We start from the raw sequence: 188352 nt of genomic DNA, 5'->3' as shown, positions 1-188352 counted from the left end.
GGTTCTCCCTGGTGATCACCGCCCTGTTCGTGCTGGCGCTGCTGGTGGGCCGCCGGGAGTTCTACGCCAAGGGCGTCCGGCGGGCGCACGGCCCCGGGGCGCCATGGGGTGAAGGGCAACACTCCTGGGACGCGGGGGTGTTTGGGCTGTGCACACCGGGGCACCCGCATCCTGTGCTTCGGACCGGAGGCACGCCGCAGCAGCAGGATCTCCCCTGCCCTGGCCGCGCGGCGGTGCACCGGCATCCGCACGTGATCCGACCGCCGGCCCGGGGAGACCGACACCCCCCGAGGAGCCGTCACTGTCATGCGCCCTTCCACCCATCCGCACGACGACGCCCCCGACACCGTCGAGACCTTCCGCCGCATCGCCCGCCTGCCCGAGGGGCCCGAACGCGACGAGCTGCGCCGCGAGGCCGTGACCGCCTGGATGCCGATGGCCGAGCGCCTGGCCGTGCAGTTCCGGGGCCGCGGCGAGTCCGCCGAGGACCTGCGCCAGGTCGCGGCCCTGGGCCTGGTCAAGGCCGTCCACCGCTACGACCCCGGCCGCGGCACCGCCTTCGCCAGCTTCGCCGTGCCCACCGTGGTCGGCGAGATCAAGCGGCACTTCCGCGACCACCTGTGGAGCGTGCACGTGCCCCGCCGGGTGCAGGAGCTGCGCAACCGGGTCCGCCGGGTACGCAACGAACTGCCGCCCGGCCCGGGCGGCCGGGGCCCCGGCGTCCGCGAGATCGCCGAACGTGCCCTGCTGACCGAGGAGGAGGTACGCATCGGCCTGGCCGCCATCGACAGCTACACCACGCTCTCGCTCGAGGCCGAGCGGCCCGGCTCCGAAGGGCGCGCACTGCTCGACACCCTCGGCGGCGCCGACCCCCGCATGGAGCGGGTCGTGGACCGGGAGGCGGTCAAACCGCGGCTGCGCGGGCTTCCCGAGCGCGAGCGGGAGATCCTCTACCTGCGCTTCTTCGGCGACCTGACGCAGCGCCAGATCGCCGAGCGGCTGGGCATCTCCCAGATGCACGTCTCGCGCCTGCTCAGCCGCACCTGCGCGCGATTGCGCACCGAGATCACGGCCGGGGCCTGAGCGGCCCGAGGGCACGCCCCAGCGCCAGCCCGGTGTGCCGCGCCACCCGTTCCAGCACCCCCGCCTCCGCCATCGAGAACGGGCCGGGCTCGCCCGGCTCCCCCGGCTCCGCCGTGCCCGTACGGAAGACGGTCAGGACCGCGGCCACCGGCGGACCGGGGACACCGGCGGGGCACCGCACCGGCAGGCAGACCAGCGAGGCCACCGCGGCGCGGGTGATCAGCGCCTCGCCCGCGGCGTCCCGGCCGAAGCAGCCGGCGTCCTCGGCCCGTACCCGCACCGTGACCACCCCGCCCGCGGCGGCCTCGACGACCACGGGGCACTGGGCCGGATCCTGGGCCCGCACCGCGGCGGCCGTCCCGTCGCCCTCGCGCCCGGCCGGGGCGGCCACCGCGCGGCGCCGCAGCGTTCCGGTGTCGTCCACGAGGTCGGCGATCGCCCAGTCGGCGAGGGTCGCGCCCAGCGCCCCCGTGACCGCCCGCAGCACCCCATCCGGCCGGCCCGGGCCGGCGGCCAGGAGGGCCGCCGTCACCTCGTCGAGCGTGTCGAGCAGGACGGTCTCCCGGGTGGCGGCCGACAGGGCGTGCCGTGCGTCGCCCGGGACGCCGCCCGGGGCGTCGTCCGGGGCCGCCGGGCGGTGCACGGCATCGTGGCCGGGGGCCTGGAAGACCGCCATGACGGCGTTGCGCGTCTCGCCCGGCGGGCGCAGCGCGACGAGGGTCAGCTGCCAGCGCTCGCCGGCGGCGGCGCCGGGCGGTGCGAGCAGTCCGGCCATGACGCTGCGGTCCCCGTCGCCGCGTGCGACGGCGGCCGCCTGGGTGCGCAGGGCCGGCCGGTCGGCCGGTTGCAGGAAGGTCGTGAGCGAACGCCCCGTGGCGTATCCGGCGCCGACGCCCAGCAGGCGGGCGGCCCCCTGGTTCAGCCGGCGTATCGCGCCGTCGCCCTCCAGGAGCGCCACCGGCAGGGGCAGCCGCTGGAAGAGGGCGCGCAGCAGCTGCTCCTCCTGCCGGCCGGCGCCGGCGTCCGCCCGGGTGCGGCGGGCCGGCTCCTCGTGGCGCGGCCACAGCACGTCGGCGGCGTAGCGCAGTTCGATCAGCGCGGCGTCCAGGGCCCGCAGTTGCCGGTCCGGCGGCAGCCCGCGGACGGCCTCGAGCTCACGCACCCTGCCGCGGAAGTCCGCCAGTTCCCCGTCGAAGCCGTCCCGCCCGCCACCGGTCATGGGGGAACGATAGTGCGCGCCGCCGCCGTCTCCCGGCCTCACGGAGACTCACCTCCCGCCGGACACCGGGGCGGTGCCGTCGTGGCGGTCAGTGCGGCACCTTGCGGCGCCGGGCGGGGCGGGCGTACTCGGGCCGGCGCCGGCGTATCCTGCGGCGTTCGTCCTCGCAGGTGCCGCCCCACACCCCGGAGTTCTCCCCCGTGCGCAGGGCGTAGTCCAGGCACTGGGCGCGCACGGGACAGCGCCGGCACACCTTCTTGGCGTCCTCCTGCTGCCGCGCGGCGGGGCCGACCGTTCCGACCGGGAAGAACAGGTCGGGGTCCTCACGGGTGCATGCCGCGTACCGCAGCCAGTCCATCGTTCCTTCCCCTCCTCGTCGCCTCGTCGTTGCTGCTTCATGTCGTCCGTTTTTCGTCTTGTCAGCTTCCGGTGGCAGGGGCGCGGGTACCCCCGGGCAGGGGCGGGAAACCGAAGCGGAGTGGCTCCCGCCGGGCGCCGTTTCCGCTCGCGAAGGGGGGGCATGCGCCTGCCTATGGAGGCCATCGCGCAGACACAGGCAGGTGTCCTGTCGGCGGGCGCGGAGCTGCTCGGCGACATGGCGGAGACCCCGTGGGGACAGCGCATCGCACAGGTGACCGAACTGATTCCCCGGCTGGTGCCGGGTACCTGCGGCGCCACCACCACGGTCTGGGACGGCACCGCCGAGTCGCCCACCACGGCGACCCATCCGGATCTGGCCGACCTCGTCACGGTGCAGCTGCGGGCCGCCGAGGGCCCCATCCCCACGGCCGTCGGCACCCGCGCCCCCGTCCGCGCGGACGACCTGCTCACCGACGAACGCTGGCCGCGCTACCGGGCCAGCGCGCTGGGCACCGGCATACGGGCCAGTGCCACGCTTCCCTTCCACCGTGCGGGGGTGACCGTGACGGTGACGGTCTACCGGCTGCGCCCGGGCGGCCTGGAGCACGCCGCGCAGGGGCCGTCGGCGCTGCTCGGCAAGCTCCTCACCGACACCGTCGCCCGGGACCGCCGCTACCGGCGGGCGCTGGCCACCGTCGACCAGCTGGACGCGGCCCTGCACTCGCGGGCGGTCATCGACCAGGCCTGCGGCATCGTCATGCACGTCCTGGGCTGCGACACGGACACCGCCTTCGGCGTCCTGCGCCGCATCTCCCAGCACACCAACCGCAAGCTGGCCGACCTGGCGCGCGCGGTCGTCGACAGCCGGGGGCAGGACCTGCCGGCCGGGTGAACGCATCCCGCCCGGGCCCGGCCGCGGCCGTACGCCCGAATGGCGCAGGCGGGGTTTGCGCCACGGTGATCAGGGCTAGACACGAGGCGCCCGCTGACGCGACGGCAGGTCTCGGCAGACTTCGCCCGGCACATGGAGAGGCGATGCCGCAGCTGGATCACCGGACACCGCCCGACCAGCTGTCGGAGAGCACCGACAACGCCCGCACCCGGCTGGGGAGCAGGCTCCTGGGCTATCTCACCACCACCGACCACAAGGTCATCGGCAACATGTACCTGGTGACCGCCTTCGCCTTCTTCCTGCTGGGCGGCCTGCTGGCGCTGCTGATGCGCGCGGAGCTGGCCCGGCCGGGCCTGCAGGTCTTCAGCAACGCCCAGTACAACCAGCTGGTGACCATCCACGGCACGGTCATGATGCTGCTGTTCGCGACGCCCATGTTCGCGGGCTTCGCCAACGCCGTGATGCCACTGCAGATCGGGGCTCCGGACGTCGCCTTCCCGCGCCTGAACGCCCTGACGTACTGGCTGTTCCTCTTCGGGGGCCTGATCGTGGTCTCGGGCTTCCTCACCCCCGACGGGGCCGCCGCCTTCGGATGGTTCGCCTACGCCCCGCTCAACAGTGCCGTCTTCTCGCCGGGCGCGGGAGGCGACCTGTGGGCGATGGGGCTGGTGGTGGCCGGGCTGAGCACCGTGCTGGGGTCGGTGAACTTCATCGCCACCATCGTCTGCCTGCGGGCGCCCGGCATGACGATGTTCCGCATGCCCGTCTTCACCTGGAACATCCTCTTCACCTCCATCCTGGCGCTGCTCGCCTTCCCGGTGCTGACGGCGGCCCTCCTCGCCCTGGAGTCGGACCGCAAGTTCGGCTCGCACATCTTCGACGCGGCCAACGGCGGGGCGGTGCTGTGGCAGCACCTGTTCTGGTTCTTCGGCCACCCCGAGGTCTACATCGTCGCCCTGCCCTTCTTCGGCGTGATCACCGAGATCATCCCGGTCTTCAGCCGCAAACCCATGTTCGGCTACCTCGGCATGGTGGGGGCCACCATCGCCATCACGATGCTGTCGGCGGTGGTCTGGGCCCATCACATGTTCGCCACGGGGCTGGTACTGCTGCCCTTCTTCTCGCTGATGTCGTTCCTGATCGCGGTGCCGACCGGGGTGAAGTTCTTCAACTGGATCGGCACCCTCTGGAAGGGCGGCATCACCTTCGAGACCCCGATGCTGTGGGCCCTGGGCTTCCTCGTCACGTTCCTGCTGGGCGGCCTGAGCGGCGTGCTCATCGCCTCGCCGCCCCTCGACTTCCACGTCACCGACTCCTACTTCATCGTCGCCCATCTGCATTACGTGCTGTTCGGAACGGTCGTGTTCGCCATGTTCGGCGGCTTCTACTTCTGGTGGCCCAAGTGGACGGGCCGGCTGCTCGACGAACGGCTGGGCAAGGTCCATTTCTTCACCCTGTTCGCCGGCTTCCAGCTGACCTTCCTGGTGCAGCACTGGCTGGGCGAGGCGGGAATGCCGCGCCGCTACTCCGACTACCTCGCGGCCGACGGCTTCACCACGCTGAACACCCTCTCCACCATCGGCTCGTTCCTGCTGGGCCTGTCGACGCTGCCGTTCCTCTACAACGTCTGGCGCACCGCCCGCTACGCGCCGAAGGTGGAGAGCGACGACCCCTGGGGCTTCGGCCGGTCGCTGGAGTGGGCGACGTCCTGCCCGCCGCCGCGCCACAACTTCGTCGCGCTGCCTCAGGTGCGCTCGGACTCCCCCGCGTTCGACCTGCACCATCCCGAGGCGGAGAGCCGGGACCCGCACAGGGAGCTGAGCACATGAAGGCCGAGGCGGTGCTGTTCGCCGGGGTCGCCGGCTTCTTCCTCCTCACCGGCGCCGGCTACGCGTGGTGGTCGGGCAGGGAGCCCGCGGGCACGGCGGCGCTGACGGTGTCCTTCCTGATGGCCGCGCTGATGTCGTTCTTCTTCACCATGAACTACCGCCGCCGGGGCTCACGGCCGGAGGACCGCAAGGAGGGCCGGGTGGCCGAGCGCGCGGGCCCGCTCGACTTCTTCCCGCCCCACAGCGCCTATCCGGCGCTGACGGCCCTGGGCATCGCGGTGCTCGCCCTGGGCGTCGTCTTCGGCCTGTGGCTGTTCCTGGTGGCCACGGGAGTGCTCGCCGCCGGGGTGATGGGCATGGTCTTCCAGTTCAACGACAGGGCCTAGTGCCGCTTGGGCGCCGGCTCCGGTTCGGCCAGCCTGCTCGCGATCTGCTTGCGCTGTTCCGCGGTGACCGGCATCTCCACGCGGTCGCGGTAGTACCAGGAACTGAGCGCCGCCCGCAGCCGCCTCCGCCGCGGCACGGGGCCCTGCGGGGCGGGCAGCGGCCGCGGGACCTCGCGCACCATCAGCCGGTAGCCCTGCTGCGCGGAGATGCGGTGATGGCCCTCCGCCAGCCCTCCGGAGACGTCCTGCACCACGTCGCCGGTCTCCTCGCCCTCCGTAAGCCGCCGCCGGTCGCGGGCCTGCAGGGCCAGGCACAGCCGCTTGGTCGCCCAGAACGCCAGCACGGGGCCGACGACCACGAGCACCCTCAGGGTCCAGGTCAGGGCCTCGACGGAGAGCCGGAAGGAGTAGGCGATCACGTCGTTGCCGCCGGCCAGCAGCAGGACCGCGTAGGCGACGACCGCCGCCACGCCCAGCCCGGTGCGCGCGGGCCGGTCCCGGGGCCGGTCGCACAGATGGTGCTCCGTGCGGTCGCCGGTCACCCACTTCTCGAAGAACGGATACGCGTACAGGATGAGGAACAGCACGCCCGGCAGGATCACGGCGGGGATGAGGACGTTCCACATCAGGGTGTGGCCGCCCACCACGTTCTCCCAGGGCGGCATCAGGCGCAGGGCCCCTTCGAGGAAGCCCACGTACCAGTCCGGCTGCGCTCCGGTGGTGACCTGATCGGTCCGGTAGGGGCCGTAGTTCCAGACCGGGTTGATCTGGGCGAGGGCGCCGAGGAGGACGAGCACCCCGGCGAGCATCGTCATCAGGCCGGTGGACTTGGCGGTGAAGTGCGGGAACATCGGCACTCCCACCGCGTTGCGGTTGGTCCTGCCCTGCGCCCCCCAGTGGGTGTGCTTGAGGTAGACCACCAGGTAGAGGTGGAGGGCGACCAAAGCCAGCAGCACGCCGGGGACGAACAGCACGTGCACGATGTACAGCCGCGGAATGATGATCTCGCCGGGGTACGGGCCGCGCCAGATGAAGGAGCTGAGGTACGTACCGGCGAACGGGATGGACAGCACGATGCTGTTCGCCGTCCGCATCCCGGTCCCGGACAGCAGGTCGTCCGGCAGTGAGTAGCCGCAGAAGCCCTCCAGCAGCGCGAGGAGGAACAACGTCACCCCGACGGTCCAGTTCGCCTCCCGGGGCCTGCGGAACGCCCCGGTGAAGAAGACGCGCAGCATGTGGACGCCGATCGCGGCGACGAACACCAGCGCCGCCCAGTGGTGCGCCTGACGGATCAGCAGCCCGCCCCGCACGTCGAAGCTGAGGCCGAGCGTGGTGGCGTAGGCCTGGGACATGCGCAGGCCCTTCAGCGGCTCGTAGGCGCCCTCGTACACGGTCTGGGTCATGCTCGGGTCGAAGAACAGGGTGAGGTAGGAGCCGGTGACGACGAGCACCAGGAGGCTGTAGAGGGCGAGTTCGCCGAGCAGGTACGACCAGTGGTCGGGGAACGCCTTGCGCATCAGCGCCGCGGCGGTCTCCGCCGCCGGCAGCCGCCGGTCCAGCGCCCCGAATCCGGTCACCGCCGCCGCGCGCGCCCTTTCCGCGGCCCTCTGCCGCCACGTCGGGAACAGCATCCACCACGCTCCTCGTCAAGCCGCGCGCCCGGGGCCCGCCGCGCCACACCGCGGCTGATGGGTAACCGGCGTGCCGGACGGCTAATCGCCGGGCCGGGGAGGATTAGGCAGAACAGGGGGCGCGGGCAGGCGTTTCCCTCCGGCGCGGCAGGTCACCCGTACGGCAGCACGCTTTCCCGCTTCCGGTGTCCTCCCGCGGAGGGATCTTCAGATGGACCACACCCAGGCGCCCTTTCTGGAGGCGCTCGGCGACTATCACGGCCGGGGACGGCTGGGCTTCACACCGCCCGGGCACAAGCAGGCGCGGGGCGCCGATCCCGACGTGCGCCGCCGCCTGGGCGAGGCGGTGTTCCTCTCCGACGTGCTGGCCTGCGGCGGGCTGGACGACCGGCGCACGCGGGGGCGCGTGCAGGAGCGGGCCGAGGCGCTCATGGCGGACGCGGTCCACGCGGACCACACCTTCTTCACCACGTGCGGCAGCTCCCTGTCCGTCAAGGCGGCGATGCTGGCCGTCGCCGGCCCGCACGAGAAGCTCCTCATCGGCCGCGACGCGCACAAGTCCGTGGTCTCCGGCCTGATCCTGGCGGGGATCCGCCCGGTGTGGGTCGATCCCCTGTGGGACGGGGGCCGCCACCTCGCCCATCCCCCGTCGGCCGGGGCCTTCGACGAGGCGTTGCGGGCCCACCCCGACGCCCGGGGAGCGCTGGTCACCAGCCCGACGCCGTACGGCTCCTGCGCCGATCTCGCCGCGATAGCCGAGGTCTGCCACCGCCGTTCGCTGCCCCTCGTCGTGGACGAGGCGTGGGGCGCGCACCTGCCCTTCCACCCCGGCCTGCCCGCCTGGGCCATGGACGCGGGCGCCGACATCTGTGTGACGAGCGTCCACAAGATGGGCAGCGGCCTGGAGCAGGGATCGGTGTTCCATCTGCGGGGCGGGCTGATCGACGCGGCCACGCTCCGGTCCCGCGCCGACCTGCTGGGCACCACGAGCCCGTCGGTGCTCATCCTGGCCGGCATCGACGGCTGGCGGCGGCAGATGGCGCTGCACGGGCAGGACCTGCTGACCGACACGCTGGAGCTGGCCGCGGCGGTCCGGGCCGGGATCGAGCTCATCGAGGGGCTGCACGTCAACGACCGTGCCGACCTCACCGGCCCGGGGGCGGGCGCCGACCTCGACCCGCTGCCCGTGGTCATCGACGTGCACGCCCTGGGCACGACCGGCTACCGGGTCGCGGACCGGCTGCGCGCGCACCATCGCGTCGATCTCCACCTCGCGGACCACCGGCGGGTCAGCGCCCAGCTCACCCACGCCGACGACGACGGGACGACGGCCGGCCTGCTCACCGCCCTGCGGGACGTCGCCGACCGGGCCGACACCCTGCGGCCGGCCCCGGCCGTGCACGTGCCCTCCCCCGGCGACCTGCGGCTGGAACAGGTGTGCCTGCCGCGCGAGGCCTACTTCGGGCCCGTGGAGGACGTGCCCGTGGAGCGGGCGGCCGGGCGGGTGGCAGCGGAGACGCTGACCCCCTATCCCCCGGGCATCCCCGCGGCCGTGCCCGGTGAGCTCCTGACGGCGCCCGTGCTGGACTACCTGCGCACCGGCGTCGGCGCCGGCATGCACCTCCCGGACGCCGCGGATCCCGCCCTGCGCACGATCCGCGTACGCCACGCGCGTTGACGGCGCCGCGCCTGCCCCCGCGACCTCGCCCGCGCGCCACCGCCCCGGCCCTAAGCTGGACGGCGTGCCGTACGACGCCGCGCATCCCTCCGCCGTCCGGCCGCCGGTGCGGGCGCCGGGGGCGCTGCCCCTGCTGGGGCACTTTCCGCAGCTGGCCAGGGACCCCTTGCGCTTTCTGGGTTCGCTGCCCGCCCACGGCGATCTGGTGGAGGTCAGGGCGCCCTTCCAGCGCGTGTACGTCCTGTGCCACCCCGCCCTGGCGCAGCAGGCGCTCACCGACGGCCGCACCTTCGACCGCACGGGCCCGGTGTTCGACCGGGTGCGCGCCGAGATGGGCAACGGCCTCGCCACGTGCTCGCACGCGGCGCACCGCCGGCAGCGGCTGATGGTGCAGCCCGCCTTCCGCCGCGAGCGGCTCGGCCGCTACGCGGAGGTGATGCGCGAGGAGATCCCGGTCCTCATGCGGGGGTGGCGGCCCGGTCAGGTGGTCGACATGGTCGACGCGATGTTCACCCTCACCACGTCCGTGGCGGTGCGCACCCTCTTCTCCTCGCGCGTCGACGCGCGGACGACCGCCGGGCTGCGGGAGTGCCTGGACACCTTCCTGCGCGGCGTCTACCGGCGCAACCTCCTGCCCTTCACCACGGTGCTGCCCACCCCCGCCAACCGCCGCTACACCCGTGCGCTGGACCGGTGGCGCCTGTACGTACGGCGCATCGTCGACGAGGCCCGGCGGACCCAGGGCACGGGCCCGGACGATCTACTGTCGTGGCTGCTCGCGGCCCGGGACGAGACGGACACGGGCCTGAGCGAGCAGGAGCTGCACGACCAGATCGCCGTCCTGGTCCTGGCCGGCGCGGAGACCACCTCGGGCGCGCTGGCGTGGGCCTGGCACCTGCTGGCGGCCCACCCGGGCGCCGAGGCACGGCTGCACGCCGAGGTCGACGCCGAGCTGCGCGGCGGGAGCGCGGGGCTGGAGGATCTGCCGCGGCTGGCGCACACCGCCCGCGTCGTGAAGGAGACGCTCCGGCTCTACCCGCCGGCGTGGATCATCCCCCGTACCGTCACGCGCGAGACCGCCCTGGCGGGCCGGGCGCTGTCGGCGGGCGCCCTGCTGCTGTTCAGCCCCTACGTCCTGCACCGCCGTGCCGACGCCTTCCCCGAGCCGCACCGTTTCCTGCCGGAGCGCTGGCAGCCCGAGGCGGCGGACCGGCCCGCGGCGCTCCGCACGGCCTTCCTGCCCTTCGGGGCGGGGCCGACCAAGTGCGTCGGCGAGTCCTTCGCCCTCACCGAGGCGTGCCTGGCCGTGGCCTCCATCGCGGCCCGCTGGCGGCCACGCCCGGTCCCCGGTGTCACCGTGCGCCCGGCGCCCAGGACGGTCCTCGCCCCCGAAACCCTGCCCATGCGGCTGGACGCGCGCTGACCTGCGGCCACCGATCGGCGCAACACCTGGGGCGGGGGCCGTCGGTGGAGGCGACGCTTGCATCAGTCGCACCGGAGGTGGGCCGTGCCCGGACCATGCCGCATATCGTCCTTCCGGACGGGGCCGAGCCGCACCGGCCTGCTGATACGGATATCCCTCGCCGCCGCCCTCCTGGCTCTGCTCACCCCCCTCATACCGGTGAACGCGCCCGCCGCGCCCGCAGGCACGGCGATACCGGTGGCGGCCCCGCCCCGGCATCTGATGGCCGGCCGCTTCACCCATCCCGGGGTGCTGGTCAGCCGGGAGCAGCTCGAGGAGGTCCGTGTGCGGGCCACCGGGAGGGCCGAGCCCTGGCGGTCGGCGTTCAGGTCGATGCGCGACAGCGCCTACGGCTCCCTCTCCTACACGGCGGCGCCCACCTCCGTCGTGAGCTGCCCGACCGATTCCCGGCCCGGCCGGGGGTGCGTGGAGGAGCGCAAGGACGCGATCGCCGCCTACACCCACGCGCTGCTGTGGTACATCACCGACGACCGCGCGCACGCCCGCAAGGCGGTGCAGATCATGGACGCGTGGTCCGCCGTGGTCGACGACCACACCGAGGGCAACGCGGCGCTGCAGGCCGCCTGGGCGGGTACGTCCTGGGCCCGGGCGGCGGAGATCATGCGCTACACCTACGACGACTGGCCGCCGGGCCGCGTGCGGCGCTTCGCCACCATGCTGCGCACCGTCTACCTCCCCCGGGTCGCGGCCGGCGCCCCGGACCACAACGGGAACTGGGAACTGACCATGACGGACGCCACCATGGCGATCGCCGTCTTCCTCGACGACCACGCCGCGTTCGAGGACGCCGTGGACCGGTTCCGGGCCCGCGTGCCGGCGTACTTCTACCTGAGCACGGACGGGCGGCTGCCCAGGCGGCCCCCGGGCAGCCGCATCGGGACGGCGGCCGAGGTCAGGGCGTACTGGTTCGGCCAGCGGCGGTTCGTCGACGGCCTCGCCCAGGAGACCTGCCGCAACTTCACCCACGTCGGCTACGGGCTCGCCGCCACGGGCCACATCGCGGAGACCGCCTGGCACCAGGGCGTCGACCTCTACGCCGAGGCCGGCCGGCGGCTGCGCGCGGCGCTCGCCTTCCACGCGGGGTACCAGCTGGGCGACGCCGTGCCGTCCTGGCTGTGCGACGGGCGGCTGAGCACGCGGATGGGCCCGGACACGGAGGTCCTCCTCAATCACCTGACCGGCCGGGAGGGCGTCGCGATCCCGGACGCCCAGCGGGTCGCCGAGCTCAGGCGGCAGGCTGGGCGCCCGGGGACCGACGGTCTCTTCGTCGCCTGGGAGACGCTGACCCACGCGGGGAACCCCGGCTGACGCGTCAGGGCCGGGCGTCCGGCGGCCGGAGGAGGGTGCGCAGGTCGGCCACCTCATATCCCTGACGGCGAATCAGATCGATGATCTGTGGCAGGGCCTGGGCGTCGAGGACCTCGCCCGAGCCGTCGGCCGAGCCGACGTGCATCTGGATGATGGCTCCCGGGCCGAGCACGTCGGCGACCCGGGCGAGGGCCTGCCGTACGCTCATGCCGCCCGCCGTGCCGAGGTAGCCCTTGGTGTCCGTGGTCCACTCGATGTCCGCGAAGCCCAGGGAGTTGACCTGCGCGATCGCCTGGGGCGTGGTCTCCCCGTAGGGGAAGCGGAAGAAGGGCAGGGGGACCTCTCCCGAGGCCGCGCGCAGCGCCCGGTCCGTGGCGGTCACCTCGTGCTCGACGTCCTCCGCGGACAGCCGGGAGAAAAAGGGGTGGCTGTAGGAGTGGTTGGCGATGCCGCACCGGCGGGCGATCGTGCGTACGGCGCCGGGGTGACGCTCGGCGAAGCGGCCGGTGAAGAAGAAGGTGGCCGGTGCCCGGTGCCTGCGCAGGGTGTCCAGGACCTCGGGGATGCCGGCCTCGTCCCAGGCGGCGTTGAAGGTGAGGGCGACCCGGCGCTCCGGCGTGGGCAGCTTCCTGATCTCCCTGCCGTACAGCCACGCGACCGGTCCCGGTGACGCCACGGCGGAGGCCGGCGCGTGCGGCCCGGCGCGTGCGGCGGCCTGCCGGGGGCCCGTCGTCGCCGCGAGGGCGAGGGTGGTGGCGGCGCACGCGGCGAGGGTGAGCCTGCTGATCCTCCTGGCTGGACGCACACCACGATCATGACGTACGCGCCGGCCCGCGCACTCCGGTCCGGGCGGCGCGTCGTGCTTGCCGCCGGCGCCTTGGTGCGGGCTCGGCCACGGTAACGATCAGTGTGTGCGAGGCTGGAAGCACTCCCGGAAGGCCGCGGCGCCGCGCCCGCTCTTCCGGTGCACCGAAAGGACGGGACGATGTTGCAGCACAGAACCGTTGGCGATCTGATGACCCACTCGGTCGTCCGGGTCCAGCGCGGCACCGTGTTCACGGAGATCGTGCACGTGCTCCACGAGCACGACATCACGGCGGTTCCGGTGGTGGACGCCCAGGACCGGCCGGTGGGCGTGGTCTCCGAGGCCGACCTGCTGGCCAAGGCGTCGAAGCAGCCGGACCCGGTCGGCCTGTTCGAGCTGGATCCGCAGGGCCCGCTGGGGGGCGCGAAGCACGCGGCGACGACCGCCGAGGGGCTGATGACGAGCCCGGCCATCTGCGCCCGGCCGGAGTGGAGCGTGGTGGAGGCGGCCCGTGCCATGGAGGAGCACCGGGTCAAGCGGCTGCCGGTCGTCGACGGCACCGGCCGGCTGGTGGGCCTCGTCAGCCGCGGTGACCTGCTGCGCGTCTTCCTGCGCACCGACCGGGCCATCCGTGAGGAGATCATCGAGGACGTGCTGGTGCGCACCTTGCGCGAACCGCCGTCGGCCGTCGGCGTCGAGGTCACGGGCGGGCAGGTGCGCCTGAGCGGCTCGGTGCGGCGCAAGTCCCTCGTCCCGGTGCTCGTCCAGCTCTGCCAGAGCGTGGACGGCGTCGTCAGCGTCGACCACCACCTGGCCGCCGAGACCGACGACACCGCTGCGGGGACCGCCGAACCGGCCCCGTACGCCTGAGCGCCCCGGCGCGGTGCTCAGCGCCGGGCGTCGCCCGCGCCGAGGACCGGGTCGTGGTGGATGCGCCCGCCGGGCAGGCCCTGCTCCCGCAGCCGCCGCACGGTGGCGCCCACCATCTCCGGCGGGCCGCTGACGTAGGCCCGGTGGTCGCCGAAGTCGCCGTGGCGGTGCACCGCGTCGGCCACCGGGCCGCCGGCGCCCGGCCCCTCGTCGAGGACGGGCACGATCCGCAGCCACGGCCGCCGTCGTTCCATGGCCGCCAGCCAGTCCGCGTCGTAGAGGTCCTCGCGGTGGCGGGCGCCCAGGAACAGGTGGACGCGCCGGTGTCCGGTGCGGCGCCCGGCCAGCTCTTCCAGCAGGGCCCTGGCCGGTGCCAGTCCCGTGCCGCCGGTCACCAGCAGCAGATCGCGCGAGAGGTCCTCGTCCAGCGTCATCGTTCCGGCCGCCGGCCCCACCCGCAGGGCGTCCCCGACGCCCGTGCGGTTCACCAGCGCCTCGCTCACCCCGCCGGCGCCCGTGCGCCGCACGTGGAATTCCAGGACGTTGTCGGGGCGGGGTGCGCACGCCATCGAGTACTGCCGCCAGGTCTGCGGAAGCAGCGGCGACTCCAGCGCGGCGTACTGTCCGGCCCGGTAGGGGTAGGGCTCGTGCGGCCGCACGCGCAGCACGGCCAGGTCCGGTCGTCGTAGCTCGTGGCCGACCACCACCGCGTCCCAGTAGGGCGGTTCGGTGAGCGCGGCGTCCGCGCCGGCGACCATGGCGTCCACGGCGAACCGCAGCATGCGCAGCCATGCCTGTTCGAGTGCGTCGGTCCACTGGTGGCCGGCCTGCTTGCGTAACGCTTCGCGGAGGGCCGCTTCGAAGGCCTCGTAGTGCACGGGCCGGACGCCGAGTTTGCGGTGGTCGCGGCCGAGCCGGGTGAAGGTGGCGGTCACCTCCTCGGGCCGGTCGAGGTGCTCGGTCAGGTAGCCGAACATCCGGGCGAGGTGCTCCCGCTGGAACGCCATCGACTCCGGGAACAGCGACCGCAGGTAGGGCCAGCGCCGGAACATGGCCTCGTACAGGTGGGTGATGAGGTCCTCGAAGGGCGTGACGAGGTGCAGTCGTTCCGCGATCAGCCGCCGGTCGGCCTCGTCGCGGCAGGGGCCGGCCGCGGCGGGCGCGGGGAGCGCGCCCGGTGCCGGCCTCTCCGGCGCGAGCAGGGCTCTGCGCAGCCGCATCGCGTCGTGGCGCGCCAGCAGCGCGTAGTAGTCGTTGCCCCGGGGGGTGTTCACGGGCTGGGTCTCCTTGTGCTCCGTCGTGGCGACGGCAGTATGTCAGCGCCCGGAAATGCCCGAACGGCCCGGGATGACAGGGCCATTCGGCCCTTTTCCCGCAGGTCCGGGCAGGGCTTGAGGACAGTGCGGCGGGAAGGGCCGGCGGTGTGGGTCGAACGACCGTCAGTGCGCGCCGGGGCGCGTCCGTAGGGTGAGGGGCAACGGGCCGGAAACCCGAGAACCGGGAAACCGGGAAAACCGGGAAACGCTTTATGGCGGGGCCCGTTGCAGCAAGTCCACCGGAAATCCGTACGCAGAAAGGTGAATCGCGATGCGCGCTTACGAACGTCCGACACTCGTGCTGGCCGGAGGATTCCGTGCCCGGACCCGCCGCAAGCCCGGCCCGTGGTGGGAGTGGATCGGCCCGAACTACCTCGACTGATCTTTCGGACACGTCTTTCCGACCGGTCCTTTCCGGCGTGCGACGCCCGGCGGCGTTGCACGCCACCTTCCCGCCCGGCCGGGCAGTCGAGCGGCCCCAGCAGCCGAGGCCCCGGGTCTAAGGAGTGCATCACCGTGTCCCGCACCGGCATCCCATGGTTCGTCGTTCTGCCCGATACCGACGACGCCCTTCCCGTGGGGAGAAGGCTCCGTGAGGAGCATCCCGGCCTGCGTGTGCTGCCGCACGCCTCCGGCCGGGCGTGGCTGGTCGGGGCGTGGGCCGACGAGGACATCGCGACGGCACGCACGGGGGAACGTGCCGTCGCGGTGCTCGGCGAGCACGACGTCACCGGCGCGTGGCTCGCGGACCGGCTCGCCGGCATGGGCGATCCACGCCGGCTCGACGGCCTCGCCCCGCGGGTGACGGGCAGCGTCCACCTGATCGCGTCGTTCGGCGGGACGGTCCGGGTGCAGGGCACGGCCTCGGGCGTGCGGCGGGTGTTCCACGCGACCGTCGGCGGTGTGCCGGTGGCCGCCGACCAGGCGCACCGGCTCGCCCGGCTCGCCGGGGCGAGCGTCGATCCGGCGCGGGTCGCCGCCCGCATGCTGTTCACGTCCGCGCCCTGGCCGGTGGGCTGGGAACCGGTCTGGGACACCGTGCGGGCCGTGTGGCCCGGCCACTGTCTGACGATCGACGCGCGGGGCCGCACCCGGCACGAGCGGTGGTGGACTCCGCCGCCCGCGCACTCCTCGCTCCCCGAAGCCGCGGCGGCGCTACGGGAGGCGTTGGGGCGGGCGGTGCGGCTGCGCGCCGCGCCGGGCCGTACGGTCGCGGCGCACCTGAGCGGGCTGGACTCCAGCTCCCTGGTGTCGCTGGCGGCACGGGAGAAAGCCCAGGTGGTCGCCCTGACCGCCGCGCAGCCGGACGTGCTGGACGAGGACGTGGCCTGGGCCCGGCGCACGGCCGCCGGCCTGGGCGCGGCGGGGTTCCCGGTGGAGCACGAGGTGCTCGACGCCGAGGACGTGCCCCTGGTCTACGACGGCATCCTGGGCGCCCGCGACCCGTTCGACGAACCCTTCCTCATGCTGCACAACCGCGAGCCGTACCGCTACATCCTGCGGCGGGGCGAGGCGCACCGCCCGCGGCTGCACCTGGTCGGCTTCGGTGGCGACGAGGTGTGCACGGCCGCCTACCAGTGGCTGCCGTTGCTGCTGCGCCGGCACCCCGCCCTGGGGCTGCGCTATCTGCGGGCGGTCACCGCCAAGTACCGCTGGTCGTGGCCGAGTGTGGCGCGTTCCATCCTGACCAGGACGAGCTATGCCACCTGGCTGCGGGAGGCGGCGCGCAAGCTGCCGGAGCACACGGTCGACCTGCGGCAGCCGGAGTTCGGCTGGGGAACCTTCCCCGTGCTGCCCGCCTGGCTGAGCGACGAGGCCGTGGAGGGGGTCCGGCGGGAGCTGCGCCGGGCGGCGGAGAGCGATCCGGTCGTCGACGACGACCGCGGCGTCCACATCACGCTGTCGTCCCTTTACGCCGGCGCGCAGATCACCCGTGGTTTCCAGCAGATCGCGGCGGCCGACGGCGTGCGGGTGAGCGCCCCCTTCTTCGACGACCAGGTGCTGGACGCCGCCCTTTCCGTGGAGATTTCCCAGCGGTACGACCCGGGCAGGTACAAGCCGTTGCTGGTCGAGGCGATGCGCGGCATCGTCCCGGACGCGACGCTGGGCAGGACGACGAAATCGAGCACGCCCGCCAATGCCGTGCTGGGCAGCCGCAAACACCGTGACCAGCTCGTGGGACTGGCGCAGGACAGCGAATTGGCCGGGCTCGGCATCGCCGACCCGGAAGAGCTGCGCAGGGTGTGTTACGGGCCGATCGAGGTCGAAACCTTCTCGCAGCGTCTGGAGCCGACCATCGCCTGTGAGATCTGGCTGCGCAATCAACGCGGGAACAACCGGCGGGACGACGGCCGACGAGAAGGCGAACAGCGGGAGACCCTGACGAATCCGGGCCTGATCGGAGGATGAATGACCGTTCAGCAGACCATTTCCATCGACCCGGGGTCGCTGGCGCCGCGGGACCGCACGCTGACCCGCGTCGCGGTGTTCGTGGCGCGGAGGCTGGAGAACCGCTCGCCGCGCCGGATCCGGCAGGTGCTGTGCCTGCTGCGCCGCGGGGCCCGTCCGGCGACGTACGACGAGGCGAGCCGGGCGCGCTCGATGGTCGTCAGGACCAGCTGGACGTGCAGCGGGGCCGACGGCTGTCTGCCGCGTTCCCTGGCCACGGCCCTGCTGTGCCGCATGCGCGGCAGCTGGCCCACCTGGTGCGTGGGGCCGCGCGTCATGCCGCCGTTCGGCGCGCACGCCTGGGTGCGGGCCGAGGGCCGGGATGTCGGGGAGGACGTACCGGAGGGCTATCTGCGGATTCTGATGCGGGTGGAACCCGTTGAGCGCTGAGTGCGGGCACGACGGGGCGGCGGGCGGAAGGGGGGAAGAGATGAGCGGCACGGTGACGGAATCGGTGCCGGCGGTGCCGATGCCGCGCACCTGCCCGTACCGGCCGCCCGGGGAGTACGCGCGGTTGCGGGCGCGGGGCCCGGCGTCGCGGGTGACGCTGGCCGGGGGCCGCTGGGCATGGCTGGTCACCGGCCACCGGGAGGTGCGGGCGCTGCTGGCGGATCCGCGGATGTCGGCGGACGCCACCGATCCGCGGTACCCGGAACTGGCGTACGTCCCCGAAGAGCTCCTGCCGAGCCGGGAGGTCCGCCGGCGGACGCGGACGTTCGTCCAGATGGACCTGCCGGAACAGGGCGTCCACCGGCGCATGGTGCTCGGGCACTTCGGGTCCCGGCGCGTCGCGGCCCTGCGCCCGTTCGTCGAGGAGAGCGCGCGGGTGCTGGTGGGGCGGATGCTGGCCGCGGGGCCGCCGGCCGACCTGGTGCGGGACTTCGCGGCGCCCCTGCCGGCCTGGGTGCTCACCGAGGTGTTCGGCGTGCCGGCCGCGGACCGGCCGTCCTTCCGTGCCCGGCTCGCCCGGGGCGAGCGCGGCATCGGCGAGCTGGCCCCCTACCTGGAACGGGTCCTGGCCGAGGGGGCGGCGGACGGGCTGCTGGGCACCATGACCGCGCGGGTGCGCGCCGGAGAGCTGACGTCACGCCAGGCGCTGGCCACGCTGATGATGCTGTTGGTGGCCGGCCACGAGACGACCGAGAACATGCTCGCCGTGGGCACGCTGGTCCTGCTCACCCACCCCGCCCGGCGGGAGGGGCCGCCGCCCGGTCCGCGGGACGTGCCGGGCGCCGTCGAGGAGTTGCTGCGGTACGTGTCGACAGCGGACCTCCTGTCCCGGGTCGCCACCGCCGACATCGACCTCGCCGCCACCGGCGACGAGGGACGCGGCGGGGTGCGGATCCGGGCCGGCGACGGCGTCCTGCTGTCCCTGGCCGCGGCCAACCGCGACGGCCGCGTCTTCGCCGACCCGGACGTCTTCGACCCCACGCGGCCCGGGCGCGGCCACCTGGCCTTCGGACACGGCCCGCACCAGTGCCTGGGCAACGCCCTGGCGCGGCTGGAGCTCACCGTCGGGCTCACCGTGCTGCTGACGCGCGTCCCCACCCTGCGGCCGGCGGTCCCGGCCGGCCGGCTGCCCGTCAAACCGGCGCTCAGCCTGCAAGGAGTCACCCGGCTTCCGGTCACCTGGGAGCCGGGTACCACCGCATGAGCCGCCCGCGCCGCGAGGAGGGGGAGTCCGCATGACGCACACCGTGCCGCGCGCCTACGTACCGTTGCTGATGGCGGGTCAGGTCGCGGTGATCGACCTCGCGTCCCACTCCGTGGTGGACACGATCGGCGTCGGGTCGAGCCCCTTCGGGGTCGCCGTCGCACCGGCAGGGGACCTGGTGTACGTCGCGAACTTCCACGACGGCACGCTCTCGGTCCTCGACGCCGCCACCGGCGTGGTCACCTCGACGCTGCCCGTCGGCAGCGGCCCGGGAGGCGTCGCCGTCGCCCCGGACGGCGCCCGGGTCTACGTCACGAACTACCGGAGCGACGAGGTGTCGGTCGTCGACACCGGGCGGCGCGCCGTGACCCGTACGATCCGGGTCGGCCGCAACCCCGGCAACCCTGCCGTCAGCCCGGACGGGCGGCGCGTGTACGTCACCAACTACGAGGGCGGTGACCTGTCGGTCATCGACACCGCCACGGACACCGTCATCGCCACGGTGCCCGTCGGAGGCCACCCCAACGGCGTGACCGTCGCGCCGGACGGGGCACGGGTGTACGTCACCGACGCCGACCGCGCCCGCGGCGCCGTCCCGGTCGTCGACGCGCGCGCCTGTGCCGTCGTCGGCACGCTGGCCACCGATCCCGGCCCGTTCGGGATCGTGCTCGCCCCGGACGGCCGGCGGTGCTACGTCAGCGGCTACTACACCGGGTCGGTCGTGGCCCTGGGCACCACGGCCCCCGCTCCCCCGCCCGTGCGCATCGCCGTGGGCGACAACCCGGAGAACCTCGCCGTCAGCCCCGACGGCCGCAGCGTTCTCGTCACCAACCGGGAGAGCGACAGCGTCTCGGTCATCGACACCGCCACCGACACCGTCACCGCGACCATCGCCCTGGCCGGCAATCCCGGCGGGATCGCCGTGGGCGACGTCCGCCCCAGGTAGGAGGACCACACGATGTACAAGCTGGCGCAGCACGTCTCCAAGGTGCAGACCGACTACGGCGTCGTGCTGCTCGACGAAGTGCGCGGGGTGTACTTCACCCTCAATCCCAGCGGGGTGATCGTGCTCGACTCGGTGCTCGACTCCGGCGACCTCACCAGCGCGGTGGCCGCGCTGCTGAGCGAGTACGAGGTCGAGCGGGCCGTGGCCGAGGAGGACGCGGCCGGCGTCCTGCGCGATCTGCTGTCCGCCGGCGTCGTGGTGCCGTCGGGCAGCTGAGGGCCCGGTACCGCATGGGCACCCCGCCTCCGGCGACGTCGTCCCGGTGGGCCGTCCGGCTCCTCGGGCAGGTCCGGCGGCACCCGGCCGCCGCGACGTGCACCGTCATGTCCTCGCTGCTGATCATCGCCCTGAGCGCGGCCGGTCCGCTGGTGGCCCGGCGCGTGGTGGACGACGCGGCGGGCGACGGCACGGTGGCGCTGCGCGTCTTCGTCACCGCGCTCGTCGGCCTCGCCGTGCTGCGCTTCGCCGGCTCGTTCCTGGCCCACTACGCGACCGACCGGCTGGCGTTGGGCGTCCAGCACGACCTGCGGCGCGCGGTCTTCGCCGCGGTGCAGCGGCTGGACGGGGCCCGGCACGACCGGTTGCGCACCGGGCAGCTGGTCTCGCGCGCGGTGCTGGACCTCGAGGCGGTGCGGCGCTTCCTCGCCGAGGTGCCCTCGATCGTGGGCGCCCTGCTGATGGGGGTGTTCTCGGTCGCGGCGATGGTCTACCTGTCGCTGCCGCTGACCGTGGTGACGCTCGCCGCGATCGCCCTGCTGGCGCTGGTGACAGCGCGAACAGGGCGGGTGCTGATGCCCGCGACGTGGTCCGCCCGCGAGCGGCAGGCCGATCTCGCGCAGCACATCGCCGAGCAGGTCGCCGGGGTCCGGGTGGTCAAGGGCTTCGGGCAGGAGTCGCGTGAGGTGGACCGGCTGGAGCGGGCGGCGCTCCGGCTGTTCGCCGAACAGCTCCGGGTGGCCGCGCTCAAGGCCCGCCCCATGGTGCTGATGGTGGGGCTGCCCGGGCTCGGCCAGGTGGCCCTCCTGGGCCTGGGCGGCTGGCTGGCCCTGAACGGCCGGCTCAGCCTGGGCACGTTCCTGGCCTTCTCCAGCTACAGCACCTCGCTGGTGGGCCCGGCCGGAGCCGTCACCCAGCTGTTCCTGAGCCTGCAGACGAGCCGGACCGCCGCCGAGCGGGTCTACGAACTCATCGACGCTCAGCCCTCGGTGACGGAGGCGGCCGACGCGGACGACCTGCCGGCCGGCCCGCTCGCCGTACGCCTGGACGGGGTGCGGTTCGGCTACCGGCGGCAGGAGCCCGTCCTGGACGACGTCTCGCTCACCGTCCGCCCCGGGGAGACGCTGGCCGTGGTCGGCGCCTGCGGATCCGGCAAGTCCACGCTGTCGCTGCTGCTGCCCCGGTTCTACGACGTGCACGGCGGCTCGGTGCGGATCGGTCCGCCGGGCGCGGAGCGCGACGTCCGCGGGCTGCGGCTGCGCGGCCTGCGGTCGGCGATCGGCATCGTCTTCGAGGAGACGTTCCTCTTCTCCGGCACGATCCGGGCCAACATCGCCTACGGCCATCCGGAGGCGACGGACGAACAGGTCGAGGCGGCGGCGCGGGTGGCGGCGGCCCACGACTTCGTCAGCGCGCTGCCGGACGGCTACGACACGGTCGTCGGGGAACGCGGCGTGACCCTCTCCGGTGGCCAGCGCCAGCGCATCGCCCTGGCCCGCGCCCTGTTGCCCGAGCCCCGGCTGCTCATCCTGGACGACGCCACCTCGGCCGTGGACAGCGAGACCGAGGCGGCCGTCCACGCCGCCCTGAAGAAGCCCGCCCGCGAACGGACCACGCTCCTGATCGCCCACCGCCGCTCCAGCCTCGCCCTCGCGGACCGGATCGCGGTGCTCGACCGCGGCCGCGTCGTGGACGTCGGCACCGGTGAGGAACTGCGCGAGCGCTGCCCGCTGTTCGTCTCCCTGACGACGGGCCCGGGTGAGGGCATCGAAGGACGCACGGCCCCGGCGGCCGGAGGGACGATCGCCACCCCAGCGGCCGGAAAGACGGGCGCCACCCCAGCGGCCGAAAGGACGGGCGCCGCCCCGCCCGCCGCCGCCGGAGCGCGGAACCCCGCCGTTCCCGTGGCCGGGCCGACACCCGAGCTGTGGCCGGCCGTCCCGCCGGCCGAGCCCGAGGGGCCCTGGCCCCGGGAAGTACTCCGGTCACTGCCCCCCGCCGCCGCCCGCCCCCACCTGCCCGCCGCGCTGGACCCGCGGGCCGCGGACCCGGCGTTCGGGCTGGGCCGGCTGATCCGGCCCGTCCGCCGGCCCCTGGCGCTCGCCGTCCTGCTGCTGGGCGTCAGCGCCCTGGCCGCCGTCGCCCTGCCCTCCCTCATCCGGTACGGCATCGACGAGGGGGTCTCCGCCGGGGCGGCGTCGACGCTGTGGGCCGTGACCGGGGTGGCGTTGTGCGTCGTCCTCGCCCACGCCGGGGCCACCGGCGCCCACACCGTGCTCACCGCACGGGCCGGGGAGAGCATGCTCTACCTGCTGCGGGTGCGCGGCTTCGCCCACCTGCAACGGCTCGGCCTCGACTACTACGAACGCCGCCAGGCCGGCCAGATCATGACGCGGATGACGACCGACGTCGACGCGATGTCCGCGTTCGTGACGAACAGCCTCGCCGTGGCCGTCGTCGAGACGCTCATGCTGACCGGCGTCGCCGTCACCCTGCTGCTCACCGATCCCCCGCTGGCGCTGGTGGCGTTCGCCGTCCTGCCGCCCGCCGTCGCGGCCACCCTGGTCTTCCGGCGCTTCTCCGCCGGCGCCTACGCCGAGGCCCGGGAGCGCGTCGGCGAGGTCAACGCGGAGCTGCAGGAGAACGCCTCGGCCGTACGGGTCGCGCAGGCGCACACCAGCGAGGAGCGCTCGGCGAGCCGGTTCGCCCGGCGGAGCGACGCCTACCGCAGGGCGGGCCTGCGGGCCCGGCGCCACCTCGCCCTCTACTTCCCGTTCATGGCCCTGCTCTTCGACGTGGCCCACGCCGCGGTGCTCGGCGTGGGCGCGGCGCGGGTGGCCTCGGGCACGCTGTCCGTGGGCACGCTGCTGGCGTTCCTGCTCTCCCTCGGCCTGCTGTACGGGCCCGTCCAGCAGCTGTCGACCATCTTCGACAGCTACCAGCAGGCGGCGGTGGGCCTGCGCCGCACCCGCGAGCTGCTGCGCACCCCGGTGTCGGTCGCGGCGCCCGCGCACCCCGCCCCGGTGCCCGCCCGGCTGCGCGGCGAGGTGGAGCTGGTGGGGGTCACCTTCCGGTATCCCGGTGCCGCGCGGCCGGCGCTGCGGGACGTCAGCCTGCGCATCAGGGCGGGCGAGACGGTGGCTCTGGTGGGCGGTACGGGGGCCGGCAAGTCGACGCTGGTCAAGCTGCTCGCCCGGTTCCACGACCCCTGTGAGGGCCGGGTGCTGGTGGACGGTGTCGACATACGGCGCTACGAGCCGTCCCGCTACCGGCAGTGCCTGGGCGTGGTGCCCCAGGAGGGTCATCTGTTCACCGGTGACGTCGCGAGCAACATCGGCTACCCACGGCCGGGCGCGGGACCCGCCGCCGTCCAGGCGGCGGCCTCCCGGGTGGGCGCCCTCGGCATGATCGCCGCCCTGCCGCTGGCGTTCAGGCAACCGGTCGGCGAGCACGGCAAGGGGCTGTCCGCGGGCCAGCGGCAACTGGTCGCCCTCGCCCGGGCCGAACTCGCCGACCCCGGCGTCCTGCTGCTCGACGAGGCCACCGCCGCCCTTGACCCGCCGGCCGAGGCCGCGGTGCTGGAGGCCGGCCGCCGGCTCGCCGAGCGGCGCACGACCGTGGTGGTGACCCACCGGCTCGCCACCGCCGCCCGCGCCGACCGCGTCGTGGTCCTGCACGAGGGCCGCGTCGTCGAGACGGGCCGGCACGAGGAACTCCTCGCCGCGGGAGGCCGGTACGCGCGCCTGTGGTCCCTCGGTTCCCTGGACGCGGCATGACCGCGAGGGAGCCGAGCCGGCGGCCCTCACAGGTCGTCCAGCCGGACCAGCCCGTCCTGGATGGCGCGGGCGACCAGGGCGGCCTTCGTGGGCGCCGACCGGCCGACGTTGGCGTATTTGATCCGGACCCGGTCGATGTAGCTGGTCACGGTGCGCAGCGACAGGTTGAGCTTGGCCGCGACCAGCTGCTTGGACTCGGACTTGAACCACTCCACCAGCACGTCGGTCTCGCGTTCGGACAGGTGCGGGCGTCCGGGGCGGCTGTCCGCACCGAAGGCGCCGCTGAGCGCGGGCGGGGTGTACGGGCGCAGTTCGGCGGCGGCCCGGGTGGCGGCCACCAGGTGGGTGTCGCCCTCGGCCTTGGTGAGGTAGGTGAAGGCGCCGATGTCCAGGCAGTTCAGGGCGGTGTCCTGGTCGTCGCGCATGCTGTAGACGATGACCTGCCGCCCGTCGTCGACCAGGCGTTTGAGGTCGCCGTAGGCGGGTGTGGAGTTGCCGAGCTGCAGGTCGAAGACGATGACGCAGGCGTGCCGGCCGGGGCCGACCCAGGCGACCTTCACATCGGGTCCGGCGGCCGCGACCTCGATCGGCGGCCGCGCCTTGGCGTACCACCCCTCCACGCCCGCGACCACGGCGGGATGGTCGTCGATGATCGCCACACTTACGGGCCGGTTGTCGCAGCGCTTGTCGCTGTTGTCGCCGGTTTCGCTGTTCTCCATGTCGCCTCCACCCACAGCTGATCTTCACTGGTCATGGCCGAGACCGTCACCCGTTCGCCGGCCGGCCCGTCGGCGATGGCGTCGCGGTCCTGGCGGGCGTCGGAGACCACGCTGACGGTGACCGCCTGCGGCGAGGCCAGCACGGTCACGCGCGCCGCCTCCCGGGCCGCCGCCAGGGCGGCGATGACCGGCTCGGTCAGTGCCCTGCGGACCTCGCGCGGCAGCGCGGGCCTGCTGCCGCGCGTCGCGAGGACGACGGTGACGCCGTTGCGTTCCACGACGTCGATGCAGGCGCGCAGTTCGTGGACGAGCGGGTCGGGCGCGTCGTCGTGCTCGGCGAACAGGCGGCGCAGCCGGGCCGATTCCCGGGCGCAGGCGCGCCGGACCGGCTCCTGGCGGGGGTCGAGGTCCCCGGCCGCGATGCCGGCGAGGAGCGGGACGACGGTCTCGGCGAGGGCCGCGTAGCGCTGCTGCCGGTCGCGGTGCAGGTGCTCGCAGATGACTTCTTCCGCGCGCAGCCGTTCCTCCTCGGCCGCGGTCAGCGCCGCGGCGTGCGCGGTCCGGCGCAGGGTCTGCGCGGAGAGGCCGACGGCGAGCTGGCTGCCCCAGATGACGACGCTGCCGAGCAGCACGGTAGTCAGGGTGTGCGGGCCGGCCCGGCCGGCGAGGAACAGCGGCACGAGGGTCAGGGTCAGGTCGGCGGCCATCACGGCGAGCAGCGGCACCAGGCCGCGGCCCATGAGCAGGACGACCGCGAACCAGCCGGGGTTGCCGTACGCCCACTGCGCGGACGTGCCCAGGTCGTCGGCGGCGACGCCGAGGTCGGACAGCAGCGTCATGGCGAGGACGACGGACAGCAGCGGCCACCGCCACCGGTCCAGGTGGTGGCCCTGCGCGACGCGCAGGAGCACGCCGCAGAGGGCGACCACGGCGAGGGTGACGGCGAAGGCCGTGAACTGCCAGGCCGGTGACCGGTACTGCCCGGTGTGCCGCAGCAGCATGGGCAGCTCCCAGATCATCAGGGTGACCGCCGTGATGATCCAGGCCGCGGTGCGCAGGCCGTGCAGGAAGCCGCCGGCGGTCACCGCCGCGAAGGCGCGGGCGACCGCGGGCGCGGCCGGCGCGGCGGTGAGCGGGCCGGCGAGGCCGCCCCGGTCGCCGGACCATTCCAGGCGCACCCGGGTGCCCCGGCCGGGGGCCGAGTCGACCCGGGCGTGGCCCCCTACGCGTGCCATGCGTTCGACGACCGAATCCGAGAGGCCGCGGTGGTGCGGTGGTACGTCCGCGGGGACGAAGCCCCGGCCCGCGTCGGCGACGGTGACCACCACGGCGTGGCCCTGCCGGCCGGCCCGCAGGCTCGCGCTGCCCACGCCGGCGTGCCGGGCGACGTTGGTGAGGGCCTCGCGGACGCTGCCGAGGAACGCCGCCGCGGTGGCGGCGGGCAGCATCAGGGCGGGGCCGCGGGTCCATTCCACCCGCAGTCCGCTCCGGCCCACGGCGCCGTCGAGGAGTTCGTTGAGGTCGACGTCGCCGGTGTTCTCGCGCACCCCGGCGGTGAGCACTTCGAGGTCGCGGTTGGCCTGTTCGGCGATGGCCCGTCCGGAGCCGTTGACCGCACCCATCCCGGCCATCAGCAGCGTCGAGGCGGCGGTGTCGTGCAGTGCGGCCAGCTGTTCGCGGGTGTCGGCGCGGCGGGCCCGGGCGACGGCGACGTCCCGCCGCAGGCGTTCCTGCCGTGCCCGCAGCCCGTCGGCTCTGCGCCCTTCGCGCCGTACGAGCACGAACAGCCACCGCGAGAGCGCGGCCGTCGCGATCAGCCACAGGCTGCGGGGCCAGGCGACGTCGCCGAGGAGGGCGGAGCCCGCGCAGTAGGCGGCGGCGACCGTGAGGGTGGCGGCGGCTCCCCGGCCCGGTCCGGTGTGCCACTGGTAGGCCACCACCGTTATCGTGGCGGCGAACCAGACCCAGTTCGGCTGGTCGCGGGGCGCGTCCGTGGCGACCGTCCACCCCTGGCTGAGGCAGATGCCGCAGGTGACGACGAGGTCGGTGGGCAGCAGCCCGCGCAGCCGCTGTGCGGCGAGCCGGACGGAGTAGACGAGGCCGCCCACCACGGCCCAGGCGACCGCTCCCAGCGTGGGCAGCAGATGTTCGACAGGTGCCGTCAGCAGGGCCAGCAGCCCGGCGACGAGCACGACCACGATCCGGGCGACGGCCGCGTGGCGACGCCCCAGCAGCCGCAACTCGCGCTCGGCCGGCCCCGCCGCCCACCCGCTCGGAACGGATCCCACCCTCGGTCAGCCCTCCCCCGAAAGTCGCCCCCGCCGCAAGCCTAGGCCGCACCACGCCAGGAGGTGCGGCCTACGACGAAAAGAACCCGGACAACGGCCGGGCCGCCCGACGGCACCGGCGCCGCGCCGCGACCCGCTTCCGGTGCGTCAGGTGGCGCGGGCCGGGCGGGCGGTGAGGGCGGCCACGGGGACGATCGCGAGGGCGAGGATGCCGCCGCCGACCGCCAGCACGGGGTAGCCGCCGGAGGCGACGACCATGCCGGAGGCCATGCCGCCGGTGGCGCCGGCGATGGCGATGCCGACGTCGACCATGCCCTGGGTGCTGGCGCGGGTGGCGAGCGGCACGGCGTCGGTGATGATGGCGGTGCCGCTGACCAGGCCGAAGTTCCAGCCGATGCCGAGCAGGATCAGCGCGGCGGCCAGGGCGGGCGTGGAGTGCGGCGGTGCCAGGGCCGCGAGGACGCCCGCGGAGAGCAGGACGACGCCGGAGGCGGCGGCGACCCACAGCCGGCCGAGGCGGTCGACGAGCAGGCCGGTGAGCGGGGACGGCAGGTACATCGAGCCCACGTGGAGGGCGATGACGAGTCCGGCCGCCTGTGTGCCGTGGCCGTGTGCCGTCATGTGGACGGGCGTCATCGTCATGATCGCGATCATCACGAGCTGGCTGATGACCATGATCGCCGTGCCGGTGGCGAGCCCGCGCGCGTCGGCCCGCGGGGCGGCCTGCGCCGGTGCACCGGGAGTCTTCGGGGTGTCCGTCGCGGCGAGTTCGCGGGCCAGCCGCAGCGGGTCGGGGCGCAGCAGCGCCCCGATGACGACCGCGGCCGCGGAGTAGGCCACCATGCCCAGCAGGAAGGGGCCCACCAGACGGGGGATGTCCCAGGCGTGCGCCACGTCCCCCGTGACGTCGACCAGCATGGGGCCGACGACCGCGCCGAGCGTGGTGGCGAACAGCACGGTGCTCACGGCACGGCCGCGGCGCGCGGGCGGGGCGAGGTCCGCGCCCGCGTACCGGGCCAGCAGGGTGGTCGCGGTCCCGGCGCCGTAGACGAGGAGGGAGGCGAACAGCAGCACCACGCTGTCGACGGTCGCGGCCAGGACGACGCCGGCGCTGCCGAGGGCGGCGACGGCGTATCCGAGGGTGAGGCCGGGGCGGCGCCCCCAGCGCTGGCTGATCCGGCCGATGCCCACGGCGCCGAGGGCGGCACCGCCGGTGAACAGGGCCGCGGGCACTCCGGCCAGGCCGGTCGACTCCAGCATCTCCTCGGCCAGCAGCGCGCCGACGGTGATGCCGGCGGCCGTGCCGACGCCGCTGAGGACCTGTGCGATCACCAGCACGGTCAGGATCCGCTTCTGCGCGGCGGCCGGCGCGGCGGGGGGAGTGCTCATGGGCTCATCCTTCGGGTGCCGGGCGGGGTACTAGGCCGCACCGAGCGGTTCGAGCGCCGCGATGTCCTGCAGCGACATGTTCATCTGCTGGTGCAGGAAGCGCACGATCGTCCAGTGCGGCAGGGCTCCCTCGTCGAACGGGCCGAACTCGCGGACGTACAGCGGGATCCAGCGCAGGGCCTCCTCGATCGCCTGCTCGCGGCCGGGCTCCTGCTGGTACTCCTCGTAGGCGATGCTGCGGTGGTGGATGAAGAAGCCTCCCGGGAGCCTCTCCTCGCACAGGGTCCGGTACTCGCGCGTCTGCAGGATGAGGTAGTGCCAGATCTCGTCGATGTCCTGCTCGACGGGCAGGAAGAGGCCGCTGAGCCGGTCCTGGTGGCGGGAGACGAGGTAGAGGTAGCGCAGGCACTCGGTGACCTGGCGCTCGACATAGTCCGGAGCCGCGCCGGTCTTGGCGGTGAAGTGCGACACCACTTCGGCGTGGAGGGTGTCCCCGAGCAGGGCCTTGAGCTCGTCGGCGGACACGTGCGGCTGTGTGGTCATGGCGGGTTCTTCCGTCGGGGTGGTCAGAGGTCTTGGGCGAGCCAGGCGTACTTCCCGGACTTCCCGATGGGGATGTGCGTGCGGTGCTCGAGCCTGCACGCCCGGCCGGTCAGCTCTGCGACGCTCTTCTCCAGCGCCGCGGCGGCGGGCGGCTCGAGGGGGGCGTCGTCGAAGGTCACGTAGTGCAGCTCGGCCTCCGTGTCGCCCTTGAGGCGCAGTTGGTGGACGAAGACGCGCGGGGAGGCGACGGTGACGCGGTCGTCGAGGTCGCCCTGGGAGACGGGCCCGTCCGGCGTGGCGAGGAGTTCCTTCTCGCGGCCGCAGAACCTGGAGATCTTGGTGGGGTCGGGCGTTCCGTCCAGCGTGCGCGCGCAGTCTCCCGAGCGGTACCGGATCAGCGGCATGTGCGGGTTGCGGACGCTGGTGACGATGAGGCTGTAGATGCGGCTGCCGGGCTCCACCGGGATGAGTTCGACGCTCATCTTGTCGAGGTAGGGCCAGAATTTGCCGTCGCGGTCGCTGTAGTACAGGTAGCCGAGTTCGGTGCTGCCGAAGAGGTCGACGACCGGGCAGTCGAAGTGCTCCAGCAAGTAATCGCGGACGTTGACCGGCGTGTACTCGTAGGCGTGGATGATGCTCGCGGGCTGCGGGAAGTCGTCCCACAGGTCCCATTCGCCGACCTTGCGGACGAGATGCGCCAGGTGGTAGCTGGAGCAGTCCAGGTGGTAGAGGCCCTGCGGGTGCTCGTCGCGGGCGGCCCGTATCTCGGCGAGCATGCGCTCGACGTCGTCGCGCTCCCACAGCGCCGGGTCCAGGCGCAGGTTGAGGTAGAGGGTGCGGGCGTCGAGCCGCCGGTCCTCCAGGGCCGGCGAGGCGTCGGGCTCCGCGCCGCGCTTCTTGGCGTTGACCCGTGCCACGTGCTCGGTGGCCAGCATGGTCGTCAGCGACAGGCGCCGGCAGCCCTCGTGCCAGGTGTGGGCGATGTCGGGGTGCTCGCTCCACAACTGGTAGTAGGAGTTCAGCAGGAAGTACGGGGGGCGGATGATCTGCATGCGGGCGTGGTTGGTGCCCGTGGACAGCACGAACTCCGCCTCGCCGGCCTCCAGCGCGGCGGCGAGTGCGGGCGTCATCCAGTTGTCGGGGAAGCCGCGCGCGATCTCGGGTTTCTCGAGTATCGGGAAGTGGCCACGTTCGATCGACTCGCGGTAGATCGGGATGTCCTTGATCCGATCGACGATGTCGGCCGTCGGCTGACCGTCCATGTGCCACCCCTCAGGTGTGCTCGGAGAACGGGCGCCCCCGCACCATGGGGTCCCGTGCGGTGTACCGCGAAGTGGGCCGCGCGGACGTGACGTTGCCGCCCGGCCCACTCCGGTCTGGCTCTACAGGGGTTGATCAGAAAGTGGTCAGGAGATACAACCGGTCTTGACCACGCTGATGCAGCCGGACTTGGCCACGCTGATGCAACCGTCCTTCGCGGCGGCGGTGGCCGAGTTGGCGGCGACCCAGCCACGCCAGACGTCGTCCTGGGCCATCTTCTTGATGAGCTTCTCCATGGCGGACCTCCAAAGGATGGGAATATGCGGCGTCGCCGATAGGTGTGCGTCGCCCACACAGACGGTAAAGCGATGGCCAAGACCGTGTCAACGGTAGGCAATGTGACGCTGACTCAAAACAGTGTCGGCGTGGAAACTTTGGCCGGGACTGCGCCGTGCGCCCCCTGTGAGCGGTCAACCGGCCGGCCCGTCACGGCGTCCTCAAGGCTGTCCCGCTGCCGGCCCGGCAGGGGGCCTCCCGGGGGCCGCCCGCCGGCTCGTGCGAGGCTCGGGGGCAGTCGGGTTCGGACAGGGACGGTAAGGACAATGGGAGACATGGCAGTACCGGCCGTGGCGGAGGCCCGGACCGGGGCGGCCGGGGGGCCGGGGGCGGCGTCGCGTCCGCGGGGGCTGGTGGATCTGCGCGGAGCGGTCGACGGCGTGCCCGCCACACTGTCCTATCCGCCGGGTGCGGTGGTGGTCGTCTCCGGTCTCCCGGGCAGCGGCAAGAGCACCCTGCTGCGCCGGTGGGCCCAGGCTGCGCCGGGCGACGGCGAGCGCGGGGTGCCGTCCGCCGTGGACCCCCGGGCGGTCCATGTGGCCTGCCAGGCCGTGATGCCGGAGCGCCTGCCCTACGCGGTGTACCGGCCGTGGGCGCGGCTGGAGCACTTCCGCTGGCTGCGTACCGAAGTGCGCGGCGGCGGGCCGCTCCTGGTGCACGACTGCGGCAGCCGGGCGTGGATGCGCCGCTGGCTGGCCCGCACCGCGGGGCGGCAGGGCCGCGAGCTGCATCTGGTGCTGCTGGACGTCGGGGCCGACGAGGCCCTGGCGGGCCAGGCGGCACGGGGCCGGTGGGCCTCGGAGCGCGTCTTCGCCCGGCACCGCCGTGGACTCGACCGCCTGCTGCACGCCCTGTCCGGGCAGGCGGCGCCCGGCGCGGCGGACCGGGGCATGACGCCGCCTCCACCGCCGCGTCCCGTGCCGGACGTGGTGGCGGAGGCGGCCTCGGTGGTGCTGCTCGACCGGTCCTCGCGCGAGCACGTGCGGTCGGTGACCTTCACCCCGGACCGGCCCGTCGCCGCCCCGCGCGCTGTCGCCGCCGGGTGACGGACCCGGGACGCGTCACGACCGCGCGTCCGCGGCCTCCTTACGGGCCAGCGCCTTCTTGTGGCCCGCGTCGAGGACCGCGATGACAGCGAAGGCGACCGCGGCCACTCCCGCGGCGGCCACGTAGCACCACGGCGCGGCCAGATAGTTGACCGCGGTCATCACACTGGGGTCCTTGTCGGTGAACAGACGGAAGACGACGGCCATCACGCCTTCCCAGAAACCCACGACCAGCGTCAGAAGCATCCCCAGCCGGTACCAACCCTCATCCATACGCACCTCCGGGCGATTTCCTCGTACGGTACGAGCGTAACAACGCGCTCCAACCAAAAAGCCGTGATCCCAAGCCCCATCTCTCATTACGTCACACAATTTTCGACGCTATTCTGAAGAAATGCGTGACGAAATCCGCTCCGCCTGCCAGGTCTGCGGTACGCGCCTGCCGCCCGCGCCCCGCGGACGCCCGCCCGTCTACTGCTCCCGCAGCTGCCAGGCCCGGGCCTACCGGGGGCGCAAGAACCCGCCCGAGCCGCGGGCCGCCCCCGCCGCAGCGGACACGGCCTCGCGCAGACGCCGCCAGATAGCCGAGGCGGTCTGGCGCATCGCCGCCGACCGCGGGCTGGACGCCGCGAGCATGCGCGAGATCGCCACCGAGGCCGGGGTGTCCCTGCGCGTGGTGCAGTACCACTTCGACACCAAGCACCGGCTCCTGGTCGCGGCGCTGCGCATGCTGCACGAGGAGAACGAGCGCCAGGCCCGCGCCCGCGCCCGGGCACTACGCGATCCCGCCGACCCCCGTGCCCTGCTGCGGCTGATCCTGGACGAGTTCCTGCCCCTGGACGACCAGCGCCGCACCGCCCTGCGGGTGTTCGCCGCCTACTACGCGCGCAGCCTCACCGACCCCCGGCTGGCCGAGGTCTTCCTGCACGACGCCCGGCCGGTGGAGCACCTCGTGGCCACGGTCATCGCGCAGGCCCGCCCCGGCGGGCCGGGTGGCGACGGCGTCGATCCACTGCTGGAGGCCGATCTGCTGGTGTCCGGCGTGACAGGACTGGGCCTGGACATCGTCCACGGCCGCCGCACCCTGGCCGAGGTCCGGCGCGCCATCGACTACCACCTCGACCGAATCCTCGCCGCCCCCGCCGCCCCCGCCTCCGCCGCCGCGCGGGCCCCGGAACCGGCAGGCCCCTCCTGACCCACGACCGACGGCACGGGCCCGCGCGGCCGCGCCCGAACCGGCGTGCGGGGCGTACGGCCGTACACCCGAATGCGTCCCGAGGCCGTGGGCGGCGTGCGTCACCGCTGCCGGGATCGGGTAAGGAAACGCCCGATCGGGACCGTCACGGACAGAAAGCAGGCAGCTCATGGCCATCATCGTCACGTTCGAACTCCCAGGCGCCACGCAGGACGTGTACGACGCCTGCATCGACCGCCTCACCGGCGGGCAGGGCTTCACCTCCTTCGCCGATCTACCAGGGGCCGACGGGATCATCGTCCATGTCTCAGGCCCGGTCGACGGAGGCTGGCGGGTCACCGACGTCTGGGAGTCCCCCGAGGCGTTCGAATCCTTCGCCGCCACCCTCGCCCCGATCATCTCCGACCTCGGCTACGGCCACGTCCAGCCCCAGGTGACCCAGGCTCACAACGTCGTCACCCACTGACGACGGCCCCCTGACCACCCGGACCCCGCGCCGGCCGTCACCCCGGACCGGCCCGGCCCCCTTCGGCTCACCCCCTGCCCCTACCCCTGCCCCCGCCAGGGTCCGACACGTACCGCCCCAGCCACATGCCTCCGGCCACCCGAACTCTCGCCCCCGCCCAGGCCCCAGCCACCCGGCCCCAGCCAGGGGGGCGCAGCTCAGGCGTCCACCGGCCGCCACGCCGGGCCGTCGCCGTCCCGGCAGACGCGACCGAAGACGACATCGGCGAAATGTATGCCGAACCCGATCGTCTCCGGTTCCGCCAGCTCCGCGACGAGCCGTCGGCGGAAGTCGGCGGAGAGCCGCGGGTCGTGGTCGGATGCCGCCGACCATTCGGGGTGGTCGACCTGTATCGGCGAGTGGAGCGCGTCGCCGAAGGCGATCAGGCGCCGCCCGCCGCCGGTGATGACGTACGCGGCGTGCCCGGCCGTGTGCCCGGGCGTGAGCAGCACCCGTACGCCGGGGAAGATCTCCTGCCGGTCCGTCACCGTGCGCACCCGGGGCGCGAGTGCCGCGATGATCTCGGGGCTCGTGCCGTGCTCCTCGGTGAGGTGACGCTCGGTCCACTCGGGCTCGGCCACCAGGTACGCGGCGTGGTCGAAGGCGGGCCGGTCGCCGCCCGGAGCCGGGTGCCATGCCCAGCCGAGGTGGTCGATGTGCAGGTGCGTGAAGGCCACGGCCTCGACCTCCCGCGGGCTGCGGCCGAGCGCGGCCAGGTTGTCGAGCAACGCGCCGCCGTGGATGGCGCCGTGCGCGTTGCCCGGCTCCGCCGGGAACGCCTGCGGGCCGAAGCCCGCGTCGATCAGCAGCGCGCGGTCGCCGTGCTCCACCAGCAGACCGCCGACGCTCGCCACCAAATGGCCGGTGTCGTCGAGGTATTCGGGGTGAGCGGCCCAGATGTCGTCGGTGGCGTCCGGGAGCCAGCCCCGGGTGAGCTGCACGGCGCCGTCCGGCACATAGCTGACCTTCACGTCACCGAGCCTCACCGATCGGATACCCGACGGCCGCCGCAGCCGTTCGTCCTCGCGCCGCCGCCCCTGCCCTGTCACTGAGTTCGTCATGGGCACCAGCATATGCATCTAGCTTGAATGATTCAAGCTATAAATATTGCCACTTGATGCACTTGCTAGCATGGGTGTATGAGGACGCCCGACCCGCACGCCGCCGAACCGCACACCCCCCGACCGCGGTCGCAAGCGCCGACCGCCGCCGAGCGGGAGCTCTGCGGCCTGGTGAACGGGCTGGCCCGCCGGATCGGGGACCACGTGCGCGAGCGCGCGGCCACGCTGGGCCTGACGGCACCGCAGGCCACGGCCCTGCGCGAGCTGACCGGCCCGATGACGATGCGGGAGCTCGCGGACCGGATGAGCTGCGAGCCGTCCAACGCCACCTTCGTGATCGACAAGCTCGAGAAGCAGGGCCTGATCGAACGGCGCCCGCACCCCACCGACCGCCGCGCCAAGCAACTGGTCCTCACCCCGGAGGGCACCGCCCTGCGCGAGGAGCTCATCGGGCTCCTCGTCCAGGAGTCACCCCTGGCGGGCCTGACGTACCAGGAGCAGGACACACTGCGCGGCCTGCTCCACCGCGCGGTGACCCACCAGCCGTAAAACAAAGCCCCCTGAGCCCGGCCGCCGCGGCGTACCACGCTTGCTAGCATCCTAGGGTGCTAGCATCCGCGCTGTGGGTCGTGAGGAAGTCAAGCAATTCAACGTCTACCTGCCGATCGAGCTGATCAAGCAGGTCAAGTACCACGCCATCGAGTCGGGCATGTCGTTGTCGGCGATCGTCGCCGACGCGCTGCGCGCCTACCTCGATGACGCCCATGGGAACAAGCAGCAATCGCCTGAGAAGGGGACCTGACATGACGACCGAGGGAATAGAGGCCGTGTTCCTGACGACGCACAACTGGGGCAAGGCGGCGAAGTTCTTCCAGGCGTTGGGCTACGAGCTGGAGTTCGCCACAGACCACGACTCGGGCCAGTTCCGCAACGGCGACGGTCCGTACGTGTTCATCGCCGAGGTTCCCCAGGACCAGGAGCCCCAGACGCGGATCGTGCTGAAGGCACCGGACGCGGACGCGTTCCGTGCCGATCCTGCCGTCGAGGTGGTCACGCCGTTCGAGGACACCCATTACGGGACCAAGGAGATGACCGTCCGCGATCCCGACGGGCGCCTGTGGAGCCTCCAGGCTCCCGCCGGCGACGAGAACTGCGACTAGAACTGCGACAACAGGGGGAACACCATGGCGCACGAGCAGACCCAGGCACCGGACAACACCGCTGTGCGGACCGCCCTCTGGCGGGCGATGCACCTCCGCGTCGACCCGCCCCCGCATGTGATCGAGGACGAGATCGGCCTGCGACTGGCGGCTCCCGGCGACGACTGGCACCACCGCCCGGACATGGATCCGCAGGCCACCAGCGGGTTCCGGGCGGCCATCGTGGCCCGCGCCCGTTTCATCGAGGACCTGGTCGCCGAGCAGATCGACCGCGGCGTGACCCAGTACGTCATTCTGGGAGCCGGTCTGGACACCTTCGCCCAGCGTAAGCCCGAGCTCGCCTCCCGTCTGCAGGTCTTCGAGGTCGACCAGCCCGGCACCCAAGCCTGGAAGCGCCACCGCCTGGTCGAGCTCGGCTACGGCATCCCCGACTGGCTGCACCTGGTGCCGGTCGACTTCGAGGCCGGCATGTCCTGGTCCGAGCAGCTGTCCACCGCGGGCTTCGACCCCGGCCGGCCGGCGGTCGTCGTCTCCACCGGCGTCAGCATGTACCTCACCAAAGAGACCACCGCTGCCACCCTGCGCCAGGTCGCCGGGCTCGCACCCGGCTCGACGCTCGCCATGACCTTCCTGCTGCCGACCGAACTTGTCGACGCCGCCGACCGGCCCGGCCTCCGGGCCAGCGCGGACGGCGCACGAGCGTCCGGGACGCCGTTCGTCAGCTTCTACAGCCCGCAGGAAATGCTGGCACTGGCCCGCGACGTCGGCTTCGTGACCTCCCGGCACGTGTCGGGAGCCTTGCTGGCAGAGCGCTACTTCGCTGATCGCACCGACGCCCTTCGCCCGTCCAGCGGTGAGGACCTGCTGCTGGCCACCACCTGAACCCTCGGTCCGGGATACGGCACAGTGATGCGGACGCCGCACCATCCGCTACCGACGCACCGTCCCCTACCGACGCACCGACCGGGACGACCTCTAGTACCGCTAGTACCGCAGGACAGCGGCCAGCCGGTCCTCTCCGGCGAGGGTGTCGTCGGGGACGAACTCGATGTCCGCGCCGCTGTTGAGAGCGGTTTCGACGATCTCGTCCACGACGTCCTCGCGGATGGCCGGGTCCGCCGCCAGGGGCTCGGTGGGTGACTCGACCTTGACCGGGTGGCCGCCGTTCCCGTCGACCCGCGCGGTGACCTGGTAGTGGTCCTCCACCGCCAGCAGGGCCACCCGGCCCTGCCGGACGGTCTGCCAGATCTCGTCGAGCCCGGAGGTGAAGCGCCGGGATCCGCGCGCGTCGTCGAGGCGGCGCAGCACCTCCCCGCGCCGCGAGCTGCGACGTTCGTCGAACGCCGGGTGCAGCAGGGTGAGGAGGTCGTGAGCGGACTTGCCGACCGCTCCCCCGTTCTCGACGCGGGCGGCGATCACGTCGCGGGCGGGGAACACCTTCTCGAACAGCGCGATCTGCTCCCGCAGGCCGACGACGTACAGCGGCCGGCGGCTGCGCTCCAGGACGGGCATGAGCGCGCCGGCGACCTTGCGCATGTACTGACGCTCGCGTTCGACGTGCGCCTCCTCGCGCTCCGTCATGGAGTGGTTGCCCACCTTGTCGAAGTTACGGCCGGGCAGTGCGTCCTGATGGTCCGGTAGTTCGGGCAGTACCGGGAAGGCGTCGTCCGTGACCGCCTCGAGGGTGTCGCCGGCGCCGTCCCACAGCCGGGTCTCGCTCTCGGACAGCACCAGCGCCCAGTAGGGCTCGCCCAGGAGGCGGGCGGCGACCAGGTTGCGGGTGAGGAAGGTGTCCGCGACCACCACGCGCTGGGGCACCGAGCGCGGCAGGTACCAGACCTGGTGCTCGCCGGGGGCGGCCAGGATGAGCAGCCCGTCGGACGAGTGGGTGAGGTCGACCTCCGCGGCCGCCGCGTCGAGCCGCTTCTCGACGTCCATGCGGGCGGCCCGGGTCACCTTCGGGTCCTCCGCGAGCCGTCGTTTGGCCTCCGCGACCGTGTTGCGCAGCCGCACCGGGTCCTCGCCGCTGTAGGGCGAGCGCCGGGTGGTGGGCAGCAACAGCGACACCGCCGGATAGTCGCGCGGACGGCGCAGGTCACGGAGTGTCGCGTCGGTCAGGGCACCGATATCCATCGTCATCCTCCTCCGGGCCCGCTCCCGGGCCTTTCCCAGATGACCAGAGGCCGGGCCGTGCGGCCAGTCGGGCGCCGCCGCACGGAGCATCGCGTCACCGTTCGTGACGACCGAGGGGGCGACGGTCACTCGAAGGACCGGTTTCCGCGGCGTCGGGCTTCGATCCCGGCCGTCACGGCCACCGGACAGGACAACCTGTGGCAAACAACCCATTCGGACGGTTGTGGCCACCCGCCCGTCCCGGCGGAGAGACCCCTCCAGGAAGAAGGACGGCATTGATGCGCCAGCGCGGTGACGAGGGCGACGGCGGCGGGACCTCCGCTTCCACGGTCGCCCCGGGAGAGCAGTTGCGCCGGCTCCGGCAGGCGCGCGGCATCTCGCTGGCGGGGCTGTCCGACCTGGTCCACTACACGAAGGGCTATCTGAGCCGGGTGGAGACCGGCGAGAAGCCGATGACGCCGGAGGTCGCCCGGCGCTGCGAAGGCGCCCTGCGCGCGGCCGGGGAACTGTCCCGGTTGGTGTCGGAGGCGGACCGCGGCCGGCGCGGAGCGCGCGGCACGCCGCTGGAGGTCTGCCCGTACCGCGGTCTGGCGGCGTTCGGGGTCGCGGAGGCGGGCTGGTTCTTCGGGCGCGAACGGGCGACGGCGGCGCTCGTCAACCGTCTCACCGAGCGGCTGGACGGCTCCGGACCGACCGCCGTGGTGGCCGCGTCGGGTACGGGCAAGTCGTCGCTGCTGCAGGCGGGTCTGGTGCCCGCGCTGCGCCGTGGGGTCCTGCCGGTGAGCGGTTCGAGCCGCTGGCCGGTGGTCACCGTGCGGCCCGGCGCACAGCCGGTGGACACCCTGCTGGCCGAGGTCGCCCACGCCTCGGCGACCGATGCCGGGCACCTGCGGAGGGCCCTGGACCAGGGGCCGGCCGCCCTGGCCCGGGCGGTGCACGAGGCACTCCAGACGAGCCGGCGGACGCCGGGTCGTACAGCGGGGACAGCGGGGACAGCGGGAAGGGACACCGCGGAGCCGGTGCGCCTCGTGCTCGTCGTCGACCAGTTCGAGGAGGTCTTCACCCTGTGCGCCGACGCGCACGAGCAGGCGGAGTTCGTCCGCGCCGTGCACGGGCTCGCGACCGGGCCCGCCTTCGCCGGCGGCCGGGACGGCTCGGCGGCGCTGGTGGTGCTCGGCATGCGCGCCGACTTCTACGGCAGGTGCCTGGCCTTCCCGGAGCTGGCGGCCGCCCTGCGCGACGGCCAGCTGCCGCTGGAGCCGATGCGGGCGGAGGAGCTCCGTGAGGCAGTCGTCCGGCCGGCCCGTGCGGTGGGGCTGGATCTGGAGCCCGGGCTCGTGGAGCTGATCCTGCGTGACCTCGGGGCGGAGCACCGCGGCGAGGGGCACGGCGGGTACGGGCCGGGTACGCTCCCGCTGCTGTCCCACGCGCTGCTGGCGACGTGGCAGCGCCGCCGCGAGGGCGCCCTGACGGTGGAGGGCTACCAACAGGCCTGCGGCATCGCCGGCGCGGTGGCGGCGACGGCGGAACGGGCGTACGCGCGCCTGTCGCCGGCGCGTCAGGAGGCGGCGCGCTCGGTGCTGCTGGGGCTGGTCCGCGTGGACGAGGACGGCCGGGCCACGCGCGGCCGGGTGGCGCGCGAGCCGTTGGCGCGGCAGGCCGGTGCCTGCCGCGGCGCGGCCCTTGACGTGGTGGAGGAGTTCGCCCGCGCCCGGCTGCTGACCGTCGACGCCGACGAGGTCGCCCTGGCGCACGAGGCGGTCCTGCACGCCTGGCCCCGGCTGCACGGGTGGATCGAGACGCACGCCGCCACGCTGCACGCACGGCAGCAACTGGGCGTGGCCGCCCGGCAGTGGGACGCCGAAGGCCGCGACCCCGCCCTGCTGCCCCGGGGCAGCAGGCTCGAGGCGGCCCGTGACCTCCTGGCCCACCCCCTCGGGACGGTGAGCGAGGTCGAACAGGCCTATGTGGCGGCCGCGGTGGAGCACGCCGCCGCCGAACGGGCCGCGGAGCGGCGGCGGACCCTCGTTCTGCACCGGCTGCTGGCCACGTTGGCGGTGCTTCTGGTCCTGGCCGTGGCCGGTGGCGCGCTGGCGGCCCATCAGGGGCGGCGGGCCGTGGCGGAACGCGGCGCCGCCCGCTCCGCGGAACTGGCCTTCCGCTCGACCGCGCTGAGCGCCGCCCGGCCGGAGGTGTCGATGCTGCTGGCGACCGCCGCCTGGCGGCAGGCGCATACGCCCGCCGCGGCCGGCGCGGTGCTCAGCTCCCAGGCGCAGTCCTACGCCGGACGGCTGACGGGCCACCGCGGGCCGGTCCTCGCCGTCGCCTGGCAGCCGCGCCCCGGCCGGCTGCTGTCCGCCGGCGCGGACGGCACCGTACGACAGTGGGACGGCACCGCAAGCCGACGGTCCAAGGTGGTGGCCGAAGGCCGCACGGCGGTACGGGCGCTGGCCGTCGCACGCCGCGGTCCGCTGGCGGCGTGGGGCGACGACGCGGGCACGGTGACGTTGTGGGACGCCGCCACCAGTCGTCTCGCCCCTGTGGCGCGAGGCGGCGCACACCACGGTGCCGTACGGGCGGTGGCCCTGTCCGACCACGCGGAGGTGCTGGCGTCGGCGGGGCGGGACGGCACCGTCCGCCTCTCCCGCCCGGGCGGCACGGCCACCGAGGCCGCGGCGGGGAGCGCGGGCGCCGGGGCGGAGTCCTTCGACGCCGGGCTGGGGCCGTTGTACGCCGTGGCCGTCACCGGGGACGGCAGCCGGGTGGCCGCCGCCGGCCTGGACGGGCGGGTGTGGCTGAGGGACGTCCGTACCCGGCGGAGCCGGATCGTCGGCACCAAGGGCCACGGCCAAATCCACTCGCTGGCCTTCTCCCCCGACGGACGGCACCTGGCCACCGGCGAGTGGAACGAGGACGTCGGGCTGTGGAACACCGCGACCGGTGAACGCGAGGCCGCTCTCGAGGGCCTGCAGGACTCGGTTCTGGCCGTGGCGTTCTCACCCGACGGCAAGCGGCTGGCCGCCGCCGGGCAGGACGACACCGCGAGCGTGTGGGACCTGTCCGGGCGGCGCCGGACCGCCGTGCTGGCCAGCCATCTCGGCCCCGTGCACGGCATCGCCTTCTCCCCCGACGGCCGCCGGCTGGCGACGGCCGGCGAGGACGGCACGCTGCGCCTGTGGACGCCGCGCGCCGGCGCGGACGCCGGCCCTGCGACGGCGTGGCTGGACGCCGCCCTCAGCCCGGACCGCGCCGTGCTGGCCGTCGCCGGGCAGGACGGCACGGTACGGCTGTGGGGGACCCGGCGCCGCGGCGTGCGCGTCCTGCGGGTGTCCGACCGGCCGGTGCGCGCGGTGGCCTTCAGCCAGGACGGCTCGCTGATCGCGGCGGGTGACGGGCGCGGCACCGCGACCGTGTGGCGGGCCGCTTCCCCGGACCGCCCGGTGCACCGCTGGCAGGCCCACCCGAGGGCGGTCACCTCGGTCGCCTTCCGCCCCGGTGACCCGTCCTCGCTCGCCACGGCCGGCGAGGACGGTACCGCGCGACTGTGGCGCACCGCCGGGGCGACGCCCCATCTGGAGCAGCGCCTCCTCGGCCACGAAGACGCCGTCTACCGGGTGCTGTTCCTCGACGGCGCCACCCTCGCCACGGGCAGCCAGGACAACACCGCCCGGATCTGGCGCGCGTCCGACGGCCGTGAGCTGCGCAAGCTGGCCGATCACGCCGATACGGTCCTCGGGCTGGCCGTCAGCCCCGCGGGGACCACGCTGGCCACGGCCAGCCGCGACTACACCGTCAAGCTGTGGGATCCGCGCGACGGTCGCCGGCTGCGGACTCTGGCCGGGCACACGGGCCCCGTCACCTCGGCCGCCTTCGATCCGGGCGGCAGCCGGATGGTGACGACGGGCCGCGACAACACCGTCCGCGTCTGGGATCCACGTGAGGGGCGGCTGCTGCTCACCCTGACCGGGCACACCGGCCGGGTCAGGGCCGCGGCGTTCCTCGGGGAGGGCGGCCCGGTGGTGTCGGTCGCCGAGGACGCCACCGTGCGCCGGTGGAACCTCGGCGTCGACGCGGTCCTGGCCGGCGCGTGCGAGGCGGTCGGCGGCGTCGACGAGCGGACCTGGCGCCGCCTGCTGCCGGATGTGCCCTACGTGCCGGGGTGCCCTTGAGGCGGGCGGCCGGCGCACCGGCCGCCGGCGCCCCCTGGAAAACCGCAGGTCAAAGGGGGTTGCCCGGCCCCACTTAGCGGGGGCAACGGGCAACCCCTGGCTCACGCCCTGTCATATGCCGAGACTCAAGACACCGGACGCCATGGTTCCGCTCCAGCCGGCGCCTCCGCTCCCACGGCCGACGTCGACGAAAGAAGCCCGGTCATGAACACCGAACTCACCGACATGTTCGCCTTCGCCATCACCATGGCCGCCTGTGTGACGCTGATCCTCGCCGACCACATCAGCCCCGCCGCCCTCAGCGAGTACGCCGCGGCCCTGACCGGCGTCTACGCCGCCTGGCACAACAGACCGCGGCTGTAGCCGGGGTCAGCCCTTGACCGGCTCGGTCAGCGAGCTCAGGTCGTGGGCGTAGATGCCGACCGTGTGGGCGATGACGTCGATGTTGGTGTCGAACGCCTTGCGGTCGATGTTCGCCAGGTTGTCGCCGGCGCTGTGGTAGTTCGGGTCGTAGGCGACACCCGCCGTGCCCCCGAACTTCTCCGCCTGCTCCTTGGTCTTGACGCCCTCGGCACCGGTGAACGTGCCGCCCGCCGGGATGCCGGCCTTGATGAACGGCCCGTAGTCGGAGCGGCCGTCGAAGTCGGTGCCCTCGTGCGGCGCGCCCTTGCGGTCCAGGTAGCCGTTGATCAGCCGCTCGATCTGTGCCGAACCCTGCGGGCCGGGGCCCTCACCCTTACGGTCGGAGTCGTCGCCGTCGTAGACGAACTCGACCGGGTTGGGCGAGGCGATCATGTCGAAGTTGAGGTAGAGCGCGATCTGCTTGCGCTGCTTCTCGCTGAGCTGCTTGACGTAGTGCTCGGAGCCGAGGAGGCCCAGCTCCTCGCCCGACCACCAGGCGAACCGCACCTTGTTGGCGGGCTGCTGACCGGGCTTGCGGATCTGCTCGGCGAGCCTCAGGGCGACCTCCAGCAGGCCGGCGGAGCCGGAGCCGTTGTCGTTGATGCCCGGGCCCTCGGGCACCGAGTCGAGGTGGCTGCCGAGGGCCACGACGTGGTCGGCGCTGCCGCCGCGCGTCTCGGCGACCACGTTGCGGGTCTGGCGCTTGAGCGCCTCGGTGCTCACGTCCAGGTTCACCGTGGTCTCGCCCTTGGCGACCTGCGCGGCGAGCGCCTCGCCGTCGGCCTTGGAGATGCCGCCGGCGGGGATGTGGGCGTTGGCCGGGTCGCTGACCGTGCCGTGCACCGGCTCGGTGCCGGAGTGGTTGTAGAGGATGAGGCCGATGGCGCCCGCCTTCGCGGCGACCTCCTCCTTCTGCTGGAAGGTGCAGTTGCCGCGCTTGACCAGCGCGATCTTGCCGGTGAAGGTGCCGGAGGCGTAGTCGTCCAGCTCGCAGCCCGGGGTCTCGTCCACGCGGGCCGCGGCGAGCGGCGCCACGAGACCGCCCTTGGGCGAGGACTTGCTGAAGCTGTAGGCCGCCACCTTGATGTCCCGCGGCTCGGGCGAGACGACGCTCAGCTTCTCGCCCAGCGTCTTCGACTCGTAGAAGTCGAAGTTCTGGTACGAGACGTCGTAACCGGCCTTCTTCAGCAGCCGGTAGACGTACTCGGTGGACGCCTTGTGCCCGGCCGTGCCGGCGGCGCGGTTGCCGCCGTGCTCGTCGGCTATCTCCTGGAACTCCTCCAGATGGCGGTAGGCGCTCTTCCCGGAGGCGGCCTTGACCAGCTTCTTGGCGAGCCGCTCGGCCTTGTCGCGCTGCTGGGCCGAGGTCGTCGGCCGGGCCTCGGCGGGGGCGGCGGCCGCGAACAGTACGGGGGTGGCGACGGCGGTCGTGACGAGCGCCGATATCGCTCTGCGGCGGAAGTGTGCGCGCACGGATGTCCCTTTCCGGAACGGGTCGGCCCTGGTGTGGCCGCCCGGGCTACGGTCAACGCGATCGAACAAAGATCGCGGCTGAAGGGGACGGTACCGAGTCGACGCAGGTCACGGGAGGGGTCTGAGAGCAGTTGACACAAGATCGACACCTTCCGTCCGACGGGCCACGACCGCGCTGCCCGCACCTTTTTGACGGGGCTTCGGCGCGGCCCGCCACGCTCCGGTGGATCCGTCAGGCCGAGGCGCTCGTGATCACCGCGAACGGCGCCTGGAAGGGATCGAGGAACATGGCCAGCCGGCCGATGCCCGGCGCGTCCATGGCGGGAATGATGACCGTGGCGCCCCCTTCCGCGGCCGCCGCCACCGTGGCGTCACAGTCCTCCACCTCGAAATACGGGTGCCATTCGGAACGCGAGCCGGCCACCAGATTCTCCTCGGGCAACTGCATGAGGCCACCGTGCATGGTCTCCACGCCACCGCCCGCGGGCCCCGCCACGGTATAGACGAGCTCCTCCCCCATCGGCATGTCCCGCGTCTCCCAGGCAAAGACCTGCTGGTAGAAGGTCTTCGCCGCGGCCCCGTCGGTGGTGTAGAGCTCGATCCAGCTCGCCGAGCCGGGCGCGTTGACCAGGTCCAGTCCCTGGACCTCGCCGGCTTCCCAGACCGCGAACTCGGCCCCGGTCGGGTCGGTGAAGCCCGCCATCCGCCCGGCCGTGAAGACGTCGAACGGCCCGAAGCGCACCGTGCCTCCCGCCTGCTCCACGGCCTTCGCCGTGGCGTCGGCGTCCGTGGTGCGGAAGTACACCGTCCAGGCGGAGGACGCCCCCTCCTCCGTCAGCGGCCCCACGGCCGCCACCGTCTTCCCGCCCACCTGGAAGAAGCCGTAGCCGCCCGCCTCCGGACCGGCGGAGGCGAACTCCCACCCGAAAACGCCCCGGTAGAAGGCGACGGCCGCCTCGACGTCGGGTGTGCCGAGGTCGAGCCAGTTCGGCCCGCCGGGGACGTGCGTGGATGTCAGCATGGGTCAGCTCCTCGGACAGGGTGCCGTCGGTTGGCGTGGTGCCGTCGATCGGAATTCAGCATGGCAGGGGCCACTGACAGTCGCCCCCCGACGGCATCCGGCCCGACCGTGGACCCGCCCGGAGTGTGGCCCCGGCGTCCCCGTGGCACGCTGGAGCCATGGTCCGGCCCAATGAGGAGGTCGAGGCGCTGCTGCAGGAGTACGCCGACCTCGTCGCGATCACCGGTGGTGACGCCTTCAAGGCCCGCGCCTACGAAAAGGCGGCCCGCGCGATCGGCGGCTATCCCGGCGACGTCTCCACGCTCGATGCCAAGGGCCTGCGGGACATCCCCAACGTGGGCAAGTCGATCGCCGAGAAGGTCGTGGAATATCTGCGCACCGGGCAGGTCTCCACCCTCGAGGAGGTCAGGGCGGCCATTCCCGCCGGTGTACGGGAACTCATCACCATTCCCACGCTCGGGCCCAAGAAGGCCATGGCTCTCTACGAGGAACTGCGCGTCTCCTCCGTGGAGGAACTCCTCGACGCCATCCAGGCGGAGCGACTGCGGGACCTGAAGGGCTTCGGCCAGAAGACCGAGGAGAACATCCTCCACGGCATCGCCCTCATGCAGAAGGCCGGCGGCGGACGGATCCTCCTCAGCAGCGCCATGGACGTCGCGGACCAGGTGGTCTCCGAGTTGTCCGGCATCAAGGGATGCGAAGGATGTACGTACGCGGGGTCACTGCGCCGGATGCGCGAGACGATCGGCGACATCGACATCCTCGTCGCCGCAGCCCGCTCCGGCCCCTTCATGGACGCCTTCGCCGGCCTTCCGTACACGGCCGAGGTCATCGCGCACGGCCAGAAGAAGACGTCCATCCGCACCACGAAGGGCCTCCAGGTCGATCTGCGCGTACTGCCGCCCGACGCCTGGGGGGCGGGCCTGCAGTACTTCACCGGTTCCAAGGCACACAACATCCGCGTCCGTGAGATCGCGGTGCGCCACAAGTTCAAGCTGTCCGAGTACGGGCTCTTCCACGCCGACAGCGACAAGAAGATCACCTCCCGGACGGAGGAGGACATCTACGCCCGGCTCGGCCTGCCGTGGATCCCGCCGACGCTGCGCGAGGACCGCGGGGAGGTCGCCGCCGGGCTGCGCGACGAACTGCCCGACCTGATCGCCGAGGACGACATCCGGGGCGACCTGCACACGCACACCGATCTCACCGACGGCCTCGCCTCACTGGAGGACATGGTGGCCGCCGCCGCGCAGCGCGGCTACGCCTACTACGCCATCACCGACCACGCCCCGGACCTCTACATGCAGCGCATGACCGACGCCAAGATGCTCGCCCAGCGCGAACAGGTACGGGCCCTGGACGGCAAGCACCGGAAAATGCGACTGCTGCACGGCACCGAACTCAACATCGGCCCGGACGGCGGCGTGGACTGGCCCGACGAATTCCTCGCCGGCTTCGACCTGTGCGTCGCCTCGGTCCACTCCCACTTCAACCAGAGCCGCGAAGAACTCACACGCCGCCTCGTACGGGCCTGCGAAAACCCGCACGTGGCCATCATCGGCCACCCCACCACCCGCCTGATCGGCAAACGCCCCGGCATCGACGCCGACTTCGACGCCGTCTTCGCCGCCTGCGCCCGCACCGGCACAGCCCTGGAGATCAACGCGCACCCCGAACGCCTGGACCTGTGCGACGAGGACATCCTGCGAGCCAAACGGTACGGCGTGAAGTTCGCCGTGAACACCGACGCCCACTCCACCACGCACCTGCCCTACATGCGCTACGGCGTGGGCACCGCCCAACGCGGCTGGCTGACGAAGGACGACGTCATCAACACCTGGCCCCTGCAACGGCTGCGGCGCTTTCTGCGTCCGTCGGCTCTCCAGAGCTGATCCGGGTCGCTATGGACAACGGGCAGGTCGACTCCGCCCCGGCTCGCCGTGCGGGGCGGAGCCAGATGAACGTCGGCTGTGATGGGGAGGCGTGAGGAGGCTCGTTCCTTGTACACCATATGGCGCAGCCTGGAACGCCCTGAGGTGCGCTGTAAACGAAGGGCGCTCAGCCTCGACGTAGCGCGCGCGAAAAACAAAGGAGGATCGGACATGGCTCTCAAGGACAGCATCTGGGACGCTGTGATGGCGGCTACAAGTGCCCGTAAGGCCGCCAACGCCGCGGAGAAAGGAGACAAAGACGCGGTCGAAGAAGCGATCGCGCTGTCACCTCCCCGATTCTCTGAGATCGACTGGTCGACCGCGGGCCTGGGTGAAGGCGAATCGCGGGGGACCGTGGCCGGCGAAGGCATGCTGGAGATCCTTAAGCCGTCCGGTGAGGACCAAAATGCGGTCAAGGCAGCTGAAGAAGCTCTTTCAGCCGCCATCGAAGCAGCGCAGGCGGCTGCGCGTGAGGTGCTCGACGCAATGAATTCGGGTGATCCCGAAAGAATCAAAGCCGCCAACGCCAAGGCGCGAGCGGCGGGTGACGCCGCGCAACGTGAAGCCTTCCGCGTGGACAATCTACTCAAGGACCCCTCATCAGGTCTGGCAGATGCGGAAAAGGCAGTCAATGAATGGTGGACCGCTAAACAGGCCGATGCGAAGGAAGCATACGATCAGGAAGGCAGCGTGGAAAGGAATATTCACGCAAAGATGACCAATGACGCCGCAAAGCGAGAAAAGAGCGGCGGTGGCGAGGTAGGTGACGCGGTGACCGGCGTTCTTGGCGCGGGCAGTAAGTGGGGGAAGAAGGGGTAGGCTCCGCTTGCCAAAGAATACGGCCCCCCGCAGTCGATCCGGAGGACCGATCACGGGGGCCAGGGGGCGGACGTCAGCGCGCCCGGTTGATGGACGCGAACACCGCGCGGCCACTCTGCACGGGATCGTGAGGTCGCGCCGGCTGGATGGTCCGCGTTCTCGAGCGATCCGTCCCAGGAAGACCTTGGTGTTGGACTCGGATGACATCGGGGCGACGGCGTTGTTGTGATCGCGGACGAGGTCCAGCGCTGTGCTGAGCTCAGCATGAGGCGGCGGCCACCGGGCCGGGACGCCGGACGGTGGCCGTGGACAGCGCAAACCGTGCGCCGATGCGCGGTCACCTGCCCCGTGTGTCCTCACTACCCCCCTTCGGGTGATTACCGCCGATTGTCGCTATGAGGCGATTTACCGCCGCTATGGTGATCCGGTCGGGGAGGGGTCCGGCGCGGGGGTGGGGACGGATGGGGATCGAGCTGGAGCACTGGCTTGAGCGGGGCGCCGTGGCGTTCCGGGAGTGGGCGCGGACGTACGGGGAGTTCTCGGGCCATCCCGCGACGGCGGTGGACGAGGCGGCGTTCGAGGTGGCCTTCGAGGAACTGACCGCTCGGCTGCGCGGCAGCTACCCCTTCTTCCATCCCTGCTACGCCGGGCAGATGCTCAAGCCGCCGCATCCAGTCGCGGTCGTCGGCTACGTGGCCGCCATGCTGGTCAACTCCAACAACCACGCCCTGGACGGCGGTCCGGCGACCTCCGCCATGGAGGAGGAGGTGGTCGGACAACTGGCGGCCATGGCCGGATACGCCGACCACCTCGGGCACCTGACCAGCGGCGGTACGCAGGCGAACCTCGAGGCGCTGTTCGTCGCCCGCGAGAGCCGGCCCGGTGCGGGCGTGGCCGTCAGCGGCGACGCCCACTACACGCACAGCCGGATGTGCCACCTCCTGGGCATCCCCGTGCACACGGTGCCGGTGGACGGCCGGGGGCGCATGGACGTTGGCGAGCTGGAGCGGCTGCTGTCCGCCGGGAACGTCGGGACGGTCGTCGCCACCACGGGGTCGACGGCGCTCGGCGCCGTCGATCCGCTGCACCGCATCGTCCCGCTGGCGCACCGGTACGGGGTGCGCGTCCACGCCGACGCCGCCTACGGCGGGTTCTTCAGGCTGCTCGCCGACGGTGACGCGCAGCCGCTGGCCGCGGAGACCGGCGAGGCCCTGCGGGCGATCGCCCGGTGCGACTCGGTGGCGATAGACCCGCACAAGCACGGCCTGCAGCCCTACGGTTGCGGGGCGGTACTGTTCCGGGACCCTGAGGTCGCCCGGTTCTTCCGGCACGATTCGCCCTACACCTACTACACGTCCCGCCGGCCGCACCTGGGGGAGATCAGCCTCGAGTGCTCCCGCTCGGGGGCGGCCGCCGCCGCTCTGTGGCTGACGCTCAGGCTGTTGCCGCTCACCCGTGAGGGGCTCGGAGGAGTGCTCGCCGCCGGGCGGCGCGCCGCCGTCCGCTGGGCCGGGCTGATCGACGCCTCCCCGTACCTGGAGCTGTACCAGCCTCCCGAGCTCGACATCGTGACCTACTATCCGGCGGCTGCGGCGGACGCTCCGTACCGGCTGACACGCATCGCCGCCACGAGCGGCGAGGTGATGCGCCGGGGGATGAACGCCAAGGAGGAACCCGTATTCCTCAGTGTCGCCCGGATCCCCGCGGCAGAGTTCACCGCGCGGCACCCGGATGCCGTCGTCGACAGCGACCACACCCAGGTCCTGCGCAGCGTGCTGATGAAGCCGGAGAGCGAACCGTATCTGGAGCATCTGCACCACCGGGTGGAGAAGCTGGCCAAGGCGGCGTGCGCCGGCCTGCGCGGGGACGGCCGATGAGCGTGGAGCGGGATGGCGTGGTTCCGCCGGGGACGACGTCGTCGGCGCCGGTCACCCTGGCCGCCGACTCGCGCGTCCCGTCCGTCGCCGCCGGTGCGACGGCGGCCGACTACGAGCGCTACTTCCGCATCGTCCGCGGCGCGCCGGACCTGGTCTCCTGGACGCGCGACGTGCTGCGGCTCCAGAGCGCCGTCCTCGCCGACCTTCCGGCGACCGGCCTGAACGCTCCCCAGCGCGCCGACGTCCTGAACGGCCTCCTGCTCACCTCCCACGTCACCCTGACCGCGTGGCTGCGGCCGCGTTCGCTGCCGGACGAGCCTCCGGCCGGGACCACGTCGGCGGGCGCGAGGGATCCCGCCGGCGGCCCGGTCGGCGACGACGGTGGCGATGCGCTGCGCCGCTGGAAGCTGGGGCACCAGCTCTTCCACCTCCTGCTGACCGTCATGAACAGTGTCCTGGATGACACCTTGACCGAGGTGCGCGGAGCGCGCTGGGCGTCGGTCTGCCGCGATCTGGAGCGGCTGCGGGCGCTTTACGACGCGGCCACCGCCGCCATGGCCTACGCCTCGGACTTCCCCGCGTCCGTCTACCGGGACGACGTACGGCCCACGATGGAATCGCCGTTCCTGGCCCCGGGGTTCTCAGGGGTCCTCAACAGGGAGCACCAGGTGATGGCGGAGCGGATGCGCGCCCTGCTGGACTCGCTGGGGGATGTGCCGCGCACGGTACCCGTCGCCGCGATCCGCCGTGCGGAAGCACTGCTCCGGGCGGCCCAGCGGCGCAACCGCGGAGCGCATGCGGTGATCTGTGAGCGCTGCGTCCCGGATGGCGCCTCGCTCCTCCAGCAGCACTGGGCCGGCGCCGGGGAGCGGCCGTGGGAGAGCTGACCGGGCACACGAGCGTCGACTCCGGTGCCGTGGGAGACATCGAGGGCATCGACGCGGGCACCGGCCTGCGGCTGCTGGCCGAGCTGGTCGACGAGGCCGTATGGCTCGACCACTGCCCGTTCCTGAGCGCGTCGTTCGGGCCGGCGCCTGACTGGCTGCGACATGAACCGGTGTCCGCCTGGCAACCGCTGCCGCCGCCCCCGCCCGACCACCGGCCGCCCCCGCCCGGTCCTCGTCGCGTCTGCGTGTCCTTCGCCCCCGAGCATGGGGACAACGCCCGCGACTGGGCACGGACGCACGGTTACCGGTTGCTCGCCCCGGAGCCCGCCGTCACGGCCCAGGCGGCCGACAAGATCAGCGTCACCGGGCTGTTCGCCGAGGCCGGGGTCCCCCTGCCGCCGTTCCTGGTGGTCCCCGCCACGGACCGCGAACCGGCCGAGACCTACTGGGACGGCCGGTGGTCCCGGGCGGTCGCCCAGCGCAGGGAGAACAACCTCATCGGTCGCGGGACGGTGCCCGTCGCCGGGCCGACGGGACTGCGGGCCCGTCTGGAGGCGTGGCCGGACGAACCCGTAAAGCTCAGCCGATTCGCCCCCGGTATCTCCCTGACCGTCACCGCGTGCGCCGGCCCGGACCGGACGGTCGTCTCGGCGGTCTCCCACCAGTTGGTGGGGCTTCCCGAGACGGCCGCCTCCTGGGGCGCGCACTGCGGCAACCAACTCGTCGGCCCCGATGATCTGCCCGCCGGGCTGTACGCGCAGGCGCGCTCAGCCGCGCGCCGCGTCGGCGACGTCCTGCGGGCGCGCGGCTTCCGCGGCGTCTTCGGCCTGGACCTCGTGGAAGACGACGGTCGGCTACTGGCCGTCGAGGTCAACCCGCGCTTCCAGACGGTGGTCTCCCTCGTCCAGGCGGTCGAACGGGCGGCAGGGCTGCTGCCCTCCCTGGGGCTGCACATCCTGTCCTTCCTCCTGCCCGCCCTGCCCCCTCCGGTGTCCAGTCCCTTCCCTCCGGGACAGCGCCCCAGCCAGCTCGTTGTGCACGCCGGCGCCGGCACCACCGTGCACCACCTGCCCGCCGGCGGGCGCTATCGCCGGGACGGTGAAAAGGCGGCCGGGCCGTTCCCCGGACCGGCCGACGTCACCGGGCTGGCCGACGACGAAGCGCTGTGGTGGCCCGTCGCCCACCCGGGGCCCGTCACCACGGGCCAGGAGCTCGCGCTCGTCCAGTTCCCCGGGCCGGTCGCCGACCTGGAACCGCGCCCGCGTCCGCGGCCCGGCGCCCTGGACTGGATCGCCTTCTTCCACCGGGAGACCGTGGGCGGCCCGCCCCCACTACGGCTGGACGAACGGCTGATGCGCGAGGCCGGTCACCACGCCGTCGAGCTCGTCATCGAGCGGATGACCGCGCCCGGCTCCCGGCCACCCCTGCACGTCCCCTCGCCCGGCGCCCTCCGTGCCGCCCTCGACGAACCTCTCCCCGAGCACGGCACGCACGACCTGCCCGGCCTCCTCGACCACGTGACCCGGCAGGCCCTCACCCAGGCGACCCGCCTCGACCACCCCCGCTGCTTCGCCTTCGTACCGTCCACCGGCAACTTCCCGGCCGTCCTCGCCGACGCCCTCGCCTCCGCCCACCTGTCCGTACCCGGCGCCTGGCTGGTCGGAGCGGGGCCCACCCAGCTCGAACTGACCACCCTCGGCTGGCTGAAGACCTTCCTCGGCCTCCCGGACGGCCACGGGGGCCTCTTCGTCAGCGGCGGGTCCACGGCGAACCTCACCTGCCTGGCCGCCGCCCGCGACCACCACCTCGACGGACGGCTGCACAACGCCCGCCTCTATTGCTCCTCCCAGGCCCACCCGTCCGTCGCGCAGGCCGTCCACCTGCTGGGACTCACCCGCGAACAGCTCGTCGTCCTGCCCGCCGACGACCGGCTGCGCCTGGAGGCCGACGTCGTGGCCGACCGCGTCCGCCGTGACCGGCGCGCTGGACTGCGACCCTTCGCCGTCGTCGCCACGCTCGGCACGACCGGCACTGGGACCGTCGACCCGCTCGACGACCTCGCGGACCTGTGCGAGGCCGACGGCCTGTGGTTGCACATCGACGGTGCCCACGGCGCGGCCGCCGCCGGCACCCCCCGTGGGCATCACCTACGGGACGCCCTCGGCAGAGCCGACTCCCTCACCGTCGACCCGCACAAGTGGCTCTTCCAGCCCTACGAGATCGGCTGTGCGCTGCTGCGGCGGCCGGAACTGCTTCCGGCGACCTTCGGCATGGCACGCCACGCACTGGACGACGGCTACCTCAGGCCGGCCCACGCGCCGCATGCCGCCGATGCCACGGGCGGGGAGGTCAACCTCTCGGACTACGGACCTCAGCAGAGCCGCGGCCTGCGCGCACTGAAACTCTGGCTGTCCCTGAAGACCTTCGGCGCACGGGCGTTCCGGCAGGCCATCGAACACGGCATGGACCTGGCCGAGTACGCCGCCGCCCTCATCGACGCCCACCCGGACCAGACGCTGGTCACACCGCCCGGCCTCGGCATCCTGACCTTTCGTCACGACCCTCGCGACGCACCTGCGATGTGGGATGCAGACGCAGCCCAGAGCCACGTCAGCCGGAGGGTGTGTGCGGACGGCCAGGCGATGCTCCTTACCACCACGGTGCGTGGCGCCACCGTGCTGCGCATGTGCACCATCAATCCCATCAGCACCCGGGCTGACGTGGCGCACGTCCTGGACCTGGCCGCACGGTACGGCCGGGAGGTTGAACAGGCGTCAGACGATCAGCAGCGTTGACGGTCCGACGATCTGTTCCACGCCGCGCTTCGACGCGCACTCGAGCGGGTTCAGCGCGGCCTGAAGGCCGGGTGAGGCCACCGTCCGGCCCTTGAACCTGCCCTCCACCACCCGGCCCACCACCAGGACGACCGCCTGGCCGGCGACCTGCTGGACGGTGCCCATGTGGTACACGACCTTCGTCTTCTCCCCGGTGTTCCACGTGACGCGCTCAACAGTGGTCGCGTCGGAGAAGAAACAGCCGTTCCGTCCGCCGCCGCTGATCGAGGATCTCCCCCACTTCACCGCCGGATCCGTGGACAAACAGCTGTACGCACCGCTTCCGCCGATCCGGGTGCGCTGCGCGGCCAGCGAGAGGCCGGGCGAGAACGAGATGGTGTTGCTTCCCGTACAGCTCACGGCAGCGCGAGACGTGTGCGCCGACGCCTCGGGCACGGCGGTCCCCAGCACGGCCAGCGTGACCGACGCGGAGACGGCTGCGAAGCGCCGGATCCTTGAAGGCTTCCCGCCCATGGTCCCCCCACCCCTCCTTCTGCCTCCCCGTGCACCAACGGCACCATCCTGCCGGTTCGGAACCCGTGTGTCCGGGCGTACGCCACCGAGTCCGGAGGCCAATCGCAGCACGACGTTCGCGTAAGGCGCGCGATGCCGTCGACGCGCCCTGCGCCCGGCCAACCCTCCGCCGGTGGGTGCCCAGTGGCGGCGTCAGATCACCTCGACGCCCTGGGGTGAGCCGGACCGACACGGCCGGCTGACGCCCTCGAAGGCGTGGTGCACGGCGCGGCGCCAGCGGTTGGCGGGGAGGGTGGGGTTCAGGGCGGCGAGGGCGCCGCAGTACTTGGTGAAGTCTGCGGGTCTCAGGCCGTGGGCGTGGAGGAGGCGGTCCGCCTCGGTCAGGCGGCCGGTGCTCTTGGTCTCCACCAGGACCAGGCCCTCGTGGGCGCGGACGGTCCGGCCGGTGCGCAGGTCGGTGCAGGCCAGGCCCGCGTCGCAGGTGATGCGCTCGCCGTCGGCCACCAGCGTCGCCCGGAGGTAGTCGGTGCTCAGGGACGCGTCGAGGGTCCGGGGTGCGTCGATGCCGTACGACTGACGCAGGGTGGCGGCGAGGAACGAGCGGGAGGACGCGTCCAGCGGGGTGGCGTCGCCGGTCAGGGGGCGGCGGTGCTTGACGGTGTCGCCGCGCCGCCCCTTGAGCTTGATCTCGAATTGGCGTTCTCCGCTGTCCTGGTAGACGCGTTCGCGGACCTTGAAGCGCAGCCGGCGGCCCTGGCGGTGGTCGTGGAAGGAACGGAGCCCGGGCGTGTCGTAGTAGACGGAGTGGTAACGGAAGGTGTTCCGGCCGTCGATGGTGAGGACCCGGAAGGGGGCGTCCACGCGGCGAGGGTCCGTCAGCAGCGCGGCCAGATGGACGAAGGCGTCGACGGGGACCAGGTAGCTGCGGTCGAAGCGGACGAGCAGCTCCGCGCGTTCGTTGACCTCGGCGAGGGCGACCGGCTCGGCGGCTCGGGCGGCCCGTGCGATGGCCAGCACGGAGAGCGCCTGGCCGGAGTGGGCCCGGGCGGAGTGGGTCCCGGCGGACGGGGGCCGTGCCGGGAGTCCGGTCAGCTTCCGGGCCGCTGGCACCGGAGCGGGCGGGGAGGCCGGGCGGGCTGCCCGGGCGTTCATACGGTCTCCCACGTGGGCCTGCCCTGGGTTGGGCATTCGATCTGCCCGTCGCGCGCCGGCACGCCCGGCTGTCCCGGCAGGGGCTCGCGGTAGCGCACGTCGACGACGGTCAGGTCGCGTACGTAGTCGACCTCCATGACCGTCCAGTTCAGGGGCTCGCCGAGCCGCCGGGCGAGGTCCGCGCGCAGGGCGGCCGGGTCGGCGTGCACGACGTCGAGGGTGACGAGCGTCCGGCGCGAACGCGCGAACAGCTTGGGGTGGTCGGCTCCGTACACCACCAGCAGCAGGACGGCGCTCAGCGCGGCGGCCATGCCGAGGGCGAGGTGGGGCAGGCCGCAGATCAGGCCGAGCACCAGGGTGGTGAAGTAGTAGGCCACTTCTTCGTGCTGGACCGCGTCGGAGCGGAGCCGGATGATCGACAGCACGCCGAAGAGGCCGAAGCCCAGGGCCGTGCCGCCGTTGCCGCCGATCTCGGCGAGCGCCGCCACGACGGTGAACAGGGCGACGTTGAGGGCGAGGTAGGCGGGAACCAGGTCGCGGCGCCGGTGCCGCGGATAGTAGACGGCAAAGGTCAACAGGCACACGGCGACGAGGTCGAGTCCCAGGTGGGCGGCAAGATGTCGCACGGATTCCATCGCTTCCTCCCTCGGTGCGCCCGGACGGTCCCCGGGGCGCTGAGGAAACTCTTGGTGAACGCGGTCACCGTACTCGGTGAACTATGCGAATCCTTGACGAAAACACTGAGGACGTGACCGGTTCGGGAAGGATCTCGTCCCATCAAGCACTCTTGCGCCGGCCCGGCAAAGGGGACGTCAGCCGGCAGCGGCGGCCGGCCCGGCGGCCGCCTCGGCGGCTTCGGCGGCCTGGCTCCTGGCCCGGGCGCGCTTGGAGCAGGCCACGGTCCAGGCGATCAGCAGCGCCGGGGTGCCGTAGGCCAGTACCGGGTTCACGACGACCATGGTGTGTGTCGGCAGGACGGAGGAGAGCCCGATCCGCGCCAGCGCCTCGGCGGTGTACCCCAGGCCCCATACCAGGGTGATCCCGCGCATCACCCGCCGGAAGCCCGCCTGCCGCTCCCACAGGGCGTTCCAGCGCGCCAGGCCCTCCTTGGTGCCGTCGGTGCCGAACTTGCGGCCGAAATAGAACATCAGCGGGCGCGGGGCGGCCAGCGTCGCCAGGCAGAGCAGCCCGAACAGGCCGGTGACGGCGGAGTCCTTGACCAGCAGCAGCCGCGTCGAGTGGGGGCCGACGGCGGTGACGGCGAGGGTCAGCAGCATGAAGAGCAGGGTGATCACCGCGAACTCGTCGACCCGCCGGTGCCACACCAGGTACACCACCGTGTCCACCAACGGCCAGACGCCCGAAAGGACCAGGGCCGAGAACTCGCTCCAGCCCGCGCCGGTCAGCCGGTCGTAGGTCACGATCGGCAGCACGATGTTGCAGACGATCGAGACGCTCCAACTCAGCGCGGTGGTCTTCGTCGTGCGCCGCACGGACGGCGCGGGCGATGGTGAGGACACGATTCCCCCGGGATCAAGAACAGATCCGAGGGACCCTAGGGGGAGATCCGGACACCTGGCAAACGCACGCCCCGCGGCCGGCACGACGCGGTGCCGGCCGCGGGAGGCGGGCGGGGCGGGTCAGCCGTCGGCCAGCGGCGAGCGGAGGTAGATCTGGCCGGCCGCCTCCTGCGGCAACTCGTTCTTGACGAGGGCGGCGGCCCGGTCGACCGGGACGGTGTCGACGTCGGCGAGCCGGGTGACGCGGCTGGTCAGGGGCTGGCCGACGGGGCCGCTGCCGCCGCTCTCCGCGGCCTCGGCGCTGCCGGCGGAGGCCAGGCCACAGGCCGCGAGGAGAACCGATCCTGCCGCAACGCGGTGCATGGTGCGAATTTTCATGATCTGCCCAACGACCGCCAGGGACACCCGACACGAAAAGCGCGAGAACGCCCCCTTTCAGGTGGATCTCATCAAGTGGATCTCATCCAGAGGCCGGGCGCGGAAGCTCAGACGTAGAGACCCTCGGCGTACCGCGGCCCGTAGTAACGCTCCAGCTCCTCCAGACTCTGCCCGGTCGGCTCAAGGGCGTTGGCGATACGGGCCCGGGACGGCACCGCCTCGGGGTCCCAGGTCTCCGCCTTCCACAGGGACGAGCGCAGCAGGGCCTTGGAGCAGTGGAAGAAGACCTCCTCGATCTCGACGAGGAGGGCGACCTGGGGGCGGTGCCCCTTGACGGTCATCCTGTCGAAGAACGGAGCGTCCCGGATCAGGCGGGCCCGGCCGTTGACGCGCAGCGTGTCGCCGCGCCCGGGGATCAGGTAGAGCAGACCGACGTGCGGGTTGGCCAGGACGTTGTGGAAGCCGTCGGCCCGCCGGTTGCCCGGCCGCTCGGGCACGGCGAGGGTGGTGTCGTCCAGGACGAGGGTGAAGCCGCGGGGGTCGCCCTTCGGGGAGGCGTCGCACCTGCCGTCCGCCGCGGCCGTCGACACCACGCAGAACGGCGACTGCTCCAGCCACTTGCGGTCCTCCTCGGCCAGCCGCGTGCGCACCTTGCCCGCCGCCCGGGCCGTCGGCCGGCCGATGATCTCCGTCAGCTCCTCCTGCGAGGTGATCTCCACTATCCCCGTGGTGTCCATCGAGGAATCCCCCTCCGTACGATCCGAGTTCACGCGATGCAGCGGCGGCCCGGCCGCCGGAGCGGCCGGGCAACTCCCCGTCCAGCTTATGCAATCGGCACATGCGCGCAGGACGCCGCAGTCCCCGACGGTCCCCGACTCCCCCCAGCGGCAAGATCCTTAACCGAGCGGGTCCCGGCATTCACCACATTGAGGGATAAGCCCACTTTCTTGGGGGCTTTTCGCCGTCCACCGCCTAGCCTGCGAGTGATCGTCCGCCCGCCCCCGGCCCGACGCGAAAGGCCGCGCACGCGATGCCGAACCCCTTCGAGCTTCCCCGCTTCTACACGCCGTATCCGGCACGTCTGAATCCGCACCTGGAAAGCGCCCGGGAACACTCCAAGGCGTGGGCCAGGCGGATGGAGATGATCGAGGGCTCCGGCATCTGGGACGAGTCGGACTTCGACTCCCACGACTACGCGCTGCTGTGCTCCTACACCCACCCCGACGCCTCGGGCCCCGAACTGGACCTGGTCACCGACTGGTACGTGTGGGTGTTCTTCTTCGACGACGACTTCCTCGCCAAGTTCAAGCGCACCGGGGACACGCGCGCGGCGCGGGCGTATCTCGACCGGCTGGCCGCGTTCATGCCGCTGGATACGGCCACGCCCACCGAGGAGCCCGCCAATCAGGTCGAGGCGGGCCTGGCCGACCTGTGGGCCCGTACCGTGCCCGGCATGTCGGACGGCTGGCGGCGGCGCTTCCGGGAGAGCACCTGGCATCTGCTCGAGGAGTCGATGTGGGAGCTGTCCAACATCAACGAGGGCCGGGTCGCCAACCCCGTCGAGTACATCGAGATGCGGCGCAAGGTCGGCGGGGCTCCGTGGTCCGCCAACCTGGTCGAGCACGCGGTGGGCGCCGAGGTCCCCGACGACATCGCGGCGAGCCGGCCGATGCGGGTGCTCAAGGACACGTTCTCCGACGGGGTGCACCTGCGCAACGACCTCTTCTCGTACCAGCGGGAGACCGAGCAGGAGGGCGAACTGGCCAACGCGGTGCTGGTCTTCGAGCGGTTCCTGGGCTGTGACACCCAGCAGGCGGCGGACGCCGTGAACGACCTGCTCACCTCCCGGCTCCAGCAGTTCGAGCACACCTCCCTCACCGAGGTCGCTCCCCTGCTGGCGGACCACGCCCTCGACGGCCGGGCGGCCGCCGACGTCTTCGCCTACGTCAAGGGCCTGCAGGACTGGCAGTCCGGCGGCCACGAATGGCACATGCGCTCCAGCCGCTACATGAAGAGCGCTTCCGGCGGCGCCTCCCCCGAGGTGGGCGCCCTGCTGGGCGGTCCCCTCGGTCTGGGCACCTCCGCCGCGCGCCTGGTGCCGTCGATCCTGGCCGCGCTGCCGGCGCGGCTGCGCGGCCACACGCACGTACCGTTCGAGCAGGTGGGCCATCTGCCGCTGCCGGACTTCCGGATGCCGTTCGAGACCCGGCTCAGCCCGCACCTGGACGCGGCCCGCCGGCACAACGTCGAGTGGAGCACCCGGATGGGCCTCATCGCGCCGTCCCCCGCCGACGTGCTGGCCGGGCACTGGGACGAGGAGAAGCTGCGGGATTTCGACCTGGCGCTGTGCGCCGCCGGCATCCACCCGGGGGCCACCGTGGAGGAGCTCGATCTGGGCACCGCCTGGCTCACCTGGGGGACGTACGGCGACGACGTCTACCCCGCGCTCTTCGGGCGCACCGGCGACATGGCCGCGGCGAAGGCGTGTCACGACCGGCTCCTGCTGTTCATGCCGCTGGACGGCGTCGTCGCGACGCCCCCGCTGAACTGCCTGGAGCGCAGCCTGGCCGACATCTGGGTACGGACGGTGGGCCCCATGTCCCCGCAGACGCGCCAGGAGTTCCGGGACGCCGTCGAGGTGATGCTGGAGAGCTGGCTGTGGGAGCTGGCGAACCAGCAGCAGAACCGGATCCCCGAGCCCGTGGACTACATCGAGATGCGCCGGCTGACGTTCGGCTCTCCGCTCACCATGTTCCTGTCCCGGCTGCGCCAGGGGAAGGTCCTGCCGCCCGAGGTCTACCGTTCCCGCCCCGTGCAGGCCCTGGAGAACGCCGCCTCGGACTACTCCACCCTCATGAACGACGTCTTCTCCTATCAGAAGGAGATCCAGTTCGAGGGCGAGGTCCACAACGCCGTCCTGGTCGTGCAGAATTTCTTCAACTGCGGGCGCACCGAGGCGCTGGGCATCGTGAGTGATCTGATGCAGTCGCGCATGCGGGAGTTCCAGCACGTCGCCTCCGTGCAGTTGCCCGCCCTCTGTGAGGAGTTCGCTCTGGACGCCGAGGCCCGCGCCGCCCTGGACGGCTACGTCAAGGAGCTCGAGAACTGGATGGCGGCCATCCTCACCTGGCACCGCGACTGCCGCCGTTACGCGGAGGCCGACCTGCTGCGTCATGCCGCCCCGTCCGCGGCCCCGCGGCCGGCGGTGCCGCTGGGCGCCCCCACCGGGCTCGGCACGTCGGGCACCCGGCTCGCGACGCTGCTGCGCACGTCGTGACGGCGTGCGGCCCGCCCCGCGCGGAACCGGAGGACGGCCAGCGGCGTCCCCCGGGGAGACCGACGAGATCACCGACGACCGGGGAAGTGCTGCGCACATGACGGGAACAGCCGCTCGCTATCTGTATCTGGTCCGGCACGGCGAGGCTCTGGCGGACCAGAGCGGGCTGACGGACGACGGCCGCCGGCAGGCCGCGCTGCTCGGCGAGCGGCTGCGCGGCGTGCCGTTCCCGGCGGTCCACCACAGCCCGCTGGCCCGGGCGGTGCAGACCGCGCAGGTGATCGGCGAGCGGCTCGGCGGGGTTCCGCTGCGCCCGTCCCGGGCGGCCGGGGACTACCTGCCGCACGTGCCGACGGCAGAGGATCTGCCGCCGCAGTGGGCGGACTTCGTCCTCGCCTTCCTGGCCAGGTTCCCGGAGGAGGACGCCGGGCTCGGCGCGGCGTTGGCCCGTGAGGCCGTGGAGACCTTCACGGGCCCGGTGCCGGGCGACGAGCCGCGCCACGAGCTGGTCGTCACCCACAACTTCCTCATCGGCTGGCTCGTACGGGCCGCTCAGGACGCCCCGAAGTGGCGCTGGATCGGCCTCAACCAGGCCAACGCCGCCCTGACCGTCATCCGGTACGCGCCGGACCGGCCGCCCTCCGTGCTCTTCTTCAATGACATGCGGCACTTGCCGGAGGAGCTCCGCTGGACGGGCTTTCCGCCCGAGCTGCGCGTGTGAGGCACCGCGTTTCGCACATTTCTTCGCCCGCGTCCCGGTGAACGCCTAGCCTGGTCCGGAATCGGTGATGCACCGTCACCACCTGATGAGTGAGGGACATTCATGCGCACTGTCATACCTCGCACCTGGCGTTCCGCCGCGACGCTCGCCGCCGCCGCGGCGGCCCTCGGACTCTTCGGGGCCGCGCCCGCCCAGGCGAGCCCCGGCCCCGTCCCCGCGCTGAGCGGCGCGGAGAAGGCGCTCCTGGGTTCGGACGCGCCCAAGGCCGTCGTACTGGACCCGGCCACCGGCGCCGTCCTCTCCGTCCGCGCGCTGCCCCGGACCCCGGAGCCCGGGATCGGCACCCACAACTACTGCAACTCCGGCGACGGCTGCTTCCTCAGTGGCCGTGTGCCCTATGCCCACCAGGGCTTCTACGGCTCCGCGGGCACCTCCCGCGGGAACTGGCCCTACCGCAGCGGCTACAACACGGGCAGATACACCGCCTCCGCCTGCTGGGTGCAGGCGTGTGCCCAGCGGGCCCTGCCGCCCAACACCAGGGCGGACTTCGGCGGCACCCTGGTGACGGGCACGTCGTTCCGTATTCACTGAATCCACCGAACCCACTGAATCCCCTGACACGGCGAAGGCCCCCACCACCCGGTGGGGGCCTTCGTTCCGTTCGGAACATCCTCCTCCGATGTTGGCCTGAATGCAGGTAGCAGCATTCCGGATACGGCATGAAACTCCCCATGTCCGCCCCTGAGAACCGGCGGGCCGAAGGCTCAGCGACGTATCCCTCGCCCGCTCCTGAAGCGACGTGCGAGCGGGCGCCACTTCGATGACGAAGGAGTGCGTGCATGTCCATGAGGCTGGAATCGATGGGCACCAGGCTGCTCAGCCTGTTCGTGCCCAAGGTCGAGGCGGCTGCGGCCGTGCAGGCCTGTCAGTGCTTCAACTCCTGCTGGCAGTGCGCGCGAAGCGCCTGCTGCGTGAACACGTACTGCGGCTCGATCAACTGCTGGAAGAGCTGTCCTAAGTGCTGACGCCGTAGGAAGCCGCCGTCCGGCGGCTTCTGTGCGTCAGATCTGCGCGTAAGAGGGGAACACCGGTGCGACGGCGTGCGGCTACGGACGTCGCCGGGTGCCGGTGTTCCCCGGTCGTCCGCCGGGAACAGCCGTGGAGGAGAGTCCGTGCCGTACGCAGAAACCGCGATCCGCTGCCTGATCGGAGGAATGTTCCTGATCTCCGCGGCCGGCAAATTGGCGGGAGCGCGCGCTTTCGGCGCGTTCGCCGATTCCCTGCGGGACATGCGGTTGTTCCCGGCCGCCCGCGTCCGCCCGCTGGCCGTGCTCGTGGTGGCGGCCGAATGCCTGGTCTGCGTACTGCTCGCGGTGCCGGTCCGACCGGTGGCCGCCGTCGGCTTCGTCGTCGCGGCGGGGCTGCTGCTCGCCTTCGCGGGGGCGGTGGCGGTGGTGGCCGCGCGGGGCACGCGGACCTCCTGCCGGTGCTTCGGCACCTCGTCGGTGCCGCTGGGCCCGCGGCACGTCGTACGCAACGTCCTGCTCGCGGCCGTGGCCGCGGCCGGGGCGGCGGCCACCCGGGCGACCGGTCACACGCGCCCGGCCGGCCTGGTGCTGGCGGCCCTCGCGGGGCTGCTGCTGGGCGGGCTCGTCGCCGTGCTCGACGACATCCTCGGGCTGTTCCAGTCCCTCGACACCCCCGGCGCCGCCGTCACCGCGCGCGGTCCGCGCCGATAAGAGAACGGAGACTGCCGTGTCCCTCGTGATCGCCGCGCTCGTCCTGGTCGGGGTCCTGTGCTCGCTGGACCTCCTTCTCACCGTCGGCGTCATCAAACGGCTCCGGGAGCACACGGAATTACTGTCCCGCAAGGGTGACCAGCCGTCCCTGGCCACCGGCGAGGAGGTCGGGCCGTTCGCCGTGACGTCGGTGGACGGCGAGGCGGTGAGCGACCGGGCGATCGACACCGAGACGGTGGTCGCGTTCTTCTCCACCACCTGCGGGCCCTGCAAGGAGAAGCTGCCGAAGTTCGTGGAGTACGCCCGGTCGGTGCCGGGCGGGCGCGCCCGGGTCATCGCCACGGTCATCGGCGAGGGCGACGAGGTCGCTCCCATGGTCGCGGCCCTGCGCCCGGTGGCCCGGGTGACGACCGAGGACGCGAGCGGGGTGATGGGGGAAGCCTTCAAAGTGATGGCCTATCCCGTGGTGCTGAAGGTCAACCGGACCACGGACGGCCGCCTGCTCGTCATGGCCGACCAGGTCGACGTGGACCGGCCCGCCGTCGCCTCCGTATGAGCGGGGGCGAGGCCGAGGGCACAACCACGACCGCGCGGCGCCGGGCCCTGATCGCGGGGCGGCTGGTCGCCCGGGCCGCGCCCGGCACGCTGGTGCTGTACGCGGTGCCGGCCCTGGCCACCGGTGTGCTGCCGGTGGCCACGGCCTGGTCGACCAAGCTCGTCATCGACCGGATCGTCGCCGGGGGCGGCCGGGCGCAGCTGCTGCTGCCCGCCCTCGCGCTGGTGGTCACCGGGGTGGTCGCGGGCGTCGCCCCGCACCTCGTGCGGTATCTGCGCACGGAGCTGGACCGCCGGGTCGGGCTGTACGCCCAGGACCGGCTGTTCACCGCCGTGGACGGCTTCGTGGGGCTGGGGCGGTTCGAGAACCCGCACTTTCTGGACCGGCTGCGGCTGGCCCAGCAGACCGACGTCGCCTCGCCGGCGGCCGGCCAGGCCGTGGACGGCGCGCTCGGCGTCCTGCGGTCCGCCTTCACCATCGGGGGGTTCGTCGGCACCCTGTCCCTGATCAGCCCGGTGATGACGGCGCTGGTGCTGGTCGCCGGCGCCCCGACGCTCCTCGCCGAGATCGCGCTGTCGCGGCGGCGGGCCCGTACGATCTGGGACATCGGCCCGGCCGAGCGGCGGGAGTTCTTCTACCAGGGGCTGCTCACCAGCGTGGAGGCCGCCAAGGAGATCCGCCTCTTCGGCACCGGCGCCTTCCTGCGCGCTCGCATGCTGGCCGACCGGCGCACCGCCAACGCCGCGCGCCGGGCCATGGACCTGCGCGAGGTGCGGGTGCAGGCCGGGCTCGGGCTGCTGGCCGCCGTGGTGTCGGGCGCGGGGCTGCTGTGGGCGGTCGGCGCCGCGCGCACCGGCGGGCTGACCCCGGGCGACGTCGCGGTCTTCATCGCCGCCGTGGTCGGCGTGCAGGGGGCGCTCACCGCGCTGGCGAACGACGTGGCCGGCGTGCACCAGGCCCTGCTGCTCTTCGACCACTACGTGGCCGTCGTCGAGGCCGGCCCCGAACTGCCCACGCCCACCAGGCCCGTCCCGCTGCCCCCGCTGCGCCGCGGCATCGAACTGCGGGACGTGTGGTTCCGCTACTCCCCCGACCATCCCTGGGTGCTGCGGGGCGTGGACCTCTTCCTCCCCTACGGCACCTCGGTCGGTCTGGTCGGGTTGAACGGCTCGGGCAAGTCCACGCTGGTCAAGCTGTTGTGCCGGTTCTACGACCCCACGCGCGGGGCGATCCTGTGGGACGGCGTGGACATCCGTGACGCCGACGTCGCGGACCTGCGCGGCCGCATCAGCGCGGTGTTCCAGGACTACATGGACTACGACATGACGGCGGCCGAGAACATCGCCCAGGGCGATCTCGGTGCCCTCGGCGACGAGGGGCGGATCCGGGCCGCGGCGGTCCGGGCCGGCATCCACGACAAGCTGGCCGCCCTTCCCCAGGGCTACGACACCCTCCTGTCGCGGATGTTCTTCATGGAGTCCGACAAGGACGACCCCACGACGGGGGTCATGCTCTCGGGCGGTCAGTGCCAACGGCTCGCGCTGGCCCGCGCGTTCGTCCGCGACCGGCGTGACCTGATGATCCTGGACGAGCCGTCGGCCGGGCTCGACGCCTCGGCCGAGTACGAGATCCACAGCTCGCTGCGGCGTTACCGGGCCGGGCGGACCAGCCTGCTCGTCTCGCACCGGCTGGGAGCGCTGCGCGACGTCGACCGCATCGTCGTGCTGTCCCAGGGACGCGTCGCCGAACAGGGCGGGCACGACGGGCTGATGGCGTCCGGCGGACTCTACGCGCGGCTGTTCACCCTGCAGGCGTCGGGCTACCGGGCCGGGTCGGAGCCCGGCGGCGCCCCCTCGGAACTCAAGGACGTGCGATGACCTCTGACATCACGCCGGATGCCGCCGCACTGCGGGCCGAGACCGCCTTGGACCGGGCCCGGCACCGCTCCCACCGGTCGCTGCTGGTGCGGCTGGCGCTGCTGGCCGCCGCGGCGCTGCTGGGGGGCGCCTCGGTCGCCCTGTTCCTGGCCGGGGCGCCGGCCGGCGGCGCGCTGTGCGCCGCGGGGGCCCTGCTGACGGGGCTCGGCGTGCTGCTGGCCGTGGCCGTCGGGCGCAGGCTCGTCGCGGTGACGGTCGACGGACGGAGCATGGAACCGGCCTACCGCGACGGCGACCGCGTACTCGTACGCCGTGGCGCTCCCGCCGCGGTGGGAGAGGTGGTGGTCGTCGAACGGCCGCCGTTCGCCTCGCCGTGGTACGAGCCGCCGCTGTCCCGGCAGGCCGGGGCCGGGGCGATCTACGCACGGCAGTGGGTCATCAAGCGGGTGGCGGCGCTGCCGGGCGACCCCGTACCGCCGGACACCCTGCCCGGGGCAGCGGGCGAGCCCGGCGCGCGCGTGCCGGCGGGCATGGTCGTGCTGCTGGGCGACAACGCGGAGCACAGCTACGACTCCCGGCAGGTCGGCTGTTTCCCGGCCGAGCGCGTCCTGGGCGCGGTGCTGCGCACGTTCTGATGAATATGCGCAGAAAGCACGGCCTTGCGGGACTTCTTGCGTCAAGCGCGTTTCCGGACAGCAGGATTGGCGCCGGATCGCATTCCGCGCCGGATGCCGACCGCGTAGAACATGATCGTCGATGACCTCGTGTCAGTGCCCCACAAGGGAGAGATCATGAAGCGGACCGGTTCGGCCGTCACCGCGGCAGCCGCTGCCTTCGTCCTTGCCCAGTCGCCCTCCGCCGTCGCGGCCGACGCCCCGGCCTGGACCGTGCCGACCTGCGCCCGCGTCACCGGCGACGGCGCCGTCACCTACACCACCGACGACGGTGCGAGCCTGGCCCCCACGACCGGGACCCTGAAGCCGGTCAGCTACACCCATGGGCTGGTCGCCCTGGACACGCCCGACACCCTGCTGGCCACCCGCAACAGTGAACTGCAGCGCTCGACGGACGCGGGCTGCACCTGGACCCGCGTCGCGACGCTGGGCAGCGGCTCCACGCGGCTGACCGCGGCCCCCGGCGGGCGCGCCTTCGCCTGGGAGATGAGCGGCGGCTACCTCGCCCGGGTGGACGGCAGGACCGTCACCCGGCTGACCGCTCCCACGGCGAACATCGTGGGGGTGGGCACCGACCGGGCGCGGCCGGGCCATGTGCGCCTCGCCGGCGGCGACGGCCAGTTGTTCGACTCGACGGACGGCGGGGCGAGCTGGCGGGCGGTCGGCATCCGGGCCTTCGGCGGCGGGACGGCCGTGTACTCCGTGGCCTTCGACCCGGCCGACCCGGACCACGCCGTCGCGGGCGGCATGGCACGCGGCGGGGCGGTGACCACCGACGGCGGCGCCACGTGGACGTCGTCCACCGGCCTGTCGGGGACCGCGGGCGGCGCGGCGAACCTCTTCCAGGCGGCCGTCTCGCCCGCGGACCCCTCGGTCGTCCACGCCCTGGGCATCGACCTGGTGGAGGCCGCGCCGGGCTCGGGCTCCGAGGGCCGCCACCTCTACCGTTCGACCGACGGCGGCCGCACCTTCGTCAAGACCGTCGACCACTCCCCGCGGACCAAGCTCACCAACGGCACCCTGCTGGCGCCGAGCCCCTCCGACGCGAACGTGCTCTACTTCGCGTACGGCACCTACTACCAGGACCACGGCACGGATCTGTTCCGCCTCGACGCGGCCACGGGCAAGGTCACCACGACGCACAACGCCTATGACGGCATCTCCGCCATCGCCTTCAACCCCGCCCGGCCGACGGTGCTGTACCTGGGCGTGGAGGAAGTGCGGGTCGACTGACGACGGCGGACGGGCGACGTCCTAGCCGCGCGGGGAGAGCTCCGCCATGGCCGACCAACCGGTGCCCGGCACCTCGACGTTGATGATCTGCGGGGTCTCGGCGATCACGTCGGGCATCCAGGCCATGGCGGTCTTGAAGTGCTCGGAGTTCACGTGCACCTCGCCCGCCTCGGCGGACTCGAAGGCCTCCACCAGGACGAACTGGTGGGGGTTGTCCACGCTGCGGGACCACTCGTAGAAGACGTTGCCCGGCTCGTCGCGGGTGGCCTGCGTGAAGTCCTGGACGAGGTCGAGCCACTCCTCGCTCCGCTCGGGGCGGACGGTGAACTTGACGACGATGAAGATCATGGATGCTCCAGGGAGATCGGGGTCCGGTTCCCGGGCGTGGCCGCGGCTCGGCGGCGGGCGGGCCGTGCCCGGGACGGGACCATCGTGCCCCGGGCGGCGCGGCCCCGCGAGCGAAGCCGTCGCCGATTCCGGCCCTGCCGGAAAACCGCGCCGTTCAGGCGGTGAGCGCGGCGGCCCGCTCGCGCAGCTCCGCGAGGGCGAGCCGCAGCAGGGGGTGCCCCTCGCTGCCGCGGCGCACGGCCGTGAAGACGCGCCGGGTGGGGCCCGGTCCGCGCACCGGCCGGACGGCGGGGGTCAGCGCGGGGCGGATGCCGTGCAGGGCGGAGCGTGGCACGAGGGCGACCCCCGCGCCCACCGAGACCAGGGCGCAGACGGCGGAGAAGTCGTCGGACAGGCACTCCACGCGGGGCTGGAAGCGGGCCTCCTCGCAGGCGCGCAGCACGGCCTCGTGCACGGGGTTGCCGGGCCAGGGGGTGATCCACAGGTCGTCGCGCAGGTCCGCGAGGTCCACTTCGGGCACGCCGGCCAGCCGGTGGCCGGGGGGCAGGACCGCGTCGAAGGGCTCCTCGTACAGGGGGGCGTACAGCAGCTGTCCGTCGCCGGGGGCGAGGGAGTCGCGGTGCTCGACGGCGACGGCGATGTCGACCTCGCCGTCGATGAGCAGGCGGGCGCTCGCGTGGCCCTCGGCGTCCTTGACCCGGACGCGCACCTGGGGCGCCCGTCGGCGCAGGGCGGCGACGGCCGGGGCGACGACCTCGGTGATGGACGTCGCGAACGCGGCCACGCTCACCTCGCCCACCAGGCCCGTGGAGCACGCGGCCAGGTCCGCCTCGGCCCGTTCGAGCTGCGCGGATATCTCGGTGGCGTGCCGGGCGAGGACGGTGCCGGCGGCGGTCAGCCGCACGGTGCGGCCACGGCGTTCGAGCAGGGCGTGCCCGGTCTCCGCCTCCAGGGCGGCCAGCTGCTGGGAGACCGCCGAGGGCGAGAGGTAGAGGGCGCCGGCGGCCGCGGTGACGGTGCCGTGGTCGGCGAGGGCGCGCAGGACGCGCAGGCGGCGGGGATCGATCACCGGTCCACTATCGCAGATCGTTAAGCGGGACTTCACAGCCGATCTCGAAAAATGTTGATGGACTTCACAGCGGTCAGGCCGCACAGTGATCCCTCATGAGGGCATTGGTAAAGACCACCGCTGGACCCGGTCTCGAGCTGACCGAGGTGCCGACCCCCGAGGCCGGCGCCGGACAGGTCCTGATCAAGGTGCTGCGCACGGGCATCTGCGGGACCGACCTGCACATCGACAGCTGGGACGACTGGGCGGCCCGTGTGGTCCGCGCCCCCCTCGTGCTCGGCCACGAGTTCGCCGGCGAGGTCGTGGCGACGGGCCCGGGCGTCACCGGCGTGAAGGTCGGCGACACGGTCAGCGGCGAGGGCCACCTGGTCTGCGGCACGTGCCGCAACTGCATGGCCGGCCGCCGCCACCTGTGCATCCGCACGATCGGCCTCGGCGTCCACACCGACGGTGCCTTCGCCGAGTACGTGGTCCTGCCCGAGTCGAACGTCTGGGTGCACCGGCACGAGATCGACATCGACGTCGCCGCCATATTCGACCCGTTCGGCAACGCCGTGCACACGGCCCTCTCCTTCCCCGTCCTCAACGAGGACGTGCTGATCACCGGCGCCGGCCCCATCGGCATGATGGCCGCGGCCGTCGCCGAGCACGCCGGGGCGCGCTCCACCGTCATCACCGACGTCAGCCCGTACCGGCTGGCCCTGGCGCAGAAGATGGGCGCCACCGTCGCCCTCGACGTCAGCAGCCGGCGCATCGCCGACGTCATGCCGGAGCTCGGCATGACCGAGGGCTTCGACATCGGCATGGAGATGTCCGGCCGCGCCGACGCCCTCCAGGACATGATCGCCACCATGTCCCCCGGCGGCCGCATCGCCGCCCTCGGCCTGCCCACCGGCGACGTGAGCATCGACATGGCCACCGTCGTGACCCGCATGCTGACCCTGCGCGGCATCTACGGCCGCGAGATGTACGAGACCTGGTACGCGATGTCCGTGCTGCTCCGCAGCGGCCTGGACATCTCCCCGGTGATAACGCACCGGTTCGGGTTCGAGCAGCACGCCGAGGCGTTCGCCACCGCCCGTTCCGGCCAGTGCGGGAAGGTCGTCATCGACTGGACCCGGCCGACCGCCCCCTGACGCAGCCCACACGACGAGGAGTCACCCCGTGTTCGACAGCATGCGCGAGCACCTGCGCACCGAGCTGCAGGACATCCGCGACGCCGGCCTGTACAAGTCCGAGCGTGTGATCACCAGCCCGCAGTCCGCCGCGATCAGCGTCGGCGAGGGCAAGGTGCTGAACTTCTGCGCCAACAACTACCTCGACCTCGCCGACCACCCCGAGGTCATCGCCGCCGCCAAGAAGGCCCTGGACGACTGGGGCTTCGGCATGGCCTCCGTCCGGTTCATCTGCGGCACCCAGGCGCCGCACAAGGAGCTGGAGGAGAAGATCTCCCGGTTCCTCGGCATGGAGGACACGATCCTCTACAGCTCCTGCTTCGACGCGAACGGCGGTGTCTTCGAGACGCTGCTGACCGCCGAGGACGCGGTGATCTCCGACGAGCTCAACCACGCGAGCATCATCGACGGCATCCGCCTGTCGAAGGCGGCCCGCTTCCGCTACCGCAACCGCGACATGGCCGACCTGGAGCGCTGCCTGAAGGACGCCTCCGGCGCGCGCCACAAGCTGATCGTCACCGACGGCGTGTTCTCCATGGACGGCTACATCGCGCCCCTGGACGAGATCTGCGACCTGGCCGAGCGCTACGGCGCCCTGGTGATGGTCGACGACTCGCACGCCGTCGGCTTCGTCGGCGAGGAGGGCCGCGGCACCCCCGAGCTGTTCGGCGTGACCGAGCGGGTCGACATCATCACCGGCACCCTCGGCAAGGCGCTCGGCGGCGCCAGCGGCGGCTACGTCGCGGCCCGCGCCGAGATCGTCGAGCTGCTGCGCCAGCGCTCGCGCCCGTACCTGTTCTCCAACTCCCTGGCGCCGTCCATCGTCGGCGCCTCGCTGCGGGTGCTCGAGCTGCTGACCGAGTCCGGCGACCGCCGGGCACGGCTGCGGGAGAACACCAAGCTCTTCCGCGCGGAGATGACCGCCGCGGGCTTCGACATCCTGCCGGGCGAGCACGCGATCGCCCCGGTGATGGTCGGTGACGCCGCGCTGGCCGCCCGGATGGCCGCGGCGCTGCTGGAGAAGGGCATCTACGTGATCGCCTTCTCCTACCCCGTCGTGCCCAAGGGCAAGGCGCGCATCCGCGTCCAGCTGTCCGCCGCGCACTCGCGCGAGGACGTCCTGCGCACGGTCGCGGCGTTCCGCGAGGTCCGCGACGCGCTCACGGCGTAGTCCTCAGCTCCGCTCACCGGTGCCCGGCGGCTGTCGAAGCCGCCGGGCACCGGTGCGTGCGGCGCCGAGTCGCCGTCTGCCCGGGCCGTGCGCCCCGGGCGTTACTTGCCGAGCTCGGCGACGCCCGCCCGGGCGTACTTCTCGTCAAGGTCCCCGCTCGGCGCGCCCGCCACGCCGATGCCGGCGACCGGGGCGCCCTGGGCCTGGACCGGGGCGCCGCCGGGCAGGAAGAGGGTGCCGGGGATGTCCTTCAGGTTCGGCGCCTGCTGCAGCCGCTTGACCAGCTCGGAGGTGGGGGCGTTCCAGGAGACCGCGGTGAAGGCCTTGCGCTCGGCGGACTCGTAGGACTGCGGGCCCGCGCCGTCGCCGCGCAGGGTCACCAGGGTGTTGCCGTTGCGGTCGACGACCGCGACGGACACCTTCTGACCGTCCTTCTTGGCGGCGGCGAGCGCCGCCTTCGCGGCCTCGGCCGCCGACTCCACCGTCAGGTGGGTGGTCTGGGTGAAGCCCTTGGGCGCGGGGGACGCGGCGGTAGCGGAGACGGCGCCGAAGGTGCCGGCGCCGATGACGGCGACCGCGGCGACGGTCAGGACCCGGGCGCGGACGGGGAACTTCTGCGGGCTCTTCATGGGGACTCCTTGGCCGGTGGGCTCACGGGACGAATGACGACGCCCGGAAGCCGGCGGGGAACCGCCGGCCGTGCGCCGTGGTTCCATCCTCGAAGCGCCCGCGCCCCGCTCCCGTCGTCGTTCCGGCTGCTCCCGGCGGGCAGGACGGCCGACCCCCCTGTCAACCGATCGGATGATGCGAAGGGGTCCGGGAGGGGTTAGGACGGGAAGACAGCACCGTTCCGGCAATTCGACAAGGAGAGGACCCGCCCGTGCACAGCCCCCCACCGCAGGCCGGGGAGGACCCGGCCGGGTCCCGCGAGCCCGGCGGCGACCCCGACGCGTGGTGGTTCGCCGCGATCCGGCATGCCGCGTTCTTCCTGCTCCTCGGCGCGTCCCTCGTCCGCTTCCTGCTCCGCCACCCCGGTGAGCCCCGCATCCCGTGGGTGGTCGCCCTGAGCGCCGTGCTGGCCGCGCTGTACGTGCTCGGTTCGGCGCTCGGCGACGCCGCCGTCGCCCGCCGGCGCCTGTGGCTCGGCGCGGTCGTCGCCGTCTGGGTCGTGCTGGTCGTGCTCGCGCCGAGCTTCGCGTGGTGCGCGATCCCTCTCGTCTACACGAGCCTGCACACGCTGCCGGTGCGGGCCGCGCTCGCCCTGATCGGCGTGCTGACCGTGTTCGTCGTGGCCGCGCAGATCAGCCTCTTCGGGTTCGACCCGAACCTCGTCGTCGCCCCGCCGACCGTCGCCGCGATGGCGACCGCCGTCTTCGTGCACATGCAGCGGCAGGCGTCCCGGCAGCGCGCGCTGATCGACGACCTGCTGCGCACCCGCCGCGAACTGGCCGCGACCGAGCGGCGCGAGGGCACGCTCGCCGAGCGGCAGCGGCTGTCGATGGAGATCCACGACACCCTGGCCCAGGGGCTGTCCAGCCAGCAGATGCTGCTGCAGGCCGCCGACCGGGTCTGGGACGCCGACCCGCTCACTGCCCGCGCCCACGTGCGGACCGCCGTGGACGTCGCCGCCCGCGGCCTGGCCGAGGCCCGCCGCTTCGTCCACGACCTGGCGCCGCCGGACCTGGACCGCGGCGTGCCGCTGGCCGAGGCCCTGCGCGCCCTGGCCGGGCGGGAGTCGACCGGCACTCTCACCGTGCGCTTCCACCTGGAGGGGCCGCCCGTGGCGCTGCCGGGCCGGGTGGAGTCGGCGCTGCTGCGCATCGCGCAGGGGGCGCTCGCCAATGTGCGCGAGCACGCCGGGGCGAGCACCGCGGCCCTCACCCTCACCTGCCTGGACGACCACGTCGTGCTCGACATCGCCGACGACGGGCGGGGCTTCGACATCGCCGCCACCCGGCCGGGTGAGGGCGGGCGCGGGCACGGCCTGCCCGCCATGCGCGCCCGCGTCCTGGCGGTCGGCGGCCGGCTGAGCGTGGAATCGGCGCCCGGCGAAGGCACCGTCGTCTCCGCGTCCGTCCCCCTGCGCCCCTCCCCCACTTCTCCCTCCTCGGAGCTCCGGTGAACACCACCCCTGTACGTTTGCTGCTGTGCGACGACCACGCCGTCGTACGGGCCGGGCTGCTGGCCCTGCTCGCCAGCGAACCCGGCATCGAGGTCGTCGGCGAGGCCGGCACCGGCGAGGCGGCGGTCGCGCTGGCCGCGAAGCTGAAGCCCGACGTGGTCCTGATGGACCTTCAGCTCGGGCCGGGCATCGGCGGCGTGGAGGCCACCCGCCGCATCGCCGCGGCGTCCGGCGGGACGACGCACGTGCTGGTCCTGACCACGTACGACACGGACGCGGACGTCACCCGCGCGATCGAGGCCGGGGCCACCGGCTATCTGCTGAAGGCCGAGCGCCCCGAGGAACTGTTCTCCGCCGTCCACGCCGCGGCCCAGGGGCGCACCGCCCTCTCGGCGCCGGTCGCCGGCCGGGTGATGGCCCACATGCGCGGCGCCCGCCCCGCGGCCGGCACGCTCACCGAGCGCGAGCGCGACATCCTGGGGCAGCTGGCGCGCGGCCTGGGCAACCGGGAGATCGCGCGGGCCCTGTTCATCAGCGAGGCCACGGTCAAGACCCACCTGGGCCGCATCTACGCCAAACTCGGAGTCGACACCCGCGCGGGCGCGGTCGCCGTGGCCAAGGAACAGCGCCTCCTGCCCTGACCGGGGGGCGGGGGGGCGTGGGCCCCGGGGGGCGGGGCGGGGGGCGCGGACCCCGGGCGCTGACCCTGGCGGGGGGGGGGACCTGGCCGCTGGCCCGGGGGCGCGGGGCCCGGGCGCGCGGGCCCTGGGCACTGACCCCGGGCGCTGACCCTGGCGGGGGGGGGACCTGGCCGCTGGCCCCGGGCCCCGGCCCTGGGCCCTGGCCCCGGCCGCTGACCTGGGCGCGGGCCCCGGCCCCGGCCGCTAGCCGCGGGCACGGGCCCCGGACCCTGGCCCCGGACGCTGGCCCCGGGCCCTTAGCGCTGGCCCCGCCCGCTGACTCCCGCCCCCTGACCCTGCGCGCCGACCCCGCGCGCCGTCCCCAGGTCACTTCCGAGCCGTCCCGACCCGCAGAGCGCTGCCGGCCTGGGCGGTCGCCCGGGCCGTTGCCCGGGTGGCGCATATCAGCAGCAGTACCGCGCCCGCGGCCAGTGCGGCGTTCGCCCCGTAGTCCGCTGCCTGTTTGGGCGCCGACTCCGGCGTGGTGAAGAAGCCGGTCCCCGCGTAGGCCAGCAACGCTCCTCCGGCGGCTGCGACCTGCTGCCGAGGGCCCCAGCCCGGCCTGCGGCACCAGCGGGTGCCGACCACGAGCGCGACGGCCGGCAGCGCGGCCGCCGCCAGGGCGCGCCACCAGCCCGGCACCTGCTCGGTCGCCGTGAAGAGGCTGCCCGCCGCCGACGCCGCGAGGCCGACCGCCCAGGGCCCCGGCGCCCCGGCACCCGAGGGGCGGAGCTCGTGAGGCCCTCGCGCCGCTCGCCGTCCGCGGCACAGGGCGACGGCGATCAGGGTCACCACCGCCACTGCTGTGCCGGCCAGTTGCCAGGGTGCGGCGACGAAGCGCTCCTCGAGATAGTGCCCGTAGGCCACCAGGGCCGAGCCCGCGACGAAGACCAGGCCGGTCACGACCAGTCCGGTGCGGCCCAGCCACGGCGACCGCGAGCGCCCCGGCACGAGGGCCTCGACGAGGACGATGGCGACGGTGGTGCTCCACACGGCGTGCATGGTCAGGACGGCGAGCGTCAGCCAGGCGCCCATGCCGAGCGCCGGTATGTAGGTGTCGCCCATCAGATCGTGCCCGGCGTAGAGGCGGTTGAAGAGCATCTGGTCGACGAGGCCCTCCTCGACCAGGGCGTACGCCAGTCCCAGCACCAGCATCGCCGACGGCCCGCGCCCCGCCCGCCGGGCCACTTCCCGGATGAGCAGCGCGCCGCCCCCGTACATGGGGGCGAGCAGGGGCAGCAGCAAGGCCATCTCGGACAGGGTGAGATTGCCCAGCAGGCACTCGCCGATCACGGGTGCCAGGGCGAACAGCCCCAGTGCGGGGGCGATACGGCGAAGCGCTGCGGTGCTCATGCGAGGAGTGTGGCCCGGCGGCACCGGCCGCCGGCAGCGCCGAAGGTCTACCGTGCGGCGACTATGGTCCAAGCTCCGCGAGCCGAAAGTCTGCGCGGGAGCGCACCGCGCCGCGCCGCGCCGCTCGGGCCGGCCTGGCCCGCCTCAGCGGCGCAGTGCCCACTTCTGCACCGCCTCCAGCGGCCCGTGGGAGAACCGTCGCAGCCACAGGCTGGAGGCGGCCATGAGGATCACGCACACCACGGCCCACAGGCCCATCACCCACCACGGGGTGAAGTCGCCGAACCGGGTGGCGAGTCCCAGGCCGATGCCGTACGCGGCCAGCATGCACAGCACGTTCTGGGCGACGTAGCAGGAGAGGGCGGTGCGGCCCACCGAGGTCAGGCCCGAGGTCACCAGTCCGCCGCCGCGCATCCGGTCCGTGAGCACGCCGATCAGGCCGATGTAGCCGAGCGCCACCACCGGGGCGGCCACGTAGCGGCCGAGCAGGTAGAAGTCGGCGCCGCCCAGGGCGGTGGCCACGTTGAGCGGCACGCCCAGGCCGAGTCCCCAGCCGAGCAGCCGGGCGCGGATGCGGCGCCCCTGGACGTCCGGGGCGAACGCGCCGGCGCGGTAGAGCCGTACGCCGAGGAGGAAGAGGAAGACCAGCAGCCCGAAGGAGAGGACCGGTTCCGTGCGCAGCACCACGGCGTTGTGGAGCCGGAAGGCGATCTGGTCGAGGTAGCCGCCGTGGGCGTAGAGGTCGACGACGCGGCGGCTGGGCTCGTCGCTGTCACCGGAGGGCGAGGCGAGCGATCCCAGAGTGATCAGTGACATGAGCGCCACGTGCAGGGCCGCCGCTCCCCACATCGCCCCTCGGCGGAACCAGTCGGAGCGGGTGAGCAGCCAGGCTACCAGCAGCGCGGTGACCGCGTAGCCCATGAGGACGTCCCAGGCGAAGACCAGGACGAAGTGCAGTGTGCCCTCGGCGAACAGGAACAGCGCCCGCCACCGGTACCGGCCCGGCCACGGCTGTCCGCGCTTGGCGGCGGAGTCGAACTGGATGGCCAGTCCGACGCCGAACAGGATGGTCAGCATGGCCAGGAACTTGCCGTCGGCGAGCAGCCGGAAGAGGGCTTCGGCCGCCGCCGGGAGGGACGGGCCGGACAGCAGGCCGTGCAGGGAGGCGCCTCCGGTGCCGGAGAGAATGCCCCATTCCGCGCCGGGGCCGGTGAAGATCCATACGTTGGTCATCAGCGTGCCGAGGATCGCCGCGCCCCGCAGCACGTCCAGGAGCGCGAGCCGTCCGCCGGCCCTGACCGCGCCGGTGACCTGCCCGGACGCCGGGCGGGGCGCGGGCGGCGGCGGGCTCCCCGGGGAGGGGACGGACGGCCGTGCGGTGTGCGACATCGCGTTCTCCAAGACTCGTCGTTCTTTTCATCGTCACCGCGCGGCGCGCGACGAGCCTCGTAGGCGGTGATGAATCCGCGCTACATCTTTCGATGTAGCGGGAGATCACTGGCAGCGGATGCCCTGGTGGCGTGACCCTCTTCGGCTGCCGTAAACCGCTGGATCCGGCCATTGACACGGCAGCACATGTGCCTAGGGGAAATGCCAAAACCCTCACCTCACACCACTGTTATCGATTACCTTCCGTCGCACAGGGCATGCCACTGGTGATCGCCACCCGTACGTAGACGCGGCGCGCGCTGCCGCCGCGCGGCTGGAGAGGATCGTGTGACCGGTATCGACGGGTGCTTAGCCGAGGCCATGACCATCCCCGGGGCGCGGGGCGCGAGTCTGGTGGACTGGACCAGCGGGCTCGCCCTGGGGGTGGCCGGTGAGGGACCGGAGGGCGACCATGAGGCCTCCGCCGCCGACGCCGCCGAACTGGCCCGGCTGGCCTTCGAGAACAGCGCGTTCACCCGCTCCACCCCCGACGCGGGACCGGTGGAGGACCTGATCGTCACGGCGCGCGGGAGCTACCACCTGATCCGCTTCGTGCAGACGGCCTTCGACAGCAGCGTCTTCCTCTACGTGTGGCTGGACCGTGCCGAGGCCAATCTCGCGGTGGCCCTGTTCCGGCTCAAGGACCTGACCGCCAGGCTGGTCGTGGCGTGAGCGCGGACCTGAACGGCCAGGACGACGCACGGGCGGCGGCGGGTCCCGGCGGCGGCACCCTGGCCCGGCTCGCCGCCGAGCGCGCCACGGGCGCCCTGCACGGCCGCGTCGGCGCGCTCTACCTCGCCGACGGCGCCGTGGTGCACGCCGAGAGTCCCGCCGTGCCCGACGTGGGGTGGCGGCTGACGGCCGGGGGCCGGCTCTCCCCCGAGTGCTGGGACGAGGCGGTGGAGGAGGGCGGTCCCGACTACCGCGCGGGCACCTTCCTCGTGGAGCACGGCCGGTTGAGCAGGGGCGAGCTGGAACTGTGCCATCTGAGCGCCCTGTTCGACGCCGCCTTCTTCGTCCTGTCCCCGCTCGACGCCACCCAGCGGGGGCCGGAGAGGTTCCTCAGTCAGGCCCGGCACTGGTTCGGTCCCGTCCGTCCGGTGCCCGTCCCCCTCCTGCAGCGGGAGGTGCGCCGCCGGCGGCGGCTGCTCGAACGGGCCTGGCCGTGGCCGGAGGTGGACGCCGCCCCGGTCGTGCCGGTCGCCGGCCCCGGCCCCCTTGCCCGGGCCGCCGGGCCGACGTGCGGGCGGCGGGCCGTCCTGGAGGCCGCGGACGGGGTGCGGACACCGCTGCAGATCGCCAGGGCACTGGGGCGTTCGGCGTTCGCCACCCTCCTCGACGTCCGGCGGCTGGCGGCCGCGGGGCTGGTGCGTACGCCGCAGGCGGGCGTGGCGCCGGCCCGCGCCCCGCTGCGCGCCGCCACCGCGGCCGCCGCTCCGGAGGTCTCCCTGCTCTACCGGATCCGCGACGCTTTGGAGGCCCTGTGACCCTGGAACGCCCCGTGACCGTGTCGTGCGCCGGCTCGCCGGACCGCCGGTTCCCACCGATCTCATGATGAGGCGTGCGCTGAGGCAGTTCGCCGGAAGGAGACAGTCGATGACCGCCGCACCCGAGGTGCTCGCCGAGCTCCAGGGGTTACGTGTCCGGGTACCGCATCTGACCGGTGCGCTGGTGGCGAGCACCGACGGGCTGGTGATCGCGCATCTGGTGACCGGGATGGAGCCGGACGGCGTGGCCGCGCTGACCGCCGCGGCTCTGGGAGTCGGCGCGCGGCTGACGAACGCCGTGGGCCACGGAGGCTTCCGCGAACTGATCGTCAGCGGTGAACTCGGCTACGTGGCCACGTACGCCGCCGGTGACTCCTGCGTGCTGACGCTTCTGGCCTCGGCCGAGGCGAACGTGGGCCGGCTGAACCTGGAGGCCCGCAGGGCCGGTACGCGCATCGCCGCCCTGGCGGACGCCACGCTGGAACGTCAGCGGCAGCCGTGACGAGGGACCGGCCCGGCACCCGCGCATGACCACCCCGCACCAACAAATAGCGACAAAACGATACTTACCTCTATAGCGATAGCGACTTCACACCCCTCCCGACACCGAATCTTCGACACGAACAGGAATGCGGACTCTGATGGCGAACACCGAAACGGCACTCAAGGACGCGATGGGCTCGATCGACGGGGCCATCGGCGTGGCGCTCGTCGACTACAGCAGCGGCATGGCCCTCGGCACCCTCGGCGGGACCCAGACGCTCGACCTCAACGTCGCCGCCGCGGCCAATACGGACGTCGTACGCGCCAAGCTGCGCGCCATGGAGATGCTCAACATCCAGGACAGCATCGAGGACATCCTCATCACCCTCGGCACCCAGTACCACTTGATCCGGCTGCTGACCGGCCGCGGCGGCAACGGGCTCTTCCTCTACCTGGTCCTCGACGCCCAGCGGGCCAACCTGGCGATGGCCCGTCACCAGCTCAAGCGCATCGAAGGAGAGCTGGAGGTCTGAGCCGGCCGCGGCCCTCACCCGCGCGCACCTGACACCGCCTTAAGTGCCCGTCCAGGCAAATGGATGACGCCGCTTCGGGTGGAAGTCACGAGCGCGCGGGCCCGGCCCGGCACCGCCCGCGGGCCGCGCTCCGGTGCGTACTGGACGGGATATGGCGAGGAGTCAGATCACTTCCGATTGCGGGCGCCCGGCACCCGCCGCAAGGTGATCGGGAAGATCCCTTTCCCCGCTCGAAGGAGTTGGACCATGGGTGCCTCCCGAAGAACCAGCCTTCTCGTGTCCGGCGTCGCGTGCGGTGCGCTCGTCCTGGGCGCCGCCGGATACGACGCCACGGCCGGCACGATGTCCTCGGCCGCCCCGGTGGCGGACACACCGCGCACCACCGTCGCACAGGCGCCCCCGCCCGCCGCGCTGCGCAGGGCGGCCGGCGAGGGCATGCGGGCCATCGACGCCAACGTCATCGGCAAGGAGGCGGCCGAGAGCGTCGCGGCGGAGTGCAAGGCGGTGCGGGAGCAGGCCCGGGCGCGGGGCGCGCGGTGCGCGGCGCTGGAGGAGCACCTGGCGACGCTGGGCAAGGCCAGGGCCGGCATGGAGCGGCAGGCGGGTGCGACCCGGCCGGATCTGGCCGCGCTCACCACGGCGACGACCGACGCGGTCGCGGCCACGGCCCGCCTCGCCAAGGAGCAGGCCCGGGCACACGGCGACGACGGCCGGGGCAGGGAGGGCAGCGGTCTCCTCTCGGCGGTCACCAACCTGGTCCACGGTCTGGTGAACAGCCTGGGCGGGGTGGTGTCGGGCCTGAACGGGCTGGTCGACGGCCTGCTGAAGGCCCTGCTGCGCTAGCGGGCCCGGGGCGTCCGCGCCACGGGCCCGGACTGCGGCACGACGGGCACGACGGCATCCACCGGCGCCGGTGGTGCCGCCGCGCCGCCCGTCGGGGTCACGGCGCTCGGCCGACTGCCGCTCCCGCGTCGCGGGCGCGGTCCGGCGGCCGGACCGTGGCCCCATGAGGTCAGTTCGCCCCGCTCCCGTCCAGGCCGGCCGGGAGGCTCCCGCGCGGAGGGGCCGCGCGGCAGGCGCGCCGGTCCTGCCGTGGCTCGCCGCCGTCGCCGCCGCCTACACCGTCGCCCAGCTGGTCCTCGTCGTTCCCGGTACGGGCCTGGGCTGGGACGAGAGCGTGTACGTCAGCCAGGTGGGGACGCGGGCCCCCGCCGCGTTCTTCAGCGCCCCCCGCGCCCGGGGCATCACCTTCCTCGTGGCGCCCGTGGCCGCGCTGACGGCCTCGACCGTGGCGCTGCGCGTATGGCTGGCCGTGCTCTCGGGCTGTGGGCTGCTGCTGTGCCTGTGGGTGTGGCGGCGGCTGCTCCCGCTGCCGGTGCTGGTGGCGGCGGGGTTGCTGTTCGGCGGCCTGTGGATCACCTTGTTCTACGGGCCGCAGGCCATGCCCAACCTCTACGTGGCCTACGGGGCGCTGTGCGCCACGGGCTGCTTCCTGCGGGCCGTGCGTGAGGGGAGCGATCGCCGCGCGCTCGCCGGTCTGCTCCTGGCGGTCGCGTTCACCGCGCTGATGCGGCCGGGCGACGCCCTCGCGCTGGTGCTGCCGCTGGCGGCCGCGGCACTGTGCGTACGGGCCTGGCGGCGGCCGGCCGTCCTGCTGGCCCTCGTGGCCGGTACGGCCCTGGGCGGCGCGGAATGGGTCATCGAGGCGTACGTGCGCTACGGAGGGCTCGCCGCGCGCCTGGACCGGGCCGAGGAGATCCAGGGCGGCTGGGGAGGGCACCTCGCCCTGGACGACCATGTGCGCGCCCTGGAGGGGCGGACGCTGTGCCGCCCCTGCGACGTGCCGTGGCGCCATCCGGTCACCGCCGCCTGGTGGTTCGCCCTGCCCGTGGTCACCGTGGGCGGGCTCGTGGTGGCGGCCCGGCGAGCGCGCCTTGCCGCGGTGGCGCTGCCGGTGCTGGTGGCGGTGTGCATGGCGGCGCCGTACCAGTTGCTCGACTACGCAGCGCCCCGCTTCCTGCTTCCCTCCTACGCGCTGCTGGCGCTGCCCGTCGGGTTCTGCCTGACGGCCGCCGTGAGCAGAGCGCGCCGGCCGGGCCGGGCGCCGCTGCGGGCGCTGGGGGCCGCCGGGCTCGCCCTGGCGTTGCTCGCGCACTTCGCGGTCCAGTACACGGTGCTCCAGAGGATGGTCACCCGCAGCGCTCACACCAGCGACGCGGTGGGCCGCGTCGTCGCCGAGCTGCGGCGGCAGGGCGTGCGTCCGCCGTGCGTCGTCACCGGGGAGGAGGCCGTACGCATCGCCTACCGGGCCGGCTGTTCCTCCCGTCAGACGAGCGGGCACGACGGCAGCATCACGCCGGAGCGGCTGGTGGAGACCGCGGGCCGGATGCCGGTGGCGGTGGTGCTGAGCGGGGGCGGTGCGGTGCCGTCGTACGCGCGGGGCTGGCGGGTCGAACCGCTGCCGTGGCAGGACCTGCGCGTCGCCCTCTCGCCGCAGCCCGGGCTGGACGCCCGCTGAGAGGCGGCCCGGCGGTGGTCCCGGCCGGCGGTGCCGCACCGGGACCGGTGGTTCACCAGGGGCCGAACGGGACCAGGTCGGGGCCGACGCTGTGCCAGTCGTCGCCGCCTTCGCTGAAGCGGTGGAAGAGGTGACCGCAGTACCAGACGACCACGTCCTGGCCGTCGGTGCTCTCCCCCGTGAGGTAGGCGCCGAGCCCGTCGTCGGCCGCGCTGCCCTGCCTGCCGTAACGGTCCTCGCTGCCGCGGTAGCGCAGCAGCCACAGGTCGGAGGAGGAGAAGGCGTTCGCCGTGCCGTCGTCGGGCCCCGGCAGCAGGTGGTAGCCGCGGCCGCTGGCCACGTCGAGCACGGCCCAGCTGCGCCGGGAGGGCGGGTTCTTGACCCGGTTGGTCTCGGTGCGGAACGGGTGCCAGCCAGCGCCCCAGCCTTCGTCGGGGGTGTAGCTGTTGTACTCCAGCAGCAGGTCGCTGCCGGCGTCGTCGATGTCGAAGTCCAGCCGCCAGTAGCTGTGGTGGCGGTGGTCGAAGGGGCACTGGATGCCCGCGCTGAAGAGCCGGGGCATCACCACGCCGTTCTCCCAGAACACCCATCGGTGCGTCAGCCGGTAGGCGCTGATGGTGTGGTACGACTCCACGGTCAGGGCCCGCTGCCCGCCGCTGACGTAGGAGTAGACGCAGACGCGGCTTTGGGGGCACCGGCTGGTGGGCTGGGAGTTGTTGTAGTTGAGGGGGTCCTTGTAGGGGCCGCAGGGGCCGTTGTACTGCACCCGCAGGGACGGCAGGCTGGCCTTCGTGAAGACCCGGTGGCCGCGGTAGGCGGCGTCCAGGATGACGATGCCCTCCTCGTCGGGGGCGTCCGCGAGCCGCCAGTCGAAGGTCCACACCGGCCGGTCCGCCGGCCAGGAGACGTGGCCCGCCTCACTCATCGCCCTCACCTCCCGCGCCCAGCACCCGCTCCTCCCCGAGGTCCACCACGACCCGCACCCCGGGCAGCCGCCGGTCGGCGTGGCCGAAGCCCACGTAGGCGCGGCGGCGGCCGTGGTGTTCGTCGCCCTCGCGGACGTCGCTGGTGAGCAGCACCATGGGCACCGCGTCGGCCGGGGCGCGCCGCACGAACTCGGAGTGGGTGCGGGCGATGGCCACGGCCCGTTCGATCTCGGCGTCGGAGAGGCCGGGCTGTGCGGCGCTCTCCGCCATGGCGGAGACGGACAGGGCCTCGGTGCCCTCCAGCGTGAATTCCAGCGCGCGTTCGTCGGTGTAGTCGTAGACGAGGACGAGGATCGCGGGCGTCGTCCGCTCCTTGTCGTCGGCGAGCAGGCTCGCGCCGAGGAAGACGTAGCGGTGTCCGTCGAGGGCGGCCCTGGCCCGCTCGTCCGAGAGCAGCACGGGGGTGGCGCGGTCCAGCAGCTCCGCGCTGGAGGGCGGGGTCGTGCGCACGCAGGGCACCGGCTCCGCGGGGCCGGGCGCGGCGGCGGGCTCGGGCAGGTCCCGGATCGGGGGTTCCACGACGGCGGGGAATTCGCCGTAGCCGGGGCGTTCCGGCGGGGGTTCGAGGCGGATTTCTGGCATGGACCACCCTTTCCTCGCGGCGCACCGGCGCTGCGGCGCCCCGGGCGGGACACGGCACGCCCTCGATGATTTCACCACGTATTCGCATAGTCACCCGGGGTGAACATCCGACTGAAGTGCGGACGTCGGGCCGCGCTCCGGCGCGCATCGGGGGCGCGCGGCGGCAAGAAAACGCCCCCGGGTGTGGAACTCCGCCCCGCGCGGGTGGCATTCATGAATTCGGGGTTCGGCCGAATGGCTCAACCATGGGCTTCGGGACTTCTTTCGCTGGATACACTCGCGGAGTTGCCCGGCGAGGGAGGCCGTATGTCACGGGGTGCGGCTTTCCTTTATCGGCCGCGCTCCGTACGAGGTCCGCCAGTGCCCGGGTGACGGCCACCGGACAGTGTCTGCATACGAGGAGTGCCGTCATGGCCGAGGTAAAGCTGAGCGCCGAGAAGCGTACCGACTTCGGCAAGGGCGCGGCCCGCCGCACCCGCCGCGAGAACAAGGTCCCCGCCGTCATCTACGGTCACGGCGCCGATCCGAAACACGTGGCGCTCGAGGGCCACGCGCTGATGATGGCCCTCAAGACCCCGAACGTGCTGATCAGGCTGGACATCGGGGGCAAGGGCGAGCTCGTCATCCCCAAGGCCGTGCAGCGCGACCCGCTCAAGGGCTTCCTCGTCCACGTCGACTTCCTCGCCGTGAAGAAGGGCGAAAAGGTCACCGTCGAGGTGCCGGTCCTCACCGAGGGGGAGCTGGCGCCGGGCGGCAATCTCCTGGAGCACATCCTCAACGCCCTGCCGGTGGAGGCCGAGGCCACCCACATCCCCGAGTCGTTCACCGTGTCGATCGAGGGCCTGGAGGCCGGTCACACCATTCGCGCCGGGGACATCCCGCTGCCGCGCGGCAGTTCGCTGGCGGTCGAGGAGGACGCCGCGGTGCTGCAGGTGGTCGCCGCCCAGGCGGAGGCCCTGCCCGAGGAGGAGGAAGAGGCCGCCGAGGCCGAGGGGGCGGCGGAGGAGAAGCCCGCCGAAGGCGCCGAGGGCTGACCGGGACGAGCCGTCGTTCGCCCTTTCGCGGGTGGGGGTCCCCGTCCCCCGTCCCCTCTCACCCGCGAAAGGGCGATGTGCTCCCGTGCGCGCGTCGCGCACCGCGCCACGCGAAAGGTTCCGTCACAGTGACCGAAAGGAACGCGGAGCACGGCGAGGGCGGTAACGGGTGGAAACTCTGGTCACGGAAATCGCGCCGGACATCTACCGGCTGTCCACCTACATCAGCGACGCGGACTTCATGTTCAATCAGTTCCTGGTGAACGCCGAGGAACCGCTGCTGTTCCATTGCGGACTCCGGGCGCTTTTCCCGCTGGTGTCGGAAGCCATGGCGCGGGTGATTCCCGTCGAGCGCCTGCGCTGGATCACCTTCGGCCATATCGAGGCCGACGAATGCGGCTCGCTCAATTCCTGGGTGGCGGCGGCTCCGCGGGCGACGGTCGCCCACGGCACGATGGGGTGCCTGGTGTCGGTGAACGACATGTCCGACCGCGCGCCCACCCCCTTGCAGGACGGTGAGGTGATCGACCTCGGGGGTAAGCGGGTCCGCCGCATCGAGACCCCGCACATGCCGCACGGCTGGGATGCCGGGCTGCTGTACGAGGAGACGACGGGCACCCTCTTCTGCGGCGACCTGTTCACGGCCATGGGCGACGCGCCCGCGCTGACCGAGCAGGAGATCATCGGCCCCGCGCTGGCCGCCGAGGACGTCTTCGGCGCGACCTGCCTGACGGCGCGTACCGCGCCCACGATGCTCCGACTGGCGGCCCTGGAGCCCCGCACGATGGGCCTCATGCACGGGCCCGCCTACGCGGGCGACTGCGGCCGGGCCCTGCGTGAGCTCTCGGCGGCCTACGCGGAGCGGTTCGCCCTGTCCCTGGACGGCGGGGCCCCCGGCCGGCGGGGGCCGTGAGCGTCACTCGTGCGGCACCACCGCCACCGGGCACGAGGCGTGGTGGACGCCCGCCTGCGCCACCGAGCTCAGGCGGGGGGTCAGCGCGGGCCGGTGCCTGCGGCGGCCGACGACGAGCAGGGCGGCGTCCTGGGCGGCTTCGACGACCGCGCCGGCCGGGCTCTCCAGCCGGACGGTGTCGGTGACCGGTACCCCTGGGTAGGCCTCGCACCAGCGGCGCAGCGCCGCCCGCAGGTCCCGTTCCGCGCCCTTTTGGATCTCCCCCGCCACGTCGGGGTCCACGCCCCAGGGGGCGTAGGCCTGCACCGGCAGCGGCCGGCCGTGCACCACGTGCAGGGGCACGCCGCGCGAGGCCGCGGCGTCGAACGCGAAGGCGAACACCTCGTCGCTGGGGCGGTGGAGGCCGGCGCCGAGCACCACGGTGCCGTCCCGGGGTACGGTCCCGGCCCGCACGAGGACCACCGGCCGCGCGGCGCGCCCGGCGACGTGCAGCGCGACGTCGCCGAGGAAGAACGCCTGGACGCGGTCCAGGCCGCGCGAGCCGAGCACGACCATGGCCGATTCGTCGGCGGCCCGCAGCAGGGCCGACGTGGGCTCCTCGGCGACCAGTTCCTCGACGATGGCCAGTGAGGGGAAGCGCTGGTGGATCTCCGCCTGCGCGGCGTGGACAATGCGCTTCGCCCAGTAGTCCTGGTCCTGCTCGACGGGCACGCCCTCCGGCTCGGGGACCAGCAGGATCCAGGCGTGGAGCAGGCGCAGGGCGAGGCCGCGCCGGTCGGCCTCGGCTGCCGCCCAGTGCGCGGCGGCCAGGCTCTCGGGCGAGCCGTCCAGGCCCGCGGTGATGGGTGCGCTCTCCATGGCGACCGTCTCCCTCCCGTGCGAGGGGTCCCTCAGTCCTTCTCTCTCCTTCCAGTGTCCGCCGGGGCCGGCCGTCGGCCGGCCGGCTCCGGCGGGCCCCGGCGGAGGCGCCCGGAGCGGGGAGCGGCGCGGGACGGGTGGCGTTCTCGATCCGGCTCGGTCCGGGCGGATCCCAGCGTGGCAGGGCGCGGTGGTACGGGGATGGGCCGGCCGGGGCAGGCCGCGGGGACGCCCGGCCCTTGCGTTGCCCCCGCTGCGGCGCGGGCGCACGGTGGAGATGGTGGAGAGGGGGCCAGAGAGGCGAGGGGAAACGGAGGTGAGCGCGATGACCACCGGGACCGGGGGCTACGGATCCGACCGCGAGACGGCCGCCGGGTCTCCGCTCACCACGGCCTGGATCGTCGAGCGCACCGCCCCGGCCGCGCGGCACCCGCTGCGGCGCGTGGAACGGGCGGCGGGGGAACCGGGGCCGGCCGGGCTGCTGATCGAGGTGCGGGCCTGCGGGGTGTGCCGCACCGATCTGCACCTCGCCGAGGGTGACCTGCCGCCGCACAGACCCCGCTGCACCCCCGGCCACGAGATCGTCGGCCGGGTGCTGCGCACCGGGTCCGCGGTGCGGGACTTCGCCCCCGGTGACCGGGTCGGTGCCGCGTGGCTGGCGGGGACGTGCGGGACGTGCCGGTACTGCCGCGCCGGGCGGGAGAACCTGTGCCCGTACTCCCGCTACACCGGGTGGGACGTCCACGGTGGTTACGCGGGGCACGCCGTCATCGACGCCCGCTTCGCCTACCACCTGCCGGAGGGGCCGCCGGACGAGGAGCTGGCGCCGCTGCTGTGCGCGGGCATCATCGGCTACCGGGCCCTGGAGCGGGCGGAGCTGCCGCCGGGCGGCCGGCTGGGGGTCTACGGCTTCGGCGCCTCCGCCCATCTGACGGCGCAACTGGCGATCGCCCGGGGCGCCACGGTCCATGTGCTGACCCGGGGCGCCGCCGCGCGCGAGCTGGCCCTGGAGCTGGGGGCCGCTTCCGCGGGCGACGCCCAGGAGACGCCGCCCGACCTGCTCGACGCGGCGATCCTCTTCGCCCCGGCCGGTGACCTCGTCCCCGTGGCCCTGGCGGCGCTCGACCGCGGGGGCACGCTGGCGGTGGCCGGCATCCACCTCACCCCGATCCCGGCGCTGACGTACGAGGCGCATCTGTTCCAGGAGCGCACCCTGCGCAGCGTCACCGCCAACACCCGGGCGGACGGGCGGGCTTATCTGGCGGAGGTGGCCCGGCACCGCCCGGTGGTGCGGGTGCAGCGGTATCCGATGAGCCGGGCGGACGAGGCGCTGGCGGACCTGGCGGCCGGGCGCGTCACCGGGGCGGCGGTCCTGGTGGCGTAGGCCCCTGGGCCGCGGGGCCGCGGCCGTGTCGGGCCGTTCGGCCCATGGTGCGAACCACTGTGATGGATCATGATCGGGGTAGCGTGCGGCGGCGCGCGCACCGTCGACAGGGAGCGGTAGGAGCAGTGGACCAGTCAAGGACGTTCTCCCAGGAGCGGCCGATCCGGGTGTTCCTGCTGGACGACCACGAGGTCGTCCGGCGGGGCATCCGCGACCTGCTGGACGGCGAGGGCGACATCGAGGTCGTCGGCGAGGCGGGCACCATCGACCACGCCCTGACCCGGGGGCCGGCCCTGCGCCCCGACGTGGCGGTGCTGGACGTACGGCTGCCGGACGGTGACGGCATCTCGGTCTGCCGGGAGCTGCGTTCGCGCATGCCCGGCCTGGCCTGTCTGATGCTCACCTCCTTCGACGACGACGATGCCCTGCTGGATGCGATCATGGCCGGGGCCGCCGGCTATGTGCTCAAGCAGATCAAGGGGTCCGACCTGGTCGCCGCGATCCGCACGGTCGCCTCGGGCCAGTCCATGCTCGACCCGGCGACCACCACGCGGCTGATGAACAGCCTGCGGGGCGAGGAGGAGGACGGCGGCGGGCCGCAGGACGAGCGCCTGGCGGGCCTGTCCCCCCGGGAGCGGGACGTCCTCACCCTGATCGGCGATGGCCTGACCAACCGTCAGATAGCGCAGCGGCTCTTCCTGTCCGAGAAGACGGTCAAGAACCACATCTCCCGCATGCTCGCCAAGCTCGGCGTCGAGCGGCGCATCCAGGCGGCCGTGCTCGCCACCGAGGTCGCCCGGCCCGCCGCGGTGCCGGCCGCCCGGGCCCAGGACCGCCGCGAGCCGGCCGGCCGGGTGTCCCGCCGCCCGGGGGGCTGACCCGCCACGTACGCCCTGACGTGCGAGGACGCACCGTGCCCGGTCGCTAACCTCTGACCGTGGCGACCAGCGAAGCAGACGGCGGGCCCGGGGAAGACGGCCGCCCGGGCGGCGGATCCGGCCCGCAGCCGGAGCTCGATGTGGGCCGGCTGGCCGGGCGGCTGGCCGAGGCCCCCGACGCGCAGCAGCGGATCCGGGCCCTGCTGGGCGCCATCCTCGATGTGAGCGCGAAGCTCGATCTGTCCGTCGTGCTGCGCCGCATCGTGGTCACCGCCATGGAGCTGGCCGGCGCCCGCTACGGCGCGCTGGGGGTCCTGGACTCCGAGGGCACCGCCCTGGCCGAGTTCATCCCCGTCGGCCTGGACGAGGAGGAGACCGACCGGCTGGCGGGCGTCGCCCTCCCGCACGGCCGGGGGCTGCTGGGCCTGCTCATCAGCGACCCCCGGCCCCTGCGCGTGGACGACATCGCCGCGCACCCGCGCGCCGCGGGCCTGCCGCCGGGACATCCGCCGATGCGCTCGCTGCTCGGCGTCGCCATCACCGTACGCGGGAGCGTCTACGGCAACCTGTACCTGACGGACCGCCGGGACGCCCGCCCGTTCGATGACGACGACGAGGCCGTGGTGGTCGCGCTGGCGAGTGCGGCGGGCGTGGCCATCGAGAACGCCCGGCTGTACGAGCGGCTGCGCTCGGGCGCCGAGCAGTTCCAGCGGCTGCTGCTGCCGAGCCTGCCGGACCTGGCGCCGTTCACGTCCTGGTCGCTGTACCAGCCGGCCACCGAGCCCGCGCTGCTCGGCGGCGACTGGTACGACGCCCTGGCGCTGCCCGGCGGCGCCCGGGCGATGATCGTCGGCGACGTCGTCGGCCACGACGTACGGGCCGCCGCCGGCATGGCCCAGGTCCGCAACATGCTGCGCGCCCTCGCCTACGACGCGGATCTGCCGCCGGGCGCTCTGCTGAGCCGGCTGGACCGCACCCTGGCGGGCGTCGCGGAGCCCACGATGGCGACGGTGTGCGTGGCCCGTATCGCGCCCACCGGGGACGGCGCGGGGTGGTCGCTGCTGTGGAGCAGCGCCGGCCATCCTCCGCCGCTGCTGGTGACGGCGGACGGCCGGGCCCGGTACCTGGAGGGCGAGCCGGACCTTCCGCTGGGGGTCGACCCCCTGCTCGCCCGCGCCGACCACCGTCACGAACTGCCCGCGGGCGCCACGGTGCTGATGTTCACCGACGGCCTGGTCGAGCACCCGCGGCGCGATCTGGGCGAGACGCTGGGCATCGTGGCGGACGTCGCCGCGGCGCACGCGCACGGGCCGCTGGAGTCGCTGGGGCAGGCGGTCGCGCGGGCCCGGCCCAGCGACGGCCATGACGACATGGCCGTCCTCGCGCTGCGGGCGCCGGCCGGCGGGGCCCCCGGCGCGGCCCCCGTCATGGCAACGGGATCCGCCACGTCAGGGTCGTACCGCCGCCGGGCGGCTCGCTGATCAGCAGCCGGCCGCCGTGGTGCGCGGCGCGCTCGGCGAGATTGCGCAGGCCGCTGCGGCGGCCCTTGGCGCCGGCGGGCATGCCGGCGCCGTCGTCGGTGACGGTGAGCACCAGGTGCCGGCCGTCGTTGACCACGGCCACGTCGGCGGAGGCGGCGCCGGCGTGCCGGGCCACGTTGGCCAGCGCCTCCCCCACCACCGCCACCACGTCGTCGACGACGGCGCGGGGCACCTGGGTGTCCAGCAGGCCCTCCATGCGCAGGCTCGGCGCGAAGCCCAGGAGGGCGCCGGCCTCGCCGACGGTCTCGACGACCCGGGTGCGCAGCCCGTGCTGCGGGGCGGTCTCCCGGGACCGCAACCCGAAGATCGTCGACCTGATGATCTTGATGGTCTCGTCCAGGTCGTCGACCGCCCGCTGGACGCGTTCGGACGCCTCGGCGTGGTCGATGAAACGGTCGGCGCTCTGCAGCGTCATGCCCGTGGCGAAGAGCCGCTGGATCGCCAGGTCGTGCAGGTCGCGGGCGATGCGGTCGCGGTCCTCCAGCAGCGCGATCTGCTGGGCGTCCGCGCGGCGTTCGGCGAGCTCCATCGCCACGGCCGCCTGGCCGGCGAAGGCGACCAGCGGCCGGATCTCCTCCTCGGAGAACGGCGCCCGCCCGGTGCCGCGCACCAGCAGCAGCACGGCGCGGACCGCGTCACCGGACTTCACCGGCACGGCCACCGCGGGGCCGAGGCCGGCCGGGCGCAGCGGCGCCGCGGAGCTCTTCGGATCCGCGCCGATGTCGGCGCTGAGGACCGGGCCGCCCCCGGAGTAGGCCGCTCCGGCGAGGGTGCCCTCCACCGGCAGGCTCAGGCCCCGCAGCTCTGCCGCCCGCTCGCCCACGGCCACCTCGACGCTGAGCGCGGCCTCGCCGGCCACCGGCAGCGAGACCAGGGCCAGGTCGGCGCCGGTGATCTCCTTGGCCAGCTCGGCGATCAGCCCGATGACGTCCGCCGGGTGGCTGCCGGACATCAGGCTGGTGGTCACCTCGGCGCTCGCCCTCAGCCATCGCTCGCGGCGCGTGGACTCCTCGTACAGGCGGGCGTTGTCGATGGCGACGCCGGCGGCGACGGCGAGCGTGGAGAGCACCGCCTCGTCCTCGTCCTCGAAGTCCGCGCCCCCCTGCTTCTCGGCCAGGTAGAGATTGCCGAAGACCTGGTCGCGGACGCGGATCGGTACGCCCACGAAGCTGTGCATCGGCGGGTGGCCGGGGGGAAAGCCGTACGACGCCCGGTGCCCGGAGATGCTGGACAGCCGCAGGGGTTCCGGATGGCGGATCAGCTCGCCGAGGATGCCGTGGCCGGACGGGTACGGCCCGATGGCCTCGATCTGCTGCGGCGTCAGCCCCACGGTGAGGAACTGCGACAGCGTCCGCCCGTCGGGCCCGATCACGCCCAGCGCGCCGTAGCGGGCGTCCACCAGCGTCACCGCCGCCTCGACGATGCGCCGCAGCACATGCTCCAGGTCCAGCTCGCGGCCGACCGAGAGCACGGCTTCGAGCAGGCTGTGCACCCGGTCGCGGGTGCCGCGCGCGGCGTCGATGCGCGCCTGGAGCTCCTCCAGCAGCTCGTCCAGCCTGAGTTGCGGTAATCGCAAGGAAGTGCCTCCTGACAGGCGTCCGACATGGACGGACGGCCTGTCCGCCCGGGGACCCACCGTATCTGTCGCCCGGCTCCGCTTCGAAACCGAGCCCGCGGGTCCCACGGGGGTGACGCGCGGTGCTCAGGTGCCGGGCTTGCGTCCGTAGACGTACACGTCGTCGCCGTTCTTCAGCAGCGACCAGTACGACTTAGCGTCGGCGCGCCGCATGTTGACGCAGCCGTGGGAGCCGGGCGCCGACCAGACGCTGCCGTCGATGGCGTGGAACGCCTGCCCGCCGTCGAAGAACTGGCTGTAGGGCATGCGGACGTTGTAGAGGGTCGACCAGTGGTCGATGCTCCGCCAGTAGATGCGCTTGAGGCCGGTGCGCGTCTCGTAGCCGTCACGGCCCGAGCGGATGGGGACCGGGCCGAACTTCAGCCGCTTGCCGTCCTGGATCCACGACAGCTGCCGGGAGAGGTCCACGCAGGCGATGCGCCCCTTGTTCGTGGGGCACTTCCCGGCGGCGTTGGGGTTGTCGCCGGCCGCCCGCTGCCGGCCGACGAGCTCCATCACGGCCCAGGTCACCGGACCGGCGTAGCCGATGGCCGGGGAGACGCCGTGGCCGCGCTGGAAGTCCCGTATCGCCCGGCAGTCGGCGGCCGACTGCTTGCCGTCGACGGTTCTGCCCAGGAAGCGCTCGGCCTTCGCCTGGTACGGGCCGGTCCCGGCGGTGCACGCGGACGGCGCGGCCTGGGCGGTGGTGCCCATCGCCACGGTCAGGGGGGCGGCCAGCGCGGACGCCCCCAGCAGTACGCCAAGTCGGCGTAGGACCATCTTACTTGTGGCACTTGTCATGCCTCGTATGACCGCTCGGACGGCCGGTTGGTTGCACCGCAAACCGGCCCTCGTTCTCCCGCCGTCCGCTCTCCCGTCACCCACGCTTCGCGTGTGGCGCGCTCGTCTTGACCTCAAGTCAACTTGAGTTTCTACCGTGCTCGGTGAGACGCGAACGCACAGTAGGGATTTTCGACGATGACCCAGACCACCGCGACAAGAGCGGTCCTCCCGGCAGACGACGCGACCGCCCGGGCAGGCGCGGCTCCGGACGGTTCACGCCGCTGGTGGGGGCTGGCCGTGCTCGGCCTCTCCCAACTGATCGTCCTGCTGGACGGCACGGTCGTGAACATCGCCCTGCCGTCGGCCCAGGCCGACCTCGGCATCGGCGACGGGGCCCGGCACTGGGTCGTCACCTCCTACGCCCTCGCCTTCGGCGGGCTGCTGCTCCTGGGCGGCCGAATCGCCGATCTGGTGGGCCGCAAGCGGTCCTTCCTCACCGGGGTGGCCGGGTTCGGGCTGGCCTCCGCGGTCGCGGGCGCCGCCGACGGGGCCGGCATGCTGTTCGCCGGTCGCGCCCTGCAGGGCGCCTTCGCGGCGCTGCTCGTCCCCGCGGCGATGTCACTGCTGACGACGACGTTCACCGATCCCCGGGAGCGCGGCAGGGCGTTCGGCGTCTTCGGAGCCATCGCCGGGGCGGGGGCGGCGCTCGGTCTGCTGGTCGGCGGCATCGTCACCGAGTACCTCGACTGGCGCTGGTGCATGTACATCGCCGTGCCCGTCGAGGTGATCGTGCTGGTCGCGGCGGTGCCGCTGCTGCGTGACCCGGGCAGGCGCACCGGCGGTCGCCTGGACGTGACGGGCGCCGCCCTCGGCACCGCCGGGCTGGCCGCGATCGTCTACGGCTTCGGCGAGGCCGAGTCCCGGGGCTGGGACGACCCCCTGGTGCTGGGCCTGCCGGCCGGTGGCGCCGCCTTGCTGGCCCTCTTCGTCCTGTGGCAGTCCCGCGTGGCCCACCCGCTGCTGCCGCTGCGCGTGGTGCGCGACCGGCGGCGCGCGGGGGCCTTCCTGACGGCGGGGCTGGCACCGGTGGCGATGTTCGGCCTGTTCCTCTTCATGACCTACTACCTCCAGGTGATCCTCGGGTACTCCGCGATCCGCACCGGTCTGGCCTTTCTGCCGCTGACCGCGTCGATGATCGTGAGCTCCACCCAGATAGCGGCGCGGCTGGCGGGGTTCGTGGCGCCGCGCCTGATCGTGGTGCCGGGGCTGCTGCTGGCCGCGGCCGGAATGCTCGTCCTGGCCCAGGTGGGCACCGAGGCCGCCTACACCACCCGGGTGCTGCCGGGCCTGGTCCTGACGGGCATGGGCATGGGGGCCACGATGATGACGGTCATGGCCACCGCCACGGCGGGGGTCGACCCGCGCGACGCCGGGGTGACGTCGGCGATGGTCAGCACGGCGCAGCAGGTGGGCGGCGCGGTGGGCACGTCCGTCCTCAACACGGTCGCGGCGGGTGCCGCCGCGCAGTGGCTCGCCGGGCACGGCTCCACCGGGGACGAGGTGGCCGCTCGCGCCGAGGCGGCGGTGCACGGGTTCTCGACGGCCCTGTGGGGGGTGGCGGGGCTGTTGGTGGTGACGGCGGTGATCGCGGCGGTATTGCTCGGGGAGGGACGCCCGGGCGGGGGCGGCGGCGTGTCGCGGCGGCTCGTGGAGGGCGGCGGACAGCTGGGCGCCCGGACGCCGGAGTAAGGGCGCGCGGGGTTTGTCACCACCACGTCAGGACGGCCAGGAGGCCGATGCCCGCCATCGTCCAGGCCACGTAGTCGCCCACGTGGCCGGAGTGGAGGCGGCGGAGGTAACTGAGGAAACTGAGGAAACTGAGGAAAGGTGCCCGGCCGCCGCGGGGGATCAGGCGGTGGGTGGACAGGGCGGCGAGGGTGAGGGCCAGGGCCGTGGAGAGCAGGCACAGGGACGCGGCCGGCCAGGTCCACCAGGTGGCCGCGGGGGCATGGGGCGCGGTGGCGTGGCCGTCCAGGACGAGGGCCGCGTACCCGGCGTGGTCCAGGAAGGCCGTCGCGGCCGCGCCGACGCCGTGCGGGAAGCGCGGTACGGCGCCCACCGCCAGCGCGCCGGCCAGTAGAGCGGCGGTGACGGCGACCATCGGCGGGGGGAGCAGCCGCACGCGGCGGCCGGTCTCCGGTTCCTCCTCGTCGCCGGCGGTCTGCGGCTCGCCCTCCTCGCGTTCGCTCTCCCCGGCGCCCAGGAAGACCCGCGCGGCCACCCTCAGCACCGCGCCGGCGGTCACCGCCGAGACGAGGACGAACAGCGCCGGCAGCCACGGGGCCTGCTCCTCCACCAGGGCCTTGCCCAGGCCCGTACCGAAGGGCGGCAGGCCGGCCAGCGCGAGGCCGCCCAGGGCGAAGAGCAGTCCGATGCCCCGTATGTCCCGGCCGCGGCCGTGCAGTTCGTGCTCGTCGACGCTGCCGTGCCGGTCGAGCAGGATGCCGGTGCAGGCGAAGAGCGCGGCCTTGGCGCCCGCGTGCCCGAGGGCGTACAGGCAGGTGCCGGTGAGGCCCTCGGCGGTGAACAGGCTGACGCCGACGAGGAACAGGCCGGTGTGGGCGACCGTGGAGAAGGCCAGCAGCCGCTTCACGTGCCGCTGCTGCCAGCACATCACCGCCCCGGTCACCGCCCCCGCCACGCCCAGCACCAGCAGCGCCCGCCGCGCGTCGTCGGCCGGGATGCCGCCGGGCCCGGCGAACACGGTGGCCTGGACCCGGGCGACGCCGTACACGCCCATCTCCACCATGACGCCGGAGAACACCATGCACACCGGCGTGGGGGCGACCGCGTGGGCGTCCGCGAGCCAGAAGTGGAAGGGCACGGCCGCGGCCTTGACCAGCAGCCCGGCCAGGACGAGGACGAACGCGGCGAGCACCAGGGCGTCGCGCGCGGGCGCCGCGTCCAGCCGGCGGCCGATCTGTGCCATGCCCAGCTCGCCCGTGCGCGCGTACAGCAGGGCGATGCCCATCAGGGTGGCGTAGCCGCCGAGGGAGTTGACGAAGCCGAAGGCCAGGGCCCCCTGTACCGGGCGGGCCTCCTCGACCCGGTAGCCGGTCAGCGCGTATCCGACCACGCCCATGAGCTCGAAGAAGACGAACGCGTCGAAGAGGTCGCCGGTGAGGGCGAAGCCGCACATCCCCGCCTGGAAGAGCAGCACCAGGGCCGGGAAGGCCCCGGCGTGCCCCTTCGGGGGCTGCTCGAAGTAGTGCCAGGAATAGGCCAGGACGGCCACGATCAGCAGCGACGTCAGCGCGGCGAGCCCCAGGCCCACGCGGTCGCCGACGAGGACGATGCCGACGCCGCGGCCGGCGTGCGGCCGCCAGTCGCCCACCCAGACCACCGGCGTCGTCCCCCGCGTCAGTGCCGCGAGGCACAGCCCGGCGGAGGCGAGGGCACAGCCGCAGGCGACGGTCTGCGCGACCGTCCTGGTCATCCGGCGGCCGAGGCCGACCAGGACCGCGGCGCCCAGCAGCGGGACGACCACGATCAGCGGAAGCAGCCGGTCCATGGCCGGTCAGCCCTTCAGCTCGGACAGCTCGTCCGGATCGACGGTCCCGTGCCGCTTGTCCACCTGCACGACCAGGGCGAGCAGCAGGGCGGTGACCGTGGCGCCGACGACGACGTCGGTGAGGGCGAGGGCCTGGACGACGGGGTCCACGACGGGGGTGCCGGGCGGGATGTCGGCGAAGACCGGCGCGGTGCCGCCGCGGCGGTAGCCGACGGCCAGGAGCAGGACGTAGGTCGCGGACTGGGTGACGGCCAGGCAGCCGACGGCGTGCACGAGATTGCGGCTGGTGGCCATGCCGTACACCCCGATCAGGAAGATCCAGGCGGCGACGAGATAGGGCAGTACGCTCACCTGCGCGCCTTCCGCCCTTCGCCGGCACTCCCGGCTCCGCCCTCTTTCACGATCTCCAGGGCCTGGCCGAGGAAGTGGGCCAGCAGGACGACGACGCCGGAGGCGACCTCCATGCCGACGGCGGCGTTCAGGAGCGGGACCGTGCCGCCGGAGGCCATCGCGGTGAAGGTGCCGTGCGGCAGGGTGTTGGCCAGATACGCCGACCCGGCGAGCAGGCCGGCGGCGCCGAGCACGACGTACGCCGCCTCGCCGGCGCCGTCGGCCAGTTCGAAGACGCCGACGGGCCTGATCCGCTCCAGGGCGCGGTAGTCGACGGCGATGTAGAGCAGGTGCAGGGCGGTGGCGACGACCACGCCGCCCTGGAAGCCGCCGCCGGGGCTGAGATGGCCGTGCGCGATCACGTACAGGCCGATGAGGAGGGTGACGGGCAGCAGGAGCGTGCCGTAGCGGCGCGGCGCGGGGGCCACGGCCGCGGGCTGCGGGGCCGCGCGCCGCTCGTCGCGGGTCTGCCGCAGCAGGACGACCGTGCCGAGGACGGCGGCGAAGAGGATGCTCTCCTCGCCGAGGGTGTCGAGCGCGCGCTGGTCGAAGTTGACGGACGAGACGGCGTTCGCGGTCCGCTGCCGCAGGGCGGCCGCCATGGCCAGGTCGCCGTAGGGGTGCCGGTGTCCGCCGAAGTCCGGCAGGCGCAGGCAGGCGGCCACGAGGAGGGCCGCGGTCGCCGCCAGCCCGGCGGCCAGCAGCCACAGCCGGGCCCGGCCGCTCACCCGCGCCGCTTCCGGCGCCGGACCTTGCGCACCGTCAGCAGGATCATCAGCGGGGTCACCGCCGAGCCGACGGCCAGCTGGGACAGGCCCACGTCGGGTGCCTGCAGCACGGTGAAGAGCAGGGCGAGGCCGAGGCCGAGCAGGGAGAGGACGACGGCCTGCCGGGCCGGGTCGCGGTTGAGCACGGCGGCGGTGGCCGCGGCGGCGACGAACAGCAGGGCGAGGATGACGAGGACGTCGTCCAGGGCGTCACGCACGGCGCACCGCCCCGGACGTGACGACTCCTCCGGCGAGCAGCAGGGCGCCGATGACGAGCAGCTTGACCATCGCCCGGCCGGGCCCGGTGGCGACGCACAGCGGGATGAGGGTCGCGCCCGTCCCGATGGCCACGGCCGGCGTCAGCAGCCGTGCGCCGGGCGGGTGCTTTTCGAGCTCGTCGCCCAGCAGGCGGACGTAGACGAGGGTGCCGGCCGGCCCGAGGATCGAGACGATCAGCGCGAGGTCGAGGTAGGAGGGGCGGCCGTAACCCTGGGCCAGCAGCAGGAACACCAGGCACAGCAGGAGGGAGGCCATGTTCTGGGCGACGACGCGCCGGCCGGCCGGGCCGCTCGCGGCGGCCCACAGGCTGGGGCACAGACCGCCGGCGATCAGCGCGGCGGCGGCCGCCAGCCACCCGTTCACCGGGTCACCGCCCGGCGGGCGGCGCGGGCGGCGCAGGCCGCGACGAGGGCGGCCGCCGCGCCGACCCCGAGGTCCAGTGGGTCGGCGGGGCCGATCAGCACGGCCCACAGCGCGGTCAGGCCGGCCCACCAGATGAGAATCTCCGCCGCCGTGGCCGACTTGCGCAGCACCGTCCGTCGCTCCCTCTCCGCACCGCCTCCAGGGTGCTCGCCCGCCGGCGGGCCCCCGGTCCGCACGGTCCCGAGTATCGGCCCTCGGGCCCCGCGCGGGGGTGCGCCACACCCCGTGCCACCGCAAAGGGGGAGGTTTCATCACGGCGGCCGGGGGTTACCCGTCCCGACGCACGCCCAGCTCGCCGCGCGGCCTTCCAGGAGGTGGTCCCCGATGACCGGCTACGGCTACTTCCTGTCCTGCGAGGAGCACACCCCCAAGGCCCTCGTCGCCCAGGCCCGGATGGCCGAACAGGCGGGCTTCACCTCGCTGTGGATTTCCGATCACTTCCACCCCTGGACCGGTGAGCAGGGGCAGAGCCCCCTGGTGTGGTCGGTGATCGGGGCCGTCTCCCAGGCCGTGTCGCTGCCGGTCCAGACCGCGGTGACCTGCCCGACCATGCGGCTGAACCCGGTGGTCACGGCGCAGGCGGCGGCGACCAGCGCCGTGCTGCTCGAAGGCCGGTTCCGGCTGGGGGTGGGCAGCGGGGAGGCCCTCAACGAGCACGTTCTCGGCGACCGCTGGCCGCAGGCGGCGGTGCGCCTGGAGATGCTGGAGGAGGCCGTTCAGGTGATGCGGCTGCTCTTCGAAGGCGGCCAGGTCAGCCACCACGGCAAGCACTACACCGTCGAGAACGCCCGGCTGTACACCCTGCCCGACGCGCCGGTGCCCATCGACGTCTCCGCCTTCGGCCCGGCCGCGACGGAGCTGGCGGCCCGCATCGGCGACGGGCTGGTGACGATGGCGCCGGACGCGGACGCGGTGGAGCGCTTCAGGCGGGGCGGCGGCGGGCAGAAGCCCGTCCTGGGCGGGGTGAAGGTGTGCTGGGGCCCCGACCGCGAGGAGGCGCTGGAGCTCGCCCACCGGCTGTGGGCGGTGGAGCAGCTGCCCGGCGAGCTGAACCAGGTGCTGCCCACGCCCGCCCACTTCGAGCAGGCCGCCTCCCTGGTGCCGCGCGAGCGGGTGGCCGCGAGCGTGACGTGCGGGAACGACGTCGACGCCCACGTCGGCGCGCTGCGCGCCTACGCCGAGGCCGGCTTCGACCGGGTGCACGTCCAGCAGATCGGGCCCGACCAGCGGGGTTTCTTCGATTTCTACCGCACCGAGGTGCTGCCGCAGCTCGTCCAGTGAGGCCGCCCGCTACCCGAGTGACGAGGTGGAGAGGAACACATGAGTGAGCAGGTTTCCGACTACATCCTCGCGCGGCTGCGCGAGTGGGGAGTCGAGCGGGTCTTCGGCTATCCGGGCGACGGCATCAACGGGCTGCTGGCCGCCTGGGAGCGGGCCGGCGACCAGCCGCGGTTCATCCAGTCGCGGCACGAGGAGATGTCGGCGTTCGAGGCGGTGGGCTACGCCAAGTTCAGCGGGCGGCTCGGGGTGTGCGTCGCGACGTCCGGGCCGGGCGCGATCCACCTCCTCAACGGTCTCTACGACGCCAAGCTCGACCATGTGCCGGTGCTGGCGATCGTGGGCCAGACGGCCCGGTCCGCGATGGGCGGCGCGTACCAGCAGGAAGTGGATCTGCACACCCTGTTCAAGGACGTGGCCTCCGAGTTCGTGGAGACCGTCACCGTGCCCGAGCAGCTGCCGAACGTCCTGGACCGGGCGATCCGCACCGCCTACGCGCGTCGCGCGCCGACCGCCGTCATCGTCCACGGCGATGTGCAGGAGCTGGACTACTCGCCGCCCACGCACGCCTTCAAGATGGTGCCCTCCAGCCTGGACCGCAGCGGCTGGCAGGCGGTGCCCTCGGACGGATCGCTGGCCCGGGCGGCGGAGGTGCTCAACGCCGGCAAGAAGGTGGCGATCCTGGCCGGGCAGGGCGCGGCCGGGGCCCGGGGCGAGGTGGAACAGGTCGCCGAGATCCTGGGCGCGGGCGTGGCGAAGGCGCTGCTGGGCATGGACGTGCTCAGCGACGAGCTGCCGTACGTCACCGGCTCCATCGGCCTGCTGGGCACCCGGCCCTCGTACGAGCTGATGCGGGACTGCGACACGCTGCTGACGATCGGCTCCAACTTCCCGTACTCGCAGTTCCTGCCGGAGTTCGGCACGGCGCGGGCGGTGCAGATCGAGATCGATCCGCACCTGGCGGGGCTGCGCTACCCGTACGAGGTCAACCTCATCGGTGACGCGCGCGCCACGCTGCTGCGGCTGATCCCGCTGCTGGAGCGCAAGGACAAGCGCGGCTGGCAGAGCCAGGTGATCGCCAATGTGGAGCGCTGGAAGGAGGTGATGGCGCGGCGGGCAGCGGTGAGCGCCGATCCGGTGAACCCGGAGCACGTGGCGCGGGCGCTGTCGCCGCTGCTGCCCGACGACGCGATCCTCACCTCCGACTCCGGTTCGGTCGCCAACTGGTACGCGCGGCACATCACGATGCGCGGCACCATGCGCGGCTCCCTGTCGGGGACGCTCGCCACGATGGGCTGCGGGGTGCCGTACGCGATCGGGGCGAAGTTCGCGCACCCCAACCGGCCGGTGGTGGCGCTGGTGGGGGACGGCGCGATGCAGATGAACGGCATGGCCGAGCTGATCACGGCGGCCAAGTACCAGCACCAGTGGGAGGATCCGCGGCTGGTGGTGGGGGTGTGGAACAACCGGGACCTCAACCAGGTGACGTGGGAGCTGCGGGCGATGGGCGGCTCCCCGCAGTTCCTGCCCTCGCAGGAGCTGCCGGACGTCTCCTACGCGGCGTTCGGGCGGCTGCTGGGCCTGACCGGGATCCGGGTGGAGAAGCCGGACGAGGTCGAGGACGCCTGGCGTCAGGCGCTCGCCGCGAAGGGGCCGGCCGTGGTGGAGTTCGTGACCGACCCGGCGGTGCCGCCGATCCCGCCGCACGCGGACTGGGACCAGATCGAGTCCACGGCCGCGGCGATCCTCAAGGGCGACACGGACCGCAAGGCCGTGCTGCGGCAGGGCATCAAGGCGAAGGTGCAGGAGTTCCTGCCGGGGAAGAAGAAGTCCGGGGCCGCTCAGGAGCGCGAGCCGTGAGGGCCCCGCGCGGGCGGGCCCGGCGGGCGCGCCACGACGTGCGGCACGGCCGGTTGCAGCGGTCGCTGGCGCTGCTGATGGCCGCCGGGTCGGCGGTGACGGCCGCGGAGGTCTTCCTGGAGCACGACCGGGCCGGGTTCGGCAACCGCGTCATGTGGTGGCCGGTGCTGCTGGGCCCGGTGGGGCTGGCGGCGGGGGTGGCCGGTTACGCGCGCGAGGAGGCGGCGCGCACCGCGCTGCCGGTCGCCTCGGCGGCCATCGTCGCCAACGGCCTGCAGGGCACCTACCTGCATGTGCGGGGCATCTCCCGCAAGCCCGGCGGCTGGCGCATGGCCCGCTACAACATCGAGCTGGGCCCTCCCCTGTTCGCACCGCTGCTGATGAGCATGGTGGGCGGCATGGGGCTGCTGGCGAGCGTCCTGCGCAGGGAGCGGTGAGGCGGTTGCCGGGTGTTCGACGGGGCGACGACGCCGGTGCGGCCGGCCGGGCCGGGACGTGGGACACCGCCACGGCGGGCGTGGTGCTGGCCCGCCTCGGCCCCCGGCGGGAGCCGCCCCTGCGTTTCTTCACCCCCGCCGAGGAGGCCGTGGCCGAGGCGCTGCTGGACCACGTCCTGGCCCGCACGGAGCGGGACGCGGACCTTCCCGTGCTGACCGTCATCGACGCCCGCCTGGCCACCGGCGAGGGCGACGGCTGGCGGTACGCCGACCTGCCGGAGGACGACGAGACGTGGCGGCGTTCGCTGGCCGCCCTGGACGAGGACGCGAAGGCCCGCCACGGCGGGCTGGGCTTCGCGGAGGCCGGGTACGGCGACCGCGACCGGTTGCTGCGCCACGTCGTGCAGCTGGGCGGGCGCGACTGGCACGGCATGCCGGCCTCGCACGTGTGGTCGCTGTGGACCCGCTACGCCTGCGAGGCCTTCTACGCCCACCCCCACGCCTGGGACGAGATCGGCTTCGGCGGACCGGCCTACCCGCGCGGCTACCTGCGCCTGGGACGGGGGCTGCGCGAGCCGTGGGAGGAGCCCCGGTGAAGGCGGGCGGCGGGGCGTGGTGGCGGACGCTGCGGGAGTCCGCGCGCCCGCAGGGCGATGTGCGCCGCCGCAACGCCTCCGCGTGGCTGCCGCACGTCACCCGGTTGAAGGAGACCATGCGGCGCTTCGACGACGGCGACGAGGTCGACATGGCCGTGGTGGGCTGCGGGGCGGGCGGCGCGACGTTCACGCAGCGCCTCGCGCACGCCGGCTGGCGCGTGGTGTGCCTGGAGGCGGGGCCGTTCTGGGACCCGGAGAAGGACTGGGTCAGCGACGAGTGGGGCTCGCACCACCTGTACTGGAACGAGCCCCGGGTCGTCGGCGGCAGCCACCCCGTGCCGCTGGGCTCGAACAACTCCGGGCGGGGCGTGGGCGGTTCCATGGTGCACTTCGCCGGGTTCGCGCCCCGCCTGCACCCCTCGGACTTCCGCACGTACTCGCTCGACGGCGTCGGCGTGGACTGGCCCCTGTCGTACGGACAGCTGAGGCCCTACTACGAGCGGCTGGAGCGCGAGCTGCCGGTGGCGGGCCAGTTCTGGCCCTGGGGCGACCCGCATCCGCACCCCCATCCGCCGCACCCGGTCAGCGGCAACGGCGAGGTGATGCTCGAGGGCTGCGCCGCGCTGGGCATCGAGGCGCGCGTCGGCCCGGTCGCCATCGCCAACGGCCGTTTCGGCGACCGCCCGCACTGCGTCTACCGCGGCTTCTGCCTCCAGGGCTGCAAGGTGAACGCCAAGGCCTCGCCGCTGATCACGCACGTCCCCGACGCCATCGCGCACGGCGCCGAGATCCGCCCCGACGCGATGGTCACCCGCGTGGAGACCGACCGCGAGGGCCGCCGCGCGACGGGAGTGCGGTACGTGCGCGGCGGTCGCGAGCACGTCCAGAGGGCGGCGGCGGTCGCGGTCGCCGGCTACTCCCTCGAAACACCGCGCCTGCTGCTGAACTCCGCCAACCGCCGCTTCCCGCAGGGCCTGTGCAACGACCACGACCTGGTGGGCCGCTATGTGATGGTGCAGGGCGCGCCCCAGACCGCCGGCCGCTTCGCGGACGAGATCCGCATGTACAAGGGCCCGCCTCCGGAGGTGAGCACGGAGGAGTTCTACGAGAGCGACCCCGCCCGGCCGTACCGGCGCGGCTTCTCCGTGCAGACCGTCTCCCCGCTGCCCATCATGTGGGCCGAGCACGTGGCGGCGCAGGGCCACTGGGGTGCGGACCTGCGGCGGCGGATGAGCGACTACGTGCACTGGGCGACGCTGGGCGCGCTGTGCGAGTTCCTGCCGCAGCCCGGCAACCGCGTCACGCTGGCGGCCGAGAAGGACCGGCACGGGCTGCCCGTGGCCCGCTTCGACCACAGCCATTGCGCCAACGACGACCTGCTGATGGAGGCGGCGCGCGAGGTGATGGAGCGGATCCTGAAGGCGGCGGGCGCCACCGAGCTGATGACGGTGGAGCGCTACGCGCACCTCGTGGGCGGCTGCCGGATGGGCCGCACGCCCGAGGACGGCGTCGTGGACGGCGACCTGCGCTCGTTCGCGCTGCCCAACCTCTTCGTCACCGACGGCAGCGTGCTGCCGACCCAGGGCAGCGCCAACCCGGCGCTGACCATCATGGCCCTGGCCGACCGGGCCGCGACCCGGCTGGCCTCGCGGAGCTCCGGGAGGACGCCATGAACGGCGACCGGACGGTCGAGGCGCTCGAGGTGTCGGCCTACACCATCCCGACCGACGCGCCGGAGGCCGACGGCACTCTGAGCTGGGACGCCACCACCGTGGTCGTGGTCGAGGCCCGCTGCGGCGGGCACACGGGCCTGGGCTGGACGTACGGGCCCGCCGACGCGGGCACGGCCGTCACCGCCCTGCTGGCCGGGCACGTCGTGGGGCGCGACGCCATGGACGTGGCGGGCGCGAACGAGGCGATGTGCCGGGCGGTGCGCAACGCGGGCCGCCAGGGGCTGGTGGGGTGCGCCCTCTCGGCGGTGGACATCGCCCTGTGGGACCTCAAGGCCCACCTGCTCCAGGTGCCGCTGGTCCGCCTGATCGGGGCGGTCGCCGAGACCGTGCCGCTGTACGGTTCCGGCGGCTTCACGACGTACCACGACACGCATCTGGCCGCCCAGTTGAACAGCTGGGTGCACGGGCACGGCATCGGCCGCGTCAAGATCAAGATCGGTGGGTCCTGGGGCCGGGACGTCCCCCGCGACCTCGACCGGGTACGGCACGCCCGTGAGACCGTCGGCCCGGACACCGCCCTGTACGTGGACGCCAACGGCGCGTACACCCGCAAGCAGGCGGTACGCGTCGGGCAGGCGCTGGCGGAGCTGGGCGTGGGCTGGTTCGAGGAACCCGTCTCCTCCGACGACCTGGAGGGCCTGCGGCTGGTCCGTGACCTGTGCGCCTGTGACATCGCGGCCGGTGAGTACGGCTACGACCTGTCCTACTTCGCCCGGATGGCTCCCGTGGTCGACTGTCTGCAGGCGGACGCGACCCGCTGCGGCGGGCTGACCGGCTGGCTGCGGGCCGCCGCCGTCGCCCAGGCCGGCGGGCTGGAGATCTCCGGGCACTGCGCCCCGCACGTACACGCCCACGTCGCGGCCTGTGTGCCGAACCTGCGGCACATCGAGTGGTTCCACGACCACGCGCGCATCGAGGCGGCCTTCTTCGCGGGCGCCCTCGACCCGTCCGGCGGCGTGGTGCGGCCGGGGGCGGACGGTCGGCCGGGGCACGGGATGCGTTTCAGGCACAAGGAGGCGATGGCCCACCGCGTCCTGTGAACCGCATCCACCCGCCGCGCACGAAGAGGAGAGACGGACCGCATGAGGGAAGTCGAGGACGCCACCACCCGGTACCTGATGTACGGACTGCTGCCGGCCTGGTTCGTACCGGGCCTCGCCGACTGGGCCATGCACCGGCGCACCCGGATCGAGGACACCTCGGGCACCAAGGAGTCGGCCATCCACTCCCTGATGATGGCCGAGGTCGGCGTGCCCATGGCCCTGACCCTGCTGTGCGAGGTCAATCCGCTGCTGATGACCGTGCAGCTGGGGGCGACCGCCGCGCACGAGGCCACCGCCCTGTGGGACGTGCGCACGGCCGTGCGCAGCGACCGCGAGGTCAAGCCGGTCGAGCAGCACATCCACAGCTTCCTGGAGACCCTGCCCTTCACCGCGCTGGCCTCGCTGATGTGCCTGCACCCCGATCAGGTCCGCTCCCTGGTGCGCGGCGGCCGGGGCGACCCGCGGGCCTGGCGGCTCGTCCCGCGCCGCCGGCCGCTGCCACGCGGATACCTGGCGGGGATCGGGCTGGGCGTCGTCGCGTTCGTGGCGCTTCCCTACGCGGAGGAGCTCACGCGGTGCGTGCGCGCGGCCCGCAGGCGCAGGAAGAACCAGAAGACCGAGGTATCGATGGAGAGGAAGTCGTCATGAAGGTCGCGTTCCTGGTGGCGCCCGAGGGCGTCGAGCAGATCGAACTGACCACCCCCTGGAAGGCGGTCGAGGAGGCGGGCGGCACGGCGCACCTCGTCTCGACCAAACCGGGCGAGATCCACGCGTTCCACCACCTCGACCGGGGCGGCACCTTTCCCGTCGACAAGGTGGTGGACGAGGTGGGGGTGTCGGAGTACGACGCGCTGGTGCTGCCGGGCGGGGTGGCGAACCCCGACTTCCTGCGCATGAACGAGCGGGCGGTGGCCTTCACGCGGGACTTCTTCGGCGCGGGCAAGCCGGTCGCGGCGATCTGTCACGGGCCCTGGACGCTCGTGGAGGCCGACGTGCTGCGCGGCCGTACGCTCACGTCGTGGCCGAGCCTGCGGACCGACATCCAGAACGCGGGCGGGTCCTGGGTGGACGAGCAGGTCAAGGTGTGCACGGGCGGGCCCAATACGCTGATCACCAGCCGTAAGCCGGACGATCTCCAGGCGTTCTGCGAGGCGTTCACCGACGAGTTCCGCAAGGCCCGCGGCGAGGGCGGCTGACGGGCCGCATGGCTCAGGGCTCCCGCCCCAGCTGGGCGAGGAGCCTTTGCCAGGCGTCGGCGTCCGGGGGCGGCTCGACCGGTTCGGCGAACAGGCCGGAGGCCGCGAGGCCGCCGGCGTAGGGCTCGACCTCGTGCCGCGTGAAGTCGACGAGGGCCTTGGAGGGGTGCTCGTCGGCGCCGATCGCCCGGGAGAGGTCCCAGGCGTGCACGACCAGGTCGGCGATCATCTGCGCGCAGTAGGCGTGGGCGGTGGAGGAGCCGTAGGAGAGGTGGACGGTGCGGTGGAGGGCGCCGCGGGCGTGGAGGGCCTCGCGGGCGGCGGAGGCGGCCTGGTCCCAGGCGGCGACGGGGTCCTCGCCGAGCTGGTCGCCGTCGAAGGCGTCACCCACGTCCTCGATGGTCGCGCCGTCCAGCATGGGTGGTACCCACAGTTGTTCGACGGTGAGGTGGTTCACCAGGTCGCGTACGTTCCACTCGGTGCACGGCGTGGGCACCTCCCACTGGTCGGCGCGCACGGCGTGCACCCGGTCGGTGAACAGCTCGAGCGCCTCGCCGTGCCGGGCCAGCAGCGTCCGCCGCCGGGCGTCGGTCAGGTCCTTGTCACCGGTCATGGCACCTATGGTCCGTCCGCAGCCGCGCGGCCGCGAACGCGGCGGCGACGAATGCCGCACCGGCGGCCAGGGCGCCCCGGTGCTCGGAGAGCCACGGCTGCGCGCCGTGGTCGTGGGCCTGGTCGTCGAACTCGCCGTGGGCGCCGTAGTCGTGGCCGCCGTCGCCGTCGACGGGGTGCCACAGGTTCACCGGGGGCAGGTCCGGCAGGGGTTCGGCGCGCTGCTGCGAGGCGTAGGCCGTATGCGCGAGGTAGCGGTCCAGCAGGCCGGGGGCGACGGCGTTGGCGAGGAGGGTGGCGACCGTGCTGCCGCCGACCCAGTACTCCCGGCGGCGCGGGTGGGCGGCGGCGTGGACGATGGCGCGGGCGGCGAGCTCGGGCTCGTAGACGGGGGGCACGGGCCGGGGCCGGCCGTTCATCCGGGACAGGACCCAGCTGAACTGGGGGGTGTTCACGGCGGGCAACTGCACCATGGTCGTGCGGACCTTGCTGCGCTGGTGGAGCAGCTCGCAGCGCAGGGCCTCGTTCCAGCCCTGGATGGCGTGCTTGGCGCCGCTGTAGGCGGACTGCAGGGGCAGGCCGCGGTAGGCGAGCGCCGAGCCGACCTGGACGATGGTGCCGTGGTCGCGCGGCAGCATGCGGGACAGGGCGGCGTGGGTGCCGTACACATAGCCCAGGTAGGTGACCTCGGTGACGCGCCGGAACTCGTCGGGCTCGATCTCGACGAACGGGGCGAAGACGCCGGTGAAGGCGTTGTTCACCCAGACGTCCACCGGCCCGAAGGTCTCCTCGACGCGGTCCGCCGCCTCGGTGACGGCCCGGTGGTCGGCCACGTCCACGCTCAGGGCCAGCGCCTCGCCGCCGCCCCGCCGCACGTCCGCCGCCGCCGCGTCCAGCCCTTTGCGGCCGCGGGCCAGCAGGGCGACGCAGGCGCCGCGGGCCGCGAACGCCCGGGCCGTGGCCCTGCCCACGCCGCCGCTCGCCCCGGTCACCACCACCACGGTGGGCTTGTTTCTCCTCATCACCGGCGCCGGGTACCCGCATCCCCCCGGTGTAAACGGGGTACACGTCGCAGATGCGCAGCATGTTGAGTACCTGGGACCGGTCCGTGTTCGAGCGCGTCGCCGCACGCCACTGGCCCGGCGGCGACCGTGTGCTGCCCCGGCTCTCGCACGCCGCCGACCACGGGGCACTGTGGTTCGCGGTGGCGGCCGGGGCGGCCGTGCTCGGCGGGCGGCCGGCGCGGCGCGCGGCGCTGCGCGGGGTGGCGTCGCTGGCCGTGGCGTCCGTCACGGTCAACACGGTCGGCAAACGGTCGGTGCGGCGCGTGCGGCCCATAGTCGACGCCGTGCCGGTGGTGCGCCGGCTGACCCGGCCGCCGGTGACCACGTCCTTCCCGTCCGGGCACTCGGCCTCGGCGGCGGCGTTCACCACGGGCGTCATGCTGGAGAACCGCTCCTGGGGCCTGGCGCTGGCGCCGCTGGCGGCCTCCGTGTGCTTCTCCCGCGTCTACACCGGGGCGCACTACCCGGGCGACGTCGTGGCCGGGGCGCTGCTGGGGGCGGGTGCGGCGTTCGCCGTGCGGGGCGTGGCGCCCACCCGCTCCCAGCTCGCTCCCCCGGCCCGGCCCCGCGCGGACGCGCCGGCGCTGCCCGGCGGCCGGGGCCTGGTCGTGGTCGCCAACGCCGACTCCGGGCAGCGGGCCGTGGCCGCCACCCGGCCGGACCCGGTGCAGCTGCTGCGCTCGGCGCTGCCGCACGCCGAGATCGTGGAGCGGATGCGGGAGGCGGACGGGCGGCCCGTGCCGCTGGCGGCGGCCCTGGAGGCGGCGGCGGAGCGGGCGGCCGAACTGGGCGGCGCGCTGGGGATCCTGGGCGGGGACGGCACGGTCAACGCGGCGGCGGCCGCCGCCATGCGCCGCGGCCTGCCGCTGGCCGTCCTGCCCGGCGGCACCCACAACCACTTCGCCTACGACCTGGGCATCGAGTCGGTCGCCGACGCCGTGCGGGCCATGGAGGCGGGGGAGGCGGTGGCCGTGGACGTGACGCGGTTCGGGCGCGCCGGCTGCTTCCTGAACACCTTCAGCATCGGCGCGTACCCGGAGCTGGTGCGGGTGCGCGAGCGCTGGGCGCCGCGCATCGGCACCTGGCCGGCCGGGCTGCTGGCGGCCGTTCACATCCTGCGCACCGCGCGGCCGGTCCGGCTGCGCGTCGACGGCCGGGAGCGGCGGCTGTGGATGCTCTTCGCCGGCAACTGCACGTACCACGGTCTGGGGCTGGCCCCGGTGCGCCGGCACGACCTCGCGGACGGGGTGCTGGACGTGCGCATGGTCCACGGCGGCCGGCTGGCCCGCACCCGTCTGCTCGTGGCCGCCCTGACGGGCGGGCTCGGGCACTCCCCCGTGCTGCGGACGGCGCGGGTGCGGCACCTGCGCGTCGAGGAGATCGCGGCCGGTACGCACCTGGCGTACGACGGCGAGGTCGCGCCGGCGCCGCGGGAGCTGAGCCTGACGAAGGTGAACGAGGCTCTGGTGGTCTACCGGGTGCCCGACGAGTGAGGGGGGCGGTGGCCGCCGCGCCGCGCGGCCGCGACGGCGGTGATCGCGGCGCGGTAGATCTCCTCGGTCTCGTGCAGCAGTTCCTCGCTCACCCGCCGCCCGTCGGCCTCCAGCTCCAGGCCGAGCTGCCCCGTGAAGGGGTCCCGGGTGAACTCCACCCGCAGCGTCGCGCCGGTGGGGACGCGGGTCTTGGCGTCCAGGTGTTCCACGTCCGTGGCGGCCGCCAGTTCCTCGAAGCCGAACAGGTCCGTGCAGGCGAAGAGGATGCCGGCCGCCCGGCGCACCGCCGGCGGGCGGTCCTGGCCGGCACAGGGGAAGCCGCTCGCGCCCGCGAGCCGGCGTTCGGTGTCCAGGACGGCACGGACGAGGTGGTCCGGGTCGTGGCCGGCGGTGTGCAGCCGGTAGGGCATGACGTTCAGCTGGAGGCCGATCGCGCGGGCGGCGCCTTCCCCGTCCGGCCGGGCGTCGCACTCGACGCCCAGCAGCACTTCCTCCTGGCCGGTGAGGACGGCCACCGCCCGGGCGTGCACGGCGAGCAGCACGTGCCGCAGGCGGGCGTGGTGGTGCCGTGCGAGGGCGTCGAAGGCTTCGGCCTGGGCCGGTGTGATGTCGACGCCGCCGCAGCGCGTCGCCTCCTCGTGCGGGGGGCCTGCCGGTCCGTCGGCGGGCCAGGGTGGCAGGGCCGGCAGGCCGGCCAGTTCGCGGGACCAGAACGCCTGGACGGCCCGGTCGCCGAGGGTGCGCCGTTCCCGGGCGACGCAGTCGGCGAAGCGGTGGGCCGGGCGTGGGGCGGGCGCCTTGGCGCCGCCGTCGCGCAGGGCCCAGAAGTCCGCCAGGATCTCGGTGATCAGTGACGACTGGCTCCACGCGTCGAGCAGGGCGCCGTGGAAGGCGAGGGTGAACAGGAACTCCCGGTCCCCGGCGATGTGCGCGTGGAACCGCGCCAGGGGAGGCCCCGCCCAGGGGTACGCCGCGCCGCGGGCCCGCTCCGGCCAGGCCGCGAGCTCCGCTTCGCGCTCGTACCGGGGCAGCCCGCGCAAGTCCCGCACCCTCACCGGGGCGGTGGCGTGACGGTGCACCAGCTGCAACGGCTCGTGGTAGCCGGTGAGGTGGAACGAGGTCCGCAGGATGTCGTGGCGGGCCACGGCGCGGGAGACGGCACGGGTGAGGGCGTCGTGGTCGTAGGCGGCGGCGAGGCGGAACACGAACAGGTCGCAGGGAAGGTCCGGGCCGGTGCGGCGGCTGCCGCGCCGCAGCAGCCGCGTCTGCAGGGCGGTGAGCGGGTAGGCGTCCTCGATGGCGCTGTCCGCCGTCAGCCGCTCGCGGTCCCGCGGCGTGGTCAGGGCGAACGGGGCGGTGCCGGCCCCGTACCGCGTCCGGCCCAAGGTGATCAGGCGCGGGGTGTCGTCGCCGTACTTGGCGCGCCACGGCCCCAGGTCGGGCGCGGGGGCCTCGTCACCGAGGACCACGCATTTCAGCGGCAGGCGGTCCGCGGCCCGGGCGTCCTCCGCGATCAGCGCCCGCAGGGCGGCGGGGCTCTGGCTCAGGTGGACAGTCACCCGCTGGGCGCACAGCAGTTCGCGGAAGGTCCTGGTGTCCTCGGCGGCCTCCGGCGGCACGACGACCGCGCAGCCGCCGTACAGCAGCGCCCCCCACATCTCGCAGGCCCGGATGTCGGGGGCGAAGGAGTGCGAGAGGGTCCATATGTCGTCGCCGGCGAAGCCGTAGCGGCTCTCGGCGTCGGCGAAGAGGCGCAGCACGGTGCCGTGCGTAACCTCCTCCGCCCGGGGCCGGCCCGGGCCGCGGGGCGGGAGGAGGTAGGCGGGGGCCTCCCGGCCGACGGTGACGGCCGGTTCGTCCTGCGGCGCGGGCGGCAGCGGCAGGTCGGCGCGTACGGCCGGGTGCCCGGCCGGCAGCCGGCCCGCCGGCTCGCCCGCGGTGACGACGGCCTGCGCCGCGGTGTCCCGCAGGATCTGTTCCAGGCGTGCCCGGGGGGTGGCGGGCTCCAGCGCCAGGTAGGGCGCCCCGGTCCGCAGGACCGCCAGCGCCGCCGCCATCAGGTCCGCCGACCGGTGGAGGAGGATGGCCACGGGCCGCCCGGGCCGAGCTCCGCCGGCGCGCAGGGCCGCCGCCAGTTGCCCGGCGCGGGCGTCGAGTTGACGGTAGGTCAGGGAACGGGTCCCCTCGCGTACCGCCTCGTGGTGCGGGAAGGCCCGGACCGCGGCCGCGAAGCCCTCGCTCAGGCTGCCCACGGCGGCGAGGGCTCCGGCGGGCGGCACACCATGCTCCTTCACGCCTCGTCCTCCGAAAGTGCGGGCCGGGGCGGGGCCCGGTCGGTGCGGGGGCTGGAGCCCCGCGCTCACACGGGCTCGCGCGCAACGTACCGCTCGCGTCCCGGGCCGGGGAGTGACTTCAGCCCGACGGCCGCAGGGGTACCGCCGCGTCCGGGACCGGCGCGCGCCGGGCGTCGGCCCGCAGGGCCGCCGCGAGCAGCACGAACCACACGCCGACGAGCAGCAGATGGGCCCGCTGCGTCATGCCGTGCCAGCCCGGCCGGCCGAGCAGCGGCCCGACGGTCGACAGGGCCGTCAGCAGCGCGCTGGCGAGCACCCACGGCCCCCAGCGGCGCAGGAGGGGGCTGGGGGGACGGTCGGTGGCGGCCGCGGCGACGAGCAGGGCCATCGAGGCGAACAGCGCGGCGTGCACCAGGGCGCTGGTGGTGGTGTGCCAGGGGTTGACGGCCTCGCAGGGGCTCTCCACCGACGGCGCGCAGCGCATGGGGACGATGACGTCGGCCACGGACGAGGCACCGAAGGCGACGAGCGACCACCAGCCGGCCGACGCCAGCGGGCCGGGCGCCTGCCGGCCCGCCAGGAGGGCGCCGGCGACCACGAGGACCGCGGCGACGATCTCGATGCCGCCGAAGAGCTCGTGGAAGGGCTGGTCGGCGGCGTAGAGCTCACTGACGTAGGAGTGCCGGAAATCGAGCCCGGTGGGCAGGACGAACTCCAGCACCCAGTCGTTGTAGACCACCGCGGCCATGGCCAGCAGCAGCGGGGCCCACGCCGCGCGGGAGCCGCCCGCCCGGCGGATGCCGCCGGGCGGGCGGTCGATGTCGACGGTGGCCTGGCGCAGGATGGCGGACGGCTCACGCATCGGCCGGGCTCAGTTCGCCCGGACGGGAGGGGCTCCGTACGCCGGGGGCGGGGATTTGACGTCGGGCGGTGAGTGCGGCGTCGAGGGTGTCGTCGGCGGCTTCGAGGGGGTGCCGGTCGGCGATTCCGAGCGGGTCGGTCCGGGCGAGATGGCGCCCTTGGGCGGCGTCACGGTGCGGTCGTCCTCGCCGTTGGTGCCGACCGGGCGTTCGAACCATTCGCCGGTCTCGGTGTCGTAGACCACGATGTCCTCCATGACGGCGTCGGCGGGGGCGATCGCGACGACGTCGGACGGCCGGTAGGCCGGCCAGGTGTCGCCGCTGGCCTTGGGGGTGCCCTTCACGGCGACGGGCGGCCCCAGCGGGTTGCCGCACGCGCAGCGCACCCGGGGCTGCCCCCGGTCGTCCACGAGCACGGCGGTGCCGGCCTGCAGGACGGACTGGTAGCTGGTGACGGATCCGTCCTTGAAGCCGTGGTTGGTCACGCGGGTGTCGGCGCGCAGCGCCACGGGGGTCAGGCCGCGCAGGTAGGCGGCCAGGCCGCCCGGCTCGATGCCGGCCGCTCCGGCGAAGGCGCGGGCCTTGGCCTGGTCCTGGTTCAGGTAGCCGATCTGACGCTCGACGTCACAGCTGGCGTTGTTGCGGGTGCCGCCGTACAGGCCGGGGGTGGCGCCCTGGATGCTGCGGGTGCCCTTGGCCGTTCCGGGCGGGGCCGCGGGGGCGGCGGAGGCGGCGCTGCCGTAGCCCTTCGCGGTGGACTTGGTGAAGGGGTCGCGGCCGTCGGCCGCCGCGGACTGCAGGAAGACCTCGCCGGTCCCGCCGCTCTGGCGGAAGAAGTAGACCGCGAGCGCGGCGGCCACCACCACGACGCCGGAGATCAGGGCGGCCCGCGAGCGCCACCAGGGTGAACGGCCCCGGCCGGGACCCTCCGGCGGGGTGCCGCGGCCGCCCGTCGGCGGGGCCGGCGGGCCCGGCGGCGTCGGACCGGAGGGGCCGCCGGCCGATGGCGGCGGCTGCGCCGTCACGTCCGGTCGGGTCGGCTCGCGGTCCCCCGGAGGGACGGGCGGCTGCGGCTCCCGCCCGGACAGGGGGCCGGACGGCGGGCCGGTGGGGCGGTTTCCTGACGGCGGTTCGGACGTCACGGCCCTTCTCCTACGCTTGATTTATCCCTTTTTACCGCCCCTGCGCTCATTGTGTGTCCCAAACCCGCCCGTCCCGCAAGCGGGCGTCGGGAGCGGTCCTGCCACGGCTTCCCCGCGCCAGGCCCGTCCATGCCCCGGACGCCTCCTGAGGCCCCCTGATTCCCCCGCCCGCCCGCGCGGACGGGTGGTGCGGCGACGGCGGGCTTACGTTGGGCGCAACCGCCACACCGGCCATCGTCGACCGTCCGGAGACAGCGTGAGTCACCCACCGACGCCCCGCCCGGCCCCGGCGCGCGAGCTGCGCGCCTGGTGGGACGCCCTGGCGGCGGTGATCGCCGGGGTGGCCGCCATGTACGCCGTCGCCGCGCTGGGCCTGTGGGCGGCCGGGGCCGACGACCTGCCGGACGACGCCTTCGGCTCGGTGGTCGCGGCCACGGTGGTCACCGCGGTGGGCGGCACCGTCGAACTCTCCGGCGGCGCGGGCTTCCTCGGCAGCACGGCCGGGGGCCTGGCGGTCGTACCGCTGTCGGTGACCCTGGCCGGCGCCCTCGCGCTCGCCGTGGTCTTCCTCCTCCCCCTGCGGCACCGGGCGGTGGCGAGCGGGGGCGAGCTGCTCGCCCGGGTCGCCCGTACGGCCGTGCTGTGGCTCCCGGCGGTCCTGTTCGTCGCCCTCGCGGCCCGGCACACCTTCCGCATCCAGGTGGGTGAGGACTTCATCGACGAGCTCGGCGAGGCGCTGGGCGCGACGCCCACCGTGGGGTTCCGCGCGGCCGTGGGCCCCACCCTCGGCTACGGGCTGCTGTGGCTGCTGGTGCTGCTGGCCGTCGCCACCGCGGTGTCCCGCAAGACACCCCTGCCCTCACGGCTGCTGCGCTTTCAGGACACGGTCCGCCCGGCGGCCTTCGCGATGCTGGCGGTGCTGCTGGCCTACGTGGTCATCGGCCTGGTGACCGGCGTGGTCGTGGCCTTCACCCGGGGCCACACCGCACAGACGTTCGCGGTGCTGCTGCTGGGCCTGCCCAACCTCGCCTGGATCGCCTTCGGTACGGGCCTGGGCGGCGCCTGGGAGGGCCGGGTGCCGGGCGCCGACATCGGGCTGCCGGTGCCCAAGCCGCTGGCGGCGGTCCTGCGGGAGAACGGCGACGGGCCCGCCACGCTGGATCTGGCCTCCCTGGCCGACTACGACGGGCGCGCCTGGCTGCTGGTGCCGCTGGCCGCCCTCGCCCTGCTCGCGGCCGGCTTCGTCACCGCCGTGCGCTCGCCCGCCGGCCGGCGCCCCTGGCAGCACGCCGTGCAGCTCGCCGTGGCGGTGGCGCTGACCCTGCTCGTCGTCGGGCTCCTGACCCGGGTCTCGGCGCGCCTGGGCCTGTCCCTGCTCGGCATCGGCGACCTGGGCGACGACTTCGGCGGCGACGTCTCGCTGCGCGCGCTCCTGCCGGGCCTGGTGGGCTTCGGGCTGCTGTGGGGCTTCGCGGCGGGCTTCCTGGGCAGCCTGGCCGCGCTACGGGTACGACGACGGGGCGAGGTGGACTCGTAAGGCTCCGCCCCTCTTGAGAGCGTCAGCCGCCGCTACGCCCGTCCCTCCGCCCGGGAAACACCGGTGCCGCCCAAGAGGGGGGTTCGGGCGGCGCCGTGGGCTGCCCGGCCCGCCGCAACGCGGTCACGAACGTCAGACAGCTGTCGAAGCGATCCTCGGGCGCCTTCGCCAACGCCGTGGCCAGCACGTCGTCGACCCCCGCCGGCAGCCCGGAGCGGCACTCCGAAAGGCGCGGCGGCGGATCGTACTGGTGCGCCCACAGCAGCGCCATGTCGTCGTCCCGCCGGAACGGCGGGAAGCCGGTCAGCATCTCGAAGACCACGCAGGCCAGGCTGTAGACGTCGCAGCGCCCGTCGACCGGCTTCCCGGAGATCTGCTCGGGGGCCACATAGTCGAGCGTGCCGACGAACTGCCCCACCCGGGTGTACCCGGTCAGCGAGAGCGACTTCTTCGTCAGCCCGAAGTCCGTCAGGTAGACGTGCTCGGGGTGGTCGCTGTCGGTGCCCTCCGCCACCAGGATGTTGCCGGGTTTGACGTCCCGGTGCACCAGGTCGTGCGCGTGGGCGGCGTCCAGGGCGGACGCCACCTGGCCGGCGATCCGCGAGGCGGTGGGCAGGGGCAGCGGTCCCTCGCGGTCGAGGAGGGCCCGCAGGTCCTGACCGGCCACGTAGCGCATGGCGATGAAGAGGACGCCCTCGAACTCCCCGGCCTCGAACACGGGGACGATGTGCGGGTGGTCGATGGCGGCGGCCACCCGTGACTCGTGCGTGAAGCGGTCGCGGAAGGTGTCGTTGCGGGCGAGTTCGGGCGCGAGCCGCTTCAGGGCGACCGTACGGCCCAGGCGCAGGTCCGTGGCACGGTAGACGACGGCCATGCCGCCACGCCCGATCTCGCTCTCCACGCGGTACCCGGCGATGCGGCGCCCGATCATGTCCTCCGGGCCGGCGCCGAACGAGGTGTCCGGGCGGGCACGGTGGTCGTCGGCGGCGGGCATCAGGCGTCACCGGACGGTGCGCTGGGAGGGCCGCCGGGCCGGTCGATCCGCGTGGCCTCGGCGTCGGATCCGGCGGGCTCGGCCGGGCGGTGGGCGTCGAGCCGCGTGGGCTCGGGCGGCCCGGCGGCGCCTGGCCTGTCGATCCGCGTGGGTTCCGCCGCCTCCGGCTCCTGGGCCGGCGTGCCGGTGGAGCCCGGGGCGGCCGGGGCGGGTTCGCGGGCGGCGAAGGTCGTCATCGCCGTGCCGTCGCAGTAGCACCAGCGGTCGTGCTCGGCGTCGTACAGCCAGACCGACTCCCCCTCGACCACGACCCCGATCCGCAGCCCGTGGGTGGTGCGGCGGAACGCCTGCGCGTCCGTACGGCCGGCCGCCAGGTCCTCCACCGCCCGCCGGTACCGGCCCAGCGTCTCCTCGACGCGGGCCAGCAACCGCCGGGCGTCGGCGGTGCGCACCAGCGGCCCGCCGGCCGGGGGCGGGTTCTGCGGGAGGGCGACGAGCATCCGGGCGTCCACCCAGGCCGACCAGCCGTTGGCGCACAGCACCTGGCCCCAGTCGCCGAGCCGGCTCAGCAGCTGTACGGGCAGCAGCGGGTCCAGCGGCTCGGTGGGGACGGCCGCGTCGGGGGCCGTCCAGGTGGCCAGGCCGCTGCTGGGCACCACATGGGTCGGCAGGAAGCCGCTACCGCCCCGGTCGGCGGGGTAGGGGGCTCCGGGCGGGTTCATGGGCGGCCGTCACTTCCGCATGATGGTGGGCTCGTGCCGGCGCAGCAGGCGGGCGACGAGGAGGCCCAGCGCCATCGACAGCAGCACCATCATGCCCATGTCCAGCAGCCACGTGCCGGCGGCGTGGTCGAAGAGCGGGTCGGCGGTCTGCTTGCCGGGCACCAGGCGTTCGAGGTCGAGCGTGGCGCCCATCGCCGCCAGCGCCCAGCGCGCGGGCACCAGCCACGACAGCTGCTCCAGTCCCGGCACGCCGTGCAGGGCGAGCAGGGCGCCGCAGAAGACGACCTGGACCAGGGCGATGAGCACCAGCAGCGGCATGGTGACCTCCTCCTTGCGCACCAGGGCCGAGACGAGCAGCCCCAGCAGCATGGAGGTGAACGACAGCAGCGCCACGGCCAGGGCGATCTCGGCCAGTGGTGGCAGCAGGACGCCCTTGCCGCCGGGCGCGCCGGTGTTCACCCCGCCGAGCCCGACCAAGGTCAGCACCACCGCCTGGACGACGGTGATGGCCCCGAGGACCAGGATCTTGGACATGACGTACGCGGATCTGGACAGGCCGACCGCCCGTTCCCGCTGGTAGATCACGCGTTCCTTGACCAGTTCGCGCACGGCGTTGGCCGCGCCCGTCAGCACGCCGCCCACGCACAGGATGAGCAGCGCGTTCATGGCGTTGTCCACGGTGAGCCTGCTGCCCGCCAGGGCCCGGGCCATCGCGCCCATCACGAACGGCAGCGCGATCATGATGGCCAGGAAGGTCCGGTCGGCGGTCAGGGCGGAGACGTAGCGGCGCATCAGGGTGCGCAGCTGGGCGCCCCAGCTCTGGGCCTTGACGGGCTCGAGGGCGGGCAGGGGCGCCGGGGCGCCGCCGAGCCGGGGCTGTTCGGTGGCGGCGGTGATGTAGCGCCGGCTCTGCGGGGAGGCGCGGAACTCTCCCGCCCAGTCGCGGTCCCGGTCGTTCTCGAACGCCTCGAATGCCTCGGGCCACTGGGTGAAGCCGAAGAAACCGAGGGAGTCGCGGGGCGGCCCGTAGAAGGCGGTGCGCCCGCCGGGGGCGAGGACCAGCAGCCGGTCGCAGACGTCCAGGCTGAGCACGCTGTGGGTGACGACGATGACGGTGCGGCCGTCGTCGGCCAGGGCGCGCAGCATGTTCATCACCGAGCGGTCCATGCCCGGGTCGAGGCCGGAGGTGGGCTCGTCGAGGAAGAGCAGCGAGGGCTTGGTCAGCAGTTCCAGGGCCACGCTGACGCGCTTGCGCTGGCCGCCGGAGAGGCTGTGGATGGGCTGGCTCGCCCGCTGCTCCAGGCCCAGTTCGCCGATCACCTCCTCGACGCGGGCCTCGCGCTCGGCCTTGGCGGTGTCGCCGGGGAAGCGCAGTTCGGCGGCGTAGCGCAGGGCGCGGCGCACGCTGAGCTGGGTGTGCAGGATGTCGTCCTGCGGCACGAGCCCGATGCGGGCCCTGAGCTCGGCGTAGTCCCGGTAGAGGTCGCGCCCGTCGTAGAGCACCGTGCCGCGGTCGGCGGGGCGCTGTCCGGTCAGGGCGTTGAGGAGCGTGGACTTGCCGGCGCCGCTGGGTCCCACGACGGCGAGCAGGCTCTTCGCCTTCACGGGGAAGGAGACGTCGTCCAGGAGGGTCTTGCGTCCCTTGTCGACCTGGACGGAGAGGTCCTGGACGTCGAGGGAGACCTCGCCGGTGTCGACGAACAGCTGGAGCTGGTCGCCGACGAGGCTGAAGTCGGAGTGGCCGATGCCGACGATGTCGCCGGGACCGAGGGGGGCGCGCCGGACCGGGCGGCCGTTGAGGTAGGTGCCGTTGTGGCTGCCGACGTCCACGATCTCGTGGCCGCCGTCGGGCAGGGTGCGCAGTTCGGCGTGGTGCCGGGAGACGCTCAGGTCGTCGAGGACGAGGTCGTTGTCGCTGCCGCGGCCGATGCGCACGGTGCGCGTGGGCAGGGGGTGTACGGAGGTGGGCCGGCGGAAGGTGCCGGTGGCCGCGGGGTGGGCGACGGACGAGGGCTGGCCGGCGGGGCGCGGTGGCGGGGCGGCGACGACGACGGCGGGGCCGTCGGAGGGGTTGCCGAGGCGGACCACGCTGCCGGGTCCGACGTCGACCTCGTGCACACGCCGGCCTTCGGCGTAGGTGCCGTTGGTGCTGTCGGTGTCCTCCAGCGTCCAGTGGTCCCGGACCGCGCGCAGCACCGCGTGGTGCCACGAGACCCGCGCGTCGCGCAGCACGATGTCACTCGTCGGATCGCGCCCCACGTGGTAGATCCGGCTCGGACTCATCACGTGCGAGCCGTCGTCGGCTTCGATGACGAGTTCGGGTGCGGAGGCGGCGGAGGGCACGAGCGACCCCTGTCCCATACCTCTAGGCTACGGCCGGATGCCCACGCCCGCCTTCCCTGCGGCGGCCGGGGCGACACGACAAGAACACGACAAGCACACGACAGAGAAGCGAAACCAGCAGAAGGGCAGGGCCTCTCGGGTGACCTTGGACGACACCCCCGCCGAGCTGCCCTTTTTCGTCTACGGGACGCTGCGTCCGGGGCGGTGCAACCACGACCGCTTCCTGCGCGGGCGCACGGTGGCCGAGGTGCCGGCGCTGCTGCGGGGCGCGGTGCTGTACGAGGGCCCGGGTTTTCCGTACGTGGTACGGGACCGGTCGGGCGAGGTCCACGGCGAGCTGATCACCGTGACACCCGGGGCGTACGGGCGGGTGCTGGCGGCGCTCGACGAGCTGGAGGGGCACCGCCCGGGCGATCCGCGCAATCTCTACGAGCGCGTCGTGTGCGAGGTGTCCGTCGAGGGCGGGGGCGCGGTGCGCGGGTGGGTGTACGTCGCGGCGGAGCGGGTGGCCGCGCAGCTGCGGGCGGTCGGCACGCGGGTGCCGGGGGGCGACTGGGCGGGCTGAGGCCCGCCGGACCGGGACAGTCTCACATAGTGATCAACTCTCCAACCGGGGCAACTCCGGGGGAGGTTGCCCCGTCTTGCCTGCCGGTGGGACACGTTGTCGCCTTCCGGTCACGGCCCGTTGATCATTTGTAAAAAATGCATCAACTGTTCGGATATTTCCACCTTTTGCTCTTTTCATGCGCATGCCAATACCTGCATGGTCATTCGCGGGACCGCAGGTTCCCGCGGTGCTGCCGTCTCGCACCGCGTGCACGCGGGCGGCGCGGGCATGCCCGAACCGCCCCCATGACAAAGGGCGCTGAGAGTGCGTACTTCCCCCACATCCTCCATATCGGCCTCTTCCCGCAGACGTCTCGTCGCGGCCGCCGTCGCGGTCGCCGCCGCGGCCACCCTGGCCGCCCCGGCCTCGGCCACCGCCCTCGGCGCGACGAAGACTTCGGCGGCGTCCCCCGCGGACATCGTGAAGGCGGCCCGTGCCGCCGCCCTCGCCCACGCGAAGGACACCGGCGTCGCCGCGTCGGACACCCTGAACGTCAAGGACACCCTCGTCGACCCGGAGGGCAAGCGGCACGTCCGGTTCGAGCGGGCGCACCGCGGTGTCACCGTGATCGGCGGCGACCTCGTCGTCCACCTCGACCGCAAGAACGCCTACCTCGGCGCGACCCGGGCGACCAAGCACCAGGTCTCCGTCCCGACCGTCGCGCCGAAGCTGACCGCCCCTCAGGCCGCCGCCAAGGCCGCCGCGTCGGCGGGCGGCACCGCCGGCCGGGCCGAACTCGTCGTGGACGCCCGCGCCGAGGACGCCGTGCTGGCCTACCGGGTGACCGTCACCGGCAGCCGCGACGCCGAGGCGGGCACCGCGCGGTCGGTGGTCGTCGACGCCGCCTCCGGCAAGGTCATCAGCAGCACCCCGCACAGCGACGCGTTCATCTCGCCGCGGCTGAAGTCCACCCTGCGCGCCGGCGGACAGCAGGCCGCCCCGCGCACTCCCAGGACCGCCACCCCCGGCCCGGCCAAGCCCGCCGCGGGCTCCTTCCCGGCGCCGGCGAACGGCACGGGCGCCTCCATCTTCGCGGGCGGCGTGCCGCTGATCACCACGCAGACCGCGAAGAACTCCTTCACCCTCAAGGACCCCGGGCGCGGCAACGGCGAGACCAGGGACGCGGGCAAGAAGGAGCTCGAGACCTTCGCGAGCGGCAAGACCTTCACCGACACCGACAACAAGTGGGGCAACGGCACCGCCGCGGACCCCGCCAGCGCGGCGGTCGACGCCCAGTACGGCATCACGAGCACCTTCGACTACTACAAGAAGACGTTCGCCCGCAACGGCATCAAGAACGACGGCGCGGGCCCGCGCGCCCTCGTCCACTACGGCGACAAGGTCGGCAACGCCTTCTGGTCCCCCGACTGCGCCTGCATGCTGTACGGCGACGGGGACGGCGAAACGTTCAAGCAGCCGCTCGTCGCACTGGACGTCACCGGCCACGAGCTCAGCCACGGCGTCATCGAGGCCACCGCGAACTTCGAGCCCACGCGCGTGGACGAGGCGGGCAACCAGTACGGCGAGGCCGGCGCCCTCAACGAGTCCTTCGCCGACATCTTCGGCACCGGCGTGGAGTTCGCGACCAACAACACCGCGAACCCGCCGAACTACCTGCTGGGCGAGAAGCTGGGCCTGCAGCAGACGTTCCTGCGCCGCCTGGACAAGCCCTCCCTCGACACCCTCGAGGGCACCGTCGACTACTGGGACGAGGGCTCCTACGACCGCGAGGTCCACGCCGGCTCCGGCGTCTCCTCGCACGCCTTCTACCTCCTGGCCGAGGGCAGCGGCAAGAAGACGGTCGGCGGCGTCGCCTACGACTCCCCCACCCACGACGGCTCGACGGTGACCGGCATCGGCCGGGCCAAGGCCGAGCAGATCTTCTACCGCGCCCTGACCCGCTACATGGTCTCCACGACCGACTTCCACGAGGCCCGCACCGCCACCCTGCAGGCCGCCGCCGACATCTACGGCGCGACCAGCACGGAGTACAAGACCGTGGACAAGTCCTGGGCCGCGGTGAACGTCACCGCGGCGAACACGCCCAAGCGCTGACACCGCGCGCCACGGGCGGCCCCGGCCGCCCGTGGCTCCCGGCTAGGGGGCGTCGTCGCCGCCGGTCTCCACGCTGGAGAGGTTCTGCACCTTGCGGGCCTCGTTGACCATGGCCAGCAGGGCGTCCAACGTCGCCGCGGAGAGCCCGTCCGCCCGCAGGGCGAGGTTGCGCACCCGGGTGTCCCGCAGCGCGATGGCCAGCGCGAGCTGGGCGTTGACCCGCTCGGCGACCTCCTCGCTGAGGAAGTACTCGGGCGGCACCCCGAAGAACTCCGCGAGCACGTCGAGCTGTTCCAGGGTGACGTTGCGCTTCTTGCCGGTGGCCAGCTCCCACAGATACGTGCCGGAGATCGTGCCGCCGGTGGTCTCCCGGATCTCCTTGGCGAGCCGGGCGTACCCCGGGCGCTTGCGCTCGTCGGGGTAGATGGCGGCGATCAGCTCGTTGAGCCGCTGGTCGAATTTGCGCAGCAGTGGCCGGTCGCCCTGGCGAGGTACTCGGTCACCGCTGGTCATCGGCCGCCCTTACCCGGAGGTGTACATGTCGTGAGCCTCATCAAACCGCCATCCGCCATTGTTGACAAGCGGGTCGGATCCAGGCTTCACACAGCGGACACACGGGCTTCCACGACGGCCGTCGGCAGGGGCGGACGGCCGTCGTGGCGGTGCACGCGGCTACGTGCGCTTCCCGCCCCGGATCGTGAACGGCAGATCCTTGGAGAAGAAGGACATGTCACCGTTGCTCACCGTGACCCCCGCGTCCGCGCGGTCCACATCGCGCGGTGCGGTCCGGGCCACGGCGACCTTCAGGCGGTACACGGCGGTGGCACCGGGCGCGAGCGGCGACACGGCCACCGGGCGCAGTGCGGCGCTCATGCCCGGGTCGCAGCCGCCGGCGACCAGCGCGACGCGCTCCCAGCCGCGGCCGGACCGGTGCTGGCGCAGCGTCAGGTCCTTGGGTTCCAGGGCGCGCGTCTTACCGACGCCGTAGGCGAAGTAGGAGGCGCCGAGCGCCGGGTAGGCGCGGTTGGTGGTGTTCTTCACCGTGACCGTCACGGTGCGCGCGGAGCCCCCGCGGGTCAGGGCGGTGCCGTGCTGCCAGCGGCTGACGGTGACCTTGGGCCGGGTGGCGGTGGTGGTGCGGGCGGGTGCGCGGTAGGTGTGGCCGCGGCCGTCCTCGACGGAGGCGGCGACGGTGAGGGTGCCGGGCCGGTCGAGGTCCTGCAGCCGCAGCGCGACGGTGTGCGGGTGCTTGGCGTCGGCGCCCTTGGCGCTGACGGGGAAGGTGAGGGTGGCGCGGGTGGGCCAGCTGCTGCCGCCGCCGGGAGCGGAGTCCAGGTCGACCCAGCGCCGGGTGGCGGTGTCGTAGCGCTGCACCGTGAGGGAGTCGGTGCTGAAGCCGCGGCTGCTGACGTCCAGCCGGATCTTGCCCTTGGTGACGGGCGTGCGCAGGGTGACGGCGGAGGACGACCACAGGCCGATGGGCAGTTGGGAGTCCACGCTGTAGGAGATCTTCTGCGCCGCGGTCCCGGCGGGCGCCGGTGCGGGCGCGGCCTCGGGTGGTTGCGCCGGTGCGGCGGGCGTGGACGTGCCGCGCGCGGCGGGGGTGTCACAACTGGGCTGGTCCTGCGCGCGGCCCGGGGCCGCCTGCCCCGGCGCCGCCGCGCCCACGGTGAGCGCCAGCCCGGCCGCGAGCGCCGTCATCGTTCTGACGGCGGCCTTCCGCGCCCTCGACGACCGCTGTTGTGCGACTTTTCGCGTCATGTACCGCCCCCGCCTATGGGTTGGTCCCGCACATCCGTACGCCTCTGGTCCCAGAGAGCGCCTTCCACAGCTGATGGTTCCCCACGGGGAACGGAAATCCCATGATTTTCGTGGCCGCCCGTGTCCCCGGCGCGCGCGGGGCTCCGCTTATCCGGTGGCCGCCGGGTCGTGCCGTGGTGTTGGATGCGGCGCGTGACCCATATGGACCATTCCGACCCCGCCCGGCGCTCCCTCCTCGACCGGATCGAGGAGTACTACGACGCCGTGCCCCGCAGCGTGGCCCGCGCCGAGGACTTCGGGCCACTGACCCTCTTCGTCCGCGAGGGCCGCGGCTGGCCGTTCTACGGCCGCCCCGCCCTGGGCCGACGGGGTGCCGCGGTGACGGCCGCCGATGTGCTGCGGGTACGGGCCCGCCAGCGCGAACTGGGCCTGCCCGAGAGCTTCGAGTGGGTCGCGGAGACCACACCGGCGCTGCGCGCGGCCGCCGAGGAGGCGGGGCTCGTGGTGCGCGAGCACCCCCTGATGGCGTTGGACGACGCCGCCACTCTGACGGGCCTGCCCGCGGCGGCCGGTGACGGGGTGTCGGTGCGCGTGGTGGGCGCGGACGACCCGGCCCTGGCGGCGGCGGTCGCCGTGCCGTTCGTCGCCTTCGGCGAGCCCGGCACGGGCGTCGGCACCGCGGGCCCGGAGGCGGTGGCCGCGGTGGAGCGGACGCTCGTCGCCGACGGTACGGTCGGGCAGATCGCCTCCCGCGTCCGCGCCGGCCTGACCGCGGTCGCGCTGGCCACGGAGAACGGCACGCCGCTGTGCGCGGGCCAGCACCAGCCGGCCGGCGCGGTCAGCGAGCTCGTCGGCATCGGCACCCTGCCCGCCGCCCGCCGCCGCGGCCTGGGCCTCGCCCTCACCGCGGCGCTGGTCGCCGACGCCCGGTCCCGGGGCATGCGGACGGTCTTCCTTTCGGCGGGCGACGAGTCGGTCGCCCGCGTCTACGCCAGGGCCGGCTTCCGCCGCGTCGGCACCGCGCTGATCGCCTCCCCCGGCGCCTGATACGCCCCGCCCCGGGCCGCGCGGCGGCGCCGGGGCGAGGGCCGTGCCGGTTGCGGGCCGGCCTCAGACGCGGCGCGTGCCACCGCGCAGGTAGACGGCCCAGGTCAGGGCCAGGCACAGCACGTACAGGCCGAGGAAGGCCGCGTACGCCGCCTCGCCCGTGCCCTGGGCCTGGAACGCCTGACGGAACGCGAGGTTGATCAGGACGCCGCCGAGGCCGCCGACCGCCCCGGCGATGCCCATCAGGGCGTTCGCGTGCTGATGGGAGCGGTCCAGGGCCGCCTCCTCGGCCATGCCCTCGCGGGTCCAGCGCCGGGCCGTGCGGCGGAAGATGGCGGGGATCATCTTGTACGTCGAGCCGTTGCCGATGCCGCTGAAGACGAAGAGCAGCACGAAGCCGGCCAGGAACAGCGGCAGCGAGCCCTCGTGCGAGGCCAGCAGGACGAGCACGGTGCTCGCCGCCATGGCCAGGAAGTTCCAGAAGGTGACGCGGGCGCCTCCCCACCGGTCGGCCAGGATGCCGCCCACGGGCCGCACGAGCGAGCCCAGCAGCGGACCGAGGAACGTCAGGGCCGCGGCCCGCACCGGCGTCGGGAAGTCACCGGGGAACTGCACCAGCAGGACCTGCCCGAACGCGAAGCCGAAGCCGATGAACGAGCCGAACGTGCCGATGTAGAGCACCGACATCACCCAGGCGTGGCGGTCGCGGCACACCTCCCGCAGCGGGCGCCCGGCGGGCCGCGTACGCGGCAGGTTGTCCATGCGCAGGATCGCGGCGAGCGCCGCCAGCACGATCAGCGGGAGGTAGACGAGCGGTACGAGCCGGGGGTGGGCGGCGCCGGCGGTGGCCAGGACCAGCAGGCCGAGCAGCTGGACGGCCGGGACGCCGAGGTTGCCGCCGCCCGCGTTGACGCCCAGCGCGCGGCCCTTGAGGTGCTGCGGGTAGAAGGCGTTGATGTTGGCCATCGAGGAGGCGAAGTTGCCGCCGCCCAGCCCGGCCACGGCCGCCACGACCAGCAGCGTCGTATAGGAGACGCCGGGCTCGAGGACGTAGACGATGAGGCCGGTGGGGATCAGCAGGGCGAGCGCGCTGACGATGGTCCAGGTGCGGCCGCCGAAGACCGTCACGGCGACGGTGTAGGGCAGCCGCAGGGCGGCGCCGACCAGGGTCGGCACCGCCGTGAGCAGGAACTTGCCGGCGGGGTCGATGCCGTACTCGGGGCCCAGGAAGAGCACCAGGACCGACCACAGGCTCCAGACGGAGAAGCCGATGTGCTCGCAGAGCACGGAGTAGACGAGGTTGCGGCGGGCTGTGCGGGCGCCGGTGGCCTCCCAGAAGTGGGGGTCCTCCGGCCGCCAGTCGTCGATGTGGCGGGGCCGCGCTGCGGCGGGCGGCGGGGGCGCCAGGGCGGTGAGGGCGGGGTTCGTGGTCACTGTGCGAGGCTACGAACGGGCGGTTTCCGGCCGGTGTGCGTTCCCGGTCGGCGGTGCAACATCTCCCGCACACGGTGCCGGGGGCGCTGTGAGGCGCACCCGCCATACGGGCAGCGGCGCGGACTCCTCGTCCAGGCAGGCGCCCGTCCGCAGGTCGAAGGCCTGCTTGTACATGGGCGAGATCACCACCGGCACCGGCCCGCGGCTGCCCAGCAGGCCGCGCGAGATGACCTGGGCGCCGCTGAACGGATCGCGGTTGCCCACCGCGTACACCCGGCCCGCGCGGTTACGGAACAGGGCGATCTGCCGGCCGTCCACGAGCACGGCCGTGCCACGCCCGGGCAGCAGGTCGCTGTAGGCGCACACCGGGGTCCAGCGTCCCTGGACCCGCACCTCGACGAACGTGGTCACAGCGCCGCCACCGCCTCGTGCTCGCGTGCCGGGCGGATCTGGCCGCGCTCGGGCGTGAAGCGCACGGTGGGGTCCGGGGTGCCGGGGGCGTTGGCGAACGACACGAAGCGGCGCAGCCGTTCGGGGTCCTCCAGCGTGGCGCGCCACTCGTCCTCGTAGGTCCTGGTGTGCCGGTCCATCAGCGCGTCGAGTTCGGCGCAGATGCCCAGGGAGTCGTCGATGACGACGGCCCGCAGGTGGTCCAGGCCGCCCTCCATGCGTTCGATCCAGGGGGCGGTGCGCTCCAGGCGGTCGGCGGTGCGGATGTAGAACATCAGGAAGCGGTCGATGGTGCGGATGAGCGTGTCGTGGTCGGCGTCGGTGAGGAGGAGGTCGGCGTGGCGCGGGGTCATGCCGCCGTTGCCGCCGACGTAGAGGTTCCAGCCGGCGGAGGTGGCGATGACGCCGAAGTCCTTGCTCTGTGCCTCGGCACACTCGCGGGCGCAGCCGCTGACGGCGGCCTTGATCTTGTGCGGGGAGCGCAGGCCGCGGTAGCGCAGTTCGAGCTCGATGGCGAGCGCGACGGAGTCCTGGACGCCGTAGCGGCACCAGGTCTGGCCGACGCAGGACTTCACGGTGCGCAGGGACTTGCCGTAGGCGTGGCCGGACTCGAAGCCGGCGTCGACGAGCCGGCGCCAGATCAGGGGCAGCTGGTCGACGGTCGCGCCGAACATGTCGATGCGCTGACCGCCGGTGATCTTGGTGTAGAGGCCGAAGTCGCGGGCGATCTCGCCGATGGTGATGAGGCCCTCGGGGGTGATCTCGCCGCCGGGGACGCGGGGGACGACGGAGTAGGAGCCGTTGCGCTGGAGGTTGGCGAGGAAGTGGTCGTTGGTGTCCTGCAGGGCGGCCTGTTCGCCGTCGAGGATGTGGACGGAGTTGCCGAGCTGGGGGTTGAGGGTGGCGAGGATCGAGCCGACGGCGGGCTTGCAGACGTCGCAGCCCTCGCCGCCGGTGCCGTGTTCGTCGAGGAGGCGGGAGAAGGTGGTGACCTTCTTGACCCGTACGATCTCGAAGAGTTCGGCCCTGGTGTGCGCGAAGTGCTCGCACAGCCCACGGGCGACCTCGGCGCCGCTCGCGGCGAGTTCGTCGCCGACGATGGTGCCGATCATCTTGACGCAGGAGCCGCAGCCGGTGCCGGCCTTGGTGCACCGTTTCACCGCGGCGACGTCCGCGCAGCCGCCCTCGGTCACGGCCGCGCGGATCGCGCCCTTGGAGACGTTGTGGCAGGAGCAGACGAGCGCCGAGTCCGGGAGGGTCACGGGGCCCGGGGCGCCGCCCGCGGGGGTGGGCAGGACGAGCTGTTCGGGGGGTGTGGTGAGCGGGGTGCCCGCCGCGGCGAGCGGGCGCAGCAGGTCGAAGGAGTCGGTGTCACCGACGAGGACGCCGCCCAGGAGGCGGCCGTCGGCGCCGACGACCAGCTTCTTGTACACGCCGTCGCGGCTGTTGGCGTAGACCACGTCCAGGGTGTTCTCGCCGGTGCCGTGGGCGTCGCCGAAGCTGGCGACGTCGACGCCGAGGAGCTTGAGCTTGGTGGCGAGGTCGGCGCCGGTGAAGGTGCCGCTGCCGCCGGTGAGTTCCGCCGCGGCGGCCTCGGCCATGGCGTAGGCGGGGGCGACCAGGCCGTAGACGCGGCCGTCGGCCGCCTGGGCGCATTCGCCGATGGCCAGGATGTGGGGGTCGGCGGTGCGGCAGCCGGCGTCGACGACGATGCCGCCGCGCTCGCCGACGGGCAGGCCGCAGGCGCGGGCGAGGTCGTCGCGGGGGCGTACGCCGGCGGAGAAGACGACGAGGCCGGTCTCGAGCGTCTCGCCGTTCGAGAGGGACATCGAGCGGACGGTGCCGTCCGGGCCGGCGTCGACGGACTGCGCGGCGGCATCGGTGTGGACGCGCACGCCCAGCTCTTCGATCTTGCGGCGCAGCGCGGCGCCGCCGCCCTCGTCGACCTGGACCGCCATCAGCCGGGGCGCGAACTCCACGACGTGGGTGCGCAGTCCCATGGCCCGCAGGGCTCCGGCGGCCTCCAGGCCGAGCAGGCCGCCGCCGACGACGGCTCCGACGCCGGTGTGCGCGGCGCGGGCGCGGATGGCCTCGAGGTCCTCGATGGTGCGGTAGACGAAGCAGCCGGGTGTGTCGTGGCCGGGGACGGGCGGCACGAAGGGCCGGGATCCGGTGGCCAGGACGAGCGCGTCGTAGGGCACCGTCCGCCCGGAGCGGGTGGTGACGGTCCTGGCCGCGCGGTCGATGGCGGTGGCGGGGTCGCCGAGCCGCAGGTCGATGCCGTGCTCGTCGGCGAAGCCGGCCGGCCACAGCGAGAGTTCGTCGGCGGTGGTGCCGGAGAACCAGGACGTGAGCCGGACCCGGTCGTAGGCGGGGCGCGGCTCCTCGGCGAGGACGGTGATCCGCCATGCGCCCGGGGCGCGTTCGGTGAGCGCCTGGAGGAGGCGCTGGCCGGCCATGCCGTGGCCGGCCAGCACCAGTCGCCGTCGGGTGTCCCTCACGGGGTGGCTCCTTCCGTGGTGAGCAGATGCAGGGGGTCGGGGGGTACGGGCTCGTTCCGCTCGAAGGCGTGGACGAGGTCGGGGGCCGTGGCGAGGTCGCCGACGAGGAGTGCGCCGAGGAGTGCGCTGCCGCGCAGGACCAGCTTCTTGTAGCTGCCGCGGGTGGCGTCGGCGAGGCGGACGGTGTCGGCGTCGGGGCCGGCCGGGCCGGTGTGGTCGCCGAGGGCCAGGGCCTGGAGCGGGCCGGCGCTCAGCCGCAGGAGCGCGGCGGATCCGGTGTAGCGGGCGTCGGGGCGGGCCCCGGACAGCCGGGCGGCGAGCACGTCGGCCTGGTCCCAGGCGGCTTCGGCGCGGCCGTGGACGGTGCCCCGGTGTTCGGCGCAGTCGCCGATGGCGTGGACGCCGGGCGCGGACGTGGCGAGGGTGTCGTCGACGACGACGCCGGTGCGTACGCGCAGGCCGGCGGCGCGGGCGAGGCGGGTGCGGGGGCGGGTGCCGCAGGCGAGGACGGCCAGTTCGGTCTCCAGGAGCGGGCCGTCGGCGGTCTCGAGGCCGGTGACGCGGTCGCCGCCGAGCAGGGCGCGGACGCGGCCGGTGTGGACGCGTACGCCCAGGGCCTCCAGGCCCCGGCGTACGGTGGCCGCGGCTCCCGCGTCCAGATGACGTTCCATCAGGTGTGGTGCCTGGTGCACCAGGTGCACCGGCAGCCCCCGGGCGGCCAGGGCCTGGGCGGCGCTGACGCCCAGGACTCCCCCGCCGACGACGACGGCCCGCCGGGCGCGCGGCAGGTCCCCGGCGAGGCGGGCGCAGTCGGCGAGGGTGCGCAGCGTGTGGACGCCGTCCTTCAGCGGGCGTGCCGCTTCCGGTCGGGTGGCGGTACGGGTGCGGGTGCCCAGGGCCCCGCGCGGGGCCGGGTCCGGGCCGGTGGCGGGGGTGAGGGGCCGGGGGCCGGCGTGCAGGTTGCGGATGCCGGGCAGCCGGGGCTCCGCGCCGGTGGCCAGGACGAGCACGTCGTAGCCGGCGCTCTCACCGGTGGCCGTGCGCAGGGTGCGGGCGGCCGGGTCGAACGCGACGACCTCCGTTCCCGTGCGCAGCACCGCGTCGCCCGTCGGCAGCGTCGGTGCGGCGGGGTCGCGGTGGCCGGCCAGCACGCCGGTGAGCAGCGTGCGGTTGTAGGGCGCGTGGGCCTCCTGGCCGTAGAGGGTCACCTCGAGTGCGCCGGGCGGGGCGAGCGAGAGCGCTTGGTGGGCGAAGCGGGCGGCGGCCATGCCGGCTCCGGCGACGGCGATGCGCAGGGGTGCGGTGCGGGGTGTCATGGCGTCTCTCCGGTCGGGGCCTTCTCCACCCGGACCGCGCAGACCTTGAACTCGGGCATGCGCGAGACGGGGTCCAGTGCCGGGTTGGTGAGCAGGTTGGCGCTGCCGGCGCCGGGCCAGTGGAAGGGCATGAAGACGGTGTCGGGCCGGATCGCGGAGGTGACGTGGGCGGGGGCGGTGGCCCGGCCGCGCCGGCTGGTGACGGTCAGCAGGTCGCCGTCGGCGACGCCGAGCCGTGCCGCGAGGCGCGGGTGCAGCTCGACGAACGGGCCGGGTGCGGCCCGGTTGAGTTCCGGGGTGCGGCGGGTCTGGGCGCCGCTCTGGTACTGGGCGAGGACCCGGCCGGTGGTGAGGTGGAGCGGATAGTCGGTGTCGGGCTCCTCGGCGGCCGGCCGGTGGGAGACGTCGGCGAAGCGGGCGCGGCCGTCGGGGGTGGCGAAGCGGTCCAGGAACAGCCGGGGCGTTCCCGGGTGGCGCGGCCCGCCGGGGGTGGCGGGGCAGGGCCAGAAGACGCCGTCCTCCGCCGCGATCCGCTCGTAGCTGATGCCCGAGTAGTCGGCCTGGCCGCCCGCGGACGCCCGCCCGAGCTCCTCGAATGCCTCCTGCGCCGTCTCCGGGAACCCCTGCTCGACGCCCAGGCGGGCGGCCAGCTCGCGCAGGAGGGCCAGGTCGGTACGGACCCCGGGGGGCGGCGCCAGTGCGGCCCGGCGCAGGATCACCCGGCCCTCGAGGTTGGTCATGGTCCCCTCCTCCTCGGCCCACTGGGCGGACGGCAGGACGACGTCGGCCAGCGCGGCGGTCTCGGACAGCACCACGTCGCAGACCACGAGGTGGTCCAGGGCCCGCAGCCGCTCGGTGACGTGTCCGGCGTGCGGGGCGGAGACGACGGGGTTGGAGCCCATCAGCAGCAGTGCCCGCACCCCGCCGGCGGTGCCGAGGCGGTCCAGGAGTTCGTAGGCGGAGCGGCCGGGGCCGGGGAGGCTGTCGGGGTCGACGCCCCAGACGCCGGCGACGTGGGCCCGGGCGGCAGGGTCGTCGATGGCGCGGTAGCCGGGCAGTTGGTCGGCCTTCTGGCCGTGTTCGCGGCCGCCCTGGCCGTTGCCCTGCCCGGTCAGGCAGCCGTAGCCGCTGTGGGGGCGGCCGGCCCGGCCGGTGGCCAGGCACAGGTTGATCCACGCGCCGACCGTGTCGACGCCCTTGCTGTGCTGTTCGCCGCCGCGGGCGGTCAGCACCATGCCGGTGGGGGCGTCGCAGAACAGCTCCACCGCCTGCCGCAGCTGCGCCACGGGGACGCCGGTGAGGTGTTCGACGCGCTCGGGCCAGTGCGCCATGGCCGCGGCGTGGGCCCGCTCGTAGCCGCTGGTGCGCGTGGCGATGAACGCCTCGTCCAGGCGGCCGTCGGCGATGACGAGGTGGAGCAGGCCGAGGGCGAGGGCGAGGTCGGTGCCGGGACGGGGCCGCAGGTGCAGGTCGGCGAGGTCCGCGGTGCGGGTGCGGCGCGGGTCGACGACGATCAGGCGGCCGCCGGCCTCGCGCAGTTCGCGCAGGTGGCGCACGGCGGGCGGCATGGTGTCGGCGGGGTTGGCGCCGACGAGGACGAGGCAGCCGGTGCGGGCTGTGTCCGCCAGGGGGAACGGCAGCCCCCGGTCGATGCCGAAGGCCCGGCGCTGGGCGGCGGCGGCCGAGGACATGCAGAAGCGGCCGTTGTAGTCGATGTTCGGGGTGCGCAGCACGACGCGGGCGAACTTGCCCAGCAGGTAGGCCTTTTCGTTGGTGAGCCCGCCGCCGCCGAAGACGCCGACCGCGTCGCGCCCGTAGCGGGTCGCGGCGGCGGCCAGGCCCTCGGCCGCCCGGTCCAGGGCCTGCGGCCAGCTCGCCTCGCGCAGCCGTCCGGTGCGCCGGTCGCGCACGAGCGGGGCGTCGAGCCGGGCCCCGGCGGCCAGGACGGACGCGGCCGAGGCCCCCTTGCCGCACAGGGCACCTTGGTTGACGGGGAAGTCCGGGCGCTCCTCGACCGCGACGGCGGGCCCGCCGGGGGTGGCCGGCGCCACGGGGCGCAGGCGCATGCCGCATTGCAGCGAGCAGTAGGGGCAGTGGGTGTCGGTGGGCGACGGGGCGAGGGGCATGTCCGGAAGCCTCGCGCCCGCCTGTTACGCCTGTGCGACGTTCACGTTGCCTGCGGCGCACAGGGTGCGCATCCGGGCCGGCGCCGGATGTGCGGGGAACGTCACGCGGCCGGCGCGCGGCTAACGCCCCTGTGACCTGCGCGCAACGGCTCCTTAACGCCGTTCGGCGACGCTCGGCCCATGAGGTCAGCAATACCGGGGGACGCGCCACAGCCGCAGGGGCCGCTGGTCGGTTTCACCGTGGGTGTGACGGCCGACCGGCGCCGTGACGAGCTGTGCGCCCTGCTCGAACGCCGTGGTGCCACCGTCGTCGCCGCACCGGCCCTGCGGATGGTGCCGATGAGCGACGACGCCCTGCTGTACGAGGCCACCGAGACCTGCCTCGCCGGTGGCCTGGACTACGTCGTGGCCACGACCGGGGTGGGCTGGCGCGGCTGGATGAGCGCGGCGGAGGGCTGGGGCACGGGCGGCCGGCTGGTGGCGGCGTGCGGGGAGGCGGTGCTGGTCAGCCGGGGCTCGAAGGCGGCGGGCGCGCTGCGCTCGTGCGGGCTGCGGGAGACCTGGGCGCCGGAGTCCGAGGCGCTGGAGGACGTCCTGGCCTGGCTGCTGGCCCGCGACGTGCGGGGCCGGCGGATCGCGGTGCAGGAACACGGGGCGCCGCTGCCGGAGTTCACGGCGGCGCTGCGGGCGGCGGGGGCCGTCGTCATCGAGGTGCCCGTCTACCGGTGGGGGCCGCCCGAGGACCCCGCGGCGGTGCGCCGGCTCGCGGAGCAGACCGCGCGGCGCGAGGTCCACGCGCTGCCGTTCACCAGCGCGCCGGCCGTCGAGGCGTTCCTGGCCGCCGCCGAGGCGTGCGGGCGGCGGGCCGAGGTCATCGACGCGCTGCGGCGCGACGTCCTGCCGGTGTGCATCGGCCCGATCTGCGCCCGCCCGCTGCTCGGGGCGGACGTGCCGTGCGTCTGGCCCGAGCGCGGCCGGCTGGGTTCGCTGGTCCGCACCCTCGGGCGGGAGCTCGCCGAGCGCTGCCGGCACGAACTCGACACGCCGGCCGGCCCCCTGGTGCTCCAGGGGGCGGCGGTCCTGGCGGGCGGGCGGACGCTGTTGCTGCCGCCGCTGCCGGCCGCGGTGCTGCGGGCGCTGGCGGAGCGGCCGGGTACGGTGCTCAGCCGGACGGAGCTGCTGCGCCGGGTGTGGAGCGGTCCGCCGGGGCAACGCCCGGACGAGCACGCGGTGGAGGCGGCGGTGGCCCGGCTGCGCACGGCTCTGGGACCGTACGCGCCGGTGGTCCGTACGGTGACGAAGCGCGGCTACCGGCTGGCGGCCGCGCCGTGACCGTCTTCTAGTGCGGCAGGATGCTGGTGACCTGCCGGACCAGCCCCAGGACGGGCTCCAGCGGGCCGCTGGCCTCGCGGGAGGGGGCCTCCTGCGCCTCCGGGCCGCCCCGGTCCTGGCCGTCGTGGCCTTCCTGGCCGTCCTGGCCGGGCTCGCCCTCGTCGGGTGCGGGGGCGGAGAACTGTACGGAGACGGGGGCGGGGTTGGGGGCGGGCTGGGGGGCGGAGGCGGCCGAGACGGCGCCTGCGGGGACGATGAGGGCCACGGCGCTGAGCGCGGTGGCGGCTGCGATGCGCTTGGTCATGTCGGCAATAACGACGCCACCAGGGTGCAGACACGATTCTTCTCACGCTTCCGGCCCCGTCGGCCGCCCGGGCCCGTGGCTCAGCGCCCGCGCAGCTGCTCCATCTCGCGGCGGTCGCGCTTGGTGGGGCGGCCCGTGCCGCGGTCGCGCTGACCGGCGGGCGCGACGGCCTCGCGCGGGGGCGGCGGCGGGCTGTTGTCGAGGAAGCACTCGGCGGCCACGGGCGGGCCGACCCGCTTGCGCACGAGGCGCTTGACCACCACGATCCGTTCGCGGCCGGCGTGGCGCAGCCGTACCTCGTCGCCGGCCTTCACTATCTGGGCCGGCTTGGCGCGTTCGCCGTTGATGCGGACGTGTCCGGCGCGGCAGGCGGCGCCGGCCAGCGAGCGCGTCTTGGTGAGCCGCACGGACCAGATCCAGGCGTCGACCCGGACCGTTCCCTTCTCTGTGTCCATGCCCGCACTCTAGGCCAGGCGGGCGGCTGAGCGCTGTTGACTTCTCCGGCACCCCGTGCAACTTATGACGTGTTCACATCAGCCCCCACCTCTTCGTACCGGGCGGCAGCCCACAAGGCCGGCCCCGGGCGGAAGGGAGTACGACGATGAACACCCCGACCGGTCCGCACAGCCGCAAACGCACCCTGAGGAGCGCGGCCCTCGTCGCCGCCCTGGCGAGCGCGGGCCTCGGACTGGGCGCGCCGCCCGCCGCGGCCGACCCCGTCTCCGTCGACTACACCTGCACCGGCCCCGGCGCCCCCGGCGGCGTCCAGTCGCTGCGGGTCACCATGGCGGCCCCGGAAAGCGTCCCGCAGGGCGGCACGGCCGAACTGACGGTGGAGGTCACGACGCAGCTGACGGTGCCGATCAGCGTCCCGGCGAGAAGCGTGACGGGCGAGATGGAGATAGCCATCGGCGGCGCCGGCTCCGGCAGCGTGACGGCGACCGGCTTCACCAACCCCGGCAGCATCCCCAGCGGCTCCACCGTGACCCTCACCGGCGGCACCGCGTCCGCGCGGCTGGACACCGCCGGCAGCACGACCTTCAGCCCCGGGAACGCGGCGGTGCACGTCTTCGGGGTGACCGTGAACTGCACGGTCTCCGGCACCGCGCCGGTGGCCGCGACGACGGACGTCACGGCCGGCTGACGCGGGCCTCACGCACGGGCGAGAGCGGCGGCGCCGAAGGAGACGTCGAAGCGGTCGCACCAGATGCTGACGCTGCCGTACCGGTCGAGGTCGAGGTCGGCGGGCAGGGCGTAGTTCTGGTCACCCTTGTTGCCCTTGAGCTTCCCGAGGCTGACGTGGGCGCCGTCGTCGAAGACGTGCCAGCCGGCCCGGCCCTCCTTCACCGGGGCGTCGGTGATCAGGACCCGCAGGTCCGGGCCGTTGCTGGTGTCGAGCCCCTCCAGGCGCAGCGTGCGGCTGCCGTCGGGCAGCCGCAGGACGCGCACCGTGCCGGTGGTGGTGTGCTCATGGCTGATCAGCGTGCCGGTGGCCAGGGTCCGCGTCCCCTCGCCCGGCGCGCCGGTGGACACGGGCGCGGACTCGCGCACCGTCTCGTCCACCCACAGCTTCCACGGCTGGAACCAGTACACCCCGACGGCGACCGCCACGGTGCCCAGTGCCAGTGCCGCGATGACGATGGGCCTGGTCAGCAGCCGTCGTACGCGTCCCATTTCCGCCTCCTGAAGCCGTGCTGTGTTCTCACCTGTTCAGAACAGCGGCACGGCCCCGGAGGATCCACGAATCCGGTGACGAAAGTCTTACGTCGCCCCCCGGCCGGGCGTCAGGGCAGGGTGAGGATGCGCGGCCCGTCGTCGGTGATGGCGACGGTGTGCTCGATGTGGGCGGCGCGGCTGCCGTCGGCGGTGCGCAGGGTCCAGCCGTCGGGAGCCGTGCGGTAGTCGTCGCGGCCGCCCGCCATGAGCATCGGCTCGATGGCCAGGACCAGCCCGTGCCGCAGGCGGAATCCGCGGCGCGGCGTGCCACTGTTGGGGACGTGGGGCTCCTCGTGCATCCGGCGCCCGATGCCGTGCCCGCCCAGGTTCGCCGGGAGGCCGTGGCGGGCGGCGCGGGCCACGCCGCCGATGGCGTGGGAGATGTCGCCGACGCGGTTGCCGACGACGGCGGCGGCTATGCCGGCCTCGAGCGCCCGCCGGGTGGTCTCGATCAGGGCCAGGTCGGCGGGGCGCGCGGTGCCGACCGTGAAGCTGACGGCGGCGTCACCGGCCCAGCCGTCGAGCACCGCGCCGCAGTCGATGCTGACGAGGTCGCCGTCGCGCAGCCGGTAGCCGTCGGGGATGCCGTGCACGACGGCGTCGTTGACCGAGGCGCAGATGACGGCGGGGAAGGGGACGGGCGCGAAGGAGGGGTGGTAGCCGAGGAAGGGCGAGGTGGCCCCGGCCTTGTCCAGCACCTCGCGGGCCACCGCGTCCAGCTCGCGCAGCGCGACGCCGACCCCGGCGGCGTCCTGCACGGCGGCCAGGGCGTGCGCCACGACGCGCCCCGCCTCGCGCATGGCCTCCAGCGCCGCGTCCGTCTTGATCTCCACCATCTGCACCGACTCCCCACCTGTGCGTCCGGCGGGATCGCCGGCCGCTCGGACCAATTCTTATACCGGTATTAGTATCACGTGCATGGTGAGAACTCCTCTGACCCCGTGGGAGCGGCAGCGCGGCGAGCGCCTGGGCGCCCTGCTGCGGGAGGCCCGTGGCGAGCGCAGCATGGTGGAGGTGGCGGCCCGGGCCGGGCTGTCCGCCGAGACCTTGCGCAAGATCGAGACCGGCAGGGCGCCGACCCCCGCCTTCTTCACGGTCACGGCCCTGGCGTCCGCGCTGGGCCTGTCGATGGACGCCCTTGCCGACGCGTGCGTCGAGGGGCTCGACGCGGCGGCCGGCGAACCGATGACGGCCTAGCCGCGCCGGTGCCCTGCCGCCGCGGTCAGCGCACCAGGCGCGCGGCGACCGTCGCTCCCGGGCTGCTCGCGAGCAGGGCCTCCGTCAGGGCGTCCCCGGCGGCGGTCAGCTCGGCGTCGCCGAGCGGGCCGAGGGCGTCGAGGATGAACACCGCGCGCGTGGTGGCGAGGGTGAGGCGGGTGCGGGTGCACTGGCGCCAGTTCCAGCGCCGGCAGGTCACGCCCGCGTCGTCGCGCCAGACGACCTCGCCCGGCGGGCAGTGCTCGACGACGCCCGCGCCGCCCGCGGTCGTCTCGAAGTCCTCCTCGCCCGTGGCGCGGACCAGGCGCGCCGGGCCCGCGTAGTGGTCGAGGTCCTCGCCGCCGAGCGGCAGGACATGGGCGACGGAGATCGCGTTGTAGAGGTCGGTGAGCCGGTCCACGCGCGGCAGCCCGTCCGCCGCCCGGCGCAGCAGCGCCTCCGCGCTGGGGCGGGTGCGCTGCGGCTTGGCCCCGAAGGCACGGAAGGCTTCGCGCCAGGCGGCCAGGTGGGGGTGGTTCTCGGCCGGGGTGTGCGCGAGCCACGCCCGGGCCCCCTCCTCGGCCGCGACCAGCAGCTTCTCGCTCATCTCGTCGCTCGGCCCGGGCCGCAGCCCCTCGGCGGCGAGGACCAGGGCGCGGTAGTCCGGCCGCAGGGCGTGCACGGCGGGGTCGATGGTGACGGTGTCGAGCCAGGCCTTGATGTCGGCGCTGTCGGATGCCATCAGGTCTCCTCAGGTCAGTAAGGTGCACTGAAAAGTCCTTCCGACTGTACCAAGCGAGGAGGGGCGTGCCGGGCTGCCACTCAGCCCGGCGGCGGGAGAGCCTCGCACAGGGCGTCCAGCGCGCCCGCGAAGGCGTGGTCCGCGGGGGTGCCGTAGCCCACGACCAGGCCGTCGTCCGGTACCCCCGTCGCCTCGCCGTGGCGGTACAGGCCCAGGCCCTCCACGGCGAGGCCCTGCCAGGCGGCGGCCCGCACCACGGTCCGTTCGGTGCCCGGGGGAAGGCCCAGCACCGCGTGCAGGCCGGCCGCGATGCCGGTGATCCGTACGTGCGGGGCGCGTTCGGCGAGGACGGCGACGAGGCGGTCGCGCCGGCGGCGGTAGTGCCGGCGCATGCGGCGTACGTGACGGTCGTAGGAGCCGGAGGCGAGGAAGTCGGCGAGCGTCAGTTGCTCCAGGGCGCTCGCCCACGACTCCCGCTCCCCCTTCACCGTGAGCACGGCGTCCACCAGGTGCCCCGGCAGTACCATCCAGCCCAGGCGCAGCGCCGGCGAGAGGCTTTTGCTGACCGAGCCGATGTAGACCACGCGTTCCGGGTCGAGGCCCTGCACGGCGCCGACGGGCTGGCGGTCGTAGCGGAACTCGCCGTCGTAGTCGTCCTCCAGGACCAGTCCGCCCCGCGCGCACGCCCAGTCCAGGAGCGCCGCCCGCCGCCGGGGGTGCAGCGGGCCGCCCGTCGGGAACTGGTGCGCGGGGGTCAGCAGCGCCGTCCGGGCGCCGGTGGCCGCCAAGCACTCGACGCGCGCGCCGTGTTCGTCGATGGGCAGGGTGGCCGTGGTGAGCCCGGCGGCGGTCAGCAGCGAGCGGTGGAAGCCCAGTCCGTACGACTCCACGGCGATCGTGCCCTCGAGTACCTGCCCCAGCAGCCGCAGGGCGCCCGCGAAGCCGGAGCAGACGACGATGCGGTCGGGGTCGGCGCGTACGCCCCGGGCGCGGCCGAGGTATTCGGCCAGGGCGCGGCGCAGCTCGGGGCGGCCGCGGGGGTCGCCGGGGCCGAACGCCTCGTTGGGGGCGGCGGTGAGCGCCCGGCGGGCGGAGGCGAGCCAGGCGGTGCGGGGGAAGGCGGCGGCGTCCGGGGTGCCCTGGACCAGGTCGTAGGCGGGGCGCCGGGGACGGGAGGGGGTGGTGGGTCTGCGGGGCCGGCCGCCGGCGGGCGGTTCCGCGCGCAGGGCGACGCGGGTGCCGGAGCCCTGCCGGGCCGTGAGCCAGCCCTCGGCGACTAGTTCGGCGTAGGCCTCGGCGACGGTGTTGCGGGCCAGGCCGAGGTCGGTGGCGAGCGCGCGGTAGGGCGGCAGCCGGGTGCCGGGCGCGAGCCTTCCCGTACGTACGGCCTCGCGCAGTGCGCGTATCAGGGCGCCGCGGCGACCGCCCGGCCCGTCGGACAACTCCAGGTGGAGGTCGCCGCCCGCGCCGTCCACCGACGGCGACCGCGCCGGATTGACCTGTGATTCCATCCCCGAATTGCACCATGGGACAGGCCGATTCCGCGTCTAGGGTTTCGATCATGACGATGACACAGCCCGCACAGCGGATGAACTTCACCAAGGCCGCCCCCAAGGTTTTCAAGGCCATGATCGCCCTGCACGCGGCCGCGACGGCCGACCTGGACCCGACCCTCGTGGAGCTGGTCCAGATCCGCGCCTCGCAGCTCAACCACTGCGCCTACTGCCTGGACATGCACACCCGCGACGCCCGCGCGGCGGGCGAGAGCGAGGAGCGGATCCATCTGCTCAGCGCCTGGCGTGAGGCCGGCCTGTACACGGAGAAGGAGCGGGCCGCGCTCGACCTGACCGAGGCGGTGACCGTCCTGACCGACGGTTTCGTGCCCGACGCGGTGTACGAGCGGGCCGCCCGGCACTTCGGGGAGGAGGAGCTGGCGCACCTGATCGCGCTCATCTTCACCATCAACTCCTGGAACCGGATCGCGGTCACCACGCGGAAGGTGCCCGGCACGCAGTGATCCGCGTCAGCCCCGCCGGAACCGGTCGCGGTAGGCGGCCGGCGAGACGCCGGCCTCGCGCACGAACGCGCGTCTCATCGTCTCGACCGTGCCGAAGCCGCATTGTCCGGCGATGGTGTCGACGCTGTCGGAGGTGCTCTCCAGCAGGGCGCGCGCCGCGGCGACCCGGGCCCGTTCGACGTACGCGCCCGGGCTGGTCCCCATCTGCTGGCTGAACACCCGGCTGAAGTGGCGCCGGCTCATGCCCAGCCGGGCGGCCAGGGCGGGCACCGACAGGTCGTCGGCGGGGTGGGCGTCGATGGCCTCGACGAGCTCGCGCAGGGCGCCGCCGAGCGGGGGCTCGCCGCGGATCCAGGTGCTGAACTGGGACTGACCGCCCGGCCGCTGCATGAAGACCACCAGGAACTTCGCCACGGCCCGGGCCAGTTCGGGGCCGAAGTCGTCCTCCAGCAGGGACAGCGTGAGGTCGATGCCGGCGGTCACCCCGGCCGAGGTGACGACGGCGCCGTCCCGGACGTAGATGGCGTCGGGCTGCACGGTGACCGCCGGATAGCCGGCGGCCAGTTCGGAGCAGAACGCCCAGTGCGTCGTGGCGCGGCGCCCGTCGAGCAGGCCCGCTTCGGCCAGGACGAACGCGCCGGTGCACACCGAACCCGTGCGCCGGGCCCCGGCGGAGAGCCGCCGCACATGGCGGACCAGGTCGCGGTCGGCGGCCGCCTCGGCGTACCCCCGGCCGCCGGCCACCATGAGCGTGTCCGGGGGCTTGCGCACGCGCGCGAGGTCCGCCGAGACGCCCAGGTGGGCGTCGGCCGAGGTGCTCACGGACCGGCCGCCCAGCGAGGCCAGGCGCACCCGGTAGCCGGCCTCCGCCTCGGACGCAGCCCGGCCGAAGACGTCCAAGGGACCTGCGACGTCCAGCAATTGCACTCCGTCGTACACGACGATCAGCACGTCGCGCGTCTCCACCTTGCCGCTCACAGTGGCCATCATCGGCGACCCGTCGGCGCCGCACCGCCGAAGGTGGCGGCGATCACCTTTATGGAGTAATGTCCTTTTTTCTGGGCATAAGACGGTTTGCGCCAATGCCGGCCGGCCTCCGCGTGGACATATGGACGTTCCATCCCACCATCCGACGTGCCGCGCCACACGGCCGGTCCGCTTGCGGGCGGACAACCGCCGCCTAGGGTGGGAAACCACCATGAAGCGAGACCCAGGTCGCGAGAGGCCGCCCGAGGTACCCCCGCTCCCCCGCAGCGCACGCCTGCTCGTCGCGGCCGCCTACGCGCTGCTGACCACCGCCGTGGCGGTGGACCTGGCGACCAATCCCCAGCTGACCTTCTCCCCCGTCCTCGCCACCGCCCCCGCGCTCGCCAGCATCGGCGGCACCCGGCGCGCCCGGGTCCCCCTGACGGTGGGCCTGCTCGCCCTCGTGTTCGTCCCCGTCCTCGGCATCGCCGACACCGGCGTCCCGTTCGCCGTCCACCTCACCGCGGGCGCCACCGTGCTGGCCCTCACCTGCGTCAGCACCGCCAACGTCGTCCTCGTCTCGACCCGGGAGCGCGAACTGCTGCACTCGCGCTCGGTCGCCGAAGCGGCCCAGCGCACCCTGCTGCGCCCACTCCCGGAGCGGATCGACGGGCTGCGGGTGGCGGTGCGCTACCTCGCGGCCGCCGCCGAGGCCCGCGTGGGCGGCGACCTGTACGAGGTGCTGGCCACTCCCTACGGGACCCGGCTGATCGTCGGCGACGTACGGGGCAAGGGGCTGTCGGCCATCGAGACCGCGGCGGACGTGCTCGGCACCTTCCGGGAGGCCGCACAGGTCGAGCCGGAGCTGCGCACGGTGGCCCGGCGGCTCGACGCCACCGTGCTGCGGCGCCGGTCCGGCGAGGAGTTCGTGACGGCCGTCCTGCTGGGGGTGCCGGCGGCCGACGGCCCGACGGAGCTGGTCAACTGCGGTCACCTGCCGCCGCTGCTGTGGCGCGCGGGCACGGTGAGCGAGGTACGGACGCCGGTGCCCGACCCGCCCCTGGCGCTGCGCGAACTGGCCGCCGGCCCGTACCACTTCCTGCACTTCGCCTTCGCGCCCGGCGACCTGCTGGTCCTCTACACCGACGGGGTGACCGAGGCCCGCGACGCCTCCGGCCGCTTCTACCCGCTGGCCGAGCGCCTGGCCACGATGCCGGAACTGGCCCCGGACCCGCTGGTGGACCGGCTGGTGGCCGACCTGCGGGACTACACCGGCGGCGTCCTGTCCGACGACGCCGCGCTGCTCGTCGTGCGCCGGGAGCGGCGCCGCTCGGCCGCCCCTCAGGCGCTGCACTCCGCCTTCGGCGGCGGCAGCCTGCCCCCGACGAGGAACGCGTCCACGGCCCCGTCGGTGCAGTCCGAGCCGCTGGCGTAGGCGGAGTGGCCGGTGCCGCCGCGGACGACGAGGGAAGCGGTGCCCAGATTCCCGCGCACGGTCTCGGCGTTGCTCAGCGGGGTCGCCGGGTCGACGGCCCAGGAGACCAGGACCATGGCCGGGGCGCCGGGGGCGGCCAGCGGCTCGGCCCGGCCCGTGGGGGCGAGGGGCCAGGCGGCGCAGTGGAACATGGCGGTGGCCACGGTGGCGCCGAACAGCGGTGACGTCCTCTCGAACTCACCGAGGTCGGCGAGGAGTTCCGCGGCGCTGCGGGGACCGGGCTTGTCGAGACAGTCGACGGCGTTGCGGGCCATGGTGGGGTCCACCGGAGCCCGCCCTCCGGAGCCCGCCTTCTCCGACCCCTCCGACGTCTCCGCCTGCACCTGGACCTGTTCCAGGGCGAGGCCGATGAGCGCGCCCGGCCGACCCGCCATCGCGTCGAGCAGCGCCCGGGTCAGGTCCGGCCACCGGTCGGACCGGTAGAGCGGGGCCCTGATGCCCTGGACCGCGAGCCCGGTGGTGAGCCTGCCGCCCTCGGGCGCGGGCACGGGGTGGGCGTCGAGGTCCCGTACGAACGCGGTGGTCCTGGCGACGATCTCGCCGGGCGTCCGGCCGAGGGGGCAGTGCAGGGCGGCACAGGCCCGGGCGTAGCTGGCGAAGCTGTCGTCGAGGGACGTGACGTCGTTGCGGGCGGTCTGCGTCAGGTCCGTACCGGGGTCCACGACGCCGTCGAGGACGAAGCGGCCCACCCGGCCGGGGAAGAGGTGGGCGTAGTGCTGGCCGAGGTAGGTGCCGTAGGAGATGCCGAGGTAGTGCAGCCTGCTCTCGCCGAGTGCGGCGCGCAGCACGTCCAGGTCGCGGGCGACGCTGACGGTGTCCATGTGGGCCAGCAGCGCGCCACCGGCCTTGCGGCAGTCCTCGCCCTGCTCGGCGGCCGCCTTGAACTCGGCCTCCACCTGTTCGCGGGTCCGCGGGATGAGGTCACCGCCCGCGCCCTGGGGGCATTTCAGCGGTGCCGAGCGCCCGATGCCGCGCGGGTCGAAGCCGACGAGATCGTAACGGCCCATCACACGGGACGTGGCTTCGAACACCCCGCCCGCGACCATGGCGGCCCCCGCCTCCCCCGGCCCGCCGGGGTTGAAGACGAGTGGCCCGAGCCGCTGCGCCCCCGCGGCCCGCACGCGCGCCAGGCGGATCCGGATGCTCTGCCCGTCGGGCGCGCTGTAGTCGACGGGCACGGTGAGCCAGGCGCAGTCCGCGTCCCGCCGCAGCGTGGCGCCGGCCCGGCCGGCGTCCTCGGTGGAGCACGCCTCCCAGGCCAGTCGCTGCCCGGCGATGCCGGCCGGAAGCGCGGGCACGCCCCGCTGCCGGCCCTCACGCGAAGCCGGGGGAACGGACGGGGCCCGCCCCTCGCGGCCCCCTCCCCCGCCCGCGACACAACCGCCGGCCACAAGGGCCAGAACGACGACCCCCACCACAACCACCCCGGCCCGCTCCCGCATCGCCTCACACCCTCCGGATGCCCCGGCCCCAGTCCACTGCCCCCCGGCACCGCCCGCAGCCGGAGCGGGTCCGACGGGGTGACGCCCGCCGCCCGCGGCCCTGGCACCGTCGGGGCCGCTTCTCAGGCGCGCAGCGCCTTCGCCTCCGTCTCCGGGTCCAGGCCGACGGTGGGGCGGTCGGGGCGCTGGGGTGGGATTCCGCCCAGTTCCTGCAGCCAGGACCAGGTGTCGGACACCGTTTCCGCTACCGGGCGGCAGTGCAGGCCGGCGGCGAACGCCTTGTCCACGCCGCCCTGGTGCAGGGTCTCGTGCTGCTCGCCCGGCGGCACCCAGACGGGCAGGTGCGACCACGGTTCGATGCCGGCGTCGAGGATCTTCTCCGGGGCGGTCCAGCGCAGCTCCGCGGTGCCGCCGGTGACGTGGGCGCAGGCTTCCAGCAGTTCGCCCATCGTGGCGTGGCCCGGGCGGCTGATGGCGTTGTACGGGCCGCCGAGGCCGCGGGCGGCGGCGTCCAGGCTCCAGGCGGCCAGGTCACGGGCGTCGATGTACTGGATGCCCAGGTCGCGGGGGCCCGGCGCCAGGACGGGGCCGCCGCGTGCCATCCGCAGCAGCCACCAGGGCAGGCGCCCGATGTTCTCCCCGGGGCCGAGGATCAGCCCCGCCCGCACCAGCAGCGCCCGGTCGCCGAAGGCCGCGGCCGCGGCGAGCTCGCCGCCCCGCTTGGCCTGTGGGTACTCCACCTCGCCCGCGTCGGGCGAACCGTCCACGACAGGGGCGTCCTCGCCGAGCCCGGCGGGGCGGGGATGGCGGTACACCGACCCGCTGGAGACGTACACGTAGGTCCCGGCCCGCCCGGCCAGCAGCCGGGCCGCGTCCCGTACGGCCGACGGCTCGGCCGCCCAGGTGTCGACGACGATGTCCCACTCGCCGTGCGCCAGGGCCGCCAGGCCGTCCCCTGCCCTGCGGTCACCGCGCAGGGCGACGGCTCCCGCCGGCGCCGGATGGTGGCCGCGGTGGAAGACCGTCACCTCCCAACCACGGCCCAGCGCCTCGTCGGTGACGGCGCGACCCACGAATTCCGTTCCGCCCAGTATCAGGAGTCTCATGACGGCGACTGTGCCCGATCCCGGCCGCGGCGGGAACCACGGCATGCTCTCAGCGGAATCGCCCACGGCTGAACCGGGCCGCACTCACCGCACGGCGTAGCGGGCGAGCGGCCCCTCCGTCAGCATGGCGAAGACGCGGTCGGCGGATACCGCCACCGTTTCGGCGATCCGCTCGTTGTCGTGACCGGCGAGGGTCAGCTCCAGGATCTGCTGGAAGAGGACCCGGTGGGCGCCGCCCAGTTGGGCCGCCGCCGCCCGGGGGGTGATGTCGTCCGGGGCGGCCGCGGTCTCCGCGGCGAGGAGGCCGGCCAGCGCGGCCTCGCGCTGATCGTGCATGTCGCGCAGGCGGGCCAGCAGCGTGGGGCTGTCGGCGATCATCCGGGCGAACACCTCCCCGGAGAACCCGATCACGGGGTCGTGCCGCTCCACCCCGTCGAGGAACTCGCGGCGCAGCGCCGCGAGCGCCGACTCGCCCTCGGCCCGGCCCTCGACGATCCGGGCGAGGCCCGCGACGAACTCCTCGTGGCGGTCGAAGGCCAGGTCCTCCTTGCGGGGGAAGTAGTTGGTCACCGTCTTCTTGGCGACCCGGGCGGCCGCGGCGATCTCGGCGATCGTCGTCGACTCGAAGCCGTTCTCGATGAACAGCCTGGTGGCATGGTCGGAGATGAGCTGCCTGGTCTCCTGCTTCTTGGACTCGCGGAGCCCCATCGGTTCGATACCCATGAGGGAATCTTACACCGGGCATAAATTTACTCTTGACCACGATGGTCGACCCGGGCTAAGTTTATGTCCGTTGCAAAATTCCCTGAGGAAGGCTTCACATGACCGTCTTCGACGCCGGCACCGAGTTCGACCGTCAGGTCCAGACCCTGGTCGACCTGGGCTACCCGGCTCTCGCCGGCATGACGGAGACCGCGTTCCGTGGTGTCGTCGAGCCGCTGCGCGAGCCCGTTCGCGCGCGGGCGGCGACGATGGAACCGCCGGCCGAGGGCCGGGTGCCGTTCCTGCTCGTGGTCACCAGGGCGCTCGTCCCCCTCGAGGAGTCGGTGCCGCTGACCACGCTCGCCGGCAAGAGCGCCCCCGGTGTCATCGAGCGCTTCTACGCCCCGGGCGAGCTGGAGAGGTTCGTCTCGCTCGAGGAACTGGCGCTCCCGGACGGGGAGGCGTACGTCGCCTTCGACGTCGACCGCGGCGAGGAGTTCTGCGCCGTCGTCCCCCTCGACGCCCTGGCGGCCGTGGCCGAGCGGGGCCGCACCCCGCTCACCATGGAGGAGGGCATAGCGTTCCTCACCCAGTTCCCCCGGGCGCTGGCCAAGAACAAGTGCTTCTCGCTCGCCGGCACCCGCTTCGGGGACCGCAGGGTCCCGGCCCTGTGGATCAGCAAGGGCGCCCCGAAGCTGGGGTGGTGCTGGGAGGGCAACCCGCACACCTGGCTGGGCATGGCCTCGGCCGGCGACCGGGCCCGCTGACCGCGCCCGCGGCCGAACCGGCCACGGGCGCCCGCCACCACCCCGCGCGGTGGGCCGTCCCGCCCACCGAAGACAATGGCCCCATGCGCATCCGAGCGGTACGCCCCGACGAGTTGACTCTCCTTCAGGACATCGAGCGGGCCGCCGGGAGGTGTTTCCACGACATCGGCATGCCGGAGATCGCCGAGGACGAGCCGCTGCCGGTCGGTGAACTCGCCCACTACCAGCGGGCCGGCCTGGCCTGGGTCGCGGTCGACGGCACCGACGCTCCGGTGGCCTACCTCATCGCGGACCATGTCGACGGCAACCTCCACGTCGAGCAGGTGTCGGTGCACCCGGACAGCGCCCGCCGCGGTATCGGCCGTTCCCTGCTGGACCACCTGGCCCGTCGGGCGACGGCCGACGCGATTCCCGCCCTGACCCTCACCACGTTCACCGGCGTGCCGTGGAACGCGCCGTACTACGCGCGCTGCGGCTTCCGCCCCCTCGACGAGCACGGGCTCGGCCCGGGCCTGCGGGACATCCGGCGACAGGAAGCCGCCCACGGCCTGAACCGGTGGCCCCGGGTGTGCATGCGCCGGGACCTGTGACACCGCAACACCGGCCGGGGCCGGTGCTTCCCGGCGCGCGGGTACGGGCAGGGTGAGCTACGGAAGGAAGGTGCTGCCATGTCCCCCACGGCCCCCCTGCGTTCCCCCGAACCCGGCAGACCCGCCCCGCCCGCCGGGCAGGACGTGGTGATCGTGGGCGCCGGTGTCGCCGGGACCAGCGTCTTCGTCCAGTTGGTCCGCGCGCTCTCACGCCAGGCCGGGGCGGCCGCCCGTACGGTCCGGTCGATCACCGTCGTGGACCCCCGCCCGGTCGGCTGGGGGCTGGCCTTCGGGGACGACGACCCGCTGCTGTTGTGCAACAGCGCGGCCGAGGTCAACTCCCTGCTCGCCGAGGACCACGCCGACTTCGTCGGCTATCTGCGCGAGCACGGCTGGAACGGGTCTCCGCGGGACTGCGTCCCCCGGGCCCGGATGGCCGCCTACTGCCGGGACCGCCACACCGGGGCACGGGCCGCGGCGACGGCGCTCGGCATCGTGGTGCGGCAGGTGCGGGCGGACGCCGAGTCGGTCGGCGCGCGGACGGGCGGCCGGCACCGGGTGCGGCTGAGCACGGGGCAGCGGCTGACGGCCGACGCGGTGGTGATCTGTACGGGCGTGCGCCGGCCCCGCGTCCCCGAGGGCTTCGCCGGCCTCACCGCTCACCCGCGCTATCTGGACAGCCCCTACCCCTCCGAGCGCCTGCGACGGCAGACGCGTCCGCGGAGCCGGGTGCTGGTCCTCGGCACCCGCCAGTCGGCCATCGACGCGGCCCTGTTGCTGTGCCGCGACGGTCACCGGACGGTCATGACCTCGCCCTCCGGCCGGCTGCCCTCCGTACGCCTGTCGCTGGGCGCGCCCCCGCGCGACTTCCCGTCGGTGGAACGCATCGCCCGCCTCGACCCGGCGGACCCCTTGCTGGAGGAGAAGGTGCTGCGCGGCGCTGTGGAGGCGGTCCGGCTGCTGAGCCGCCGCCCGTTGCGCCGGCAGACGTCGACGGCGCCCGATCCCGTCCAGCGCCTGCGCGAGGAGACGGCCCTGGTGGACGCGGGCGTCTGTCACTGGCCCGGTGTCGTCGTGCCCCTGCTCGAGGCGGCCATCGCGCTCGCCCCCGCCCTGCCGGCGCCGCGCCGCCACGCCCTGATGGCGCGCTTCGCCTGGTTCACGGGCTACTACGCCACGGCCATGACGGTCGTCAACGCCCGGCGCCTGCTCGCGCACTTCGCCACCGGTGCCCTGCGGCTGGCCCATCCCTACCCCCGCTCCGTCGTCCGCGACGGCGACGCCTGGCGGGTGGAGTGGCCCGAACCGGCCGGCACACCGGACCGTTTCGACCGCTTCGATCACTTCGACCACATCGTCAACGGCACCGGCTTCCACCAGCCCACGCTCCACTGGTCCCCCGACGGCAAGGCGCTGCGTCTGAAGGGCGCGGCGGACGGCGCCGGGGCCGTGGAACATCTGGAGGCCGACCTGCGGGTGCGCCGCCGGCCCGGGGCGCGGCCGGAGCGCGTCTGGGTGGCCGGCGTCGGCACGCACGTACGCGTCCCCTTCGCCAACCATCTGCGCAACGTGGCCCGGCAGGCCCGCCAGGTCGCGGAGGAGATCGCCGGCGGGTGAGCCCGCCTTCCCGCCGGCCGCCCGGGCGCGCCTTCCCCGCGGCGGCCGTCCGGTCGGCGGACAATACGCTCGCCCGCCCGCGACCGGCCGCCGAGGAGTGGCATGCACGACAGCTGGACCACCGACGACATGCCGAGCCAGGAGGGCCGGCTGGCCGTCGTCACCGGGGCCAACAGCGGCATCGGGTACGTCACCGCCCGCGAACTGGCGCGGGCCGGCGCCGAGGTCGTCGTCACCGGCCGGGACGCGGGCAAGGCCCGCGCCGCCGCCGAGCGCCTGGCCGCCGAGGTGGCCGGCGCCCGGGTCCGGCCCGACCTGCTCGACCTGGCCGACCTGGCGTCCGTCACCGGCTTCGCCCACCGCGTGGAACTCGGCGGCCGGCCGGTCGACCTGCTCGTCAACAACGCGGGCGTGATGGCCGTCCCCCGGCGGCGCACCACCGAGGACGGCTTCGAGCTCACCGTCGGCACCAATCACCTGGGCCACTTCGCCCTCACCGGCAGGCTGCTCCCGCTGATCCTGCGGGCCCCGGACCCCCGGGTGGTGACCGTCAGCGCGGCCATCGCCCGCACTCCGCTGGCCGATCTCTCCGACCTGCAGAGCACCCGCACCTACCGGCCGATGGCCGCCTATGCCAAGTCCAAGCTCGCCAACGTGCTCTTCGCCCTGGAACTGCAGCGCCGCGCCGACGCCGCCGGAGCCCGGCTGACGGGTGTGGCCGTGCATCCCGGTCTGAGTGCGACGGGACTGCAGCGGCACCTGGCCCGCCCGCTGCGGGCGCTGGCCCGGCCGGCGCTGGAGCACGTCGTCGGCCACAGCGTGGAACAGGCGGCGCTGCCGTCCCTGTACGCGGCCACGGCCGGCGACGTCGTCCCCGGCGGCTTCTACGGGCCCACCGGCCGCTTCGGGGCGCGCGGCGCCCCCGGCCCGGCGGAGCTGCCCGCGCCCGCCGGGGACGCCACCTTGGCCCACAGTCTCTGGGACATCTCCGAGGCCCTCACCCGGGTCCGCTACCGCTGGCCCGGCGCGTACTGATTCCTGGCGGGAACCGGGCCTTGTGGGGCGGGGGTCCGGGCGTTGCAATCGGCTCATGACGATGGCACGGGAGAGAAGCGGCAGAAGCAGCGTCCTCAACCATCCCCGCATGGCCACCGGACTCGACCAGGTCGTCCACGCCCTGCGGGGCAGGAGGCCGCCCCGCAGGGCGCAGCTGCCGGGCGAACCGCGCTGGCGTGGTGACTTCGTGGTCCCCGATCCGCGGGGGCCTCGGCTGCGGCTGCAGGACTTCGGCTACGCGGCCCACGAACTCAGCCACGGCTACGGCAGGGTGGACGACACCGCCCTCGTCGGACCGGTGCGGATCCTGACGCCGGAGGGCCTGGACTGCCTCACCGAGGTGTGCGACAGGCTCGAGAGCTCCGCCGGCACCGCCCGGTTCATCACCACGCGCAGGGTGCGCGGCGCCGATCTGATGTCGGCGTTCATCAACAACATGATCCGTGACCGGGGCTTCCTGCTGGCCTGCTCGCGGCTGGCGGGGGTGCCCCTGATCCCGCACCCGCTGCGGATCCCCACGGTGCAGGTCAACTACTTCGAGGCCGACGGCCGTTCGGACATCGTCAAGTGGCACCACGACGGCATGGACTACGTCCTGACCATCCAGCTCAACGGCTACGAGGACTACGACGGCGGGCGCTTCAGCTACTTCCAGGGCCGGGCGGACGAGTTCACCGGCGCCCGGGAGGGCGATCCGCGGATCAAGGAGGCGCCGTGCGGGGAGCGCGGGGCGGCGCTGTTCCTGCACGGGAGCCGGATCTTCCACGCCGTCTCGCCCGTGACCAGGGGGCGGCGGGTGACGGTGGTGGTCTCCTTCTTCTGCCCGTACTTCGCCCGGCAGGACTCCAACACGTTCTGGCACCTGGCCGCGGACGACGGCATTCCGGCCACGGTGCCGAACTGGCTGCGGCTGAAGTGGCCCGTGCGGGACGCGGCGATGGACTTCAGCATGCGGTCCGGGAGCCCCGTCATCACCTGGGAGGACCTGCGCGAGTAGGGCCTGCCGTCCCCTGATCAGCCGTGGCCCCGCGGCGCGTGCCGGAGGTAGGCCAGGACCGCGCTCACCCGGCGGTGGAGCTGCGGCTCCTCCGCCAGGCCCAGCTTGGCGAAGGTCGAGTTGACGTGCTTCTCGATGGTCGACTCGGACAGGACGAGCGCCCCGGCGATCGCCCGGTTCGTTTTGCCCTCCGCCATGTGCCGCAGCACGTCCAGCTCCCGCCGCGTCAGGGCGGCCAGGGGCGCGTCGGCGGCGCGGGTGTGGCTGCCCATGAGCACCTCGACGATGCGGGGGTCGACGACGGAGCGCCCCGCGGCGACCTCGCGCAGGGCGCGCAGCAGTTCGTCGAGTTCGCCGATGCGCTCCTTGAGCAGGTAGGCCAGGCCGTCGGTGCCGCGCTGGAAGAGGTCGAAGGCGTAGTTCTCGTCGGCGTGCTGGGAGAGCATGACGACGCCGATGCCCGGGTGGCGGGCGCGGATGGCGTGGGCGGCGGTGATGCCTTCGGTGTGGTGGCTGGGCGGCATGCGGATGTCGGCGATGACGGCCTCGGGGCGCAGTTCCTCGACGGCGTCGAGGAGTTCGGCGGCGTCGCCGACGGCCGAGACGACGTGGACGTCGCCGGTGTCCTCCAGCAGCCGGCGGGTGCCCTCGCGCACCAGGTAGTGGTCCTCGGCGATCACCACGCGCATCGGTTCCTCAGTCACTGATCTCCTCCCGCACCCGCTCGGCCAGCCTGGAACGGATCGTGGTGCCGCCGCCGGACCGGCTGGTGATCCGCAGGTCCCCGCCGACCGCTTCGATCCTGTCGCGCATCCCGGTCAGTCCCGAGCCCCGGGTGGTGTCGGTGGGGAAGCCGACGCCGTCGTCGGCGACCTCCACCACGAGCCAGCCCTCGCGGCGCGCTATGCGGATGGTCACATGGGTGGCGTCGGCGTGCTTGAGGACGTTGGTGAGCGCTTCGGAGACCAGGTAGAACGCGGACTCCTCGATGTCGAGGGCGAAGCGCACCCGGTCCAGGGACTCCTCGATGTGCACGGTGACGGGGATCGGCATCCGCCGGGCCCGGGAGGTGACGGCGGCCACCAGGCCCTGGTCGGTGAGGACCGGCGGGTGGATGCCGTGGGCGACCTCGCGCAGTTCGTCGATGACGCGGTAGGCGTCGTCCTGGACCTCGGTCAGCACGGTGTGGATGTCGCCGCCGCGGCCGAGCCGGTTGCGGGCCAGGCGCAGCTTGGCGACCAGGGCGACCAGGTCCTGCTGGATGCCGTCGTGCAGCCGGCGTTCGATGCGCCGGCGTTCGCTGTCCTGGGCGTGCACGATGCGGGCGCGGGAGGCGTCGAGCTCCCCGGCCTGGCGCTGCACCTCGTCGACGCGGGTGGACAGTTCCGCGGCGAGGCGGACGTTGTGGACGGCGAGGGCGGCCTGCCGGGCGAGGGTCTCCACCACGTCGTGGTCCTCGGGGGTGAACCGGCCCTCGGCCTTGGGCCCGTACTCGATGAGGCCGAGGATGTCGTTGCCGTAGCAGACCGGGAAGCCGCTTCCGGTGCTCGCGTGCGGGCCGGCGGGCTCCTCGCCGGCCGTTCCGACGTGGACGGGCAGGTCGCCGCCGCCCCCGAGACGGACCCGGGCCCAGCTCAGGTTCAGGCCCTGCTGCAGGCCGGCGGCGAGCTGGGGCGCCAGCCGGCTGAGGTCGTAGGCGTGTTCGAGGGCGCTGCCGAACTGGACGAGGAGTTCGAAGCTGCTGAGCCGGTCGCCGAACACGCGGCGCTCGGCGAGCTGGTTCAGCCGGGCCCGTACGGGCTGGAAGAGGGCGGTGGCGGTGACCGCGACCAGCACGGACAGGCCGATGGGGAAGTACTGGCCGGCGGTCAGCCCGAGCGTCATCGCCATGCCCAGGTACCAGCCGCTGATGATCAGCCACAGCGTGCCGTAGACGACCGAGCGGCGGATGACGATGTCGACGCCCAGGAGGCGGTAGCGCAGCGCGGCGTAGACGACGGACAGCGAGATCAGTACGTACGGCAGGGCCCCGAGGGCCGAGCCGATGAGGTAGAGGATCCCGGACTCGCCGTGCCAGGGGCGGAACAGCCGGGAGACGGCCCGGCCCAGGAAGAGGACGGCGGCCGTCGCGCCGATGGGCAGCAGCGCGGCGATGTCGCGTTCGCCGGCGGCGCGGGCGCGCAGGCAGCGTACGACCAGCAGCGCGCCGCCCACTCCGGGCAGCCATGCCTCGGGGTAGTAGAACACCGCGTACTCGACGATGCGGGTGGGCACGCCCGCCAGCGGAAGGGCGACCGGCAGGACCAGCAGGGCCCACAGCGAGCGCAGGACGGGGCGCTCGTAGCGGAAGCGGAAACGGCCGTCGGGCAGCAGGGCCAGGAGGTGGGCGACGAGGAGGGAGACCGCGAGGTTGTCCCACTCCGTCGGGAGGACCACCAGGGAGGCCTCCAGCGAGGGCAGGCCGTTCTCCGGTGCGCTGAGGTCCCAGCCGAACCAGGTGGTCAGCAGGGCCGAGGTGTAGCGGATGCCGATGCTCACCGAGAGCGCGGTGCCGATGAGCAGCAGCCGCCGGGCGACGGGGCTGGCGGGGGCGTGCCACCACGCGAACAGGCCCGCGCAGTAACAGGGCAGTACGGCGCCCAGGATCCAGGGCAGGGTGACGGTGTTGTTCCGCAGCAGAAACGCTCCGGTCGTCACCGCCCACAGCAGGCAGAGCCCGCCCGAGAACGCGGCGATCCGTATCGCCCGTTCGCTACCCCTCACGCCTGCCCCTCACGAGCGACATTATCGACGACCGTCCTGGCGGCGGTCCGGATGATGACGCCGCGGGTCGTATCTGCCACGGGACGTATAGCGGAAAACCTCCATGGAGATCGGAGGATTCCGGGATGTGCGCGGCGGGCCGGGTACGGCAGGCTCGGATTGTCTGCCATTTGCCCGGACTCCCCGCGTGACGGCCCGGACTGACGATCGATTTGTGCGATTCAAGGAAAGCCGAAAGGGAACCATGAGCGTGTCTTCCGGTCCCGAGGTGGTCGTCTGGGACACCACCTATGCCTGTCCCCTGCGTTGCTCGCACTGCTATTCGGAGGCGGGCCGGCGGGCACCGCGGCAATTGAGCCACGAGGACATGCTGCGGGTGGCCGACGCCCTGATCTCGCTGAATCCCCGGGTGGTCGCGCTCTCCGGTGGTGAACCGCTCCTGGTCAAGGGGATCTTCGAGGTCGCCGGGCGGCTGTCCCGGGCCGGGGTGAAGACCGCCGTCTACACCAGCGGCTGGATCATGGAGCCGTGGATGGCGACCGAGCTCGCGAAGGTCTTCGACGAGGTCATCGTGAGCCTGGACGGCGCGACGGCGCAGGTGCACGACCGGATCAGGGGCCGGCGCGGCTCCTTCGACCGGGCGCTGAGCGCCCTGACGCTGCTCGACGGCGTGGCCCGGGAGCGCAGGCGGCTGAAGCAGTCGCCGCTGTGGTTCGGCATCGACTGCGTCGTCGTGCGGAGCAATTTCCCGCAACTGGAGGAATTCTGCACGGCCATCGCGCCGCGCTTCGGCGAATTGCGGAGCGTGACCTTCAACGCGGCCGTTCCCGAAGGGCTCGCCAGCCGACCGGAATTCGGCCACTTCGAGCTTCTCGACGATGCCCAGGTAAAGCAGTTGACGAGTGAGCGGCAGCGCGCCCGGCTGCAGGCGCTGGCGCCGGAAGGAGTGAAGATCTTCGCCACCGACAATCAGAATCTCGTCATGCGTCCGGACCGTTTCGCAAGTGGCGTCGACAGTCTGGTGATGCAGATCGAGCCGGACGGTGCCGTCCGTGCGTTGCCGGTCTACGAAGGAACCGTGGGAAATATCCTCGACGAATCCCCGATGGATCTGTGGTATCGCGGGGTGTCGCGGCTGCGGGACCCCTTCGTCGTGGAGACCCTCTCCGCCGTGCGGACGATGCAGGACTGGGCGGAGGCCGTCCGGCGGATGGATTACCACTTCGGTTCGCCGGAGGTGCGGTCCCGGATCGACCGCCGCTCGGTGCGGACGAATCCGCCGGAATTCAGCGCCCTCGCCCTGTGACCCGGTGACCGACCGGAGTCCTCGCCCGAAAGGCACGCGCCGTGCTGACGCTCAGGGACTACGACCGCTTCGCCCTCGCCGACCCCGTCTTCTACGACACCCCCGAGCGCTACCCCGACGACCACGACCGGCTCGCCGCGGCCCGCCGGACGCCCCCGCAGGGCTGGCAGCGGGCCGAGAGCGGCTGGTGGATCACCTTGCGCCCGCCGGGGAGCGAACCGCCCGCGCAAGGCTGGCAGATCCACGTCTCGGTCACCCCGGAGAGGCTGGCGCGGGCGGTCGACATCGTCTGGGGACACTGCGTGCGGGCACGGCTCGCCTTCGACTTCGTCCGCAGCCCGGCCACGGCCCGCGAGTCGCTCGGCCACCGCGCGGAACGGCTGCCCGACCGGCACCTGGTCACCCTGCACGCCGGCGACGAGGCCACCTTGACCCGGACCCTGGGCGTACTCGCCCCCCTGCTCGACGGATTGGCCGGCCCGTACCTCCTGGGCGCCCTGCGGCACGGCCCCGGCCCGCTCCACGCCCGCTACGCCGCCCCCGCCGGCGGGCCGCTCGAGCGGCCGGACGGCACGCTCGTCCCCGCACCGCGCCGGGCCGTGTTCACCCTGCCCGAGTGGGTGCCGCTGCCCGAGGTGCTGCGCGCCGACCGGCAGGCGCTGCACGCCCCGCCCGCCGGCCACTTCCCCTACCGGGCCGAACGGGCCCTGGGCCTCAAACACGGCGGCGGGACGTACCTCGCGACCGACATCCGCACCGGCGACCGGGTGGTGCTGCGCGAGGCCCGGCCCCACGCGGGGCTCGACCGGCGGGGCGAGGACGCCGTCGCCCGCCTGGGCAGGCGCCGGGCCACCCTGGCACGGCTGGCCGGTCTGGGCTGCGTGCCGCGCCCGGCCGGGCACCTCACGCGCGGCGAACACCACTTCCTCGCCGAGGAGTACGTCGAGGGCACTTGTCTGCGCCGGGCCGCCTCGGCCGCCTTCCCGTTGACGTCCGCCGAGCGCGCCGAGCGGGAGGCGGGCTCGTACACCGCGTGGGCCCTGGGCGTGCTGGAGAGCGTCGGTCAGGCGCTGGACGCCGTCCACGACAGGGGCCTGCGCCTGGGCGAACTGCGCCCGCAGGACGTCCTCGTGCGCCCCGGCAGCCGGGCGGTGCTCGTGGGCCTGACGTCGGCGACGCACCCGGGCGAGGACCGGCCGCCGCCCGTCGGCGACGGCGACTTCGCGGTGCCCGCGGGCCTCACGGGCCGGGACGCGGCCCGGTATCTGCTCGAACGGCTGCGGCTGTGGCTGTTCCTCCCCCTGCCCTGCCCCGGGCCGCGGAAGCTGCGGACGCTCGCGGCCGCCGTCGAGGCGCACTACCCGGTCCCGGCGGGCTTCACGGCCCGCCTGCTCGCGGGACTCTCCCCGGCCGGGCCCCCGCGGGAGGACCGGGCGGGCGCGCTGCTGGCGGCCCCCTCGCCCGACTGGCCCACCATCCGGGACTCCTTGGTGCGCGGCATCCACAGCAGTGCCACCCCCGGCCGGCGCGACCGGCTCTTCCCCGGCACGCCGAGCGGGCCGGCCGACATCGGCGGGGCCGCCTTCGGCTACGGCGCCGCCGGCGTCCTCTACGCCCTGCACCGGGCCGGGGCGCACGTCCCGCGGGCGTACACCGACTGGCTGACCGAGGCGGCCCGGCGGGACGGCAACCGCCGGCCCGGTCTCTACGACGGCCTGCACGGCGTCGCGTTCACCCTGGACGTGCTCGGGCACCGCGCACAGGCCCTGGAGGTCCTCGACCTCTGCCCGGCCTCGTGGGACCGGTCGGCGGCCGCCGACCTGGCCGGGGGCCGCGCCGGAATCGCCCTGACGCTGCTGCACTTCGCGGCGGCCACCGGCCGGGCCGCCCTGCGGGAGAGGGCCCTGCGCCTGGCCTCGGAGCTGGGCCGCGCCGTCGACGACGGCCCGTTGCCCGCCCTGCCGGGCAGACCCCCGCCCTACGGCCTGCTGCACGGCGCCACCGGCGTCGCGCTGCTGTTCCTGCGGTTGGGCCAGGAGACCGGCGAGGCGTCGTGGCTCGACCTCGCCGACCGGGCGCTGCGGCACGATCTGGGCCGGCTGCGGACCCTGGAGGACGGCACCGTCACGCTCTTCGACGGCACCACCGGCCTGCCCTATCTGCACGGCGGCAGTGCCGGGGTCGCCCTCGTCCTGCACGAGGTGCTGCGGCACCGGCCCGACCCCGGCAGGGCCGCGGTGCTGGACGGCATCCGGCGCACCTGCGACGGGGTGTACGTGCACAACGCCGGGCTGCTGCGCGGGCGGGCCGGGGCGATCGCCACGCTCGCGGCGGTGGGCGGGCCCGCGGACCGGCCGGCCGTGCTCCGGCAGGTCCGGCGGCTGGCCTGGCACGCCCGCTCGCACGAGGGCGAGCTGGCGTTCCCCGGCTTCCGGATGCTGCGGCTCTCCTCGGACCTGGCCACCGGCGCCGCGGGCGTCCTGCTCGCCCTGGATTACGCGTTCGGGGGGACCGGGGGAATCGGGGGGATCGGGGCGAAGGGCCCCGTCCTTCCCTTCCTCGGCTCGCGGTCCCCCGCCGTCCCGTCCGCCCCGGAAGGGAGGTGAACGACGTGTCGGAGATTCTGGAGCTGCAGGAGCTGGAGGAGGAGACCCCCACTCAGTGGCCGTGCAGCAACAGCTACCACAGCACCCTCGGACAGGTCTGATCAGCCCCGGCCGGCGCGACCGGCCGTCGCCCGCACGGTGACGGCCGGTCGCGCCGCCGCGCCCCATACCGAGGGGGCTCAGAAGACATGGGAGGACATGGGAGGAGACAGCATGCTCGCTCAAGGCCACCTCGTCGCGGACCCCCTCTTCGTGGACACGCCCGCCCGCGTCGAGGACACCGCCAGCCGGTTCGCGCGCGCCCAGCAGCCGACGCCGCCGGGCTGGCGGCGCGTGGAACGCGACGGCTGGGTCGCCCTGCGGCACGCACGGACACGGCTGCCGGAACAGGGCTGGAAGATCCACGCCTCGGCGACGGCCGAGGAGGCGCCCCGGGTCGTCGACGCGGTGTGGGAGTACTGCGTCGAGCGCGGCATCAGCTTCAAGTTCCTGCGCAGCCGCACCCTGCTGGCGCTCGTCAACTGCAAGCGGGCGCCCCGGTCGGCCGGCGGCAAGCTCGTCACCATCTACCCGCGCTGCGAGGAGCTGCTGGAACGGACGCTGCGGGAGCTGTCGTCGCTGCTGCGCGGGGTGAAGGGGCCGTACATCCTCAGCGATCTGCGGTGGGACGAGGGGCCGTTGTACCTGCGCTACGGCGGCTTCTCGCCCCGGTACTGCTTCGCCCGCGACGGCGAGTACGTGCCGGCCGTCGTGCGCCCGGACGGGCGGCCGGTGCCCGACGTGCGCGGGGCGGTGTTCAAGGTGCCGTCGTGGGCCGGGGTGCCGCCGTTCATCGACACCCGCATCCGGGCCGCCCGGGCGAGGACCGGCGACAGCCTGCCCTACCGCGTCGAGAAGGCGCTGCACTTCTCCAACAGCGGAGGCGTCTACCGGGCCGTGGACCCGGCCACCGGGCGGCGGGTGGTCCTGCGCGAGGCACGCCCGTACGCCGGCGTCGACGACAACGGCATGGACGCGGTGGCCCGGCTGGCGCGCGAGCACAGCGTGCTGCGGCGGCTGGCCGGCCTGGACTGCGTGCCGGAGGTCATCGCCCGCACCCGGCACTGGGAACACCACTTCCTGGCGGAGGAGTTCGTCGAGGGCGAGCCGCTGCACGAGGCGATCGCACGCCGCCATCCGCTGTTCCATCCCGGCGCGGACGAGGAGGCGGCGGCCGCGTACACGCGGTGGGCGTGCGGGGTGCTCGAGGGCGTCGAGGCCGCGACGGCCGCGCTGCACGCGCGGGGCATCGTCTTCGGGGACCTGCAGCCCGGCAATGTGCTGGTGCGGCCCGACGGGAGCGTGTGCCTGGTCGACTTCGAGACGTCCTTCGACATCGGGGAGGACTTCACCCCCGTCATGGGGACCGCCGGCTTCATAGCCCCCTGGGCCCGTTCGGGGTTCGCGATCGACTCCTACGCCCTCGACTGCCTGCGCCTGGCGCTCTTCTGCCCGCTGACGGAGCTGCTGCGCTTCGGCGGGGGCAAGCACGAAGAGCTGATCCGCCTGGTGGAGGAGCGCTTCCCGGTGCCGCCCGGCTTCGGCGAGCGGCTGCGCGCGGGGCTCGCCCCGCCGCCGGCCGCCTCCCCCGCGCCGTCCTCCACCTGGCCGGCCGGCCCGGCCGGGCACGACGACGGGGATCACGGCGAGAGGTGGGAGGCGGTCCTCGCGTCCTTGCGCGACGCCATCGTGTACAGCGCCACACCGGAGCGGGAGGACCGGCTCTTCCCCGGTGACGTCAAGCAGTTCGACGGCCAGGGCACGGCTCTGGCCTTCGGCGCGGCGGGGGTGCTGTACGCGCTGCACGCCACGGGGTACGGCGGCGGCCCGCGCTTCGAGGGCCACGTCGACTGGCTGGCCCGGGCGGTCGAGCGCACCCGCTGGCCGCGCCCCGGGCTGTACGACGGGCTGGCGGGCGTGGCGTACGTACTCGACGCGCTGGGCCGGCCGCAGCAGGCGCGCGAGACGCTGGGCCGGCTGACCGGCTTCGACCTCACCGGCTGCGGGGTGGGACTGTTCGGCGGCCTCGCCGGCATCGCCCTGGCCCAGCTGCACTTCGGCGAGCTGGAGACGGCGCTGCGCCTCGGTGACCGGCTGGCGCGCGCCCTGGAGGGCGACGGGCCGGCGGACCCCGCCGGGGTGGGCCTGATGCGCGGCTGGTCCGGGCCGGCGCTGCTGTTCACCCGGCTCTTCGACGAAACGGCCGACGTGCGGCACCTGCGCCGCGCCGAGGCCGCCCTGGCCCGGGACCTCGCCTCCTGCGGGGTCTCCGGCGGCCGGTACGTGCACGTGCGGGACGGCCAGCGCCGGCTCACCACGCTCGGCCGGGGCAGCGCGGGCGTCGGTATCGCCCTCGACGCCTACGTCCGCCGGCAGGAGGACGTCCACTTCTCCCGGCTGCGGGACCGCATCCGCGACAGCCTGGGCACCGAGCTGCTCCTGTCGTCCGGTCTCCTGGACGGCCACGCCGGGCTGCTGTACGCCCTCGCGCACCTGGGCGGGCCGGTGAGCGCGCGCCGGGCGCAGCTGCGGGGGCTGGGGCTGCACGCGGTGCGGTACGAGGGGCGGTTGGCGTTCCCGATGGACGGGCTGCTGCGGCTGTCGATGGACCTGGCGACGGGTACGGCGGGGGTGCTGCTCGCCGTGCACGCGGCGACGGGGCCCCAGGCGGTGGCGTCGCTGCCGTTCCTGCGCCCGGAGTGAGGGCCGGGCGCCGGGGTGCGCGCGCTGCGGCGCGGGCCGCGGACGCGTGCTGCGGGAACCGTGAGCACCGGTGTGGCCGGGGTGATCACAGGGGGTAGGCAGGGGCCGTCGAGCGCGCCGGTCCTGGCGCGTCAGAGCTCTCGAAGGGGTACGCATGTTCCGTAAGCGCGGTCTCGGTGTCGCGTTGTGCTCGCTCGCACTGATCGGCGCGGCCATGGGCTGGGCCCCTGCCACACAGGCCCACACCCCCATCAGCTGCACCGGAGACGCGAACACCTCCTACAGCCCGGGGTTGAGGCTCACCCCCCAGCGGATCTCCGTCCAGGAGGGCGTCGCCTACACCTGCACGACTGCCCCGGGCCGCGTCACCGCGGCCACCAGCCACATCGTCGGGGAGTCCCCCGGCGGCACCTGCCTGGCGTTCCATGCCATCAGGGCGCGGGAGACGGTGCGCTACGGGGACGGGTCGACCTCGGTGATCTTCTACAACACCGGCCGTGCCACCCGGGTCCTCGGCGTCAACACCGTGCGGCTGGCCGGCATCGTCGTCTCGGGGCGCGGCCAGGGCGGCCACGCCGAGCGCGTCATGCAGGTGACCCCCGCCGGTACGCCGGCGGCCTGTGTGACCCGGGAGGGCATCCAGTCGTCGAACGGCCAGGTGCAGATGCGCATCCTGCCCTGAGGCCACCGGGGTTCCGGGCGGCCGTCTCCTTCAGTGGCCGCCCGTCACCTTGAAGCCGCGGGGCACCATCAGCACCGCGAGCAGCGTCACGGTGACGACGATGCCGGCCGAGACGTACGCGGTCGTCGTGAGCGCCGTGTCGAAGGCGGCGCGCGCGGCCGCCAGCACCTGTCTGCCGGTCTCGCCTCCCGTGTCCCCGGCGACCTCGGCCGCGCCGCCCACCGATTCGCGGGCGAGGTCCCGCTCGCCCCCGCTCAGCGGAAGGTCCGTCATCCGCCGGGCGTAGACGGCGCCGTGGATGCTGCCGAGGAGTGCCACGCCGAGGCCGACGCCCAGTTCGTAGGAGGTCTCGGACACCGCGCCCGCCTGCCCGGCCCGTTCCGCGGGCACGGAGGAGACCAGGACCGAGGCCGAGGCGGTGATCGCCAGCCCGTCGCCGAGGCCGAGCCCGGCCAGCACCAGGGCCACGACGGGGTAGGTGGTGGGTTCGGGGGCCAGGGCGAGCAGCAGGAACCCGGCCGCCAGGGTGCCCAGGCCGATGGCCAGGACCGAGCGGACGCCCATGTGGTGCATCAGCCAGGGCGAGCACAGCGAGCCGGCCAGCATGGCCAGGGCCGAGGGCAGGGTGCGCAGCCCGGCCTCGGACGGGGAGTAGCCGTGCACGTACTGCAGCCACAGGGAGATGAGGAACAGGGCGGCGCCGATGGCCAGCATGGCCAGGAGCGTGGCCAGCGCGGCGGCCAGGAAGGGGCCGTTGCGGAAGAGCCGGACGTCCAGCAGCGGGTCCTCCAGCCGGAGCTGGTGCCAGGCGAACACGGCGAGCAGCGCCACGCCGAGGAGGAGCGTGCCCACGTCCTCGGCCCGCAGGCTGCCCTTGGCGACGTGCTTGATGCCCCAGGCGAGCGCCACGATGCCGGCGATCGACAGCAGCGCGCCGGGCCAGTCGAGCCGTCCGTGCTGCGGCGCCCGGTACTCCGGCAGCAGGCGGATGCCGGCCACGACCGTCACGACGACGACCGGCACGTTCACCCAGAAGGCCGCCTGCCACTCGAAGTGCTCGACGAGGAACCCGCCGATGAGCGGCCCCACGCAGGCGCCCGCGCCGGCCACGGCGGCCCACACGCCGATGGCCAGGGCGCGTTCGCGGGCGTTGGTGAAGATGTTGCGGATCAGCGAGAGCGTCGAGGGCATCACCATGGCGCCGCCGAGCCCCAGCAGGACGCGGCCGCCGATGAGCTGCGGGGAGCTGTGGGCGGTCGCGGCGACGACGGAGGCCGCCCCGAAGAGGACGAACCCGCTGAGGAAGAGCAGCTTGCGGCCCCACCGGTCGCCGACGGCGCCGGTGGTGACGAGGAGGCCGCCCAGGACGAGCCCGTAGATGTCGATGATCCATAGCTGCTCCAGCGCGCCGGGCCGCAGGTCGTCGATGAGGGAGGGCAGCGCGACGTTGAGGATGGTCGCGTCCATGGCGACGAGCAGCAGGCTGGCGCAGAGCACGGCGAGCATGGCCCAGCGACCGGCCGTGGGGGCCGCCGGGGCCATGGCCCCGGCCTCTTCGGGAGCTCGTGTCATGGGACGACACCTCACCCTTCCCGGGCCTTGACCTTCCGGCGCCGAGCGACATGGCCGATTGGGCCAGTATGGAACGGTTTTCGCGCCGTCGCGCGGCGGGGCGGGAGCGGCAGCGGGGCGGGGCCGGGGCCGTCCGGGCGCCTCAGTCGAGGGTGCTCATGGCGGGGTTTCCTTGCGGGGAGGAGAAAGGAGGCCGGTGCGGGATCAGGCGGCGGCGGTGAGCGCGGCCAGGCGCTGGTCGACCTGGTCGGCGGTGGCGTGCCCGACGGCGAGGACGGTCGCGCGCTCGCCGTCGACGGCGAGCAGGGTGGGGAAGCCCTGGACGCCGTACTCCGCTGCGCGGCGGAAGTCGGCGCGGGCGGCGGCCGCGGCGGCGGGCGAGGCGAAGGCGGCGGCCACGGCGTCCGCGTCCAGGCCCGCCCGCTCGGCGACCGTGCGGTAGGTGGCCGCCTCGGACAGGCTCAGCCCCTCCGCGTAGAACGCCTCCTGCAGGGCCGCCGCGAGCTCGGCGGCCAGCGCGGGGGCGGCCTGGCGCAGGGCGGCGGTGCCACGGGCGGCGGCCTCGGAGTCCATGACGAAGGAACCGTCCGCGATCAGCCGTCTGTAGGCGGCGCCGAACTCCACGCCGGTGAGCTCACTGATCTTGGCGTTGGCGCCCTGGACGTAGCCGAACTCCCGGATCGGCACCCGGCGGGCGCCGGTGAACAGGCCACCGGAGACGACCTCCACGGTCAGCCCGGGCCGACGGCGCATGATCTCGGCGAGGGTGGGCGAGAAGCCGTAGGACCAGCCGCAGTAGGCGTCGAAGACGTAGACGAGCTTCATGAGGAGGTGCCTCCGGGGGTGCCGGGCCCGCGGGGGTCGCGAGCCATTCACCTGAGAGAACAGTATCTGCTGCGTCAGACATTCCCGCCGATGGACATCAGGGCGAAGATTTTTTACTTCAGACGCGGCAGCGCGTCGCGCGCCGCGTGGCTGAGGGTCTTCAGGTCCTCCGCGAACCGCTCCCGGTGTGCCTCGGGCAGCGGCTCGAGGAAGAAGCGCCGGATGTTCTCCACGTGGATACGCGCCGCCCGGACCACGGTCTCCTCGCCCTCGGGCGTCAGCCGCACCAGCCGCCCCCGCCGGTCGTCGGGGTCGGCGTCCCGGACCACCAGGCCCGCCGCCTCCATCCGGTCCACCAGTCGCGTCACCCCACCGGTACTGAGCACCCGCTCCTGCGCGATCGCCCGCATCGGCAGCCCCGTCTCCCCCGCCCTGCCCAGGATCAGCAGCACCTCGAACATCAGGTGACTGATCCCGCACTCCTCCTCGATGGCCCGCCCCAGGATGTACTCCAGCCGGTTGGCGGCCCCCTGCAGCCGCCCGAACGCCAGCACCAGCCCGTCGCTCGCCGCCTGCTCCGCCGTGGCGATCTCCGCTTCCCCAGCCACCTGACCCCTTCCACCGCACGTCCCGGCACCGATGCGCCGACCCCTCGACCCTACGAGGAGAACCCCGCACCGGCCGCCCCGACGACGTACCGCCGACGTGCCACCGATGTTTCGCGGGATCTTAGACTTGAGGTGTGAACGAGTCCCTGCCGCCGTGCCCCGAATGCTCCAGCGCTTACACCTACGAGATGGGCGCGCTCCTCGTCTGCCCGGAATGCGGGCACGAGTGGTCGCTCCCGGCGGCCCCGGACACCGCGGGCGACGCCGACGACGGTGTGATCAGGGACTCCGTCGGCAACGTCCTCGCCGACGGTGACACGGTCACGGTCGTCAAGTCCCTGAAGGTCAAGGGCAGCCCGACCGGGATCAAGGCGGGCACGAAGGTGCGCAACATCCGCCTCGTGGCGGGCGTGGCCGGCCACGACATCGACTGCAAGATCGACGGCTTCGGTGCCATGCAGCTCAAGTCCAGCGTGGTCAGGAAGGCGTGACCCGAGGCCGGCAGCCTCCGCGACCCGCCCGTCGGACCGGCGCCCCTACGCGCAGGTCCGGCGGTACGGGGCCTCGGGGGCGAACCGTCCCCACTCCTCGCGGGTGAGGCCGCGCGCGACCGTGGCGCACAGTTCCGCCGCCGTGCGCCCGGCATCGGTGTTCCACAGCACGGCCGTGCCGTCGACGCCGGCCGTGGCCAGGGTGCGGCCGTCGGGACTGAACGCGAGGGCCCTCACCTGACGGGTGTGGCCGGTGAGGGTGGCCAGTTGCCGGCGCCGGGCGACGTCCCACAGGACCACCGCGGTGTCCGCGGCGGCCGTGGCCAGCATCCGGCCGTCGGGACTGAAGGCCACGGCCATGGCGGAGGAGTCACCGGAGAGGGTCGCCAGACGGGTGCCCCGGGCGGCGTCCCACAGCATGACCTTCTGATCGATCCCGGAGGTGGCCACGGTGCGGCCGTCGGGGCTGAACGCGACCGACCGCAGCGATCCGGTGTGGCCTTTCAGCGTGAGCCGGCGGGTGCGCTCGGCCACGTTCCACAGCACCGTGACGCCGTCGTGGCCCGCGGCGGCGAGCGTCCGCCCGTCGGGACTGAAGGCCACGTCGTTGACACCCCGCTCCGGGGCCGGCCCGGCGGTCCCCGCCCGGCCGGCCGCCCGCACGGCGTGGGTGAGGGCGGCGAGGCGGGTGCCGCGTGCCGGGTCCCACAGCATGATCGTGCCGTCGGCGCCCGTACTCGCCACCGTGCGGCCGTCCGGGCTGTAGGCGACGTCGAGAACGCGGTCGGTGTGCCCGGTGAGTCTGACAGCGGGCTGTGGGTCCGGGCCCGGATCCGGGTCCAGGGGCCAGAGGGTGACGGTGTAGTCGCCGGCCCGCGGCGGGTGCGCGGCCGTCCCGGTGCCGGTGGCGACCGTACGGCCGTCCGGGCTGAACGCGACCGAGTTGACCGGCCCGGTCCCCCCGCTGAGCGTGGCCACGCGGCTGCGGCGCCGCGTGCTCCACAGCACCGCGGTCCGGTCGTCGCCGACGGTGGCCACGGTCCGGCCGTCCGGGCTGAAGGCGAGCTTGTTCACCCGGTCGCCGTGCCCGGTCAGGGCGATGCGGGCCGGGTCCCACAGCGTGACCACCCCCTCCTCGCCGGCCGAGGCGAGCAGCGGCTCGGGGCCGGGGCCGAAGGCCAGACCGTAAATGTTGGTGACGTGCCCGGTGAGGGTGGCGAGGCGGGTGCCGCGTGCCGGGTCCCACAGCGCGACGGTCCTGTCGTGCCCGGCCGTGGCGAAGGTGTGGCCGTCGGGGTGGAAGGCGACGGCCCGGACGGCCCCCGTGTGGCCGGTGAGGGTGGCCGTCCGGGTGCGGCGGCCGGCATCCCACAGCATCACCTTCCGGTCGTTGCCGACGGAGACCAGCGTCCGGCCGTCCGGGCTGAACGCGACGCCCTCGACCGAGTCGGTGTGGTCGGTGAGCACCGCTCGCCGCTCACCGCTCGCCACGTCCCACAGCGCCACCGTACGGTCCGTCCCGGCCGTGGCGAGGGTGCGGCCGTCGGGGCTGAAGGCCAGCGCGTTCACGGCACCCGTATGACCGGAGAGGGTCAGTCGCCGGGTCCGGCCGGCGAGATCCCACAGCATCACGGTGCGGTCCGCGGAGGCGGAGGCCAGCGTCCGGCCGTCCGGGCTGACCGCGAGGCTCTTGACCTGATCCCCATGGCCGGCCAGGGTCGCCGAGCGGGTGCGCGTGACGACGTCCCAGAGCACGACGTTCTTGTCGTCGCCCCCGGTGACGAGCGTCCGCCCGTCGGGGCTGAACACCACCGCCCTCAGCCACGTCCCGTGCCCGGTGAGGGTGGCCACGCGCGTACGACGCCGCGGATCCCACAGGATGACCTTCCGGTCACGGCTGACGGAGACGAGCGTTCGGGCGTCGGGGCTGAAGGCGAGCCGGGAGACCGCGTCGGCGTGGCCCGCGAGTTCGCCCTGGTGGTACTGGTACGTGGACATCGCCAGCAGCGCGCCGCGCGCTTCGGGCGTGGGAGCCGTACGGAACGCCTCCACGCTCAGCAGCTTCGCCACCGCCGGCCGGGACGGGGCCAGGCCAAGGGCCTGTGAGGCCAGTTGGCGGGAGAGGGTGATCTGCCGCTGGCGCTCGGCCTCCTGCCGCTCGCGCACGGCCCCCTGTCGCTCGCGGACGGCGACGATGCCGATGCTCGTCGCCACGACCAGCAGCATCGCGAGGCAGAGGGTGAGCAGGCGCAGGTGGCGGCTGCGGCGGGCGGCGGCGGCCCGTTCGGTCTCGGCGAGGTCGACGCTGGCGTCGAGGAAGGCGCGCTCGGAAGCGTTGAGTTCCTCCCGGCTTCCCTCGCGGGCGGCCCAGTCGCGGATGACCGCCAGCCGGGTGCCCCGGTAGAGGGCGCCGGTGTCGCGGTCGAGTTCCTCCCAGGCCCGGGCCGCTTCGGTGAGGCGGCGGTGGGTCACGAGGCGGTCGCGGTCCTCGTCGAGCCAGCCGCGCAGGCGGGGCCAGGAGGTGATGAGGGCCTCGTGGGCGAGGTCGACGGTGCCGGCGTCGAGGGTGATGAGCCGGGCGTGGGCGAGATGTTCGAGGACGGCGGTCGTGTCGTCGTCGTCCGGGGCCTCGGGCGGCGTGGCGGGGTCTGCGGGAGCGGGACGCATGGGGTCACCGGGAACCACGGAGGTGCGGGGATCCGCCGGGGTGCCGAGAACCACGGAAGTGCGGGGATCCGCGGGGGTGCCCGGAACCACGGAGGTGCCGGGAACCACGGAGGTACCGGGAACCACGGGGGTGCCCGGAACCACGGAAGTGCCAGGCTCCACAGGGCTGTCGGGACGGTCGTCGGCGCCCGGAACGTCGAGGCCGAGTTCGGAGCGGTCGACGGGGCGGCGGGTGTCCGGGGCGCCTTCGCCGGGAGTGACGAGGCGGAGCATGATCCGGCGGGCGAGGACGGCCTGCCGCGGGGTGAGCCGCGTATAGACCTCTTCGGCGGTGGTGGCGATGGCGCCGTGCACGCCGCCGACGGCCTCGTAGGCGGCGACGGTGAGGGCACGCCCCTTGCGCCGGCGCCACGTCTCGAGCAGCGCGTGGGACATCAACGGCAGCCCGCCGGGTTCGTCGGCCACTTCCTCGAGGATCCGGGCCGTGAGCGCCCGCTCGACGATCAGGCCCCCGGCCGCGGCGGGCTTGACGATCGCCGCCCGCATCTCGGCCGCGGTCATGGGGCCGAGCAGCACGTGCGCGTCGCGCAGGGTGTCGGCGAGAGGGCGGTGCCCCGCGCAGCGCCCGTAGAAGTCCGCCCGGAGCGCGACGACGACACGTAAACGGCTCTCCGTGTCGCGCGCGCCGAGCAGCAGGTCGATGAAGGCGGCCCGCTCGGCCGGGTCGTGACAGAGCGTGAAGACCTCCTCGAACTGGTCGACCACGATCCAGGTGTCCGCGCCGGCCCCGGCGTCGGCACCGTGCCCCTTGGGCCGGAGCGCGGCGGCGTGCGTACGGAGGGGGTGCGCGCCGGGCGTGAGGATCCTGATCGCGGCCGGCCGCTCGCCGGGCTCCTGGGCGTGCTGCAGCCTCGGGATCAGCCCGGCGCGCAGCAGCGAGGACTTGCCGCTGCCGGAGGCCCCGACCAGCGCGGCGAACCGGCGGCGCCGCCCGAGCTCCAGCAGATCGTCGACGAACCTGTCGCGCCCGAAGAACCGCGCCCGGTCCCCGGGACCGTACCGGGCCAGCCCCTGGTACGGCGGCTCGGCCGCCCCGTCGGCCGGGGGCGGTAGGGCGGCCACGGCGTCGGCGGCCGCCTGCCAGCGCTTCTCCCACAGCTCCAGCTGGTCGGGGCCGCCGCCGCATGCCTGGACGTAGGCCAGTGCGACGGGCAGGGACGGCAGTTTCTCCCCTGCCGCCGCCGTGGACAGGGCGGGGGCGGAGTAGGGCACGCGCCGCGCCATCTCCCGGTAGGTGGGGCCGCCGGCCTCCTGCCGCAGGGCCCGCAACTCGTACGCGAAACCCTGCACCGGCCCCTCGGCCGGATCCAGCGGACGCTCTGGACGTCCCACGCGCTCCCCCTCCCCGATCCCCCTGGACGGCCGGGAAGGCGCCCAAGATCAAACGGCGACACGGTACGCAGCCGGAAAAACCCTGACAAGGGTCGGTTCCAGCCGCGCGAGCAGGGCCGGGCCGTCGGCCGACCGGCTCGGCCGAATTGAAAAGCCGCAGGTGAACGGGGTGCTGATCAATCTTCCGGCCGTGAAGACTCGGTCCGGCCGCCGGGCGAAGGCGCGATCCCGCCCCTGACCGCCCGGCCGTCGCACCTCGATACGAAGGGATCCACACATGAACAAGTCGATACGGGGCCTCGTCCCCGCCGCCCTCGCCGGCACGCTCCTCCTGGGCGGAGCCGTCACGGCCACCGCCGCCGACACGTCGACGGCCCCCGGCTCCGCCCGGGCGACGCAGGCGGTCAACGCCTCCTTCCACTGCGGCTACCACGACGGCAGCAAGTACGCCGACATCGGCGACAGAGGCGACCACGTCAAGGAGATCCAGTGCCTGCTGAACAACTACCACGGCATTGACGTCGGCCCGTCCGGCTTCGACGGCAAGTTCGGACCGGCCACGCAGCGCGCGGTCAAGACCTTCCAGGGCCGCAACGGCCTGAGCGCGGACGGCATCGTCGGCCCGAAGACCTGGAAGAAGCTGCGCGGCAACTGACCCGGCACCACGGACCGGCGGTCGGCGTCGCCGCACGGGGCGACGCCGGCTCCCCCCTGAGGGAGCGCCTGCGCCTGCGGCCCGGCCTGGGGACGGCAGGCACGTCAGGCCGCTCCCAGGCCGCCGTGCGGATCGCGGGGGCCGTCAAGAGTTGAGGCCCACCCGCCGCGCGAAACGGACGAGAGACACGGAGCCCTCAAAGGCGAGCAAAGGGCCATTTAGCACTCATCAATCGATCGTGCATCGGCCGCCGCGATAGTCCTGAGGTGATCGCTCACCCCACGACCGAAGGGCCAGCCATGCGCAGCAGATTCTTCCACCGTCTCGCCGCCGTCGCCGCGACCACGGTGGTAGCCGCCGCCGGAGTGATGGCGACCGGCGGAACGGCCTCGGCCGAACGGAACAACGCCCAGGGCGTCATCTGGAACAACGAGGCCCTCACCAAGGGCTCGGACATCAAGAACGGCAACGCCCAGCTCACGTTGCAGGACGACGGCAACCTCGTCATCTACACCACCAGCGACAACTGGGCGCACCGGACGCCGATCTGGCACACCGGCACGGTGCGTTGCGGTGACCGTGCCGTCATGCAGTCCGACGGCAACTTCGTGGTGTACGGCCGGGACAACCGCGTGTGCTGGGCCAGCCACACCGCGCAGAACGAGATCGGCACGAACTACCCGGTGATGAAGCTCGGCCTGTTCTCCGACGGCACTTTGAGGGTCTTCAGCGAGGCCCCGTACATCATTCCGGTCTGGTCGAGCCGGTGACGCGGGAGCTCCGGTTCTCCCTCCTCGGCCCGGTGCGGGGCTGGAGCGGGGGCGCCGAGCTGGATCTGGGCAGACCGCAGCAGCGGGAAGTGCTCGCGATCCTGCTCGCTGCCGCCGGACGGACAGTGGCGATGCCGCTGCTCGTCGAGGGGGTGTGGGACGAGGCCGACCGTCCCGCGAGACCGGAGCATGCGATTCGTACTCACATGTGGCGGCTGCGCCGGGCCCTCGACGGGTGCGGCGCGCCGGTGCTGGAGACGGTCGGCGACGGCTATGCGCTGCGGGTCGCCGAACCCGCCGTGGACTCCTGGTGGTTCGAGGGTGCTGTGGCCACGGCCGAGGAGGTGCGGTCCGTCGACGGGGCGGACCGTGCCCGCGAGGTTCTCGACGAGGCCCTCGCACTGTGGGCCGCCGAGCCGCTGGCGGGCCTGCGCGGGCCGGCGGCCAGGGCGTCGCGCGCCCGGCTGTGCGCAGTCCGGCAGGCGTTGCTGGAGGCCCGGCTGGAGCTCGACGCCGAGCTCGGGGACCGGCCCGGGCTGGCCGCGGAGGCCGGCGCCCTGGTGGTGGAGTTCCCCGCGAGCCAGCGGCTGCGCGGGGTGCAGATGCTGGCGTTGTACCGGTCGGGCCGTCAGGCCGAGGCGCTGGGGGTCTTCGAGGACACCCGGCGGTTCCTCGGAACGGCACGGCCCGGCGAGGCGTTACGGGAGCTGCACCGGCGGATCCTGCGCTCGGACCCGTCACTCAGGCTCCCCGGGCCGGCACACGGCATCCGGGCCGCGGGGCCGCACCCGGCCGCGCTGCCGCGTGACATCGACGACTTCACCGGGCGCCGGATGCAGGTGGAGACGCTCACCGGAATGTTGACCGGTGACGCTGTGGCCGTCGTGGTCTCCGCGATCAACGGCATGGCCGGCGTCGGCAAGACCACACTCGCGGTGCACACCGCCCGCGGGCTCGGCGACAGGTACCCGGACGGGCGGCTGTACGTGGACCTGCGCGGCGCCGGCCAGGACGTGGCCGACCCGTGGTCCGTGCTCGGCACGTTCCTGCGGGAGCTGGGCACCGATGCGAGCGACATCCCGGACGGCATGGCCGAACGCGTCGCGCTCTTCCGCTCGACACTGTCGCAACGGCGGGTGCTCCTGCTGCTCGACAACGCGGCGTCGGATGACCAGGTGCGCCCGCTGATCCCGGGCGCGGCGGGCTGCGCCGTGCTCGTGACCAGCCGCGCCTGGCTCACCGGTCTGGAGGGCGCGCGGCACATGCGGCTCGACGTGATGCCGCCCGAGGAGGCGCTGGCGCTGCTGCGGCGGATCATCGGTGCCGACCGCGTGGACGCCGAGCCGCGGGCGGCGGCGCAGCTGACGGACGTGTGCGGGTCACTGCCCCTGGCGCTGCGGATCGCCGCGTCCCGCCTGGCCGCGGAGCCCGGCCGGCCCCTGGCGGACATGGTCCGTCGGCTCACGGACGAACGGATCCGCCTGGACGAGCTGCGCAGCGGGGACGCGGCCGTGGAGGCCGCGTTCGACCTGTCGTACGCCAAGCTCACCGACGACCGGTCGCGGGCCTTCAGGCTGTTGGCGGTCCTGGAGGTGCCGGACTTCGGGCCGTCGTGCGCGGCGGCGCTGCTGGGCCGGGACGCGTACGACCCGGAGGACACCGAGGAGCTGCTCGAGTCGCTCGTCGACCTGAGCCTGCTGGAGTCCCGCAGGCCGGGCCGGTACCACTTCCACGACCTGGTCCGTGCGTTCGCGCGGGCCAGGAGCGCCCGCGAAGACACCCCCGCGGAGACGACCAGGGCCCTCGCGGGGCTCCTGGACTTCCTTGTGGCCACCGCCCGCAACGCCGACGCAGTCGCGCACTCGGTGGAACCCGCGGAGCGTTCCCTCATCGACGTACCGACGACCTCGACGGGCCTGGCGTTCGACACCGCCCAGGACGCCACCGACTGGATGCGGGAGGAAATCCCCGTGCAGCGCGCGCTGATCGACCGCGCCTGTGAGGACGAGGCCCTGTCGCTGACACAGGCGACCGACCTCATGGACAAGCTGAACACCGTACTGCCGGGCATCACCCACCTGTCCGCCGTGGCCGAACGGGTCGCCGCTGCCGCCGCGCGCCGCGGCCGCCCGGAGGTGGAGGCCCTGGCCCGGTACGTACGGGGCAACGCCTTGTGGCACGCGAACTCCTACGCCGAGGCCGAGCCCGAACTCGCCCGTGCCCTGGAGCTGTGCGCGGGCGGCTCCGCGCGGCTGCGGGCGTCGGCACACCTGACGTTGTGCGCGAACGCCCGCGTCCACGGCCACTTCGACGAGGCGGTCGGCCACGGCGAGGCGTCGGTGCGGCTCTTCCGCGAGCTCGGCGCACAGATCGCGGAAGGCACCGCACTGGGTGAGCTGGCCTTCAACTACGCCCGTCAGGGCAGGCTCGCCGAGGCCCGGGCCGCGGCCGAGCGAGGTGCGGAGCTGGTCGGCGGCCGGGAGTCGGTGTCGAAGGCCATCGGGCTGTACTACCTGGCCCGGGTCCTGCGCCTGTGCGGGGACGGGAACGCCGCACTGGGCCCGGCCCGGGACGCCCTGGAACTGTTCCGCGCCCTGGGCGTGACCGCCTTCGAGGCGGCCACGGGCACCCTGATGACCGAAGTCCACGCGGAAGCGGGGCACTACGCCCTCGCGGCGGGAACCGCCGAGGAGTTCATGCCACTGGCCCGGCGGACCAGTGGCATGCTCGAGGGCGCTCTGCTCAGGGCGCTGGGGCGCAGCCTGTGCCATCTGGGACAGGACGCGAGGGCGAGGGCGTGCCTGGAGGCCGCCCTCGACCTCTTCGAGCGGCGCGAGGCTGGGGCCGACGCCGAACAGACCCGGACGTTGCTGGCCGGCCTCGGCTGAGGGTCAGTTCTTGTACTCGCCCCACAGGACCAGGGCGTTGTTGCCGCCGCCGCCCTCGATGACGTTGCGGAAGGCGTTGTCCGTGCCGTTCGTGTCGTAGCCGTTGCTGCCGACGTAGGGGTTGTTCCAGTGGAAGCGGATGGTCCGGCCGTTCCGCCAGTCCTCCTCGCAGTTGGACGTCGTGTAGGTGACGTAACCCTCGGTGCCGGTCATGAACCCGTTGCTCTCCGACTGCCAGTCGTCGTCGTGCGTGTTGTACACGGTGGCCGACGGCTCGTTCCCCTGGCTCCAGATGCCGTGATTGAGGCCGTAGCTCTGCCGGGTCAGCTGGCAGCCGGTCCCGTTGTGGAACTTGACCTTGGTGCTCCGGGCCGCGAAAGCGCCGGCCGAGCTGGTCGAGTCGGCCGAGGCGGTGCCCGTGGCGAGGGCGCCGAGCCCGATCGCGGCCACGGTGGCCGCGGCCATCAGACGGGGGGTGATGCGACGCATGAGGAACCTCATTCCTTACGGTTCCGCGGGTCCTTCCCGCGATGCCGGGAACTCTGGGGCACCCCGTTCAACAACCCATTGACGGACCTCGTTTATCCACCCGCCGACGACGGCCGAGGGTCATCCCCGGGGGCGTCCGGTGAGTTTGGCGCCCCCCGCGCCCACGGTCGTACCCAGCGCGATCAGCAGAACGTAGACGATGACCTCGTAGCCGTCCGGGGCCAGGAAGCGGAAGAAGCCCAGCAACTGGTACCAGCCCAGCAACTCGTGCAGAAGCCCGCTCGCCCCGCCGATCACGAGGATGCCGGCAACGGTTTCCAGCAGTTTCGTCAGCGGTGACTTCGAAATCGTGGCAGCCATGGCGGTGAGTCTAGGCGGCCGTATCTTTCCTTTTCGCTGCCGGACCGCTACGGCTCGGCGCGCGCCCGGCAGCGATCGGTTCAGCGGCTCACCGGCCCTCGCCCGGCGGCGTGCCGCAGCTCGCGCCGCCCGGTCCGTCGAACTGCACCGAGCTGAAGAAGTCCTGGTAGGTGGGGAAGAAGTTTCCCTTGCCGGTCGGGCCCGCGGAGGTCACGGCCGTGCAGCCGGTGTAGTGCGCGTCGGACCAGAGGTAGATGGTCGACGGCGTCCGGTTCCAGTCCGACTTGGCGCGGTCGTTCATGCCGAGCGCCGCGAGGTCGGGAGTGCCGCTCCTCAGTTTGATCATGTCGCCGGTGCCGTCGAGTCCCGAGAACATGCAGTAGTAGCCGGCCGGGCACCGGTCGTAGCCGTCGGCCGCGTGAGCCGTGGTCACCGGTACTACAGCGGCGGTTGCGGCGGCCACCGGCACGAGCAGTGCGGACAGCTTGTTCCTCATCGACACGGATGAGCTCCTTGGCTGAGGTTCTGAATGGTGGTGAGGGGTTACCCCTGGTCCTGCCGAGCCATGCGGGCAGCCCGGCGACGCCTGCCGTAGCCTCCCCCGCTCACGCGGAGAACTGGCGCACCAGCCGCACCCCTTGCGCCGCCGTCATGTGGGGCAGGTACGCCTTGGTGACCGCACGGGTGATCAGCGGCAGGGCGGCCGGGTCCGGGTAGGTCATGAACATGGGGCGGTACTGGGGCTGGAATTTGGCCTTGAAGTTGAGCAGGGAGCGGAAGCCGTAGACCGGTTCCAGGACCTTGCCGCCGTAGTCGAGGACGCGCTGCAGCGCCACCGGCGGCTCCTCCGTGGCCTTACGGGCCAGGGGGGCGCCCGACAGGCTCAGGAACCGCGCGCCCTCCTCCTTGAAGCCCAGTGCCGCCGAGGCGATGAGGAATTCCATCGCGCCCCGGAAACCGCCGGCCCTGCGCCGCATGAAGTCCAGCGTCCAGCCGACCGGCCGCCCGTCCTCGTACACCGGCATCCAGCTGGTGATCCCGTGCACCGTGCGGTCGGCGTTCACGGCGATCAGGCAGCGCACCGCCGGGTCGTCGAGCTCGTCGAGGCCGCCCAGGGTGAAGCCCATCTCCGGCAGTCCCTTGTCGGCGACCCACTCCTCGGAGATCGACCGCACCTGGTCGGTGATCGCGACGGGGGCGTCGGGGAAGGACCACCACTCGGCGGTGATGCCTTCCTTCTTCGCCTTGTTCAGGGCCGTGCGGACGTCCTGCCATTTCTTTCCCGTGAAGGCCAGGTCCGGCAGCGGCACCACGGTGTCCTCGGCGACCTGCACCGACCGCCAGCCCAGGGCCTCGGCGGCCTCGCGGGCCGGGGCGCCCACGCTGTAGAAGCAGGGGGTCCAGCCGCGCTCGTCGCAGAAGCGGGAGAAGCCGGCGACGGCGTCCGCCCGGGCGTCCGGCGCCCCGAACGGATCGCCCGTGGTCAGCGCCACCGTCGAGATCACCCGGTAGGCGACGGCGGCGCGGCCGTCCGCCGAGAACCAGTAGAAGTTGCCGTCCCAGGTCGTCAGGTACGACAGGTTCGAGCCGCCGTGCGCGATCAGCAGGTCCCGGGCGCGTACGGCCGCGTCCGCGTCCGTGTGCAGCCGGGGCCGGCGGAACGTCACCAGCAGGGCGACCAGCGCGACCAGCCAGAACAGCAGCCCGCAGTACTGGAAGAGCGCCTGGGCCGTACCGCCCACGGGGATCGGCCAGTCGGTGAAGTAGCCCAGGAAGGCGGGCGGCACGAACTCCGAGGCCAGCCCGGCCAGCAGCATCCCGGGCGTGGCCGGCGGGTCGAACTGGTCCCGTACCGCGAGGCCGACGCCCACGTACACCGCGCAGGCCAGCAGCAGGGTGCCGCCCACCACGGCCGCCAGCCCGGCCATCGCCGAGCGCGGCAGGCGCAGGTCGAAGCGGGCGCGGGTGACGACGAGCAGCAGCAGGACCAGGACGGGCAGCAGCATCTGTTCCGCGAAGAGCTGGACGTAGCCGGCGTGGTCCTGGGGCTCGGCGTAGGCGGACGGATTGTCGAGGAAGTCCTTGAGCCAGTAGGCGAACAGCGCGATCCAGGCCAGGTGCGAGAGCACCGCCAGCGCCCAGGCCAGCCGCAGCCCCCGGCGCAGCCCTTCGGCGAGGACGAGCATCACGACCGGGACGAGGGCGGCCATGGCGATGGCCGGGGAGTCGTAGAAGTCGCGGACCGCGTGGATGTAGTGGCAGTCCTGGGCGGACATGCCGCAGGCGTCCCTGATCTCCTCGGGCGTGGGCCGCGTGGAGACGTAGAGGAAGTTGAAGGAGCTGAAGGGGCCGTACGCCTCCTCGTAGAGGATGGCCACCATCGGGCCGATCGCGGAGGCGGCCACGACGAGCGCGACCAGTACCCGGGCCTCGGTGTGGGAGGAGTGCCGCAGCCGCAGGGGGCCGCGCGGGCGGTGGAGCAGGGCGCCCAGGGCGAGGCCCGCCGCCGCGCCGCCCAGCCGCAGCACGCCCTGCAAGTGGCCCACGTACAGGGCCATGACCAGGGCGAAGGCGACGATGCCGAGCATGGTGCGGCGACGCCACAGGGCGGTGAGGCGGTAGCTGAGCACCCCGCCGACGGTGAGCACGCCGACGGTGGGGGTGACGGCCAGGTCCTCGGTGAGGCTGTCCAGCCACTGCTCCCCCGCGGCGGATCCGAGCGCGACGAGGCCGACTCCGAGGAGGCTGCCCAGGATCTGGCCGCCGAGCAGCAGCGCCGCGGTGCGCGCGACGCCCAGGCGGCGCTCGCAGGGGGTGACGAGCAGCAGCACCAGGAGCGTCGAGCCGATGTAGCCGCCGAGCCCGGGGCACCACAGCAGCGAGCTCGCCGGGGTCCACCAGCGGCCCTCCGCCAGGGCCGGGACGCCGACCCCGACGTGCTCCAGCCGGTGCCGGGCCGGGCCGGAGCCGAGGGCGCCGGTCACCGCGCCCACGATCCACAGCACCGCGAGGAAGGCCAGGGTGAACGGGGCGTGGCGGACGGGCGCGAGGAGGCGGTCGAGCGTGGCGCGCCAGGGGTGCGTGCTGTCGCCGACGACGGGCGTGGGTGGTGGCAGGGGCGTCGGGGCAGGACCACCGGGGGCTTCGGTCATCGGATCAGTCCCGTCTCCCGGGCGAGCCAGGGGAGTTGCCGCTCCAGGCCCGGGCGCCAGACCTGCCAGCTGTGGCCGCCGGGCAGCAGCACCCACTCGGCGCGCATGCCGGCCGCGACGGCGGCGTCGTAGACCTTCCGCTGCTGCGGCCGGTAGGTGGCGTCGTCGCTGCCGGCGACGAACGCCGCCTTGGTGTCGGGAAAGCGCCGGCGGGCCAGCACGTCGAGCGGGTTGACCTGCTCGTAGGCGGCCGTGTCGCCGCCGAATGCCTTGTCGATCGTCTTCTGCCGGCTGCCGAGGGTGGGCGCCTCCTGGCCGGAGATGTCGTTGACGACGCCGTAGACCTGCGGGGCGTTGACGCCGAGCTGGAGGGAGCAGGTGCCGCCGAAGGAGATCCCGGAGACGATCCAGGAGGTGCGGGCGGTGGCGACCTGGAGGTGGGAGCGGATCCAGCCGGGCACGTCGACGGCCAGGTAGGTCTGGACCTTGCCGAGCCGGGAGTCCAGACAGAGGGTGTTGGCGAACTGGGAGCCGAGGGGGTCGACCACGACGACCACGGGGGCGAGCCCCTGGTGGGCGGCGGCGAAGGCGTTCATCATCTCCACCAGGCGCCCGGAGTTGATCCAGTCGTCGGGGGACCCCGGCTGGCCGGCCATGAGCACGAGCACGGGCAGCAGGGGGCGGGGGCTCGCCCGGTAGGCGGGCGGCAGATAGACGTACGCGGAGCGGGCGTCGAAGCCCGAGGCGGTGCCGGGGATGTCGGACCGGGAGAGCGTGCCCTCCGTGGGCAGGCCGGCCGGTGGCCGCCACACCTCGGAGACGGCCTTGCCCTGCGGTACGTGCAGGGCGGGTTCGGTGCGGCCGGTGGCGTCGCTGAGGCTGGTGGTCTTCTGCAGCCAGGCGTTCAGGGCGGTACGGGCGGTCGGGTACTGGTGGAAGTGGCGGTTGATCTGCGAGGCGCCCAGCAGCACGGCGCACAGCGCGGCGAGCACCGCGCCGGCCCAGTGGCGTGGCCGCAGCAGCGGTATCCGGAACGCCGCCAGGCACAGGCCCAGGACGGCGACGCCCGCCCAGAGGACTACACCGGCCGGCAGCGGATCGGGGAACAGCTCGAGCCAGTCGTCGACGGCCACCTTCAGCAGCCAGGTGATCAGCGCGGCGAGGAGCACGGCGAGCGGCGCCCACCGTGTCCACCACCGGCGTCGCCGGGAGAAGAGCAGCACGGCCAGGGCGCAGCAGCCGAGGACCAGCACGGCGAGCGGGATCCAGCCGCGTACCAGGGACCAGTCCAGCGGGCCCGCGGCCCGCGCGTCCGGGGCGGTTGCCGCCAGGACGAGCGGGCCGGGCCGCGGGAGGCGGGCGGGCGTCACGGTGTCCGGGCCGTCCGGGGCGGCACTAGCCCGGCAGCGGCACGGGCAGCGGCGCGGCGCCGCCCACGAGCTTGGGCACCGACGTCAGGAGGGCCTGCAGGTCGGCGAGGACCTGGGCGACGAGGGCCGTGACCTTGGCGGCGTCCTTGGCCAGGACCGCGGCCAGCAGGTCGTCGACGTCCTTGACGAGCTTGTCCAGCTGCGCCTTGACGTCCGCGACGGGGTCCCTTGCGCTGTCGTGCCGGTAGGGGGCCTGTGCCCGGGCCCTGACGTCCACGAGCAGGCGGTCGGCCGACTCCCGCAGTCGCTGCCGCAGGTCCCGGAGGTAGTCGACGTCCGGGGTCCGGGAGCGGGCCTCCTTGAGGAATCTCGATCCGAGGGAGAGCGTCTCGCCCAGGCTGCCGATCGAGTCGGCCCGGCCGCCGGCCGGGGCCGGCGCGGGTTCCGCCACGGCTATGGAGTCCGCCGCCCGGCCGGAGGCCAGAGCGGGGCCGCAGACGCCCACGGCCAGCGAGCCGCACACGACGGCGACGGCAGCGGTATGGAGCCGGTTGTTGCCCATGCGAGAAACTCCCTTCGAAACACCTGTCGGACGCGACCACCGTCCGCTGGCGCAGGGGGCGCCGCAACCGCTTCCGGCGCCGTGCCCGGCCGCCGCCATGCGCCGGCGCTACCGCGATGACCTGGGAATTCACCCGAAAGAACAGGGATGGCCGCCGTCCGGCGGGCATGCAGCCGAAAGGGTTCGTCACCGATGGTGCGGGGCAGGGCCGCACAGCAGGCAGAATCGGGGGGTGTCCAGACGAACGAACGCACGCCGCCGGCCGGCGATCACTGCCACCTCACCGTGCCCCTGCGGGCTCGGCGCACCGTACGGGGAGTGCTGCGGCCCCTTCCACCAGGGCCGCGGCGCGGCGCCGACGGCGGAGCGCCTGATGCGCTCGCGCTACAGCGCCTTCGTGGTGGGTGACGCCGCCTATCTGCTGCGGACGTGGCACTCCACGACGCGGCCGCCCGGCCTGGACTTCGATCCCTCCATCGCCTGGACGGGTCTGGAGATCCTGGGCACCACGGGCGGCAGCGCCTTCCACAGCGAGGGCACGGTGGAGTTCCGCGCGCATTACGAGGTGCGGGGGCAGGCGGACGACCAGCACGAGCTCAGCCGCTTCGTGCGCGAGGACGGCGACTGGGTGTATCTGGACGCGGTCGGCTGATCGCGGCGGCCCGGCTCAGGTGAGGTCGAAGGGTTCGACGCCGTGTCCTTCCCAGATGCGCCGGGAGGCGTCCTCGGGATAGGGGGCCGTGGTCACCTCGGCGTCCAGGAGCCGGGTGAGCCGCCCGTCGGTGACGCGGTAGGCCGGCCAGCCGGGGTCGCCGTGGGCGGCGAACGACGCCCAGGAGCGGCGGATGTCGTCGGCGAGCGTGAGCGCCTGGGCGGGCGGCGGTTCCTCGCCGAACAGCAGCCGGGCGGCGGGTGCGGAGTAGGTGCCGAAGAGCAGGTGGACGTCGAGGCCGTGGGCCGCGCCCAGCGCGCCGCCCAGCGCGGGCGCGGGCCAGCGCAGTTCGTAGAGGTGGGCGGTGCCGCCGCCGGCGGAGTGCGCGTCCGCCAGGTGCAGGGAGGGGACGCGGAAGAGCACGTCGGCGTGGACGAGTTCGTAGAGCGCGGCGGCGGAGGCGCCCGGGTGGGCGGCGCGGTAGGCGCGCTCGCCGTCGGGTGCGGGGGCGAAGGCCCGCAGCGCCGTCGTGGCGTCCTCCTCGGTGATCTTCTCCAGGCTGCCGGTCAGCACCAGGAACGGCCGGAACTCGTCGCGGGTGTGGCCGGTCAGCAGGCCGACCTCGCTCGCGCGGCCGTCGCGCAGGGTCCGCCAGGGCACGTCCGGCACCAGGTCGCCGTCCACGACCGGGCAGAAGGGGACGCCCGAGCGGGCCAGTCTGCCCCAGCGGTCGACGTGGGCGGGCAGTCCGGCCATGAGCGCGTCCACCTCGTCGGCCAGGCGCTGCGGCGCGATCGTGGCGAGGGAGGCGACGGTGGGGGTGCCGCCGAGCCGGGCGGCGAGGGTGGCGGCGATGTCGCGGGCGAGGGCGGGGGTGGTGTAGAGGCCCGGTACGGACTGGGTGACGGCCCGCCGGAAGAGGCCGGCGGCGCGTGGGGCGGCCAGCAGGGTGGCGATCGAGCCCGCTCCGGCGGACTGGCCGCAGAGGGTGACGCGGTCCGGGTTGCCGCCGAAGCGGGCGATGTTCTCCTGTACCCACTCCAGGGCCGCGATCTGGTCGAGCAGGCCGCGGTTGGCGGGGGCGCCGGCGAGCTCGGCGAAGCCTTCGGCGCCCACCCGGTAGTTGACGGTGACCACGACCAGGCCGTGCCGGGCGAGGAGCGTGGCGTCGTACAGGGGGTCGCTCGCGGCACCCGCGAGGTAGGCACCGCCCGTGATCCACACCAGGACCGGCAGCCCGGACCCGCCGGCGTCCGGGGACCAGACGTTGAGCGTGAGCCAGTCGGTGCCGGGGATGCCTCCGGGGGTACGGAAGGGGCCGGACTGCGGGGGCGGTGGCCCGAACTCCACGGCGTCCCGTGTCCCGTCCCAGGACGGTGGCGGCTGGGGTGCGGCGAAGCGCAGTTCGCCGACCGGTGGCCGGGCGTAGGGGATGCCGCGGAAGACCGCGAGTCCCTTCTCGGTCCGTCCCCGGACCGTGCCCTGGACGGTGCGTATCTCCACGCCGGTGCCGCTGGTCATCCGCGCCCCTTCCCGAAACCGCCGGACGGGCTGGATTCTGGGCCCGTCCGGCGTCCGGGGACAAGGGGGCGCCGTGGTGCGGCGGCTACTTCACGCGGCCGTACCAGACGCTGTTGGTCCAGATCTTCTCCAGCCGGACGGAGCCGCCGGGCTTGGGAGAGTGCCAGATCTTGTTGCTACCCGCGTAGATCCCCACGTGGTAGACGTTGCTGCCGGAGTGGAAGAAGACGAGGTCACCGACCTGGCGGGAGCCGCTGCTCAGGTGCCGGGTGGAGTTGTACTGGCTCTGGGCGGTGCGCGGGAGGTTCTTGCCGACCTTCTTGAACGAGTAGAGCGTCAGGCCCGAGCAGTCGAACCGGTTCGGGCCCGTGGCGCCGTACTGGTAGGGGGAGCCCTTCTTGGAGGCCGCGACCTTCAGTGCCTTCTCGCCCGGGGTCGCCGCCTGGGCGCCGGTGGCGAGGCCGGGGACGAGCACCGATGCCGCCAGTGTGGCGGCGGTGAGGGCCGACGCGGTGCCGGCCCGGGAAACGAGTGCAGGTATGCGAGGCAACGCAGACATGCCAAAGCCCTTCGGCATCCGCCTACGAAAGATGACCTGTCGGGTTCGGGCTGCGAAGTTGCCCGGCCACAGTGTGGCTTCACCCCAAGGACCACCGCTTTCGTGGTCCGTACCGCTTGGGTCTCCCGCTCCTGCCGATTCGACGTTTCGATACCGAACCCGGTGCGGCGGCAGGACTCGGCGTCCGCCCGGGTCGCCCGCCTCGGTGACGGGATCTTGTGTTCGGTGAGAGATCCTGCACCATCAATCGCTCAAATTCGGTGCCCAAACGGCCATCTGTGAACTTCTTCACTTCGGGGTCGAACACGGAACCGCAGCCCCTCCACCACCCGCCGTCTGCGCCTAAACCCTTGCCCCGCAGGGGACTTGAAGCACGCGGGCCCCGGTGGCGGAATGCGCGGTTCAGCACGGCCGGCGCCACGCGTCCAGCTCGAGCCTCTTGCGCATCGAGCTCAGCCCGAGCCGCTTCGCCGTCCCGCAGAACTCCTCCGGCGACAGGTCGTATTCGACATGGAAGACCGCTTTGTTCTGCTTCACGAACGGGGTGAGCTTCTCGCACTCCCCGTACTGCGCGCACTGTTCGTTGACCGCGAAGTCGAAGTCCCGGACCAGCTCGGGGATCTGCTCGAGGTCGTTCTTCAAACCGATGGCCAGCCCCCGCTCATGAGCCAGCTTCACCAGCATCCGGTTGAAGGCCAGCTGGTCCGCGGCCGACAGCGGGAATCCGGTGCGGTTGCGGAAGCCCTCGGTCAGATCGGGCTCCACCGCGTCGAAGCCCTTTTGCCGGCACATGTCGATGCGCGCGGCCATGAGGGGCCGCAGCGTGTCGAGACGGCGGATGTCCAGCCACTTCTCACCGTCCCAGCCCTTGTTGTTCCTGCCGAGCAGCGACTTGGGGAAGCGCGCGTGGTCCGGCCGGAAGTCCTCCCAGGCCCCGGCGTTGATGTAACAGATCACCTTGCGGCCCCGGGCGTGCAGGCGCGCCACCGTTTCGGCGGAGTTCTCGAAACCGTCGATGTCGTAGACGGGGACGTCCACGGAGGTGTCGACCTTCCCGCCGAGCTGCCACTGCCAGCGCAGGCCCGGCCGGGGCTGCCAGCGGCGGGCGGCCCGGGGCGAAGCGCCGTCCGGGGCCGCCGTCATCCGGTCCACCGGGCTCTCGCCACCCGGCTCCGCCGCCTCCTCGGCCGGGGTCGAACAGGCCGCGAGGACGAGCAGCAGCGCGCCGAGGAGGCCCGCGCGGGCCCGGCGGCCGGTCACCGGGCCACCGGCAGCGGTGCGCTGCACCACGGGTTGGCCCCCGTCCCCGGCACCGCGCAGTGCACCCCCGCACCCCGCGCCCCGGCCATGCGGGCCACCTGCGCCTGCTGCCCCTCGGGCACCCCGTGGACCAGGTGACAGAAACGCCCGGGCGGATGGTCGGCCGTCCAGTCGGGCACCCCGGCGCGCCGGTAGTCCTCCCAGGTCCCCTCGAAGGTGACGAGGACATCGGCGAGCGCGGCGTAGCCCGGGTCGGGGTGCGTGCCGGGGTTCAGCACGGCCGTGCGCGCGCCGAGCACCCGGGCGGTCATGACCAGCCACCGGTAGCGCGGCAGCAGGGCCGCGTGCGCGGCCGCCTGGTCGAAGAAGACCCCGTCCACGTCGTACCACCTGCGGTGTCTGCGGACGTCGGCGACCACCGCGCGGGGCGGGCGCCGGCCGTAGGCGGTGTCGACGTAGCCCAGCAGCCGCACGCCCGCCGCGCGCAGCCGCCCGGCGGCGGCCCGGAAGTGCGGGTCGGGGCGGCTGCCGGGGCCGTCCGCGACGTTGAGCACGACCGCGTGCGGGCCGGGGGCGGCCGCCGTCAGTGCCGTCAGCGCCGCCCATGCTCCCGGGTTCACGGCCGGATGCGCGTACAGCGGGACGAGCAGGCGCCGGCCGTCCCCGGGCGGTGCGGGGCGTGTCATCGCACGGGCTCCGCGGCCCGGCCGCGGGTCTCGGCCCACAGGTCGGCCAGGGAGTCCTCCAACCGGTACCGGGGCGCCCAGTCCAGGGCGCGGGCGGCGGCCGTGATGTCCGCCTGCTGCCAGGGCACGGCGGCCGAGCGCGGCGAGCCGTCGCCGTCCTCCTCGATGCGCTCCCCGGCCGGCCCGGTGAAGCCCGCGGCCCTCAGCAGCCCTTCGGCGACGTCCCGCACGGGCCGGGCGGCGCCGCCGGCGACGTTCAGGACGGCGGGCAGCGGCCGGGGGGCCGCGACGGCACGGGCGACGGCGTCGGCCACGTCCCGGGCGTCGACGAAGTCGCGGCAGGCGGAGAGGTCGCCGGTGCGTACCCGCCCGCCGGGCCCGGCCCGGTGCAGCTCGCGGGCGAGGCGGCCGGGCAGACAGGCGGCGGGGGCGCCGGGGCCGAGGGGGTTGAACACCCGTAGGACGACGGCGTCGAGGCCGGAGCCGGTGACCGCGAGGGTGCCGGCGAGCTTGCTCGCACCGTAGAGGCCGACGGGGCGGGTCGGGTCGGACTCGGTGACGGGCCGGTGGCCGTCTCCGGGCCCGTACTCCGCGGCCGAGCCCAGGTGGACCAGGCGTGCGTCGGGGGCGGCGGCGTGCAGGGCCTCGCACAGGGCGGCGGGGCCGCGGGCGTTGACGGCGGTGAGGGCGAGGGCGCTGCCGCCGACCGCGCCCGCGCAGTTGACGACGGCGTCGGGGGCGGCCTCGCGCAGCACGGCGGCGAGGTGGCCGGGGTCGGCCCCGGCCAGGTCGACGGGCAGGGCACAGCCGGGGGCCCGGCCGGCGCCGAGCACCCGCGCGCCGGGGAGGGCGCGCAGGCGTTCGGCGGCGTGCCGGCCCAGGAAACCGGTGGCGCCCAGGACGAGAACGCGCATGACGCGCCGTCACGCTCCCTTCATCAGCAGGTCGCGGTGGACGGAGAATTCGGCGTTGGCCCGGTCGTAGTCGTCGGGGCGGCCGATGTCGAGCCAGTAGCCGTCGAAGGCGTAGGCGTGCGGCGGGGTGCCGTCGCCGAGCAGGTCCAGGACCAGTTCGTCGAAGCCCAGCGGCAGGCCGGGGGTGTAGCGGGCGAGGGCGGAGCGGGAGACTCCGTAAACGCCCATGGAGACGCGGTAGTCCATGCTGGGCTTCTCGGCGAAGCCGACGACGCGGCCGGAGTCGGTGGTCAGGACGCCGAAGTCGATGCTGACCTTGCGGGCGTAGGTGGCGATGGTCAGCGGCGCCCGGGAGGCGACGTGGTCGCGCAGGACGTCGCCGAAGTCGAGGTCGGTGAGGATGTCGCCGTTCATGACCAGGAAGTGTTCGGGCAGCCGGTCGGTCATGGTGAGCAGCGGGCCCATGGTGCCCAGCGGGCTCTCCTCGGAGGCGTAGTCGACGCGGATGCCCCACTGGGAGCCGTCGCCGACGTAGGCCCGGATGATGTGGCCGAGGTGGCCGATGGCCAGGGTGCAGCTGGTGAATCCGGCGCCGGCCAGCTGGCGCATGACGATCTCGAGGATGGCGTGCTGGTCGCCGATGGGCACCAGGGGCTTGGGCAGCGCGGTGGTGTACGGGCGCAGCCGGACGCCCTTGCCTCCGGCCAGGATGACTACGTGCATGGGTGCCGTTCCTCTCTCGTGCCGCGATGGGTGGGGACGGAACGTCAGACGTTGTAGATGCCGGTCTTGTACCGGCGGAGGTTGACCGGGTCGCGGAAGAACGCGACGGTCTCGCGCAGTCCCTGCTCCAGGGTGTGGGCCGGGGACCAGCCGGTGGCGGCCCGCAGCCGCGAGGCGTCCGCGACCAGGCGCATCACCTCGGAGTCGGCGGGACGCACACGCCGGGCGTCCTCGACGACCTCGAGATCGACGTCCATGAGCTTGCCGATGAGGGTCACCAGGTCGCCGATGGATATCTCCTCGCCGGTGCCGGAGTTGAAGGTGCGGCCGAGGACGGCGGCGGCGGGCGCGGTGCCGACGGCGCGGAAGGCGGCCACGGTGTCCGCCACGTAGCTGAAGTCGCGGGTGGGGCGCAGGTCGCCGAGGGTGATGGTGTGTTCCCCGGCGGCGACCTGGCCGATGACGGTGGGGATGACGGCCCGCATGGACTGGCGCGGGCCGAAGGTGTTGAAGGGGCGCAGGGTGACGACGGGGAGGCCGAAGCTGGCGTGGTAGCTGTCGGCGAGCCGGTCCCCGCCCGCCTTGGACGCGGCGTAGGGGGACTGGGTGTTGATGGGGTGGTCCTCGGTGATGGGTACGGTCCGCGCGGTGCCGTAGGTCTCGCTGGTGGAGGTGTGGACCAGGCGTGGGACGTCCAGGTGGCGGACGGCCTCCAGGACGTTGAGGGTGCCGGTGACGTTGGTCTCGACGTAGCTGTGCGGGGCGCGGTAGGAGTACGGGATCGCGATGAGCGCGGCCAGGTGGTAGACGGTCTCGGCGCCCTTGACCAGGCCGTGTACGGAGCCGGGGTCGCGGACGTCGCCGAGGACCACCTCGGTGTGGTCGAGCACGTCGGCGGGCAGGTCCTCGAGCCAGCCGAAGGACGAGAAGGAGTTGTACTGCGCCATCGCGCGGACGCGGTGGCCGTCGGCGACGAGCGCCTGGACGAGGTGCGAGCCGATGAACCCTTCGGCGCCGGTGACGGCGACGGTTGCGGTTGCGGACATGCGGGTCTCCTCCGTGCGGAACGGGTGGTGCCGGGGACGTGGTGCGGCGGAGCGTTTCACCGGCGGGCGCCGGTCAGCGGTGCGTGGTGATCCGCCCGAGCAGGGCGGTGGCGACGGCCAGCAGGACGGCCGCCGCACCGGTACAGATCAGCAGTTGGCCGGTCGCCGGGGCCCACAGGCTCAGCGCGAGGGCGGCGGCCTGGGTCCCGGCGGCGCCCAGGCAGAGCAGGGCGGGGAGCCAGGCGACGCCGTGGGCCTGGAGCAGCAGCCCCGACCAGAGCACCGCGCCGAGGGCGAGCAGAGCGGTCAGGCGCACGGCGTCGGGCGGAGGGGCGCCGGGCCACAGGGCGCCGACGGCGAGGGCGAGGACGGTCAGGGCCGCGAGGTAGCCGGTGACGCAGAGGGTGAGCACCCGGACGGCCCGGATCAGCAGTCCGGTGGTGGTCGTGGCGGCGGCCAGTGCCGCGAGGGCCAGGCCGCGGCAGCGGTGGAGCAGCCATTCGGCGGCGCCCATGCTGAGGGTGAGGGCGAGGACGGCGGGGCCGCCGGCGCCGCCCGTGCGGTGGACGGCGCTCTCGCCCAGGGCGGCGAGGGCGGTCAGTGCCCCGCAGCCGAGGCCGAACAGGCCGAAGGGGACCGACGCGAGCGGGGAGGGGGCCGGCGGCCCGGCTGCCGGGGCGCCTTCCTCGCGCCGGGTGCGGGCGATCTCGTGGCCGGCCGCGAACAGCGCGCCGCCGGTGGAGGCGAGCAGCAGGGCGACGCCCACGCCGGGTGGCGGCTGGGTGAACAGCAGGACCGCTCCCCCGGTGGCGGTGGGCAGCAGGGCGCCCAGCAGGAGCCGTTCGCGGCCGAGGACCAGCAGGACGGTGGCCGCCGCCAGGTAGAGGACCTGGCCGGCCGCGAAGGCGTGCGCCCCCGCCGGCGCGGGCAGGGCCAGCGCGGCGCCGGTGGCGAGCAGGGCGCCGAGCGGGGCGCCCGTCGCCAGGCTGCGGCCCGCCGCCGCGCGCCCGCCGGCCGCGAGGCGGGTGTACGCGCGGTGGGCGAGCGCCTGGTTCCACGCCCAGGCCACGAGCGCGGAGACCACCAGCGCCCCGGTGCCGGCGGGCAGCCCGGGGCTCTCCCGGTTCCCGTCCGTCAGGGGCGAGGCGAGGGCGTAGCCGAGGCCGGGCAGGGTGAAGATCAGGGAGCGCAGCAGGAACGGGCCCGGCGCCACCCGCCAGGGGTCGGGCCGGGGGTCCGGTTCGGGGTGGCTGCGCGGCACCCGGGCGTAGAGCTCGGCCGCCAGCTCGAAGGCGTCGTGGCGCCCGTAGCGTTCGGCGATCTGGTCGCCGGTCAGCCCGTCGGCCTCCAGGACGGCGGCTATCTCGTCCGGGTGGACGGCCGCGGCGCACACCCCGCCCAGTTCCTCGGCGAGTTCGTCGAGCGGGTCCGCGGCCCACCGGGGGCGGGCGCGGGCGCGTGGTGCGGCGGCCGCGAGGGCGTGGGCGGGTTCGGGCTCGTCGGGCACGAGCCGCAGCAGGCCGCTCATCGCGCACCGCCGGCGGCCAGGGCCATGACGGGCGGGGAGACGGCGGCGTGCGGGGTCTTGGGCCCGTTCCGCCGCAGGCCGGCGAGGTCGTGGTAGATGTCGCGGAAGGCGCTGATGGTCTGCCGGAGGGTGAACTGTTCGATGACGCGCAGCCGGGCGGCCTCGCCCATGCGGGCGCGCAGCCCGGCGTCGCCCAGCAGCCGCAGCGCCGCGCGGGCCATGCTCCGCGGATCGCGGGGTGGTACGACCAGTCCGCTGTCGCCCACCGCCTCGCGGACGCCGCCCACGTCCGTGGAGACGGTGGCCCGGCCGCACGACATGGCTTCGATGAGGGTGAAGGGGAAGCCTTCGCTGATGCTGGAGAGCATCACCACGTTGCCGGCGGCGTAGGCGTCGCGGATGTCCTCGACGCGTCCTTCGAAGGTGACGGCGTCGGCCACGCCGAGCTCGGCGGCCAGCGCCTGGCAGGCGCTGCGGTAGCCCTCGCCGCCGCGCGGTGTGCCGCCGAACAGGCGCAGCCGTGCGTCGGGCAGTTCGGCCCGTACGAGCGCGAAGGCGCGGATCAAGGTCTCCAGGCCCTTGATGGGGTCGACCCGGCCGGCCCAGCTCAGGGTCGGGGTGGACGGCTCGGGGCCGGCGGGCGGGAACGCGGCCGGGTCGACGCCGTTGTAGACGGTGCGGATGCGTTCGGGCGGGGTGCCGCCGTGCTCCTCCCAGCGGCGGTTGTAGCGGTTGCCGGGGGTGACGAGCGCGGCGCGGCGGTAGCTCTCCTGGGCGAGCATCCTGAACAGGCCCAGCATCAGGGCCTTGACGGGCCAGCGGTAGGGCTCGGTGCGGAATCCCAGGTAGCGCTCGCGCAGGTAGACGCCGTGTTCGGTGAGCAGGAACGGGGTGCCGTGGCGGTGCTGGGCGACCAGGCCGGGCAGCGTGGCCAGGCCGCCGCTCACCGCGTGGGTGATGCCGTGGTCGGGTGGCCGGGCGGCGAGCGGGCGCAGGGCGTGCTCCAGCAGGTCGGTGGCGGCCAGGGCGTCGTGGAGGGTGGGGCGCGCGGCGGCGGTGGCGAGGTGGGGGCGGTTCCAGACGCGGGTGAGCAGGCGGGCCGCCTGCTCACCGCGCAGGGCCGCGAAGAGCGTGCCGTCGTCGGCGTGGTCGGCCAGCCGGTACAGGCCGCGGGCGAAGTGCTGTTCCTGCGCGGGGTCCAGCAGGGCGAGCAGGAACCGCTCGTAGCAGGTGAGGAAGCGTTTCAGGGCGCGGCCGCGGGGTGCGCGGCCGGGCGGGGGCGGCCCCCACAAGGGGAGGGTGTCGACGGCCCGGACGTTGCCCGGCGGCTGCCAGGCGAGCGGTTCGCGGCCGGTGCCGGTGACGGCGATGACGCGGAAGTCGACGTCGGGCATGCCCTGGACGAGCTGGTCGCACCAGACGCTGACCCCGCCGTGACTGTGCGGATAGGTCCCCTCGGTGAGCAGGGTCACCGAGGGAGCGGCGGACGCCGTATCGGCTGACGGTCCGTGCATGGAAGTCGGTTCTCTCCAGAAGGCGGTGCGGCGACAGGACGGTGCGGCACGAAGGTGCGGGCCGGCATCAGCGCCGGTCCCTGTCGCCGGGGCCGTGGGGCACCGGGGTGCTGACGCCCCGCGGTACGGGGAGCGCGGTGGCGGGGGCCGGTACCCGGGTGGCCTTGCCGGAGAGGATGCGTGGTGCCCAGGTGCCGTCGGGCAGGGCGAAGGCGAGGGTGCCCTGGCCGGCGGCGGGGGCGGCCCAGCCGGAGCGCTGCCCGGCGTAGGCGGTGCCGAAGGGGATGCGGCCGGTGCCCTGGACCTGGACGGTGCCGGTGGGCAGGGTCGCGGTGACGTCGACGCCGGCGGGGGCGCTGACGGTGATGTCGGAGCCGGTGCGGTGGGCGCTGACGGTGCCGGCCTTGACGGCGGCGGCCCAGGTGGCGCGCTTGCGCAGCTCCGCGCCGATGTCCCGCATCCGGAGGTTGACCAGCGGGGTGCTGTCGGCGAAGAGGGCGCGGTAGTCGGCCAGGATCTTCT

General features: G+C 73.8%; 171 protein-coding genes and 1 riboswitch (1 of these 172 cut by a window edge). Of the genes, 86 read left to right on the top strand and 85 right to left on the bottom strand.

Annotated features, from left to right (window positions below):
- The first annotated feature begins 306 nt into the window (after positions 1-306).
- Positions 307-1083, top strand: a complete 777-nt coding sequence (locus ABZ956_RS09430) for a SigB/SigF/SigG family RNA polymerase sigma factor (protein ID WP_361889364.1) — start codon at positions 307-309, stop codon at positions 1081-1083.
- Here ABZ956_RS09430 and ABZ956_RS09425 read toward each other — a convergent pair.
- Positions 1067-2302 (bottom strand): PAS domain-containing protein, encoded by a 1236-nt coding sequence (locus ABZ956_RS09425; protein ID WP_361889361.1) that lies wholly within the window; start codon positions 2300-2302, stop codon positions 1067-1069. The genes ABZ956_RS09430 and ABZ956_RS09425 overlap by 17 nt on opposite strands.
- An 88-nt stretch (positions 2303-2390) precedes the next feature.
- The gene (locus ABZ956_RS09420) at positions 2391-2660 is read right to left on the bottom strand and encodes a WhiB family transcriptional regulator (RefSeq protein ID WP_361889358.1); all 270 of its coding nucleotides are present in this window, start codon (positions 2658-2660) and stop codon (positions 2391-2393) included.
- 162 nt (positions 2661-2822) lie between these two features.
- On the opposite strand from ABZ956_RS09420, the gene ABZ956_RS09415 reads away from it, so the two are divergent.
- The 3 genes from ABZ956_RS09415 to ABZ956_RS09405 all read left to right on the top strand — a co-directional run bounded on the left by ABZ956_RS09415 (position 2823) and on the right by ABZ956_RS09405 (position 5769).
- A complete protein-coding gene (locus ABZ956_RS09415; protein WP_361889355.1) occupies positions 2823-3554 on the top strand; it encodes an ANTAR domain-containing protein in 732 nt (243 codons plus the stop codon).
- Positions 3555-3697: 143 nt separating this feature from the next.
- On the top strand, positions 3698-5383 hold the full coding sequence (gene ctaD / locus ABZ956_RS09410) for a cytochrome c oxidase subunit I (protein ID WP_361889353.1): 1686 nt from the start codon (positions 3698-3700) through the stop codon (positions 5381-5383).
- Positions 5380-5769 carry a cytochrome c oxidase subunit 4 gene (locus ABZ956_RS09405; RefSeq protein ID WP_361889350.1) on the top strand — a complete coding sequence of 130 codons (390 nt, stop codon included), beginning with the start codon at positions 5380-5382 and terminating at the stop codon, positions 5767-5769. Before ctaD ends, ABZ956_RS09405 begins: the two co-directional genes overlap by 4 nt.
- Here ABZ956_RS09405 and ABZ956_RS09400 read toward each other — a convergent pair.
- Positions 5766-7400: a cytochrome b N-terminal domain-containing protein gene (locus ABZ956_RS09400; protein ID WP_361889348.1), complete on the bottom strand. Its 1635-nt coding sequence runs from the start codon at positions 7398-7400 to the stop codon at positions 5766-5768. The genes ABZ956_RS09405 and ABZ956_RS09400 overlap by 4 nt on opposite strands.
- Positions 7401-7611: 211 nt before the next feature.
- On the opposite strand from ABZ956_RS09400, the gene ABZ956_RS09395 reads away from it, so the two are divergent.
- From ABZ956_RS09395 to ABZ956_RS09385, 3 genes are all read left to right on the top strand, one after another.
- Positions 7612-9078 (top strand): ornithine decarboxylase, encoded by a 1467-nt coding sequence (locus ABZ956_RS09395; protein ID WP_361889345.1) that lies wholly within the window; start codon positions 7612-7614, stop codon positions 9076-9078.
- A gap of 64 nt (positions 9079-9142) precedes the next feature.
- The gene (locus tag ABZ956_RS09390; RefSeq protein ID WP_361889342.1) at positions 9143-10501 is read left to right on the top strand and encodes a cytochrome P450; all 1359 of its coding nucleotides are present in this window, start codon (positions 9143-9145) and stop codon (positions 10499-10501) included.
- A gap of 84 nt (positions 10502-10585) precedes the next feature.
- Positions 10586-11869 (top strand): alginate lyase family protein, encoded by a 1284-nt coding sequence (locus tag ABZ956_RS09385; protein WP_361889339.1) that lies wholly within the window; start codon positions 10586-10588, stop codon positions 11867-11869.
- Between the two features lie 4 nt (positions 11870-11873).
- On the opposite strand, the gene ABZ956_RS09380 is transcribed toward ABZ956_RS09385, so the two are convergent.
- The gene (locus ABZ956_RS09380) at positions 11874-12674 is read right to left on the bottom strand and encodes a polysaccharide deacetylase family protein (RefSeq protein WP_361889336.1); all 801 of its coding nucleotides are present in this window, start codon (positions 12672-12674) and stop codon (positions 11874-11876) included.
- A 183-nt stretch (positions 12675-12857) separates the two neighbouring features.
- On the opposite strand from ABZ956_RS09380, the gene ABZ956_RS09375 reads away from it, so the two are divergent.
- Complete coding sequence (locus ABZ956_RS09375; protein ID WP_361889439.1) at positions 12858-13544, top strand: CBS domain-containing protein; 687 nt, start codon at positions 12858-12860, stop codon at positions 13542-13544.
- A 17-nt stretch (positions 13545-13561) separates the two neighbouring features.
- Here the strand turns inward: ABZ956_RS09375 and ABZ956_RS09370 are convergent, their stop codons facing one another.
- Complete coding sequence (locus ABZ956_RS09370) at positions 13562-14764, bottom strand: globin domain-containing protein (RefSeq protein WP_361889437.1); 1203 nt, start codon at positions 14762-14764, stop codon at positions 13562-13564.
- Positions 14765-15131: 367 nt separating this feature from the next.
- On the opposite strand from ABZ956_RS09370, the gene ABZ956_RS09365 reads away from it, so the two are divergent.
- The 7 genes from ABZ956_RS09365 to ABZ956_RS09335 all read left to right on the top strand — a co-directional run bounded on the left by ABZ956_RS09365 (position 15132) and on the right by ABZ956_RS09335 (position 23960).
- On the top strand, positions 15132-15242 hold the full coding sequence (locus ABZ956_RS09365; RefSeq protein ID WP_361889333.1) for a keywimysin-related RiPP: 111 nt from the start codon (positions 15132-15134) through the stop codon (positions 15240-15242).
- 134 nt (positions 15243-15376) lie between these two features.
- A complete protein-coding gene (locus ABZ956_RS09360; protein ID WP_361889330.1) occupies positions 15377-17269 on the top strand; it encodes an asparagine synthase-related protein in 1893 nt (630 codons plus the stop codon).
- Entirely contained in the window at positions 17270-17698 is a 429-nt protein-coding gene (locus ABZ956_RS09355; protein WP_361889327.1) for a lasso peptide biosynthesis B2 protein, read from the top strand. It abuts the gene before it with no gap.
- Between the two features lie 40 nt (positions 17699-17738).
- The gene (locus ABZ956_RS09350) at positions 17739-18962 is read left to right on the top strand and encodes a cytochrome P450 (RefSeq protein ID WP_361889325.1); all 1224 of its coding nucleotides are present in this window, start codon (positions 17739-17741) and stop codon (positions 18960-18962) included.
- A 31-nt stretch (positions 18963-18993) separates the two neighbouring features.
- On the top strand, positions 18994-19908 hold the full coding sequence (locus tag ABZ956_RS09345) for a cytochrome D1 domain-containing protein (protein WP_361889322.1): 915 nt from the start codon (positions 18994-18996) through the stop codon (positions 19906-19908).
- A 12-nt stretch (positions 19909-19920) separates the two neighbouring features.
- A complete protein-coding gene (locus tag ABZ956_RS09340; RefSeq protein ID WP_361889319.1) occupies positions 19921-20184 on the top strand; it encodes a lasso peptide biosynthesis PqqD family chaperone in 264 nt (87 codons plus the stop codon).
- Between the two features lie 14 nt (positions 20185-20198).
- Positions 20199-23960 carry an ABC transporter transmembrane domain-containing protein gene (locus tag ABZ956_RS09335; RefSeq protein WP_361889317.1) on the top strand — a complete coding sequence of 1254 codons (3762 nt, stop codon included), beginning with the start codon at positions 20199-20201 and terminating at the stop codon, positions 23958-23960.
- Between the two features lie 26 nt (positions 23961-23986).
- Here the strand turns inward: ABZ956_RS09335 and ABZ956_RS09330 are convergent, their stop codons facing one another.
- From ABZ956_RS09330 to ABZ956_RS09305, 6 genes are all read right to left on the bottom strand, one after another.
- Positions 23987-24679, bottom strand: coding sequence for a response regulator (locus ABZ956_RS09330; protein ID WP_361889314.1), 693 nt, complete (start codon positions 24677-24679; stop codon positions 23987-23989).
- Positions 24622-26967 (bottom strand): ATP-binding protein, encoded by a 2346-nt coding sequence (locus ABZ956_RS09325; RefSeq protein ID WP_361889311.1) that lies wholly within the window; start codon positions 26965-26967, stop codon positions 24622-24624. Before ABZ956_RS09325 ends, ABZ956_RS09330 begins: the two co-directional genes overlap by 58 nt.
- A gap of 147 nt (positions 26968-27114) precedes the next feature.
- Complete coding sequence (locus tag ABZ956_RS09320) at positions 27115-28356, bottom strand: MFS transporter (protein WP_361889308.1); 1242 nt, start codon at positions 28354-28356, stop codon at positions 27115-27117.
- Positions 28357-28386: 30 nt separating this feature from the next.
- Entirely contained in the window at positions 28387-28899 is a 513-nt protein-coding gene (locus ABZ956_RS09315; protein ID WP_361889305.1) for a hypothetical protein, read from the bottom strand.
- Between the two features lie 23 nt (positions 28900-28922).
- Positions 28923-30161 carry a hypothetical protein gene (locus tag ABZ956_RS09310; RefSeq protein WP_361889302.1) on the bottom strand — a complete coding sequence of 413 codons (1239 nt, stop codon included), beginning with the start codon at positions 30159-30161 and terminating at the stop codon, positions 28923-28925.
- 144 nt (positions 30162-30305) lie between these two features.
- Positions 30306-30512, bottom strand: a complete 207-nt coding sequence (locus ABZ956_RS09305) for a hypothetical protein (RefSeq protein ID WP_361889299.1) — start codon at positions 30510-30512, stop codon at positions 30306-30308.
- Positions 30513-30770: 258 nt separating this feature from the next.
- Between ABZ956_RS09305 and ABZ956_RS09300 the strand changes: the two genes are divergently transcribed.
- Positions 30771-31541 (top strand): AAA family ATPase, encoded by a 771-nt coding sequence (locus ABZ956_RS09300; RefSeq protein WP_361889296.1) that lies wholly within the window; start codon positions 30771-30773, stop codon positions 31539-31541.
- Between the two features lie 15 nt (positions 31542-31556).
- Here the strand turns inward: ABZ956_RS09300 and ABZ956_RS09295 are convergent, their stop codons facing one another.
- Positions 31557-31820 carry a hypothetical protein gene (locus tag ABZ956_RS09295; protein ID WP_361889293.1) on the bottom strand — a complete coding sequence of 88 codons (264 nt, stop codon included), beginning with the start codon at positions 31818-31820 and terminating at the stop codon, positions 31557-31559.
- Positions 31821-31935: 115 nt separating this feature from the next.
- Between ABZ956_RS09295 and ABZ956_RS09290 the strand changes: the two genes are divergently transcribed.
- Together ABZ956_RS09290 and ABZ956_RS09285 are read left to right on the top strand one after the other, a co-directional pair.
- Complete coding sequence (locus ABZ956_RS09290) at positions 31936-32736, top strand: TetR/AcrR family transcriptional regulator (RefSeq protein ID WP_361889290.1); 801 nt, start codon at positions 31936-31938, stop codon at positions 32734-32736.
- A gap of 169 nt (positions 32737-32905) precedes the next feature.
- On the top strand, positions 32906-33202 hold the full coding sequence (locus tag ABZ956_RS09285) for a hypothetical protein (RefSeq protein ID WP_361889287.1): 297 nt from the start codon (positions 32906-32908) through the stop codon (positions 33200-33202).
- A 197-nt stretch (positions 33203-33399) separates the two neighbouring features.
- Here ABZ956_RS09285 and ABZ956_RS09280 read toward each other — a convergent pair whose 3' ends face one another.
- Positions 33400-34302 carry an MBL fold metallo-hydrolase gene (locus tag ABZ956_RS09280; protein ID WP_361889284.1) on the bottom strand — a complete coding sequence of 301 codons (903 nt, stop codon included), beginning with the start codon at positions 34300-34302 and terminating at the stop codon, positions 33400-33402.
- Positions 34303-34380: 78 nt separating this feature from the next.
- Here ABZ956_RS09280 and ABZ956_RS09275 point away from each other — a divergent pair, with 78 nt between their 5' ends.
- From ABZ956_RS09275 to ABZ956_RS09260, 4 genes are all read left to right on the top strand, one after another.
- Positions 34381-34851 carry a MarR family transcriptional regulator gene (locus ABZ956_RS09275; protein ID WP_361889281.1) on the top strand — a complete coding sequence of 157 codons (471 nt, stop codon included), beginning with the start codon at positions 34381-34383 and terminating at the stop codon, positions 34849-34851.
- A gap of 73 nt (positions 34852-34924) precedes the next feature.
- Positions 34925-35104, top strand: coding sequence for a ribbon-helix-helix protein, CopG family (locus ABZ956_RS09270; RefSeq protein WP_361889279.1), 180 nt, complete (start codon positions 34925-34927; stop codon positions 35102-35104).
- A gap of 1 nt (position 35105) precedes the next feature.
- Positions 35106-35462, top strand: coding sequence for a VOC family protein (locus ABZ956_RS09265; protein ID WP_361889277.1), 357 nt, complete (start codon positions 35106-35108; stop codon positions 35460-35462).
- Positions 35463-35486: 24 nt separating this feature from the next.
- Positions 35487-36344, top strand: coding sequence for a class I SAM-dependent methyltransferase (locus ABZ956_RS09260; protein ID WP_361889274.1), 858 nt, complete (start codon positions 35487-35489; stop codon positions 36342-36344).
- A gap of 102 nt (positions 36345-36446) precedes the next feature.
- Here ABZ956_RS09260 and ABZ956_RS09255 read toward each other — a convergent pair whose 3' ends face one another.
- The gene (locus ABZ956_RS09255) at positions 36447-37595 is read right to left on the bottom strand and encodes a hypothetical protein (RefSeq protein WP_361889271.1); all 1149 of its coding nucleotides are present in this window, start codon (positions 37593-37595) and stop codon (positions 36447-36449) included.
- A 278-nt stretch (positions 37596-37873) separates the two neighbouring features.
- Here ABZ956_RS09255 and ABZ956_RS09250 point away from each other — a divergent pair, with 278 nt between their 5' ends.
- Together ABZ956_RS09250 and ABZ956_RS09245 are read left to right on the top strand one after the other, a co-directional pair.
- Positions 37874-41764, top strand: a complete 3891-nt coding sequence (locus tag ABZ956_RS09250) for a helix-turn-helix domain-containing protein (RefSeq protein WP_361889268.1) — start codon at positions 37874-37876, stop codon at positions 41762-41764.
- A gap of 204 nt (positions 41765-41968) precedes the next feature.
- The gene (locus ABZ956_RS09245; protein WP_361889266.1) at positions 41969-42127 is read left to right on the top strand and encodes a hypothetical protein; all 159 of its coding nucleotides are present in this window, start codon (positions 41969-41971) and stop codon (positions 42125-42127) included.
- 6 nt (positions 42128-42133) lie between these two features.
- On the opposite strand, the gene ABZ956_RS09240 is transcribed toward ABZ956_RS09245, so the two are convergent.
- Complete coding sequence (locus ABZ956_RS09240; RefSeq protein ID WP_361889263.1) at positions 42134-43639, bottom strand: M28 family metallopeptidase; 1506 nt, start codon at positions 43637-43639, stop codon at positions 42134-42136.
- Positions 43640-43871: 232 nt separating this feature from the next.
- Positions 43872-44660: a VOC family protein gene (locus tag ABZ956_RS09235; protein WP_361889260.1), complete on the bottom strand. Its 789-nt coding sequence runs from the start codon at positions 44658-44660 to the stop codon at positions 43872-43874.
- A 158-nt stretch (positions 44661-44818) separates the two neighbouring features.
- Between ABZ956_RS09235 and polX the strand changes: the two genes are divergently transcribed.
- The 5 genes from polX (at position 44819) to ABZ956_RS09210 (ending at position 52969) form a co-directional block, all read left to right on the top strand.
- Positions 44819-46552 (top strand): DNA polymerase/3'-5' exonuclease PolX, encoded by a 1734-nt coding sequence (polX, locus tag ABZ956_RS09230; protein WP_361889257.1) that lies wholly within the window; start codon positions 44819-44821, stop codon positions 46550-46552.
- Positions 46553-46762: 210 nt separating this feature from the next.
- The gene (locus ABZ956_RS09225; protein WP_361889254.1) at positions 46763-47410 is read left to right on the top strand and encodes a hypothetical protein; all 648 of its coding nucleotides are present in this window, start codon (positions 46763-46765) and stop codon (positions 47408-47410) included.
- A 461-nt stretch (positions 47411-47871) separates the two neighbouring features.
- Positions 47872-49287, top strand: coding sequence for an aminotransferase class V-fold PLP-dependent enzyme (locus tag ABZ956_RS09220; RefSeq protein ID WP_361889252.1), 1416 nt, complete (start codon positions 47872-47874; stop codon positions 49285-49287).
- Positions 49284-50174, top strand: a complete 891-nt coding sequence (locus ABZ956_RS09215; protein WP_361889249.1) for a hypothetical protein — start codon at positions 49284-49286, stop codon at positions 50172-50174. Before ABZ956_RS09220 ends, ABZ956_RS09215 begins: the two co-directional genes overlap by 4 nt.
- A complete protein-coding gene (locus ABZ956_RS09210; RefSeq protein WP_361889246.1) occupies positions 50162-52969 on the top strand; it encodes a pyridoxal-dependent decarboxylase in 2808 nt (935 codons plus the stop codon). The genes ABZ956_RS09215 and ABZ956_RS09210 overlap by 13 nt, the downstream gene beginning before the upstream one ends.
- Here the strand turns inward: ABZ956_RS09210 and ABZ956_RS09205 are convergent.
- From ABZ956_RS09205 to ABZ956_RS09180, 6 genes are all read right to left on the bottom strand, one after another.
- Positions 52949-53482 carry a hypothetical protein gene (locus ABZ956_RS09205; RefSeq protein WP_361889244.1) on the bottom strand — a complete coding sequence of 178 codons (534 nt, stop codon included), beginning with the start codon at positions 53480-53482 and terminating at the stop codon, positions 52949-52951. The two genes, ABZ956_RS09210 and ABZ956_RS09205, sit on opposite strands and share 21 nt — an antisense overlap.
- A 192-nt stretch (positions 53483-53674) precedes the next feature.
- Complete coding sequence (locus tag ABZ956_RS09200) at positions 53675-54634, bottom strand: polyphosphate polymerase domain-containing protein (protein ID WP_361889242.1); 960 nt, start codon at positions 54632-54634, stop codon at positions 53675-53677.
- On the bottom strand, positions 54631-55269 hold the full coding sequence (locus tag ABZ956_RS09195; protein ID WP_361889239.1) for a DUF4956 domain-containing protein: 639 nt from the start codon (positions 55267-55269) through the stop codon (positions 54631-54633). Before ABZ956_RS09195 ends, ABZ956_RS09200 begins: the two co-directional genes overlap by 4 nt.
- Positions 55270-55446: 177 nt before the next feature.
- Positions 55447-56154 (bottom strand): VC0807 family protein, encoded by a 708-nt coding sequence (locus tag ABZ956_RS09190; protein WP_361889237.1) that lies wholly within the window; start codon positions 56152-56154, stop codon positions 55447-55449.
- 120 nt (positions 56155-56274) lie between these two features.
- Entirely contained in the window at positions 56275-56517 is a 243-nt protein-coding gene (locus ABZ956_RS09185; protein ID WP_361889234.1) for a hypothetical protein, read from the bottom strand.
- A gap of 122 nt (positions 56518-56639) precedes the next feature.
- Positions 56640-57269, bottom strand: a complete 630-nt coding sequence (locus ABZ956_RS09180) for a pyridoxamine 5'-phosphate oxidase family protein (RefSeq protein WP_361889231.1) — start codon at positions 57267-57269, stop codon at positions 56640-56642.
- Positions 57270-57562: 293 nt separating this feature from the next.
- Here ABZ956_RS09180 and ABZ956_RS09175 point away from each other — a divergent pair, with 293 nt between their 5' ends.
- From ABZ956_RS09175 to ABZ956_RS09135, 9 genes are all read left to right on the top strand, one after another.
- Positions 57563-59809, top strand: a complete 2247-nt coding sequence (locus tag ABZ956_RS09175) for a germacradienol/geosmin synthase (RefSeq protein ID WP_361889228.1) — start codon at positions 57563-57565, stop codon at positions 59807-59809.
- A 97-nt stretch (positions 59810-59906) separates the two neighbouring features.
- Positions 59907-60530, top strand: coding sequence for a histidine phosphatase family protein (locus ABZ956_RS09170; protein WP_361889226.1), 624 nt, complete (start codon positions 59907-59909; stop codon positions 60528-60530).
- 102 nt (positions 60531-60632) lie between these two features.
- Positions 60633-61121: a hypothetical protein gene (locus ABZ956_RS09165; RefSeq protein WP_361889223.1), complete on the top strand. Its 489-nt coding sequence runs from the start codon at positions 60633-60635 to the stop codon at positions 61119-61121.
- Between the two features lie 248 nt (positions 61122-61369).
- Positions 61370-61555, top strand: coding sequence for a hypothetical protein (locus tag ABZ956_RS09160; RefSeq protein WP_361889221.1), 186 nt, complete (start codon positions 61370-61372; stop codon positions 61553-61555).
- A gap of 147 nt (positions 61556-61702) precedes the next feature.
- Complete coding sequence (locus ABZ956_RS09155; protein WP_361889218.1) at positions 61703-62269, top strand: MauE/DoxX family redox-associated membrane protein; 567 nt, start codon at positions 61703-61705, stop codon at positions 62267-62269.
- Between the two features lie 16 nt (positions 62270-62285).
- Positions 62286-62825: a hypothetical protein gene (locus ABZ956_RS09150; RefSeq protein ID WP_361889215.1), complete on the top strand. Its 540-nt coding sequence runs from the start codon at positions 62286-62288 to the stop codon at positions 62823-62825.
- On the top strand, positions 62822-64702 hold the full coding sequence (locus ABZ956_RS09145; RefSeq protein WP_361889212.1) for an ABC transporter ATP-binding protein: 1881 nt from the start codon (positions 62822-62824) through the stop codon (positions 64700-64702). The genes ABZ956_RS09150 and ABZ956_RS09145 overlap by 4 nt, the downstream gene beginning before the upstream one ends.
- On the top strand, positions 64699-65337 hold the full coding sequence (locus ABZ956_RS09140) for a S26 family signal peptidase (protein WP_361889210.1): 639 nt from the start codon (positions 64699-64701) through the stop codon (positions 65335-65337). The genes ABZ956_RS09145 and ABZ956_RS09140 overlap by 4 nt, the downstream gene beginning before the upstream one ends.
- A 156-nt stretch (positions 65338-65493) precedes the next feature.
- On the top strand, positions 65494-66609 hold the full coding sequence (locus tag ABZ956_RS09135) for a dispase autolysis-inducing protein (protein ID WP_361889207.1): 1116 nt from the start codon (positions 65494-65496) through the stop codon (positions 66607-66609).
- A gap of 21 nt (positions 66610-66630) precedes the next feature.
- Here the strand turns inward: ABZ956_RS09135 and ABZ956_RS09130 are convergent, their stop codons facing one another.
- Positions 66631-66957 (bottom strand): putative quinol monooxygenase, encoded by a 327-nt coding sequence (locus ABZ956_RS09130; protein WP_071963122.1) that lies wholly within the window; start codon positions 66955-66957, stop codon positions 66631-66633.
- A 154-nt stretch (positions 66958-67111) separates the two neighbouring features.
- On the bottom strand, positions 67112-68026 hold the full coding sequence (locus tag ABZ956_RS09125; protein WP_361889204.1) for a LysR substrate-binding domain-containing protein: 915 nt from the start codon (positions 68024-68026) through the stop codon (positions 67112-67114).
- Positions 68027-68121: 95 nt separating this feature from the next.
- Between ABZ956_RS09125 and tdh the strand changes: the two genes are divergently transcribed.
- Both tdh and ABZ956_RS09115 read left to right on the top strand, forming a co-directional pair.
- Complete coding sequence (gene tdh, locus ABZ956_RS09120) at positions 68122-69162, top strand: L-threonine 3-dehydrogenase (RefSeq protein ID WP_361889201.1); 1041 nt, start codon at positions 68122-68124, stop codon at positions 69160-69162.
- Between the two features lie 28 nt (positions 69163-69190).
- The gene (locus ABZ956_RS09115) at positions 69191-70372 is read left to right on the top strand and encodes a glycine C-acetyltransferase (protein WP_361889198.1); all 1182 of its coding nucleotides are present in this window, start codon (positions 69191-69193) and stop codon (positions 70370-70372) included.
- Between the two features lie 101 nt (positions 70373-70473).
- Here ABZ956_RS09115 and ABZ956_RS09110 read toward each other — a convergent pair whose 3' ends face one another.
- Positions 70474-71001, bottom strand: coding sequence for a heme-binding protein (locus ABZ956_RS09110; protein WP_361889195.1), 528 nt, complete (start codon positions 70999-71001; stop codon positions 70474-70476).
- A gap of 251 nt (positions 71002-71252) precedes the next feature.
- Between ABZ956_RS09110 and ABZ956_RS09105 the strand changes: the two genes are divergently transcribed.
- Positions 71253-72494, top strand: a complete 1242-nt coding sequence (locus ABZ956_RS09105) for a sensor histidine kinase (RefSeq protein ID WP_361889193.1) — start codon at positions 71253-71255, stop codon at positions 72492-72494.
- A complete protein-coding gene (locus tag ABZ956_RS09100) occupies positions 72491-73135 on the top strand; it encodes a response regulator transcription factor (RefSeq protein ID WP_361889190.1) in 645 nt (214 codons plus the stop codon). Before ABZ956_RS09105 ends, ABZ956_RS09100 begins: the two co-directional genes overlap by 4 nt.
- 366 nt (positions 73136-73501) lie before the next feature.
- Here ABZ956_RS09100 and ABZ956_RS09095 read toward each other — a convergent pair whose 3' ends face one another.
- The gene (locus ABZ956_RS09095) at positions 73502-74527 is read right to left on the bottom strand and encodes a DUF998 domain-containing protein (protein WP_361889187.1); all 1026 of its coding nucleotides are present in this window, start codon (positions 74525-74527) and stop codon (positions 73502-73504) included.
- Positions 74528-74671: 144 nt separating this feature from the next.
- A complete protein-coding gene (locus tag ABZ956_RS09090) occupies positions 74672-75916 on the bottom strand; it encodes a DUF418 domain-containing protein (protein WP_361889184.1) in 1245 nt (414 codons plus the stop codon).
- A 327-nt stretch (positions 75917-76243) separates the two neighbouring features.
- On the opposite strand from ABZ956_RS09090, the gene ABZ956_RS09085 reads away from it, so the two are divergent.
- The 6 genes from ABZ956_RS09085 to ABZ956_RS09060 all read left to right on the top strand — a co-directional run bounded on the left by ABZ956_RS09085 (position 76244) and on the right by ABZ956_RS09060 (position 80976).
- Positions 76244-76627 carry a hypothetical protein gene (locus ABZ956_RS09085; RefSeq protein WP_361889181.1) on the top strand — a complete coding sequence of 128 codons (384 nt, stop codon included), beginning with the start codon at positions 76244-76246 and terminating at the stop codon, positions 76625-76627.
- Positions 76624-77442 carry a transcriptional regulator gene (locus tag ABZ956_RS09080; protein ID WP_361889178.1) on the top strand — a complete coding sequence of 273 codons (819 nt, stop codon included), beginning with the start codon at positions 76624-76626 and terminating at the stop codon, positions 77440-77442. Before ABZ956_RS09085 ends, ABZ956_RS09080 begins: the two co-directional genes overlap by 4 nt.
- A gap of 67 nt (positions 77443-77509) precedes the next feature.
- Positions 77510-77944 carry a roadblock/LC7 domain-containing protein gene (locus tag ABZ956_RS09075; RefSeq protein WP_361889175.1) on the top strand — a complete coding sequence of 145 codons (435 nt, stop codon included), beginning with the start codon at positions 77510-77512 and terminating at the stop codon, positions 77942-77944.
- Positions 77945-78083: 139 nt separating this feature from the next.
- A complete protein-coding gene (locus ABZ956_RS09070; protein WP_361889172.1) occupies positions 78084-78458 on the top strand; it encodes a hypothetical protein in 375 nt (124 codons plus the stop codon).
- A gap of 246 nt (positions 78459-78704) precedes the next feature.
- Positions 78705-79301, top strand: coding sequence for a hypothetical protein (locus ABZ956_RS09065; RefSeq protein WP_361889169.1), 597 nt, complete (start codon positions 78705-78707; stop codon positions 79299-79301).
- Positions 79302-79464: 163 nt separating this feature from the next.
- Positions 79465-80976: a hypothetical protein gene (locus ABZ956_RS09060; protein WP_361889166.1), complete on the top strand. Its 1512-nt coding sequence runs from the start codon at positions 79465-79467 to the stop codon at positions 80974-80976.
- Positions 80977-81028: 52 nt separating this feature from the next.
- On the opposite strand, the gene ABZ956_RS09055 is transcribed toward ABZ956_RS09060, so the two are convergent.
- A complete protein-coding gene (locus tag ABZ956_RS09055) occupies positions 81029-81901 on the bottom strand; it encodes a hypothetical protein (protein ID WP_361889163.1) in 873 nt (290 codons plus the stop codon).
- Positions 81894-82544, bottom strand: a complete 651-nt coding sequence (locus ABZ956_RS09050; RefSeq protein ID WP_361889160.1) for a hypothetical protein — start codon at positions 82542-82544, stop codon at positions 81894-81896. The genes ABZ956_RS09055 and ABZ956_RS09050 overlap by 8 nt, the downstream gene beginning before the upstream one ends.
- 410 nt (positions 82545-82954) lie before the next feature.
- On the opposite strand from ABZ956_RS09050, the gene ABZ956_RS09045 reads away from it, so the two are divergent.
- Positions 82955-83578, top strand: coding sequence for a 50S ribosomal protein L25/general stress protein Ctc (locus ABZ956_RS09045; protein WP_361889158.1), 624 nt, complete (start codon positions 82955-82957; stop codon positions 83576-83578).
- A 169-nt stretch (positions 83579-83747) separates the two neighbouring features.
- Positions 83748-84491: an MBL fold metallo-hydrolase gene (locus tag ABZ956_RS09040; protein WP_361889155.1), complete on the top strand. Its 744-nt coding sequence runs from the start codon at positions 83748-83750 to the stop codon at positions 84489-84491.
- A gap of 3 nt (positions 84492-84494) precedes the next feature.
- Here ABZ956_RS09040 and ABZ956_RS09035 read toward each other — a convergent pair whose 3' ends face one another.
- Positions 84495-85349 carry a universal stress protein gene (locus tag ABZ956_RS09035; RefSeq protein ID WP_361889152.1) on the bottom strand — a complete coding sequence of 285 codons (855 nt, stop codon included), beginning with the start codon at positions 85347-85349 and terminating at the stop codon, positions 84495-84497.
- Positions 85350-85674: 325 nt separating this feature from the next.
- Between ABZ956_RS09035 and ABZ956_RS09030 the strand changes: the two genes are divergently transcribed.
- The 3 genes from ABZ956_RS09030 to ABZ956_RS09020 all read left to right on the top strand — a co-directional run bounded on the left by ABZ956_RS09030 (position 85675) and on the right by ABZ956_RS09020 (position 89092).
- Positions 85675-86733 (top strand): zinc-dependent alcohol dehydrogenase family protein, encoded by a 1059-nt coding sequence (locus ABZ956_RS09030; RefSeq protein ID WP_361889149.1) that lies wholly within the window; start codon positions 85675-85677, stop codon positions 86731-86733.
- Positions 86734-86858: 125 nt separating this feature from the next.
- The gene (locus ABZ956_RS09025) at positions 86859-87611 is read left to right on the top strand and encodes a response regulator transcription factor (RefSeq protein ID WP_361889146.1); all 753 of its coding nucleotides are present in this window, start codon (positions 86859-86861) and stop codon (positions 87609-87611) included.
- Positions 87612-87670: 59 nt separating this feature from the next.
- Entirely contained in the window at positions 87671-89092 is a 1422-nt protein-coding gene (locus ABZ956_RS09020; RefSeq protein ID WP_361889143.1) for a GAF domain-containing SpoIIE family protein phosphatase, read from the top strand.
- On the opposite strand, the gene ABZ956_RS09015 is transcribed toward ABZ956_RS09020, so the two are convergent.
- Positions 89037-90728: a GAF domain-containing protein gene (locus ABZ956_RS09015; protein WP_361889140.1), complete on the bottom strand. Its 1692-nt coding sequence runs from the start codon at positions 90726-90728 to the stop codon at positions 89037-89039. The two genes, ABZ956_RS09020 and ABZ956_RS09015, sit on opposite strands and share 56 nt — an antisense overlap.
- 126 nt (positions 90729-90854) lie before the next feature.
- Positions 90855-91547 carry a L,D-transpeptidase family protein gene (locus ABZ956_RS09010; protein ID WP_361889137.1) on the bottom strand — a complete coding sequence of 231 codons (693 nt, stop codon included), beginning with the start codon at positions 91545-91547 and terminating at the stop codon, positions 90855-90857.
- A gap of 198 nt (positions 91548-91745) precedes the next feature.
- On the opposite strand from ABZ956_RS09010, the gene ABZ956_RS09005 reads away from it, so the two are divergent.
- Positions 91746-93299, top strand: a complete 1554-nt coding sequence (locus ABZ956_RS09005) for an MFS transporter (RefSeq protein ID WP_361889134.1) — start codon at positions 91746-91748, stop codon at positions 93297-93299.
- A 16-nt stretch (positions 93300-93315) separates the two neighbouring features.
- On the opposite strand, the gene ABZ956_RS09000 is transcribed toward ABZ956_RS09005, so the two are convergent.
- From ABZ956_RS09000 to ABZ956_RS08975, 6 genes are read right to left on the bottom strand one after another with little or no spacing between them, the layout of a single operon-like run.
- Positions 93316-95121: a complex I subunit 5 family protein gene (locus tag ABZ956_RS09000; RefSeq protein ID WP_361889131.1), complete on the bottom strand. Its 1806-nt coding sequence runs from the start codon at positions 95119-95121 to the stop codon at positions 93316-93318.
- A 6-nt stretch (positions 95122-95127) separates the two neighbouring features.
- Positions 95128-95472, bottom strand: a complete 345-nt coding sequence (locus ABZ956_RS08995) for a sodium:proton antiporter (protein WP_361889128.1) — start codon at positions 95470-95472, stop codon at positions 95128-95130.
- The gene (locus ABZ956_RS08990) at positions 95469-96239 is read right to left on the bottom strand and encodes an MnhB domain-containing protein (RefSeq protein ID WP_361889126.1); all 771 of its coding nucleotides are present in this window, start codon (positions 96237-96239) and stop codon (positions 95469-95471) included. The genes ABZ956_RS08995 and ABZ956_RS08990 overlap by 4 nt, the downstream gene beginning before the upstream one ends.
- A complete protein-coding gene (locus tag ABZ956_RS08985; RefSeq protein WP_361889434.1) occupies positions 96236-96484 on the bottom strand; it encodes a hydrogenase subunit MbhD domain-containing protein in 249 nt (82 codons plus the stop codon). The genes ABZ956_RS08990 and ABZ956_RS08985 overlap by 4 nt, the downstream gene beginning before the upstream one ends.
- Positions 96485-96488: 4 nt before the next feature.
- Positions 96489-96920, bottom strand: coding sequence for an MrpF/PhaF family protein (locus ABZ956_RS08980; RefSeq protein ID WP_361889123.1), 432 nt, complete (start codon positions 96918-96920; stop codon positions 96489-96491).
- Complete coding sequence (locus tag ABZ956_RS08975) at positions 96917-97090, bottom strand: hypothetical protein (RefSeq protein WP_361889120.1); 174 nt, start codon at positions 97088-97090, stop codon at positions 96917-96919. The genes ABZ956_RS08980 and ABZ956_RS08975 overlap by 4 nt, the downstream gene beginning before the upstream one ends.
- 214 nt (positions 97091-97304) lie before the next feature.
- On the opposite strand from ABZ956_RS08975, the gene ABZ956_RS08970 reads away from it, so the two are divergent.
- Genes ABZ956_RS08970 through ABZ956_RS08935 form a run of 8 tightly spaced genes read left to right on the top strand, consistent with a single transcriptional unit; the run spans position 97305 to position 105123 of the window.
- Positions 97305-98261: an LLM class F420-dependent oxidoreductase gene (locus tag ABZ956_RS08970; protein ID WP_361889117.1), complete on the top strand. Its 957-nt coding sequence runs from the start codon at positions 97305-97307 to the stop codon at positions 98259-98261.
- A 39-nt stretch (positions 98262-98300) separates the two neighbouring features.
- Positions 98301-100118, top strand: coding sequence for a thiamine pyrophosphate-requiring protein (locus tag ABZ956_RS08965; protein WP_361889114.1), 1818 nt, complete (start codon positions 98301-98303; stop codon positions 100116-100118).
- Entirely contained in the window at positions 100115-100555 is a 441-nt protein-coding gene (locus ABZ956_RS08960) for a hypothetical protein (protein ID WP_361889111.1), read from the top strand. Before ABZ956_RS08965 ends, ABZ956_RS08960 begins: the two co-directional genes overlap by 4 nt.
- Positions 100556-100560: 5 nt before the next feature.
- The gene (locus tag ABZ956_RS08955) at positions 100561-101151 is read left to right on the top strand and encodes a gluconate 2-dehydrogenase subunit 3 family protein (protein ID WP_361889108.1); all 591 of its coding nucleotides are present in this window, start codon (positions 100561-100563) and stop codon (positions 101149-101151) included.
- Complete coding sequence (locus tag ABZ956_RS08950) at positions 101148-102824, top strand: GMC family oxidoreductase (RefSeq protein WP_361889105.1); 1677 nt, start codon at positions 101148-101150, stop codon at positions 102822-102824. Before ABZ956_RS08955 ends, ABZ956_RS08950 begins: the two co-directional genes overlap by 4 nt.
- Complete coding sequence (locus tag ABZ956_RS08945; protein WP_361889102.1) at positions 102821-103924, top strand: enolase C-terminal domain-like protein; 1104 nt, start codon at positions 102821-102823, stop codon at positions 103922-103924. Before ABZ956_RS08950 ends, ABZ956_RS08945 begins: the two co-directional genes overlap by 4 nt.
- Positions 103925-103966: 42 nt before the next feature.
- Positions 103967-104575: a diguanylate cyclase gene (locus ABZ956_RS08940; RefSeq protein WP_361889100.1), complete on the top strand. Its 609-nt coding sequence runs from the start codon at positions 103967-103969 to the stop codon at positions 104573-104575.
- A complete protein-coding gene (locus tag ABZ956_RS08935; RefSeq protein ID WP_361889098.1) occupies positions 104572-105123 on the top strand; it encodes a type 1 glutamine amidotransferase domain-containing protein in 552 nt (183 codons plus the stop codon). Before ABZ956_RS08940 ends, ABZ956_RS08935 begins: the two co-directional genes overlap by 4 nt.
- Positions 105124-105136: 13 nt before the next feature.
- Here ABZ956_RS08935 and ABZ956_RS08930 read toward each other — a convergent pair whose 3' ends face one another.
- Together ABZ956_RS08930 and ABZ956_RS08925 are read right to left on the bottom strand one after the other, a co-directional pair.
- Positions 105137-105736: a TIGR03086 family metal-binding protein gene (locus ABZ956_RS08930; RefSeq protein ID WP_361889096.1), complete on the bottom strand. Its 600-nt coding sequence runs from the start codon at positions 105734-105736 to the stop codon at positions 105137-105139.
- Positions 105726-106757, bottom strand: coding sequence for an SDR family oxidoreductase (locus ABZ956_RS08925; RefSeq protein WP_361889093.1), 1032 nt, complete (start codon positions 106755-106757; stop codon positions 105726-105728). Before ABZ956_RS08925 ends, ABZ956_RS08930 begins: the two co-directional genes overlap by 11 nt.
- A gap of 53 nt (positions 106758-106810) precedes the next feature.
- Here ABZ956_RS08925 and ABZ956_RS08920 point away from each other — a divergent pair, with 53 nt between their 5' ends.
- Positions 106811-108292 carry a diacylglycerol kinase family protein gene (locus ABZ956_RS08920; protein WP_361889091.1) on the top strand — a complete coding sequence of 494 codons (1482 nt, stop codon included), beginning with the start codon at positions 106811-106813 and terminating at the stop codon, positions 108290-108292.
- Here ABZ956_RS08920 and ABZ956_RS08915 read toward each other — a convergent pair.
- The 3 genes from ABZ956_RS08915 to ABZ956_RS08905 form a co-directional block, all read right to left on the bottom strand.
- Complete coding sequence (locus ABZ956_RS08915; protein ID WP_361889088.1) at positions 108271-110586, bottom strand: AMP-binding protein; 2316 nt, start codon at positions 110584-110586, stop codon at positions 108271-108273. The two genes, ABZ956_RS08920 and ABZ956_RS08915, sit on opposite strands and share 22 nt — an antisense overlap.
- A 118-nt stretch (positions 110587-110704) precedes the next feature.
- Positions 110705-111448 carry a DUF998 domain-containing protein gene (locus ABZ956_RS08910; protein WP_361889085.1) on the bottom strand — a complete coding sequence of 248 codons (744 nt, stop codon included), beginning with the start codon at positions 111446-111448 and terminating at the stop codon, positions 110705-110707.
- A 9-nt stretch (positions 111449-111457) separates the two neighbouring features.
- Complete coding sequence (locus ABZ956_RS08905; protein ID WP_361889082.1) at positions 111458-112588, bottom strand: DUF6777 domain-containing protein; 1131 nt, start codon at positions 112586-112588, stop codon at positions 111458-111460.
- Between the two features lie 256 nt (positions 112589-112844).
- Here ABZ956_RS08905 and ABZ956_RS08900 point away from each other — a divergent pair, with 256 nt between their 5' ends.
- The gene (locus ABZ956_RS08900; RefSeq protein WP_361889080.1) at positions 112845-114125 is read left to right on the top strand and encodes a streptophobe family protein; all 1281 of its coding nucleotides are present in this window, start codon (positions 112845-112847) and stop codon (positions 114123-114125) included.
- Positions 114126-114147: 22 nt separating this feature from the next.
- Here the strand turns inward: ABZ956_RS08900 and ABZ956_RS08895 are convergent, their stop codons facing one another.
- The 3 genes from ABZ956_RS08895 to ABZ956_RS08885 all read right to left on the bottom strand — a co-directional run bounded on the left by ABZ956_RS08895 (position 114148) and on the right by ABZ956_RS08885 (position 118202).
- Positions 114148-115056, bottom strand: coding sequence for a serine/threonine-protein kinase (locus tag ABZ956_RS08895; protein ID WP_361889431.1), 909 nt, complete (start codon positions 115054-115056; stop codon positions 114148-114150).
- Between the two features lie 62 nt (positions 115057-115118).
- Positions 115119-115841, bottom strand: a complete 723-nt coding sequence (locus tag ABZ956_RS08890) for a hypothetical protein (protein WP_361889077.1) — start codon at positions 115839-115841, stop codon at positions 115119-115121.
- A 9-nt stretch (positions 115842-115850) separates the two neighbouring features.
- Entirely contained in the window at positions 115851-118202 is a 2352-nt protein-coding gene (locus tag ABZ956_RS08885; RefSeq protein WP_361889074.1) for an FHA domain-containing protein, read from the bottom strand.
- Positions 118203-118323: 121 nt separating this feature from the next.
- On the opposite strand from ABZ956_RS08885, the gene ABZ956_RS08880 reads away from it, so the two are divergent.
- Both ABZ956_RS08880 and ABZ956_RS08875 read left to right on the top strand, forming a co-directional pair.
- Complete coding sequence (locus ABZ956_RS08880) at positions 118324-118749, top strand: gamma-glutamylcyclotransferase family protein (protein WP_361889071.1); 426 nt, start codon at positions 118324-118326, stop codon at positions 118747-118749.
- A 306-nt stretch (positions 118750-119055) separates the two neighbouring features.
- Positions 119056-120846 (top strand): M4 family metallopeptidase, encoded by a 1791-nt coding sequence (locus ABZ956_RS08875; protein WP_361889068.1) that lies wholly within the window; start codon positions 119056-119058, stop codon positions 120844-120846.
- Positions 120847-120888: 42 nt separating this feature from the next.
- Here ABZ956_RS08875 and ABZ956_RS08870 read toward each other — a convergent pair whose 3' ends face one another.
- Together ABZ956_RS08870 and ABZ956_RS08865 are read right to left on the bottom strand one after the other, a co-directional pair.
- The gene (locus tag ABZ956_RS08870) at positions 120889-121359 is read right to left on the bottom strand and encodes a hypothetical protein (protein WP_361889065.1); all 471 of its coding nucleotides are present in this window, start codon (positions 121357-121359) and stop codon (positions 120889-120891) included.
- Positions 121360-121518: 159 nt separating this feature from the next.
- Positions 121519-122547: a hypothetical protein gene (locus ABZ956_RS08865; RefSeq protein ID WP_361889062.1), complete on the bottom strand. Its 1029-nt coding sequence runs from the start codon at positions 122545-122547 to the stop codon at positions 121519-121521.
- Positions 122548-122808: 261 nt separating this feature from the next.
- Here ABZ956_RS08865 and ABZ956_RS08860 point away from each other — a divergent pair, with 261 nt between their 5' ends.
- Positions 122809-123654 (top strand): GNAT family N-acetyltransferase, encoded by an 846-nt coding sequence (locus ABZ956_RS08860; protein WP_361889428.1) that lies wholly within the window; start codon positions 122809-122811, stop codon positions 123652-123654.
- Between the two features lie 63 nt (positions 123655-123717).
- Here ABZ956_RS08860 and ABZ956_RS08855 read toward each other — a convergent pair whose 3' ends face one another.
- Genes ABZ956_RS08855 through ABZ956_RS08835 form a run of 5 tightly spaced genes read right to left on the bottom strand, consistent with a single transcriptional unit; the run spans position 123718 to position 131481 of the window.
- Positions 123718-125061, bottom strand: a complete 1344-nt coding sequence (locus ABZ956_RS08855; RefSeq protein WP_361889425.1) for a nitrate/nitrite transporter — start codon at positions 125059-125061, stop codon at positions 123718-123720.
- A 36-nt stretch (positions 125062-125097) separates the two neighbouring features.
- A complete protein-coding gene (gene nirD / locus ABZ956_RS08850) occupies positions 125098-125481 on the bottom strand; it encodes a nitrite reductase small subunit NirD (RefSeq protein WP_361889423.1) in 384 nt (127 codons plus the stop codon).
- Positions 125482-125495: 14 nt separating this feature from the next.
- Complete coding sequence (gene nirB / locus ABZ956_RS08845; RefSeq protein WP_361889421.1) at positions 125496-127997, bottom strand: nitrite reductase large subunit NirB; 2502 nt, start codon at positions 127995-127997, stop codon at positions 125496-125498.
- Between the two features lie 38 nt (positions 127998-128035).
- Positions 128036-129355: an FAD-dependent oxidoreductase gene (locus ABZ956_RS08840; RefSeq protein WP_361889059.1), complete on the bottom strand. Its 1320-nt coding sequence runs from the start codon at positions 129353-129355 to the stop codon at positions 128036-128038.
- Positions 129352-131481 (bottom strand): molybdopterin oxidoreductase family protein, encoded by a 2130-nt coding sequence (locus ABZ956_RS08835; protein WP_361889056.1) that lies wholly within the window; start codon positions 131479-131481, stop codon positions 129352-129354. Before ABZ956_RS08835 ends, ABZ956_RS08840 begins: the two co-directional genes overlap by 4 nt.
- Before the next feature lie 180 nt (positions 131482-131661).
- On the opposite strand from ABZ956_RS08835, the gene ABZ956_RS08830 reads away from it, so the two are divergent.
- On the top strand, positions 131662-132813 hold the full coding sequence (locus ABZ956_RS08830) for a uroporphyrinogen-III synthase (RefSeq protein ID WP_361889053.1): 1152 nt from the start codon (positions 131662-131664) through the stop codon (positions 132811-132813).
- A gap of 7 nt (positions 132814-132820) precedes the next feature.
- On the opposite strand, the gene ABZ956_RS08825 is transcribed toward ABZ956_RS08830, so the two are convergent.
- Together ABZ956_RS08825 and ABZ956_RS08820 are read right to left on the bottom strand one after the other, a co-directional pair.
- Entirely contained in the window at positions 132821-133117 is a 297-nt protein-coding gene (locus ABZ956_RS08825) for a hypothetical protein (protein ID WP_361889051.1), read from the bottom strand.
- Between the two features lie 80 nt (positions 133118-133197).
- Positions 133198-133572: an RNA-binding S4 domain-containing protein gene (locus ABZ956_RS08820; RefSeq protein ID WP_361889049.1), complete on the bottom strand. Its 375-nt coding sequence runs from the start codon at positions 133570-133572 to the stop codon at positions 133198-133200.
- A gap of 146 nt (positions 133573-133718) precedes the next feature.
- Between ABZ956_RS08820 and ABZ956_RS08815 the strand changes: the two genes are divergently transcribed.
- The gene (locus ABZ956_RS08815; RefSeq protein WP_361889047.1) at positions 133719-134261 is read left to right on the top strand and encodes a hypothetical protein; all 543 of its coding nucleotides are present in this window, start codon (positions 133719-133721) and stop codon (positions 134259-134261) included.
- Between the two features lie 8 nt (positions 134262-134269).
- Here ABZ956_RS08815 and ABZ956_RS08810 read toward each other — a convergent pair whose 3' ends face one another.
- Complete coding sequence (locus ABZ956_RS08810) at positions 134270-134791, bottom strand: DM13 domain-containing protein (protein ID WP_361889044.1); 522 nt, start codon at positions 134789-134791, stop codon at positions 134270-134272.
- A gap of 110 nt (positions 134792-134901) precedes the next feature.
- Entirely contained in the window at positions 134902-135669 is a 768-nt protein-coding gene (gene map / locus ABZ956_RS08805; RefSeq protein ID WP_361889041.1) for a type I methionyl aminopeptidase, read from the bottom strand.
- Between the two features lie 82 nt (positions 135670-135751).
- Between map and ABZ956_RS08800 the strand changes: the two genes are divergently transcribed.
- Positions 135752-136030, top strand: coding sequence for a helix-turn-helix transcriptional regulator (locus tag ABZ956_RS08800; protein ID WP_361889039.1), 279 nt, complete (start codon positions 135752-135754; stop codon positions 136028-136030).
- Positions 136031-136055: 25 nt separating this feature from the next.
- Here the strand turns inward: ABZ956_RS08800 and ABZ956_RS08795 are convergent, their stop codons facing one another.
- Together ABZ956_RS08795 and ABZ956_RS08790 are read right to left on the bottom strand one after the other, a co-directional pair.
- On the bottom strand, positions 136056-136772 hold the full coding sequence (locus ABZ956_RS08795) for a phenylalanine--tRNA ligase beta subunit-related protein (protein ID WP_361889036.1): 717 nt from the start codon (positions 136770-136772) through the stop codon (positions 136056-136058).
- Between the two features lie 80 nt (positions 136773-136852).
- Entirely contained in the window at positions 136853-138283 is a 1431-nt protein-coding gene (locus ABZ956_RS08790; RefSeq protein WP_361889034.1) for a PLP-dependent aminotransferase family protein, read from the bottom strand.
- Between the two features lie 50 nt (positions 138284-138333).
- On the opposite strand from ABZ956_RS08790, the gene ABZ956_RS08785 reads away from it, so the two are divergent.
- Positions 138334-138789 carry a carboxymuconolactone decarboxylase family protein gene (locus ABZ956_RS08785; RefSeq protein WP_361889032.1) on the top strand — a complete coding sequence of 152 codons (456 nt, stop codon included), beginning with the start codon at positions 138334-138336 and terminating at the stop codon, positions 138787-138789.
- Positions 138790-138795: 6 nt separating this feature from the next.
- Here ABZ956_RS08785 and ABZ956_RS08780 read toward each other — a convergent pair whose 3' ends face one another.
- Positions 138796-139776, bottom strand: a complete 981-nt coding sequence (locus ABZ956_RS08780) for a GlxA family transcriptional regulator (protein WP_361889418.1) — start codon at positions 139774-139776, stop codon at positions 138796-138798.
- Positions 139777-139987: 211 nt separating this feature from the next.
- On the opposite strand from ABZ956_RS08780, the gene ABZ956_RS08775 reads away from it, so the two are divergent.
- Entirely contained in the window at positions 139988-141190 is a 1203-nt protein-coding gene (locus tag ABZ956_RS08775; RefSeq protein ID WP_361889029.1) for a PP2C family protein-serine/threonine phosphatase, read from the top strand.
- On the opposite strand, the gene ABZ956_RS08770 is transcribed toward ABZ956_RS08775, so the two are convergent.
- From ABZ956_RS08770 to ABZ956_RS08760, 3 genes are all read right to left on the bottom strand, one after another.
- Entirely contained in the window at positions 141097-142548 is a 1452-nt protein-coding gene (locus tag ABZ956_RS08770; protein WP_361889027.1) for an alpha/beta hydrolase, read from the bottom strand. The two genes, ABZ956_RS08775 and ABZ956_RS08770, sit on opposite strands and share 94 nt — an antisense overlap.
- Before the next feature lie 266 nt (positions 142549-142814).
- Positions 142815-143798, bottom strand: a complete 984-nt coding sequence (locus ABZ956_RS08765) for an NAD-dependent epimerase/dehydratase family protein (RefSeq protein WP_361889024.1) — start codon at positions 143796-143798, stop codon at positions 142815-142817.
- A gap of 84 nt (positions 143799-143882) precedes the next feature.
- Positions 143883-144521 (bottom strand): TetR/AcrR family transcriptional regulator, encoded by a 639-nt coding sequence (locus ABZ956_RS08760; protein ID WP_361889021.1) that lies wholly within the window; start codon positions 144519-144521, stop codon positions 143883-143885.
- Between the two features lie 98 nt (positions 144522-144619).
- On the opposite strand from ABZ956_RS08760, the gene ABZ956_RS08755 reads away from it, so the two are divergent.
- The 5 genes from ABZ956_RS08755 (at position 144620) to ABZ956_RS08735 (ending at position 149527) form a co-directional block, all read left to right on the top strand.
- Complete coding sequence (locus tag ABZ956_RS08755; RefSeq protein ID WP_361889018.1) at positions 144620-145267, top strand: DUF5701 family protein; 648 nt, start codon at positions 144620-144622, stop codon at positions 145265-145267.
- An 83-nt stretch (positions 145268-145350) separates the two neighbouring features.
- On the top strand, positions 145351-145857 hold the full coding sequence (locus ABZ956_RS08750; protein WP_361889015.1) for a GNAT family N-acetyltransferase: 507 nt from the start codon (positions 145351-145353) through the stop codon (positions 145855-145857).
- 78 nt (positions 145858-145935) lie between these two features.
- Positions 145936-147474 carry an FAD/NAD(P)-binding protein gene (locus tag ABZ956_RS08745; protein WP_361889012.1) on the top strand — a complete coding sequence of 513 codons (1539 nt, stop codon included), beginning with the start codon at positions 145936-145938 and terminating at the stop codon, positions 147472-147474.
- 102 nt (positions 147475-147576) lie between these two features.
- Positions 147577-148509, top strand: coding sequence for an oxidoreductase (locus ABZ956_RS08740; protein ID WP_361889009.1), 933 nt, complete (start codon positions 147577-147579; stop codon positions 148507-148509).
- A gap of 109 nt (positions 148510-148618) precedes the next feature.
- Positions 148619-149527, top strand: coding sequence for a hypothetical protein (locus ABZ956_RS08735; protein ID WP_361889006.1), 909 nt, complete (start codon positions 148619-148621; stop codon positions 149525-149527).
- 17 nt (positions 149528-149544) lie between these two features.
- On the opposite strand, the gene ABZ956_RS08730 is transcribed toward ABZ956_RS08735, so the two are convergent.
- Both ABZ956_RS08730 and ABZ956_RS08725 read right to left on the bottom strand, forming a co-directional pair.
- Positions 149545-150231 (bottom strand): response regulator transcription factor, encoded by a 687-nt coding sequence (locus ABZ956_RS08730; RefSeq protein ID WP_361889003.1) that lies wholly within the window; start codon positions 150229-150231, stop codon positions 149545-149547.
- On the bottom strand, positions 150224-152290 hold the full coding sequence (locus ABZ956_RS08725) for a GAF domain-containing sensor histidine kinase (RefSeq protein WP_361889000.1): 2067 nt from the start codon (positions 152288-152290) through the stop codon (positions 150224-150226). Before ABZ956_RS08725 ends, ABZ956_RS08730 begins: the two co-directional genes overlap by 8 nt.
- A 214-nt stretch (positions 152291-152504) precedes the next feature.
- Here ABZ956_RS08725 and ABZ956_RS08720 point away from each other — a divergent pair, with 214 nt between their 5' ends.
- From ABZ956_RS08720 to ABZ956_RS08705, 4 genes are all read left to right on the top strand, one after another.
- Positions 152505-153596 carry a radical SAM protein gene (locus ABZ956_RS08720; protein WP_361888997.1) on the top strand — a complete coding sequence of 364 codons (1092 nt, stop codon included), beginning with the start codon at positions 152505-152507 and terminating at the stop codon, positions 153594-153596.
- A 41-nt stretch (positions 153597-153637) separates the two neighbouring features.
- A complete protein-coding gene (lanKC, locus tag ABZ956_RS08715; protein WP_361888994.1) occupies positions 153638-156202 on the top strand; it encodes a class III lanthionine synthetase LanKC in 2565 nt (854 codons plus the stop codon).
- Between the two features lie 213 nt (positions 156203-156415).
- Positions 156416-158944: a class III lanthionine synthetase LanKC gene (gene lanKC / locus ABZ956_RS08710; RefSeq protein WP_361888991.1), complete on the top strand. Its 2529-nt coding sequence runs from the start codon at positions 156416-156418 to the stop codon at positions 158942-158944.
- A 154-nt stretch (positions 158945-159098) separates the two neighbouring features.
- A complete protein-coding gene (locus ABZ956_RS08705; protein WP_361888988.1) occupies positions 159099-159626 on the top strand; it encodes a hypothetical protein in 528 nt (175 codons plus the stop codon).
- Positions 159627-159656: 30 nt separating this feature from the next.
- Here ABZ956_RS08705 and ABZ956_RS08700 read toward each other — a convergent pair whose 3' ends face one another.
- The 3 genes from ABZ956_RS08700 to ABZ956_RS08690 all read right to left on the bottom strand — a co-directional run bounded on the left by ABZ956_RS08700 (position 159657) and on the right by ABZ956_RS08690 (position 162631).
- Positions 159657-161198, bottom strand: a complete 1542-nt coding sequence (locus tag ABZ956_RS08700; protein ID WP_361888985.1) for an MFS transporter — start codon at positions 161196-161198, stop codon at positions 159657-159659.
- A gap of 204 nt (positions 161199-161402) precedes the next feature.
- Positions 161403-162023, bottom strand: a complete 621-nt coding sequence (locus tag ABZ956_RS08695; RefSeq protein WP_361888982.1) for a DsbA family protein — start codon at positions 162021-162023, stop codon at positions 161403-161405.
- Positions 162024-162136: 113 nt separating this feature from the next.
- Positions 162137-162631, bottom strand: coding sequence for a MarR family transcriptional regulator (locus ABZ956_RS08690; protein WP_361888979.1), 495 nt, complete (start codon positions 162629-162631; stop codon positions 162137-162139).
- Between the two features lie 134 nt (positions 162632-162765).
- Here ABZ956_RS08690 and ABZ956_RS08685 point away from each other — a divergent pair, with 134 nt between their 5' ends.
- The gene (locus ABZ956_RS08685; protein ID WP_361888976.1) at positions 162766-163122 is read left to right on the top strand and encodes a zinc ribbon domain-containing protein YjdM; all 357 of its coding nucleotides are present in this window, start codon (positions 162766-162768) and stop codon (positions 163120-163122) included.
- A 45-nt stretch (positions 163123-163167) separates the two neighbouring features.
- Here the strand turns inward: ABZ956_RS08685 and ABZ956_RS08680 are convergent, their stop codons facing one another.
- Positions 163168-167181: a hypothetical protein gene (locus ABZ956_RS08680; protein WP_361888973.1), complete on the bottom strand. Its 4014-nt coding sequence runs from the start codon at positions 167179-167181 to the stop codon at positions 163168-163170.
- Between the two features lie 277 nt (positions 167182-167458).
- On the opposite strand from ABZ956_RS08680, the gene ABZ956_RS08675 reads away from it, so the two are divergent.
- The 3 genes from ABZ956_RS08675 to ABZ956_RS08665 all read left to right on the top strand — a co-directional run bounded on the left by ABZ956_RS08675 (position 167459) and on the right by ABZ956_RS08665 (position 171494).
- Entirely contained in the window at positions 167459-167836 is a 378-nt protein-coding gene (locus tag ABZ956_RS08675; protein ID WP_361888970.1) for a peptidoglycan-binding domain-containing protein, read from the top strand.
- Positions 167837-168135: 299 nt separating this feature from the next.
- Complete coding sequence (locus ABZ956_RS08670) at positions 168136-168606, top strand: hypothetical protein (protein WP_361888967.1); 471 nt, start codon at positions 168136-168138, stop codon at positions 168604-168606.
- Positions 168603-171494, top strand: a complete 2892-nt coding sequence (locus tag ABZ956_RS08665; RefSeq protein ID WP_361888965.1) for a BTAD domain-containing putative transcriptional regulator — start codon at positions 168603-168605, stop codon at positions 171492-171494. Before ABZ956_RS08670 ends, ABZ956_RS08665 begins: the two co-directional genes overlap by 4 nt.
- A 3-nt stretch (positions 171495-171497) precedes the next feature.
- Here ABZ956_RS08665 and ABZ956_RS08660 read toward each other — a convergent pair whose 3' ends face one another.
- The 6 genes from ABZ956_RS08660 to ABZ956_RS08635 all read right to left on the bottom strand — a co-directional run bounded on the left by ABZ956_RS08660 (position 171498) and on the right by ABZ956_RS08635 (position 177427).
- Positions 171498-171983 (bottom strand): hypothetical protein, encoded by a 486-nt coding sequence (locus ABZ956_RS08660; RefSeq protein ID WP_361888962.1) that lies wholly within the window; start codon positions 171981-171983, stop codon positions 171498-171500.
- Between the two features lie 120 nt (positions 171984-172103).
- Entirely contained in the window at positions 172104-172343 is a 240-nt protein-coding gene (locus ABZ956_RS08655; RefSeq protein ID WP_361888959.1) for a hypothetical protein, read from the bottom strand.
- Between the two features lie 88 nt (positions 172344-172431).
- Positions 172432-172839, bottom strand: coding sequence for a peptidase inhibitor family I36 protein (locus ABZ956_RS08650; RefSeq protein WP_361889416.1), 408 nt, complete (start codon positions 172837-172839; stop codon positions 172432-172434).
- A gap of 109 nt (positions 172840-172948) precedes the next feature.
- The gene (locus ABZ956_RS08645) at positions 172949-175495 is read right to left on the bottom strand and encodes a DUF2156 domain-containing protein (RefSeq protein ID WP_361888956.1); all 2547 of its coding nucleotides are present in this window, start codon (positions 175493-175495) and stop codon (positions 172949-172951) included.
- The gene (locus ABZ956_RS08640; RefSeq protein ID WP_361888953.1) at positions 175492-176865 is read right to left on the bottom strand and encodes an alpha/beta hydrolase-fold protein; all 1374 of its coding nucleotides are present in this window, start codon (positions 176863-176865) and stop codon (positions 175492-175494) included. Before ABZ956_RS08640 ends, ABZ956_RS08645 begins: the two co-directional genes overlap by 4 nt.
- 25 nt (positions 176866-176890) lie before the next feature.
- On the bottom strand, positions 176891-177427 hold the full coding sequence (locus ABZ956_RS08635) for a hypothetical protein (RefSeq protein WP_361888951.1): 537 nt from the start codon (positions 177425-177427) through the stop codon (positions 176891-176893).
- Positions 177428-177659: 232 nt separating this feature from the next.
- On the opposite strand from ABZ956_RS08635, the gene ABZ956_RS08630 reads away from it, so the two are divergent.
- Positions 177660-178079 (top strand): YchJ family protein, encoded by a 420-nt coding sequence (locus ABZ956_RS08630; RefSeq protein WP_361888948.1) that lies wholly within the window; start codon positions 177660-177662, stop codon positions 178077-178079.
- A 15-nt stretch (positions 178080-178094) separates the two neighbouring features.
- Here ABZ956_RS08630 and ABZ956_RS08625 read toward each other — a convergent pair whose 3' ends face one another.
- The 10 genes from ABZ956_RS08625 to ABZ956_RS08580 all read right to left on the bottom strand — a co-directional run.
- On the bottom strand, positions 178095-179600 hold the full coding sequence (locus tag ABZ956_RS08625) for a carboxylesterase family protein (RefSeq protein WP_361888945.1): 1506 nt from the start codon (positions 179598-179600) through the stop codon (positions 178095-178097).
- Positions 179601-179685: 85 nt separating this feature from the next.
- On the bottom strand, positions 179686-180159 hold the full coding sequence (locus ABZ956_RS08620) for a C40 family peptidase (protein WP_361888942.1): 474 nt from the start codon (positions 180157-180159) through the stop codon (positions 179686-179688).
- Positions 180160-180162: 3 nt separating this feature from the next.
- Positions 180163-180314: riboswitch (cyclic di-AMP (ydaO/yuaA leader) on the bottom strand.
- 247 nt (positions 180315-180561) lie between these two features.
- The gene (locus ABZ956_RS08615; protein ID WP_361889413.1) at positions 180562-181302 is read right to left on the bottom strand and encodes an endo alpha-1,4 polygalactosaminidase; all 741 of its coding nucleotides are present in this window, start codon (positions 181300-181302) and stop codon (positions 180562-180564) included.
- A gap of 113 nt (positions 181303-181415) precedes the next feature.
- On the bottom strand, positions 181416-182105 hold the full coding sequence (locus ABZ956_RS08610; protein WP_361888939.1) for a spherulation-specific family 4 protein: 690 nt from the start codon (positions 182103-182105) through the stop codon (positions 181416-181418).
- Positions 182102-183019, bottom strand: a complete 918-nt coding sequence (locus ABZ956_RS08605; protein WP_361888936.1) for an NAD(P)-dependent oxidoreductase — start codon at positions 183017-183019, stop codon at positions 182102-182104. The genes ABZ956_RS08610 and ABZ956_RS08605 overlap by 4 nt, the downstream gene beginning before the upstream one ends.
- Before the next feature lie 9 nt (positions 183020-183028).
- Entirely contained in the window at positions 183029-183742 is a 714-nt protein-coding gene (locus tag ABZ956_RS08600; RefSeq protein WP_361888933.1) for a sugar phosphate nucleotidyltransferase, read from the bottom strand.
- A 44-nt stretch (positions 183743-183786) separates the two neighbouring features.
- Positions 183787-184788: a GDP-mannose 4,6-dehydratase gene (locus tag ABZ956_RS08595; RefSeq protein WP_361888931.1), complete on the bottom strand. Its 1002-nt coding sequence runs from the start codon at positions 184786-184788 to the stop codon at positions 183787-183789.
- Between the two features lie 73 nt (positions 184789-184861).
- The gene (locus ABZ956_RS08590) at positions 184862-186316 is read right to left on the bottom strand and encodes a hypothetical protein (RefSeq protein WP_361888930.1); all 1455 of its coding nucleotides are present in this window, start codon (positions 186314-186316) and stop codon (positions 184862-184864) included.
- The gene (gene pelF, locus ABZ956_RS08585) at positions 186313-187830 is read right to left on the bottom strand and encodes a GT4 family glycosyltransferase PelF (RefSeq protein ID WP_361888928.1); all 1518 of its coding nucleotides are present in this window, start codon (positions 187828-187830) and stop codon (positions 186313-186315) included. The genes ABZ956_RS08590 and pelF overlap by 4 nt, the downstream gene beginning before the upstream one ends.
- Positions 187831-187897: 67 nt before the next feature.
- Positions 187898-188352 carry the final stretch of a hypothetical protein gene (locus ABZ956_RS08580; protein ID WP_361888926.1) on the bottom strand. Its footprint extends 1705 nt past the window's final position, so the window shows 455 of its 2160 coding nt (coding positions 1706-2160); the start codon falls outside the window, past its right edge — the gene reads right to left on this strand; it ends in the stop codon at positions 187898-187900.

The sequence above is a fragment of the Streptomyces sp. NPDC046261 genome (assembly GCF_040646235.1).
Lineage (GTDB): Bacteria > Actinomycetota > Actinomycetes > Streptomycetales > Streptomycetaceae > Streptomyces.
This window is presented reverse-complemented; position numbering and strand designations above follow the sequence as displayed.

Bases quoted from the DNA above. Each gene is read 5' to 3' on its own strand.
- ABZ956_RS09330 (WP_361889314.1), bottom strand. From the start codon at position 24,679: ATGGAGAACAGCGAAACCGGCGACAACAGCGACAAGCGCTGCGACAAC.
- ABZ956_RS09425 (WP_361889361.1), bottom strand. From the start codon at position 2,302: ATGACCGGTGGCGGGCGGGACGGCTTCGACGGGGAACTGGCGGACTTC.
- ABZ956_RS08625 (WP_361888945.1), bottom strand. From the start codon at position 179,600: ATGACCAGCGGCACCGGCGTGGAGATACGCACCGTCCAGGGCACGGTC.
- ABZ956_RS08890 (WP_361889077.1), bottom strand. From the start codon at position 115,841: ATGAACCCGCCCGGAGCCCCCTACCCCGCCGACCGGGGCGGTAGCGGC.
- ABZ956_RS09195 (WP_361889239.1), bottom strand. From the start codon at position 55,269: ATGGAATCCGTGCGACATCTTGCCGCCCACCTGGGACTCGACCTCGTC.
- ABZ956_RS09070 (WP_361889172.1), top strand. From the start codon at position 78,084: ATGGCGAACACCGAAACGGCACTCAAGGACGCGATGGGCTCGATCGAC.
- ABZ956_RS08745 (WP_361889012.1), top strand. From the start codon at position 145,936: ATGTCCCCCACGGCCCCCCTGCGTTCCCCCGAACCCGGCAGACCCGCC.
- ABZ956_RS09005 (WP_361889134.1), top strand. From the start codon at position 91,746: ATGACCCAGACCACCGCGACAAGAGCGGTCCTCCCGGCAGACGACGCG.
- ABZ956_RS08705 (WP_361888988.1), top strand. From the start codon at position 159,099: ATGTTCCGTAAGCGCGGTCTCGGTGTCGCGTTGTGCTCGCTCGCACTG.
- lanKC (WP_361888991.1), top strand. From the start codon at position 156,416: ATGCTCGCTCAAGGCCACCTCGTCGCGGACCCCCTCTTCGTGGACACG.
- ABZ956_RS08935 (WP_361889098.1), top strand. From the start codon at position 104,572: ATGAAGGTCGCGTTCCTGGTGGCGCCCGAGGGCGTCGAGCAGATCGAA.
- ABZ956_RS08930 (WP_361889096.1), bottom strand. From the start codon at position 105,736: ATGACCGGTGACAAGGACCTGACCGACGCCCGGCGGCGGACGCTGCTG.
- ABZ956_RS09220 (WP_361889252.1), top strand. From the start codon at position 47,872: ATGGGGATCGAGCTGGAGCACTGGCTTGAGCGGGGCGCCGTGGCGTTC.
- ABZ956_RS08925 (WP_361889093.1), bottom strand. From the start codon at position 106,757: ATGAGGAGAAACAAGCCCACCGTGGTGGTGGTGACCGGGGCGAGCGGC.
- ABZ956_RS09010 (WP_361889137.1), bottom strand. From the start codon at position 91,547: ATGGTCCTACGCCGACTTGGCGTACTGCTGGGGGCGTCCGCGCTGGCC.
- ABZ956_RS09335 (WP_361889317.1), top strand. From the start codon at position 20,199: ATGGGCACCCCGCCTCCGGCGACGTCGTCCCGGTGGGCCGTCCGGCTC.
- ABZ956_RS09060 (WP_361889166.1), top strand. From the start codon at position 79,465: ATGAGGTCAGTTCGCCCCGCTCCCGTCCAGGCCGGCCGGGAGGCTCCC.
- tdh (WP_361889201.1), top strand. From the start codon at position 68,122: ATGAGGGCATTGGTAAAGACCACCGCTGGACCCGGTCTCGAGCTGACC.
- ABZ956_RS08790 (WP_361889034.1), bottom strand. From the start codon at position 138,283: ATGGAATCACAGGTCAATCCGGCGCGGTCGCCGTCGGTGGACGGCGCG.
- map (WP_361889041.1), bottom strand. From the start codon at position 135,669: ATGGTGGAGATCAAGACGGACGCGGCGCTGGAGGCCATGCGCGAGGCG.
- ABZ956_RS09340 (WP_361889319.1), top strand. From the start codon at position 19,921: ATGTACAAGCTGGCGCAGCACGTCTCCAAGGTGCAGACCGACTACGGC.
- ABZ956_RS08740 (WP_361889009.1), top strand. From the start codon at position 147,577: ATGCACGACAGCTGGACCACCGACGACATGCCGAGCCAGGAGGGCCGG.
- ABZ956_RS08940 (WP_361889100.1), top strand. From the start codon at position 103,967: ATGAGGGAAGTCGAGGACGCCACCACCCGGTACCTGATGTACGGACTG.
- ABZ956_RS09035 (WP_361889152.1), bottom strand. From the start codon at position 85,349: ATGGAGAGCGCACCCATCACCGCGGGCCTGGACGGCTCGCCCGAGAGC.
- ABZ956_RS08660 (WP_361888962.1), bottom strand. From the start codon at position 171,983: ATGCGTCGCATCACCCCCCGTCTGATGGCCGCGGCCACCGTGGCCGCG.
- ABZ956_RS09135 (WP_361889207.1), top strand. From the start codon at position 65,494: ATGAAGCGGACCGGTTCGGCCGTCACCGCGGCAGCCGCTGCCTTCGTC.
- ABZ956_RS09370 (WP_361889437.1), bottom strand. From the start codon at position 14,764: ATGCGGCTGCGCAGAGCCCTGCTCGCGCCGGAGAGGCCGGCACCGGGC.
- ABZ956_RS09175 (WP_361889228.1), top strand. From the start codon at position 57,563: ATGCCGAACCCCTTCGAGCTTCCCCGCTTCTACACGCCGTATCCGGCA.
- ABZ956_RS09200 (WP_361889242.1), bottom strand. From the start codon at position 54,634: ATGAACGCCCGGGCAGCCCGCCCGGCCTCCCCGCCCGCTCCGGTGCCA.
- ABZ956_RS08635 (WP_361888951.1), bottom strand. From the start codon at position 177,427: ATGGGCAACAACCGGCTCCATACCGCTGCCGTCGCCGTCGTGTGCGGC.
- ABZ956_RS08800 (WP_361889039.1), top strand. From the start codon at position 135,752: ATGGTGAGAACTCCTCTGACCCCGTGGGAGCGGCAGCGCGGCGAGCGC.
- ABZ956_RS08700 (WP_361888985.1), bottom strand. From the start codon at position 161,198: ATGACACGAGCTCCCGAAGAGGCCGGGGCCATGGCCCCGGCGGCCCCC.
- ABZ956_RS08825 (WP_361889051.1), bottom strand. From the start codon at position 133,117: ATGACCAAGCGCATCGCAGCCGCCACCGCGCTCAGCGCCGTGGCCCTC.
- ABZ956_RS09165 (WP_361889223.1), top strand. From the start codon at position 60,633: ATGCGCACTGTCATACCTCGCACCTGGCGTTCCGCCGCGACGCTCGCC.
- ABZ956_RS08620 (WP_361888942.1), bottom strand. From the start codon at position 180,159: ATGTCTGCGTTGCCTCGCATACCTGCACTCGTTTCCCGGGCCGGCACC.
- ABZ956_RS09055 (WP_361889163.1), bottom strand. From the start codon at position 81,901: ATGAGTGAGGCGGGCCACGTCTCCTGGCCGGCGGACCGGCCGGTGTGG.
- ABZ956_RS09395 (WP_361889345.1), top strand. From the start codon at position 7,612: ATGGACCACACCCAGGCGCCCTTTCTGGAGGCGCTCGGCGACTATCAC.
- nirB (WP_361889421.1), bottom strand. From the start codon at position 127,997: ATGGCCGGCCAGCGCCTCCTCCAGGCGCTCACCGAACGCGCCCCGGGC.
- ABZ956_RS08860 (WP_361889428.1), top strand. From the start codon at position 122,809: ATGGACCATTCCGACCCCGCCCGGCGCTCCCTCCTCGACCGGATCGAG.
- ABZ956_RS08775 (WP_361889029.1), top strand. From the start codon at position 139,988: ATGAAGCGAGACCCAGGTCGCGAGAGGCCGCCCGAGGTACCCCCGCTC.
- ABZ956_RS09280 (WP_361889284.1), bottom strand. From the start codon at position 34,302: ATGACGAACTCAGTGACAGGGCAGGGGCGGCGGCGCGAGGACGAACGG.
- ABZ956_RS08920 (WP_361889091.1), top strand. From the start codon at position 106,811: ATGCGCAGCATGTTGAGTACCTGGGACCGGTCCGTGTTCGAGCGCGTC.
- polX (WP_361889257.1), top strand. From the start codon at position 44,819: ATGGTCCGGCCCAATGAGGAGGTCGAGGCGCTGCTGCAGGAGTACGCC.
- ctaD (WP_361889353.1), top strand. From the start codon at position 3,698: ATGCCGCAGCTGGATCACCGGACACCGCCCGACCAGCTGTCGGAGAGC.
- ABZ956_RS09185 (WP_361889234.1), bottom strand. From the start codon at position 56,517: ATGCACCGCGTTGCGGCAGGATCGGTTCTCCTCGCGGCCTGTGGCCTG.
- ABZ956_RS09275 (WP_361889281.1), top strand. From the start codon at position 34,381: ATGAGGACGCCCGACCCGCACGCCGCCGAACCGCACACCCCCCGACCG.
- ABZ956_RS08795 (WP_361889036.1), bottom strand. From the start codon at position 136,772: ATGGCATCCGACAGCGCCGACATCAAGGCCTGGCTCGACACCGTCACC.
- ABZ956_RS09205 (WP_361889244.1), bottom strand. From the start codon at position 53,482: ATGGGCGGGAAGCCTTCAAGGATCCGGCGCTTCGCAGCCGTCTCCGCG.
- ABZ956_RS09090 (WP_361889184.1), bottom strand. From the start codon at position 75,916: ATGTCGCACACCGCACGGCCGTCCGTCCCCTCCCCGGGGAGCCCGCCG.
- ABZ956_RS08670 (WP_361888967.1), top strand. From the start codon at position 168,136: ATGCGCAGCAGATTCTTCCACCGTCTCGCCGCCGTCGCCGCGACCACG.
- ABZ956_RS08615 (WP_361889413.1), bottom strand. From the start codon at position 181,302: ATGACGGCGGCCCCGGACGGCGCTTCGCCCCGGGCCGCCCGCCGCTGG.
- ABZ956_RS08895 (WP_361889431.1), bottom strand. From the start codon at position 115,056: ATGATCGGGCGCCGCATCGCCGGGTACCGCGTGGAGAGCGAGATCGGG.
- ABZ956_RS08755 (WP_361889018.1), top strand. From the start codon at position 144,620: ATGACCGTCTTCGACGCCGGCACCGAGTTCGACCGTCAGGTCCAGACC.
- ABZ956_RS09030 (WP_361889149.1), top strand. From the start codon at position 85,675: ATGACCACCGGGACCGGGGGCTACGGATCCGACCGCGAGACGGCCGCC.
- ABZ956_RS09310 (WP_361889302.1), bottom strand. From the start codon at position 30,161: ATGGACGGTCAGCCGACGGCCGACATCGTCGATCGGATCAAGGACATC.
- ABZ956_RS08605 (WP_361888936.1), bottom strand. From the start codon at position 183,019: ATGCGCGTTCTCGTCCTGGGCGCCACCGGTTTCCTGGGCCGGCACGCC.
- ABZ956_RS09160 (WP_361889221.1), top strand. From the start codon at position 61,370: ATGTCCATGAGGCTGGAATCGATGGGCACCAGGCTGCTCAGCCTGTTC.
- ABZ956_RS08750 (WP_361889015.1), top strand. From the start codon at position 145,351: ATGCGCATCCGAGCGGTACGCCCCGACGAGTTGACTCTCCTTCAGGAC.
- ABZ956_RS09000 (WP_361889131.1), bottom strand. From the start codon at position 95,121: ATGGACCGGCTGCTTCCGCTGATCGTGGTCGTCCCGCTGCTGGGCGCC.
- ABZ956_RS09045 (WP_361889158.1), top strand. From the start codon at position 82,955: ATGGCCGAGGTAAAGCTGAGCGCCGAGAAGCGTACCGACTTCGGCAAG.
- ABZ956_RS08765 (WP_361889024.1), bottom strand. From the start codon at position 143,798: ATGAGACTCCTGATACTGGGCGGAACGGAATTCGTGGGTCGCGCCGTC.
- ABZ956_RS08870 (WP_361889065.1), bottom strand. From the start codon at position 121,359: ATGACCAGCGGTGACCGAGTACCTCGCCAGGGCGACCGGCCACTGCTG.
- ABZ956_RS09050 (WP_361889160.1), bottom strand. From the start codon at position 82,544: ATGCCAGAAATCCGCCTCGAACCCCCGCCGGAACGCCCCGGCTACGGC.
- ABZ956_RS08735 (WP_361889006.1), top strand. From the start codon at position 148,619: ATGGCCACCGGACTCGACCAGGTCGTCCACGCCCTGCGGGGCAGGAGG.
- ABZ956_RS09110 (WP_361889195.1), bottom strand. From the start codon at position 71,001: ATGAAGAGCCCGCAGAAGTTCCCCGTCCGCGCCCGGGTCCTGACCGTC.
- ABZ956_RS08820 (WP_361889049.1), bottom strand. From the start codon at position 133,572: ATGGACACAGAGAAGGGAACGGTCCGGGTCGACGCCTGGATCTGGTCC.
- ABZ956_RS09180 (WP_361889231.1), bottom strand. From the start codon at position 57,269: ATGGACACCACGGGGATAGTGGAGATCACCTCGCAGGAGGAGCTGACG.
- ABZ956_RS09320 (WP_361889308.1), bottom strand. From the start codon at position 28,356: ATGAGCACTCCCCCCGCCGCGCCGGCCGCCGCGCAGAAGCGGATCCTG.
- ABZ956_RS08970 (WP_361889117.1), top strand. From the start codon at position 97,305: ATGACCGGCTACGGCTACTTCCTGTCCTGCGAGGAGCACACCCCCAAG.
- ABZ956_RS09250 (WP_361889268.1), top strand. From the start codon at position 37,874: ATGCGCCAGCGCGGTGACGAGGGCGACGGCGGCGGGACCTCCGCTTCC.
- ABZ956_RS08835 (WP_361889056.1), bottom strand. From the start codon at position 131,481: ATGCCCCTCGCCCCGTCGCCCACCGACACCCACTGCCCCTACTGCTCG.
- ABZ956_RS08590 (WP_361888930.1), bottom strand. From the start codon at position 186,316: ATGAGCGGCCTGCTGCGGCTCGTGCCCGACGAGCCCGAACCCGCCCAC.
- ABZ956_RS09285 (WP_361889287.1), top strand. From the start codon at position 32,906: ATGGCCATCATCGTCACGTTCGAACTCCCAGGCGCCACGCAGGACGTG.
- ABZ956_RS09290 (WP_361889290.1), top strand. From the start codon at position 31,936: ATGCGTGACGAAATCCGCTCCGCCTGCCAGGTCTGCGGTACGCGCCTG.
- ABZ956_RS09265 (WP_361889277.1), top strand. From the start codon at position 35,106: ATGACGACCGAGGGAATAGAGGCCGTGTTCCTGACGACGCACAACTGG.
- ABZ956_RS08840 (WP_361889059.1), bottom strand. From the start codon at position 129,355: ATGACACCCCGCACCGCACCCCTGCGCATCGCCGTCGCCGGAGCCGGC.
- ABZ956_RS09300 (WP_361889296.1), top strand. From the start codon at position 30,771: ATGGCAGTACCGGCCGTGGCGGAGGCCCGGACCGGGGCGGCCGGGGGG.
- ABZ956_RS08610 (WP_361888939.1), bottom strand. From the start codon at position 182,105: ATGACACGCCCCGCACCGCCCGGGGACGGCCGGCGCCTGCTCGTCCCG.
- ABZ956_RS08760 (WP_361889021.1), bottom strand. From the start codon at position 144,521: ATGGGTATCGAACCGATGGGGCTCCGCGAGTCCAAGAAGCAGGAGACC.
- ABZ956_RS08650 (WP_361889416.1), bottom strand. From the start codon at position 172,839: ATGAGGAACAAGCTGTCCGCACTGCTCGTGCCGGTGGCCGCCGCAACC.
- ABZ956_RS09075 (WP_361889175.1), top strand. From the start codon at position 77,510: ATGAGGCGTGCGCTGAGGCAGTTCGCCGGAAGGAGACAGTCGATGACC.
- ABZ956_RS08655 (WP_361888959.1), bottom strand. From the start codon at position 172,343: ATGGCTGCCACGATTTCGAAGTCACCGCTGACGAAACTGCTGGAAACC.
- ABZ956_RS09350 (WP_361889325.1), top strand. From the start codon at position 17,739: ATGAGCGGCACGGTGACGGAATCGGTGCCGGCGGTGCCGATGCCGCGC.
- ABZ956_RS08885 (WP_361889074.1), bottom strand. From the start codon at position 118,202: ATGGGACAGGGGTCGCTCGTGCCCTCCGCCGCCTCCGCACCCGAACTC.
- ABZ956_RS09365 (WP_361889333.1), top strand. From the start codon at position 15,132: ATGCGCGCTTACGAACGTCCGACACTCGTGCTGGCCGGAGGATTCCGT.
- ABZ956_RS09245 (WP_361889266.1), top strand. From the start codon at position 41,969: ATGAACACCGAACTCACCGACATGTTCGCCTTCGCCATCACCATGGCC.
- ABZ956_RS09415 (WP_361889355.1), top strand. From the start codon at position 2,823: ATGCGCCTGCCTATGGAGGCCATCGCGCAGACACAGGCAGGTGTCCTG.
- ABZ956_RS08645 (WP_361888956.1), bottom strand. From the start codon at position 175,495: ATGACCGAAGCCCCCGGTGGTCCTGCCCCGACGCCCCTGCCACCACCC.
- pelF (WP_361888928.1), bottom strand. From the start codon at position 187,830: ATGCACGGACCGTCAGCCGATACGGCGTCCGCCGCTCCCTCGGTGACC.
- ABZ956_RS08815 (WP_361889047.1), top strand. From the start codon at position 133,719: ATGAACACCCCGACCGGTCCGCACAGCCGCAAACGCACCCTGAGGAGC.
- ABZ956_RS09400 (WP_361889348.1), bottom strand. From the start codon at position 7,400: ATGCTGTTCCCGACGTGGCGGCAGAGGGCCGCGGAAAGGGCGCGCGCG.
- ABZ956_RS08910 (WP_361889085.1), bottom strand. From the start codon at position 111,448: ATGCGTGAGCCGTCCGCCATCCTGCGCCAGGCCACCGTCGACATCGAC.
- ABZ956_RS09215 (WP_361889249.1), top strand. From the start codon at position 49,284: ATGAGCGTGGAGCGGGATGGCGTGGTTCCGCCGGGGACGACGTCGTCG.
- ABZ956_RS09130 (WP_071963122.1), bottom strand. From the start codon at position 66,957: ATGATCTTCATCGTCGTCAAGTTCACCGTCCGCCCCGAGCGGAGCGAG.
- ABZ956_RS08810 (WP_361889044.1), bottom strand. From the start codon at position 134,791: ATGGGACGCGTACGACGGCTGCTGACCAGGCCCATCGTCATCGCGGCA.
- ABZ956_RS09095 (WP_361889187.1), bottom strand. From the start codon at position 74,527: ATGAGCACCGCAGCGCTTCGCCGTATCGCCCCCGCACTGGGGCTGTTC.
- ABZ956_RS09345 (WP_361889322.1), top strand. From the start codon at position 18,994: ATGACGCACACCGTGCCGCGCGCCTACGTACCGTTGCTGATGGCGGGT.
- ABZ956_RS08830 (WP_361889053.1), top strand. From the start codon at position 131,662: ATGAGGTCAGCAATACCGGGGGACGCGCCACAGCCGCAGGGGCCGCTG.
- ABZ956_RS09355 (WP_361889327.1), top strand. From the start codon at position 17,270: ATGACCGTTCAGCAGACCATTTCCATCGACCCGGGGTCGCTGGCGCCG.
- ABZ956_RS09430 (WP_361889364.1), top strand. From the start codon at position 307: ATGCGCCCTTCCACCCATCCGCACGACGACGCCCCCGACACCGTCGAG.
- ABZ956_RS09140 (WP_361889210.1), top strand. From the start codon at position 64,699: ATGACCTCTGACATCACGCCGGATGCCGCCGCACTGCGGGCCGAGACC.
- ABZ956_RS08695 (WP_361888982.1), bottom strand. From the start codon at position 162,023: ATGAAGCTCGTCTACGTCTTCGACGCCTACTGCGGCTGGTCCTACGGC.
- ABZ956_RS08780 (WP_361889418.1), bottom strand. From the start codon at position 139,776: ATGGCCACTGTGAGCGGCAAGGTGGAGACGCGCGACGTGCTGATCGTC.
- ABZ956_RS09235 (WP_361889260.1), bottom strand. From the start codon at position 44,660: ATGCTGACATCCACGCACGTCCCCGGCGGGCCGAACTGGCTCGACCTC.
- ABZ956_RS09065 (WP_361889169.1), top strand. From the start codon at position 78,705: ATGGGTGCCTCCCGAAGAACCAGCCTTCTCGTGTCCGGCGTCGCGTGC.
- ABZ956_RS08865 (WP_361889062.1), bottom strand. From the start codon at position 122,547: ATGACGGCGCTCGCGGCCGGGCTGGCGCTCACCGTGGGCGCGGCGGCG.
- ABZ956_RS09170 (WP_361889226.1), top strand. From the start codon at position 59,907: ATGACGGGAACAGCCGCTCGCTATCTGTATCTGGTCCGGCACGGCGAG.
- ABZ956_RS09145 (WP_361889212.1), top strand. From the start codon at position 62,822: ATGAGCGGGGGCGAGGCCGAGGGCACAACCACGACCGCGCGGCGCCGG.
- ABZ956_RS09255 (WP_361889271.1), bottom strand. From the start codon at position 37,595: ATGGATATCGGTGCCCTGACCGACGCGACACTCCGTGACCTGCGCCGT.
- ABZ956_RS09420 (WP_361889358.1), bottom strand. From the start codon at position 2,660: ATGGACTGGCTGCGGTACGCGGCATGCACCCGTGAGGACCCCGACCTG.
- ABZ956_RS08675 (WP_361888970.1), top strand. From the start codon at position 167,459: ATGAACAAGTCGATACGGGGCCTCGTCCCCGCCGCCCTCGCCGGCACG.
- ABZ956_RS08945 (WP_361889102.1), top strand. From the start codon at position 102,821: ATGAACGGCGACCGGACGGTCGAGGCGCTCGAGGTGTCGGCCTACACC.
- ABZ956_RS08595 (WP_361888931.1), bottom strand. From the start codon at position 184,788: ATGTCCGCAACCGCAACCGTCGCCGTCACCGGCGCCGAAGGGTTCATC.
- ABZ956_RS09405 (WP_361889350.1), top strand. From the start codon at position 5,380: ATGAAGGCCGAGGCGGTGCTGTTCGCCGGGGTCGCCGGCTTCTTCCTC.
- ABZ956_RS08600 (WP_361888933.1), bottom strand. From the start codon at position 183,742: ATGCACGTAGTCATCCTGGCCGGAGGCAAGGGCGTCCGGCTGCGCCCG.
- ABZ956_RS09225 (WP_361889254.1), top strand. From the start codon at position 46,763: ATGGCTCTCAAGGACAGCATCTGGGACGCTGTGATGGCGGCTACAAGT.
- ABZ956_RS08785 (WP_361889032.1), top strand. From the start codon at position 138,334: ATGACGATGACACAGCCCGCACAGCGGATGAACTTCACCAAGGCCGCC.
- ABZ956_RS09315 (WP_361889305.1), bottom strand. From the start codon at position 28,899: ATGACCACACAGCCGCACGTGTCCGCCGACGAGCTCAAGGCCCTGCTC.
- ABZ956_RS08965 (WP_361889114.1), top strand. From the start codon at position 98,301: ATGAGTGAGCAGGTTTCCGACTACATCCTCGCGCGGCTGCGCGAGTGG.
- ABZ956_RS09260 (WP_361889274.1), top strand. From the start codon at position 35,487: ATGGCGCACGAGCAGACCCAGGCACCGGACAACACCGCTGTGCGGACC.